Below are 228,833 nucleotides of genomic sequence, written 5' to 3'. Positions count from 1 at the left end.
TCGCGCGGAGAGCGGCTGCTGCTGGTGGCCGAGGTCGAAGGTGACATCGCCGCGTTCGGGCAGGCGCACCACCTGGACGCGGACGCGGTCGACCACGCCCCGGCAGGCTGGTTCCTGACGGGCGTCACGGTGCTGCCGCCTCACCGTCGGCAGGGGCTGGGCGCATCGTTGACGACGGCCCGGCTCGACTGGATCGCGCAGCGCTCCGACACGGCCTGGTACTTCGCCACCGCGGACAACGTCGCATCGATCCGCCTTCACTCCGGGCTCGGCTTCGACGAGGTGTCAAGAGCGTCGTCGATCCATGGGGTCACGTTCGCCGGCGGCGAGGGCATCCTGTTCCGCCGGTCGCCCGACTCCTGACCGTCCCGCCCCGGCGGTCGAAGCGCCACCGAAGGTCGACGAGCGGTGCACTTGCCACCGAATGAGGGCCGAAACGCTTCCGAACGGTGGAGAAGTCACCGCTCGTGCGACGGGACGGTGGAGGATCCACCGCGTCGGCGGGGTGGTGAGGGCGGCCGGTAGGCTCGTCCGGTGAGCCTCGCCGTCCGTGTCATCCCGTGCCTGGACGTCGACCAGGGGCGCGTCGTCAAGGGCGTCAACTTCGTCGATCTGCGCGATGCCGGCGACCCCGTCGAGATGGCCACGGTCTACGACGCCGAGGGTGCCGACGAGCTGACGTTCCTCGACATCACGGCCTCGTCCGACAGCCGCGGCACCACCTTCGACGTCGTCGGACGCACCGCCGACCAGGTGTTCATCCCGCTGACGGTCGGCGGCGGCGTGCGCACCGTCGACGACGTCGACCGGCTGCTGCGCGCGGGCGCCGACAAGGTCGGCATCAACACCGCCGCCATCGCCCGCCCCGAGGTCATCGCCGAGATCGCCCACCGCTTCGGCAACCAGGTGCTGGTGCTCAGCGTCGACGCCCGACGCGCTCCGTCGTCAGGCCCCGGGGCGCAGCCGAGCGGCTTCGAGGTCACCACCCACGGCGGCCGCACCTCGGCCGGCATCGACGCGGTCGAGTGGGCCCGGCGGGCCACCGAGCTGGGTGCCGGCGAGATCCTGCTCAACTCGATGGACGCCGACGGAACACGCGACGGCTTCGACCTGGAAATGATTCGGGCGGTCCGTGACGTTACACAGGTGCCGCTCATCGCGAGCGGTGGCGCCGGACGGCTCGAGCACTTCGCACAGGCCGTCGATGCCGGCGCCGACGCAGTGCTCGCCGCGAGCGTGTTCCACTTCGGCGACATGACCATCGGACAGGTGAAAGAGACCTTGCGAGCTTCTGGACATCGTGTCCGCTGACCTGGGCGACGCCCGTACCGACCGCATCACGAGGCGGGGCTTCAGCCTGCTCGGACGTGGCATCAAGGAGCAGAGGTTCCTGTTCTGGGTGTCGGTCGTGGGCAGCGTGCTGTTCGGCTTCATGACGGTGGCGGACGCGCGCGTGCTGGGATGGGCCACCGACCACGTCATCCGTCCGTCGTTCGAGCGCGGCGACGTCACCGAGGGCGCCCTGGTCGCCGCGATCGCGCTGTTCATGGCCGTCGCGATCCTGCGGGCGCTCGGCATCGTGGCGCGACGGCTCATCGGCGGCATCGTCTACTACCGCCTGGTGGCCGAGTACCGCCGCCGGGTCACCCGCCAGTACCTGACGCTGCCGATGTCGTGGCACCACCGCCACCCGACCGGCCAGCTGCTGTCCAACGCCAACGCCGACGTCGAGGGCGCCTGGGCGGTCTTCATGCCCCTGCCGATGGCGATCGGCGTCATCGCGATGCTGGTCGCGGCGATCGTCGAGATGGTGCGGGCCGACCTCGTGCTGACGCTGGTCGGTCTGGTGGTCTTCCCGGCGCTGTTCGTCGTCAACGTCTTCTACCAGCGGTGGCTGTCGCCCAAGGTCGCCCACGCGCAGTCGCTGCGCGGAACGGTCAGCGCCGTCGCCCACGAGTCGTTCGACGGGGCCCTGGTCGTCAAGTCGCTGGGCCGCGAGGCCGACGAGACCGACCGCTTCCGCGACGTCTCGCACGAGCTGCGTGACGCCAACATCGCGGTCGGACGCATCCGCAGCATCTTCGACCCGCTGCTCGAGGCGCTGCCCAACCTCGGCATCCTCGCCGTCATCGTGCTGGGCGTGGGCCGGGTGGCCAGCGGGGCGGCCGATCCCGGCGACGTCGTGTCGGTGGCCTACCTGTTCACGGTCGTGGCGTTCCCGGTGCGAGCGATCGGGTGGGTGCTCGGCGAGCTCCCGCGCAGCGTCGTCAGCTGGGAGCGCGTCGAGTCGGTGCTCGCCGAGCGCGGCTCGATGCCGTACGGCTCGCAGACGTTGCCCGGTGCGGGAGCCGTGGCGCTCGACGTGCGCGACGTGACGTTCCGGTTCGCCGACGCCGACCGCGACGTGCTGCGTCACATCGATCTGGCGGTGCGGCCCGGCCAGGTGGTCGCGGTCGTCGGGGCGACGGGCAGCGGCAAGAGCACCCTCACCTCGCTGCTCACCCGTCTGGTCGACCCGCAGGGTGGCACGATCGCGGTCGACGGCGCCGACGTCCGCGACCTCACGCACGACGAGCTCGCCGCCGCGATCGCGGTCGTGCCCCAAGGGACCTTCCTGTTCGACGACAGCGTGCGCGCCAACGTCACGCTCGGCGGAAACTTCTCCGACGGCGAGGTGTGGGACGCGCTGCGGACGGTGCAGGCCGACGGCTTCGTGGCGTCCCTGCCCCGCGGACTCGACTCCGAGCTGGGCGAGCGCGGCACGACGTTGTCGGGCGGTCAGCGTCAGCGACTGTCGCTGGCTCGTGCCCTCGTGCGCCGTCCGCGGCTGCTCGTGATGGACGACGCCACCAGTGCGGTCGACCCCGAGGTCGAGCAGCGCATCCTGAAGGCGCTGGCGGCCAGCACGGCCGACGGCGCCGGTCCGACCGTGCTGGTCGTGGCCTACCGCAAGGCCACGATCGCCCTCGCCGACGAGGTCGTCTTCCTCGACGAGGGGGCCGTCGCGGCCCGCGGCACCCACGACGAGCTGGTCGAGTCGTCCGACAAGTACCGCAACCTCGTCAACGCCTACGACCAGGCCCGCGAGGAGATGTCATGAGCGAGCGCCAGCGAGTGAATCATGTGACTGCTGTCATGACATCTGCTCCCTACCGTGGCTCTTCACGGGAGGAGATGTCATGACCACCGCCACCGACAGCGACCTCCCGGAGGTCGCGCAGAGTCGCCAGTCGGGCACGCAGATCATCCGTCGCGGCCTCGCACTGTCACCGGCCATCAAGGACGGGCTCGCGTTCACGATCGTGCTGGCTGTGCTCAGCACGGTGGGCGGGTCGGTCGTGCCGGTGCTGATCCAGCGCACGGTCGACGCCGGCCTCGGCGACGGCGGCGACACGCGCCTCAGCGACATCGGGACGTTCCTCGCGATCGCGTCGGCGCTGATCCTGCTCACCGCGGTGGTCGCCTACTGGATGCGCATCCGCCTGTTCAAGGCCAGCGAGACCGGCCTGGCGCAGATGCGCGTCGATGCCTTCCGCCACGTGCACGACCTGTCGATGCTGACGCAGAACTCCGAGCGTCGCGGCGTGCTGGTGTCGCGCGTGACGTCCGACATCGACCAGGTGTCGCAGTTCCTGCAGTTCACCGGCATCCAGATCGTCGTGAGCCTGGGGCAGATCGTGGTCGCGACGATCATCATGGCCTACTACTCCTGGCAGCTGACGATCGTCGTCATCGTGTGCTTCCTGCCGCTGGCGATCAGTCTCAAGTGGTTCGCCCAGCGCCTCAGCGACGCCTACGACATCGTCCGTCGCACGGTCGGCGAGATGATCGCGGTGATCGCCGAGCCCGTCGTCGGGGCGTCCGTCGTGCGGGCCTACGCGATCGAGGGTCGCACGCAGCAGCGCGTCGACGACGGCATCAAGGGCAACCTCGATGCCAACGTCTCGGCGCAGAAGCTCGTCGCGGTCACGTTCGCGTCGTCGGGCGTCGCGGGCGGCCTCGCCAACGGGGCGGTGCTGGCCTTCGGCGTGATCCTCGGCGTCGCCGGCGACCTGTCGATGGGCACCGTGATCGCGTTCGCGTTCCTCGTCGGGCTCTTCGTCGGCCCGGTGCAGACCGCGACCCAGGTGCTGACCGACGCCCAGAACGCCATCGCCTCGTGGCGCCGCGTCATCGACCTGCTCGACACGCCCGCCGACGTCGTCGACCCCGGTGCGGCGGGGGTCCTGCTGCCCGCCGGTTCGCTCGGCGCCCGCTTCGACGCCGTGACGTTCGCCTACCCGGGCGGCGCCCCGGTGCTGAAGGAAGTCGACGTCGTGCTGGCGCCGCGCCAGCGCATCGCCGTCGTGGGCGAGACCGGCTCGGGCAAGACGACGTTCGCCAAGCTGCTCACCCGGCTGATGGACCCGACGTCGGGCACGGTGCGACTCGGCACCGATCCGCACGAGGCGGTCGACATCTCGACGGTCGCGTTCGTCGACCTGCGTCGTCACGTGCTGATGGTGCCGCAGGAGGGCTTCCTGTTCGACGCGACGCTGCGTGACAACCTGCTCTACGGACGCCACGACGCGACCGACCAGCGACTGCTCGACGTCGTGGCCGATCTCGAGCTCGACGACTGGTTCGCGAGCCTGCCGCACGGGCTCGACACCCAGGTCGGCCAACGCGGCGAGTCGCTGTCGGCGGGGGAGCGGCAGCTCGTCGCGCTGCTGCGGTCGGCGCTCGCCGATCCCGACCTCATCGTGCTCGACGAGGCGACCAGCGCCGTCGACCCCCAGACCGAGCTGCGCGCGACCCGCGCCCTCGACAAGCTGTTGCAGGGACGCTCCAGCGTGACGATCGCCCACCGACTGTCGACCGCCGAGAACGCCGACCGGATCCTGGTGTTCGACGCCGGCCGGCTGGTCGAGGACGGCTCCCACGCCGAGCTCGTCGACGCGGGCGGCGTCTACGGACGCCTGCACGGCAGCTGGGTGGCCCAGGCGACACTGACCTCGCGGGCGGGGGAGCCGGCATGACCGCGCCTGAGACACTGGGTGACGTGACCTCCCTCGATCCTGCCGTGGCGGCGCGCCTCAAGCGCGATGCCGACGGCCTCGTGCCCGCCGTCGTCCAGGACGCCACCACCCGCGACGTCCTGATGGTCGGCTGGATGGACGACGAGGCGCTGCACCGCACCCTCACCACCGGGCGCGGCACCTACTGGAGCCGCAGCCGTCAGGAGTACTGGGTCAAGGGCGAGACGTCCGGCCACGTCCAGGTGGTGCGGGGGGTGCGCCTCGACTGCGACGGAGACACGCTGCTCGTGACGGTCGACCAGACCGGCGGCGCGTGCCACACCGGCGACACCACGTGCTTCGACGCAGACCAGCTCCTGTGACACCGCGCCGGCTGTACGCCCCCGTCGTGCTGGCGACGTTGGCCGCGGGTGGCCTCGCCTTCGTCGCGGTCGGTCGCACCTGGGCCCAGGCCGAGCTGCGTCCACAAGGGCTCGCGTCGGCCGACGTCGCGGTGAGCGGCTCCGACGCGCAGCCGCTGGTGTCGGCGCTCGCGGTCGTCGTCGTCGCGGCGGCCCTGGCGATCCTCGCCGCGGGTCCGCGCATGCGCCGGGTCGTCGGCGGCCTGACGACCGTCGTGTCGGTCGCCGCGATCGTGTTGGTGCCCCGGTCCGGCACCGCCGCTCTCGACGACGCCCTGCGCGCCGCGGCCGAGAAGTCGCCGGCCTACACGGGCCCGGCGTCGCTCGGCGAGATCTCCTACGCCCCGTGGTACCTGCTGGCGATCGCCGCCTTCGTCGTGGCCGCCGTGCTCGGTGCCGCCACGGTGCGGTTCGCGGGCGCGTGGCCCACGATGAGCAGCCGCTACGACGCCCCGTCGGCTCGCCGACCGGCCCCGGGCACGAGCGACACCGACATGTGGAAGGCCATGGACCGGGGCGACGACCCCACCGCCTGACGTCCGTAACACCGAGTTTCTCCGCTCGTTGTCGTAGGTGTGATGTTCGACACCGAGACGAAGGGGCCGGTCGGATGAGAGTCCTCGTTCACGACTTCAGCGGTCATCCCTTCCAGGTGCAGCTGAGCCGCGAGCTGGCTCGTCGGGGCCACGACGTCGTCCACTCCTCGTGCGCCGCCTACGTCTCGGGCAAGGGCCGACTGGCCGCCGAGCCCGGCGAGTCGCTGGAGTTCCAGACCGTCGGCGACGGCCTCGTCTTCGACAAGTCCAGCTTCGTGAAGCGCCTCTTCCAGGAGCTGTGGCTGGGGGTGCACCTGGTGCGGCACGTGCGGGCGGTCCGTCCCGAGGTCGCCCTGATGTCCAATGTGCAGGTGCCGACGCTCGTGGTGTTCGCGGCCGCCATGATGCTGACCCGCACGCCCTGGGTGCTGTGGCACCAGGACGTCTACGCGGTGGCGGTGCGGTCGTTCGCCGGCGCCAAGCTGTCCAGGTCGTTCGCCCTCGTCGCCGGTGCCTTCGAGATCGCCGAGCGTTGGTGCTCGCGTCGCTCGGCGGCCGTCGTGGTCATCGCGGAGTCGTTCGTGCCCGTGCACCAGTCGTGGGGCACGGCCGACAAGGTCACCGTCATCCCCAACTGGGCCCCGCTCGACGAGATCGTGCCCTGCGACCGCAAGAACGACTGGGCGGTCGAGAACGAGCTCGACGACACCATGACCCTGCTCTACTCCGGCACGCTGGGCCTCAAGCACGATCCGGCCCTGCTGGTGGCACTGACCGACGAGGTGCGCCGGGCCGGCCGCGACGTGCGCCTCGTGGTGGTCAACGAGGGCCCCGCGGTCGAGCTGCTGCGGCGCGAGGCGGTGCAGCGGTCGGTGCCCCTCACGCTCCTGCCGTTCCAGCCGTACGACCGCCTGCCCGAGGTGCTCGCCACCGGCGACGTCCTGGTCGTGCTGCTCGACCAGCAGGCGGGTGCGTTCTCGGTGCCGTCCAAGACCCTGTCGTACCTGTGCGCCGGCCGGCCGGTGGTGGGGCTCATGCCGGCCGAGAACGCGGCGGCCGACCTCGTGGCCCGCACCGGCGGTGCCGTGTTCGCGCCTGCGCAGCACGACCTGCCCGGTGCGGCCGCCTGGGTCGCGGCGCTGCTCGACGACGCGCCGCGACGCGACGAGATCGGCGCCGCGGCTCGCGACCTCGCCGAGCGCGAGTTCGCCATGTCCGTCTGCGCCGACCGCTTCGAGCGGGTGCTGGCCGGCAGCGTGGGTGCGTCGCGATGAGCACGCGCACCACGATCGTGACCGGTCCGCGCACGAGAGCCGGCCTCGCGGTGTCGCGGCGGGCCGTGGTGAACGGCGACGCGGTCTACCTCGTGGCTCGTGACGCGGACGACTGCGCCGCTCTCTCGGGTGGCGACGCGAGCGTCCTGCGGATCGACCAGGACATGGCCCTGCTCGGCGCGGGCGACGGGGAGGTCCGCCTGGTCGTGTGCGCACTGGGCCCGGTCCACCCCGGCCCCTCGCGCGGCGAGCTCGAGGCCCAGCACGTGGCGCGCGACCTCGGCGGCATCGAGCGCGTCCTCGCGGCCACCGCCGGTCGTCCGGTCGCGGTCGTCCTGATCTCGTCGGTCATCGCGCTGGCGCCGGGGCCCGACCGTCGCCACTACGGCGGCTGGAAGTGCCTGGTCGAGCAGCAGCTCGCCGACGTCGTGGCCCGCACGTCCGCCCACGCGACCTTCTCGGTCGTCTACCCCGGCCGGATCGTCGACGGCACGTCCCGTCGGGGGCTCCTGGGCCTGCACACCACCTACCGCGGCCTCGCGGCGACGATCGACCGGCTCGGCCGGTCCTCGCGCACGCGTGTCAGCGGCGTCGACGCCCGCCTGTGGCTGGTCGCCCACGCCGTCCGGCTGCTCCTCACCCCCGTTCTTCCCCCGCGAGCGTCCACTCCCGGTCCGTCGCTCGAGCTCCACCTGTCCGCCTCAGATAGGAACGGCCTGCCATGAACAAGAAGCGCGCACTCGACGTCGTCATCACGGGCCTCGCAGCCGTGATCTGGGTCCCGGTCCTGCTGCTGGCCGGCCTGGCCGTGCTGCTGTCGAGCGGACGTCCGGTGCTGTACCGGTCGATGCGCCGCGTGTCCACCGAGGACGTGCTGCGCATCGTGAAGTTCCGCACGATGGTCAAGAACGCCGAGGCGCTGGTCAACCGCTCGACGGTCCCGATCCAGAACGACGTGCGGTTCCTCAACATCGCGCCCGACTCGCCGCTGTACACCCGTGTGGGCCGTCTGCTCGAGCGGTGCGGCATCACCGAGATCCCGCAGCTGGTGCACGTGCTGCGGGGCCAGATGAGCATCGTGGGCAACCGTCCGCTGCCCGAGAACGTCGTCGCGGCGCTGCGCGACGAGTACCCCACGGCCGACGACCGGTTCCTCACCAAGTCGGGGCTCACGGGGCCCGCCCAGCTGGTCGGTCGCTCGGCGCTGACCGACCTGGAGCGTCTGACGCTCGAGGGCGCCTACTGCCGGGCGTGCGTGCGGCGCTACTCGATCTGGCTCGACGTGTCGATCCTGCTCGCGACCGTCCTGATCGTGATCGGCATCAAGAAGGCGTACACCTACCAGGGCGTGCTCGACCTGATCGACCGTCGCTCCAGCGCTGGTCGGCGCACGATAGTCGCCGTCAGGGCGGACGCCGACGAGGCGATCGCGCCCGAGGCGGTCTGACGCGCGTCGACGACGCGGCACGGTCGGGCGCGTGCCGCCGAGGCGCCGCCACCCAGTAGTCTGAGGCTCAGATCAGCCACCACGAGGAGAGTCTCACCCATGCACGGATCGTCGCCCGCCGCTTGGACCGGAGTAATCATGTGCCTCGTCGGCATCACGATCGGCGGCGTCGCGCTGATCCCCGATCCCAACTGGCCGCTGTTCTGGATCGGCGTCGTCATCGCGCTGCTCGCCGGCGTCGTCGGGCGCGTCATGGCCGCTGCCGGCATGGGCGTCGACCGCGCCGAGCACTGAGCCGGCTCCTCCATGAGCGACCAGCCGCGGTACCCGAGCTACCCCGGCGACGACCCGGGGCAGGGTGACAACGGTCCCGGCTCGGCCTCCGACCCGGGCCAGGCGCCCCCGCCGGGCTACGGCCAGGCTCCTGCGCCCGGTTACGGGCAAGCACCTCCTCCACCCGGCTACGGCCAGGTGCCGCCGCCGGGCTACGGGCAGGTGCCGCCGGCGGGCTACGGCCAGGTGCCGCCGTCGTTCGGACAAGGTCCGCCGGTCTACGGGCAGACGCCCGAGCACGGATTCGGTCCGCCCCCGAGCTACGGCTATCCCCAGCAGGGGTACGGCTACCAGCCGCGCGGTGTCACCTCCACCAAGGCGGTGCTGGGCCTGGTCTTCGGCATCGTGTCGATCCTGTTCTGCTACGTCGGCCTGATCATCGGTCCGATCGCGGTGCTCCTGTCAGTGCTGGCGCGCAACGAGATCGACGACGCCCCGCACGGCACGGTCGAGGGCCGTGGCATGGCCATCGCGGGCCTGGTCACGGGCATCATCGGCACCCTCATCTGGGGCGCGGTCATCGCCCTGATCGTGGTCGCGTCGGTCCAGTGACGACGCACGGCCAGCCTGCGCCGTCGCGGCTCCGTGCGCTTCGCACGCCGCTGCTGCTCGGTGCTGGCGGGCTGGGTGCAGCGGCGCTGCTGCGGCTGCGCGACCCGCACGTCAGCGGGTCGTACGGGTTCTGTCCCTTCCAGTCGCTGACCGGCCTGCCGTGTCCCGGGTGCGGGGGACTGCGCGCGGTCAACGACCTCGCCCGCGGCGACGTGGTGGCTGCGGCCGGCAGCAACGCGGGGGCGGTGGCGCTGGTCGTCGCGTGCGCGGTGCTGTGGGTCGTGTGGGTCGCACGGCGCGCCGCCGGCGACTCCGACGCGGTGCTCGTGCGCGTCACCACCGGTGGCGCGCTGTCCGTGCTGGCTGCGTTCGCCGCCTTCGGCCTGCTCCGCGTGACGCCGTGGGGTGCGTGGCTCGCGCCCTGACCGTGAGGTGCCGCTAGCCGAACAGGTCGAGCGCCCAGGACAGCACGACGGTCACGATCGCTCCGCCGCCGACCATCAGGCCGATCACGGCCACGGTGTCGCCCGTCAGCCGACCCTTCGACGCGGCGATCTCGGTGCGGGCGTGCACGCCGCTCGCGATGCACGGCAGCGCCACCAGGAGGCCGGCGAACGGGTCGAGGTAGATGGCGGCGAACGCCAGCGCTCCGCACGCCAGGCTGTAGACGGCCTTGCGGCTGACGGCCGGCGGCGCGGCTGGACCTGACATGCGGTGAGCATAGTGAGCAGCACCAGGTGGCAGCCCCGGCGCATGTCGCTCAGCGTCCGGGATACCCTGGTAACACACGACCACGAGCCGGTGCGAAGGAGGAGTCATGTCAGTACTCGACGACATCCTCGTCGGTGTGGCCGAAGATCTCGAGGCGCGCATGGCGAACACCTCGCTCGACGACCTCAAGGAGCGGGCCTCCCGCCAGCACCCGGCGCTCGACCCGATGCCGGCGTTCAGGTCCGACGGTGTCTCGGTTATCGCCGAGGTGAAGCGGTCCAGCCCCAGCGAGGGCGCGCTCGCCGCGATCAAGGACCCCGCCGCCCTGGCCGCCGACTATGCGGCCGGCGGTGCCGCCGCGATCAGCGTCCTGACGGAGGAGCGCCGCTTCGGCGGCACCCTCGCCGACCTCCGCGCGGTGCGCGGCACGGTCGACGTGCCGCTGCTGCGCAAGGACTTCATCACCACCTCCTACCAGCTGTGGGAGGCGCGCGCTGCGGGCGCCGACATGGCGCTGCTGATCGTGGCCGCCCTCGAGCAGATCGCGCTCGAGAGCCTCGTCGAGCGCGCCCGCTCGATCGGCCTCACGCCTCTGGTCGAGGTCAACGACGCCGAGGAGGTCCAGCGTGCCGTCGACGCCGGTGCCGACCTCATCGGCGTCAACGCCCGCAACCTCAAGACCCTCGAGGTCGACCGCTCGACGTTCGAGCGTCTGTCGCCCCTCATCCCGAGCACCGCGGTCAAGGTCGCGGCCTCGGGCGTGCGCGGACCGCGTGACGTCATCGACTACGCCAAGGCCGGCGCCAACGTCATCCTCGTCGGCGAGACGCTCGTGCGAGGCGATGACCCGCGCGCCACGGTCGCCGATCTCGTCGCCGCCGGCGCCCACCCCGCCCTGCAGCATCGGTGGTAGCGGCGTCACCGCTGCGGCGGTGGCGCGCCCTCGCCTGCACTCGCGCCCTCCGGCGTCGTCGACCTGACCAATGAGGAACCCATGAACCAGCCACAGCCCGCCTACTCGCAGCCCGACACCACGGGACACTTCGGACGCTTCGGCGGCCGCTTCATGCCGGAGGCGCTGGTCGCCCCGCTCGACGAGCTCGACCGCGCATGGATCGAGGCGAAGGCCGATCCCGCGTTCACCGCCGAGCTCGACCGGATGCTGCGCGAGTACGCCAACGTCCCCAGCCCCCTGTACGAGGCGCACCGGTTCTCCGAGGCGGCGGGAGCCCGCATCTTGCTCAAGCGCGAGGACCTCAACCACACCGGTGCCCACAAGATCCGCAACGTGATCGGCCAGGCCCTGCTCGCCAAGCGCATCGGCAAGCCGCGCGCGATCGCCGAGACCGGGGCGGGCCAGCACGGCGTCGCCTCCGCCACGGCCTGCGCGTACCTCGACCTGCAGTGCACGGTCTACATGGGCGAGGTCGACACCGAGCGCCAGGCCCTCAACGTGGCCCGCATGAAGATGCTCGGCGCCGAGGTCGTCTCGGTGACGAGCGGCAGCCGCACCCTCAAGGACGCGATCAACGAGGCGTTGCGCGACTGGGTCGCCAGCGTCGACACCACCTCGTACCTGTTCGGCACGGCAGCCGGTCCGCACCCGTTCCCGTCGATGGTCCGCGACCTCACCCGCGGCATCGGCGACGAGGCGCGGGCCCAGTGCCTGACCCTCGACGGGCGTCTTCCCGATGCCGCCGTCGCCTGCGTGGGTGGCGGCTCCAACGCGATCGGCCTGTTCACGGCCTTCATCGACGACCCCGACGTGCGCCTGGTCGGCATCGAGGCCGGGGGAGACGGGGTCGAGAGCGGCCGCCACGCCGCGACCATCACCGGCGGCGACGTCGGCGTGCTGCACGGCGCCCGGTCGTTCCTGCTGCAGGACGAGGACGGACAGACCCTCGAGTCGCACTCGATCTCGGCAGGCCTCGACTACCCGGGTGTCGGGCCCGAGCACTCGTTCCTCGCCGACACGGGGCGGGCGTCCTACGTGCCAGCCACCGACGCCGAGGCGATGTCGGCCTTCGACCTGCTGTGCAAGACCGAGGGCATCATCCCGGCCATCGAGTCGGCCCACGCCCTGGCCGGCGCGCTCCGGCTGGCCGAGGAGCTCGGTCCCGACTCGACGATCCTGGTCAACCTGTCGGGCCGCGGCGACAAGGACGTGCACACCGCCGCCGAGTACTTCGGCCTCATCGACGACCCGGTCGTCCTCGAGGAGGGCGAGCAGCTGTGACGGTCATCGACGAGCTGTTCGCCCGCACGCGCAGCGAGAACCGCGCGGCGCTCGTCGGCTACCTGCCGTCGGGCTTCCCGACCAAGGAGCAGTCGATCCGAGCCATCCGGGCGATGGTCGAGGGCGGTGTCGACCTCGTCGAGATCGGCCTTCCCTACAGCGACCCGGTGATGGACGGCCCCGTCATCCAGGCCGCGGCCGAGCAGGCGCTGGCCGCCGGCGCTCGCACGAACGACGTGTTCGACGTGGTCGAGGCGACCGCGGCGACCGGTGTCCCGACCGTGGTGATGACGTACTGGAACCCGGTCGAGCGGCACGGGGTCGAGCGGTTCGCCGCCGACCTGGCCGCCGCCGGCGGCTCGGGCCTCATCACGCCCGACCTCATCCCCGACGAGGCCGGCGAGTGGATCGACGCGTCGGCGGCCCACGACCTCGACCGCGTGTTCCTGGTGGCCCCGTCGTCGACCGACGAGCGTCTCGCGATGACGGTCGAGGCGGCCAGCGGCTTCGTCTACGCGACCGCGGTCATGGGCGTCACGGGAGCCCGCGAGCAGACCAGCTCGCTCGGCGAGCAGCTGGTCGCGCGTGTGCGTGCGGTCAGCGACAAGCCCGTCGGCGTCGGTCTCGGTGTGTCCAACGGCACCCAGGCCCACGAGATCGCCGCGTACGCGGACGCCGTCATCGTGGGGTCTGCCCTCGTACGCTGTCTGCTGGACGCACCCGACGAGGCCGCCGGGATCGATGCGATCCGCGCGCTGGCGAACGACCTGCGCGCCGGCGTCGAGAGGAGCTGACCATGCTCGCGTACATCCCGAGTCCGTCGCAGGGGGTCTGGCACCTCGGACCCCTGCCGCTGAGGGCGTACGCGCTCGGCATCATCATCGGAGCGCTCGTCGCGATCTGGATCGGCGAGAGGCGCTTCCAGGCCCGCGGCGGACGGCCCGGGCTGATCGGCGACATCGCCATCTGGGCCATCCCGTTCGGCATCGTCGGCGCCCGCATCTACCACGTGATGACCGACCCCGAGCTGTACTTCGGCCAGGGCCGCCACGCCGTCGACGTGTTCTTGATCTGGAAGGGCGGGCTCGGGATCTGGGGCGCGGTCCTCGGCGGTGCGCTGGGCGCCTACATCGGCTGCCGCCGCTACGGTGCGTCGTTCTCGAAGGTGGCCGACGCCCTCGCACCCGGCCTGCTGGTCGCCCAGGCGATCGGACGCATCGGCAACTACTTCAACCAGGAGCTGTTCGGGCGTCCCACCGATCTGCCCTGGGGTCTCGAGATCGCCCCCGACAAGCGGCCTCCCGGCTACGCGCAGTTCGAGACCTTCCACCCGACGTTCCTGTACGAGCTGCTCTGGAACCTGGCCGCGGCTGCCCTGATCATCGCGATCGACCGCAAGGTCCGCCTGACGGGTGGTCGCGCGTTCGCGCTGTACGCGATGTTCTACACGGCCGGACGGGTCTGGATCGAGTCGCTGCGCATCGACACCGTCAACCACATCGGACCGTTCCGCCTCAACGTGTGGACGTCCATCATCGTGTTCCTGCTGGCCCTGACGTACTTCGTCGCGACCCGCAACCGCGTGCCCGCGCCCGACGCGCTGCCCGAGGCGTCCGACGACGCCGGGATCGAGGCGGACGCCGACGAGCCGGCCGCGGACGCCGAGGCGGTCGACGGTGACGAGAGCGACCGGACGAACGACGCCGAGCGATCGGCGACGCGCGCCGACGGAGACTGACCGACCTCGCCGAGCGGTGAGCCTGTCGTCCGTCCCGGGCGGCGGCGGTGGACGAGCCGCGCATCAGGGGGCTGGATGGACGACTCCCGCACCGGCCCGGCGCTCGACGGGCGATCAGGTCACCGCGCCAGGTCGATCGGCGGCACCGCTCAGCGGGCGAGCTCCTCGCGGATGACGTCGGCGAAGGCGTCCACGTCGGCCTCGGTGGTGTCGAAGGCGGTCATCCAGCGCACCTCGCCGGCGGCGCGGTCCCAGTCGTAGAACCGCACCCGCTCGCGGATGCGGTCGGCGACGGCGTTGTCGAGCACCGCGAAGACCGCATTGGCCTGGGTGGGCTGGCTGAAGGAGAGGCCCGAGAGGTCGCCGGACGCGATCGCGTCGTCGAGGGACGACCGCAGCCGGGCCGCCATCGCGTTGGCGTGGCCGGCCGAGCGCAGGTACAGATCGTCCTCCAGCAGGGCGAGCAGCTGCGCGCTGACGAAGCGCATCTTCGAGGCCAGCTGCATCGTGAGCTTGCGCAGGTAGGGCAGGCCCTCGGTGGCGGACGGATCGAGCACGACGACCGCCTCGCCGTACAGCGCCCCGTTCTTGGTCGCCCCGAAGCTGAGGATGTCGACGCCCGCATCGGTCGTGAAGTCCCGCAGCGGCACGCCCAGCGCCGCCGCCGCGTTGGCGATGCGCGCGCCGTCCATGTGGACGGCCATGCCGCGCTCGTGCGCGTGGTCGGCGATCGCCCGGACCTCGTCGACCGTGTAGAGGGTGCCCAGCTCGGTCGTCTGCGTGATGCTGACGGTCAGGGGCTGGGCGCGGTGCTCGTCGCCCCACCCCCACGCGTGCCGGTCGACGAGCTCGGGGGTGAGCTTGCCGTCGGGGGTGTCGACGGTCAGCAGCTTGAGGCCGCTGACACGCTCGGGAGCTCCGCCCTCGTCGGTGTTGATGTGCGCCGTCGACGTGGTGACGACCGCGCCCCACCGGGGCATGAGGCTCGTGAGGGCCGTGACGTTCGCGCCGGTGCCGTTGAACACCGGGAACACCTCGACCTGGTCGCCCAGCAGGCCACGCATGGTCTCGAGCAGCCGCGCGGTCCACTCGTCGCCGCCGTAGGCGGGCTGATGACCTGCGTTGGCGGAGGCGATGGCCTGCAGCACCTCGGGGTGCGCCCCGGCGTAGTTGTCACTGGCGAAACCTCGGGACTGTTCGTGGACGCTCACGGCACCAGCCTGCCACCGGCCGCGCTGGCGCCGAGGTCAGCCTGGCCTTCGGTGACGGATCGCGCCCTCTCGTCGTAGTTTCACTCCATGACCGATGTCGACGAGCCCCTGCCCGACCCGGCGCAGATCCAGCACGAGCACCCCGACGTCACCGGCGGCTGGCTGCGGCCCGCGGTGTTCGGTGCGATGGACGGCCTGGTCTCGAACTTCGCGCTGATGATGGGGGTCGTCGGCGGAAGCCAGTCGTCCGACACCCAGCCCGTCGTGCTGGCCGGCTTGGCCGGGCTGGCCGCCGGCGCGTTCTCGATGGCAGCGGGGGAGTACACCTCGGTGGCGAGCCAGAGCGAGTTCGCCCTCCAGCAGGTCGACATCGAGCGACGCGAGATCCTCGCCAACGAGCCGGCCGAGGAGGCTGAGCTGGCCGCCATGTTCGTCGACAAGGGCATCGACGAGGACACCGCCCGCGAGATGGCGCGCGAGGTGCACCTCGACCCCGAGAACGCTGTCAGGGTGCACGCGCGCGAGGAGTTCGGCGTCGACACCGACGACCTGGCCTCGCCGATGCTGGCAGCGGTGTCGTCGTTCTTCTCGTTCGCGCTCGGCGCGATCATCCCGCTGCTGTCGTACCTCGTGGGCATCGAGTCGGCGTGGCCGGCGATCACGCTGTCGCTGGTCGGCCTGTTCGCGTGCGGAGCCGTCGTCACCCGCGTGACCGCCCGCACGTGGTGGTTCGGCGGCACGCGGCAGCTCGTGCTGGGCGGCGCCGCGGCCGGTCTGACCTACCTGGTGGGCGAGGCCGTGGGTTCATCGCTCGGCTGACCGCATGACGCCGGAGACGATGTCGCCGAACCTGTCGACGTCGGGGTAACTGAGAGTTACTCTGTGCTCGACGGAACGGAGAAAGCCATGCCCAAGATCATCCTCGTCGGAGTGGACGGTAGCGACAGCTCGCGCCGTGCCGCCGAGACCGCCGCCTCGCTGGCTGCCAGCACGGGTGCGACCCTGCACGTCATGATGGCCGCGGATGACCGCGACCGTCCTGCCGAGGGCCAGTACGTCGGCGACGTCCGACTGCAGTCGCCGGCCGAGGCGACCGCCACCGAGATCGCGGAGTCGCTCACCGGCATCGTGCCCAACGTCCAGGCGGGTCCCGCCCACGGCAAGCCCGCCGACGCGCTCGTACAGGTCGCCACCGACATCGGTGCCGACCTGATCGTGGTCGGCAACCGGCGCGTCCAGGGCATCGGACGCCTCCTGGGCAGCGTCGCCACCGACGTCGCGCAGCACGCCCCGTGCGACGTCTACATCGTCAAGACGGTCTGACCACCGCGTCGCCCTCGCTACGCTGAGGGTCGACCCTCAGGAGAACCACATGCCCAAGATCATCCTCGTCGGAGTCGACGGGAGCGAGAGCTCGCGCAAGGCCGCGACCGTCGCTGCCGAGCTCGCCGCCAGCACCGGCGCGACCCTGCACGTCCTCACCGCCGTCGACCCGCGCAGCCACGGCGGTCAGGCCGAGCCCGGGCGACCGCTCAGCGACGTCCCCGCCCTGACCCCCGGCGAGGCCGCCGAGGCGATCGCCGCCGAGGTCGCCGCATCGCTCGGCACCGTCGTGCCCCACGTCGAGAGCAGCCCCATCCAGGGCAAGCCGGCCGAGGCGCTGGTGCAGGAGGCCAAGCGGCTCGGTGCCGACCTGATCGTCGTCGGCAACCGGCGCGTCCAGGGCATCGGACGCCTGCTGGGCAGCGTCGCCACCGACGTCGCGCAGCACGCCCCGTGCGACGTCTACATCGTCAAGACGGTCTAGGGCACGCCTGGGCGCACACCCAGGCCCCGAACGTGTAATCTTGCGATGCTGTCCGAGGCCAATGTCGTCCCCGGTACGAATTTTCGTGACCATCGATGACGTAGAAAGGGCTCCAGCATGCGCGCTCAGCCCCAGTCCTTCACGGTTCAGGCCTCGCTGCCGCCGGCCCAGGGTCTGTACGACCCGGCCAACGAGCACGATGCCTGCGGTGTCGCCTTCGTCGCGACCCTGACCGGCGTTCCGAGCAACGACATCGTGCTCAAGGGCCTCACGGCCCTGCGCAACCTCGACCACCGCGGTGCCGTGGGCGGCGAGCCCGACACCGGCGACGGGGCGGGCATCCTCCTGCAGATGCCCGACCGGTTCCTGCGCGGGGTCGCCGAGTTCGAGCTGCCCGAGCCGGGCGCGTACGCGTGCGGCATGGCCTTCCTGCCCGTCGAGCCCGGCGCTGCCGCCGAGGCGCGCACCTCGGTCGAGGCCCTGGCCGCCGAGGAGGGCCTCACGGTGCTGGGCTGGCGCGAGGTGCCGGTCGACCCCGAGATCCTGGGGTCGATGTCGCGCGGCGCCATGCCGTCGTTCGCACTGCTGTTCGTCACCGCCGGTGGCGACACGCCCCGTACGGGCATCGACCTCGACCGCGTCGCCTTCGCGCTGCGCAAGCGCGCCGAGCACGAGCTCGAGGTGTACTTCCCGACGCTGTCGAGCCGCACCCTGGTCTACAAGGGCATGCTGACGACCGACCAGCTCGAGGGCTTCTTCCCCGACCTGGGCGACGAGCGCATGGAGTCGGCGCTCGCGATCGTGCACAGCCGCTTCTCGACCAACACGTTCCCCAGCTGGCCGCTCGCGCACCCGTTCCGCTTCGTGGCGCACAACGGCGAGATCAACACCGCTCGCGGCAACCGCAACTGGATGCGGGCCCGCGAGTCGATGCTCGAGAGCGACCTCATCCCGGGCGACCTGCAGCGCCTGTTCCCGATCTGCGACCCGCACGGCAGCGACACGGCCTCGTTCGACGAGGTGCTCGAGCTGCTGCACCTGGGCGGCCGCACCCTGCCGCACGCCGTCATGATGATGATGCCGGAGGCGTGGGAGAACAACGCCGACATGGACCCCGCACGCCGGGCGTTCTACGAGTTCCACTCGTCCGTGATGGAGCCGTGGGACGGACCCGCCGCGGTCTGCTTCACCGACGGCACCCAGATCGGCGCCGTGCTCGACCGCAACGGCCTGCGTCCGGGTCGCTACTGGGTCACCGACGACGGTCTCGTCGTGCTCGCGTCCGAGTCCGGCGTGCTCGACATCGACCCGGCCACGATCATCCGCAAGGGTCGCGTCGAGCCGGGCAAGATGTTCCTGCTCGACCTCGACGAGCACCGCATCGTCGAGGACCACGAGATCAAGAACGCACTGGCCTCCGAGCAGCCCTACGACGAGTGGCTCTACTCCGGCCTCGTGCGCTTCGAGGACCTGCCCGACCTCGAGCACATCGTCCACACCCACGCCTCGGTCACGCGCCGCCAGCAGGTCTTCGGCTACACCGAGGAAGAGCTGCGCGTCCTGATCGCGCCCATCGCGCGCTCGGGCGCCGAGGCGATCGGCTCGATGGGCACCGACACGCCCATCGCGGCGCTGTCCGACCGCCCGCGCCAGCTGTTCGACTACTTCTCGCAGCTGTTCGCCCAGGTGACCAACCCGCCGCTCGACGCGATCCGCGAGGAGGTCGTGACGTCGCTGGCCGGCACGATCGGCCCCGAGCGCAACCTGCTCGCGCCCAGCCCGGCGTCGTGCCGCATGCTGCAGCTGCCGTTCCCGGTGCTCGACAACGACGAGCTCGCCAAGATCCGGCACATGAACAAGGACGGCGACATGCCGGGCTTCTCGGTGCACGTCGTCCGCGGCCTCTACGAGGTCGACGGCGGGGGCGAAGCCATGCGCGCCAAGCTCGACGAGATCTGCGCCGAGGTGTCGCGCGCCATCGCCGACGGCGCCCGCATCATCGTGCTGTCCGACCGGCACTCCAACGCCGACCTGGCCCCCATCCCGTCGCTGCTGCTGACGGGTGCGGTGCACCACCACATGGTGCGCGAGAAGCTGCGCAGCCAGGCCGGGCTCATCATCGAGGCCGGCGACGTCCGCGAGGTCCACCACGTCGCTCTGCTGATCGGGTACGGCGCGACCGCCGTCAACCCGTACCTCGTGCTGGAGTCGGCCGAGGACCTCGCCCGCGAGAAGATCTTCGTCGAGGGCGTCAGGCCCGCCCAGGCGCTGCGCAACGTCCGCTACGGGCTGGGCAAGGGCGTCCTGAAGGTCATGAGCAAGATCGGCGTCTCGACCGTCGCGTCGTACACCGGTGCGCAGATCTTCGAGGCGATCGGCCTGTCGCACGAGGTCATCGACGCCTACTTCACCGGCACCTCGTCCAAGCTCGGCGGCGTCGGCCTCGACGTCATCGCCCAGGAGGTCCGCTCGCGCCACGAGCGCGCCTACCCGACCCGCGGCATCGCCGGTCCGCGCCGCCACCTCGAGGTCGGCGGCGAGTACCAGTGGCGTCGCGAGGGCCCCGAGCACCTCTTCGACCCCGAGACGGTCTTCCGCCTGCAGCACTCGACCCGCACGGGCTCGTACGAGATCTTCAAGCAGTACACGTCGCGCATCGACGACCAGTCCGAGCGCCTCATGACGCTGCGCGGACTGTTCGGCCTGAAGGAGGGGCTGCGCCCCGCCATCTCGATCGACGAGGTCGAGCCGGTCTCCGAGATCGTCAAGCGCTTCTCGACCGGTGCGATGTCGTACGGCTCGATCAGCCAGGAGGCGCACGAGACCCTCGCGATCGCGATGAACCGCCTCGGCGGCAAGTCCAACACCGGTGAGGGCGGCGAGGACCCCGAGCGCCTGTACGACCCCGAGCGCCGCTCGTCGATCAAGCAGGTCGCGTCGGGACGCTTCGGCGTGACGTCGGAGTACCTGACCAACGCCGACGACATCCAGATCAAGATGGCGCAGGGTGCCAAGCCGGGTGAGGGCGGCCAGCTGCCGGGCCCGAAGGTCTACCCGTGGGTGGCCAGGACCCGTCACTCGACGCCCGGCGTCGGCCTCATCTCGCCCCCGCCGCACCACGACATCTACTCGATCGAGGACCTCAAGCAGCTCATCCACGACCTCAAGAACGCCAACCCGTCCGCGCGCGTGCACGTCAAGCTCGTGTCCGAGGTCGGCGTCGGAACGGTCGCGGCGGGCGTCTCGAAGGCCAAGGCCGACGTGGTGCTGATCTCCGGTCACGACGGCGGCACGGGCGCGTCGCCCCTGACGTCGCTCAAGCACGCCGGCGGACCGTGGGAGCTCGGCCTGGCCGAGACCCAGCAGACGCTGCTCATCAACGGGCTGCGCGACCGCATCGTCGTCCAGGCCGACGGCCAGCTCAAGACCGGCCGCGACGTCATCATCGCCGCACTGCTGGGCGCCGAGGAGTTCGGCTTCGCGACGGCCCCGCTGGTCGTCAGCGGGTGCATCATGATGCGGGTCTGCCACCTCGACACGTGCCCGGTGGGCGTCGCCACGCAGAACCGGACGCTGCGCGAGAAGTACTCCGGCAAGGCCGAGTACGTCGTCAACTTCTTCACGTACATCGCCCAGGAGGTGCGCGAGTACCTCGCGAGCCTCGGCTTCCGGTCGATCGAGGAGGCCGTCGGTCACGCCGAGGTCATCGACATCGACAAGGCGGTCGACCACTGGAAGGCCGACGGTCTCGACCTGTCGCCGATCCTCTACGTGCCCGAGCTGCCCGAGGGTGCTGCGCTGCACAACACCACGACGCAGGATCACAGCCTCGACAGGGCGCTCGACAACGAGCTCATCGAGCTCAGCGCCGACGCCCTCGAGCGCGGTGAGCCGGTGCGGGCGCAGGTCGCGATCCGCAACGTCAACCGCACGGTCGGCACGATGCTCGGCCACGAGGTCACGAAGCGCTACCGCGGCGAGGGACTGCCCGAGAACACGATCGACCTGACGTTCCTCGGCTCGGCAGGCCAGTCGTTCGGCGCCTTCGTGCCCAGGGGCATCACGCTGCGGCTCGAGGGCGACGGCAACGACTACGTCGGCAAGGGCCTGTCGGGCGGGCGCATCATCGTCCGTCCGCCGCGCGACGCCCAGTTCACGGCCGAGGCGCACATCGTGGCCGGCAACGTCATCGGCTTCGGCGCGACCGGGGGAGAGATCTTCCTGCGCGGACGCGTGGGCGAGCGCTTCTGCGTCCGCAACTCCGGTGCCAGTGCCGTCGTCGAAGGCGTGGGCGACCACGCGCTCGAGTACATGACCGGCGGACGCGTCGTGATCCTCGGTGCCACCGGCCGCAACGTCGCGGCCGGCATGAGTGGCGGTTCCGCGTACGTCCTCGACCTCGACGAGTCGCTGGTCAACCCGGACATGGTCGAGCTTCGACCGGTGCCCGACGCCGCGGCGACCGAGCTCGAGCGGTTGGTGCGAAAGCACCTGGAGGAGACCGGGTCCGCCGTGGCCGAGCAGCTCCTCTCGCACTGGGAGCAGTCGCTGACCCGTTTCACCGAGATCATGCCGGTCAACTACCGGCTCGTGCTCGAGGCGCGTGATGCCGCAGAGGCCGAAGGCCTGTCCGAAGAAGACACCACAGCTCGCATGATGGAGGTGGCCGCTCGTGGCTGATCCCAGAGGTTTCATCAACACGCCCCGCCAGGTCGCCGATCGGCGTCCGGTCGAGGAGCGCGTCAACGACTGGAACGAGGTCTACCCCGGTGGGCCCGGCCGGGCGCTGCTGCCGATCATCACCGAGCAGGCCGGTCGGTGCATGGACTGCGGCATCCCGTTCTGCCACAACGGCTGCCCCCTGGGCAACCTGATCCCGGAGTGGAACGACCTGGTCTGGCGCGACGACTGGGACGAGGCGCTCGACCGTCTGCACGCGACCAACAACTTCCCGGAGTTCACGGGTCGCCTGTGCCCCGCGCCCTGCGAGACCGCCTGCGTCGTCGGCATCAACCGCGACGCGGTGACGATCAAGAACGTCGAGGTCTCGATCATCGACAAGGCCTGGGACGACCGCCGCGTGCGTCCCGAGCCGCCCGAGTGGCTCACGGGCAAGACCGTCGCGGTCGTCGGCTCGGGTCCTGCGGGTCTGGCCACGGCCCAGCAGCTCACGCGGGCCGGGCACACCGTCGCGGTGTACGAGCGCGACGACAAGCCCGGTGGGCTGCTGCGCTACGGCATCCCCGAGTTCAAGATGGAGAAGATCCAGGTCGAGCGCCGCATCGAGCAGATGGAGCGCGAGGGCACGGTGTTCCGCACCGGTGTGCAGGTCGGCGACACGCTGACCGGCTCGCAGCTGCGCGACCGCTACGACGCGGTCGTGCTCGCGATCGGCGCCACGGTCCGTCGTGACCTGCCGGCGCCCGGCCGCGAGCTCGCCGGCATCCACCAGGCCATGGAGTTCCTGCCCCAGGCCAACCGGGTGGCGCTCGGCGAAGAGGTCGAGGGCCAGATCCTGGCCACCGACAAGGACGTCGTCATCATCGGCGGCGGCGACACCGGCGCCGACTGCCTCGGCACGTCGGTGCGCCAGGGCGCCCGCTCCATCACGCAGCTGGAGATCATGCCCAACCCCGGCACCGAGCGTCCCGGCCACCAGCCGTGGCCGACGTACCCCATGACGTACCGCGTGTCGTCGGCCCACGAAGAGGCGGGGGAGCGCGTCTACTCGGTCTCGACGAAGGAGTTCGTCGGCGACGACGAGGGCAACGTGAGCGCCCTGCGTCTCGTCGAGGTCGAGTTCGTCGACGGCAAGCTCACCGAGGTGCCCGGCACCGAGAAGGACCTGCCGGCGCAGCTCGTGCTGTTCGCGATGGGCTTCACGGGCCCGCAGACCGAGGGCCTGGTCGACCAGCTCGGTGTCGAGCTCGACGAGCGCGGCAACGTCAAGCGCGACAAGTCGTACATGTCGAGCGTCGACGGCGTGTTCGTGGCCGGCGACGTGGGACGCGGTCAGTCCCTGATCGTCTGGGCGATCGCCGAGGGACGCTCGGCCGCGGCGGGCGTCGACGCCTACCTGTCGGGCTCGACCACGCTGCCCGCGCCCATCCCGCCGACGGCACGCCCCCTCACGGTCTGACGTCAGCACGCAACGGTTTACCACGCCGGCAGGGCATACGTCTTCCGGGCGGGGCAAGCCTGCTCCGGGCGCGGAAAGTCTCCCGCGCCCGGAGCAGGCCTCCCTTGCCGGCGTGGTAAACCGACTGTTCATGAATTTGTTGTGTGAAACGACAAAAATGACTCGCGGGTAACCGTCCCCGCCGCCTAGGGTGGGGACGTGAGAAGAGCAAAGATCGTCTGCACCCTGGGTCCCGCCGTCGGAAACGCCTACAAGATCCTCAAGCTGGCCGAGGCCGGCATGGACGTGGCGCGTCTCAACATGAGCCACGGCGACCAGTCCGACCACGAGCAGAACTACGCGTGGGTGCGTGAGGCTGCCGAGACCACCGGCAAGGCCATCGCGACCCTCGCCGACCTGCAGGGGCCGAAGATCCGCCTCGGACGCTTCGCCGACGGACCGGTCCAGCTCGAGGCCGGAGCGACGTTCACCATCACGATCGACGACATCCAGGGCGACCAGCACCGCTGCTCCACCACGTACAAGGGCCTGCCGGGCGACGTCAGCCCCGGCGACGAGATCCTCATCGACGACGGTCGCATGCGCTTCCGCGCCACCGAGGTCACCGACACCGACGTGACCTGCCTGGTCGAGACCAGCGGCACCATCAGCAACAACAAGGGCATCAACCTGCCCGGCGTCATGGTCAGCGTGCCCGCGATGAGCGAGAAGGACATCGACGACCTGCGGTTCGCGCTGCGCCTCGGCGTCGACTTCATCGCGCTGTCGTTCGTGCGCTCCGCCGACGACTACGACGACGTCCGCAAGATCATGGACGAGGAAGGCATCCTCCGTCCCGTCATCGCCAAGATCGAGAAGCCGCAGGCCGTCGACAACCTCGACGGCATCATGGACGCCTTCGACGGCGTCATGGTCGCTCGCGGTGACCTCGGCGTCGAGCTGCCGCTCGAGGACGTGCCGATCGTCCAGAAGCTCATCGTCGAGAAGGCGCGCCGCAATGCCAAGCCCGTCATCGTCGCGACCCAGATGCTGGAGTCGATGATCTCGGCGCCGCGTCCCACCCGCGCCGAGGCCTCCGACGTGGCCAACGCCGTCCTCGACGGCGCCGACGCCGTCATGCTCTCCGGCGAGACCAGCGTGGGGGAGTACCCCATCCACACGGTCCACACGATGGCCCGCATCGTCGAGTCCACCGAGGACCACGGACTGCCCCGCATGGCCGCCTTCACCTGGAAGGCGCGCACCAAGAGCGGCATCATCTGCCGCGCCGCCTCCGAGGTCGCCGAGTCGGTCGACGCGCGCTACGTCGTCGCCTTCACCACGAGCGGCGACTCCGCCCGTCGCATGACGCGCTACCGCTCGCGCGTGCCCGTCATCGCGTTCACCCCCGACCCGCTGGTGCGCAACCAGCTCGCGCTCAGCTGGGGCATCGAGACGTTCACCGTTCCGGAGGTCAAGCACACCGACGACATGGTGCTGCAGGTCGATCGTGCGCTGCTCGAGATCGAGCGCTGCACCGAGGGCCAGCAGGTCGTCATCGTGGCCGGGAGCCCCCCCGGCATCCCCGGCTCGACCAACGCGCTGCGCATCCACAACATGGGCGACGCGATCAACAAGGTCGTGCCGGGCTACGACGACGTCGAGGTCTGAGGGTCACGTCCGCAGGGTGAGCAGACGCTGGCCCTGCGGACGCCGTGGGTCGAGCGAGCCTGATCGCCACCCTTGCCGACGAGTCGGCACGACGACGCCGAGGACGGCGTCGGTGCTCCGAGACTCGAGCTTCTGGTGCCTGCCCGGTCCTTCGGTTGCGTACCCGTGCCGAGTGCGGGACTCGAACCCGCACGCCCTTTCGGACAACGGTTTTTGAGACCGTCGCGTCTACCATTCCGCCAACTCGGCTCGCCTCGTTCGAGGCCGTATAACCTTCTCATGTGAACGACCTGAACCAGCCATCGGCTCCATCGCCGGCTCCCCGCGTCGTCATCGCCGAGGACGAGGCGCTGATCCGGCTCGACCTGGCCGAGATGCTCGCCGAAGAGGGCTACGACGTCGTCGGGCAGGCCGGCGACGGTGAGCAGGCCGTCGCCCTGGCGACGCAGCTGCGTCCCGACCTGGTCGTCATGGACGTCAAGATGCCCAAGCTCGACGGCATCGCCGCCGCGGCTCAGATCGCCCACGAGCGCATCGCCCCCGTCGTCATGCTGACGGCGTTCAGCCAGCGCGACCTGGTCGAGCGGGCCCGTCAGTCCGGGGCCATGGCCTACCTGGTCAAGCCGTTCACCAAGTCCGACCTCGTGCCCGCCATCGAGATGGCTCGTAGCCGCTTCGCCGAGATCGCCGCGCTCGAGCACGAGGTCGGCGACCTCACCGAGCAGCTCGCCACCCGCAAGGCGATCGAGCGGGCCAAGGGGCTGCTGCAGGCATCGCTCGGCCTCAGCGAGCCCGACGCGTTCCGCTGGATCCAGCGCACCGCCATGGACCTGCGTCTGTCGATGCTGCAGGTGGCACAGGGTGTCATCGACCACGGCCCGGAGCTGGGCACGACAGCCGAGTAGCCAGCCACGACAGGCGTTCCGCGGGCTCGGTTACAAATTGGCTACTTAACGGCGGGCTCACACAACCTTGACGCAAATGACCCGGTGAACAACTAGGTTCATGCATACGTACAGGCTCCCTGGCGCGGCCACGGGCTTTCTACCTATCCGGAGGATTGATGAAACGCAGTACCACAACGATTCGCCTCGCTGCCGTGGCAGCGGCCAGCGCGCTCGTGCTCGCTGCCTGCGGTAGCAGCGACAGCGAAGGAAGCTCCGACGAGACCAAGGCTGCCCCCGCGGCCGCCAAGGGCGACGGCACCCTGACGATCGGCACCCTCCTCCCGCAGACCGGAAGCCTGGCCTTCCTCGGTCCCCCGGAGTTCGCGGGCGTCGACCTGGCCATCAAGGACATCAACGCCGCTGGCGGCGTCAACGGCAAGGACGTCGTCGGCGTCAAGGCCGACTCCGGCGACACCGACTCGGGCATCGCCCCGGCCGAGACCGACAAGCTGCTCAAGGCCGGAGCCGACGTCATCGTCGGTGCTGCCTCGTCGGGCGTCTCCAAGACCGTCGTCGACAAGATCATGTCGGCGGGCGTCGTCATGTACTCGCCGGCCAACACGTCGACCGACTTCGACAACGGTGACTTCTCCAAGCCCGACCTGTACTTCCGCACCGCGCCGTCCGACATCCTCCAGGGTGCCGTGCTGGCCAACCTGCTGATCGAGGACGGACGCCAGAACGTCGCGATCCTGGCTCGTCAGGACGCGTACGGTGAGACGCTGGCCAAGGAGATCTCCAAGAACCTCAAGAACGCCGGTTCGACCGTGGCCGCCAACGTCCTCTACAGCGAGAAGACGGGCCCGGGCGACAGCCAGATCACCGAGGTCGCCGACTCCAAGCCCGACGCCGTCGTGCTCGTGGCCTTCGAGGAGACCACCACGATCGTCCCGAAGCTGATCCAGGCCGGTGTCGGCCCGAAGAACGTCCCGACGTACTTCGTCGACGGCAACACCGCCAACTACGGCAAGGGCGACGCTGCGACGCTGCCCGACGGCACGCTCGAGGGCACCAAGGGCACCATCCCCGGTGCCGAGGCCGCGCAGGACTTCAAGGATCGGCTGGCCACGGTCAACCCCGACCTGAAGGACTACTCGTACTCCGCTGAGTCGTACGACGCGACCGTGACGTCGGCCCTGGCCGCCATCGTGGCCGGCGACGACTCGGGTGCGGCGATCGCCAAGGCGCTGCCGAGCGTCACCGAGGGCGGCGAGAAGTGCGACTCGTTCGAGGCGTGCGCTGCGCTGCTGAAGGACGACCCGAAGGCCGACATCGACTACGACGGCGTCTCGGGTCCGATCGAGCTGGGCAAGACGGGCAGCCCGACGGCCGCCTCGATCGGCATCTACCAGTACGACAGCAAGAACAAGATCAAGCCGGTCAAGTACATCGCCGGCAAGATCTGATCCACCGATGACGCTGACGCTGATCAGCTGACTCGCAAGGGCCCCGGTGCTTCGGCACCGGGGCCCTTCTGCATGCCTCCATCGTCGCTGTGGCGCGGCGGGCGGGGACGGATCTGTCTGCGCTCGCGCTGCCAGGGCTACGCGAACGCAGAAAGAACTGTCCGTCCAGGAGCTGTGCCTGGACGGACGAAGGCCCGGCACCCCATGGGGGCCGGGCCTTCGTGGTGGGTCGCGGGTCAGTCGTCGGTGTTCTGGCCGAGGGTGCCCAGGTAGAGCTCGATGACGCGGGGGTCGTTCGACAGCGACTTGCCCGTGCCGGAGTAGGCAGTGGTGCCGTGGTCGAGCACGTATCCGCGGTCGCAGATCTGCAGGCAGCGACGAGCGTTCTGCTCGACCATGATGACCGAGACGCCGGCCTTGTTGATGTTGCGTGTCTGCACGAACACCTCGTCCTGCAGCACGGGGGACAGGCCCGCGGACGGCTCGTCGAGCAGCAGCACCGACGGGTCCATCATGAGCGCGCGGCCCATCGCGACCATCTGACGCTCACCGCCCGACAGCTGTCCGGCCCGCTGCTTGCGACGCTCGCCGAGCCGCGGGAACAGGTCGGTGACGAACTCGAACCGCTCCTGGAACTTCTTGGGCTCCTGGTAGCAGCCCATCTCGAGGTTCTCCTCGATCGTCAGGCTCGGGAACACGTTCTCGGTCTGCGGCACGAAGCCGATGCCCTTGGTGACGAGCTGGTCGGCGCGCTGGTTGGTGATGTCGCCGCCCTTGAGGCTCACGGAGCCCTCGTGGATCTTGACCAGGCCGAACAGCGCCTTCAGCAGCGTCGACTTGCCCGCGCCGTTGGGTCCGATGATGCCGACGAGCTCGCCGGGCTGGCAGTACAGATCAGCGCCGTTGAGGATGTTGACGCCGGGCAGGTAGCCCGCGATCAGGTTGTCGGCCCTCAGCACCGCACCCTCGGCGTTGGCGACGTGCTTGTCGTGCTCGGACGTCGTGGTGGGTGACTCGGTCATGACTTGTTCTCCTCCGCCTCGGCCACGAGCTCGGCCTCGGCCTCTGCCTCGAGGTCGGCGACGTCGATCTCGGTGATGTCGGTGTCGTGGTGGGCGCCGAGGTAGGCGTCGATCACGCGCTGGTCGGCCATGACGGACTTCGGGGTGCCCTCGGCCACGATCTGGCCCTGCGCCATCACGATGACCCAGTCGGAGATGTCGCGCACCATGTCCATGTCGTGCTCGACGAACAGGACCGTGCGGCCCTCGTCGCGCAGCGACTTCACGTGCCCGAGCAGTGACTGCTTGAGCGCCGGGTTGACGCCGGCCATGGGCTCGTCGAGCATGATCAGCTCGGGGTCGACCATCAGCGCGCGAGCCATCTCGAGCAGCTTGCGCTGGCCACCGGACAGCGAGCCGGCGAAGTCCTCGCGCTTGGCGTCGAGCTTGAACCGGGCGAGCAGCTCGTCGGCCCGTGTGGTGTTGGCGTCCTCCTGCGAGCTCCACAGCGACTTGAAGGCCGCCGAGAAGAACCGCTCGCCGCGCTGACCGGTGGCACCGAGACGCATGTTCTCGATGACGGTCAGCTTGGACAGCACCTTGGTGAGCTGGAACGTGCGCACCATGCCGCGACGGGCGACCTTGTAGGCCGGCACCTTCGCGAGCGACTTGCCGTTGAAGGACCAGTCGCCCTCGTTGGGCTCGTCGAAGCCGGTGAGCAGGTTGAACAGGGTCGTCTTGCCGGCACCGTTGGGACCGATCAGGGCGGTGATGACACCGCGCTGGATCTCGATGTGCTCGACGTCGACGGCCTTGAGGCCACCGAACGTCCGGGTGATGTTGCTGCCCTTGACGATCGGATCGGGCTTGGGAGCACCGGGTTCGTTCGAGACACCGGCCAAGGCGGCGCGTGCCTCACTGAGTTCAGCGGCCATCGATTGCGATCTCCCTTCGGTCCCCGAAGATCCCCTGTGGGCGGAAGATCATGAGGAGCATGAGGCCAAGTCCTAGCAGGATGAAACGGATGAGGCTGGCCTGGGTGTTGGTCATGAGCCAGTCGGGCAGCAGCGGGTCGGCGCCGCTGGTGGCCTGGCTGAAGAACGATCCGATGCCGGCGATGAGGAACCAGAAGATCATCGATCCGACGACCGGGCCGAAGACCCGAGCGGCGCCTCCGACGAGCAGCGCGGCGTACGCGTAGAACGTGAATGTCGTGTTGAAGTCGGTGGGGACCGCCGAGCCCTGCTTGAGGATGTGGAAGATGCCGGCGAGACCGCCGAACACGCCACCGAGGACGAGCGCCTGCATCTTGTAGGCGAAGACGTTCTTGCCGAGCGAGCGGACGGCGTCCTCGTCCTCGCGGATCGACTTGAGGACGCGGCCCCAGGGGCTGCGCATGAGGGCGAAGACCAGCAGGCAGCTGAGGGCCACCAGGGTCCATCCGACGGTGATCGACCAGAGGTCGTTGCGGCTGAACGAGACGATGCCGAGGTCGACGCCGCCGCCGTAGGGGTTCATGTCCTGGTACGTGCGGGCGAAGCCGGTGAGGCCGTTGGAGCCGCCGAAGGTGTCCTTGAACTCGACCGCGCCGAAGATGAGGCGCAAGATCTCGGACGTGGCGATCGTGACGATCGCGAGGTAGTCGGCGCGCAGCCGCAGCGTCGGCACGCCGAGCACGAGGGCCAGCAGCACCGCGCCGAGCATGCCCACGATGATGCCGAGCCAGAAGGGCAGGTCCCACGTGACGACCGTGACCGCGAGCCCGAAGGCGGCGATCGACATGAAGCCCGACTGGCCGAAGTTCAGCAGGCCGGTGTAGCCGAAGTGCACGTTGAGCCCGATCGCCGCGAGGGCGAACACGATGGCCTGAGGCCCCAGGGCCGCCGACAGTGCGGCGTCGATGACAGTTCCGAAGTCCATGATGGGTGCCCTATCCGATTCGCTGGGCTTTGCCGAGGATGCCTTGCGGCCTGACGAGCAGGATCAGGATGAGCACCACGAGGGCGCCGACCTCCTTGATCGAGGCGGGGACGCCGAACACCGGGCCGAGCTCGACCATCAGGCCGATCACCAGCGAGCCGATGAGTGCGCCCCAGATGGTGCCGAGGCCGCCGAGCGTGACGCCCGCGAAGACCAGGAGGAGCAGGTTGAACCCCATCTGGAAGTTGACCTGCTGCTGGACGGCGAGCAGGACGCCCGCCAGCCCGGTGAGGGCCGTGCCGAGCACCCACACCGCCGAGATGACGCCGTCGACCCGCAGGCCGGACGACGCCGACAGGGCGGGGTTGTCGGAGACGGCCCGCATGGCCTTGCCGAGGCGGGTGCGCATCAGCGCGAGGCAGGTCACCACGATCGTGATGACCGAGACCAGCACGATCGCGATCTCCTTGTGCGACAGGTCGATGGGGCCGTAGCTCTGGCGGCCCTGCACGACGTACTGCGACAGCGTGCGCGTCGAGCCGCCGAAGCCGTACTGGAAGATGCTGCGCAGGAACAGGGCCAGGCCGATCGAGACGATCATCATCGCGATGAGGCCCGTGCCGCGGCGGCGCAGCGGCCGCCACAGCCCGCGGTCCTGCAGGTAGCCGAAGGCGGCCGAGGCGATCACGGCCAGCACGCCCGCCGCGACCACCGGCAGGCCGAACCCGCGGTTGAAGATGTAGGTGGCGATGGCGCCGAAGGTGATCAGCTCGCCGTGGGCGAAGTTCGTCAGGCCCGTCGTGCCGAAGATCAGCGAGAGGCCGAGCGCGGCCAGCGCGATGAGCAGGCCGGCGATGATGCCCGAGCGCGTGCCGTCGACGATCTTGCTGCCGAGCGAGGCGTCCTGCACCACGACCGCGCCGATCTGGAACTGCACGAAGTTCGACGAGGCCAGCTTGACCTCGACCGTCTTGACGGTCTCACCGTTGCCGCTGAGCTTGACGCCGTCGGGCAGCGTCTTCGGGTCGAGCTCGACGACGTAGGTGCCGTTGCCCTCGATGCCGATGCTGACGCGGCCCTTGGTGTCGGTGGTCTGGCTGCCGACCTCGGCGCCGTCCTTGCTGTCCTTCAGGACGGTGAGCCCGACACCGGGGACGGGCTTGGGATCTCCCTTGCCGCCGTTGAGGTCGAGCAGGGTGACGGTGATGTTGGCGCCCGGGACGATCGGGTTGACGGCAGCTGGCGCTCCGGCACTGGCCGGGGGCGTCGGGCTGGGCGTTGCCTGGGCCAGCGCAGCGCTGGGAGCGAGGAGAGTGAGTACTCCCGCCACCGCTGCGAGTAGGGCCGCGAGTCGCAATCGCACGCGTGTACTCCTGTCGGCTTTCAAGGGGTGGTGCTGAGTGGTCTTCGGACTATAGCCACATGACGGAGTCACGTGCGTGTCGAATGATCTGAATCAGGTAACAGTTGGGTTTCGTTCGTTCTGTTCACGAATCAGCGGGTCGCGACGACGATCTGACACAGGATCGGAGCGATGACGAGCGCTGGCAGCAGATCGGCCACCGCGACCGTCTTGAGGTCGAGCAGGCGCATCGCCACGCCGATGAGGATGAGCCCGCCGGTGGCGGTGAGCGCGGCCAGGTGGGCGTCGGGCAGGAACGAGCCGAGCAGCGCCCCCAGCAGCGTCAGCGACCCCTGGATCAGGCCGACCGACAGGGCGGACGCCATCACGCCGATGCCGAAGGACGCCGCGAAGGCCAGAGCAGCGAAGCCGTCCAAGGTCGACTTGAGCAGCAGCTGGTCGGCGCCGTTGCCGAGCCCCTCGTTGATCGAGCCGAGGATCGTCAGCGGGCCGACGCAGAAGACGAGCGAGCTGATGACGAAGCCCTCGACGAAGCGGTCGCGCGCCTCGTCCTGCCCGGTGCCGCGCGAGAGCCTGGCCTGGAGCCATCCGCCGAGCGACTCGATGCGGTCCTCGAGACGGAGGGCCGCACCGATGATGCCGCCCAGCACCAGGGAGCCCAGCACGATCAACGTCGGTGCGCTGTCGCCCACGGCCCGGGTGAGGTCGGCGTCCGACACGGCGACAGCCGCCTGGGCGGCGATCAGCAAGGTCACCAGGCCGAGCGCCGCCGTGACGGTCGTGCGCACGCGGGGGCTGAGGCGGTGGCCGATCAGCAGACCGAGACCGGAGCCGGCGACCACCGTGGCGACGTTCGTGACGGTGCCGAACCCGACGAACATGTATGGTCTCCCTGCACGATTGATCGTTCAACCGGGCCTGTTGGCCGGGTCAGCGCGTAGTGTGTCATTCCAGCTCGGCGCCCGCGTCGCGGGAGCGCCCAGGACGAGAGGCAGAACGGCATGTCGGCTCGACCGCACATCGTCCTGCGCGACGCCGACCGCGAGGACGCCGCCGCCCTGGTGGCCCTGTGGACCGAGTGCTTCGGCGCCAGCCAGGACGAGGGGTCCGAGGCCTTCACGCAGCAGGCCCTGTGGCGCCAGCCTGGTGTCGCCGAGGCGGCATCGGCGCTCGAGCTGACGCTGGGCCGACCCGACAAGCGCATCATCGTGGCGCTGGTCGACGGCGAGATCATCGGCGCGACGGTCTGCGACGTGACGACCCTGACGCCCATCAACCTCACCCGCGTGCTGATCGTCACCGAGATCCAGGTGTCGCCGCGGTTCCGCCGCAAGTCGGTCGCGTCGACGCTGCTGTCGGCCGCAGCCAGCCACGGCGAGGACCACAACTGCGAGATCGTGATCGCCGCGATCCCCGTGCACTCGCGCGAGCCGCACCGCTACCTCACCAAGATCGGCTTCAACCAGATCGCCGTGCTGCGCGCGATCCAGTCGAGCAAGCTGCGCTCGCGCCTGACCACCAAGGCGACCAACTCGCGCGACACCGGCCGGCTCATCGCGGTGCGCCGCACGCTGCGCCGCCGCCAGGGCCACTCCCGCAGCACCCAGCCGCGTCCCTGAACCGGCGTCGCCCCGGTGGCCGAGCATCTCGTCGGTGGCGACGACTAGAGTCGGTCGGGTGGACCGCCTCCTGCTGATCGACGGCCATTCGGTCGCCTACCGTGCCTTCTTCGCCCTGCCCGTCGACAACTTCTCGACGACGACCGGGCAGCACACCAACGCCGTCTTCGGCTTCACGTCGATGCTCATCAACGTGCTGCGCGACGAGGCCCCGACGCACGTCGCGGTGGCGTTCGACGTCTCGCGCCAGACCTTCCGGCTCGAGCAGTACCCCGACTACAAGGGCAACCGCTCCAAGTCGCCGCAGGAGTTCACCGGCCAGATCCCGCTGATCAAGCAGGTGCTCGACGCCCTGCACATCCAGACGTTCGAGAAGGACGGCTTCGAGGCCGACGACATCATCGGCACGCTCGCGACGCAGGCCGAGGCGCAGGGCATGGAGGTGCTGATCTGCACGGGCGACCGCGACGCGCTGCAGCTCGTCACCGACACCACGACCGTGCTCTACCCGCGCAAGGGCGTCTCCGACCTGGCACGCATGACGCCCGGGGCGGTGCAGGACAAGTACGGCGTCGCGCCGGTCAACTATCCCGACATCGCGGCGATGGTCGGCGAGACGAGCGACAACCTCCCGGGCGTTCCCGGCGTCGGGCCCAAGACGGCCGCCAAGTGGCTCGGTCAGTTCGGCTCGCTCGACGAGATCATCGCCAAGGTCGACCAGATCCCCGGCAAGGCGGGGGAGTCGATGCGCGCCCACCTCGACGACGTCATCCGCAACCGCAGCATCAACGCGCTGATCCGCGACCTCGACCTGCCGGCCGGCCCGGCCGACCTCGCGTTCACGACCGAGTGGGACCGCGACGCGATCCACACGGTGTTCGACGCCCTCGAGTTCGCCGCGCTGCGCACGCGCCTGTTCGAGTACCTCGGCGGGGGAGACGAGCACGTCGAGGGCGACGCCGCCATCGCGATCGACGTCTCCGTGCTCGGTGCCGGGCAGGTCGTGGCATGGCTCGACGAGCACGCGACCGACCAGACCGCCGCCGTGGGGGTCGACGTCACGGGTGTGCTGCGGCCCGTCGGTGCGAGGGCCGACGCGATCGCGCTGGCATCCGCCGGCGGTGCCGCGGCCTGGATCGACACCACGACGCTCGACGCGTCCGACGACGCCGCGCTGGGCAGGTGGCTGGCCGACCCGGCACGGCCCAAGGTGCTCCACGACGCCAAGGGTCAGCTGCACGCGCTCCAGGCGCAGGGTTGGACGCCGGCGGGCGTGCGGGCCGACACGGCGCTGGCCACCTACCTCGTCAAGCCCGACCAACGCTCGTACGACCTGGCCGACCTGTCGCTGCGCTACCTCAAGCGCGAGCTCGTCGTCGATGCCGGCTCCGGTCAGCTGGCCTTCGACGACAACACGGCCGGCGCCGACACCGCGGCACAGCGCGCCCGCGCAGCACTCGACCTCTGGGCGGTGCTCGAGTCCGAGCTCGAGCAGCAGGAGTCGCTGACGCTCCTGCGCGACCTCGAGCTGCCGCTCGTCGACGTGCTCGCCCGCATGGAGTCGCGAGGCATCGGCGTCGACACCGACCACCTCGACACGCTGCACGCCGAGTTCACCGAGCGGATGCTCGCAGCGGCGCAGGGCGCCTACGACGCGATCGGCCGCGAGGTCAACCTCGGCTCGCCGAAGCAGCTGCAGGAGGTGCTGTTCGAGCAGCTCGAGATGCCCAAGACCAAGAAGACCAAGACGGGCTACACGACCGATGCCGAGGCGCTGCAGCAGCTGTTCGTCAAGACCGAGCACCCGTTCCTGGCGTCCCTGCTGTCGCACCGCGACGTCACGCGGCTGCGCCAGACGGTCGAGGGCCTGCAGAAGACCGTCCAACCCGATGGCCGGATCCACACGACGTACGCCCAGACCATCGCCGCGACCGGCCGGCTCAGCTCGGCCGACCCCAACCTGCAGAACATCCCGATCCGCACCGAGTCGGGCCGACGCATCCGCGAGGCGTTCTGCGTCCGCGACGGCTACGACCTCCTGCTGACGGCCGACTACAGCCAGATCGAGATGCGCATCATGGCGCACCTGTCAGAGGACGCCGACCTGATCGAGGCGTTCCGCTCGGGCCACGACTTCCACACCGTCATGGCCGCCAAGGTCTTCGAGCGCGATCCGTCCGACATCGACGGCGGGCTGCGCGCCCGCATCAAGGCGATGAACTACGGACTGGCCTACGGATTGTCGTCGTACGGCCTCAGCCAGCAGCTGAGCATCACCACCGGCGAGGCTCAGCGGTTGATGGACGACTACTTCGAGACGTTCGGCGGCGTGCGCGACTACCTGCGCAGCCTCGTCGACGAGGCCCGTCAGACCGGCTACACCGAGACCATCATGGGACGTCGCCGCTACCTCCCCGACCTGCAGAGCGACAACCGTCAGCGTCGCGAGATGGCCGAGCGGATGGCGCTCAACGCGCCGATCCAGGGCTCGGCCGCCGACATCATCAAGGTCGCGATGCTCGGGGTCGAGCGGGCGCTCGGTGACGCCGGGCTGACATCGCGCATGCTGCTGCAGGTGCACGACGAGCTCGTGCTCGAGGTCACCGAGGCCGAGCGCGAGCAGGTCGAGGCGCTGGTGCGCGAGCAGATGGCCTCGGCGGCCGAGCTGTCGGTGCCCCTCGACGTCTCGGTCGGTGCCGGTCGCACCTGGCACGACGCCGGGCACTGATCGCCGAGGTCTCAGCCGAGCCGATCCGCGGTGTCGCGGCCCAGCACGGGGGCCGCGTACACCACGACGGCGAGAGCCGCCGACACCGTGGCCATCGTGACGACCAGACCGGTGAGGCCGACGCCGACGCCGTAGGTGATGGCGAGCACCGCGGCGACCGCCACCCAGATCATCACGACGATGCCGTGCGCGCGGCGCGCGAGAGCGTCGAACACCAGCAGGTGCACGATCGCGAGCGACGACCCCGACACGGCGAACAACCACAGCCGGTCGCTCACCTCGGCGTACTTGCTGCCGCCGGTCAGGATCTGCGCGACGTCGGGCAGGGCGACCGTCGCGGCGACCGCCAGGGCGCCCATCCCGGCGACGATCGACACCGCTCGCAGCCGTGCTCGGTCGTCGGTCGAGCGCGCCAGGTCGGGGAACAGCACGACGCTGACGAACTGCGGCAGGAAGAGTGCTGCCTTGGCCAGGATGAGCCCCGACGCGTACAACCCGCTGTCGTGCTCGCCGAGCCGGTTGCGGGCGATCAACGCGTCCATGTTGCTGAGCACGAAGTAGGCGAGCAGGGCGTGGGTCGACATCGTCACCTCGCGCAGCAGGTGGCGTCCCGTGCCCCGGGCGGCCATGGTCCAGTGCCCGATCATGAGCGGTGCGCCCGCCACGATGGGCAGCCACGAGCCGATCGCGATGCCCACCATCGCCGACGTGGGGCTCGGGTCGATGAGCATCGCGACGGTGCCGCCGACCAGCCGTCCCACTCCGTTGCCGAGGTAGATCGCCGTCAGCGTCCCCCACCGCGACTGGCCTTGAGCGATGCCCGACAGGGTGCCCATGATCGTCAGCGGGACGAGGGCGGCACCGGCCAGGACGACGGGCCAGTAGCTGCTCAGCTTGAGTGCCGGCGTGAGGCCGATCGACGACGCGGCCACAGCCAGACCGACGCCGGCGGCAACGGCCATCGTGAGGCGCAGCGACGCACCGATGATCTGGTCGACCTCCTGCGGGGAGGTGGCGATGCGACGGGCCGTCGTCGCCTGTAGGCCGAAGGCCGCCACCGTGCCGACGAGCAGGATGCCGAACAGGGCCGTCAGCGCGCCGAGGTCGCGGGTGTCGAGGATCCTGGCCGCGACGATGTTGAACCCGTAGACGGCGATGTTCATCCCCATCATGCCGGCGGCGACGAGCGTGCCGCCCGACAGCGACGCGCGCGTTGACCTCACCTGAAGACCCTACCGGCCCCGGCCGAGACAGGGTCTGCACACCCCGTCGTGACAGCGATTGTGTCGCGATTCAGGTTACTTACGGGTAAGTGATGTGCGCCACGAATGCTTGCCATGACCGATTTGACCCCGACATGTGATTCCATTAGCCCCTGGAGGGAGTCGACGAGGGTTCTTGATGCGCCTGACGGTGCAGCCACTCGTCGCAAACACACATGAAAACTCGTGTCATCAAGGGAGCCGTTCTCGCGCTCTTCGGCGCGCTGACGATTGCGTTCGGCAACGCGCTCGGGCTCGACCTCGACCAGGTCGCCCTTCTCGGCGTCACGCTCGGCGGCGTCATCGGGCTCGTGCCCGACCGCTCGCTCGCGCAGCGCATCATCGGCTTCGCCATCGGCTTCGTGCTGGCCTGGGTCGGCTACGGCCTGCGCGCCGGCATGCTGCCCGACACCGACACCGCGCGTGCGGTCGTCGTGTTCGTCGTCATCGCCGTCGCGATGCTGATCACCGCCTCGACCGGGGGACGCATCCCGCTGTGGTCGGCCCTCGTCGGCGCGGCCGCGATGGTCGGCGCCTACGAGGAGACGTACACGGCCACGCCGTCGATGTTCCTCGACGACTCGGTCACGGCTGCCACCACGGTGCTGCTGGCCGTCGCCATGGGCGTCCTCGGATCCGCACTGCTGGGCGAGGACATCGCCGAGCACCGCGAGGCCGAGCACGCCGAGCTTGATGAAGATTCCCGTCACCGTTCGGAGGCCACCGCATGAGCGCCCGCAACCGCCGTCGCAGCACCATCATCGGTGTCTCCGGCCTTTCCCTCGCCGTCGCCGGCGTCGTCGCTCCCGGTGCGTTCGCCGCCGAGACCGTCGACGGCGACGTCAAGGTCAGCAACACCGAGACCGTCCAGATCCAGACCGATGCGTCCGGCAAGGTCGACACCAAGCGTGTCTACGACCAGCTCGTCCTCATCGGCAAGGGCAAGGTCGATATCTCCAACCCCGTCTCGACCAGCGGCCTGCGCAACCTCGACGGCTTCGGCGGCTTCGACGTCCGTGACGGCAAGGTCCGCGTCAAGACCAGCGTCGACGGCACCAAGAAGTACCGCTCGGTCTCGACCTTCACCAAGCAGCTGCCGATCGATGTCAAGGCCACCTACACGCTCGACGGCAAGAAGATCGAGCCGGGCGACGTCGTCGGCAAGTCCGGCGAGCTCGAGGTGCGCTACGTCATCACCAACACCACCGGCACCACCGAGGACGTCACCTACAAGAACGGCACGGGCGCCGAGGTGTCGGCACCTGAGCGCGTCGTCGTCCCCATGGTCGCCTCGATGACCACGGTGCTCCCGTCGTCGTTCACCAAGGTCCAGACCGACGGCGCCAACGCGGCCGGTGACGGACGCGGCGGCACGCAGCTGTCGTTCACGATGACGCTGATCCCGCCGATCGGCAAGGCCACGGCCGAGATCGGCTACAAGGCCCAGGTCAAGGACGCCGTCATCCCGGCCGCGTCGATCTCGGCCCTGCCGGTCGACCCGCTGCAGAACACGTCGTTCGCGACGGCCGCCAGCGGCTACAGCGGCGGCGCCGAGACCGGTCAGGACCTCACGGCCGGTGCCACGCAGATCGACACCAACGTGCTCAAGCTGCGTGACGGTGCCAGCGACCTGGTCGACGGCATCATCCAGCTGCGCGACGGTGCCGACAAGCTCAGCAAGGGCCTGCAGGACGACGCGGCCCCCGGTGCCAAGAAGCTGGCGAAGGGCGCAGGCGACCTCGATGCCGGTGCCAAGAAGCTCAGCGGCGGCACGGGCGACCTGAGCGACGGCGCCACCAAGCTGAAGAAGGGTGCCGGCCAGCTCTCGGACGGCACCGACAAGCTCAGCGCCGGAGCCAACAAGCTCAACAAGGGTGCCTCCGACCTGTCGGACGGTCTCAAGACCGCCGCAGCCGGCGGACCGGCCCTCCTCGAAGGCGTCGCCCAGCTGAAGGCTGGTGCGCAGAGCGTCGACGCGGGCCTGGTCAAGCTCAGTGCGGCCACGACTGCGGGTGGGACGACGTTCAAGAACACCTTCGCCAACTCCGTTGACGGCGCGATCACTGCTTTCGTGGACGGGTTCGCCCCCAGCCTCAACGGCGCGCTCGACAACTTGAACGCGTTGGTCCAGGCCAGCTCCGCGACCCCGACCGAGAAGGCCACCTTCGCCGGCAACGTCGCCGGGACGAAGACTGGGCTCAAGAACGGTCTGAAGAGCGCGATGGACGGGAACCTGGCACCGCCGCTCAAGTCGGGCGTCAACAATGGGGTGGACCAGTTGACAGGCGGAGTTGCGGGCGGAGTCGGTACGCCCACGTCCACCATCCCCGACGGCAACGGTGGTCAGGGTCCGAGCCTGCGCAACGGCGTGGCGCAGCTCATCGGGGGCCTTACCAAGCTCGAAGGAAAGGGCGGCGAGCTGGCCGATGGTCTGAAGAAGCTCTCGACCGGAGCCGGACAGCTCAAGGACGGCACCGGGGATCTGTCGAAGGGCGCGGGCGACCTGGACGCCGGCGCAGGCGCGCTGTCGAAGGGCACGGGCGACCTCAAGGCCGGAACCGAGAAGCTCGACGCCGGTGCCGGTGCACTGAAGGACGGCACGGGCAAGCTGTCTGACGGCGCGAGCAAGCTGTCCGACGGTCTGGGCACCGCTGCCAGCGGCTCGGGCCAGCTGGCCGAGGGTCTCGACACCGCGGCCGAGAGCGCTCCGGCGCTCCCGGAGGGTGCGGAGCGTCTCTCCAAGGAGGGCACGAGCCAGCTCGTCCAGCGCGGCGACGCCACGGCCGTCGACTTCGGCAAGCGCTACGCGCTGCTCGAGGCCGGTGCCAAGCGGGCCGCCTCGGCGCAGCCGTACGGCAGCCCCGAGGGCGCCACGGCGCTGACGGCGTACAAGTACGAGATCGCGGGTGAGTCGGGTGAGGACTCGGCCAACCTCAAGCGCGGCATCGCTGCCATCGCGCTGCTCGCTATGGCCGGCGCGGTCGCGACGATCCGTCGTCGCCGCATCCTCGGCTGAGTCACACCACACGACACCGCGGCGTCGCCACCCCACCGGGTGGCGGCGCCGCGGTGTTCTAGTCTGTGGACCTGATGACCATCGCTCCCGCCGCCGACCTGTGCGCCTTCGTCGACCGATCGCCCACGCCGTTCCACGTCTGCGCCACCGTGGCCGCCGAGCTCGAGTCCGCCGGGTACCGCCGGCTGGCCGAGCACGAGGGCTGGCCCACGGAGCCCGGACGCTTCTACGTCGTCCGAGGCGGCTCCCTCGTCGCATGGTCGTCGGAGTCGAGCAGTGCTCCGCACGACGCCTTCCGCGTCGTCGGCGGCCACACCGACAGCCCCAACCTGCGGCTCAAGCAGCACCACGACCTCTCGCCCGAGGGCCTCGGCGTGGTCGCGCTCGAGCCGTACGGCGGTGCATGGCTGCACTCGTGGCTCGACCGTGACCTCGGCATCGCCGGACGCCTGTCGCTGCGCGACGGCCGCGACGTGCTGGTGCACGTGGGCGAGCCGGTGCTGCGGGTTCCGCAGCTCGCGATCCACCTCTCCGACCGCAAGCCGCTCGAGGTCGACCCCCAGCGGCACCTCAACGGCATCTGGTCGACCTCGCGCGGATCCTTCCTCGAGGTGGTGGCCGAGCGGGCGGGTGTCGACGCCGCCGACGTGCTGGGCTTCGAGCTGATGACCCACGACGCGCAGCCGAGTGCGCTCATCGGCGTCGACGCCGAGCTGGTCAGTGCGCCGCGCCTCGACAACCAGGTCACGTGCTTCGCCGGCACCCGGGCCCTGCTCGCCGCGACACCGACCGCTGGCATCCGTCCGGTGCTCGCGCTGTTCGACCACGAGGAGGTCGGCAGCACGTCCGAGCGTGGCGCCCAGTCCGACCTGCTCGCGACGGTGCTCGAGCGCATCGTCCTGGCGGCCGGGGGCACGCGCGACGACTACCACCGGGCTGTCGCGGCCTCGGTGTGCGCGTCGGGCGACATGGCGCACGCGACGCACCCCAACCACGCCGAGCGTCACGAGCCGCTGCACCACATCGCCATCGGCGGGGGACCGGTGCTCAAGCTGCACCCCAACCTGCGGTACGCCACCGACGCCCCGGGCACGGCCCACTTCGTCCGCGCCTGCGAGCAGGCAGGCGTGCCGCTGCAGCGCTACGAGCACCGTGCCGACCTGCCGTGCGGCTCGACGATCGGCCCCCTCAGTGCAGCCCGCACCGGCATGCTGACCGTCGACGTGGGAGCGCCCCAGCTGGCGATGCACTCGGCTCGCGAGACGATGGGCGCCGCCGACGTCGATCCGTACGCGCGGGCGCTGTCGGCCTTCCTGTCGCCCGCCTGACCTGTGCCGTCCCGCACCGTCTGACTGCCGGCAGAAGAGGGTCGCCACCCACCTGTCCTGCCGGCGGGGCTGTCGCGTACGCTTGATTCTGCGCAGAACGCCTGTATGCACCTCGGACAGAGCAGGCTCGTACTCGTGCCCGGCCGGGCGAATATCGCCGGCGTCCTCACGATAAAAGGGCTTTCATGCGTGCCCGACAATTCCACCCATCCATCGGAGCAACTCCTTTATGACAAGCAGCATCGCCCACGTGGCACCCCAGGTAGCGGTCAACGACATCGGCTCTGAGGCAGACTTCCTCGCCGCGATCGACCTCACCATCAAGTACTTCAACGACGGCGACATCGTCGAGGGCATCATCGTCAAGGTCGACCGCGACGAGGTCCTCCTCGACATCGGTTACAAGACCGAAGGCGTCATCCCCTCGCGCGAGCTGTCCATCAAGCACGACGTCGACCCCAACGAGGTCGTTTCCGTCGGCGACAGCGTCGAAGCCCTCGTCCTCCAGAAGGAGGACAAGGAAGGCCGCCTCATCCTGTCCAAGAAGCGCGCGCAGTACGAGCGCGCGTGGGGCGACATCGAGAAGATCAAGGCCGAGGACGGCGTCGTCGAGGGCACCGTCATCGAGGTCGTCAAGGGTGGCCTGATCATGGACATCGGTCTGCGCGGCTTCCTGCCCGCCTCGCTGGTCGAGATGCGCCGCGTGCGCGACCTCGACCCGTACATCGGTCAGAAGATCGAGGCCAAGATCATCGAGCTCGACAAGAACCGCAACAACGTGGTCCTGTCGCGCCGTGCCTGGCTCGAGCAGACGCAGTCGGCCGTCCGCCAGAACTTCCTCACCGAGCTCCAGAAGGGGCAGGTGCGCAAGGGCGTCATCTCGTCGATCGTCAACTTCGGTGCGTTCGTCGACCTCGGCGGCGTCGACGGTCTCGTCCACGTCTCCGAGCTGTCCTGGAAGCACATCGACCACCCCAACGAGGTCGTCCAGGTCGGCGACGAGGTCACCGTCGAGGTGCTCGACGTCGACATGGACCGCGAGCGTGTCTCGCTGTCGCTCAAGGCCACCCAGGAAGACCCCTGGCAGCACTTCGCCCGCACGCACCAGATCGGGCAGATCGTGCCCGGCAAGGCGACCAAGCTGGTCCCCTTCGGTGCGTTCGTCCGCGTCGAGGAGGGCATCGAGGGCCTGGTGCACATCTCCGAGCTCGCCGAGCGTCACGTCGAGATCCCCGAGCAGGTCGTCCAGATCGGCGACTCGGTCATGGTCAAGATCATCGACATCGACCTCGAGCGTCGCCGCATCTCGCTGTCGCTCAAGCAGGCCAACGAGACCGAGGCCGCCGTCAGCGACGACTTCGACCCGACGCTGTACGGCATGACCTCCTCGTACGACGAGCAGGGCAACTACATCTACCCCGAAGGTTTCGACCCCGAGACCGGCGAGTGGCAGGAAGGCTTCGACGAGGCCCGCGCCACTTGGGAGAAGCAGTACGCCGAGGCTCACGAGCGCTGGGAAGCCCACAAGAAGCAGATCGAGGAGGCCGAGAAGGCCGGCCTCGAGGCTGCCGAGGCGTCGAACTACTCGTCGGACTCGTCCGCCGGTGCCGACGCTCCCGTCCAGGAGGGCTCGCTGGCCTCCGACGAGGCGCTGCAAGCTCTTCGCGAGAAGCTCACGGGCGGCGAGGCGTAAGTCTCCCGCTCAACCCCAGCACCCCCGGTCCTCACGGACCGGGGGTGCTGTCGTTCGGGGGCGGTCCCGGGTCAGGCCGGGGGGTGGTCCGAGCCGGCCAGCTCGGTGCGCCTGACCTTTCCGGTCGCCGTGCGGGGCAGGACCGCGAGCCGCTCGTACGACTTGGGACGCTTCGGGGGAGCGAGGCGCTCGGCGGCTGCCGAGCGCAGCGCAGCCTCGTCGACCTCTCCCACGTACGCCGCACAGACCCGCTGGCCCCACCGCTCGTCGTCCCGGCCGAAGACGGCCACGTCGACGATGCCGTCGACGCTCTCGAGCGCCGCCTCGACCTCCGCCGGGTAGACGTTGACCCCACCGCTGATGATGAGATCGTCGCGTCGGGCGTCGAGGTAGACCAGACCGTCCTCGACCCGGCCCAGGTCGCCGACCGTGAAGGCGGGTCCGCCAGCCGTGTCGCGCCAGGCGCCGGCCGTCTTGTCAGGGTCGTTCCAGTAGGTGAAGCGTGCCCACGGCGGCACCGTGCACCAGATCTGGCCGTCGTCGTCGACGCTGATGGAGCGGCCGGGGCGCGCGTGGCCGAGCGTGCCGGGATGCTGGACCCACTCGTGCGCGGGGCAGGCGGTGAACTGGCCCTCCGTCGAGCCGTAGAACTCCCAGACGACGTCGACCCCGAACAGGTCATGGGCGCGGCGGCGGACGGGCTCGGGGCACGGCGCTCCGGCGTGCGCGACCAGCCGGAACGACGACATGTCGGGCGTCATCCCGTGCTCGTCGACGTGCGCGAACAGTCGTTGCAGGTGGGCCGGGACGCAGAACATCGTCGTCGGCCGCACGTCCTCGACCGCGGAGAGGAAAGTCTCGGGGGCGAACGCGGGCAGGACGGCGATCGACCCCCCGGCCAGGAGCGTGCCCATCGCGAACCGCAAGGGTGCGGAGTGGTAGATCGGCGAGACGACGAGGTCGACATCCTCCGGCGCGAAACCCCACAGGTCGCGCTCCTCGGCGACGAGGGCGGCAGCGTGCTCGGGCGACAGCAGCCCCGACCACACGCCCTTGGGTCGTCCGGTCGTGCCCGACGTGAAGTGCATCGGCCGGCACCGCGGCAGCGCGCCGAGCTCAGCCTCCGGACCGTCCACGAGGGAGTCGAGACCAGCGAGCTCGTCGACCACCAGGACGGGCGACACGTCCTCGATGATGACGTCCCGTTCGTGTGCCGTGAGCCGAGGATCGAGCGGCACCGGCACCACACCGAGGCGCAGGGCGCCCAGCACCACGCTGACATAGGCCGCGCTGCCGGGAACGGCCAGGACGATGCGATCGCCCTCGACGGCCCCCAGGGAGGCCAGCGAGCCGGCCGTCCGGCGTTGCTGCTGCTCGCTGTCGGACGCGGTGAGCACGGCAGGGAACATGACGAAGCCTCCGGACGATGAGAGATGGGTCACACGGCCCCGCGAGGATGTGGACGTTCGAGGTGAACCGTTGGTCTCAGTATGGTTGACTCGGACGCTGAGCCGATTGTCGTCGATGCACTAGGTGGTACTTCGTGGCAGACCAACGCCACAGCAAGCACGCAGCACCGCGCCGCACGCTCCAGCGCAGACGTCGCACCATCTCCAGATGGGCTGTTCTGCCCACCGTCGGCATGCTGACGGTCGCCGGAGCCGCAGGCGCGGCCGTGCTCCACGACGGGGCTCCCGCCAAGGCGCGCGATCTCTCCCGGGCTGCCGCAGCCGCTCCTGCCAAGGACGTGTTCGCCGCCTCGGCCAGCAGGGGCCAGGCGCCCGTCGACGTCAGCCGCAGCGCGGAGCGTCCGCCGGTCCCCAACGTCGCCGCCGTCGAGGCCAAGATCGAGGGACTGCGGTACGCGACCACCGACATCGAGGTGCACGCCGACGCCAAGTCGTCGTCGCCGGTGCTCGCCTCGGTCGGCTACGGCGACTCGGTCGACGTGACGGGCGAGACCGACGGCAAGTGGGCCCAGATCATGCACAACGACGTGCCGCGCTGGGTCGAGGCCTCGAAGATCTCCGCCGAGGAGCCCATCGGCACGGCGCCCTGTGCGTCCGGCTCCGGCGTCGAGAAGGGGCTTCAGCCCGACACCGTCAAGGTGCACCGCGCGATCTGCGCGAAGTTCCCGTCGATCGTCCGCTACGGCGGCATCGCCGGCCGCGGCGAGCACGCGACGGGGCACTCGCTCGACATCATGATCTCCAGCGACCTCGGCAACGAGGTGGCGTCCTACCTGCAGGCCAATCGCGCCGAGCTAGGCGTCGAGTACCTGATCTGGCGCCAGCGCATCTGGCGTCCGGCGACGTCGAACTCGTGGCGTGGCATGAGCGACCGTGGCGGTGCCACGGCCAACCACATGGACCACGTGCACGTCACCGTGTACGGCAACGCAGCCACGCGCTAGACGACCGATGGCGTTGAGAGTCGGTCTGACCGGCGGCATCGGCTCGGGCAAGAGCACCGTGAGCGCGTTGCTGGCCGGCCACGGTGCCGTCGTGATCGACTACGACCTGCTGGCTCGCGAGATCGTCGAGCCCGGAAGTCCTGCGCTCGCCGCGATCGCCGAGCGCTTCGGCGAGGGCGTGATCGCCGCCGACGGCGCGCTCGACCGTCCGGCGCTGGGCGCCATCGTCTTCGGCGACGCGGCGGCGCTGGCCGATCTCAACGGCATCACGCATCCCGCGATCCGCGACCTGGCGGCCCACCGCGAGCACGAGGCCGGTCCCGACGCAGTGGTCGTGCACGACAACCCCCTCCTGGTCGAGATGGGCGCCGACGCCCACTGCGACGTCGTCGTGGTCGTCGACGTGCCCGTCGAGGTGCAGGTCGAGCGACTCACGGCCCTGCGTGGGATGACGCCGGACGACGCACGTGCCCGCATCGCCGCACAAGCCTCCAGAGAGCGAAGGACCGGTGCTGCCGATCTGGTGATCGACAACACCGGTCCGGAGAGCGAGCTCGCCCTCATCGTCGGGGGGATATGGAGCGAGCTCGCGTCCAGGGCCGCCGCCCGGCGCGAGCCGGACGGCGACTGATCTAGGCGGCCAGGTCGGGGTCGGCGATCCGGCGCAGGGTGGCGAGCGCCTCACGCTCGAGCTGGCGGACCCGCTCGGCCGAGATGCCGTGACGCTTGCCGATGTCGGCCAGCTTCTGCTGTCGGCCGTCGAGCAGGCCGTAACGGGCTCGCACGATGTCGGCCTCCCGCTCGCCGAGGTTGTCGACGAGGCTGGCCACCAGGTGGCGCGACTCGTCGTCCAGCACCGCGAAGTCGGGTCCGGGCGCCGTCTCGCGGGCGATCAGGTCACCCAGCGACGTGTCGCCGTCGTCGTCGACGGGGGAGTCGAGGCTGACGTGATCGCGACCCCACGACATCAGGTCGATGACGCGGTCGACGTCCATGCCCAGCTCGAGAGCGATCTCGGCCGGCTCGGGGTCGTAGCCCAGCTGGCGCTCGAGGTTGCGGCGCGCGGCGGTGACCTGGTTGAGCTCTTCGACGACGTGGACGGGCAGTCGAACGACACGTGCCTGCTGCGCGATGCCGCGGGTGATCGCCTGACGGACCCACCACGTGGCATATGTCGAGAACTTGAAGCCCTTGGCGTAGTCGAACTTCTCGACCGCGCGGATGAGGCCCGTGTTGCCCTCCTGGACCAGGTCGAGCATCGGCATGGCCGAGCGCCCGTACTTGCGGGCGATCGAGACGACCAGGCGCAGGTTGGCCTGGATGAACTCCTGGATCGCGCGGTCGCCCTCTTCGGCGAGCCAGGTCAGCTCGTCCTCGGTGGCCGACTTGGGCGCTCCGCCCTTCTTGCGACCCACGCGGCCCTCTTCGAGCAGGTGGCGGGCGAACAGTCCGGCCTCGACCGTCTTGCTCAGCTCGACCTCTCGTGCAGCGTCGAGCAGGGGAGTGCGGGCGATCTCGGCGAGGTACATGCCCACGCTGTCCTTGCCCTCGGCGGTGGTGTTGCCGGTTCTGGTGCTCACGGTGCGCCTCCCATCAGTGTCTGTACTGATTGGAACGCGCGAGTGTGCCTCAGGATTCCGCTCTCAGTCAAGTCTTAGGGTGTGCGTGCTATGTGCGCGGTTCGACGCCGCGGGCGGTGGACCGTCCACCGTACGAGCGGCGAGATCGCGTCATCCGGTGGCAGAGCCACCGCCGGACCGGGGCGGTGCTGAATCGGCGGTGCCGACGGTGTCGATGATCCAGGCGAGCTCCCAGGCCCGCTCCTTCCAGGACGCGTAGCGCCCGCTGACGCCTCCGTGACCGGCGTGCATCTCGGTCTTGAGCAGGATCGGCGCGTCGCCGGTGGCCGTGGCGCGCAGGCGGGCGACCCACTTGGCGGGCTCGACGAACATGACGCGGGTGTCGTGCAGGCTGGTGACGGCCAAGATGGCGGGATAGGCGTGCGCGCCGACGTTCTCGTACGGCGTGTACGACTTCATGTAGGCGTAGACCTCGGGGTCGTCGAGGGGATTGCCCCACTCGTCCCACTCGATGACGGTGAGCGGCAGCGACGGGTCGAGGATCGTGGTGAGCGCGTCGACAAAGGGCACCGCCGCGACGATGCCGGCGAAGGCGTCGGGCGCGAGGTTGGCCACGGCTCCCATCAGCAGGCCGCCGGCACTGCCGCCCTCGGCCACGAGCCGCTCCGGCGACGTCCAGCCCTCGTCGACCAGGTGACGTGCTGCGGCGACGAAGTCGGTGAACGTGTTCTTCTTGTGCAGCTGCTTGCCGTCGTCGTACCAATGACGTCCGAGCTCGCCACCACCGCGCACGTGAGCGATCGCGAACACGAAGCCGCGGTCGAGCAGCGACAACCGCATGACCGAGAAGCCGGGGTCCATGCTGGCCTCGTAGGAGCCGTAGCCGTAGATGAGGGCGGGGGCGGTGCCGTCGCGGGGCGTGTCCTTGCGACAGACGATCGAGACCGGCACGCGGGTGCCGTCGTCGGCGACGGCCCAGCTGCGGTGCTGCTCGTACTCGTCGGGGTCGTACCCGCCGAGCACGGGCGCCTGCTTGCGCAGGACGAGCTGCCGCGCGGAGGGGTCGTAGTCGTAGACCGACGACGGCGTGACGAACGAGCCGACGCCGACGCGGATGAGCGGCGGGTCCCACTCGGCGTTGCCGCCGACACCACTGGTGAACAGCTCTTCGCCGAAGTCGACCTCGTCGAGGGCGCCGATGCCATCGCCGTCGAGCGGCAGCAGCCCGATGCGGGCGAGCGCGTCGCGGCGGTACGACACGACGATGTAGCGGGCGAAGACGTCGACGTCCTCGAGGCGCGTGGTGTCGCTGCCGGCGATGACGACGGTGCAGCCGTCGAGGTCGGCCAGCGGCTCGGCCTGGACGGGCACCGTCACGAGCTCGAAGTTGATCGCACCCTCGTTGTGCAGGATGACGAAGCGGTCCTCGCCGGCGATGACGGCGTGCTCGAGCGAGTACTCGACACCGTCGCGGCGGGGGAGCACGACACGGAACTCGCCCTCCGGCTGGTCGGCCTCGAGCACGCGGTACTCGCTCGTGATCTTGGACGACATGCCGATGACGAGGTACTTCTCGGAGTGGGTACGACCGACGCCCACGAAGTAGCGCTCGTCGGTCTCCTCGTGCACGAGCACGTCTCCGGACGGATGGGTGTCGACGGTCGACCCGACGGCATGGCGCCACACGCGGAACGGTCGCCACGCGTCGTCGACCGTCGTGTAGAACAGGTGCGTGCCGTCGGCCGACCACGTGGCGCCGCCGCTCGCGCCGGTGATCTCGTCGGCCAGCACCTCGCCGGTGCGCAGGTCCTTGATGCGGATCGTGTAGCGCTCGTCGCCCTGCGTGTCGACCGACCAGGCGAGGAAGTTCTCGTCGTCGCTGACGCTGAACGCTCCGAGCGAGAAGAACTCGTGTCCCTCGGCCTCGACGTTGGAGTCGAGCAGCACCTCTTCGCCGGGGATCGTGCTGCCCGCGTCGAGCGTCGGCGGGGTCCAGTCGTCGGGATCGGTCACGGCGCAGCGGCACCGGATGGCGTACTGCTGCCCCTCGACGGTGCGGGCGTAGTACCACCAGGCGCCGTGACGGGTGGGGACCGACAGGTCTGTCTCGAGGGTGCGCGACTTGATCTCGTCGAAGATCTGCTGGCGCAGCGGCTCGAGGTGCGCCGTGGCGGCGTCGGTGTGGGCGTTCTCGGCCTCGAGGTAGGCCAGCGTCGCTGGGTCGTCCTTGTCGCGCAGCCACTCGTAGTCGTCGACGAACGTGTCGCCGTGGTGGACGCGGTTGACGGGGCGGCGCTCCGCGACGGGGGCGGGCACGGACGTGTCGGGCGCGGTCATGACTGAAACGTACCGCTGTGCCCCGCGTCGAGCGCGGGGTCGTCGGCGCGGAACGTGTGCACCGGGCCCGGAGACGTCCAGCGGGTCTCGAAGCGGACCGTGACGCGTCCGAGGCCGGCGCCCCACACCCACCCGTCGCCGTGGGCCTCGTGGTGGACGTCCATGCCCGGGTACCAGCGGACGGGGCGCTGCTCGACGGTCGCGGACGCCTCGTCGTCGGTCTCGTCGGGGGCGTCGTCGCCCGACGAGAACAGGTCGTCCTGCACCCAGTCGGCCAGCCCGCTGACGCCGACCCCGAGCAGGCGCAGGCCGTTGCTGATGTCTTCGCCGGCCAGGAGCCCGCGGGCCTTGTCGGCCAGGACGCGCGCACTGTCGGTGGGGTGCGCCAGCGTGGACGAGCGCGTGTGCGTCTCGAAGTCGTGGTGCCGCATCTTGAGCGTCACGGTGCGTCCGGACAGACCGCTCTTGCGCAGGCGGCCCGACACCGTGCGGGCCATGCGGTCGATGATGGCCTCGAGCTGGAGGCGGTCGGAGATGTCCTGCTCGAAGGTGTCCTCGACGCTGACCGACTTGGCCTCGCGCGACGCCACGACGGGACGGTCGTCGTCGGCCCGGGCCAGCCGGTGCAGCGACCGCCCGGCGGCCTGGCCGAGCAGGCGCACCAGCTCGTCCTCGCTCTGCTGGCGCACCTCGTCGACGGTCATGATGCCCATGCGGCGCAGGCGCTCGGCGGTGGCGGGGCCCACGCCGGGGATCGCGGTGGCCTGCATCGGACCGAGCACGTCGACCTCGGTGCCGGGAGCGACGACGAACACCCCGTCGGGCTTGTTGATCTCGCTGGCGATCTTGGCCATGAGCTTGGACGAGGCGACGCCGACCGATGCGGTCAGCCCGCCGGTGACCGATGCGATGTCGGCCCGGATGCGCTCGGCCGACTCGGCGACACGGTCGGGGTCGAAGGCGGGGCCGGCCGCGAGGTCGACGAAGGCCTCGTCGAGCGACAGCGGCTCGATGAGCTCGGACTCCTCGCGCAGGCGCTCCATCACGAGCCGGCTGGCCTCGCGGTAGGCGTCGAACCGGCCGCCGAGGAAGGCGGCGTGAGGGCACCGGGCCCGCGCCTCGGCGGTGCGCATCGCCGATCGCACGCCGTGCACGCGCGCCTCGTACGAGGCGGTGGCGACGACGCCGCGGGGGCCGATGCCGCCGACGATGACGGGCTTGCCGCGCAGCGAGGGCTTGTCGCGCTGCTCGACGGAGGCGAAGAACGCGTCGAGGTCGAGGTGCATGATCGACGCCGTTGACCGCATGCGTCCATTGTCGCTCCCACCTCCGACACCGCCGTCGTCCACACCTCGGCCTCTGGATCTCGGTGATCCACAGGCGGTCCCCGGACGGTGTCGCCGGAGGTTTGCGACGACGAGCGTTGACGGCATGACCCAGACCCCCTCGCTGTTCGTCGCGCACGACGCCTCGGACCTCATCAACTCCCTGCCCACGCTGTTCGGCTTCAGGCCCGACGAGTCGATCGTCGCGGTGGCGACGACGGGCGAGCGGCGCCGATTCGGCTTCAGGCTGCGCGCCGACATCCCGTCGCCCGAGCTCGTCGACGCGGAGGCGGCCCGCATCGTGGGGCACCTGCGTGCCAACGGCGCCGAGGGCGCCATCCTCGTCGCGGTCACGCGCCGGCAGGAGGTCGCGCTCGACCTGCTCGACGCGATCCATGCCGAGCTCGACGAGTCGGGCGACATCGAGCTGGTCGTCCGCGTGCGAGCCGACGGCGAGCGCTACTGGACCGACTCCCTCGGGTCGCCGGCGGCCGGTGTCGCCTACGAGACGTCCGACCACCATCTCGCGATCGTGCAGGCCGTGGCCGCGGGGCAGCAGATCCTGCCCGACCGCGAGTCGCTGGTCGACCGGTTCGCCGCGGTCACGGGGGAGCGGCGACGCTGGCTCGAGCGCGCCACCGACGAGATCGTGGCCGAGGTCGTCCCGATGGTGGCTCGCACCTGGCCCGACCAGGTCGCTGCGGTCGGCCTGACGGTGGTCGATCCGATCCTCGACCGGGCGCTGGCCGGCTGCCGGATCTCGGACGCCGACCTCATCCGACTGGCGGCCTGCGTGTCCAGCATCGACGTCCGTGACGCCGTCTGGGCCCGGATCACCCGCGAGACGGCCGACGACATGCTGCGGGTGCTGACGGTCGTGAGCGGCAGCGTGGTGCCGCCGTTCGAGCCCGCCGTGCTCAGCCTGACGGCATTCGCGGCGTGGCTGACCGGCGACGGGGCGCAGGCGCTCGTCGCCGTCGAGCGTGCGCTGCGGGCCGACCCCGCCTACTCGATGGCGCGGCTCGTCCTCGAGATCCTCGAGCAGGGAGTCTCGCCCGCGCACTGGACCGCGTTCGTCGACGCTGGTGCCGACAGCCTGTCGGACGACGGATAGCCTGCTCCCGACCCGCTGCCCTCACCCCGAGGAACCTCATGCCCGCCAACCTCTCGCTCGCCGTGTTCCTGCTCGTCGTGGCGCTCGTCGTCGCGATCGTCTGGAGGAGCCGCCGCGGCGCGTCCGCCTCGCCGACGTCGGCTGCGGTCCGTCGCTGGACCGGGTACGGCGCGCTCGCCACCGCAGCCCTGGCTCTCGTGCTGCTCGCGACGTCGTGCGTCACCCAGGTCACGACCAAGAACGTCGGGGTGGTGACGTCGTTCGGACGTCCGGTCGGCGCTCTCGGCAACGGGCTGCACCTGAAGGCGCCCTGGCACAAGGTCACCGAGTTCGACGCCGCCGTGCAGACCGACACCCACAAGGCCGGTGACGGCGATGGCAGCTGCACCGACATCCGCATCGGCAACCAGTCGGTCGCCTGCGTCGACAACTCGGTGCGCTGGCGCATCGTGCAGGACTCGGCCGACGACCTCTACCGCGACTACCGCGAGTTCGAGAACGTCCGCGACAGCCTCGTGACGCGCGAGCTCGACGCCGCGCTCAACGAGGTGTTCGCCGACTACGACCCGCTGGCCGGGGTCGACACCAATGGTGCGTCCACGGCGCCGAGCCTCGACGAGCTGTCCGAGGCCGTCACGACGAGGTTGCGGCAGAAGGTCGGACAGCAGGTCGAGGTGCTCAGCGTGATCATCCCGCTGGTCTCGTTCGACAAGACCACGCAGGACAAGATCAACGACTACCAGGCCGAGCTGGCCAACACCCGCATCGCGCGCCAGAAGCAGCAGACGGCCGACGCGCAGGCCGAGGCCAACCGCAAGCTGTCGAGCTCGGTGTCCAACGACCCCAACGTGCTGGTCTCGCGCTGCTTCGACATCCTCTCGGAGATGGTGGCCTCGAAGGAGCCGGTGCCGGCGGGCTTCACGTGCTGGCCCGGCGGCGGCACGGGCATCGTGCTGCCATCCGCTGGCCAGTCCGGGTCGCGGGACGCCGAACGCTGATCCTCACCGCCCGTCGTCCGTCGTCACGGGCGCGCGGTACCGCGCAGCCCTAGGCTGTCGTCATGGGACAGGACGTCGACGCACGTGAGTTCAGTCGTGAGGACCGCACGCTCTACCGCGCCAAGGTCCGCAGGTGCCTCGACGTGTTCGCCCGGATGCTCGGCGAGCACGACTTCAGCGTCGAGCACACGCAGGTGGGCATCGAGATCGAGTTCAACCTGGTCGACGGCGACGGGGCCCCGGCCCTGAAGAACGCCGAGGCGCTCGAGGCGATCGCCGACCCGGACTTCCAGACCGAGCTCGGGCTGTTCAACATCGAGATCAACGTCCCGCCGTCGCGGATCGACGGCACCGGACTCGAGACGCTGGAGCAGTCGCTGCGCGACGACCTCAACGCGGCGCAGGACAAGGCCGCCGAGGTCGACACGCACCTGCTGATGATCGGTATCCTGCCCACGCTGCTCGAGGGGCACTTCAGCCGCGAGGCGATCTCGGCCAATCCCCGCTACCACTTGCTCTCCGAGCAGATCCTTGCTGCCCGCGGCGAGGACATCGAGATCGTCATCGACGGCGTCGACCGCCTCGACACCACGGCCGACACCATCATCCCCGAGGCGGCCTGCACCAGCACCCAGCTGCACCTGCAGGTCGAGCCCGAGGACTTCGCGCCGACATGGAACGCCGCGCAGGCCATCGCCGCGGTGCAGGTGGCCGTGGGCGCCAACTCCCCGTTCCTGCTGGGACGGCAGCTGTGGCACGAGACCCGCATCGCGCTGTTCGAGCAGGCCACCGACACGCGCGGCGAGGAGCTCAAGGCGCAGGGGGTGCGTCCGCGCGTGTTCTTCGGCGAGCGCTGGATCACCTCGGTGTTCGACCTGTTCGAGGAGAACAGCCGCTACTTCCCGGCCCTGCTGCCCATCGTCGACGACGAGGACCCCGTCGCCGAGCTCGAGGCGGGGCGCGTGCCCAACCTGGCCGAGCTGCGGCTGCACAACGGCACGGTCTACCGCTGGAACCGGCCCATCTACGACGTCGCCGACGGACGCCCCCACCTGCGCATCGAGAACCGTCTGCTGCCGGCCGGCCCGACGGTCGTCGACACGATGGCCAATGCCGCCCTGTTCTACGGGCTGGTCAAGGTGCTCGGGTCGAGCGAGCGCCCCGTCTGGTCGCAGCTGTCGTTCCGTGCGGCCGAGGACAACTTCCACCAGGCCTCGCGGGCCGGCATCGACGCGTCGATCTACTGGCCCGGCGTGGGGGAGGTGCCGGTGCGCGAGCTGGTGCTGCGCCAGCTGCTGCCGCTGGCGCACACGGGGCTCGAGCAGCTCGGCGTGGCGGGCGACGTGCGCGACCGGTTGCTCGGCGTCATCGAGCAGCGCTGCATCACGGGCCGCAACGGCGCCACCTGGCTGATCGAGGAGTTCGCACACCAGAGCGGCCTCACGGGCGACCGTGCCGAGGCGATGAGGGCGACCACCGTGGAGTACGAGCGGCACATGCACGCGGGGTCGCCCGTGCACGAGTGGCCGGGCCGGTCCTGAGAGGACCCTGAGATGCCGGTGCTTGGGCACCCGTGACACACTGGAGCCAGAGGTTGACCCCAGGCCTCTTTGTTGCGCCCATCAACCGTTTGTGAGGTCGACGTGCCGGTGAATCCCGCTTCTGAACCCCAGACGCAGGCTGTCACCCAGCGCCGCTCGAAAGCGTCCGCGGACGGATTCTCAGAAGAACCTGAGAGCTCCCGGGCCCCAGACGACACGCTGTCCGCAGCCGAGAAGACCCCAGCCACACACGTCCCAGCCCCTGCGAAAACAGAAACGACCGTGACGAAGACTTCAGCCAGCCCCGCCAAGAAGACTCCCGCCGCCAAGGCCACGACCAAGAAGGCGCCGGCCAAGAAGGCCGCCTCGAAGGTCGCGGTTCCTGAGGAGGGCAGCGTTCCTGCTGCCGTCGACCTCGCCGAGGCCCTCGAGGTCCCGGCCGTCGGCGACAAGGCCGCCGCGGTCGACGCCCAGGGCAAGAAGATCCTGCCCGACATCCCCGACGAGGAGTTCGAGAAGGACCTCGCGACCGACCCGACGCTGAAGGAGGACGAGAAGTCGTCCTACACGCTGTCGGCGGCCGACGAGTCCGACGAGCCGGTCCAGCAGGTCATGGTCGCGGGTGCGACCGCCGACCCCGTCAAGGACTACCTGAAGCAGATCGGCAAGGTCTCGCTGCTGACCGCCGGCCAGGAGGTCGAGCTGGCCAAGCGCATCGAGGCGGGCCTGTTCTCCGAGGAGAAGCTCGGCAAGGGCGGACGCATCTCCGAGAAGATGCGCGAGGAGCTCGAGTGGATCGTGGTCGACGGACGTCGCGCCAAGAACCACCTGCTCGAGGCCAACCTCCGTCTGGTCGTCTCGCTGGCCAAGCGCTACACCGGCCGCGGCATGCTCTTCCTCGACCTGATCCAGGAGGGCAACCTCGGTCTGATCCGCGCGGTCGAGAAGTTCGACTACACCAAGGGCTTCAAGTTCTCCACGTACGCCACCTGGTGGATCCGCCAGGCGATCACCCGCGCGATGGCCGACCAGGCCCGCACGATCCGCATCCCGGTGCACATGGTCGAGGTCATCAACAAGCTCGCCCGCGTCCAGCGCCAGATGCTGCAGGACCTCGGCCGCGAGCCCACCCCCGAAGAGCTCGCTATCGAGCTCGACATGACGCCCGAGAAGGTCGTCGAGGTGCAGAAGTACGGCCGCGAGCCGATCAGCCTCCACACGCCCCTGGGCGAGGACGGCGACTCCGAGTTCGGTGACCTCATCGAGGACTCCGAGGCCATCGTGCCGGCCGACGCGGTGTCGTTCACCCTGCTGCAGGAGCAGCTGCACGCGGTGCTCGACACGCTCAGCGAGCGCGAGTCCGGCGTCGTCTCCATGCGCTTCGGCCTGACCGACGGTCAGCCCAAGACGCTCGACGAGATCGGCAAGGTCTACGGCGTGACGCGCGAGCGCATCCGTCAGATCGAGTCCAAGACCATGAGCAAGCTGCGCCACCCGTCGCGTTCGCAGGTCCTGCGCGACTACCTCGACTGATCGGGCTCCGAGCCGGACGCGTGGTCACGCGTCCGGCTTGCGCCTGCGCAGCACCCGTCTGAGTTAGACTGTCGCGACCACCACCAGCGTCTTGGAGATCAAACCTGTGCACACAATCGGCGGATCACGGCGCGTAGCACGCGCTCTCGGAGTGGGTCTCCTGGCCGCAAGCGTGGTGTTGGGCATGGGCTCCATCGCCTCCAGCGCCGAGGACACCGACACTCCCAACCCCCAGGCACCTGCCACGTCGTCCGACCCCGTCACCTCGGGCACGCCCGCGGCGTCGGTCCAGGCCGCCGCATCTCCCTACGGCGTCGAGTACCCCGTGACGCTCGAGGCGAACTTCTCGCGTCCCTACCGGGCCGTGACCAGCTCGGCCAACGGCGACTTCACGCTGCTCGACGACCTCGAGCGCCTCATCCGCGGCTCCTACATCGACCCGCGCACCGGCAAGAAGCTGCCGAAGTCCGTCATCCAGGGCAACACGGTGCTGGTGGCGACGTCGCAGATGCCGCAGTCCAAGCGCGTCGGACGTGTGTTGGTGAAGGCGGCCAAGGCCGGCGTCCAGGTGCGCTTCATCCACGGTCGCGCCACGCAGTCGGCGTCGTCGCGGGCGCTGCAGAAGGCCCTCAACAAGAAGGGCCTGCGCGACTCGCACTTCAAGATCTGCGCCAAGGGCAAGAGCCTGGCCTGCCTGTCGGGTCTCAAGGGCGCGATCATGCACTCCAAGCTCGTCATGGTCAGCAACACCTTCACCCGTGACAACCAGCCTGCCAAGGGCGCGGTCTGGACCGGGTCGGCCAACCTCGGCGGACGCAGCGCCGAGCAGACGTACAACAACGGCCTGACGGTCTACAACGACAGCAAGCTGTGGGCCCAGACCTTCCAGATGTGGAAGGACATGTACGCCGAGCGCAACATCGGCAACAACTACCTCGGCTACGTGGCGAAGCACGCCAGCCGCTACGGCCTCGCGCCCGCCGACGCACAGGCCGCGGGGTACACCAACGGCTACGCCAAGTACGGGATGTTCTACTCCAACCTGGCCAACGTCACGATCTACGCGACGCCCATCCGCGCGACGCCGACCAACGGCAAGGACCCGATCCTCAACACCCTCAACCGGATCGTGCCCGACGACCAGTGCCGCATCCGCCTGCAGCACAACCGCTTCAAGTACCGCCGCATCGCCGTGGCCGAGAAGCTCGTGCAGCTGTCCAACGGTGGCTGCAAGATCAGCGCGGTCGCCTACGAGGACAACCTGAAGGTCAACCAGAAGCTGCACTGCCAGCAGCTCATCCGCATCTGCCGCCCGATCCTCGACGTGCTCAAGACGTCGAACCAGCGCATCGACGTCGCCTGGGCCAAGCCGCACGACAAGACGATGCTGGTCGACGCCAAGATGCGTCGCAACCCCCTCAACCCCGAGGAGGTCGCACCCGACGGCACGCTGAACTGGCCGGCCGACGGTGTGCGCATGAAGCTGGTCCAGGCCGGCTCGGCCTCGCTGACGGGCTCCAACCTCGTCGTCAGCGACGAGATCACGACCGAGACGACCGATCCGTCCATCTACGAGGACTACCTCGAGCACTGGAAGGCGATCCTGAAGTCGCACGAGTACAAGGCGTACCCGTACTGAGTCATCCACGACCCGGGGTCACGGCCACACCGTGACCCCGGCACGACGCGAAGAGCCGGCCAGAAGTTCTGGCCGGCTCTTCGCGTCGTGCGTGGTTCGTGGGCGGTCGATCAGACGTCGTCGTCGACCAGCTCGGTGGACGATCCCGAGAGTCGCTCGCTCTCGTCGTGGATGAGCGCGGACATCTCGCGCAGCTTCTCCTCGTGCTGGCGGGCGTGGTGAGCGCAGAACAGCAGCTCTCCACCTCCGCCGAGTGTCACGCGGACGTACGCCTGCGCGCCGCAGCGGTCGCAGCGGTCGAGCGAGCTCAGCTTGGGGGCTGTCAGTGTTGTCACGGTGACCTTCTCTCTGAGCCATCGGCGGGCTTTCCTGGATCAACATCCAATCACGGGGCGGTATTCCGCGTGATCGTTCGTGACCTATGACATAGATACTCCCCGACCGCGGCAAATCCGCGCAGGCGCGCGGCGTGGAGCGTGTCAGACCGCGTCACGCGGGCGCCGCTGACTAGGCTGGGACGAGGTCAATCGTCGCGAGAAGGAACCCATCATCGACAGCACGTACGACGCCCGCAACCTCCTGGTCCTCGAAGGCCTCGAGGCTGTCCGCAAGCGTCCCGGAATGTACGTCGGCTCCACCGACACGCGTGGTCTCATGCACTGCCTGTGGGAGATCATCGACAACGCGGTCGACGAGGCGCTCGGCGGCCACGGCTCGCACATCCTGGTCGCCCTCCACGGCGACGGCTCGGTCGAGGTCCACGACCAAGGACGCGGCGTGCCGGTCGACATCGAGAAGAAGACCGGGCTGACCGGTGTCGAGGTCGTCTACACCAAGCTGCACGCCGGCGGCAAGTTCGGCGGCGGCTCGTACGTCGCGACCGGCGGCCTGCACGGCGTCGGCGCCTCGGTGGTCAACGCCCTGTCGTCGCGGCTCGACGTCGAGGTCGACAAGGGCGGCTTCACGTGGGCCATGTCGTTCCGGCGCGGCGAACCCGGCGTGTTCGACGGCGACGGACCCGACGCCGGCTTCACGCCGGGCAACGAGCTGCGCAAGGTCGGCAAGGTCGCCAAGGCGCGCACGGGCACCCGGGTGCGCTACTGGGCCGATCCGCAGATCTTCATCAAGGGCGCCCACTTCGCCTACGACGAGCTCGTGGCGCGGGCCCGTCAGACGTCCTTCCTGGTGCCGGGCCTCGAGCTGGTCATCCGCGACGACCGCGGCGAGGTGCCCCACGAGGAGAAGTTCCGCCACGACGGCGGCATCGCCGAGTTCTGCGAGTTCCTGGCCCCCGACGAGGCCGTGTCCGACGTGCTGCGCCTGCAGGGCGAGGACGTCTTCACCGAGACCGTTCCCCTGCTCGACGCCAAGGGCCAGATGACCGCGCAGGACATCGAGCGCAACCTGGGCGTCGACATCGCGATGCGCTGGGGCACGGGCTACGACACCGAGCTCAAGTCGTTCGTCAACATCATCGCGACGCCCAAGGGCGGCACGCACGTCAACGGCTTCGAGCGGGCGGTCACCAAGACCTTCAACGAGACGCTCAAGACCACCCGGCTGCTCAAGTCGGGCGATCCCGACGTCATCAAGGACGACGTGCTCGAGGGCGTCACGGCCGTCGTGACGGTCCGCCTGGCCGAGCCGCAGTTCGAGGGCCAGACCAAGGAGGTGCTGGGCACGCCCGCGGTGACCAAGATCGTCAACCAGGTCGTGGCCCGAGAGCTCAAGAAGTTCCTCGGCGCCACCAAGGCCGCCGACAAGGCCAAGGCCCGCCTGGTGATGCAGAAGGTCGTCGACGCGTCCCGCACGCGCCTGGCGGCCCGCCAGCAGCGCGACACGCAGCGCCGCAAGAATGCGCTCGAGTCGAGTGCGCTGCCGGCCAAGCTGGCCGACTGCCGCAGCAACGACGTCGAGCGCTCCGAGCTGTTCATCGTCGAGGGCGACTCGGCGCTCGGCACGGCCAAGTCGGCCCGCGACTCGGAGTTCCAGGCCCTGCTGCCGATCCGCGGCAAGATCCTGAACGTCCAGAAGGCCAGCATCGGCGACATGCTCAAGAACGCCGAGTGCTCGTCGATCATCCAGGTCGTGGGCGCGGGGTCCGGCCGCACGTTCGACGTCGACGCGGCACGTTACGGACGCATCATCTTCATGGCCGACGCCGACTCCGACGGTGCACACATCCGCTGTCTGCTGGCGACGTTGTTCTTCCGCTACATGCGCGACCTCGTCGATGCCGGACGCGTCTACACCGCCGTCCCGCCGCTGCACCGCATCGAGCTGACCAACCCCAAGAAGGGGCAGGACAAGTACATGTACACCTACTCCGACCCCGAGCTGCAGCGCACGATGGCCGAGCTCAAGCGCAAGGGCGTCCGCTGGAAGGAGCCCGTGCAGCGCTACAAGGGCCTCGGCGAGATGGACGCCTCGCAGCTGGCCGAGACCACGATGGACCCCCGGCACCGCACGCTGCGTCGCCTGACCGTCGATGACGGCGAGGCCGCTGCCGAGGTCTTCGAGCTGCTGATGGGCAACGAGGTGCCTCCCCGCAAGGAGTTCATCGTGCAGGGCGCGTACGAGATCGACGCCGACAAGATCGACGCGTGACGATCGACCACTCGAGCGACTTCGACGCGCGTCGGGTCGGTCGGCGGCAGCGCCGTGCCGCGGCCAGGCTCATCCGTCGCGCGACGGCGCTGACGGCGGCCGACCGCGAGCTGCGGGTGCAGCAGGCTCGCGCGGCACGGACGCGGGGCGAGCTCAACGCGCTGACGCGCGGCCTCGAGGCCATGGCCGCCGCGCCGGTTCGGTCGTCCGTGGCTCGGCCGCCGATGTCGGGACTGCCGGTCGCCACACCCCCCGCTGCCCTCCAACGCGCCGCTCCCTCCGTGCCCGGTGCGCGGCCGCCGGCGTCGCCTGCCTGGCCGCCGTCCTCCCCGCCGCCCCAGCAGCCGCCCGCCCGCCGCCGCTCGTTCAACAGCAAGATCCTCGTCGGCCTCGTGGCCCTGGTGCTGGCGTGCGGCGGCAGCGTCGTGTCGTGCGTCAGCTCGTTGGTCGACACGGTCTCCGACAGCTCGTCGGGCGGGTCGTCGTCGGGTCCTCCCGACCTCGCAACCCACGCCGGGCTGACCGGCATGATCGACGCCTACGACGACGAGGTCGACGACGCCGCAGTGCTCCTGGTGGTCGAGCCGCGGTCGGCCGAGCTGTGGACCGACTCCGGTGCCACGACGTCCACGCGCTACCGGTACGACGGAGACGTCACCCGGGCCAGCGACGTGCAGGGGTACTCGTCGGAGCTGCCCTTCGACCTCGACGACATCGACCTCGACGTGGTGCTCGCCGCGGTGCGCCAGGCGCGACGCACCTCGGGCCTCGCGGACGACGACGCCCGGGTGCAGATCACCGGCAGCGCGGGCGGTCCCCGCACGCTCGTGACGTTCCCGAGCTCGACGCGGCCGACGTACCAGCTGTTCGTCGACCACGACGGCGACGTGGTCTACGAGACCGACTAGCCCGTCAGCGCCTGCGCTTGGCCAGCAGGCCGTCTCGCTCGAGCTGGGCCCCGACGTAGGGTGCCATGGTCGTCATGTACGTCTTGCTGATGTGGCTGATGTCGCGGTAGACGTTGACGCCGCCGATGACCGCCGGGCACGTCGTGGCGGAGCAGTAGTAGCGCGTGAAGTCGAGCAGGGTGCTGTTCTCGACCTGGCGGGTCGCCTCGATCAGCGGGTCGTAGTTGGGGAAGGCCTTGGAGCGCGGCAGGGCGCAGCTCGACGCGGTGATCGTGCGTTCCTGAGCCAGGCAGGTGTTGGTGTCGGCCGGCTGGAAGGGGTTGTCGCGGATCACCGCGACCGGGATGCCGCGATCGGTCATGGTGCGCCAGGTCTCGGCGAATCCCGCGACCTGATCGGCGGGTCCCGAGGCGGGGTCGGGATGGGCGAGTGCCGTGGTGACGACCAGGTCGATGTCGGCGGCGTTGTCGTCGAGCCAGGCGTTGACGCTGTCGCGCCACTCGTAGCAGTCGTCGGCGACCGCGCGGTCGGGATTGGGGTGCGGGTTGGTCGACCAGCTGCACCCGCCCTTGACCTGCGCCATCAGGAAGATCTTGCCCTCCTTGGCGAGCCTGACGAACAGCGGAAGCACCGAGCGGGCGTGCGAGTCGCCGAGCACGACGACGTGGGGGAGCGAGGGGTCGTCGCGGTCGCCGAACACGCAGCTGCCCCGTGCCCGGTTGGTCGACCGGCAACCGGGATAGCTGGCGTCGTCGCGGCGCACCGCAGTCGTGTCGGGCACCAGCATGCCGTCGAGCGCCGGGTTGACGCAGGGCGTGCCGGGAGCCATCGAGGCCGCACCGAAGCAGCGCGGCGGCTCGGCCGAGACCTTCGCCGTCAGCTTCTGCGCGCGGTCGGCCGCTGCATCGGCCGACCGGATGCCTCCGAGGCAGGCCACGGCGATGGCCGCCGCGCCCAGCGCCGTGAAGGCGAACGTGACGGTGCTGCGCTGGATGCCGAGCCGGCGCCCGGTGCGGACAGGGTCCTCGACGAACCGTTTGGTCGCGGCAGCGGCCGCGAAGGTCGCCACCAGGATCGCCACTCGCGCGCCGAAGCCGAGGTCGTGCCCCAGGACGACCGGCAGGACGACGATGGCCGGCCAGTGCCACAGGTACAGCGGGTACGAGATGTCGCCGGTCCACTGCACGGGTCGCAGCTCGATGAGCCGCCCGGGGGACAGCCGCGAGTCGGGCATGCCCGCGGCGATGACGGCGACGGTCGCCAGCACCGGCAGCAGCGCGGCGAAGCCCGGGAAGGGCGTGGACCCGGTGAGGAACAGACCGCAGCACAGCAGCACCAGCAGACCGACCCAGGAGAGCGCCGCACCGACCAGCGGCGGCAGGGCTGGCGCGCGCCTGCGCCCCTGCGACGCACGGAGCGTCAGCAGAGCCAGCAGGGCACCGGCGCCGAACTCCCAGGCACGGGTGAAGGTCGAGAAGTAGGCGAACGAGACGCTGTCGTACGTCAGCCACAGCGAGTACGCGAAGCTGGCCGCCGTGGCGACCGCGACGACCGCGGTGACGGTCGACAGCTGGCCCACGCGCAGGCGTGCCGCGACCAGCACCGCCACGAGCACCAGCAGGGGCCACGCGACGTAGAACTGCTCCTCGACCGACAGCGTCCAGTAGTGCTGCGCGACGCTGGGGGCGTTGTCGGCGGCGAGGTAGTCGACGGCATCGTTCGCGAGCCGCCAGTTCTGGACGTAGAGCGCCGACGAGAGGATCTCGCGGAAGTTCTGCGTCCAGTCGAGGCGCGGCATCCACGCGAAGACCGCGACTGCGGAGGTCGCCAGCACCAGGTACGCCGCCGGCAGCAGGCGCCGCGCCCGTCGGGCCCAGAAGCGTCCGAGCCTGATGCGGCCCGTCGACGTGACCTCGCGCGCCAGGTGGGACGTGATGAGGAAGCCGGAGATGACGAAGAAGACGTCGACGCCCATGAATCCGCCCGGGAGCCGCCCCGGCCACAGGTGGTACAGCACGACGAGCAGGGCCGCACCCGCGCGCAGCGCCTGGATCTCGGGGCGGACGGGACGCGGGACACGCGCGCCAGGGGTCCCGGGTGCCCCGGGGGACGGGTCGGGAGCCGCCGGGTCGGACGTCGCCGACATCAGACGATGGGCTCGAGCAGTCCGCTGTCGACGTCGTACAGGAATCCGCCGACCGAGACGGCGTCGCTGATCAGGGGATGGGTCTTGACCCGGATCACGTCGGCCTCGATCGTGCGACGCTGGTCGTCGATGGCGCCGAGCGTCATCCACTCGGCGTCACGTCCGGAGCTCTCGCCGAGACGGCGCTTGAGCTCGTCCTCGGACGACGTCGCCATGGCGCACCGGGTGTGCTCGACGACCAGGATGCGCTCGACGTTCAGCAGGTTGACCCCGAGCACGAGTGCGACGAGCGCCTGGTCGGTCACGCGGCCACCCGGGTTGCGCAGGATCTTCGCGTCGCCCGCCTTCAGCCCGATCATGTTGAGCGGGTCGATGCGCGAGTCCATGCACGTCACCATCGCGACGCCCGCGCGGGCGATGCCGTCGAACCCGGAGAGGGAGAACGAGTCGGCGAACGAACGGTTGGCGGTGAGCAGGTCGTCGAAGTCAGCCATGCCCCAAGAGTATCGAGCGGCCGGCAGCGGTCAGGCCGCAGCCTGCTCGGGGACGTCGTGGGCCGGCCGCAGCAGCACGAGGGCCAGCACGGCGGCGATCAGCGCGCACACGGCCGCCCCGACGAAGACGGTGTGCAGCTGGGTGATGCCGGCGTCGCGCACGGCGTCGCGATAGGACTGGCACAGCGTGGCACCGGCGCCGCAGAGCTCGGCGACCGGGGGGATCTTGTCGGAGGCGGCGTAGAAGGCGCGCAGCCCGATGGTGGTGAGTGCCGAGATGCCCAGCAGCATGCCGACCATGCGCGAGACGATCAGCAGCGCCGACGAGACTCCGTGCACCGCGTCGGCGGTGTGCACCAGCAGGACGGCGTTGACCGGGGCGATCGCGAGCCCGAAGCCGAGACCCGCCAGCACGAGCGACCACGTCTCGGTCTCGCGGCCCAGTGACGTCGCGTCCCACGTGGACATGTGCCAGAACGCGATCGCACTCAGGACCATCGCGACGGCCGTCAGCAGGTGCGCCGGCACCCGCCGCAGCAGCCATCCGCCCACGACGGCGCCCACGGGCAGTGCGACCAGGAACCGCACCAGCACGAGCGCCGCGTCGAGCTGGGAGTCGCGGTAGACCGTGAGGCGGGCGAAGAACGGGATGTCGACCAAGGCGGCGATCAGCGCGGCACCGATGAAGAACGACACCACGATCGAGCCCCAGGCCGGCCGGGCGCGGAGGGCGCCGCGCGGCACGAGCGGACGCTCGGCTCGTCGCTGGCGCAGCACGAAGCCGGCGAGGGCCACGAGCGCGACCGGGACCAGCCACGGCGCGTCGGGGGAGACGGCGCCGCTCTCGGGTTCGGCCGAGGCGAAGGTGACGATGACGGCTCCCAGCGCGACGGTCAGCAGCAGCGCGCCCCACAGATCGGTCTCGCGCGCCAGCGCGGGCCAGGCGCGCCAGTCGACGAGGGGGCGGCGTGCGGTCGCCAGCCGCGCGACCAGCAGCACCACGAGGGCGAAGGTCGCCAGCGCCAGGGGTGTCGTCCAGCGGGAGTCGCCCGTGACGGGCAGGTAGGCCCGCCCGATCTCGACGTCCTGCACCAGGCGGTCGGGAGCCGTCATGACGAGCGAGAGCCCGGCCAGTGCCAGCACCGCCAGCACGGATCCCGGCCAGTCGAAGCGGGGGTCGCTCGAGGGGCGGGGATCGCTCGTCGGGCGGGACGCCCGCAGGGGGAGGATCGCTGCCACGAGCACCAGGCCCACGGCGCAGTTGAGCCAGAAGATCGCCCGCCAGTCGCCGATCGCCAGCACCACCGCGCCGTAGAGAGGACCGAGGACGCTGCCGAGCTCCTGCACCGCGCCGACGACACCGAGCGGGAGCCCCCGGCGGTGCGGCGGCCACAGATCGGCCACGAGCGCCAGCGTCGGGGGGATCAGCCCGCCGCCGCCGATGCCTTGGACGAGGCGACCTGCCACCACCGTCTCGAGGTTGTAGGCCGCCGCGGTGACGAGCGAGCCGACCGCGAAGACGACGAGGGACCCCAGCAGCACCGGCACGCGTCCGCGCAGGTCGGAGATGCGTCCGATCAGCGGCAGGATCGCGACGTAGCCGAGCAGGAAGCCCGAGACGATGGGGGCCGCGCGCTGCAGCTCCTCGGTCTCGAGGCCGACCGAGGTCATCATCTCGGGCAGCGCCAGCACCACGACGTACGTGTCGGCGGCGGCGAACGAGATGGCGACGGCCGCGAGCGCCAGCAGCGTCCTGGAAGCGGGCGTGATGGTGCCCTCGCGCGCAGTCATCGGAGGGTCAGGGTGCCTTGATCGTCACCGGTGTGTCGGACGTCTCGAGGGCCACGACGTACGTGACGGACGCGTCGCCGGGGTAGAACGGGCCCGTGATGGTGGCATCGCGCAGGACGTCGTCGTCGTCGAGACGGTAGGTGACCGTGAAGTCCTTGCTGGGCGAGGCCGACGGGATGATCGTCGAGACGATGCTGCCCGGCAGCGCGCCCTTGATCGACGTCAGGACGTCCTTGCCGTCGCGGGACTGGCCGTCCTCGCTGAGCTTCTCGGTGCTGGTGAGGATCTCGGTGATGCCGCCGTCGGCCTCGAGCAGGGTGGCCGGATCGGGAGCCTTCAACGTCTCGGGGTCGATCGCGGTGAAGTCGGGCAGGAACCCGGTCTTGGCGTAGACCTTGCCGCCGGTGGCGATGACGTCGGCACCGAGGCTGGCGCCGCCCGTGACGACGGTGACCTTGCCCGTGAACGCCGGCGAGTGGTTGCCCTTGCCCTTGGCCGAGAGCAGACCCGTCACTCCGTCGGGGATGCTCTTGGTCGACAGCGAGATCGAGATGGTCTCGGCCTCGTCGAGGGTCTTCTTGGCATCGGCCAGTCGCGCGGCCAGATCGTCGCCACCGCCCGCGGAGCCCCCGTCGGAGGAGTCCGACGACCCGGTGCAGGCGGACAGCAGCAGTCCGGTGGCGAGCAGGGCGGGAATGAGGTGTCGAGTGCGCACGGCTCAGTCTTGCACGGGCTCGGCCGGTGCAGCGGTGACGCCGATCTGTGTCGCGAGGGGGCCGGCGACGGCGGCGATCGGCTGGCCGACGGGCACGCCCGACCCGTCGCGACGGTCGCTGGGCTCGGGCAGGTCGACGGCCGTGCCGCTCGTCGCGCACGCCATCGGGGCGCCGTCACCGGCCCAGGCCAGCAGCAGCTGGTCCTCGCCCTTGAGCAGCCGGTGGCACCGGACTCCGCCGGTGGCGCGACCCTTGGGCGGGTAGATCGCCATGGGACTGACCTTGACGGTGCCGACCTGCGTGCCGGGCAGGGCGCTGCTCGACCCGGCGACGGTCACGACGTGCGCGTCGCCGACCGCCGAGACGGCACCGAAGAAGACCGCGGACTGGCCGGCCGCGAGCTTGACTCCGGCGACACCGCCGCCCGATCGCCCCTGTGGACGGACGAGGGAGGCCGAGAAGTACAACAGCTGTGCGTCGGACGTGACGAAGACCAGCTCTTCGTCGCCGGTGGACAGTGCCTTCGCACCCACGACGGAGTCTCCGTCGGCGAGGGCGATCAGCTCCCACTCGTCACGGCCGAGGCGATCGGGCTTGACCCGCTTGACGGTGCCCTGGCGGGTGCCCAGCGCGATGCCGGGCCCGTGGTCGTCGAACGTCATGAGTGCGAGCGGTGCCGCGTCGAGGTCGGCGATCTCCGACAGCGGCACGCCGCCCTGCAGATTGGGCGACTGGGCCGTGGGGGGCAGCGCCGGCAGGTCGAGGACGCTGATGCGGCGCACCCGCCCGGACGTCGTGACGACGCCGATCTCGCCGCGCGCGGTGGTGCGGACCGCCGAGACGATCGTGTCGTGCTTGACCCGCCGGTCGACGTCGCCGACGGGGGAGGCGTCGGTGGTGCGGGCCAGCAGCCCGGTCGCCGACAGCAGGGCCCAGCAGGGGTCGTCGGCGACCTCGAGCGGAGCGGCTGACGTGGCGGTCTGGCCGGACGACTCGAGCAGCACGGTGCGCCGCGGGGTACCGAACGTCTGCGCCATCTCGGCGAGCTCGTCGCCCACGACGGTGCGCAGCAGCTGCTCGTCGCCGAGGATCGCGTCGAGCTCGTCGATCGTGCGACGCAGCTCGGCGATCTCCTTCTCGACCTCGATGCGGTCGTACTTGGTGAGCCGTCCGAGCGTCAGGTCGAGGATGTACGTGGCCTGGATCTCCGACAGGTCGAAGACGCTCATGAGGCGCTCGCGGGCGTCGGTGCGGTTGTCGCTGCCGCGGATGAGCTGGATGACCTCGTCGATGTCGACCAGGGCGAGCATCAGCCCGTCGAGGAGGTGCAGGCGGTCTGCGGCCTTGCCCCGGCGGAAGGTCGTGCGACGCCGCACGACGTCGATGCGGTGGTCGAGGTAGACCTCGAGCAGCTGCTTGAGCCCCAGGGTGCGGGGCTGGCCGTCGACCAGGGCCACGGCGTTGATGCCGAACGAGCTCTCCATCGGGGTGCTCTTGAACAGCTGCTCGAGGATCGACTCGGGGATGAAGCCGTTCTTGATCTCGATGACCAGGTGCAGACCCTTGTGCCGGTCGGTCAGGTTGGTGATGTCGGAGATGCCCTGCAGCTTCTTGGCCTGCACGAGCTTCTTGATCGCCTCGATGACCTTCTCGGGGCCGACGTTGTAGGGCAGCTCGGTGACGATGATGCCCTTCTTGCGCGGCGTGACGTTCTCGATGCGCGTCGAGGCGCGCATGCGGAACGAGCCGTTGCCGGTCGCGTAGGCGTCGCGGACGCCCTCGAGGCCCACGATCTTGCCGCCGGTGGGCAGGTCGGGGCCGGGGATGAAGCGCATGAGGTCGTCGAGGTCGGCCCGCGGGTTCGTGATCAGGTGGCGCAGCGCCTGCACGACCTCGATGAGGTTGTGCGGTGCGATGTTGGTGGCCATGCCGACCGCGATGCCGCTGGCGCCGTTGACCAGCAGGTTGGGCAGGGCCGCCGGCAGCACGGAGGGCTCCAGCTCGCGGCCGTCGTAGTTGGGCCGGAAGTCGACGGTGTCCTCGGTGATCGAGGCCGTCATGGCCTCGGCAGCGGCGTGCATGCGGATCTCGGTGTAGCGCATCGCAGCCGGGGGATCGTCCTGCGAGCCGAAGTTGCCGTGACCGTCGGCCAGCGGGAGCCGCAGCGACCACGGCTGGACCAGGCGCACGAGGGCGTCGTAGATCGAGCTGTCGCCGTGAGGGTGGAACCGGCCCATGCTCTCGCCGACGGGTCGCGCACTCTTGACGTGGCCGCGGTCGGACCGCAGCCCCATGTCGTCCATCGTGTAGAGGAGGCGCCGCTGGACGGGCTTGAGACCGTCGCGGGCGTCGGGCAGGGCGCGCGAGTAGATGACCGAGTACGCGTACTCGAGGAAGCTCGTGCGCATCTCGTCGCCGACGTCGGTGTCGAGGATGTGCTCCTCGAAGTCTTCGTCGGGTGCCGGCTTGCTGCTGCGGGCCATGCCGTCCTCTCGGGATGCGGAACGGGTGGGGTGCGGGTGTCGCAGACCATTTTGGCGTGTCGCCCCATCTCGGGCACCACCGCCACGCCGGGACCGGACCCGATAGGTTGGAGGGGTGACCAGCGAGGCGTATCCCTTCGAGCACTGGGAGGCCGACGTCCTGCTCAAGGACGGCCGCGTCGCACAGCTGCGTCCCATCCACGAGGACGACGCCGACCGCTTCATCGAGTTCTACGCGCGGGTGTCCGACGAGTCGAAGTACTACCGGTTCTTCGCGCCGTACCCGACGCTCTCCGACCGTGACGTCAAGCGCTTCACGACCGTCGACCACGACCGCCGCGTGGCATTCGTCGTGACGCTGCACAACACGATCATCGGCGTCGGCCGCTACGACGCCGTCAGCGACGACGAGGCCGAGGTCGCCTTCCTGGTCGAGGACGCGCAGCAGGGTCGCGGCGTGGGCCAGCTGCTGCTCGAGCACCTGGCGCAGGCCGGGCGCGAGCGGGGCATCCGCCGGTTCGTGGCCGACGTCCTGCCCACCAACGTGCGCATGCAGCAGGTCTTCCGCGAGATGGGCTACCAGATCGAGGGTGCGATCGAGGACGGCGTGCAGCGCCTGACGTTCCAGATCGAGTCGACCGACGTCGCGATCGGCGTCATGCAGGCGCGCGAGCAGCGGGCCGAGGCCGCCTCGATCGAGCGCATCTTCCGGGCCCGCAGCATCGCGGTCATCGGCGCCAGCCGTCGGCAGGACTCGATCGGGCAGGCCATGGTGCGCAACCTCGTGCTGGGCGACTTCGGCGGCAGCGTCTACGCCGTCAACTCCAACGCCGAGGCCGTCTCGGGACTGCCGGCCTACAAGCGCGTGCAGGACATCCCGGGTGAGGTCGACGTCGCGATCGTGGTGGTCCCGGCCGAGTCCGTCAACGACGTCGTGCTCGACTGCGCCGCCAAGGGCGTGCACGGACTGGTCGTCATCTCAGCCGGCTTCGCCGAGGAGGGCCCCGAAGGGCGTCAGCGCCAGCGGGCGCTGCTGGGCCTCAGCCGCTCGTACGGCCTGCGACTCATCGGGCCCAACTGCCTCGGCATCATCAACACGGCCCCCGAGCTGCAGCTCAACGCCTCGCTGTCGCCGTCGATGCCGCCCCAGGGGCGCGTCGGCTTCTTCTGCCAGTCCGGTGCCCTGGGCACCGCGATCCTCGAGTCGGTCTCGCGTCGTGGCCTCGGGCTGTCGACCTTCGTGTCGGCCGGCAACCGCGCCGACGTCTCGGGCAACGACCTGCTCCAGTACTGGCAGGAGGACGACTCGACCGAGGTCATCCTGCTGTACCTCGAGTCGATCGGTAACCCGCGCAAGTTCTCGCGCATCGCGCGGCGCGTGTCGGCCACCAAGCCGATCGTCGCGGTCAAGTCCGGACGATCGACGCAGGGCGTGCCCGTGGGGCACACGGTGGCCCGCACGTCGGCGCCGCAGTCGGCGGTCGACGCGATGTTCCGCCAGGCCGGCGTCATCCAGGTCGACACCCTCGACGAGATGTTCGACGTGGCCCAGCTGCTGGCCCACCAGCCGCTGCCGCGCGGCAACCGCATCGCGATCGTCGGCAACTCCGACGCCGTGGCCCTGATCGTGGCCGACGCCGCCTCGGCGGCGGGCCTCCAGGTCACCGAGCCCGTGTCGCTCGGTGCCAACGCCAACGCCGACGACTTCGAGGCCGCGATCGAGGCGGCGATCGCCAATCCCGACACCGACGCCCTCGTCGCGGTCTACATCCCGCCGCTCAACACGTCGGGCGAGGACGTCGCCAACGTGCTCGCCGCGATCGGCGAGCAGTCCGACAAGCCCATCGTCTCGACGTTCCTCGGCAGCGAGGGCGTGCCGGTGCTGCTGCGCGTGCCCGACCTGCTGGGCGGCTCGGCCGGACGCGGCTCGGTGCCGTCGTACGCGGCGCCCGAGTCGGCGGTGCGGGCCCTGGCCCGGGTCGTCAACTACTCCGAGTGGGCCGCGCGCGACCACGGCGAGTTCCACCTCGCGCTCGACCACCGCACGGGCGACGCGCGGGCCCTGGTGCGCGACGTGCTCAAGCAGGCGCCCCGCGGTGCCATCTTGTCGACCGAGCAGGTCCACGCGCTGCTGGCCTGCTACGGCATCGACATCTGGACCTGGATCAACGTGCACAACCGCGACGAGGCCATCGCGGCGGGCGAGACGCTGGGGTGGGACGTCGTGCTCAAGGCAGGCAGCGAGCACCTGCGCAGCCGGCCCGACATCGCGCACATCTGGCGAGGCATCCAGAACGGCAAGGAGATGGGCGACGCCTGGGACCAGCTGACGGGCTGGACCGGCATGCGCAAGGACACCAAGTTCTTCGTGCAGCGGGTGGCGCCCGAGGGGGTCGCGGTGTCGTTCAGCGTCAGCGAGGACCCGCTGTTCGGCCCGCTGGTGTCGTTCGGCCTCGCCGGCGCACCCAGCGAGCTGCTCGACGACCGCTCGTACGGCATCCCGCCCCTGACCGACCTCGATGCCGAGGCCATGATCAAGAATCTCCGGGCGGCCCCGCTGCTCTACGGCTACCGCGGCTCCGAGCGGGTCGACGTCGACGCGCTGCAGGACATCATCGTGCGCCTGGCGGCCATGAAGGACGACCTGCCGGAGATCGCCGAGCTCGACCTCGAGCCGGTGACCGTGCACGCCGACGGCTTCACGGTGCTCAGCGCGCGTGCCAAGGTTCTTCCGTCCGCCGACCGTCGCGGCGAGTGGTACGTCCGGCGCCTCAGCCAGCCGGCAGCGACGGGGGATACGCTCGCGTGATGACTGCCGACCACACCTCCTCGATGTTCGACGAGGTCTCCCGCAGCGGCTACTACCCCGAGATCGTCGCGGCGGGTCTGCGCGACGCGCTCGCCGGCGAGGTCGTCGAGGGCTACGTGCTGCACCACGAGCCGACCTTCGACCGCGACGAGATCCGCCGCCACATGACGGTGCTGGCGCTGACGCCCAGCCGGCTGATCCTCGTCCACACCGACGAGCACCCCGGCGACGACCTGCTGCCCAAGCCCTACACGTCCACGACGTCCGAGGCGGTCGCGCTCGACCAGGTGCGGTCGGTCGTGGTGACCCGCATGGTGACGTCGACGTCCAAGAAGCTCGAGGAGGCCCTGCTGACGATCGGCTGGGGCGCGGTCTCGCGCGTCGAGCTCGAGCCGGCGCAGTGCTCCGACCCCGAGTGCGAGGCCGACCACGGCTACTCCGGCAGCGTCACCGGCGACGACTTCTCGTTGCGCCTCGCGGCCGCCGGCGACGGTGGCGCCGCGGTCGAGAAGCTGCTGGCCTTCGCCCGCACCCTCTCGGCGGCCACCAGCGGGCGGGCCGGGTGACGATGCCGGTGCCCGGTCTGGCCGGGCGCCGCACGCTCGACCAGCTGATGCCGTCGGTCGGCGCGGCCCTCGGGGTCGACGGCTTCGTCAACACGATGGAGCTGCCCGACGCCCCGCGGTACGTCGTGTTCCTCGTCGACGGCATGGGCCTCGACCTGCTGCGCGAGCACGCCGACGCCGCGCCGTTCCTGTCGTCGCTGCACAACGTCGACGAGGTCGTGTGCGGGGTGCCGTCGACGACCGTCACGAGCCTGACCTCGTTGGGCACGGGGCTGCGCGGAGGCCAGCACGGCATGGTCGGCTACTCGTCGCGGGTGCCCGAGACCGGTCGACGGCTCAACTCGCTGCGGTGGGACCAGCCGGTCGACCCGGTCGTCTGGCAGCCCTTCCCGACGGTCCTGCAGCGCCTCCATGCCGCGGGTGTGTCGGCGTCGGCGGTCAACGACGCCGCGTTCGAGGGCACGGGCCTCACGGTGTGCAGCCAGCGCGGCGTGCCGTTCCATGGCATCAAGTCCGTCTACGAACGGCTCGACGTCGTCGTCGACGTCATCGAGTCGGCTCCGCGATCGGTGACGTACGCGTACGAGTCGAGGCTCGACCACACCGGCCACGGCAAGGGGTGCACGTCGCCGCAGTGGCGCGAGATGCTCACCACGATCGACACCGAGCTGGCCGAGCTGCGCGACGAGCTGCCGCGCGACACGGTGCTCGTGGTGACGGCCGACCACGGCATGATCGACCTGCCCTTCGACGGCCGGTTCGACGTCGACGCGGTCCCGCGCCTGCTCGACGACGTCGAGCTGCTCGCCGGCGAGGCACGCTTCCGCCACCTCTACACGCGTCCCGGGGCAGCCGACGAGGTCGCCGCGCGGTGGCGGGCCGAGCTCGGCGACCGCGCCGTCGTCCGCACCCAGGACGGCATCGAGGACTGGTTCGGGCCCATCACGCCCGACGTCCGCGGCCGCATCGGCGACGTGGTGGTCGCCGCGCTGGGCGACTTCGCGGTGTTCTCGTCGCGCGAGTTCGGCATCGAGCTGACGATGACCGGCTTCCACGGCTCGATCACCGAGGCCGAGCTGCGCGTCCCCGTCCTCGTCGCCCCTTGAGCACGCATGCCCGGACGTGGACCGGGTACAGCAACACCATGACGACCATCGCGATCATCGGAGCAGGCAAGGGTCTCGGCGCAGCCGTGGCCCGACGATTCGGCGCGGAGGGATTCGCCGTCGGACTGATCTCACGTCACCAGGGCAGGCTCGACGCGCTCGCAGCCGAGCTGTCGGCCGAGGGGGTGCAGGCCCAGGGCTTCGCTGCCGACGTCCGCGACCCCGACTCGATCGCCGCCGCCCTCGAGCAGGTGACCGAGACGCTCGGCCCCATCGAGGTGCTGCAGTACAGCCCGCTGCCCCAGAAGGACTTCATGCGTCCCGTGCTGGAGACGACTCCCGCCGACCTCGTCGGGCCCATCGAGTTCTCGGTCTACGGTCCCGTCGCGGCCGTCCACCAGGTGCTGCCCGGCATGCGCTTCCTCGGCGAGGGCAAGGGAACGATCCTGTTCGTCAACGGCGGGTCGGCGGTCAAGCCCGGTCGCAACGTGACGGGCACGTCGGTGGCCTTCGCCGGTCAGGCGGCGTACGTCGAGCTGCTGCACGAGGTGCTCGCCGAGGAGGGCATCCACGTCTCGCAGCTCATCATCGGCGGGCAGATCATCGAGGGTGACGACGAGAAGGGCCCGGACGTCCTGGCCGAGCACCTGTGGAACCTGCACGCCAACCGCGACACGTTCCGCCAGCAGATCAGCGAGGACTGACCCCGGTCCTCGACGGCACGCCGAGCCTCAGTCGAAGGGGAGCAGCTCGGTCTCGGCGAGGCGCCCGGCCGCTCGCGCGCGGGCCGCGGTGAGCGCGTGGCGGTGGTGCCGGCGGCACAGCACCTCGTACGCGACCTCGGGGGGCTCTTGTGCCGAGTCGGCCTCCTCGACGTCGCCGACCACGACGACCTCGCCCTCGGTGACCATCACGCCGTTCTCGGTGCGGGCGTTGTGCGTGGCCCGGCGCCCGCACCAGCACAGCGCCTGCACCTGCAGAACCTCCGTGCGGTCGGCCAGCTCGACCAGCCGCGCCGCGCCCGGGAAGAGCCGGGTGCGGAAGTCGGTCAGGATGCCGAAGCAGAACACGTCGATGCGCAGCTCGTCGACGATCTTGGCGAGGTCCTCGACCTGCGCGGGGGAGTAGAACTGGGCCTCGTCGCAGATCAGGTAGTCGACCTTCGACCCTCGCGTGAGCGCATCGACGACGTACGTCCAGAAGCTGAACTCGTCGTCGACCTCGACGGCGGAGTGCGACAGCCCCAGACGGCTAGTGAGCACCGCGGTGCCCGTGCGGTCGTTGCTGACGAAGATGATGCCGGCGCGGCCCCGGGCCGCGTGGTTGTGGTTGGTCTGCAGCGCGAGGGTCGACTTGCCGGCATCCATCGTGCCCGTCCAGAACGTCAGCGCTGCCACGGGCTCCATCTTGTCATTGGGCGAGTGGCCGGGCGTGGTCAGGGAGGCCGGTGACCGGGCTCGCCCGATCACTCACCCGGCCTCGCTGCGGAGCTGCTTCGCCGCGAGACGCTCACGCTCCGCTGGCCTGGAAGAGAGCCCCTCCGCAGAGCTCAGTCGTCTTTTCCGAACATGATCTCGTCCCAGCTGGGGACGCGGCGGCGCTCGTGGCGCTTCTTGCGCGGGCCCATCGTGTCGGGGACGGCGACGTTGCGCTCGAGGGCGTGCTCGAAGTCGTCCTCGGTGTCGTCGGCGGGCGCCGGCTCGTCGAGGACGGCGTCGCCGAGGGCCAGCTGCTCCATCGCGCGGCGGTCACGGGCGGCCTTGAGGGACGAGACACCCGTGACGATCTGCTCCTCGACGGCCTCGATGGGCTCGGGGATCTCGACGACGTGCTCGATCTCGGGCTCGGCCTCGACGGCGTCGGTCGCCTCGGCCGTGGTCTCGTCGGCAGGCCGCTCGGACGAGCGGACGGCGTCGGCGATGGCCATGTCGGTCGAGTCGGGCAGAGCGAGGTCGCCGACCAGCTCGTGAGCGAGCTCGTCGGCCGGGAGCACGTAGCGGCTCTTGACGTCGAACAGGAACGTGGCCGGGTGGGCGGCGTCGTGCGGGGTGACGAGGACGGTCCAGCGGCCGTCCTCGCGGCGCCACGAGTCCCACGCGGCGTCTTCGGGGACGCCCCCGGACGCGGCGATGTTCTCGGAGATGAGGACGCCCAGCTGCACGCCGGCGCCGCCGACGTGCTTGCGGCGGATGGCGGTCTTGCGGGCCTGCTCGCACATGAACTCGCGCTCGGCGAGCACCGGGCCGGCGAAGCCCTCGATCTGACCGACCGGGACGCCGGCGGAGTCGGCGACCGACTGCGGCGACTCGCCGCGCCGGATGCGGGACTGGATGTCGCGAGGACTGAGTGAGCTGGGCATGCGGATCTCCATCTGGCCGGAGGTGCTTCTGTCGCGGGACAGCGTGCGGGACAGCGTGCCGATCAGGGAAGAGAGGCGGTGATCAGCGGGGATGCGGTAGGTGTCGCCGGTGGTGACGTCGCGTGCGACGAGGAACCGTCTGTCCTCGCTCAATCCCTCGAGACTGAGATCGCGCATGCCATCGCCTCCGACGTGTCGCGGCTCGGGGTGGGCGTTCACCAAGGCCGTGGCTCCATCCTAGGCGGGGTGGCAGTCACGGCTGGGCGGCGCGCCGACACGGACCCCTCAGCGCGGCAGCACACGGTCGAAGGTGGCGTCGTGGTTGCCGAAGCGGTGGTGCGTGATCGAGACGGACTGCTCGCGCAGGAACGGCAGGGCCTCGACGCGTCCGGAGGGGGTGACGTCGCCGGCGTAGATCGCGACGTCGGGGTCGCCCTCGACGGCGACGGCCACCTCGCGCGCGTCCTGACCGACGAGGCGGACGCGGGACGGGCGGGACTGCGCCACGTGCGCGAGCCACTGCTCGTGGGTCTCGACCTGGGCGTCGTCGACCAGCCCGTCGGGCAGCGGCGTGGGCGTGCTGACCCTGACCGGAGCGCCGGCACGTGCCGCCGCGAGCAGCACGCGGACGAGCCCCGGCAGGTCGTCGCCGGCCCGGACGGTCACGGGCACGGGGAGGTAGCGCAGCACGTTGCGCTCGACCTCGAGCCCCGAGACGTCCTTGGCGACGCCGTACTCCCGCGTCCAGGCGACGTGGTCGGAGTGCGCGGCGGCGAGCAGGTCGCGGTGCTGAGCATCCGTCAGGTGGTGCGCGACGGCGTCGAGAACGGCGGTCACCGGACCGGCCAGGACCGCCGAGCCCGCGGACGCACGCAGCGGCCGCGGCTTCCAGGTGCCGAGGTGCGTGAGGTAGCTGGGTCCGCCGGCCTTGGCGGTGGTGCCGACCGACGACCGCTTCCAGCCCCCGAACGGCTGACGCTGCACGATCGCGCCGGTGATGCCGCGGTTGACGTACAGGTTGCCGGCCTCGACCGCGTCGATCCAGGCGGCGACCTCGTCGGCGTCGAGCGAGTGGATGCCGGCGGTGAGCCCGTAGTCGGTCGCGTTCTGCCAGGCGATGGCCTCGTCGAGGTCGGCGGCGTGCATGACACCGAGGACGGGGCCGAAGTACTCGGTGGTGTGGAACGTGTTGCCGGGCCGCACGCCGGCCCGGATGCCGGGGGTCCACACGCGGTCGTCCGATCCGATGCGACGCGGCTCGAGCAGCCAGGTCTCGCCCTCGTCGAGCTCGGTCAGCCCCTGCAGCAGCTTGCCCCGGGGCGGCTCGATGACCGGGCCCATCGACACCTCGGGGTCGGCAGGGTGCCCGACCGTCAGCGACGACACGGCGTCGACGAGCTGGCGGCGGAAGCGCTCGGACTCGGCGACCGACCCCACCACGATCGCCAGGCTGGCCGCCGAGCACTTCTGCCCGGCATGGCCGAACGCGCTCTTGACCAGGTCGGCGACGGCAAGATCGAGATCGGCGCTGGGAGTGATCACGATGGCGTTCTTGCCGCTGGTCTCGGCGAGCAGCGGGAGGTCGGGGCGCCACGAGCGGAACAGCCGTGCGGTCTCCCAGCCGCCCGTGAGGATGACGCGATCGACCGACGGGTGCGAGACCAGGGTCTGGCTCAGGCCTCCCTCGTCGATCGTGACGTACCGCAGGACGTCGCGCGGGACACCCGCCTGCCACAGCGCCTCGACCATCACGGCGGCGCAGCGACGTGTCTGGGGCGCGGCCTTGATGATGACGCCGCTGCCGACGGCCAGCGCGGCGAGCACCGAGCCGGCCGGGATCGCGACGGGAAAGTTCCACGGCGGCGTGACGACGGTGAGCCGGTCGGGGACGAACTCGGCACCGTCGACGGCGTCGAGACGTCGGGCCGCCTCGGCGTAGTAGTTGGCGAAGTCGACCGCCTCGCTGACCTCGACGTCGGACTCGGCGACGGTCTTGCCGGCCTCGGCCGCCATGACCGAGACGAGGTCGCCCCGGCGCGCACCGATCGCGCTGGCCGCCTGGTGCAGGATCCACGCACGGACCTCGGAGCCGCGCGCCTGCCACAGCGCCGCGGCGTCGCGGGTGTCGTGGATGATCGTCTCGAGCGACGCGGGTCCGGGCACCGCGCCGGTGCGGACGGTCTCGGCGCCGACCTGCGTGTAGGCCGAGCGCGACAGCGCGAGCCGCGCCCACGCGCGGTTGGCCTCGATGGACGGATCGGTGTCGGGCGTGTTGGTGAACGTCCCCGTCGACGGCGTCGGCACCTCGGTGGAGCGGTCCTGCACGCGGTGGGGTGCCGGGAGCGACGTGTCGAGCGCGTCGACCGACGCCAGGAAGCGCTGGGTCTCGCGCTCGAGCAGCGAGGGCTCGGAGGTCAGCTCGAAGGCTGCCGACATGAAGTTGTCGGCGCTGGCGTTCTCCTCGAGGCGACGCACGAGGTACGAGATCGCGACGTCGAACTCGTCGGGGTTCACGACGGGCGTGTAGAGCAGGAGGCGACCGACGTCGCCGCGGACCGCGTCGACCGGACCGGTGTCCATCCCCAGCAGCATCTCGAAGTCGACGGCGTCGCGGACCTCGCGGTCACCGGCCAGCAGCCAGGCATAGGCGACGTCGAAGAGGTTCTGCCCCGCCACACCGATGCGGACGGCGTCGACGCGCTCGGGCGTCAGGGCCCAGTGCAGGACGCGCTTGTAGTTGGTGTCGGTCTCGCGCTTGGTGGCCCACGTGGCCAGGGGCCACCCGTGCATCGCCGCGTCGACGTGCTCCATCGCGAGGTTGGCGCCCTTGACCAGGCGCACCTTGACGGGTGCCCCGCCCTCGGCACGGCGACGGGCGGCCCACGACTGCAGCTCCTGCATCGCGCCCAGCGCATCGGGCAGGTACGCCTGCAGCACGATGCCGGCCTCGAGGTCGGGGAACGACTCGAGGATCGTGGTGAACACCGCGACCGTGAGGTCGAGGTCCTTGTACTCCTCCATGTCGAGGTTGATGAAGGTCGGATCGCCGGTGGCAGCCCGCTCGTACAGCGGCGTGAGCTGCTTGACGACGCGCTGCACGGACTCCTCGAAGGCCCACATCGACAGCTGGCTGGCGACCGACGAGACCTTGACGGAGACGTAGTCGACGTCGTCGCGCTCGATCAGCGCGAGCGTGCCGTCGCGTCGGCGCGCGGCCTCCTCGTCGCCGAGCACGGCCTCGCCCAGCAGGTTCAGGTTGAGGCGGTCGCCGCGGGCACGCAGCTTGGCGACGGCCCGGCCCAGCTTGTCGGGGCGGGCGTCGACGACGAGGTGACCGACCATGCGCCGCAGCACGCGGCGCGCGATGGCGACGACCAGTCCGGGAGCGAGCACCGACATCACGGCACCGAGCCTGAGCAGGATCTTCTGGGTGACCGGCAGGAAGGCCGGGAGGTCGCGCGACAGCCGGCGCAGGTTGCGAGCGGCGACCCGGTGGTCCTCCGGCCGCACGACGCGGTCGACGAAACCGATCGTGAACTCCAGGCCGTTCGGGTCCTTGAGCAGCGTCGCCAGACGCGCGGCCGCACCCGACGTGCGCCGGCCACGGGCCTCGGTCCATGCTCTGACGAGCTCGACGCTGCGTCCGGCGAGTGTGATGTCGGTCATGGTGACCCAACCTTAGTGACTTTTCGGGGCCGCGTTCACGTCACGAGAAGGTCGGTCCGACGCGTGGGTGGTCCACGCGACGAGCGAGCCGGCCAGGCCGGCCGCGAGCGGCACCAGGAAGCCCGCCGAGGCGCCGTGGGAGTCGATCACCGAGCCCACGACGGCGGCACCGGGGGCGATGCCCACCGACATGCCGGTGGTCGTCCAGGTGAGGGCCTCGGTGAGCCGCGACGGCGGCACCTCGTGCTCGACCAGCTGCACCAGGGCGATGAGGGTCGGCGAGATCATGAACCCGCCCAGGAACATGCCGATCGCGAGCAGCGGGATGCCCGAGAGCAGCGCCATCGGGGCGAACAGCACGCTCAGCACCAGGATCGAGACCCTCAGTCGCCGCCGGGGACTGGGCGTCTGGGGGAGCGCGCCGATGCAGAAGCCCGCCAGCAGGCTGCCGGCCGCCCACACGGCGAGCACGGCTCCGGCGGCACCCTTGCGACCGTTCTCCTCGGTGAACGCCGCGATGATCACCTCGGCGGAGCCGAAGATGATGCCGAGGCTGACCGAGACCGCCACCAAGGGCCACAGCCCGGCCCAGTTGATGCGGGGGCCCGACCGCGTGCGGTGTCCTCCCGCTGGCGGCGCGGTGGACCGCTGGAGGGCCATCGCCCAGCTGCCCAGCAGTGCTGCCGCCGCGGCTGCCGCGAGGCCTGCGTAGTCGGCGACCTGGAACGTCAGGAACGCCACGAGCACGGGCCCCACGATGAACACGACCTCGTCGGCGATCGCCTCGATCGAGAACGCGGTGCCCAGCTGCGTGCGGTCGCTGATGGCGTGCGTCCAGCGGGCGCGGACCATGCTGCCGGTCTGCGGGGTGGCGAGCCCGGCGAGCACGGCGCACGCATGCGGCCACGGTGCGGCCCACGAGGCGTCGACGGCCACCAGGAACATCCCGATGCCCGCGGCGTAGGCCGCGCCGACGATCCACAGCACCACGGTCTGGCCGAAGCGGTCGGCCAGGCGTCCTTGCCCCGGGGCGAAGGCCGCCGCCGAGAGCACGTAGGCCGCCGACATGACGCCGGCCTGCCCGAAGGAGCCCGTCTGCTCCTTGATGAGCAGGACGATGCCGAGGCCGGCCATCGACAGCGGAAGCCTCGACCACAGGGCCGTGAACGAGAACAGGGCCGCGCCCGGCAGGGACAGCACGCCCTTGTACGTCGTCAGCATCGTTTCCCTCCGCGGCCGGAACAGCATCGATCGGCCCCAGCCGCCCCGAGCACCCTACCCAGGGCGGTGCGAGGATGGTCGCATGGATGTCCGACCTTTTGATGCGCTCCTTCTCGTCTCGTTCGGAGGGCCGGAGAAGCCCGAAGACGTCGTCCCGTTCCTCGAGAACGTCACCGCCGGCCGCGGCATCCCGCGCGAGCGGCTCGAGGAGGTCGGCGAGCACTACTTCCTGTTCGGCGGCAAGTCCCCGATCAACGACCTGAACCGCGAGCTGCTGGCCGCGATGCGCCGTGACTTCGCCGACAACGGGGTCGACCTGCCGATCTACTGGGGCAACCGCAACTGGGACCCGTACCTGCGCGAGGCCGCCGAGCAGATGGCCGCCGACGGCGTGCGCCGGGCCGCCTGCTTCGTGACGAGCGCCTACTCGTCGTACTCCGGGTGCCGTCAGTACCGCGAGGACCTGTTCGCCGCCACGTCCGGCGTCGAGATCGAGCTCAGCCGCCTGCGCCACTACTTCAACCACCCCGGGTTCGTGGGGCCCTTCACCGAGGCGACGCGCTCGGCGCTCGCCGACGCGCCGGCCGGCACGCACGTGGTGTTCGTGACGCACTCGATCCCGACTTCCATGAACGAGGCGAGCGGTGGGCCCGGCCGCGAGTTCTACGTGCGCCAGCACGAGAGCGTCGCCGCGATGGTCGCCGAGGGCGCAGGCGCCGAGACCTTTTCGCTGGCGTACTGCTCGCGCTCGGGCTCGCCGCGCATCCCGTGGCTCGAGCCCGACATCAACGACCACCTCGCCGAGCTCAAGGAGTCGGGCACCGAGTCGGTCGTCGTCGTGCCGATCGGCTTCGTCTCCGACCACATGGAGGTCATCTACGACCTCGACACCGAGGGCAAGCAGACCGCCGACGAGCTCGGGCTCCGCTACGTCCGGGCCGACACTCCCGGCGCGCACCCCGACTTCGTCGCGATGATCCGTGAGCTGCTGCTCGAGCGTGCGGCGGTCGAGCGTGGCGAGTCGGTCGACCGACCCGTGGTGGGCGAGCTGCCGCCGTCGCACGACCTGTGCCCGACCAACTGCTGCCTGAACCCCCGCTCGACGCTGCCGACGGTCGGCTCGGCCGCCACGCCCGTATGACCGATGCCGAGCTGCTCGAGCTGGCCCGCCGGGTCGGCCAGGAGGCCGCCGCCTACGTGCGGTCGGCCAGGCCTGACGGGCGGGTCGACGTCGCGTCGACCAAGTCGAGCGCGACCGACGTCGTCACCGAGATCGACGAGGCGTGCGAGCGCCTGATCCGCGAGCGCATCTTCGCCGCGCGTCCCGGCGACGGCTTCGTCGGCGAGGAGGGCGACGACGTGGCCGGCAGCACCGGCGTCGACTGGGTCGTCGACCCCATCGACGGCACCGTCAACTTCGTCTACGGCATCCCTGCCTACGCCGTGTCGATCGCCGCCCGCAGGGGCGGCGAGGTGGTGGCCGGCTACGTCGTCAACATCGCTGCCGGCACCGAGTGGGGTGCCGTCGCGGGGGAGGGCTCGTGGCGCTACGAGCCCGACGGCCGGCGGATGCTGACCGCGCCCGCGGTCGAGACGTTGGCGCACGCCCTCGTCGCCACGGGCTTCAACTACGTCCCCGAGGTGCGGGCCAAGCAGGCGGCGGCGATGGCCGCCTTCATCCCGCAGGTGCGTGACATCCGTCGCATCGGCTCGGCCGCGATCGACCTGTGCGCGCTCGCCGAGGGCCAGTTCGACGCCTACGTCGAGCAGGGCCTCAAGCCGTGGGACCTGGCGGCCGGGGGGCTCGTGGCCTCCGAGGCCGGCATCGTGCTGAGCGGCCTCGACGGACCGCCCGGCGAACGCCTCGTGATGGCCGCCCACCCGTCCGTCGCGACGGAATATTTCGAGCTGGTGCGTGCTTGTGGGTTCTGAGTGTGAACGCCACAGATCCGTGTGGCACAATCACGCCGGTTGTTCCGCACAAAGGGAGATTTGATGGCTACCGATTACGACGCACCGCGCAAGACCGAAGAAGAGCAGTCCGAGGACAGCATCGAAGAGCTCAAGGCGCGTCGGCACGAGAAGAACTCCGGCAAGGTCGACGAGGACGAGACCGAGGCCGCAGAGTCCTTCGAGCTGCCTGGAGCCGACCTCTCCCACGAAGAGCTCGCCGTCCAGGTGGTGCCCAAGCAGGTCGACGAGTTCACCTGCTCGTCGTGCTTCCTGGTCCACCATCGCAGCCAGCTGGCCACGGAGAAGAACGGCGAGCTCATCTGCCGCGATTGCGCCGACTGACCTTCTTGGTCGACGACCGCTTGGTCGATGTGTAGGGAGCCGGTTCGACACGAACCGGCTCCTTTGTCGTTCCGGCGGCCTTCAGCGTGGTCGATCCCGGCACCGGCCCCAGCGGCTTCATGCCGGGCGGCAGCTGCCCGGTCGACCTGACCCAGTAGGTGGCCGCGCTGCGACGCACGCCGACACGCACCAGCTCGACGACCGATCCTCCGATGACGGCCCAGGCCACGGCTTCCTTCGTCGTGACCTCGGGGTGACGCCCGGACGTCGGCGGCTTCTTGCCCGTGACGGCACGCCAGGCGACGGCGGAGGCGCGGGTGGCCAGCAGGCCGGCTGCGACCGACGAGCCCCGGTCCATGACCTTCCAGGTCGCCCGGCTCGGAGCCTTCGGCCTGGGGCCCGGGGCGCGGTTGGCCTCGGCGGCCTCGCGCGTGAGCACGGCTGCCTGCTCGTCGGACGTCCTGGTGCTGCGTCGCTTGGCGCTACGTCGCTTGGCCATGGGGTGCGTCTCCGTTCGGGTCGGGCGCCGGCGCGGTCGGCGCCGACGGTGCCAGCGCGGCTGCGAGGGCGTCGGGGTGACGGCTGGAGACCAGCCAGTACGGTGCGGGGTCGTTGGGGTCGTCGACCGTCACGAGCACGCCGTGGTCGAGGTAGGGGCGCGTCATCAGGTAGGCGCGGGCGTCGGCACCCGTGCCGAGCTGCGTGCGGTAGGCGGCCCGGTCGAGCGACCGCACGGGGCCGACGTGGCGGGGATCGAGGTGGGCCCGCCCCACGTGCAGGCCGTCGGGGCCCACCGCGACGACGACCGAGCCGTAGCGCCAGACCGTGTAGCCGCCGGCGGCGACGAGCAGCACCGTCACGACGATCGCGATCGACCAGGTGGTGGCGACGAGGAACACCCAGCCCCACACGGCGGCGAAGGCGAGGGCCGCCACCCACCAGGAGATCGGGGCTGTCAGGCGCTCACGATAGGTCGTCACGGTTCAACCTTGCCTCATCGGCGTCTCCGGTGCGACGCAGGTAGGGTCGTCGCCATGCTCGACGTGACCGTGACCCGGCTCGATCCCGACGTGGCGCTACCTGTCTACGCGCACCCGGGTGACGCCGGTGCCGATCTCGTGACGACCGTCGACGTCAGCCTGGCACCGGGGGAGCGCGCGCTCGTGCCGACCGGGATCGCGATGGCGCTGCCCGACGGATTCGCGGCCTTCGTCCACCCGCGGTCGGGCCTCGCACTGCGTGCGGGCCTGTCGATCGTCAACGCGCCCGGCACGATCGACGCGGGCTACCGCGGCGAGATCAAGGTGCTGCTGATCAACCACGACCGGTCCGAGACGGTGACGCTGAGCCGCGGCGACCGCATCGCCCAGCTGGTCGTCCAGCGGGTCGAGCACGTCCGGTTCGTCGAGTCCGAGGTGCTGCCCGAGACGGCCCGCGGATCGGGGGGCTACGGTTCAACAGGTGGTCATGCGACCGCCGACGTCCACGAAGAGAGCAGCTGATGGCACGACGACGAGGCAAGCAGCAGTCCGACGAGGCGACCGCACCCGCGGTCCCCGAGGTCGAGGGTGCGCGCCACCAGGGTCCGTGGGACTCCTCCGAGCGCTCGCCCGGTGATGACGAGACGTACATCGACCTCGGACCGCTCAAGGTGCGCGTACGGGTCGGCCTCGACGTCCAGCTGCCCACCGACGGCGACGGCGGAGACATCGGCTCGGTCGTGCTGGTGGCCGACGACGCCGCGCTCGAGCTGCGCGCCTTCGCGGCGACCCGGTCGGGAGGCCTGTGGGACGAGGTGCGCGACGACCTGATCATCGAGGTCGAGCGTCTCGGCGGCGAGTGCGAGCAGGTCGACGGCCTGTACGGGCCCGAGCTGCTGGTCAAGGTGCCGGTCGACCTGCCCGACGGCGAGAAGGGCTTCCAGCCCAGCCGCATCGTCGGCATCGAGGGCCCCCGCTGGCTGCTGCGGGCGACGTTCCTGGGCGAGGCCGGCCTCAACCCGTCCGACGAGGGGCTGCTCGTCGACACCCTGCGCGACGTCATCGTCGACCGCGGCCCCGAGCCGCGCATCCCCCGCGAGTCGCTGCTGCTGACGCTGCCGGCGAACGCCGTCGCCGTCGAGCCCGGCGAGTAGACTCGACGCGAGCAGAGGAAGAGGACATGGGACGCTTCAGCAGGACCCTCGAACGCCTGTCGACCGACAACCTGGAGGCCGGCGAGCTCAAGAGCGAGGCGGCCAAGGCGGGCTGCCAGCTCATCTCGTCGCAGGAAGACCGCTGCATGGCCACGATCCACGGCGTGCTCCGATCGGTCACGCTGCGGCCCGTCGACGGCGTGACGGCCCTCGAGGCCGAGCTGTACGACGGCTCCGACAGCGTCACGCTGGTGTGGCTGGGCCGTCGCAAGATCGAGGGCATCGCCGCCGGGCGTCAGCTGAAGGCCTTCGGCCGCATCGGCATGCGGGGCACGACCCGCATCATCTACAACCCGCGTTACGAGCTCGACGCGTGAGCCGCCGGTGACCTCGGCCCAGGTCACGGTCGAGCAGGTCGTCCGGGCGCAGCTGGCCAAGGCGCTCGGCGGTCCGCGCGGCATCGTCGAGAGCGCCGTTCCCACGGCGCTGTTCACGATCCTGTTCCTCGTCACCGACGAGATCCGGCTGTCGCTGATCGTCAGCATCGGCGTGACGGCCGCACTGCTGCTCGTGCGGCTCGTGCAGCGCTCGACGACGCAGTTCGTGCTCAACGCCCTGTTCGGCATCGGCATCGGCGCGTTCTTCGCGTACCGCGCGTCGCAGTCGGGCGGCTCCGACGAGGACGTCGCCCGCGCGGTCTTCACGCCCGGGCTCATCTACAACGGTGTCTACGCCGTCGTCATCGTCCTCACGATCGTGATCGGCTGGCCCATCGTCGGCTTCATGGTCGGCTCCGTCATGGGAGACCCGACGGCATGGCACTCCGACAAGGCGATGGTCCGGCTGTGCTCGCAGCTGACGTGGGTGCTGGCCGTGCCCTGCGTCATCCGCGTCGCGGTGCAGCTGCCGCTGTGGCTCGACCACCAGATCGGCCTGCTCGGTGCGTCCAAGATCGCGCTCGGGTGGCCCTTGCAGCTGGCCTCGTTCGTCGTCATGGGCTGGCTGCTCAGCCGCAACCGCACCCCCGTCGAGCAGGACGACCCAGCCTGATCGGCCGTTGCGTCATACCTTCCGGGGCCTGTGACCCTCGGACGCTATGACACAACGGCGTGACCGGGGCGCCTAGTGCTTGTGGGGCTTGGGGGAGAGCAGCTCGCCGAGGGTGTCCTCGGCGTCCTCGGGGGTGACGAACAGCAGCTCGTCGCCCGACTCGAGCGAGCGGTCGGCGTCGGGCGTCTCGATCGAGCTGCCGCGCAGGATCGCGACCAGCACGACGTCGTGCGGCCACGGCACCTCGCTGACCCGCTTGCCGATGAAGGGGGAGTCGGCCGGCATCGTCAGCTCGACGAGGTTGGCGTTGCTCTGCCGGAACGTGAACAGCCGCACCAGGTCGCCGACCGTGACGGCCTCCTCGACCAGGGCCGACATGAGCCGCGGGGTCGAGACCGACACGTCGACGCCCCACGACTCGCTGAAGAGCCACTCGTTGCTCGGGTGGTTGACGCGGCCGACGGTGCGCGGCACGGCGAACTCGGTCTTGGCCAGCAGCGAGATGACGAGATTGGCCTTGTCGTCGCCGGTCGCGGAGATCACGACGTCGCACGACTCGAGCTGCGCCTCCTCGAGGGACGACAGCTCGCAGGCGTCGGCGAGCAGCCACTGCGCGTCGGGAACCATCTCGGCGCGGATCGACGCGGGGGACTTGTCGATCAGCAGGATCGAGTGACCGTTGCCGATGAGCTCTTGGGCGACCGAGCGCCCGACGGCGCCGGCTCCGGCGATGACGACGCGCATCAGTGGTCCTCCGGTCCTGCGTCGAGGGCCGCGTGGGACGCCTCGGCGGTCGACTCGAGCATGAACAGGCTCAAGTAGTCGCCCTCTTGGATGACGGTGTCGGGGGTGGCGATCAGCCCCGTGCCCAGTCGCGTGAGGTAGGCGACGCGCACGCTGGCATCGGCCTCGAGCTCGGCGATGCGGTGGCCGATCCAGCTGAACGGCGCGTAGACCAGGTCGAGGCGGACCTCGCCGGTCTGGTCGCGCCACGCGGGCTCGGAGCCGGCGGGCACGAGCCGGCGCAGCACCTGGTCGGCGGCCCAGGGGACCGTCGCGACCGTGGGGACGCCCAGCCGCTCGTAGACCTCGGCGCGGCCCGGGTCGTAGATGCGGGCGACGACGTTCTCGATCTTGAACTGCTCGCGCGCCACGCGCGCCGAGATGATGTTGGAGTTGTCACCGCTGGAGACCGCCGCGAACGCGTCGGCGCGCTCGATGCCGGCCTTGACCAGCACGTCGCGGTCGAAGCCCATGCCGGTGACCGTGATGCCGGCGAATCCGGGCCCGAGACGGCGGAACGCGTCGGGGTTGGTGTCGATCACGGCGGTGGTGTGGCCGCGGGCCTCGAGGTTGCGAGCGAGGGTCGACCCCACGCGTCCGCAGCCCATGATGACGATGTGCACGGAGGCGACGCTACACCGCGGTGACCGCTCGTGCGGACGAGAGCCACCACCGGGTCCTCGGCCCCGCCGGCCCGCTCCTCGCTGGCTCGCGCGACCCCGCATCCCGGCCGGTGGCGTTCTCGTCGGTCTGCGCACAACCCCGGTGCGCATCCCTCCTCGGTCCTGCCGGACCGGGCGCGGATGCCACGCTCGCTCGCAGCGGGGAACGGACCGACATGGCCTAGCATCGTCTCTCGTGGGAGTCACCGAGGTCGCCAAGCGTGCACTGGTCGGGCGCAAGCTCCGCAGCGAACAGCTCGGAGAGACGCTTCTCCCCAAGCGCATCGCGCTGCCGGTCTTCGCGAGCGACGCGCTGTCCTCCGTGGCGTATGCGCCGGACGAGATCTTCCTGACGCTGTCGATCGGCGGCCTGTCGGCGTACGCGTTCAACTGGAAGATCGGCATCGCGGTGACGCTGGTGCTGATCACGGTCGTCGCCTCGTACCGCCAGAACGTCCACGCGTACCCGAGCGGCGGTGGCGACTACGAGGTCGCGACCGTCAACCTCGGCCCGACCGCGGGCCTGACGGTCGGCAGCGCCCTGCTGGTCGACTACGTGCTGACCGTGGCGGTGTCGATCTCGTCAGGGGTGCAGAACGCCGCCTCGGCGTTGCCCTGGCTCGAGGGGCACGAGGCCACGGCGGCGTCCGCGCTGGTGATCCTGCTGATGGCGATCAACCTGCGCGGCACCAAGGAGTCCGGCTCGGCCTTCGCCATCCCCACCTACCTGTTCATGATCGCCATCTTGCTGATGGGCCTGTGGGGCTATGCCCGCTACCTGTTCGGCGACCTGCCGACGGTGCCCAGCGCGCAGTACGAGATCGTGCCCGAGAGCCAGTTCGAGCAGGGCATCACGGGCGTGGCGATGGTCTTCCTGCTGGCGCGCGCGTTCTCGTCGGGCTGCGCGGCGCTGACGGGCGTCGAGGCGATCAGCAACGGCGTGCCCGCGTTCAAGAAGCCCAAGAGCAAGAACGCCGCCACGACGCTGCTGCTGCTCGGCACCCTCGCGATCACGATGCTGATGAGCATCATCGTGCTGGCCGACCTGATGAAGCTGCGCTACGTCGAGGACCCGGCCGAGCAGCTGATCAAGAACGGTGTGCTCGCGGGCGACTCGTACCAGCAGGACACCGTCATCGGCCAGCTCGCCAAGACGCTCTACAGCGACTTCACGCCGCTGTTCTACTTCACGATCGCGTGCACCGGCATCATCCTGGTGCTGGCGGCCAACACGGCCTTCAACGGCTTCCCGGTGCTGGGCTCGATCCTGGCCCGCGACGGCTTCCTGCCGCGACAGCTCGACACCCGCGGCGACCGGCTGACGTTCAGCAACGGCATCATCGTGCTGGCGCTGGCCGCGATCGTGCTGATCCAGGCCTTCGACGCCGAGGTCACCAAGCTCATCCAGCTGTACATCGTGGGCGTCTTCGTGTCGTTCAACCTCAGCCAGCTCGGCATGATCAAGCACTGGAACCGGCACCTGCGGTCCGAGACCGATCCGGCCGCACGGTCCAGGATGATGCGCTCGCGCGCCGTCAACGCGATCGGCCTCGGCATGACGGCCACGGTGCTGGTCATCGTGCTGCTCACCAAGTTCCTCGCCGGCGCCTGGATCGCCATCGTCGCGATGATCTGCGTGTTCCTGCTGATGCGGGGCATCGGGCGCCACTACGACCGGGTCGCCGAAGAGCTGGCGATCGACGACACCGACGTGACCCTGCCGTCGCGCGTGCACGCGATCGTGCTGGTCAGCAAGCTGCACAAGCCGACCATGCGGGCGCTGGCGTACGCGCGCGTGTCGCGACCCAACTCGCTCGAGGCGCTGACGGTCGAGTTCGACCCGGCCGAGACCGCTGCCCTCATGAAGCAGTGGGAGGAGCTCTCGATCCCCATCCCGCTCAAGGTCGTCAACTCGCCGTACCGCGAGCTGCTGCGTCCGGTCATCCGGTACGTCAAGGAGCTGCGCAAGCAGGGGCCGCGCGACATCATCACGGTCTACATCCCCGAGTACGTCGTGGGCCGCTGGTGGGAGCAGCTGCTGCACAACCAGACCGCGCTGCGGCTCAAGGGACGCCTGTTGTTCATGCCGGGCGTCATGGTCACGAGCGTCCCGTACCAGCTGAGCTCGGCCGGCCGAGCCAAGAAGAAGCTGGCCAAGCCGCGACCCGCTCCCGGCGACGTCCGCCGCGGGTTCCGGGGCCGCTGATGACGACTGAGACGGCCCTCCCGGACGGTCCGGTGGTCGACGTCGGTCCTGTCGCGCACGGAGGCCACTGCGTCGCCCGCCTCGACGGACAGGTCGTGTTCGTGCGGCACGCGCTGCCGGGCGAGCGCGTGCGGATCGCGATCACCGAGCGCACCACGAGCTTCCTGCGGGCCGACGCGGTCGAGGTGCTCGAGGCTGCTCCGGGGCGGGTCGTGCCGCCGTGTCCCTTCTCGGGGCCGGGCAGGTGCGGGGGCTGCGACTTCCAGCACGTCGACCCGGCCACGCAGCGACAGCTCCTCGGCGACGTCATCAGCGAGCAGCTGCGTCGCCTGGCCGGCATCGACCGTCACGTCGACGTCGAGGCCGTCGCACCGGACGCTCTCGGCTGGCGCACCCGCGTGCAGTTCGCGGTCGACCGCGACGGACGTCCGGGCCTGCGACGTCACCGCTCGCACGAGATCGTGCCGGTCGACCGCTGCCTCATCGCGCATCCCGATCTTCCCCAGGTGCTCGGACGCTCGTGGGACGCCGACTCGGTCGAGGCCATCGCCTCGTCGACGGGCGACCGGTTGCTGGTGACCGACGCCAGCATCAGCGACGAGGTCGAGGGCGAGGTCGACGGTGTCGTCGCGACCGACGGCACGGTGCGTGGAGGTCGGGGCGCGGTCACCGAGCGGGTCGAGGAGGCCGACTTCCGGGTGTCGGGCTCGGGCTTCTGGCAGGTGCACCCGGCAGCGGCGTCGACCTTGGCGAGCGCCGTCCTCGAGGGAGCGTCCGCCGGCGAGGGTGAGACCGTGCTCGACCTCTACGCCGGCGTGGGCCTGTTCACGAGGTTCCTCGCTGCCGAGGTGGGCGAGACCGGGACGGTGCTGAGCGTCGAGTCCGACCCGGGTGGATCACGCGACGCCCGGCGCAACCTCCACGACCTGCCGCAGGTGCGCCTCGTCGACCAGACCGTCGAGCGGGCGCTGCGGCAGGGACTGCTCGGCGAGTCGGCCGACGTCGTGGTGCTCGACCCGCCGCGCACGGGGGCCAAGAAGGCCGTCGAGGGCATCGCGGCCCTCGCGCCGCGGCGCATCGTCTACGTCGCGTGCGACCCGGCCGCCCTGGCACGCGACCTCGCCTCGTTCGCGGCGCGGGGGTACCAGCTGATCGGGCTGCGGGCCTTCGCGCTGTTCCCGATGACGCACCACGTCGAGTGCGTCGCGGTGCTCGAGCCCACCACGCCCCGCTGAGCCCGCACGGTCAGCCTAGGCGTGGCTCGCGGCGCGCGACCAGGTAGCTGACGACCGATCCGCTCAGCGCCAACGACACCAAGGCCCCGTTGTCGCTCGGCGCCACCAGCAGCGGCACGACGGCCAGCGCGAGCACGTCGAACCCGCGCAGCGCGCTGACGATGAGACCTGTCGGGATCGCTCCGGTGGGTGAGGCGACCAGCGGCATGGAGTAGTTGGGCGGAGGTGCCAGCATCCAGCGTGCGATGGCCGCCAGGGCCGAGCCGCCGGTGGCGACGGCCACCAGCAGGACGTCGGCGGGGGTCGCGTCGTCGAGCGCCTGGCTGAGCGCGGGGACGAGGGCGAGCGACCAGACCAGCAGCAGCGCGCCAGGCACGACCATGGTCGCCGAGCGCACCGCGGCCAGCGACATCGGGAAGCACCGGACGAGGCCCGGGTTGCGGCCGGTCGTGCGCAGCGCCGAGAACGACCACAGCCCGGACAGGAACGCCGTGAGCGCGCTGGCGAGCACGATCGCGTCGTCGAGGTCGAGACGCAGCACGACGTAGGGGACCAGCAGCGACCCGGCGAGTGCCGCCAGCGCGCCCGGCGACCTCCGCAGCCGGACGACGTCGCGCCACACCAGCGCCCAGGCGCCGCCCGGACCGCCCGTGGACGGCCGTACCGTCGCGGCGGTGCGCCACCGGCGGGCGACCAGCACGTCGTAGGCCAGCGAGAGGTCGAGGCCGGCCAACGCTCCCGACAGGCTGGCCAGGAGCGATCCGCCGGGCACGAGCTGAGCCCGGAGCAGCGAGGCGACGCGCGATGCGGCACGCACCAGGAGCGCGACCAGGGCGAGGGCGGCCGCTCCGGCGAGGGTCCAGCCGATCGGCCCCCCGAGCCAGCCGGACGAGGTGGACGGCTCGACGTCGAGCGCCACGAGCAGCAGCCAGGCGGCCGTGACCAGCGCGAGGGCCGTCGCGAGCCGGCGGGTCGGGCGACCATCACGCGCCTGCCACGTCGCGGCGAGGGCCGTCATGGCGCCTCCGGCGAGTGCGGTGCCCGCCGCGAGCGCGGCGATGGCTCGGTACTCGATGCCGGCCAGGAGCCCGATGACGGCGACCACCGCCCCGCAGGTCGCAGTCGCAGCCGTCGTCGCGGCCATCAACCGCGAACGCAGCAACGGCCCCCGGTCGACGGGGGTGGTCAGCAGCCAGGCACCCGTGGCCGGCGTCACCATGACGGGCCCCACGGCCTGCGCGGCGGCCAGGGCGATCGCGATCATCCCGGCCGCGGAGGCCCACACCAGCGAGGTCCGTGCGTCGTCGCAGGTCGTGGTGGTGCAGGCCGACGCGACGCTGACCCGCGTCTGCACCATCGCGCTGATCGCCATGGCGCCGAGCAGGACGAGGCTGAACACCCAGATGTACGCCTCGGAGAGCTGTTCGTAGAGGGTCGTGTCGGCGCGGTCGCGGCGCCACGCGCGCATCTGACGGCGCAGCGACCTGGCGCCGACCTCGGCGGTGGGGCTCACAGCTCGCCGAGGTCGAGGATCCAGTCGGCCACGGCATCGACGAGCTCGGCATCGTGGCTGACCAGCAGGATGCCGAGGCCGTCGGCCTTCTCGGCGTTGAGGCGCTCGGCCAGCCACGCCAGCCCCGCGGCGTCGAGCCTCTGCTCGGGCTCGTCGAGGATCAGCAGCCGCCGCGGCCGGACGAACGCACTGGCCAGCGCGAGCCTGCGACGCTGCCCGGACGACAACGTGCCGGGCAGCTGGGCGGCCTGGTCGGTCAGGCCGACGTCGGCGAGGACGGCGTGGACCACGGACTCGGGGTCGTCGACCCGGTGCGCGCGTGCCAGCAGGAAGAGGTGCTCGACGACGCTCAGGTCGGGGAAGAAGTCGAGATCGTCCATGACGACGGCGAGATCTCGGCGCGTGGCCGGCAGCCGCTCGTCGAGCGGCGCGCCGTCGAGCTCGACGGTCCCGCCGGTCGGCTCGTCGGCGCCGGCGATGCAGCGCAGCGCGGTGGACTTGCCGGCACCGTTGGGGCCGATCAGCGCGAGTGCCTCGCCGCTGGCCAGGTCGAGGTCGAGGCCGTCGAGGACGTGCAGGTCGCCGTAGCTGCGTCGCAGGTCGCGCACACGGAGGAGAGGGGCAGCCGCGGGTGTCTTCGACATGCGCACCACGGTAGTGCTCGGGTGCGGCGGCGGGTGCGCTCGACGCCGCGCGCGGCGTCACGGTGGTGCTTGTGCCCACCTGTCGCAACCGACAGAGTGTGGGCATGCGCTTCGCCGATCCTCAGGCCTGTCCGCAGTGTCGAGGCGCTATCGCCGGCCAGCCGGCCTGCCCGCACTGCGGTCTCGACCTGACCTCGCTCGAGGTCAGGCAGCTGTGGCAGGTGCTGCTCCAGGCCGACGACCTGCTCGCGCGGGCCGCGCGGCGCCCCCGGGCGCAGGTGCCCCACGCGCCGGCGCAGGCTGCGCCCGTACCGCCTCAGGCTCCGCCTGCTCCGCCGACCGCGGCGCCCCACGCTCCGCCGGCGCAGCAGGCTGCGCCCGTACCGCCGCGGCAGGCCCCGCCCCAGACTCCGCCGCCGAGCTTCGTCCCGCCGACTCCGGCGTCCGCCCCACCGCAGCCCGGACCCGTCGCACCGCCCCAGCCCGGCCCTGCCGCGCCCCCGCACCCCGGGTGGACCTTCCCGTCGATGCCCGCGCCCCCAGCACCGGTCCGGGCGCCCGCACGCGAGCGGTCGTGGTCGGTCGGCACGATCCTGCTCGTGCTGGGCGCCTTCGGCCTGGTCGTGGCGGGCCTGATCTTCGTCACCCGGTCGTGGGAGGACATCGGCCTGGCAGGACGCACGCTCATCCTGCTCGGGGTCACCGCGGTCATCGGAGGCCTGGGCGTCTGGGTCACCCGCCGGCCCCTTCGCGCGTCCGCCGAGGCGGTCTGGGCGGTCTTCCTGGCCCTGCTGACGCTCGACTTCTTCGCCGCCCGCCACGAGGGCCTGGTCGGCCTGGGCTCCCTCGACGTCGCCGCCGGGTGGGTCATGTGGGGCATGGTCGCCGTGGTGCTGAGCGTCGGGCTCTCGATGTGGGCCAGACCCCACCTCTCGGTCGACCTGGTCGTGCCCGCGGTCGCGGCCGGCCTCGCGATCGCCGCGGCCGGCGCCGGTGCGGGGGCGGTCGGCGACGACTGGGACGTCGCGTGGCGCGCCGTCGTGGCGCTGGTCGTGACGGGGCTGCTGGCCCTGTGGACGCGTCCGGCCGGCTCGCACGTCATGACGATCGTGGCGCGGGTGGTCGTCGCGGCGTTCTACGTGGTCGCCTACGTCGCCTCGCTCGTCGAGCTCGCCGCTCACCCCTCGCTCGACCAGGCCGCGGCCGGCGGCCACGGAGGGCCGCTGCTGCTCATGGGCCTGACGTCGCTGGCCGTGGCGTGGCTCGTGCCGGTCGTGCGCATCCCGGCCGTGGCGCTGGCCGTCGTCGCCGTCTCGGTGCTCGTCGTCACGCCGGTGCTCGACGCCGGGCCCGAGGAGGCTGCCTGGTCGGTCGTGACGCTGCTCGCCGTGGTGCTGGCCGCGACCGCCTCGCGTGGCACCGGCGACTGGGTCCGTGGCGCGCGTCTCGGTGCCACGCCGATGGTCGCCGCCGTCGGGGTCGTCCAGCTGTTCCTGCTGGGCGAGGCGCTCGGCACGGTGGGCCGGGTCGTCGACGATCCGTGGCGCGCTGCGTGGGACGCCAGACTCGCCAGCGTGGGCGGTGACCACGCCGCGTGGGCGGTCCCGGTCGTGCTGGCCGGGCTGCTCGTCACGACCTGGTTCGTCCTGGCGTGGCCGGAGCTCACGTCCGTCCGCCCGTGGCGCAGCTCCGTGCTCGGCGCGGCGCTAACCCTCGGCGTGGTGACGTCCGTCGTGGCGCTGCGGCTGCCCGTGTGGGGCGGCGTGGCGTCGCTGCTGGCGGTCGCGGCGGTGGTCGCCGTGCTGCGTCTGCGCGGCGTCTGGCCCGTGCCGACACCCGTGTCCTTGGCGCTCGTGCTGTTCGCGTCCGCGCTCGCCCTCGCCTCCCAGGGGGTCTCGGCGGTCACGTGGGTCGCGGGCGGCGCCCTCCTGCTCGGCATCGCCTTCGTCAGCGCCGGAGAGGTCCTGCGGCTCGTGCACGCCTCGGCCGGCACGCTCCTGCTCGTCTCCGGCAGCGCGGCGGTCACGGCACTGACGGACGCCGACGACTCCGCCGTCCCGCTCGTGGCCGTCGTCGTGGCGCTCGCCCTGATGGCCGCGGTCCGCCTCGTCGTGCCGGAGCATCCCGTGGCTCCGGCCGTCGAGATCGCCGCCGGTGCCGCCTTGGCGGTCGCCCTGGTGATGCCGGGCAGCTCGGGCGAGATCGCCGTGCGGTGGACCATCGCGGGGGTCGGCCTGATCGCGCTCAGCGTCACGGCCACGAGTCGGCGGTGGCTCGTGTGGCCGGGCATGTCGGCGCTGGTCGTGGCCTACGTCGCCCTGATCGTCGACAGCGGCTTCTCGTTCGTCGAGGCCTACACGCTCCCGCTCGGCGTCGCCGGCCTGGCTGCGGGGGTCTTCGCAGCCACCAAGAAGCCCGACACGAGCACCTGGGCGGTGCTCGGACCCGGCCTCGCGGTGTCGTTGCTGCCGAGCGTCCCGCAGTCGCTGGCCGCGCCCACCGAGCTGCGGGCGCTGCTGCTGGGAGCCGGAGCGCTGGCGGTGCTGGCCATCGGCATCCGTCTGAGGTGGCAGGCGCCGTTCGTCGCCGGAACGACGATCCTCACGCTGCTGGTGCTGTTCAACATCGGCCCGTACGCCAACGCCGCGCCGCGGGCCGTGGTGATCGCCGCGGTGAGTGCCGTCCTGCTGGGGGTCGGCATCACCTGGGAGGACCGCGTGCGGGACGGACGACGGCTCGTGACGTACGTCCGGTCGATGCGTTAGGAGAGGTGATGACCGAGACCCCCGAGACGTCCGACCGCACCGAGACGGCCGACCGCACCGTGCGGCAGCTGCGTCGCGAGGCCATGGGCCGCGACGCGCTGCTGTTCAGCGCCGCGTTCTCCCTCGGCGCCCTGATCTACTTCGTCGTCGAGAGCCTCCGGCTCGCGATCGACGACGGGCCCGGCGGCGACTTCTGGACCGTCAGCATGTCGGACGGCCTGATCCTCACCGGGCTGCTCGTGGGCGAGCTGTTCGTGGTGGTGAACAACGGGCTGCGGCAGGGCATCCGCGGCCACAGCGTCGGCAAGCACCTCGTCGGCCTCGCCGTGGTCGACGTCGAGACCGGCAGGCCCACCGGTGCCGCGCGGGGCCTGCTGCGCGGCGTGGTGGTGGCGGTGCTGCTCGACCTCGCGGCCGCCGCCGTCCCGATCGGCCTGCCGACCGTCCTGCGCCGTCTCACCCCCGACGCGTGGCACGTCGGGGGAGCGGCGTACCTCGCCCTGCTCGTGCTCATCGTGCCGATCCTGCTGTCGACCCACCGCGGTCTCGCCGACCGGGTCGCGCGCACCGAGGTCGTGCGGGGCGTGGGGGAGCAGGCCGTCACCGGTGAGCGTCGCAGTCGGTGGCTGATGATCATCGAGGTCATGGGCGTCGCCGGGCTGTTGACCGTCGCGGTCACCTACATCGCCTTCTTCGCGCAGGTCCTGCGCTTCCCGCGGTTGTTCTGAGCGCTCCTGCTGCGTGTGCATGTCGTCTCGACATCATGTATCTTGATATCAAGATACATCGTGCACCCGGGGTTAGGTGAGCCTGACCGTGCGCCGCGAGGCGCCGCTGGGCAGGATGGAACAGACCTCGCGAAGGAGAATGACGATGGCCGTCGACAGCTTCAATTCCAAGGACTCGCTCTCAGTCGGGGACGCCTCCTACGACTACTACCGCCTGGGTGCGGTCACCGGTGAGGGGCTCGACGTCTCGTCGCTGCCGTTCAGCCTCAAGGTGCTGCTCGAGTCGCTCCTGCGCACCGAGGACGGTGCCGACATCACCAAGGCCGACATCGAGGCGCTCGCCGCCTGGGACGCCGATGCCGAGCCGAGCAAGGAGATCCAGTTCACGCCCGCCCGCGTGATCATGCAGGACTTCACCGGCGTGCCCTGCGTCGTCGACCTCGCCACGATGCGCGAGGCGATGGCCGACCTCGGCGGTGACGCCACCAAGATCAACCCGCTCGCGCCGGCCGAGATGGTCATCGACCACTCCGTCATCGCCGACGTCTTCGGCACCCCCGAGGCCTTCGAGCGCAACGTCGAGATCGAGTACGAGCGCAACCGCGAGCGCTACCAGTTCCTGCGCTGGGGACAGGGCGCGTTCGACGACTTCAAGGTCGTCCCGCCCGGAACCGGCATCGTGCACCAGGTCAACATCGAGAAGCTCGCCCGCGTCGTGTTCGACAAGACGGCGTCCGACGGCAGCACCGTCGTCTACCCCGACTCCTGCGTCGGCACCGACTCGCACACCACGATGGTCAACGGCCTGGGCGTCGTCGGCTGGGGCGTCGGCGGCATCGAGGCCGAGGCCGCGATGCTGGGCCAGCCCATCAGCATGCTGATCCCGCGCGTCGTCGGCTTCAAGCTGTCGGGCGAGCTGCCCCAGGGCGCCACCGCCACCGACCTGGTGCTGGTCATCACCGAGATGCTGCGCAAGCACGGCGTCGTCGGCAAGTTCGTCGAGTTCTACGGCTCGGGCGTCGGTGCGGTGCCGCTGGCCAACCGCGCCACGATCGGCAACATGAGCCCCGAGTACGGCTCGACCATCGCGGTCTTCCCGATCGACGACGAGACCACCAAGTACATGCGCCTCACGGGTCGCGACGAGCAGCAGATCGCGCTCGTCGAGGCCTACGCGAAGGCCCAGGGCCTGTGGCACGACCCCGACCACGAGCCGCGCTTCTCGGAGTACCTCGAGCTCGACCTCGGCGACGTCGTGCCGTCGATCGCCGGTCCCAAGCGCCCGCAGGACCGCGTCTCGCTGACCGAGTCGGCCTCGTCGTTCCAGACCGCGCTGGCCGACTACGCCGGCTCGTCCGACGCGTCCAACGCGCAGTCGGTCACGCTCGAGGACGGCACGTCGTTCGAGCTCGACCACGGCGCCGTGACGATCGCCGCGATCACGTCGTGCACCAACACGTCCAACCCGTCGGTCATGATCGGCGCGGGCCTGCTGGCCAAGAAGGCCGTCGAGAAGGGCCTGCAGCGCAAGCCGTGGGTCAAGACGACGCTGGCACCGGGCTCGAAGGTCGTGACCGACTACTACGAGAAGTCCGGGCTCAACGTCTACCTCGACAAGCTCGGCTTCAACCTCGTCGGCTACGGCTGCACGACGTGCATCGGCAACTCCGGGCCGTTGATCCCCGAGGTCAGCAAGGCCGTCAACGACGGCGATCTGGCCGTGACCGCCGTGCTGTCGGGCAACCGCAACTTCGAGGGTCGCATCAACCCCGACATCAAGATGAACTACCTGGCGTCCCCGCCGCTGGTCATCGCCTACGCGCTGGCCGGCTCGATGGCCGTCGACCTGTTCAACGACCCGCTGGGCCAGGACGAGGACGGCAACGACATCTTCATGGCCGACATCTGGCCGTCGCCGCAGGAGGTGGAAGACGTCATCGCCGCCTCGATCGACTCCGACACGTTCAGCCGCGAGTACGCCGACGTGTTCGCCGGCGACGAGCGCTGGCAGAACCTGTCGACGCCCGACGGCGACGTCTTCGAGTGGGACCCCCAGTCGACCTACGTCCGCAAGGCGCCGTACTTCGACGGCATGGACCGTGAGCCGTCGCCGGTCACCGAGGTGTCGGGCGCGCGCGTGCTGCTCAAGCTGGGCGACTCGGTCACGACCGACCACATCAGCCCCGCCGGTGCCATCAAGAAGGACAGCCCGGCCGGCACGTACCTGTCCGAGCACGGCATCGAGGCGCGTGACTTCAACTCCTACGGCTCGCGCCGTGGCAACCACGAGGTCATGATCCGCGGCACCTTCGCCAACATCCGTCTGCGCAACCAGATGGCGCCCGGCACCGAGGGCGGCTTCACGCGCGACCTGATCGGCGACGGCGAGGTCACCACGATCTTCGAGGCGTCCGAGGCCTACGCGGCCGCCGGCGTCCCGCTGGTCATCCTGACGGGCAAGGAGTACGGCTCGGGCTCGTCGCGCGACTGGGCGGCGAAGGGCACGGCGCTGCTCGGCGTCAAGGTCGTCATCGCCGAGTCGTACGAGCGCATCCACCGCTCCAACCTGATCGGCATGGGCGTCCTCCCGCTGCAGTACCCCGCGGGCGAGTCGGCCGAGTCGCTGGGCCTCACGGGCGAGGAGACGTTCGACTTCACGGGCATCACCGAGCTCAACGAGCGCCGCACGCCCAAGACCGTCCACGTGACGGCCACGGCGGCCGACGGCGGCGTCACGGAGTTCGACGCGGTCGTCCGCATCGACACCCCGGGCGAGGCCAACTACTACCGCAACGGCGGCATCATGCCGTACGTCCTGCGCAGCCTGCTCGACTGACATCCGGCGCGACGCGAGCCCCGAGACCCCGCAAGGGGACTCGGGGCTCGTCGTCGTCGACACGCGGCCGGTCGGGCCTTTGGTCCTCAAAGAGAAGAATTGTCGTGCGACACGACGATTTGTTGCCGGAGTCGCTGGACGTGACCCCAGTCACCCATTACGTTGTTCCAAACAACAAACGCGTTACGTGGGCGAAACATCCTCGGCCAGGACGCACAACTGGAGGAATTGGAGGCGGTCTGTGTGAAGCGGACACGCAATCTCGTGCTGGCCACGGTCATGGGTGCGACGCTCGCGCTCAGCGCGTGCGGTGGCAGCGACAGCAGCGGTGGCAGCGATGGCGGCAACGGCGGCGGTGACAAGGTCGAGGGCAAGATCGGCGTCATCCTCCCCGACACGAAGTCCTCGGTCCGCTGGGAGAGCGCCGACAAGCCGGCGCTCGAGGCGGCCTTCAAGGCAGCCGGCGTGAAGTACGACGTCCAGAACGCCGAGGGCGACGCCGACAAGATGCAGACCATCGCCGACGGCATGATCACCGACGGCGTCACGGTCCTCGCGATCGTCAACCTCGACTCCGACTCCGGTGCGGCCATCGAGGAGAAGGCCAAGAGCCAGGGTGTCAAGACCATCGACTACGACCGCCTCACGCTGGGCGGCTCGGCCGACGTCTACATCTCGTACGACAACAGCAAGGTCGGCGCCCTGCAGGGCGAGGGCCTGGAGAAGTGCCTGGGCGACAAGGACGCGAACATCGTGTACCTGAACGGCTCGCCGACGGACAACAACGCCACGCTGTTCTCGCAGGGTGCGCACAGCATCCTCGACAAGAACGCCAAGTACAAGAAGGTCGGCGAGCAGGCAGTCCCCGACTGGGACAACGAGCAGGCCGTCACGATCTTCGAGCAGCTGTACACCAAGGCTGACGGCAAGATCGACGGCGTCTACGCCGCCAACGACGGTCTCGCCGGCGCGGTCATCTCCATCCTCGACAAGAACGGTCAGGCCGGCAAGGTCCCCGTCACCGGTCAGGACGCCACGGTCGAGGGCCTGCAGAACATCCTCAAGGGTGACCAGTGCATGACGATCCAGAAGTCGGCCACCGGCCAGGCCAAGGCACTCGCCGAGACCGCCATCGCGATGGTCAAGGGCGACAAGCCCGAGACCACCGGCACGGTCGAGGACGAGACCGGCAAGCGTGAGGTCCCGGCCATCCTGCTCGACCCCGTGTCAATCACGAAGGACAACGTCAAGGCTGTCATCGACAGCGGCGACATGAAGGCATCGGACCTGTGCACGGGCGACTTCGCCCAGCTGTGCACCGACGCCGGCATCAGCTGATCCATCGTGGCGCGGCTCCCCGGGACCTCCCGGGGGGCCGCGCCACGCCAGCGCTGACCGTCCAGCGCTCGTTCCACCCGGCCGCACCAGCACGACCAGAACGCCCCATCGGAGGCACAGCATGAGCACCACCCCCATCCTCGAGATGCGAGGAATCAACAAGAGCTTCGGCGTGGCCCACGTCCTGCACGACGTCGACCTCACCATCTACCCCGGCCAGGTCACGGCCCTCGTCGGCGACAACGGCGCCGGCAAGTCGACCCTCGTCAAGGCCGTCGCGGGCATCTACCCGATCGACACCGGCGAGTACAGGTTCGACGACAAGCCCGTCACCGTCCACGGGCCGAAGGACGCCTCGGCGCTCGGCATCGAGGTCGTGTACCAGGACCTCGCCCTGTGCGAGAACCTCGACATCGTCGAGAACATGTTCCTCGGCCGCGAGATCAAGAACGGCCCCGTGCTCAACGAGACCGAGATGGAGAGCAAGGCCCGCGAGGTCCTGAAGTCGCTGTCGGTCCGCACGGTCAAGTCGGTGCGCCAGAGCGTCTCGAGCCTGTCCGGAGGCCAGCGCCAGACCGTCGCGATCGCCAAGTCGGCGCTCTGGAACTCCAAGGTCGTCCTGCTCGACGAGCCGACGGCCGCGCTGGGCGTCGCGCAGACCCGCCAGGTGCTCGACCTCGTGCGCCGCCTCGCCGACTCCGGCGTGGGCGTGCTGCTGATCTCGCACAACCTCACGGACGTGTTCGAGGTCGCCGACCGCATCACTGCGCTCTACCTCGGTCGTGTGGCGGCCGACGTCGCGACGAAGGACGTCACGTCCCGTCAGGTCGTCGAGCTCATCACGACCGGCACATCCACCGACTTCGACGGCGCCGCGGCACCGTCCGCGACAGCCTGAGGGGCGAGAGCATGACTGACATCACCACCGACGCGGACGAGGCTGGCTTCGCCAACGACCGTACGCAGTCGAACACCTTCGGCGAGGCCGTCCGTTCCTACGTCAACCGTGTCCGCGGCGGCGACATGGGTGCGCTGCCCGCCGTGGCGGGCCTCTTGGTCCTGTTCATCGTCTTCGGGCTGGCCAACGACCGCTTCCTGTCGGCGCTCAACATGGCCAACCTCATCACGCAGGCCGGCGCGATCATCGTGCTGGCGATGGGCCTCGTGCTCGTGCTGCTGCTGGGCGACATCGACCTGTCGGCGGGCGTCACCGGCGGTGCGTCTGCGTCCGTGATGGGCCTGCTGATCGCCAAGCACGACATGCCGTGGGGCGTCGCCGTCCTCGGCGCGATCGTGACCGGTGCCGTCATCGGACTGGTCATCGGCGTGCTCGTGTCCAAGCTGGGCATCCCGTCGTTCGTCGTGACGCTGGCGTTCTTCCTCGGCCTGCAGGGCCTGATCCTGAAGCTGATCGGCGACGGCGGCTCCGTCCGCGTCGACCAGGAGGTCATCAAGGGCATCACCAAGAACAACGTGCCCGTCATGTGGGGCTGGATCTTCGCGGTCGTCATCATCGCGGTCTTCGCGCTGCTGTCGCTTCGTTCGCACCGCGTCAAGGTCTCCAAGGGCCTGCAGCACCAGCCGATCGCCGTCGTCTTCGCGCAGATCGGGGCCGTCGCGGTCATCCTGCTGGTCGTCACGTACGTGCTCAACCTCAACCGCGCGCCCAACCCGGGCTTCGTCATCGAGGGCATCCCGTACGTCCTGCCGCTGGTCATCGCGCTGCTGATCTTCTGGACCTTCATCCTCAGCCGCACGTCGTACGGCCGCCACGTGTACGCCGTCGGCGGAAACCCGGAGGCGGCCCGCCGCGCCGGTATCAACGTCGACCGCATCCGCGTGTCGGTGTTCGTCCTCGCGTCGAGCATGGCGGCGCTGAGCGGCGTCATCGCGGCGTCCAACCTGGGCAAGGTCTCGACCTCGTCCGGCGGCAGCAACACGCTGCTGTACGCCGTGGGTGCGGCCGTCATCGGCGGCACGAGCCTGTTCGGCGGCAAGGGCAAGGCGCGCGACGCCGTCATCGGTGGTCTGGTCATCGCGACGATCGCCAACGGCCTGGGTCTGCTCGACCAGGCGGCGTACATCAACTTCATCGTGACCGGCGGCGTGCTCCTGCTCGCGGCGAGCGTCGACGCGATCTCGCGCAGGCGGCGTTCCGCTTCAGGCCTGTAACCATGGCCTCCGCCGGGCGCGCGGGAGTCGGCACCAATCAGGAGGACGTGCGTCGTCACAACCTGGGGACGGTCCTGGGGCACATCCACCGGGCCGGCCGACTCTCGCGAGCCGAGCTGACGACGCGGATGGGGCTCAACCGCAGCACCATCGCGGGGCTCGTCGCCGAGCTGGAGTCGTTGGGACTGGCCGAGCAGGCCAAGCCCTCCGGCGCCCGGCTCGGCGCGGGCCGCCCGTCGGTCGACGTCAAGGCGCGCAACGGCGCCTACGTGCTGGCGGTCGACCTGCGGGTCGACGGCCTCACGGTCGCCCGCGTGGGCCTCGGCGGGGTCATCCAGTCGCGGGCCACCGGCCCGGTGCCGGCAGGTCGTGACCCGCACGTCATCACCAGCTCGGTCGTCGACCTCATGCGCCTGGTCGTCAAGGACGTCGAGCCGGAGTCGGCGCTCGTGGGCGTCGGCGTCGGGGTGCCGGGCATCATCCGGGCCGAGGACGGCCTGGTGCGCCTGGCGCCCAACCTCGACTGGCACGACGTGCCGTTCGCCGAGATCCTCGGCGAGCGGCTGGGTGCCCTCGGCACCCCGGTGCTGGGCAACGACGCCGACCTGGGCGCCCTGGCCGAGCACCTGCGCGGTGCCGGTGTCGGCGTCGAGGACCTGGTGTACCTGTCGGGCGAGGTCGGTGTGGGTGCCGGTGTCATCGTCAGCGGCCACAAGCTCGAGGGCGCCGGCGGTTACGCCGGCGAGATCGGGCACATGCCGTTCGTGCCCCGCGGCAAGCTGTGCCACTGCGGCGCGCGCGGCTGCTGGGAGACCGAGATCGGCGCCGACGCGATCGCCGCGGCCATCGGCTGCCCGCCCGAGCGGGTCGGGGCGCTGGGGGAGTTCCTCGAGGGCGTCCACGAGGCCTCGCCCGAGCTGCGGGACGTTGGTGCGCACCTCGGGCGAGGCATCGCCGGCATCGTCAACATGCTCAACCCGCGCGTCATCGTGCTGGGCGGGTACCTGCGATCGCTGTTCCCGCTCGTGCAGGACGACGTCGAGGAGCAGCTGACGCTGCAGTCCCTCACGGCACCCCGCGAGCTGGCACGGGTGACGCTGCCCGGCCTCGGCGGCGACTCGGTGCTGCACGGTGCGGCAGAGCTGGCCTTCGAGCCGCTGCTGGCCGACCCGGTCGAGCGTCTGGCCTCGGCCTGCCACGACGCGGACGCCGCCCTGGCGGGCTAGGCTCGTCCGATGGTCCAGCAGGAGCAGGTCACGACCTGGTTGTGCGCCACGTGCGGCGTCGAGCGCGGGCCGTCACCCGAGCAGCCCGAGCGCTGCGACATCTGCGAGGACGAGCGGCAGTACGTGCCCGCATCCGGTCAGCGATGGACCACGGTCGCGCGGCTGCAGGCGGCCGGCCGGGTCGTCACGGTCGAGCCGGCGGCCGAGCGCCTGTGGTTCGTCGGTGCCGACGACGTGGGCATCGGTCAGCAGGCCGCGCTGGTGCAGACCGGCGGCGGCAACCTGCTGTTCGACCCGCCGGGACTGATCGACGACGCGTCGGTCGAGCGCGTCCGTGCGCTCGGCGGCATCGCCGCGATCGTGGCCAGCCATCCCCACATGTACGGGGTCCAGTCGGCGTGGAGCGAGGCGTTCGACGACGCACCGGTCTGGATCGCCGAGGCGGATCAGCAGTGGGTCGGCCGGTGGACGCCCGCGATGCGGACGTGGACCGAGCCGTTCGAGGTGCTGCCGGGCATCGTGCTCGACCAGGTCGGCGGGCACTTCCCCGGCAGCACCGTGGCTCTGTGGTCCGATCCGCCGTCGTCGGGGCGGGGCGTGCTGCTGGCGGGCGACGCGATCTTCCCGGTCGCCGATGGGGGAGTCACCTTCCTGCGCAGCTATCCCAACCGCATCCCGCTGTCGGCCGCAGTCGTTCGGCGCATCGCCGAGCACGTGGGGCGGTGGCAGTACGACCACCTCTACAACAACTTCGGCGCCGCCATCGGTCCGCAGGCCGACGCGACCGTCCAGTGGTCCGCGCAGCGCTACGTCGACTGGGTCAGCGGGGCCAACGACCACCTGACCTGACGGCGGAGGCGCTACGCGGTGGGCGACAGCGTGACGGCGCCGGTGAAGACGTCGGTCAGGGCGTGCTCGGCGGCTCCGAGGGCTGCGGCGTGGATGCCGAGCGAGCTGAGCCGGATCTCGGGCAGGTGCAGCTCGGCGGTCGGCAGGCGTTCGGCCAGCACCGAGCGGGCGGCGGGCACCACGTACTCGCCGAGCGGGACGAAGTAGCCGCCGAGGACGATCGCCGACGGGTCGAGGATCGCGGCCAAGGTCGCGAGGCCGCGACCGAGGTCGAGGCCGAGCACCTCCAGGGCGGCGCGCGTGCGCTCGTCGGTGGCGGCGCGCTCGGCGACCGCCATCGCGGTGCGCAGGGGAGTGGCGTGCTCGTCGAGGCGGACCGCTGCGAGCATCGCACGCAGACCGACCGAGGCCTCCCAGCAGCCGAGGCGGCCACAGCCGCAGAGGGCAGCCGGGTCGCCGACCGGCATGTGGCCGACCTCGCCGGCGAAGCCCGAGCCGCCGCGCACGATCGCGCCGTCGCGGACGATGCCCGCGCCGATGCCGATCGTGCCGGTCAGGTAGAGGGAGTCGTCGACATCGGTCGCCACCCCGTGCGAGGCCTCGGCGAGCGCAGCGCAGTTGGCGTCGTTGTCGACGGTGGTGGGGCAGTCGCCGTCGAAGGCCTCCTCGAGCTCGGCGGCCACCTCGCGGCCGTCCCACCCGAGGTTGGGGGCCCACGAGACCGTGCGGCCGTCGTGGGCGACCAGGCCCGGTACGGCGACCGTCGCGCTGACGACGGTGCGGCCGTCGGCGATCAGCGACGACCTGACGTCGGTGGCCAGCTCGACGAGCTCGCGGGTGCTCGGGGGCTGGCCGGCCGTGGCCACCGACCGCGTCTCGACGACCGTGACCCGACCGGCGAGGTCGATCGCGACGGCGGCGACGTAGTCGACGTTGACCTCGAGCCCCAGGCCGATGATCGACTCACCGGCCAAGGTGACGGGACGCCCGGGACGTCCGCGACCGGACGACACCGAGGGGGACGTCGCATCCCCCTCGGTGACGGCACGACCCGTCTCGAGCTCGGCCACGATCGTCCCGATCGTCGCCTTGGCCAGCCCGGTGCGCCGGGCCAGCTCGGTACGGGTGGCCGGACCGTCGGCACGCAGCGACCGCAGGACGAGGCCGGTGTTCTGGCGTCGTACCTGCTCGGTGCCCGCTGGGGCACCGGTGGCGCCGGCGTGCCGGACGGTCTGGGCCACGGCTCAGCGCACCCCGTACAGGTACTCCAGCGCGAGCTGGTCGAGGTGCTCGAACGCCGCACCGCGGGCCGCGAGCTCGTCGGGATCGCGCAGCTCGGCCTTCTCGAGCTCGGCCCAGCCCTCGCCCTCCGACAGCGTCGGCACGGCCAGCTCGGGCAGCTTGGCGGCCTCGAGCGCTGCCTGCACCTCGGGATCGGCGCGGAACGCCTGCACCTTGTCGCGCAGGATCAGGTAGTTCGTCATGCAGCCGGCCGCCGACGCCCAGACACCCTTGTCGTCCTCGGTGCGCGGGGTCTTGAAATCGAAGTGCACGGGGCCGTCGTAGCCGCCCGACAGGATCGTGTCGACGACCCAGAACGCGCCGCGCACGTTGCCGGCGCCGAAGCGGAAGTCCTGGTCGTAGCGCGGGCCGCTCTGGCCGTTGAGGTCGATGTGGAAGAGCTTGCCCTGCCACAGGGCCTGCGCGTAGCCGTGGGCGGCGTTGAGGCCGGCCATCTCCTCGTGCCCGATCTCGGGGTTGACGCCCACGTTCTCGGAGCGGTCGAGGGTCTCGATGAACGCCAGCGCGTGGCCGATCGTCGGCAGCAGGATGTCGCCGCGGGGCTCGTTGGGCTTGGGCTCGATCGCGAACTTCATGTCGTAGCCCTTGTCGTGCACGAACTCGCCGAGCACGTTGAAGGCCTCGCGGTAGCGGTCGAGCGCCGACGCGACATCCTTGGCCGCACCCGACTCGGCGCCCTCGCGGCCGCCCCAGCAGACGTAGACCTTGGCGCCGAGCTCGGCGGCGAGGTCGATGTTGCGCATGACCTTGCGGATCGCGAAGCGGCGCACGTCGCGGTCGTTGGACGTGAAGCCGCCGTCCTTGAAGACGGGGTGCGTGAACAGGTTGGTGGTGGCGGTCGTGACGACCAGGCCGGTGTCGTCCAGGCCCTTCTTCCAGCGCTGGATGATGCCGTCGCGCGTGGCGTCGTCCGAGCCGAAGGGGATCAGGTCGTCGTCGTGGAAGTTGACGCCGTAGGCGCCGATGCGGGCGAGGTTCTCGAGCGCGTAGACGGGGTCAATGTCGGCGCGGGTGGCCTCGCCGAACGGGTCACGGCCCGGGTAGGCGACGGTCCACAGGCCGAAGGAGAACTTGTCGGACGGGGCGGGGGTGGGGATGGTCATGCTCAGCCAATCTCTTGTCGGTGGTGCTGGATGTCGGACGTGCGGGGTGTCGGTGGGGCGGGTCAGTGCCAGGTCTCGGTGCGGTCGCGCAGGCGGGCGTAGGCCTCGCGGACGGCCGGCGTCGCGTCGGCCGTGTAGGTCTCGGACGCCGGGGGAGCCCACGCCGGCGGATTCTCCGAGCCGGACAGCGCCCAGGCGGCCTGCCGCGCGGCGCCGAGCGCGACGTACTCGCCGGGTGCCGGCAGCGTCACGGGGGCGCCCAGGACGGCCGGTGCCAGTGCGTGCACGGCGGGGTTGGCGGCGGCACCGCCGACCATGAGGATGCGCCGAGCCGGCTGCCCCGTCATGGAGGTCACGAGGTCGACGGCGTCGGCCAGCGAGCACAGCAGCGCCTCGAAGGCGGCGCGCGCGATGTCCTCGCGGGACGTCGAGACCGTCAGGCCGGCCCACGTGCCGGTCGCGCCCGGACGGTTGGGGGTGCGCTCGCCGGCGTAGTAGGGCGAGATCGTCAGCCCATTGGCACCCGACGGCGCGGCGAGCGCGAGTCGCCCCAGCTCGTCGTGGTCGACGCCGAGCAGGGCGCACTGCAGGTCGAGGATGCGGGCGGCGTTCATCGTGGTGCCCATGGGCAGGAAGTTGCCGGTCGCGTCGGCGAAGCCCGTGACGGCGCCCGACCCGTCGGCCACGCGCGTCGTGCTGATCGTCGATGCGACGCCGGACGTGCCGATCGAGACCACGACGTCGCCGGGTTCGAGGTCGAGGGCCAGGGCCGCAGCCATGTTGTCGCCCGTGCCGGCACCGACCACGAGACCCGACGCGGTGGTGGCGGCGGTCTCGGACGGCCCGACGATGCGGGGCAGGGAGACCGCGTGGCCGATGGCGGCCTCGGCCAGGTCGGGACGCCATGCGTCGTCGGCCGTGGAGAAGTAGCCCGTGCCCGAGGCGTCGCCGCGATCGGTGAACGCGTCGCCGCCGGTGACGTGGCGCGAGACGTAGTCGTGGGGCAGGAGCACCTCGTGCGTGCGTGCGGCTGCCTCGGGCTGGTGGTCACGCAGCCAGCGCAGCTTGGTCGAGGTGAACGAGGCCACCAGCACGCTGCCGACGACGTCGGCGCAGGCCTGCGGGCCGCCGAGCTCGGCGACCAGCTCGACGGCCTGGTCGGCCGACCGGGTGTCGTTCCAGAGCAGCGCGTCGTGGACGGGCTCGCCCGAGGAGTCGAGCGCCACCATGCCGTGCTGCTGACCGCCCACGGAGATCGCCGAGGCCCGGTCGAGGAGTCCGTCCGTCGCGACGTCGAAGGCCTCGAGCCAGGCGCGCGGGTCGACCGCGGTGCCTGCCGGGTGCGGCGCAGCGCCCCGCGCGACGACCTCGCCGGTCGCGGCGTCGACGAGGACGGCCTTGGTCGACTGCGTCGACGAGTCGATACCGAGAACGAGGTCATCTGCCATGCCCCCTGTTTAATACGACTCTTGAACTAAGTCAACACCCGACACGGATCGACCACGCGTCGGGTCATGGTGGGGAGGCCGTATCCGTAGGCTGAGGCCGTGACGATCCACAGCGACCACCCCTTCGTCCCGCCCGAGGGCGAGCGCGACCCGTTGCGCCGGCTGCGTGGCCGGATGCCGTCGCCGGTGTCGGTCTGGGCGACGGGCGCGGCCCGCGACCGGGCAGGCCTCACGATCTCGTCGTTGCTGGTCGCGGGCGGCGAGCCCGCCCGGGTGCTGGGCCTGGTCGACGCCGACTCCGACTTCTGGGACGCCGATCCGGCGGCGTGGGTCGTCAACGTGCTGGGCACCGAGCACCGCTTCCTCGCCGATGCCTTCGCCGGTGCGGCCCCGGCTCCGGGAGGGCCCTTCACGACGGGCACCTGGAGCGACAGCGAGTGGGGACCGGTGCTCGAGGGGGCATCCGGATGGATGGGGGTGCGCCGGGCCGACACCGAGCCGCGCCCCGTCGGGTGGGGCCTGCTGGTCGAGGGAGTCGTCGAGCACGTCGAGCTCGGTGCCGCGTCCGCGATGATGCACGTCCGCGGGCGCTATCGAGACAGCGAGTCATCGTCGTAGAGTCCTGGGGCATGGTGAAGCCCTCCATCGACCCGGCCCGCTGGACGCCGCCTCACAGTGGCGCCGCCGGCACACCGGTCGCGCCGAGCGCGGTGCGCGTGTACGGCACGTCCGGCTACGGCACCGAGGATGTCCTGGTCGACCACGACGGTCGGGTCCTCACCGGCGTCGAGGACGGACGGCTGCTCGCGATCGACCCGGCGACGGGGACCGAGACCGAGATCGCCGCCACCGGCGGCCGTCCGCTCGGCATCGAGCGCCACCCGCACGGAGGGTACGTCGTGTGCGACTCGACGCGCGGCCTGCTGAGGGTCGATCCCGGCGGGGCCGTCACGGTGCTGGCCGGCGACCACGACGGCCGTGACCTCCTGTTCTGCAACAACGCGGCCGTCGCGGCCGACGGCACCGTGTGGTTCACCGACAGCTCGACCCGGTTCGGCTTCGAGCACTGGCGCGGCGACCTCATCGAGCACCGGCCCACGGGACGGCTGTTCCGGCGCGATCCCGACGGCACGCTGACCCTCGTGCTCGACGACCTGGCGTTCGCCAACGGCGTCGCGCTCGCCCAGGACGAGTCGTTCGTCGTGGTGGCCGAGACCGCCGGCTACGGCCTGCGGCGTGTCTGGCTGACGGGGGAGCGGGCCGGCGCCGTCGAGACCTTCGGTGCGGTGCTGCCCGGCTTCCCCGACAACATCTCGACCGGCGAGGACGGCAACATCTGGGTCGCGATCGCGTCGCCGCGCGACCCGGTGCTCGACTGGCTCCTCCCGCGCGCACCGATGCTGCGCAAGGTGGTCTGGGCGTTGCCGCAGCGGTTGCAGCCGCAGGCCAAGAACCTCATCCGCATCCAGGCCTTCGCACCGGACGGTCACCTGGTGCACGACCTCGCGCACGAGCACGATCGCTTCGGCAAGGCGACGGGGGTGCGTCAGGTCGGCCGTCAGGTCTGGCTGGGCAGCTTCGAGCAGACGACGATCGCCGTCCTCACCCTGCCGTGACCCCGCCCGTCGGGCAGCGCGCTCGGACCTGCTCGATAGACTGACCCCTATGGCTGAAGAGGGGAAGGGGTCCGACGTGAGCATCCTCGCCGACCTGTCGGGGCCCGCCGATCTCCGCGAGCTCGACGACGACCAGCTCGCGGCGCTCGCCGCCGAGATCCGTGAGCTGCTGATCGTCTCCGTGGCGTCCAACGGCGGCCACCTCGGACCCAACCTGGGCGTCGTCGAGCTGGGCATCGCCCTGCACCGCGTGTTCGACTCGCCGGCCGACCGCATCGTCTGGGACACCGGCCACCAGTCGTACGTCCACAAGATGTTGACGGGCCGCGCCGGCCAGTTCGGCGACCTGCGCCGCGAAGGTGGGCTGTCGGGATACCCCAGCCAGGCCGAGTCCGAGCACGACTGGGTCGAGAACTCCCACGCGTCCACGAGCCTGTCCTACGCCGACGGCATGGCCAAGGCCAATCTCCTGCTCGGCAAGGACGACTACGTCGTCGCGGTCATCGGCGACGGCGCGCTCACCGGCGGCATGGCCTGGGAGGCGCTCAACAACATCGCCGCCGACAGCGACCGCCGGCTCATCGCCGTCGTCAACGACAACGGACGCTCGTACACGCCCACCGTCGGCGGCCTCGCCAACCGCCTCACCGAGATCCGCACCAACCCCCGCTACGAGCCCACGCTCAGCGCCATCAAGGAACGGCTGCACCGCAGCCGGTTCGGCGGCGCGCAGGCCTACGAGGCCCTGCACGCGATCAAGAAGGGCGTCAAGGACGCCCTGGCGCCGCAGGGCATGTTCGAGGACCTCGGCCTGAAGTACATCGGCCCCGTCGACGGACACGACCGCGCGGCCGTCGAGCACGCCCTCGAGCGTGCCAAGACGTTCGGCGGTCCCGTGCTCGTGCACGTGCTGACCACCAAGGGCCACGGCTACGACATCGCGGTGGCCAACGAGAACGACCAGATGCACCAGGCCAATCCCTTCGACCGCGCCACCGGCGACGCGCTCAGCATCGCTCCGGCCGGGTGGACGTCGGTGTTCCGCGACGAGATCGTCCGCATCGCCGACGAGCGTCCCGACGTCGTGGGCATCACCGCGGCCATGCTCTATCCCGTCGGGCTCGATGCGTTCGCCGACAAGTTCCCCGACCGCGTCTTCGACGTCGGCATCGCCGAGCAGCACGCGGTGACGAGCGCCGCCGGTCTGGCGATGGGTGGCCTGCACCCGGTCGTCGCGGTCTACGCGACCTTCATCAACCGCGCCTTCGACCAGGTGCTGCTCGACGTCGCCCTCCACCGCTGCGGCGTCACGTTCGTGCTCGACCGGGCCGGGGTCACCGGCGACGACGGTGCCAGCCACAACGGCATGTGGGACATGTCGCTGCTGCAGATCGTCCCCGGCATCCGCATCGCCGCCCCCCGCGACGGCGTGCAGCTGCGCGAGCTGCTGCGCGAGGCCGTCGACGTCGACGACGCCCCCACGGTCGTGCGGTTCGCCAAGGGTGCGGTCTGCCCCGACCTGCCGGCCGTCGATCGCCTCGGCACGTGCGACGTGCTGACGCGCGACGACACCTCCGACGTGCTCGTCGTCGCCGTCGGGGCCTTCGGGCACCTCGGCGTCGAGGTGGCTCAGCTGCTGCGCGGCCAGGGTCTCGGCGTCACGGTCGTCGACCCTCGCTGGGTCAAGCCCGTCGACGCGGCCATCGTCGCGCTCGCCGCCGAGCACTCGATCGTGGTCACGGTCGAGGACAACGGCCGCCACGGAGGCGTCGGATCGGCGATCACCCAGGCGGTCCGCGATGCGGGCATCGACACGCCCGTGCAGGTGCACGGGGTCGAGCAGGAGTTCCTCGACCACGCCAAGCGCGACGTCATCCTCGGGCGCCTCGGCCTCACGGCGCAGGCCGTCGCCGACGACACGATGGCCGTCCTGGCCCGGAATAGCCTCAAGCAGTGAGTGGTTGACGATGGCGATGAAGAACTGGCGATCACGACGAGTGCGCGACACCCCGGCGTCCGGCGACGGCTCGGGGCCCGTGCTGATCCATGCCTTCGACGGCTTCCTGGGGGCCGGCTCGGCCGCCCGGCTGGCCGCACAGCAGCTCCTCAGCGGCCAAGGCGAGGTGGTGCACGAGTTCGACCTCGACGAGATGTTCGACTACCGCGCCCGGCGTCCCACGATGTCGTTCCGCGAGAACCACTACGCCGACTACGACGACCCGACGCTGCAGGTGGTCCTCGAGCACGACGGCAACGGCGAGCCGTACCTGCTCCTCGCCGGGCCCGAGCCCGACTTCCTGTGGGAGCGGTTCGTCAGCGAGGTGCACGACGTCATCGAGGAGCACGACGTGCCCCTGACGCTCGGACTCGGTGCCGTGCCCATGGGCGTCCCGCACACCCGACCGGCCATGATCACCGCTCACGGCACCCGTCCTGAGCTCGTCGACCGGCAGAACCTGTGGTCGGCGCACGTGACGGTCCCGTCGTCGGCGCAGTCGCTGCTCGAGTACCGGCTCGGCCAGTGGGGCCTCGACGCCGCCGGCTACGTCGTCCACGTGCCTCACTACCTGGCGCAGATCGAGTACCCGCCGGCTGCGCTGGCCCTGATCGACGCCCTCGTCGATCGCACGGGGCTGGCCGTCGACACCGAGCGCCTGCGAGCGCGCGAGGGCGACACGCTCAAGGAGATCGAGGAGCAGATCGAGGAGCAGGGCGGCGCGAGCGTGCTCAGCGGGCTCGAGGAGCAGTACGACGCGTTCACCCGTGGTGCTGCCCAGTCGCTGCTGGCCAGCGACGAGGAGCTCCCCAGCGGCGACGAGCTGGCCGACCAGTTCGAGCAGTTCCTGGCGCGTCAGCGCAAGAACGAGCAGTAGCGCGCTGGGCCCCCTCGGGCCGAGGACTTGCTCTGGCGCGATGCGCTGCCTCGCGATAACTTCTTCGCGACAGCTTCTCTGCGAAGGGCGTACACCGTGGGCATGTTCGACAAGATCAAGAGTGCCGTGGCCGGGCCGGACCCCGCCGAGACCTTGCGCGGGGTGCTGGGTGACGACGCGCTCCTGGCCTTCGTCCCGGTGATGGCGTCGGGGTCGGCTGTCGCCAGCCCCAACAAGCGACCTCGCGATCTCGGGGAGCTGGCCGGCAAGGCCGCGAACCGCTTGAAGGACACGTACATCGCGGACCAGCACGTCGGCGGCGACGACGGGACCATCGCTCGGTCACTTCCCAACACCACCGACATCCTGGTGCTGGCGTTGGCCGAGAAGAGCATCAGCCTCTGGTCGTTCGGCCCCACCGGACGAAGGACCGACCCCGACCTGGTCGCACGCATCCCCCGTGAGCAGGTGGCCTCCATCGCCGACACGGGCAAGCGGACGGTGCGTGGCCACGTCCGACTGAGCTTCACCGACGGGTCCTTCTTCGACGAACAGACCCTCAAGGCGCCCTCACAGGAGTTCTGGACGGCGGCCGAGGCCTACGGTCGGGGCTGAGGCCTCACCTGATCTGTGACGTCGATCCGGGTGTCGGCAGGGCATCGCTGCCTCCCGGTACGATCTGCACGTGCCTGCATCAGTTGACGAAGTCATCGGCCTGCTCGAGCTCGAACGTCTCGAGGTGGGGCTCTACCGCGGGGCCCAGCCGCAGGCATCCGTGCTCAAGCGGGTCTTCGGAGGACAGGTCGCGGCGCAAGCCCTGATGGCCGCGCAGCTGACGGTGCCCGACGACCGCTTCGTGCACTCGCTGCACCTGTACTTCATCCTCGGCGGCGACCCCAGCATCCCGATCGTCTACGACGTCGAGAACGTCCGGGACGGTCGCTCGTTCACGACGCGGCGCGTCGCAGCCCGCCAGCACGGCGAGATCATCTTCTACATGACCGCCTCGTTCCAGGTCGAGGAGGACGGCTGGGACCACCAGGACGTCATGCCGGACGTCCCGTCGCCCGACGAGGCGACGCCGATGCTCGACATCGTCCAGCTGCGCGGTCCTGACGCGGTCGACCACTGGAAGCGCGAGTGGGCGTCGTTCGACATGCGCTACATCGGCGACAACCGCGCCGAGGACGATCCGCAGCGCACGCTGGTGCCGGCCGTGCAGCGACTATGGTTCAGGGCCGATGGCGTGCTCCCCGACTCGCGCATCATCCACAACGCCGCGTTCACCTACATCAGCGACCTCAGCCTGCTCGGTGCCAGCCTCGTGCCGCACGGCCAGTTCATCGGGTCCGACCGGGTGCAGCCCGCGTCGCTCGACCACACCATCTGGTTCCACCGTCCGGTGCGCGCCGACGAGTGGCTGCTCTACGACCAGACGTCGCCGTCGGCGTCGGGTGCCCGTGGGCTCAGCACGGCACGTGTGTTCAACCAGGCCGGCACCCTCGTGGCGACGGTCGCCCAAGAGGGTCTGATCCGCAGGATCACGCCCAAGGGCTGACGCATGATCCCCGAGCCGAGCGCCGGAGCTCCCGCGATCCGCTACGACGATCATCCGTACGAGACCTGCGTCGACGGCGAGACGTGGCTCGTCCGGCAACGAGCCGACGAGCCCGGCACGTACGACTTCGACTGGCTCTCGGGCCCCAACGACGGATACGGGTTCGGGCTGTCGAGGTCGGACGGAGCGCAGTCCACCGAGGCCGAGCTCGATCAGAGCATCCGCGACTTCCTCGCGGACATCGACCCGGCCACCGGGTTCCTGCCGGACTGACCGCTACGCCAGCGGCCGGACCCGACCCACGAGATGGGGGACCGGCTTGCGGGCGCCCTGGACGCCGAAGGTGAGCACTCCGTCGTCGATGGTCGAGCCGAATACCACGGTCGTCGGCAGCAGGACGGGCTTGCGGAACTCGGCCTCGTTGACGAAGGCGTCGGGCAGCTTGTTCTGCACCGCGGCGAGCGAGCGGGCCAGTGTCCACATGCCGTGGGCGATGTTGCTCGAGAAGCCGAACGCCTTGGCGGTGAGGGGGTGGAGGTGGATCGGGTTGCGGTCGCCGGAGACGGCGGCGTAGCGCCGTCCGAGGTCGCCGGCGAGCTTCCAGTGCACGACACCCTCCGGCACGGCGACGCCCGTGAGCGGCGCCGACGCGGCCTCGGCAGACCCGCCCTTGTGACGTGAGAACAGCGTCATCGTCTCCTCCCACACCAGCTCGGTGCCGACCGTGACGGCCGTGAGGATGTCGATCAGCGATCCCTTGGGGTGCGGTCGGAGGTCGGCCGTACGCACGGTCACGTCGAACGACTCGTCGACGCGAATCGGCCGGTGCTGCGTGATGGAGTTGCGCAGGTGCACCAGACCCATGGGTGCGAACGGGAACGTCGTCTCGGTCATCAGCGTCATGTGCAGGCCGAAGGCCGCCATGTGCGGGTACGTGGCGGGCAGGGTGTCGCTGCGCGGGAAACCGCAGACGTCGTTGTACGCCTCGAGGTGCGCCGGGTCGGTGCTCACGCCGTGGCGCTCGAGCACCAGGTCGGGCACCGTGCCCCGTGCGTGCTTGACGCCCGGCAGGGCGCCGACGACGGGTATGGCCGGCAGCGCCGCCTTGAGCATCAGCGGCAGGGTGGCCGGGGCCTTGGTGAAGACGCGCGTGGTCACGTCAGGCGCCGATCAGGGCCTGGCCGCACACGCGGACCACGTTGCCGGAGATCGCCGACGAGCCCGGGTGGGCGTACCAGGCGATGGCCTCGGCGACGTCGATCGGCTGACCACCCTGCGACAGCGAGCTGAGTCGGCGTCCGGCCTCGCGGATGCCCAGGGGCATGGTCTTGACCATGTCGGTCTCGATGAAGCCGGGCGCGATCGCGTTGACCGTGATGCCGTCCTTGGCGACGCGCTTCGACAGGTCGCCGACGAACCCGATCACGCCGGCCTTGGCGGTGCCGTAGCTCGTCTGTCCGTTGTTGCCCGCGATGCCGGCGATCGAGGAGATGCCGATGACACGGCCGCCCTTGCGCAGCAGCTTCTGCTGCAGCAGCTCGGCGGTGATGCGCTGGGGTGCACCGACGCTGATGTCGATGACCAGGTTCCAGTTCTCGGTCTTCATGTTCTTGAGCCGCTTGTCGCGGGTGATGCCGGCGTTGTGGACGACGATGTCGACCCCGCCGTGAGCGTCCTTGAGGGCCTGCGCGATGACCTGCGGCGCCTCGGCGGCCGTGATGTCCTCGGCGATCGACGTGCCGCCGAGCTCGGCCATGACGGCGTCGAGCTCGTCCTTGAGGGCGGGGACGTCGAGGCCGACGATCGCCGCGCCGTCGCGGTGGAGGGTGCGGGCCATCGCAGCGCCGAGGCCGCGCGAGGCGCCCGTGACGAGGGCGACCTTGCCGGCCAGCGGCTTGGCGGGGTCGGCGACCGGGTCGGGGGAGACGAGCTCGGTGAGGCCCAGGCGGATGACCTGGCCGGAGACGAAGGCCGACTTGGGGGAGAGGAGGAAGCCCAGCGTCGAGCCCAGGGCGTCCTCGCTGCCCTCGCCGACGTAGACCAGGTTGGCGGTGCTGCCGTTGCCACCGATCTCCTTGCCGGCCGAGCGGACGAATCCCTCGAGGGCGCGCTGCGCGATGGCGGCGGTCTCGGTGGAGGCCTGCTCGGGCAACGCGCCGATCACGACGAGGCGGCCCGACGAGGCCAGGCTGCGCAGGGCGGGTGTGAAGAACTGCTGCATGTCGGCGAGGCCCGCGGTGTCGGAGATGCCGGTGGCGTCGAAGACCAGGGCCTTGTACTTCTTGCCGTCGGCCCGGACGCCCACGACCTCGATGCCACTGGACTTGAGCGTGGCGTTGAGGCGCGGCCCGACGGTGCTGTGCGGCGCAGCGCCGATGAGGACGGTGCCCTTGACGAGGGGCGAGCCCTCGGTCCACCGCTCGAGGACGGGCGGGTTGGGCAGACCCAGGTTCGTGACGATGAACTTGCCGATCGGGTTGTGCGCGAGCGACTGGTAGCGATCTGTCATGACTGGGGTGTGTCCTATCTCTCGGATACCATCGGTATCTGGAATGATGCTGAAACTGTAACGTCATGCCGTGACGCCGGTCCACCACCTGCGGCTGCGGCGCTCATCACGTTCCACCCCCCACTGTTCACGACGATCGAGGAGACCGCCATGGCGGACACGACCCCCGCGAAGAAGGCACCGGCCGCGAAGGCCCCCGCGCCCAAGACGTCCGCCGCGACGACACCGCCGCAGGAGGTGCGCCGCGTCGCCGTCATCGGCGGCAACCGCATCCCCTTCGCGCGCTCCAACACCGTCTACACCCAGGTCTCCAACCAGGAGATGCTGACGGCCGCCCTCGACGGTCTCGTCGACCGCTTCGGCCTCGAGGGCGAGCGGGTCGGTGAGTTCGCCGCCGGTGCCGTCCTCAAGCACAGCCGCGACTTCAACCTGGCCCGCGAGACGGTCCTGGGCTCCAAGCTGTCGCCCGACACCCCCGCCTTCGACGTCCAGCAGGCCTGCGACACCGGCATCCAGGCCGCGATCCTGGTGGCCAACAAGATCGCGCTCGGCAAGATCGACGTCGGCATCGCGGGCGGCTCCGACACCACGTCCGACGCGCCGCTCGCGATCGGCGACAAGCTGCGCAAGATCCTGCTCGAGGCCAACCGCGCCAAGGACAACAAGGGACGCGTCAAGGCGCTGGCCAAGATCCGTCCGGCCTTCCTCGCCCCCGACCAGCCGCGCAACGCCGAGCCGCGCACGGGCCTGTCGATGGGCGACAGCCAGGCCATCACGACCAAGCAGTGGGGCATCACCCGCGAGGCGCAGGACGAGCTCACCGTGGCCTCGCACCGCAACCTCGCGGCGTCGTACGACGAGGGCTGGCAGGACGACCTGGTCACCCCGTTCCAAGGCGTCGCCAAGGACAACAACCTGCGTCCCGACTCGAGCCTCGAGAAGCTCGCCAAGCTCAAGCCCGTGTTCGGCAGGTCGTTCGGCGACGAGGCCACCATGACGGCTGCCAACTCGACGCCGCTGTCCGACGGTGCGTCCGTCGTGCTGCTCGCGTCCGAGGACGAGGCGAAGAAGCACGGCTGGACGCCCGAGGCCTACTTCGTCGACTACGAGACGGCTGCGGTCGACTACGTGTCCGGCGCCGAGGGCCTGCTGATGGCACCGGTCTACGCCGTGCCGCGCATGCTCGCGCGGCAGGGCCTGACGCTGCAGGACTTCGACTTCTACGAGATCCACGAGGCGTTCGCCGGCCAGGTGCTGACGACGCTCGCGGCCTGGGAGGATCCGACGTTCTGCCAGGAGAAGCTCGGCCTCGACGTGCCGCTAGGCTCGATCGACCGCGCCAAGCTCAACGTCAAGGGCTCGTCGCTGGCGGCGGCACACCCGTTCGCCGCAACGGGCGGACGCATCGTCGCCAACCTCGCCAAGCTGCTGCACGAGAAGGGTTCGGGCCGCGGCCTGATCTCGATCTGTGCCGCCGGCGGCCAGGGCGTCGTCGCCATCCTCGAGGCCTGAGCGACCGCGATCTGTGACGCCCACGGCCGCACTGTGAACAGATGCGGCCGTGGGCGTCACAGATCGGGCTTGCGGTGGAGTGCGGTCCAGGGCCTAGCGTCAAGGCATGACTTCTTCGCAGCAGCCCATCGGCTCCGGGTTCGGGGCCTCCACCACCGCCGCCGAGGTGCTCGACGGCATCGACCTGACCGGCACGACCGCCCTCGTCACCGGTGGGTACTCCGGCATCGGCATCGAGACGACCCGCGCGCTGGCCGGTGCAGGAGCCCACGTCATCGTCCCGGCCCGCCGACCCGGCAGTGCCCGGGAGGCGCTGCAGGGGATCGACGGCACCGAGGTCGACGAGCTGGACCTCGGTGATCTCGACAGCGTCGCGGCCTTCGCCGAGCGACTGCTGGCCACCGGTCGGACGCTCGACGTCGTGATCGACAGCGCGGGCATCATGGCGACGCCCGAGACCCGCGTCGGTTCCGGCTGGGAGGCCCAGTTCGCCACCAACCACCTGGGCCACTTCGCGCTGATCAACCGGCTCTGGCCGGCCATCGAGCCCGGCGGTGCACGGGTCGTCTCGGTGTCCTCGACGGGCCACCTCCGCTCGGGCATCCGCTGGGACGACATCGACTTCGCCGGCGGCTACGACAAGTGGGACGCCTACGGTCAGGCCAAGACGGCCAATGCGCTGTTCGCCGTCCACCTCGACGCGCTGGGTCGCGAGTCGGGGGTCCGCGCCTTCTCGCTGCACCCCGGCGGCATCCTGACGCCGTTGCAGCGTCACCTCCCGCTCGAGGAGCAGGTCGCGATGGGCTGGGTCAACCCCGACGGCTCGCTGAAGGATCCGTCGCTGTTCAAGACACCCGAGCAGGGCGCCGCGACCCAGGTGTGGGCCGCGACCTCGCCGCAGCTCGACGGTATGGGCGGTGTCTACCTCGAGGACTGCGACATCGCCGAGCCGAACGTCCCGGACGGTCCACGACGCGGCGTGGCGCCGCATGCGACCGACCCCGAGCAGGCAGCGCGGCTCTGGACGCTGTCGGCCGAGCGCACCGGCGTCGACGCCTTCGCCCAGCGGTAGCGGCGTCGCTAGTACCTGGCGCTGAACCCGCCATCGGCGTTGAGCAGCTGGCCCGAGATCCAGCGGCCGGCCGGCGAGACCAGGAACGCGACGACGTCGGCGATGTCGCGCGGCTCGCCGAGCCGGCCCAGGGGGTGGTACGGCAGCAGGCCCTCACGGGTGTCGTCGTCCATCCAGCCCGTGTCGACGGGGCCGGGGTTGAGCACGTTGGCCGAGATGCCCTGCGGTCCGAGCTCACGGGCGGCCGAGATGACGATGCGATCGAGCGCACCCTTGGACGCACCGTAGGGCAGGTTGCCCGTGGCGTGATCGCTGGTGAGCGCGACGACGGCACCGCCCTCGGTGGCCTGCCGGGCGAAGGCGGCCACGAGCAGCAGCGCGGCGCGGGCGTTGACCGCCATGTGCCGGTCGAAGCTCTCGGCCGTGGTGTCGAGGACGCCCGACTCGACGCCGTGCGCATGGCTGAGCACGAGGGCGTCGATGCGCCCGTGGCGTCTCGCCACGGCAGCGACCAGCTCGGCGGGGGCCTCGGGCGTCGAGAGGTCGCAGTCGTGGGCGGTGCCGGTGAGGTCGGACGTCGCGACGTCCCAGCCGTCGGCCTCGAGACGGGGCACGATGCCGGCGGCGATGCTGTTGGCGCGCGCCGCGCCGGTGACCAGGACGGTGGGCACGGTCAGCCGCTGGTGCCGCGGGCCATCGCCACGGCAGCCGTCGCGATGAGCTGCTTGACCTCGTCGAACGGGACGGAGTCGACGGCCGGGAGCCCCGGGTTCTCCTCGCGCACCGAGAGCTGGAGGGTCGCGAGGTTGAGCACGCCCAAGGCCTGCGTGTAGAAGATGTTGGCCAGCAGGTTGGGGTCGCGGACGCTGAACTGCTGCGTGGCGACGCCGGCGTCGAGGATCTCGACGACGTGGTGCAGGCAGCTGGTCATCGCCAGGCCGAGGTCGATCATGACGCGCTGGCTGACCTCCTCCATGAGCTCCTCGCCGCGGCGGCGCAGCAGCGCCTGGGCGCAGTCGACGAACGCCGGCAGGCGCGCGCCGAAGTCGAGGAACGTCCCGGTGATGTCCTGCAGCCGGCGCTCGGGGTCGGCGGTCGGGTCGTCGGCGGCGGCCAACGTGCGGTCGAGCTCGTGGAGGTAGCCGACGAGCGTCTCGGCGAAGAGCTCCTCCTTGCCGGAGAAGTGCCGGTAGATGATGGCGCGGTTGATCCCGACGGCCCGGGCGATGTCCTCGATCTGGGCGTCCCTCACGCCACGCTCGTCGAACAGGGTCCGGGTCGCCTCGAGAATCCTCCTCTTGCGCTCTGCGCGGCGTTCTGAGACGGCCATGCGGGCCAGTTTAGGGTGCACTGTCGGTGGCTGGTCGTAGGCTCGGAGCATGAGGTCCGTTTCAGAGCTAAAGCGCCAGGTCGCCCCCATCGAGGTCGTGTCCGAGTACGTCCCGGCAGGCGACCAGCCGACGGCCATCGCCGAGCTCGAGAAGCGCATCAAGGCCGGTGCCGTCGACAACGTCCTGCTGGGTGCCACCGGCACCGGAAAGACCGCGACGACGGCCTGGCTGGCCGAGCGTCTGCAGCGTCCGATGCTCGTCATGATGCCCAACAAGCTGCTCGCGGCCCAGTTCGCCAACGAGCTGCGCGAGCTGCTGCCCAACAACGCCGTCGAGTACTTCGTGTCGTACTACGACTACTACCAGCCCGAGGCCTACATCGCGCAGAGCGACACCTACATCGAGAAGGACTCCTCGATCAACGAAGAGGTCGAGCGGCTGCGGCACTCGGCCACCTGGTCGCTGCTCACCCGGCGCGACGTCATCGTCGTGGCGACGGTCTCGTGCATCTACGGCCTCGGCTCGGCGCAGGAGTACCTCGAGCGCATGATCGGCTTCAAGGTCGGCGAGGAGATGCCGCGCGACCAGCTGCTGCGCACGCTCGTCGAGGCCCAGTACGTGCGCAACGACGTCGCCACTACCCGTGGCACCTTCCGGGTCAAGGGCGACACCGTCGAGATCTTCCCGGTGTACCAGGAGCACGCGGTGCGGGTCGAGTTCTTCGGCGACGAGATCGAGCGGCTCATGACGCTGCACCCGCTCACCGGCGAGGTGCTCAGCGACGACCAGGAGCTCTTCGTCGGCTCCGCCACGCACTACGCCGCCGGCCCGGCCACGATGCGCAAGGCCATCGAGACGATCAAGGTCGAGCTCGAGGAGCGCCTGGCCGAGCTCGAGGGCGAGAACAAGCTGCTCGAGGCGCAGCGCCTGCGCATGCGCACGACGTACGACATCGAGATGATGGAGCAGGTCGGCACGTGCGCCGGCATCGAGAACTACTCGCGCCACATGGACCAGCGTGGTCCGGGCACGCCGGGCCACTGCCTGCTCGACTACTTTCCCGACGACTTCGTGCTGGTCGTCGACGAGTCGCACGTCACGATCCCGCAGATCGGCGCGATGTACGAGGGCGACATGTCACGCAAGCGGTCGCTGGTCGAGCACGGCTTCCGCCTGCCGAGCGCGATGGACAACCGTCCGCTCAAGTGGCCCGAGTTCCTCGAGCGCATCGGCCAGACGGTCTACCTGTCGGCCACGCCGGGCAACTACGAGATGGACAAGGTGCAGGGCGACGTCGTCGAGCAGATCATCCGTCCGACCGGCCTGATCGACCCCGAGGTGGTCGTCAAGCCCACCAAGGGCCAGATCGACGACCTCATCACGCAGATCCGCACGCGCACCGACAAGAACGAGCGCGTGCTGGTCACCACGCTGACCAAGAAGATGTCCGAGGACCTCACCGACTACCTGCTCGAGGCCGGCATCCGCACGCGATACCTGCACTCCGAGGTCGACACGCTGCGCCGCGTCGAGCTGCTGCGCGAGCTGCGCATGGGCGAGTACGACGTGCTGGTCGGCATCAACCTGCTGCGTGAGGGGCTCGACCTGCCCGAGGTCAGCCTGGTCGCGATCCTCGACGCCGACAAGGAGGGCTTCCTGCGCTCCGAGCGCTCGCTGATCCAGACCATCGGTCGTGCGGCGCGCAACGTCTCGGGTCAGGTCATCATGTACGCCGACCGCATCACCGACTCGATGGCCTACGCGATCGACGAGACCAACCGCCGTCGCGCCAAGCAGGTCGCCTACAACACGGCCAACGGCATCGACCCGACGCCGCTGCGCCGCAAGATCGGCGACATCACCGACATGCTGGCCCGCGAGGACGCCGACACGGCCTCGTTGCTCGCCGCGACCGGCGACAAGCGGCGCAAGGGCGCCCCCGTGCCGCTCGGTCAGCACACCGCCGATCTGGCCAACCTGCCGTCGGGCGAGCTCGCCGACCTCATCGAGCAGCTGAGCGAGCAGATGCGCGCGGCGGCGGCCGAGCTGCAGTTCGAGGTCGCGGCCCGCCTCCGCGACGAGATCGGCGACCTCAAGAAAGAGCTCCGCAGCATGCTCGAGGCCGGCGCGTGACGTAGCAGGTCCTGCGGGCGGCGGCGGCCTTCTCGCCTCGCCGATTCCCAGGTTCGCCCCGACGCTTTCGAGGTGCATCTGGGATGCCGTCGGGTCGGCCGGACGGCGCGAGGCCGAGACAGCGCTCACAATCGGTGCCGCACGACCGCTTCGATGAGGCATATCTGCTGTCAGCCTGCAAGAATGTGCGACGGAGGGGAGTATTCCCCGATCGCAACGCCGTCATCACGGTGACTCCCTGCAGTCACCCGGTGTTGCGGGCCGCGCATCTGCGGCGGAAGAGACCTCCGGCCTGTCAGAGACCGGAGGAATCCCTTGAACGTATCCACCACCGAATGGGCGATCACGATCGGCGTGACGCTCGCGGTGCTGCTCTTCGACATCCTGATCGTCGCGCGACGTCCGCACGAGCCCTCGATGAAGGAGTGCGCGACCTACCTGAGCATCTACGTCGGCCTGGCGATCGCCTTCGGCATCTGGGTGACGCTGTACCACAACGACTCGACGATCAAGGACGGCGACTTCGGTCTGCAGTTCTTCGCCGGGTGGCTGACCGAGTACAGCCTGTCGATCGACAACCTGTTCATCTTCATCATCATCATGGCCAGCTTCAAGGTGCCGCGTAAGTACCAGCAGGAGGCCCTGCTGGTCGGCATCGTCATCGCGCTGATCTTCCGCGGCGTCTTCATCGCCCTGGGTGCGGTCGCGATCGAGCAGGTCTCGTGGATCTTCTACATCTTCGGCGCCTTCCTGCTCTACACGGGCTACAACCTGGTCAAGGACACCGATCACGACGACGACGGCGAGAACGCGGTCGTCCGCATGGCGCGCAAGCGCTTCACGGTCTCGGAGCAGTGGGACGGCCTCAAGCTCTTCGTCCACGAGAACGGCAAGCGCGCCATCACGCCGATGTTCCTGGTGATCATCGCGCTCGGCACGACCGACCTGCTGTTCGCGCTCGACTCGATCCCCGCGATCTACGGCCTCACCAAGGAGCCGTACCTGGTCTTCACGGCCAACGTCTTCGCCCTGATGGGTCTGCGCCAGCTGTACTTCCTGCTGGGTGGCCTGCTCAAGAAGCTCATCTACCTGTCGCAGGGCCTGGCCATCCTGCTCGCGTTCATCGGCGTCAAGCTGATCCTGCACGCGCTGCACGAGAACGAGCTGCCGTTCATCAACGGCGGTGAGCACGTGAAGGTGTACGAGATCCCGACGCTGCTGAGCCTCGGCGTCATCGTCGGCATCCTCAGCATCACGGCGATCGTCAGCCTCACGGTCTCGAGCCGGCGCGAGAAGGCCGGTCTCAACCCCGACGGCACCCCCAAGGTCGAGTCGGGCGTCTCCTCGGACGACAACGACTGATCCCTGCAGCACGAACGAACGGCCGGCCCCGAGGGGCCGGCCGTTCGTCGTCTCGGACGTGCGTGGTGAGGGCGACTACTCGACCTCGACCTCGTCCGTCAGCTCCTCGAGATCGCCGGTGTCGGTGCCGGTGATCTTGTTGACGAACAAGGTGATGGCCCACAGCGCGACGCCGATCAGCATCAGCACACCGGCGATCTCGTAGACCGCGGCGTCGCGGTCGACCCACGGACCGGCCAGGAACAGGCACAGCACGGCGGCCACGACCGGCAGGGGACCGGGCGACGTGAACGACTTCTTGGCGTCCGGGTCGCGACGGCGGCGCAGGACGGCGCAGGCGATGTTGACGATCGCGAAGACGCACAGCAGCAGCAGCGACGTGACGTTCGACAGGTTGGCGACGACGTTGCTGTCGGGATCGCGCGTCACGTAGAAGATCAGGCCCAGGGCCATGAGCGTCGAGAACAGGATCGCGGCCCATGGGGTGCGGCGGCCTGGCAGCACGGCTGCCAGCTGCTTGGGGAGCACCCGCTGCCGTGACATGCCGTAGAGCAGGCGGCTGGCCATCAGCATGTTGATCAGCGCGGTGTTGGCGACAGCGAAGACCGCCAGGAACGGGAAGACCTTGTCGATCGGGAAGTCCGGCGCGCCCTTGGAGACGACCTCGAGCAGTGCCCGTCCCTCGGAGTCGGCGATCGTCTTGAGCTCGGGCGCGGTCAGCACGCTGACGACCGACACGGCCACCAGCATGTACATGATGACCGCGATGCCGAGACCGGTCAGCATCGTGCGCGGGAAGATGCGCTCGGGCTCCTCGATCTCCTCGACCATGTTGACGGCGTCCTCGAAGCCGACCATGGCGAAGAAGGCGATCGAGGTGGCGGCCGTGACGGCCAGGAACATGCCACGGTCGCCGTAGTCGCTGAACCTGACGAGCTCGGACATGTCGGCGTCTCCGCGTCCGATGACGTAGAAGCCGACGCCGATGACGATCGTGAGGGCGGCGACCTCGACCAGGGTCAGCACGACGTTGAACTTGACGCTCTCGCCGACGCCCCGCAGGTTGATGAGCGCCAGCAGGATCATGAAGCCCATGGCGATGGCCGTGATGGCCCCCGGCGTCAGCGAGCTGTCGATCCAGCCGTTGATCTCGAGACCGCCGGAGAAGTTGTCGGCGAGGGTCTTGGCCGAGGTGGACGCGCTGGTGATGCCGGAGCACACCACGGCGAATGCCACCAAGAACGTGATGAAGTGCACGCCGAAGGCCTTGTGAGCGTAGAGCGCCGCCCCCGCGGCCTGGGGGTACTTGGTGACGAGCTCGAGGTACGACAGCGCGGTCATCGTCGCGACGATGAAGGCGAGCAGGAACGGCAGCCAGACGATGCCGCCGACCTGGCCGGCCATCTGCCCCGTGACGGCGTAGATGCCGGCGCCGAGGATGTCGCCGACGATGAACAGCAGGAGGAGCTTGGGCCCCATCACCCGCTTCAGCTCGGTCGGTTGGCCGGTAGTAGCAGTGTCCGTACTCATGGAACCCCCATCGAAAGTGCGTGCCGGTGGACATCGCTTTCGTGACACCCTCTACCGGCTGGCGCGAACCTGCAAGCGTGACGTGTAGTTTCTTCACGTGGTCGACGTCAGAGGAAGAGTGCGCCGCTGGGTCGGACGTATGCTGGTCAAGCGCATCCAGAAGAACGGCATCGACCTCAGCGCGCTGTCCTTCATCCCGGAGCAGACCAAGATCCCGTTGCAGCGCGACGTCATGGATCCGCCGCCGCAGATCGCCGAGTGGCGAGCGACGCAGCCGATGCGCAAGCTCGAGCTGCCGTTCACGTTCACGGCCTATCTCGTCACGGGCTACGACGAGGCGCGCACGATCCTGACCGATCGCGACAGCTACAGCAACGACATCCGGCACCTGTTCCACGGCGACGGGCCCGCGACGGCCGACGACATCGGCGGCCTGGGCTTCACCGACCCGCCGCTGCACACCCGCCTGCGCAAGATCGTCACGCCCGAGTTCACGATGCGCCGCCTCGCGCGCCTCGAGCCGATGATCAGCGATTTCGTCGATGCCCAGCTCGACGTCCTCGAGGCCGAGGGTCCCGGCGCCGACCTGTGCACCGCGGTCGCCTTCCCCGTCCCGTTCCAGACCATCTGCGCGCTGCTGGGTCTCGACTACGCCGACAGCCAGGCCTTCGCCAAGCTGGGCAGCGACCGCTTCGACGCGACCAACGGCGGCGCCGCGGCCTTCGGCGCCGTCTCCGACCAGCGCAAGTTCCTGTTCGAGGCCGTCGCGCGCCAGCGCAAGGAGCCGGGGCCGGGGCTGCTGGGCCAGATCATCCGCGACGAGGGTGACACGATCAGCGACTTCGACCTCGCGGGGCTGGCCGACGGCATCTTCACGGGTGGCTTCGAGACGACGGCCGGCATGATCGCGCTCGGCACGATCGTCCTGCTGCGCGACCCGGCCTACGCCGAGCTCGTCCGCAACGGATCTCCCGAGGACGTCGACCGCGTCGTCGAAGAGCTGCTGCGCTACCTCTCGGTCGTCCAGGTGGCCTTCCCGCGGTTCGCCAAGCACGACATGGAGCTGTTCGGCCAGAAGGTCAAGGCCGGCGACGTCATCCTCGCCTCGCTCAACGGCGCCAACCGCGATCCCAAGTCGGCGGGCGAACGTCCTGACGAGTTCGACCCCACGCGCGTGCCGTCGTCCGGTCACCTCGCCTTCGGTCACGGCATCCACCGGTGCATCGGCGCCGAGCTGGCCCGCATGGAGCTGCGGATCGCGCTGCCCAAGCTGTTCCAGCGGTTCCCCGACCTGGCACTGGCCACGCCGCAGGAAGAGCTGACCTTCCGCCAGCTGTCGTTCGTCTACGGCGTCGACGAGCTTCCCGTCACGTTCTGACCGTGACTGCCGCCGACGCCTCGACCGCCGAGCAGATCGAGGCGTGGTTCGACGACCACGGGCTGCCGTACTTCACGGGTGACCGCGCCGACACGGTCGAGGGCTGGCTGTCGAGCAAGCGCATCGTGGCCGTGATCGTCCTGATCATCGGCGTCTCGGTGGCAGCGGGCTTCGCCGTGGGAGCGGCGTGGTCCGACCGCGGCTCGCTCGGCACGGCCGTCGGGGTGCTGACGTTCTTCGTGCTGCTCGGTCTGTTCGCCGGCCGCCTGCTGCAGATGGGCACGATGCTGCGGTGGGCGGTGCGGCGCACGTTCAGCTCGCTGGGACTGATGTTCCCCCTGCTGACCCGTGCCCTGCCGCTGCTGCTGCTGGCCGTCACGTTCTTGTTCATCAACGCCGAGGTCTGGCAGGTCGCGGCGCTGATGCCGCGGCACGTCCTGTGGCTCGCGGTCGGCTTCTTCGCCGTGATCGCGGCGGTGTTCCTGCTCGTCCGGCTGCCCGAGGAGGTGCGGGAGGTCGAGCGCGAGGTCGTCGGGCCGCGGGTGGTCGAGTGCTGTGCAGGGACGCCGGCCGAGGACGCCGCGCGCCTGGTGTCGGCCGAGCCGGCCGATCTGCCGAGGTTCGCGCGCGTCAACCTCGTGCTGGTGCTGCTGTTCAACCAGGCCATCCAGGTGCTGCTGCTGTCGCTCGGCCTGTTCGCCTTCTTCCTCGTCTTCGGCTCGCTGACGATCCCCGACTCGACGATCATCGCCTGGACGCAGCAGGACGCCGTCACGGCGCTGCCGTCACGGCTCGGGCAGCACGTCCCCATCACCAACGAGCTGTGGCAGGTGTCGGTGTTCCTGTCGGCCTTCGCGGGGCTCTACTTCACGGTCTACGCCGTGACCGACGAGACCTACCGCTCGCAGTTCTTCGCGGGCGTCTCGACCGAGCTCGAGCAGGCCGTCGCCGTCAACGCGGTCTACGTCTCGCTGACGCGCGAGCCGTCCTAGACCGGCGTGCCAGGGGTCGCGTCGATCGGGTCGTCGGAGGCGCACTGCTCGAGGGTGATGACCTTGTTGCGGGCGAAGTTCTCCGAGCTGCGTGCGGCTTCCGGGTAGTCGGCGGGGGAGAGGTTGGCGTAGTACTCGACGGCGTCGAGCAGGGCGTCGGCCTCGGGCTCCTCGTTGACCTTGGCGTAGACCTTCGCGGGCACCTTGGCCCTCTCGAAGTGCTGGACCGTGCCCTGGTAGTCCTCGCGGTTGAACTCGTCGATGCCAGCACGGACCTCGCGGCACGTCGCCTGCATCGCCTCGGAGGCCGAGAGCGTGGATCTCGCCGGCGCCTCGGGGGCGTCCGAACCGCTGCTGCACGCCGCGAGCGTCAGCAGGAGGGCCGCGGCGGCGAGGAGCTTCATCCTCCAACGGTAGGGGCTGGCCCGCGATCCGCTACTCGAATCCGAAGGCCGTTGCGGGCATGATGTCACCATGAAGCGCCTGATCCTCGCCGCCGTTCTCGCCGTGTCGCTGGGTGCCGTGGTCGGTGCGAGCGTGCAGGTGCTGACCACGGGCGGCTCGGGCGGGCCGCGGGTCGTCGAGGCGATGCCGTACCCGCGCTCGACCTCGCCGCTGCCCGTGCCCGAGGTCGTCATCGCGCAGGAGCCGTGGCGCGATCCGCTCCCGTCGGCGGTGCCGGCCAAGCCCGTCGACGCGAAGGGATTCGTGACGCGGTGCTCGGCCTGCTCGGCGGTGCCGCTCGTGCCGTTTGCGAGCACGAAGCCGGACGTCGACCGGGGCGACTAGAACACCTGTTCGAACGGTCGTATCCTTCAGGGGTGAACCCGAACGGCTCGATCGACGGACGTCCGCTGGCGGCGGCCGATCCGTACGCCGTGCAGGTGCCGCAGCCCCCGCCGGTGTACCACGTGTGGGTCAACCTCTCGAACCTGACGACGCAGGTCGCCCAGGAGTACCCCGGCCTCGTCCTGGGCTGGCGTCGCACGTCCGACGGCTACGAGGCGCAGGTCGTCTACGTCGTCCCCAGCCGCACCCAACGGCACAGCGACGCCTCGCAGATCGCGTGGCTGCCCGCCAGCAAGCTCAAGCCCCGTCAGTGACCACCCAACATGTCGGCACTTGTCGACCTTCTCGGGCTGAAAAAACAGCAACAAGTGCCGACATCCTGGCGCGGGGCGTCTACCAGCCGCGCTCGCGCCACTCCGCCAGGTGGGGACGCTCGACCCCGAGTGTGGTGTCGTGCCCGTGGCCCGGGTAGACGCGGGTGTCGTCGGGGTAGGCGCCGAAGATCTTGGTCTCGACCTCGTCGATGAGCGTCGCGAAGTCGTCGGGCGACCAGGTCTTGCCGACGCCGCCCGGGAACAGGGAGTCGCCGGTGAACAGGTGGACGATGCCGTCGGGGTCGTCGTACGCGAGGGCGATCGAGCCGGGGGTGTGTCCCACCAGCTCGACGACCTCGAGCTCGCACGAGCCCACCCGCACGCGGGCGCCGGTCTGCACGCGGACGTCGACCGGGACGGGCAGCTCGTCGGCGTCGCGCTCCCCGGCCACGGTCTCGGCACCCGTCTTCTCGACGACGGCCTGCAGGGCCTGCCAGTGGTCGCCGTGGCGGTGCGTCGTGACGACCCGCGCCAGGCCGCCGTCGCCGACCAGCTCGAGCAGGCGGTCGGCCTCGTTGGCGGCGTCGACCAGCACCTGCTCGCCGGTCAGCTGGCACCGCAGCAGGTAGGCGTTGTTGTTCATCTCGCCGACGGCGAGCTTGGTGATCTGCAGGTCGCCAGCGTCCTGCACGTCGGCGCTGCCGCCGACCTCGACTTCTCCGGTGTACGTCATGGGGCCAGCCTGCCAGAGCCGCGGACGTCGTGGGAGGTGCGCCGGCGTCCGCCGGACGTCGGTGCGTGGACGCTCGCGCACCGCGCCAGGGGGAGGGGTGTGAGAAGCCCGACCCACTCGTCGGAAAGAAACTGTCGGACCTCGTCGTTACCATCGATGCGGGCAGATCTCTGCCCTCATCATCTACTTCTCAGGGGAGCCAGTGACCGATCGCCTCGTCATCCGCGGCGCACGAGAGCACAACCTCAAGGACGTCTCGCTCGACCTGCCCCGAGACTCCCTGATCGTCTTCACGGGGTTGTCGGGCTCGGGCAAGTCATCGCTCGCCTTCGACACGATCTTCGCCGAGGGCCAGCGTCGATACGTCGAGTCGCTGTCGGCCTACGCCCGTCAGTTCCTCGGCCAGATGGACAAGCCCGACGTCGACTTCATCGAGGGCCTGTCGCCCGCGGTCTCGATCGACCAGAAGTCCACCTCGCGCAACCCCCGCTCGACCGTCGGCACCATCACCGAGGTGTACGACTACCTGCGCCTGCTCTACGCCCGCGCCGGCCGTGCGCACTGTCCGAAGTGCGGCGAGCCCATCGCCCGCCAGACGCCCCAGCAGATCGTCGACCGCATCATGACCGGCGACGAGGGCACCCGCTTCCAGGTGCTCGCGCCGGTCATCCGCGGTCGCAAGGGCGAGTACCTCGAGCTGTTCCGCCAGCTGCAGACGCAGGGCTTCAGCCGCACCGTCGTCGACGGCGAGGTGCACATGCTGGCCGACGAGCCGCCCAAGCTCGCCAAGCAGAAGAAGCACACGATCGACGTGGTCGTCGACCGCCTGCAGGTCAAGGCCAGCTCGCAGCAGCGCCTCACCGAGTCGATCGAGACGGCGCTCAACCTGGCCGACGGCCTGGTCATCATCGACTACGTCGACCTCGACGAGGACGACGAGAACCGCACGCGACGCTTCTCCGAGAAGCTCGCCTGCCCCAACGACCACCCGCTCGAGGTCGACGAGCTCGAGCCGCGCTCGTTCTCGTTCAACGCCCCCTTCGGCGCGTGCCCCGAGTGCCACGGCCTCGGCACGCGCATGGAGGTCGACCCCGAGCTGGTCGTCCCCGACGACGCGAAGTCCCTCAACGACGGGGCCGTCGTCCCCTGGGCGTCCGCCCACGTGGCCGACTACTACTCCCGCCTGATCGGCGCTCTGGCCGACGAGCTCGGCTTCAGCGCCGACACCCCCTGGGGCGATCTGTCCAAGGAGGTGCAGGACGCGATCCTGCACGGGCACTCGACCAAGGTGCACGTCCGCTACAAGAACCGCTACGGCCGCGTTCGCTCGTACTACACCGAGTTCGAGGGCGCGATCACCTACATCGAGCGGCGTCACGCCGAGACCGAGTCCGAGACCAGCAAGGAGCGCCTCGAGGGCTTCATGCGCGAGGTCCCGTGCCGGGTGTGCAACGGCACGCGCCTGCGTCCCGTCATCCTCGCGGTCACCCTCAACTCGGTCGAGCACGGTCCCAAGAACATCGCCGAGGTGTCGGCCATGTCGATCCGCGAGGCCAGCGACTACCTCGCGACGCTCGAGATGAGCGACCGCGAGCGCCAGATCGGCGAGCGGGTGCTCAAGGAGATCAACGAGCGCCTGCGCTTCCTGCTCGACGTCGGCCTGCACTACCTCGCGCTCGACCGTGCGGCCGGCTCGCTGTCCGGTGGAGAGGCTCAGCGCATCCGCCTGGCCACGCAGATCGGCGCGGGTCTGGTCGGCGTGCTGTACGTGCTCGACGAGCCGTCGATCGGTCTGCACCAGCGCGACAACCAGCGCCTCATCGAGACCCTCGTGCGCCTGCGCGACCTCGGCAACACCCTGATCGTCGTCGAGCACGACGAAGACACCATCCGCGCTGCCGACTGGGCCGTCGACATCGGCCCCGGCGCCGGCGAGCACGGCGGTCAGGTCATCGTCTCTGGCCCCGTCGAGGAGCTGTACGAGAGCGAGCACTCGCTCACGGGCCAGTACCTGTCGGGCCGCAAGTCGATCCCCGTGCCCGACAAGCGCCGCAAGAAGGTCAAGGGTCGCGAGCTGAAGGTGCTCGGCGCCAAGGAGAACAACCTCCGCGACATCGACGTCAGCTTCCCGCTCGGCATGTTCGTCGCGGTCACGGGCGTGTCCGGCTCGGGCAAGTCGAGCCTGGTCAACGACATCCTCTACACGCAGCTCGCCCGCTCGATCTACGGCGCGCGCACGATCCCCGGTCGGCACCGCACCATCACGGGCCTCGACGAGGTCGACAAGGTCATCCACGTCGACCAGTCGCCGATCGGTCGCACCCCGCGCTCCAACCCGGCCACCTACACCGGCGTCTTCGACCACGTCCGCAAGCTGTTCGCGCAGACGCCCGAGGCCAAGATGCGCGGCTACCTGCAAGGCCGCTTCTCCTTCAACGTCAAGGGAGGACGCTGCGAGGCGTGCTCGGGCGACGGCACGATCAAGATCGAGATGAACTTCCTGCCCGACGTCTACGTGCCGTGCGAGGTCTGCCACGGGGCGCGCTACAACCGCGAGACGCTCGAGGTGCACTACAAGGGCAAGTCCATCGCCGACGTCCTCGACATGCCGATCGAGGAGGCCGTCGACTTCTTCGAGGCCATCCCGGTCATCGCGCGCCACCTGCGCACGCTGGTCGAGGTCGGCCTGGGCTACGTCCGCCTGGGTCAGCCGGCCACGACGCTGTCGGGTGGCGAGTCGCAGCGCGTCAAGCTCTCGGCCGAGCTGCAGAAGCGCTCGACGGGTCGCACGGTCTACGTGCTCGACGAGCCCACGACGGGCCTGCACTTCGAAGACATCCGCAAGCTGCTGCTGGTGCTGCAGCGCATCGTCGACACCGGCAACTCGGTCATCGTCATCGAGCACAACCTCGATGTCATCAAGACGGCCGACTGGGTCATCGACATGGGCCCCGAGGGCGGTAGCGGCGGTGGCACGCTCGTCGCCGAGGGCACGCCCGAGCAGGTCGCCGAGATCGAGGCCAGCTACACCGGCTCGTTCCTCAAGCCGCTGCTGGCCTGACCGTCCGACCGACCTCTCGGCGTTCGCGCAGCGCAGGCGCGCGGACGCCGAGCGGCCGCAAGATCCGCCCCGGCGATGTGTCGGGGCACGACCGTAGGGTGGAGCCGTGGCAGATCCAGCGACCTATCGGCCCGCGCCCGGCGAGATCCCGACCGACCCGGGCGTCTACCGCTTCCGCGACGCCGAGCGGCGGGTCATCTACGTCGGCAAGGCCAAGTCGCTGCGTCCACGCCTCAGCTCGTACTTCCAAGACATCTCCAACCTCCACCCGCGCACCCAGCAGATGGTCACGACGGCCAGCTCGGTCGAGTGGACGGTCGTGGGCACCGAGGTCGAGGCGCTGGCGCTCGAGTACTCCTGGATCAAGGAGTTCGACCCGCGGTTCAACGTCAAGTACCGCGACGACAAGTCGTACCCGTGGCTCGCTGTCACCGTCGGCGAGGAGTTCCCGCGCGTCACGGTCATGCGGGGCGCGCAGCGCAAGGGCGTGCGCTACTTCGGCCCCTACGGCCACGCCTGGGCCATCCGCGACACCGTCGACACGCTGCTGCGCGTCTTCCCGATGCGCTCGTGCTCGGCGGGCGTCTTCCGCCGCTCGGCCGCCATCGGCCGACCGTGCCTGCTCGGCGACATCGGCAAGTGCGCGGCGCCGTGCGTGGGCCGGGTCAGCCCCGACCAGCACCGTGCCATCGTCAACGACTTCCTCGCGTTCATGGGCGGGCAGACGGCCGGCTTCACCAAGCGCATCGAGGCCAAGATGCTCGAGGCCTCCGGGCGCGAGGAGTACGAGCTGGCGGCCAAGCTGCGCGACGACCTCGGCGCCCTGCAGCGGGTGCTCGAGAAGCAGACGGTCGTGCTGGGCGACGGCACCGACGCCGACGTGCTGGGCTTCGTCGACGACCCGCTCGAGATCGCGGTGCAGATCTTCTCCGTCCGCGGTGGACGCATCCGCGGCCAACGCGGCTGGGTCGCCGAGAAGGCCGACGAGGCCGAGTTCCCCGAGCTGGTCCAGCGCGCGCTCATGACGCTCTACCAGGACGCCAACGCCGCGGCCGTCCCGCGCGAGGTGCTGGTGCCGGCGATGCCCGCCGACGCCCAGACCGTCACCGACCTGCTCAGCGAGCGACGTGAGGGGCCCGTCACGATCCGCGTGCCCCAACGAGGCGACAAGCGTGCCCTGATGCAGACCGTCGAGCAGAACGCCAAGCAGTCGCTGATGCGCCACAAGATGAAGCGCACATCCGACCTCACGGCCCGCAGCCTCGCGCTCGAGGAGATCCAGGCGGCGCTCGATCTCGACACCGCGCCCCTGCGCATCGAGTGCTACGACATCTCCAACCTCGGGGCCACCGAGACCGTCGCCTCGATGGTCGTCTTCGAGGACGGCCTGCCCCGCAAGTCCGAGTACCGCCGGTTCACGATCCGCAACGAGGGCCAGAGCGACGTCGCCGCGATGCACGAGGTCATCACGCGACGCTTCACGGCGCTGCTCAAGGCCCAAGAGGACAACGACGACGACGGGCCCGGCATCGACCCCGAGACCGGCAAGCCCAAGCGCTTCGCCTACAAGCCGGCGCTGGTCGTGGTCGACGGCGGCCCGCCGCAGGTCGCCGCGGCCCACGCCGCGATGCAGGCCCTCGGCGTCACCGACATCGCGCTGGTCGGTCTGGCCAAGCGCCTCGAAGAGGTCTGGCTGCCCGACGACGACGACCCCGTCATCCTGCCGCGCACCAGCGAGGGGCTCTACCTGCTGCAGCGCCTGCGCGACGAGGCCCACCGCTTCGCGATCGGTCACCACCGCGGCCGCCGCAGCAAGACGATGATCGAGAGCGTCCTCGACCCGGTGGCCGGTCTGGGGCCGACCCGGCGCAAGGCGCTGCTCAAGTCGTTCGGATCGGTCAAGAAGCTGCGGGCCGCGACCGCCGAGGAGATCGCCATGGTTCCCGGCATCGGGGCGGCTACGGCACAATCCATCGTGGACGCTCTCGCCACCGGCGAGTCCGCTCCAGCCGTCAACACCGCGACCGGCGAGATCATCGACTCCTGACAGGACACCACCGTGAGCCAGCTGAGCCAGTTCGTCATCGTGACGGGGATGACCGGGGCGGGTCGCGGCACCGCCGCCAAGGTCCTCGAGAAGCTCGGCTACTACGTCATCGACAACATCCCGCCGGCGCTGCTGGCGGGGGCCGTCGAGACGATCACGGCCTCCGACGACATCGACAAGCTCGCGGTCGTCGTCGACGCCCGCTCGCGTGAGTTCTTCGGCAGCCTCGTCGACGCCCTCGAGTCGCTGCGCGACACCGGCGTGATGTCGCGGATCCTCTACCTCGAGGCGTCCGACGAGGTGCTGGTGCGCCGTCAGGAGGCCGCCCGCCGGCCCCACCCGCTCAGCCACGAGGGACGCCTGATGGACGGCTTCGACCGCGAGCGCGAGCTGCTGCGGCGCATCCGTGGGCGCGCCGACATCGTCGTCGACACCACCAACCTCAACGTCCACCAGCTCGGCCAGCGCGTGCACGCGGCCTTCGAGGACGCCGACTCCGGCCTGCGGGCGTCCGTCATGTCGTTCGGCTTCAAGTACGGCATCCCGATCGACGCCGACATGGTGGCCGACCTGCGCTTCCTGCCCAACCCGTTCTGGGTCGACGAGCTGCGCCCGCTCAGCGGCCTCGACCTGCCGGTCAGCGAGTACGTGCTGGCGCAGCCGCGCGCCGAGGAGTTCCTCGAGCAGTACGAGAAGCTCGTCGCGCTGCTCACCGGCGGCTACCTCAACGAGGACAAGCACTTCCTGACCATCGCGATCGGCTGCACCGGCGGGCGCCACCGCAGCGTGGCGATGTCCGAGGCCTTCGCCGAGCGTCTGCGCGCCCGCGGCGTCCGCACCCTGGTCGTCCACCGCGACCTGGGACGGGAATGATCGCGCGTCCCACCAGGCCCGAGCGGCCGGAGCGCTTCGACGGAGACCTCAAGGTCGTGTCGCTCGGTGGAGGTCACGGTCTCGCGGCGAGCCTCTCGGCCCTGCGCCGGCTCACGACCGAGCTCACCGGGGTCGTGACGGTCGCCGACAACGGAGGCTCGTCAGGTCGGCTGCGCGACGAGCTGGGCGGCCTGCCGCCCGGCGACCTGCGCATGGCCCTGGCCGCGCTGTGCGGCGACGACGAGTGGGGCCGCACGTGGGCAGCCGTCCTGCAGCACCGGTTCTCCGGCGGGGGACCGCTCGACGGTCACGCGGTCGGCAACCTGCTGATCGCCGCGATCTGGGACCAGCTCGGCGACCACGTCGCGGGCCTCGACCTCGTGGGCGACCTGCTGGGCGCCCAGGGCCGGGTGCTGCCGATGGCCGCCGTGCCGCTCGACATCGAGGCCGACGTCCACCTGCACTCCGCCCCCGAGCGGCTGACCGTCGTGCGAGGGCAGGTCGAGGTCGCCTCGACCGACGGGCAGGTGGTCAGCGTGCGGCTCCAGCCCAGCGATCCGCCCGCGTGCCCCGAGGCCGTCCGGGCCGTCGAGTCCGCCGACTGGGTCGTGGTGGGGCCGGGGTCGTGGTTCACGAGCGTCATGCCCACGCTGCTGGTGCCGGGGTTGCGCGACGTGCTCATCTCGACCCCCGCCAAGCGCGCCCTCGTGCTCAACCTCACCGAGCAGGACGGCGAGACCGAGGGCCTCAGCCCCACCGATCATCTCGAGGTGCTCGCGGCCCACGCGCCCGAGCTGCGGCTCGACGCCGTCATCGCCGACCGCAGCCTGGTCGACGCCCGCGGCACCCTCGAGTCGACGGCTCGGGCCCTCGGCGCGCGGCTGCACGTCTCCGACCTCGCGACGGCTCCCGGGTCCGATCAGCACGACCCCGGACGTCTCGCGGCCGCATTCGGTCAGGTCATGCGAAAGGCGTAGTGTGTCCACGTCCTGTTCGTGCAGAAGCTGCCCGACGAGACGCATCTCGACGACGACACCATAGGGGACTTTCTGCATGGCGATGACGGCCCAGGTGAAGGCAGAGCTCGCCAACACCACCATCACCAAGTCGTGCTGCCGCAAGGCCGAGGTGTCGTCCATCCTGCGGTTCTCCGGCGGGCTCCACATCGTCTCGGGCCGCATCGTGGTCGAGGCCGAGCTCGACACCGGCGCCGCGGCCCGGCGCCTCCGCAAGGACATCGCGGAGATCTACGGGCACGACAGCGAGCTGCTGGTGATGCAGAACGCCGGCATCCGCAAGGACACCCACTACGTCGTCCGGGTGTCCAAGGACGGTGAGGCCCTCGCGCGCCAGACCGGTCTGATCGACGGCAGCGGGCGTCCTATCCGCGGGCTCCCGCCGCAGGTCGTCTCGGGCTCGTCGTGCGACGCCGTCGCGGCGTGGCGCGGATCGTTCCTGGCCCACGGCTCGCTCACCGAGCCCGGACGCTCGTCGGCGCTCGAGGTCAGCTGCCCGAGCCCCGAGGCCGCGCTCGCGCTGGTCGGTGCAGCCCGGCGGGTCGGCATCAGCGCCAAGGCCCGCGAGGTGCGGGGCGTCGACCGGGTCGTCATCCGCGACGGCGAGGCCATCGGTGCCCTCCTCACGCGCCTCGGTGCGCACGAGTCGCTGCTGGCGTGGGAGGAGCGCCGCATGCGCCGCGAGGTGCGCGCGACCGCCAACCGCCTGGCCAACTTCGACGACGCCAACCTGCGCCGCTCGGCGCGTGCGGCCGTCGCCGCCGGAGCCCGCGCCCAGCGTGCCCTCGAGATCCTGGCCGACGAGGTGCCCGACCATCTCAAGATGGCCGGCACCCTGCGCGTCGAGCACCGTCAGGCCAGCCTCGAAGAGCTCGGCCAGCTGCACGAGCCGGCCCTCACCAAGGACGCCATCGCCGGCCGCATCCGGCGACTGCTCGCGATGGCCGACAAGCGGGCCGAAGAGCTCGGCATCCCCGACACCGAGTCGACGCTCGGCGACGACGCCCTCGGCGACGACTGAGCCGTCGCGACCGAACGCCGCCGGCGAGGCCCCGTCACGGAGGTGACTCGCCGGTACGGTCCGCACCTCGGTAGAGTGGGGTCGTTACCCATCCGATCCCGCAGGAGTGTTGTTAGCCGTGACCGTACGCGTAGGCATCAATGGATTTGGCCGCATCGGCCGCAACTTCTTCCGTGCGGCTCGTGCCGCCGGCGCCGACATCGAGATCGTCGCCGTCAACGACCTCACCGACAACAAGACCCTGGCGCACCTGCTCAAGTACGACTCGATCCTCGGCCGTCTCGACGCCGACGTCACGTACGACGAGAGCAACATCTACGTCGGCGACCAGAAGATCGCCGCGTTCGCCGAGCGCGACCCCGCCAAGCTCGACTGGGCCAGCGTGGGCGTCGACATCGTGATCGAGTCGACCGGCTTCTTCACCGACGCGACCAAGGCCAAGGCCCACGTCGACGGCGGTGCCAAGAAGGTCATCATCTCCGCGCCCGCCAAGAACGAGGACATCACGGTCGTGATGGGTGTCAACCACGAGCTCTACGACCCGTCCGCGCACACGGTCATCTCCAACGCGTCGTGCACGACCAACTGCCTCGCGCCGATGGCCAAGGCACTCAACGACGGTCTGGGCATCGAGAAGGGCCTGATGACCACGATCCACGCGTACACGCAGGACCAGAACCTGCAGGACGCGCCGCACAGCGACCTGCGTCGTGCCCGCGCCGCCAACCTCAGCATCATCCCGACGTCGACCGGCGCCGCCAAGGCCGTCAGCCTCGTGCTGCCCGAGCTCAAGGGCAAGCTCGACGGCTACGCGCTGCGCGTGCCCGTGCCCACCGGCTCGGCCACCGACCTGACGTTCACGGCCTCGCGCGAGACCACGGTCGACGAGGTCAACGCGATCGTCAAGGCTGCGGCCGAGGGCGCCATGAAGGGCTTCCTGGTCTACACCGAGGACGAGATCGTCTCGGCCGACATCGTGACCGACCCGTCGTCGTGCATCTTCGACTCGGGTCTCACCAAGGTCATCGGCGACCAGGTCAAGGTCGTCGGCTGGTACGACAACGAGTGGGGCTACTCCAACCGCCTCGCCGACCTCGTCGTCCACGTCGGCTCCACCCTCTGACGTGCAGACCGTCTCAGATCTCGGAGACCTGCGCGGCAAGCGCGTCCTCGTCCGCAGCGATCTCAACGTGCCGCTCGACGGCAAGAAGATCACCGACGACGGCCGGGTGCGCGCCAGCGTGCCGACGATCAAGCGGCTGGCCGACGCGGGTGCCCGCGTCCTGGTGACGGCGCACCTCGGCCGTCCCGACGGCGTGCCCAACCCCGACTACTCGCTCGAGCCGGTCGCCGAACGGCTCGGCGAGCTGCTCGGCACCCCCGTGCTGTTCGCCGGTGACACGGTCGGTGCCGAGGCGCACCGCATCAGTGCTGCGCTGCAGGACGGACAGGTCGCGGTGCTGCAGAACGTCCGCTACAACGAGGGCGAGACCAGCAAGGACGATGCCGTGCGCGGCGCCTTCGCCGACGAGCTCGCAGCCCTGGCCGACGTCTTCGTGTCGGACGGCTTCGGGGTCGTCCACCGCAAGCAGGCCAGCGTGTACGACATCGCCACACGCCTGCCCGCCGCGGTGGGCGAGCTCGTCGAGGCCGAGGTGACGGTGCTCAAGCGCCTCACCGAGAGTCCCGAGCGCCCGTACACGGTGGTGCTCGGCGGCTCGAAGGTCTCCGACAAGCTCGGTGTCATCGACAACCTGCTGGGCAAGGCCGACAACCTGCTCGTCGGCGGCGGCATGGTCTTCACCTTCCTCAAGGCCCAGGGGCACGAGGTCGGCAAGTCGTTGCTCGAGGACGATCAGCTCGACATCGCGCGCGGCTACATCGAGCAGGCCGAGGCACAGGGCGTCCGCCTGGTGCTGCCGACCGACGTCGTCGTGGCACCCGAGTTCGCCGACGCCGGCGCGACGACCGTGGCGGCCGACGCCATCCCGTCCGACCAGCTGGGTCTCGACATCGGTCCCGACTCGGCAGCGGCGTTCGCCGAGATCATCCGGGGCTCGAAGACGGTGTTCTGGAACGGCCCCATGGGCGTGTTCGAGATGGCGAGCTTCGCCGAGGGCACGCGCTCGGTGGCGCAGGCACTCACCGAGGTCGACGGGCTCTCGGTCGTCGGCGGGGGAGACTCCGCCGCCGCCGTCCGCCAGCTGGGCTTCGACGACGACCAGTTCGGCCACATCTCCACCGGTGGCGGCGCCAGCCTCGAGTACCTCGAGGGCAAGACGCTCCCGGGTCTCGACATCCTCGAAGACTCGACCGACCAGAACGGAAACGCATGACCTCCGCACGCAAGCCCTTGATGGCCGGCAACTGGAAGTCCAACCTCAACCACCAAGAGGCCGTGGTCCTCGTCCAGAAGCTCGCGTGGACGCTGCAGGACAAGAAGCACGACTTCGACAAGGCCGAGGTCGTCGTCATCCCGCCGTTCACCGACATCCGCAGCGTGCAGACGCTGGTCGACGGTGACCACCTGGCCATCGGCTACGGCGCACAAGACGTCTCCGAGCACGACGGCGGCGCCTACACGGGCGAGATCTCGGCGGCCATGCTGTCCAAGCTCGGGTGCTCGTACGTCGTGGTCGGCCACTCCGAGCGTCGTGAGCACCACGCCGAGACCGACGCCGTCGTCAACGTCAAGGCCACCAAGGCGCTCGCGGCGGGCATCAGCCCGATCGTGTGCGTCGGTGAGGGTCTCGAGGTGCGACAGGCCGGCGATCACGTCGCCTACACGCTCGAGCAGGTCGACGGCTCGCTCGCCGGGCTGACCGCCGAGCAGCTGGCCGACGTCGTCATCGCGTACGAGCCCGTCTGGGCCATCGGCACCGGCGAGGTGGCCACGCCCGAGGACGCCCAAGAGGTCTGCGCGGCCATCCGCGGACGGGTCGAGGAGACCTGGTCGTCAGAGGTCGCGTCGGCATTGCGTATCCTTTACGGCGGGTCGGTGAAAGCGGCGAACATCGCCGCCATCATGGCAAAGTCGGACGTCGACGGAGCCTTGGTCGGCGGTGCAAGCCTCCAGCCGGAGGAGTTCGCCGGGATCGCCCGCTTCTACGCCATGCCGGACCTGTCCGGCGCCTGACGAACGAAGGCTCGTTGTGATTCTGATTTTCTCGGTCATCCTCGCGATCAGCAGTGTGCTGATGATCGTGCTGGTCCTCATGCACAAGGGGCGCGGGGGCGGCCTGTCCGACATGTTCGGTGGCGGCGTGTCCAGCTCCCTCGGCGGCTCCTCGGTCGCCGAGCGCAACCTCGACCGCATCACGGTCGGCATTGCAGTCGTCTGGGTCGTGTGCATCGTGGCACTCGGCCTGCTCCTGAAGGTGAGTAACTAGTGGCAGCAGGTGCTATCCGGGGCAGCCGCATCGGCTCCGGTCCCATGGGCGAGGCCGAGCGTGGCGAAGCGGCTCCCCGCCAGTTCGTGACGTTCTTCTGCATCAACAACCACACGACCGAGCTGCAGTTCGCCATCGAGGCAGAGGTTCCCGAGTCGTGGGACTGCCCGCGCTGCGGCATGCCGGCGAGCGTCGACTCCGACAACCGTCCGACGGCCAAGAAGATCGAGCCGTACAAGACGCATCTCGCCTACGTCAAGGAGCGCCGCTCCGAGACCGAGGCCGACGAGATCCTCAAGGAAGCCGTCGAGTCGCTGCGCAGCAAGCGCAAGTCCGGCGAGATCATCTTCTAGCCCTTCGTCGCCGGTTCACCACGCCGGCACGGCAGGCGCCCTCCGGGCGGGGCAAGCTTGCCCCGCCCGGAGGGCGTCTGCCCCGTCAGGGGCAGTTTGCCCTGCGGGCGTGGTAAACCGTCGGGAATGTCAGGGGAGGTGGCTGGCCGCGGCCTGGTCGAGCAGCCACACGGTCTCGTCGGTGCCGTGGGCGCCGCGTGCCGGGGTGTCGTCGAGCGTGCCGTCGCCCAGGGCGCGGGCCACGGCCTCGGCCTTGCCGTCGCCCGACACGACGAGCCACACGCTGCGGGCGTGGTTGACCGCCGGCAGCGTCAGCGAGATGCGCTCGGGCGGCGGCTTGGGGGACCCTTCGACACCGACGACGCGACGTTCGGTCTCGTGCAGCTGTGCGAAGCCGGGGAACAGCGATGCGATGTGTCCGTCGGGCCCGACCCCGAGCAGCACGAGGTCGAAGGGCCCGTCAGGCAGGACGGACGCGTGGGCGTCGGCCGCCGCGCCGATGCTGGGGAAGCCCTCGTCGGATGCCGGCATCGTGTGCAGTCGCGAGCCGGGCACGCCCAGCCGACTCAAGAACGCGTCGCGGGCCTGCTGGTCGTTGCGGTCGGCGTGGCCGGCGGGGACGAAGCGCTCGTCGCCCCAGTAGACGTCGACATCGGTCCAGTCGACCTCGCCGGGCTGGATGCGCTCGTACGCCGCGATCGCGATGGTGCCACCCGTGAGCACGATCGACGGCGTGCGCCCCGACCGCTGCACCTCGGCCAGGCGGGCCACGATGCGCTGGGCGATGGCGTCGGCCAGCGCATCGGCATCGGACCAGATCTCGGTGGAGCTCACGCGTCGTCCTTCAGCATGTGGGCGATGGTCTCGCTGTAGACCTCGTCGGCGTCGAGGCGGCGGAGGTCCTCGGCGAGCAGCTCGGCGAGCGACCTCGCACCCAGGGGCACCTCGCGCGGCGACGAGCCGGGCACGCTGAAGTGGCACGAGCCCGAGTCGATGCGCTCGATGACGACGTCGCCGACGGACGTGTTGAGCACGACAGACGCGATCTGGGCCGAGTCGCTGCGGCGCGTCGTGATGTCGACGCCGAGGCGGCTCTCGAGCCAGGCCACCAGCAGCGTCGCCGCCGGATTGCCCGAGCCGGCCACCACGGTGCCGCCCGTCACGGTGCCGGGCGACTGGTCGAGGGCGGCAGCGAGCAGCGCCCGCCACGGGGTGAGCCGGGTCCACGACAGGTCGGTGTCGCCGGGGGAGTAGGCGCGAGCGACCGACTTCAGGGAGCGGACGGGCGACGACGTGGCCTCGGCATCGGTCAGGCGTCGCCGAGCCAGCTGGCCGATCGCGTCGGACGACGGCTCGGCCGGCGGCTTGCCCGGCCACCACACGACGACGGGGGAGTCGGGCAGCAGCAGCGGCAGCACGACCGACTCGGCGTGCCGGGTGAGCTCGCCCGAGATGCGCAGCAGGATCGACTCGCCCGACGAGCTCTCACCGACGCGCACTTTGGCGTTGAGCTGAGCGGCACCGCGGCCGTCGCCGAGGATGACGCCGATGACACGCGAGGGGTGCTCGCGCGACAGGGTCGTGGCGGTGCGCAGGGCCTCGCCGACGTTCTCGTCGTCGGTGACGACGAGCAGGGTCAGCACCATGTCCATCGCCGGGCTGCCGGCCGCCGAGCGGGCCTTCACCAGGGCCCGCGCGATGCGGGCCGAGTTGGTCTTCTCGAGTGCGATCTCCATGGCTACGGACGCCTCCAGGTTCGGCCGTCGCGGGCCATCATCTCGTCGGCGGAGGCAGGACCCCAGGTGCCCGACGGGTAGCTGTCGATCGTGTCGCACGTCTTCCAGTGAGCGATGACCGGGTCGAGGATCTTCCAGGCCAGCTCGACCTCCTCGTGCTGCGGGAACAGCGGGGGATCGCCCAGCAGGACGTCGAGGATCAGGCGCTCGTACGCCTCGGGGCTGCTCTCGACGAACGCACCGCCGTAGGCGAAGTCCATGTTGACGTCGCGGATCTCCATCGTGGTGCCCGGCACCTTGGCGCCGAAGCGCAGCGTCACGCCCTCGTCGGGCTGGATGCGCATGACCAGGGCGTTCTGGCCGAGCTCCTCGATGTCGTTCTTGCTGAACGGCTGGTGAGGGGCGCGCTTGAAGATCACGGCCACCTCGGTGACCCGCCGGCCGAGACGCTTGCCCGTGCGCAGGTAGAACGGCACACCGGCCCAGCGGCGGGTCGACACGTCGACGCGGATCGCGGCGTAGGTCTCGGCCCGCGAGCCGTCGGGCACGCCGTCTTCCTCGAGGTAGCCGCGCACCTTCTCGCCGCCGGCCCAACCGGCGACGTACTGCGCCTGCGCGGTGTGCAGATCCATACGGGCCGGTGGCCGGGCGTTGGCCAGGATCTTCTGCTTCTCGAGCCGCAGCGACGAGGCGTTGAACGAGACGGGCTCCTCCATCGCGATCAGCGCCATGAGCTGCAGCAGGTGGTTCTGGATGACGTCGCGGGCCGCGCCGATGCCGTCGTAGTAGCCGGCCCGCGAGCCGATGCCGATGTCCTCGGCCATCGTGATCTGCACGTGGTCGACGTAGTGGTTGTTCCAGATCGGCTCGAACATCCCGTTGGCGAAGCGGAACGCCAGGATGTTCTGGACGGTCTCCTTGCCGAGGTAGTGATCGATGCGGAAGACCGACTCGCTCGCGAAGACGTCGGCGACGATGCGGTTGAGCTCTTCGGCCGAGGCGAGGTCGTGGCCGAAGGGCTTCTCGATGACGACGCGTCGCCAGCCCTTCGACGACTCGGCGAGGCCGTGCTTCTTGATCTGCGAGACCACGACGGGGAACAGGCCGGGCGGGATCGACAGGTAGAAGGCGTGGTTGCCCCCCGTGCCCTGCTGCTCGTCGAGCTCGGCCATCGTGTCGGCCAGGCGCTCCCACGCCTGGTCGTCGTCGAACTCGCCGGGCACGAAGCGGATGCCGGCGGCGAGCTGCTTCCAGACGGTCTCGCTCCACGGGGTGCGGGCGCCGTCCTTGGCGGCCTGCTTGATGACTTTGGCGAACGACTCGGTGCCGAAGTCCTGCCGCGCGAATCCGACCAGCGCGAAGCCTGGCGGCAGCAGGCCCCGGTTGGCGAGGTCGTACACCGCGGGGATGAGCTTCTTCTTGGCCAGGTCGCCCGTGACGCCGAACATGATCAGGCTGCAGGGCCCGGCGATGCGCGGGAGGCGTCGGTCGCGAGCGTCCCGCAGCGGGTTGCCGAGGAGGGTCTCGGTCATGACAGCAGCTCGCGGACGCGCGTCAGTCCTGCCTCGACGTCGGTGAGGTGCAGACGCAGGACGGGACGGCCGTGGTCGCGCAGCACGGCCGCATCGCCGGCGGCCTGCGAGTCGATGAACGAGCCGAACGTGAAGTCGCGGCCGTCGATCGCCAGGTCGTTCTCGGGCGTGCCCGTGATCTGCAGGAACACGCCGTTGGGCGTGCCGCCCTTGTGGTACTGCCCGGTCGAGTGCAGGAACCGGGGACCCCAGCCGAACGTGACCGGACGCGCGAGCCGTGCGGCCAGCACCTCGCGGACCTCGGCGAACTCGGCGTAGGCGATGCGGTCGAGGTAGACCTGCACCGCGAGGTAGCCGTGCTCGACGTCGATCTGGTCGAGCAGCTGGTCGAGCGCCTCGGCCAGCGACGAGCCCGCGCCGTAGACGTCGATGCCGTCCTCGGTGAAGTCGGGCGACGGGACGGACCCGGCGCCGTCGAGCAGCTCGCGGGCCGCCTTCTTGGCGCTCTCGACGTCGGGCTGGTCGAACGGGTCGATGCCGATCGCGCGGCCGGCGACGGCCACGGCGATCTCCCACAGCAGCATCTGCGCGCCGAGGGGGGCGTCGACGACGGTCGAGTAGCCCGACAGGGCCGTGGGGACGGCACTGTCGTCGACCGGCGGGTTGTCGCCGAGCGTGGCGGCCAGCGTGGCGTGGGCGACGTTGCCGGCCAGCCTGGCGGCCCGCTCGAGGCGGCCGACCTGCTGCTGGCCGATGACGGCGAGCAGCGAGTCGGTGGTGGACGGCACGAAGTTGGGGGCGTCCTCGTCGGGGACGACGACGGGCAGGATGCCCCGTCCCTGCTTGCCGGTGGACTCGGCGACGAGCTGCTCGATCCAGTCGCCGATGCCGTTGCCCGAGCGGTCGGCGATCACGAGCTTGTCGACACCGTGGGTGTTGGCGACGCCCAGCAGCACGCCGAGGCGCAGGGCGGGGTTGTCGACGTCGTCGGCGAACAGTGCCGGTGAGGCCTCGCGGGCGCTCTCGAGCAGCTCGCCGATGTCGGCGCCGGCCAGGCCGCTGGGCACCAGGCCGAAGGCCGTGAGCGCCGAGTAGCGTCCGCCGACGTCGGGGTCGGCACGGAACACCCGGTAGCCGGCCTCGGTGGCCTGCTGGTCGAGCGGCGAGCCCGGATCGGTCACGACGACGATGCGCTCGCGCGGATCGATGCCGGCCTCGGTGAAGGCGTGCTCGTAGGCGCGGCGCTGGCTGTCGGTCTCGACGGTGCCGCCCGACTTGCTGGAGACCACGACGACGGTGCGCTCGAGCCGGTCGGCGATCGCCGCGCGCACCATGTCGGGCTGCGACGAGTCGAGCACCGTCAGCTCGACGTCGGCAGTGTGGCAGATGACCTCGGGTGCCAGGGACGAGCCGCCCATGCCGCAGAGCACGACGTGGTCGATGCCCTTGCCGTCGAGCTCGGACCGCAGTGCCTCGACCTCGGCGACCAGGGGTTGCGAGGTCTGCGCCAGGCTCGTCCAGCTGAGCCGGATCGCCGCCTCGGACTCGGCGTCAGGACCCCACAAGATGGGGTCCTGCGCGCCGATGCGCGAAGCGACGCGATCGTCGACGGCGCGGCGCAGCGCCGCGTCGAGCTCGTCGGTGGACGGGACGGTGAGCGCGACGTCGACGCTGTGCTGTCCGGCCACGGATCAGGCCTTGTCGAGCTCGGCGGAGACCGTCGCGAGCAGCTCGGTCCAGGAGGCGTCGAACTTCTCGAGTCCCTCGTCCTCGAGCTGCTTGACGACCTCGTCGTACGAGATGCCCTCACGCTCGAGCGCCGCGATGGCGTCGCGCGACTCCTCGTACGTGTTGCTGACGCGGTCGCCCAGGATGTCGCCGTGGTCGGCGACGGCCTCGAGCGTCTTCTCGGGCATGGTGTTGACGGTGTTGGGCGCGACCAGCTCGGTGACGTAGAGCGTGTCGGGCAGCGCCGGGTCCTTGACGCCGGTGGACGCCCACAGCGGGCGCTGGGCGTTGGCGCCCTTGGCCTCGAGGGCCTTGAAGCGGTCGGAGCCGAAGACCTCCTCGTAGGCCTCGTAGGCCAGACGAGCGTTGGCCAGGGCGGCGGTGCCGCGCAGCGGGTGGTCGTCGCCGAGGCGCTTGTCGACCTCGGTGTCGACGCGGCTGACGAAGAACGAGGCGACGGAGTGGATCTCGGACAGGTCGCGACCCGCGGCGGCGGCCTGCTCGAGACCCTCGATGTAGGCGTCCATGACGCCGCGGTAGCGCTCGAGCGAGAAGATCAGCGTGACGTTGACGCTGATGCCCTCGGCGATCACGGCGGTGATCGCGGGCAGGCCCTCGAGCGTCGCGGGGATCTTGATGAGCAGGTTGGGACGGCTCACGCGCTCCCAGAGGCGGTGGGCGAGCTCGATGGTGCCCTCGGTGTCGCGAGCCTTGCCCGGGTCGACCTCGATCGAGACGCGCCCGTCGACGCCGCCCGTGGCCTCGAAGACCGGCGCGAGGATGTCGCAGCCGTTCTGCACGTCGGTCGTGGTGAGCTCGAAGACCGTGTGGTCGACGTCGGCGCCGGCGGCCTTGAGCTCCTTGACCTGCGGCTCGTACTTCTCACCCTTGGCGAGGGCCGAGGCGAAGATGGACGGGTTGGTCGTCACGCCGACGACGCCCTTGTCGGCGACGAGCTCGGCGAGGTTGCCGGACTCGATGCGCTCGCGCGAGAGGTCGTCGAGCCAGATGGACACCCCGGCGTCAGCCAGGGCCTTGAGACGTTCGTTCATGAGTGCTCCTTGGTATGAGAGGTCATGCGTGGACGGACGGGGCGTCAGTGCGACGCGGCGTCCGCGTTGTCACCCGGGCCGACAGGTCCTGCCGGGCGGGCGTGGAACGGTGCGGTGGGCTCGCCCGCGGCAGCCGCGATGGAGTCCTTGGCGGCTGCGACGACGGCCTCGGGCGTGATGCCGAACTTGTCGTACAACGTCTGGTAGTCGGCCGACGCGCCGTAGTGCTCGAGGCTGATGATGCGGCCGGCGTCGCCGACCACGTCGCGCCAGCCCAGCGCGACGCCTGCCTCGACCGCCACGCGGGCGCGCAGCGTCGGCGGGACGACCTCGTCGCGGTACGACGCATCCTGCTGCTCGAACCACTCGCGGCTCGGCATCGACACGACGCGGGCCTTGATGCCCTCGGCGGCCAGCAGCTCGCGGGCCTTGACCGCGATCTGCACCTCCGAGCCCGTGCCGAACACGATGACGTCGGGCGTGCCGCCGTCGGCCTCGATCAGCGTGTAGGCACCCTTCGAGACCAGGTCGGCCGATGCGTAGCCGTCGACGCCCCGCGGGAAGGTCGGCAGGTTCTGACGGCTCAGGATCAGCGCGGCGGGGCGATCGGTGGTCTGCATGATCGTCTTCCAGGCGACGATCGTCTCGTTGGCGTCGGCCGGTCGGACGACGTCGAGACCCGGGATGGCGCGCAGCGACGCGAGGTGCTCGACCGGCTGGTGCGTCGGCCCGTCCTCGCCGAGGCCGATGGAGTCGTGGGTCCAGACGTAGGTGACCGGCAGCTCCTGCAGCGCCGACAGCCGTACGGCCCCGCGCATGTAGTCGCTGAACGTGAGGAACGTTCCGCCGTACGGACGCGTGAGGCCGTGCTGGACGATGCCGTTCATGATCGCGCCCATGGCGTGCTCGCGGATGCCGAAGTGCAGCACCCGTCCGTACCAGTCGCCCTGGAACTTGGCGCTCGAGCGCTCGGGCGGCAGGAACGACGGCTCGCCCTTCGGCGTGGTGTTGTTGGAGCCCGCGAGGTCGGCCGAGCCACCCCACAGCTCGGGCAGGCCCGCCACGGCGGCCGACAGGAACTCGCCGGACGCGACGCGGGTGGCGACGCCCTTGGCGTCGGCCTCGTAGACCGGCAGGTCGGCGTCCCAGCCGGCGGGCAGCTCGCGGTTCTTGAGCCGCTCGAGCAGGGCCGCGTTGTCGGGGTTGGCCGAGGTCCACGCGTCGAACGTCGTCTGCCAGGTCTCGCGCTCGGCCGCCGCGCGCTCGCGGACGGCGTGGGTGTGCTCGATGACGTCGTCGTCGACGATGAACGTCTGGTCGGGGTCGAAGCCGAGCAGCTTCTTGGTGGCGCGGATCTCGTCGTCGCCGAGAGCGGAGCCGTGCGATCCACCCGTGCCCTGGGCGTTGGGCGTGGGCCAGGCGATGATCGTGCGCAGCTGGATGAAGCTGGGACGGTCGGTGACGGCCTCGGCTGCCTGGTAGGCGTCCCAGAGGGCCTGGACGTCCTCGACGTACTCGGTGCCGCCGTTGGTCCAGTCGACGGTCTGGACGTGCCAGCCGTAGGCCTCGTAGCGGGCGGCGACGTCCTCGGTGAAGGCGATGTTGGTGTCGTCCTCGATCGAGATGCGGTTGTCGTCCCACAGCAGCGTCAGGTTGCCGAGCTGCTGCGTGCCGGCGAGTGACGACGCCTCGGCCGAGACACCCTCCTGCAGGTCGCCGTCGGAGGCGATGACGTAGACGTGGTGGTCGAACGGGCTCTCGCCGGCGGCGGCCGACGGATCGAGCAGGCCGCGCTCGCGGCGGGCGGCCATCGCGAAGCCGACGGCGTTGGCGACACCCTGGCCGAGCGGGCCGGTGGTGACCTCGACGCCGGGGGTGTGGCGGTACTCGGGGTGGCCGGGCGTCTGGCTGCCCCACGTGCGCAGGCTCTTGAGGTCGTCGAGCGTCATGGGGTAGCCCGCGAGGTACAGCTGGATGTACTGCGTGAGGCTCGAGTGACCGCACGACAGCACGAAGCGGTCACGGCCGGCCCAGTGCGGATCGGTGGGGTCGTGGCGCATGAGCTTCTGGTAGTGCAGGTACGCCACGGGCGCCAGGCTGATGGCGGTGCCGGGGTGGCCGTTGCCGACCTTCTGGACGGCGTCGGCGGCCAGCAGGCGGACGGTGTCCACGGCCTTCTTGTCGAGGTCTGTCCACTCCAGGGAGGGGGTTCCGGACGTCACAGCGGTGGCTCCTGATCGTCGAGCGAGCTTGGGGGATGACTGGCTTCCGAGGCCGTCACCACGAGCCTACTCGCGTCGCTTAGACTGCTGCACGTGACCGCCATGGATGTGAACACCACCAGCCATAGCGACGTACCCACTTCCCCGTCGTTCACCGATGTCGTCAAGTCGTATGTCGCGCTGACCAAGCCGCGCATCATCGAGCTGCTGCTCCTGACGACCGTGCCGGTCATGTTCCTGGCGCAGGAGGGCGTCCCGCCGTTCTGGCTGGTCATCGCCACCTTCGTCGGTGGTGCGCTGTCGGCCGGCAGCGCCAACGCGCTGAACTGCGTCGTCGACGCCGACATCGACCAGATGATGCGGCGTACCTCGCGCCGTCCGTTGGCGCGCCACCAGATCCCCACCCGCAACGCGCTGGTCTTCGGGCTCGTCCTGGGCGTCGTGTCGACCGCGGTGCTCGGGTTCTGGGTCAACTGGCTCTCGGCCGGCCTGGCGCTGGCCGCCAACGTCTTCTACGTCATCGGCTACACGATGATCCTCAAGCGCCGCACCACCCAGAACATCGTGTGGGGCGGCGCCGCGGGCTGCTTCCCGGCCATGATCGGTTGGACGGCCGTCACCAACGAGCTCGCGTGGGCGCCGGTGGTGCTGTTCCTGGTCGTGTTCTTCTGGACGCCGCCGCACTTCTGGTCGCTCGCGATGCGCTACCGCGAGGACTACGCCGCCGCGAGCGTCCCGATGCTGCCGTCGGTCGTCGGCTCGGCCGAGGTCGCCCGCCAGATCGTGGCCTACACATGGGTCATGGTCGGCACGTCGCTGCTGCTGTGGCCGCTCACACCGACCGGCTGGTTCTACCCCGCGGTCGCGATCGTGCTGGGCATCGTGTTCCTGATCGAGGCGTACGACCTCAAGTCGCGCGCCCAGGACACCGAGGAGCTCTCGGTGCTCAAGCCGATGCGGCTGTTCCACTACAGCAACGCCTATCTGGCCCTGCTGTTCGTGGCCGCCGCGGTCGATCCCTTCCTGCGCTGAGGGCAGACCCCCCGGCCGTCTACGATTGATCGGCCGCGCACCCGTCACGGCCGGAACGGACGGTCATGACCACTGCCGAGCCCGGCACGCCGTCAGGCGCACGCCGCAGCGACATCCAGGGTCTCCGAGCGGTGGCGGCCACGCTCATCGTGGCGTTCCACGCCGGCGCGCTCGTTCCGGGCGGCTTCTTCGCCGTCGACATCTTCTTCGTCATCTCGGGCTTCGTGATCACCGCGATGCTCCTGCGCGAGCACGCCACGACCGGGTCGATCTCGCTGCGGCGGTTCTACCTGCGACGGGTGCGACGGCTGTTCCCCTCGCTGGCGCTGGTCGTGGCGGTCACGATGATGCTCAGCATCCTGCTGCTGAGCCCGTTCTCGTGGGGGCCACTGGCCCCGAGCGGGCTCGCGTCGCTGTTCGCGGTGTCGAACGTCTACTTCGCGGTCGCGACGGACGGCTACTTCCAGACCGCCTCGGACGCCGTCCCGCTGCTGCACACGTGGTCGTTGTCGGTCGAGGAGCAGTTCTACCTCGTGTTCCCGACCGTCGTGCTGCTGATCCTGGCCAGGGGACGGCGCCGCAGCCTGCTGGTGTGGGCCGTGGCGATCGTGACCGTTTTGTCGTTCGTGCTGTGCGTGGTGCTGACCCTCGCGCCGCTGCCTGGCGCACTGTCGTCGCAGGCGCCGCGGCTGGCGTTCTACTCGCCCATGACCCGGGCGTGGGAGTTCGGGGCGGGGGCGCTCGCGGCGCTGGCCCTCACCTCACGCGCCGTGCGTCCGTCGCGCTGGGCCGAAGCCGTCGGCTGGGCCGGCGTGCTGACGCTCGCGGTGGCGTTCGTCGTGGTCGACGAGGCCTCCTTCCCGGGGTGGAGTGCCGCGCTGCCGGTGGCTGCCACGGTGCTGCTGCTCGTCTCGGGCAGCCTGGCGTCGCCGGCCGGCACGCTGATCGGCCGGGCGTTGTCGGTCCGACCCATGACGTGGCTCGGTGACCGCTCCTACACCTGGTACCTGTGGCACTGGCCGATGATCGTCGCGGCGCACCAGTGGTGGCCGCAGTCGCGGGCGGCCGAGGTGCTGGCCGGTGTCGGCGCGCTGGGCGTGGCAGCAGTCGTCTACCGGTGGTTCGAGCGCCCGATCCACGACGGCACGTTCGTGCGGCCGGCGCGCACGCGTCCGCTGATGCTGGCGATCGTCGGGGGAGCGGTGGCCTGCTGCGTCGTGGCGGGCGCTGCCTCTGCCACGTCGTTGGGCGACGACCACCTCCGCGAGCAGCGCCAGGTCGTCTCGCAGCAGCACCTCGACCAGGTGAGGGGCTGCGACGGAGGACTCGTCGCCGGTCAGGGCGTGCCCGATCGGTGCCGATGGGACGTCGAGGGCTCCCGCGGACGACTGCTGCTCGTCGGCGACTCCCACGCCGGCCACTACTCCGAGGCGTTCGTCGACGCCGCCGCCGACCTGGGCTACTCGGCGGACGTCGTCACGTTCCCGTCGTGCCCGTTCGCGCTCGGCGAGTCCGCAGATGCCGCGTGCACCTCGTTCGTCCGCGACAACGTGCGCGCGCTGGCGGCGCCCGACGACCCCTACGACCTCGTCGTGGTGTCGACCGCCGCCATCAACTCGGTGCGCGACCCCGACCTGACGAGCTCCGCCCCCGCGACCGCGGGCCGCTGGCGCCGCGAGCTCGAGACGACGCTGAGGCCGGTCGCCGCCCGCACGCGCGTCGTGACCGTCGTCGACAACGTCCAGTTCCCCCGGCTCATGACCTGCCTGCGACGCTCGGTGCTGAGCACGGACCCGGCGCCAGGATGCCTGCGGCCCGGCGAGATCGACGTGTCGCTCCACGACGCGTCGGCGACGGCGCAGCAGACCGCGATGGACGCGATCGGTGGCCACGCCCTCGACCCGACGGTGGCGCTGTGCGGCGCCCGTGCCGCGTGCCGGCCCGTGGACGACGACGGCGTCCCGATCTTCCGCGACGTCTCGCACATCACGGTCGACGAGTCCCACCGACTCAGCGGCGTCTGGTCGAAGCGGCTCGCCGAGGTGCTGGCGACGCCGCGCGTGGCGGGCTAGCGCCGAGGGCTACGACGCCGTCAGGCGCTCGACCAGCTCGCCGAGCGCCTGCGGGTTGCCGGCCAGGTGCCAGCGGTGGCCGCGGTGCTCGACGACGGCGGTGCGCCCGCCGGCCGCCTCGACCAAGGCCTGGCCGGGAAGCCAGTCCCAGGCCGGCGTCGAGTGCTGCGCCCAGACCCCGATGCGTCCGGTGGCGACGCTCGACAGGTCGATCGAGCCCGAGCCGAGAACGCGGGGGGTCGCCACGCCGGCGACGAGCGCGAGCCACGACTGCAGGACGTCGGGGTCGTCCAGGGTGCTGGGGTGGATGTAGGTCGCGAGGCTGCACTCCGCCAGCGGACGGTCGGCGAGCCGGGCGACGGGTGCGGCGTCGAGCGTCGTCGGCAGGTCACGCCCACCCACCCACGTCTCGCCGCTGCTGGGTTGGTGCACGGCACCCAGGGCGGCACCGTCGGCGTCCTGCAGCGCCAGCGCGCTGCACCAGTAAGCGAGCCCCGACACGAAGTTGTAGGTGCCGTCGACGGGGTCGATGACCCAGGTGCGTCCGCTGGAGCCGTCGTGGGCCGCGCCCTCCTCGCCGAGGATGCCGTCGTCGGGGCGGGCGCGTCGCAGCGCCTGCATGACGTGCTCCTCGGCGGCGCGGTCGGCGGCGGTCACGACGTCCGAGATCGACGTCTTGCGATCGGTCGTGAGCCCCTCGTCGCGCATGCGGGCGGCGAGCGCACCCGCCGTTCTCACGAGGTGGACGGCCAGCTCGGCGTCGGACAGGGTCGGGTCGATGTCCCAGGCGTCAGGCATGCGCGCCAGTCTAGGGATCCACGTCCGCCCTCCGACCCGCGAGTGGCGCACTCTTGCGATTCTGAGACGGCGTTTCCCGCGGATCTGCGCCACTCGCGACAGGATTGCGCCACTCGCGCGGGGGAGGGCACCACTTGATCAGGCGGTGATGCGCCAGCCTGCGACGTCGATCAGGAAGTGCGAGAGCACGAGCGCTCCCAGGTAGAAGGTCGAGACGGCCAGCGCCGCGCCGACACGTGTCGGCGCGGTCGATGCACGGGTCGCCCTGAACGCCACGGCCGTGGCCCACCCCAGCGCCGCCTCGGCGGGCACGACGTAGATCGCGACGCCGCCCCACCGGGTCGTGTCGCCGGCGGGCTCCCACAGCCCCAGCGTCGGCGCGGCGATCTCGGCACCGAGGAAGACGACCGCCGACAGCACCGCGGCTCGTGCGGGACGGCCGCCGGCGAGCGCCAGGGCCACGAACAAGGGCGCCACCCACATGCCGGCCATCGCGAGCGGGATGACGTCGTCGACCCTCAGCCCCCCGGTGTCGGGGAAGCGCAGCGTGCCGACGAGCCCCGAGAGCACCCAGTCGGGCAGCACCTGGAACACCGAGACCGGCACGAGGAAGGCGGCGAGTGCCGCGAGATCGCTCCGGCCCGACCGGCGTGTCGCGAGCTGCAGGGCCACCACGTAGGCCACGACGATCGCCAGCACGCCCCATCCCTGGGCGGGACGGTCGAGCGAGAGGGCGACGCCACCGGCCACCAGCAGGCCGGCGTGCACCAGCAGGAGGGGGACCAGGTCGGTGCTGCCTGCGGACGTGGGCGACTCGGTGACCGAGCTGGACGACATCCGGTCACCGTAGGGTGACGTGGGTCTCAGGTCAATGAGAGGACGTCGAGGCCGACGCGCGGGTGTCGGTGACCTCGGACGACCGGCTGGCCACCACCTCGACCAGCAACCGCGTCGCGACCGCGACGAGCACGGCTGCACCGACCAGGTGCGCCGCCACGAGGGCGATGGGCAGGTCGGTGAAGTACTGGACGAAGCCGAGCGTCCCTTGAGCCAGCTCGGCGACGAGCAGGCCGCCAGCCAGCCGCGCGGCCGGCGTGCCCCGCAGCAGCAGGCAGCAGCCGAGCGTGAGGGCGACGAGGACGTAGACGGCGACGGCGTGGACGTGGCTCATGACCTGCGGGTCGAGCATGTTGCGCGGGGCCTCGTCGTCGCCGGCGTGCGGACCGCTGCCGGTGACGACCGTGCCGAGGTACACCACGACCCACAGCATCCCGTAGGTCGCCAGCACCAGCCGTCGCGCGCGGGTGGCGAAGGCGAAGGGCGTGGCGCCGCGCACCCGCACCACGAGCAGCACGGATGCCGAGACCAGCAGCAGCGACAGCAGCAGGTGCAGCGAGACGATCCACGGGTTGAGGTCGGTCAGCACCGTGATGCCGCCGATGACGCCCTGGAACGGGACGCCCAGCGCGATGAGCGCGGCGAGCCGGCGCAGGGGGCGTGAGGTTCTCGACCAGCGCCAGATGGCCACGAACGTCGCCACGACGACGGCGATCAGCACGTACGTCAGCATCCGGTTGCCGAACTCGATGACGCCGTGGAAACCGAGCTCGCGGTGCGGCACGAACGAGTTGTCGGTGCACTTGGGCCACGTGGGGCAGCCCAGGCCCGATCCGGTGAGGCGCACGAGACCACCGGTCAGGATGATGACGGTGTTGGCGACGACGGCCGCCCACGCCCAGCGCTCGACCGACGTCTCGGTGGGCTGACGCAGCCCCAGCCACGAGCGCTTGGCCTTGGTGGTCACTCCCATTTGAACGTCCTCGACACGAGAAGGCTGGCGCACACCGTCCAGACGAGCAGGACGACGGTGGCGAAGGCGGTGGGTCCGTCGCCGGCGAACGTGTCGCGCAGTCCCTGGCCCAGGGCACCGGAGGGCAGCAGGTCGAGCACGTGGCGCGCGGCGGTGGGGTAGCGGCTGAGCGGGACGAGCAGGCCGCCCCCGACCAGCAGCAGCACGTAGACGAGGTTGGCGACCGCGAGCGTCGCCTCGGCCCGCAGCGTGCCGGCGATCAGCAGGCCGAGCGAGCCGAAGGCCGCGGTGCCGAGCACGAGCAGCGCGACCATCTGGCTGGCGGCGACCACGCCGCCGTGAGGCTGCCAGCCCAGCGCCAGGCCGACGCCCGACAGCACGGCGAGCTGCGCGACCTCGATGATGACGACGGCACCGATCTTGCCGAAGAGCAGTCCCCAGCGGGGCAGCGGCGAGGCGCCGAGACGCTTGATGATGCCGTAGCGGCGCTCGAAGCCCGTCGCGATGGCCAACGACGTGAAGGACGTCGACAGCACGGCCAGGGCGAGGATGCCCGGCGTGATGATGTCGATCGTGCGGCCGGGCCCGAGGTCGACGATCTGGTCGGCCTGCGAGCCCAGCACCAGCAGCACCAGCGGGATGACCATCGTGAGCAGCACCTGCTCGGCGTTGCGCAGCTGCAGCCGCAGCTCCATCGTCGTCTGGGCCCTCAGCATGGCCGGGCGCGTGGCCGAGCCGGGTCGGGGCGACAGGTCGAGCCTGGTGGGTGCGGACGTCATCGCAGGGCCTTGCCGGTGAGCTCGAGGAAGCGGTCCTCGAGGGTCTGACGCTCGACGAGCAGCGACTCGGTGAACACGCCCTGAGCGGCGCACCACGTCGCGATGGTCGCGAGCAGCTGGGGATCGACGGCACCGGCCACGACGTACGCGCCGGGCGTCACCTCGTCGACCTTGGTGTCGTGGGGGAGCGCGCTCATCAGGTCGACGACGTCGAGCCCGGGGCTCGAGGTGAACCGCACGGTGTTCTCGGAGCCGGACGACGCGAGTGCCTGGGGCGTCCCGGACGCGATGACGCGGCCGCCGTCGACGATGTGGACGTCGTCGGAGAGGGCCTCGGCCTCGTCCATGAAGTGGGTCGTGAGCACGACCGTGACGCCGCTGCTGCGCAGCTCGGCGATGAGCTCCCACGTGGAGCGGCGCGCCGCGGGGTCGAGGCCCGCGGTCGGCTCGTCGAGGAACAACAGCTCGGGACGTCCGACGATCGCCATCGCGAGGCTGAGGCGCTGCTGCTGCCCGCCCGAGAGGCGGCGGTAGGGCGTCGAGCCGTACGAGCCCATGTCGAGGCGCTCGATCAGCAGGTCGACGTCGAGCGGATGGGCGTGCAGCGACGCGATGTGGTGCAGCATCTCGTGCGAGCGGGCGCCCGACCACGCGCCACCCGACTGCAGCATGACGCCGACGCGGGGCCGCAGCAGGTGCCCCTCGGCGACGGGGTCGAGGCCCAGCACGCGGACGGTGCCGCTCTGCGGGGTTCGGAAGCCCTCGCACGTCTCGATGGTGGTGGTCTTGCCGGCGCCGTTGGGTCCGAGGATCGCGGTGACGGTGCCACGGGCGACGCGGAGGCTCAGCCCGTCGACGGCCGTGACGTCGCCGTAGCGCATCGCGAGATCGACCACCTCGACTGCTGGCGCGTCCCCGGAGGTAGGCACTGCGACCGGCTCAGACACCCCCACAGTGTAGGTGTCGCCCGGCTAGGTCTCGTCTTAGGCTGGGCTGCATGGATCTGCCCGTCATGCCACCGGTCAAGCCGATGCTCGCCAAGTCCGTCAAGGGCGTCCCTGCGGCCGACTCGGTCGACGGCGGCCTGTCGTACGAGCCCAAGTGGGACGGGTTCCGCTGCATCGTGTTCCGCGACGGCGACGAGGTCGTGCTGGCCAGCCGGTCGACCAAGGAGCTCACCCGCTACTTCCCCGACGTCGTCGAGGCCGTGCTCGCCAACACGCCGGCGCGGTGCGTGCTCGACGGCGAGATCTTCCTGGCGATCGACGGACGCCTGGAGTTCGACGCGCTCTCGCAGCGCATCCACCCTGCGGCCTCGCGGGTCGCGAAGCTGGCCGAGCAGACGCCTGCGTCGTTCGTCGCCTTCGACCTGCTCGCGCTCGGCGACGAGTCGCTGATGGACGAGCCCTTCTCGGTGCGACGGTCACGTCTCGAGGACGCGCTCGCATCGGCGTCCGCGCCCGTGCACCTCACCCGCACCACGACCGATGCGGCGGTCGCCGAGGAGTGGTTCGGCATCTTCGAGGGCGCGGGGCTCGACGGCGTCGTCGCCAAGGCCCTGGGCAAGCCGTACGCCGAGAACGGGCGGCAGATGCTGAAGATCAAGCACGCCCGCACGGCCGACGTCGTCGTCGCGGGCTACCGCCTCCACAAGACGTCCACCGACGACCGGCCGCTGCTGGGCTCGTTGCTGCTGGGTCTCTACGCCGACGACGGCACGCTGCAGCACGTCGGCGTCGCCGCCTCGTTCACCGAGTCGCGGCGTGCCGAGCTGGTCGAGCTGCTGCAGCCGCTCGTGGTCGACACCACCCAACACCCCTGGGGCCAGTGGCAGGACGCCGATGCGCAGGCCTCGTCACGCCTCCCCGGCGGGCAGAGCCGCTGGACCGGCACCAAGGACCTGTCGTTCGTCACGCTCGAGCCGTCGCTGGTCGCCGAGGTGGGGTACGAGCACATGGAGGGCACCCGCTTCCGACACACCGCGCAGTTCAAGCGGTGGAGGCCCGATCGCGAGCCCGAGTCGTGCACGTACGGGCAGCTCGAGGAGGTCGCGAGGTACGACCTCGACGACGTCCTGACCTGACGGCCGCTCCACCAGCCCGGGCAGTGCGTACGCCACATTCCGTGGTTGAGCGGTGCTCACGCCACCTTCTGAGCTCGATTCGGCGTCGAGACGGTGGAGGATCCACCGCTCGAAGGGGACGGTGAGCCGTCAGGTGCCCATGCGCTTGAGGCGCTCGACGAAGGCGTCGTCGGGGAGGGCGACGGTGCCCCGCACCAGCTCGTCCTTGAGGCCGGACGACAGCGCGCCGGCCGACTTGACCTCGGTGTGCAGGCGCTCCATCGTCGCGTCGAGCTCGGTCGCGGTGTCGGCGGCGTCCTTGAGGCCGTCGAGCAGGGCCTGCGGCACGTCCTCGCGGTACTTGTAGTGGATCTTGTGCTCGAGGCTGGCCCAGAAGTCCATCGCGATGGTGCGCAGCTGCACCTCGACGAGCACCGGCACCTCGCCGTCGCTCAGGTAGACCGGTACCTCGACGAGGGCGTGCAGGCTGCGGTAGCCGTTGGGCTTGGGCGTCGTGATGTAGTCGCGCACCTCGACGATGACGACGTCCGACTGGCTCGTGAGCATGTCGAACACGTGGTAGACGTCGGACACGAAGCTGCAGGTGACGCGGACGCCGGCGATGTCGGTGATCTTCTCGGCGATCGACTCGAACGTCGACTCGCACTCCTTGCGGCCCATCTTCTCGAGGATGCTGTCGGGGTTCTTGAGCCGTGACGAGACGTTCTCGATGGGGTTGGTCTCGTGGAGGTGCTCGAACTCGTCGCGCAGGATCGACAGCTTGGTGACGATCTCCTCCATGCCGAACTTGTAGCGCATCATGAAGCGGGTGAAGTCCTGCCTCAGGTGCTGCACCTCGTCGTGCGAGAAGTCGTCGTCGGGGCGATCGATGAGTCGACCGAGATCGATCCGCGCGGGCTTGGGGTCCACCCGGCCACTCTAGACAGGCGCCCCGACGAATGCCCGAACGCTGCCGCTCGGTGTCGCCTCGACGACGTGCCGCCCGGCCCCGGCCGTCGTACCGTCGGTGCATGCACACCACCGTCACGACCGATGACGCCGCGCTCGCCGACACGCTGCAGGCGATCGACGAGTCCCTGCGCAAGAGCTTCGCCGCGATGCCCGTCGACGACGTCGCCGTCCAGGTGAGGCGCTCGATGGACGAGGCGTCGGTCGAGCTGCCCGAGGCGACGCTGCGCGAGTACGCTCAGCACATCAGCGACCGGGCTGACTACGTGCTCGTGCTGCCCTGAATTCCCTGGTCCTCCAGCGTGCGGGCCGCCGAGGACGCTCCTAGGCTCACGTCATGAATGACAAGAGGATGTGGACCATCGGGGGCCTCCTGTTCGTCGTCGCCGCCATCGCCAGCCTGGTCGGCGGCAACACGACCCTCGCCATCGGGTTCGTCGCCGTGGGGCTCGGCTTCCTGGCCATGCCGGCCTACCTCGACCGAGGTGGCAAGAAGTAGCGTCGACCCTGCGTGGGCGCCCGCCCCGGACGTCATCACGTCAGTACCTGGGTCACCGCATCGGTGATGACGTCCTGGACGCGGCTACGCCTTCTTCGCCTTGCTCGGCTGCACCCGCTTCGGCTCGCCAGGCATCTTCGGGTACTCGGGTGGGTAGGGCATCTCGGTCGGGTCGTCGGCCCACAGCGCGAGCAGGGGCGCGAGGTCGTGGGCGACGTCGTCGATCTCCGACCACGCGTCGCCGTCCGCCGCGAGCTTGTCAGGGACGGTGTGCAGCGTGAAGTCGCGCGGATCGGTCAGGTCGGCCAGCTCGTCCCAGGTGACGGGCATCGAGACCGTCGCGCCGGGGGAGGGCCGCAGGCTGTAGGCGGACGCGATCGTGCGGTCGCGGCAGTTCTGGTTGAAGTCGACGAACACGTTGTCGGCCCGCTCCTCCTTCCACCACTTGGTGGTGACGCCGTCGGCGCGGCGCTCCAGCTCGCGGGCGAAGCCGATGGCCGCGTGCCGGACGTCGGTGAACGTCCACCGCGGCTCGATGCGCGCGTAGACGTGGATGCCACGCTTGCCGCTGGTCTTGGCGAAGGCACGCACGCCCAGCTCGGCGAACAGGTCGCGTGCGACCGAGGCGATGCGCACCGCGTCGCCGAACGTCGCGGCACCGAACGGGTCGAGGTCGATGCGCAGCTCGTCGGGACGGTCGTTGTCGGCGCGGCGCGTGGGCCACGGGTGGAAGGTGACGGCTCCCATGTGCGCGGCCCACGCCGCGACGGCGATCTCGGTCATGCACATCTCGTCGGCGGCACGTCCGGACGGGAACAGCACGCGCGTGCTCTCGACGTACGACGGTGCACCGCGCATCATGCGCTTCTGGTAGAACGCGTCGCCGTGCGAGTCGGCCCGCGTCGACATCTCCATGCCCTCGCGGATGCCCTTCGGCCACCGCTCGAGCGCGACCGGACGCTCGCGCAGCGCGCGCATCAGCCCGTCCTCGACGGCCACGTAGTACTCGGCGACCATCAGCTTGGTGACCTCGGCCGAGAAGTCGGTGGCCTCGTAGATGACCCGGGTCGGGCTGGACACGCGCACCGTCCGGCCGCCCGCCTCGATCTCGACCGCATCGCTTGCCATGGCACGACTCTAGGCCGTGCGTGGGAGTGTGGGAGTGATCCGACACCAGCCGACAGGCGTGGATGTCGGCCCGTCCTCACCAAGGAGTTTCAGTGAAGGTTCTCATCGTCCTCACCTCGCACGACGAGCTCGGAGACACCGGGGAGAAGACCGGATTCTGGCTCGAAGAGCTCGCCGCCCCCTACTACGAGTTCGTCCGCGCCGGCGCCGACATCACGTTGGCGTCCCCGAAGGGCGGCCGGCCGCCGCTCGACCCCAAGAGCAACGAGCCCGATGCGCAGACCGACGACACGCGACGGTTCGAGTCCGACGCCGAGGCCTCGGCCGCGCTGTCGTCGACCGTGCGGCTCGACAGCGTCGATCCGACCGCGTTCGACGCCGTCTTCTACGCCGGTGGACACGGACCGCTCTGGGACCTCGCCGAGGACCCCGTCTCCAAGGCCCTCATCGAGGGAGCGCTCGCCGCCGACAAGCCCGTCGCGCTGGTCTGCCACGCGCCCGGCGTCCTGCGGCACGTGACGACGCCGTCCGGCGCGCCGCTGGTCGAGGGCAGGGACGTCACGGGGTTCACGAACTCCGAGGAGTCGGGGGTCGGCCTGACCGACGTCGTCCCGTTCCTGGTCGAGGACATGCTCAAGGAGAAGGGCGGTCGTTACACGCAGGGCGACGACTGGGGCCCTCACGTGGTGCGCGACGGTCTGCTCATCACGGGCCAGAACCCCGCGTCGTCGGCCCCGGCAGCCGCGGCGCTGATCGAGCTGCTCGCGGACACGTCCAGCTGATGCGCCGCCGGTGACGTCGAGTCACCGGAGAAGCGCGCCGGGCCCGGCTGTGGACGGGCGGGGCCCGGCGCGCTGGGGCGTTGGGAGGATGGTCGACATGGGCAGTCAGAGCAGGCAGCAGCGCGAGGCACGACGCCGTTCCATGGGTCGATCGCCCGGTCCCGACGACGTCCGTACCCTGATCGACGTCGCAGCGAAGTTCGCCTCCGCCGCCCCGGGTGGCCTCGGACCCCGCATCGCCCGGCTCAACGAGCTGGGTTCCGCGGCCACCGCTGACTCCGGCGATCCCGCCGCCCTCGTCGTCGACGAGGTGTTCGCGAGGATCGCCGCGGCGTGGGAGAGCGGGTGGCAGCCGCGCGACCTGGTCCACACGGCCGGACGGAGGGGGTCCAAGCCTGCCGCGCGCTGGACCGCGCGGGCCGTCCTCCTCGAGCCGAGTGGCGGCAGCTCCGCCGACACCGCCCCACGAGAATGGACCGACCAGCTCGACGCCCTGCGTGAGCAGCACGGAGAGTCGGTCGGGGTCGACGACCTGCTGGCACGCGGCGGCCGGGCCGGCGTGCAGCAGTGGGTCAGCGCACTCGTGACGCTCGACCTGCTGCGCATCCTCCCGGCCTCCCAGCTCTTGTCGGCCCCGCCGTCCCGATGGGGTCGTCAGCGTCCGGCACCAGCGCAGGCGTCCTCGCCACAGCACGGCGAGCAGCGCGCCAAGATGCTCTCGAAGGTGCGCTCGCTGCTGGCCAAGGCCGAGTCGACCGAGTTCGCCGCCGAGGCGGAGGCCTTCACCGCCAAGGCGCAGGACCTCATGACGCGTCACTCGATCGACGAGGCGCTGTTGACGGCCGATGCGGGCGAGGTCTTCGACGTCCGGGGGATCAGGGTGCTGATCGACCAGCCCTACGCCCTCGAGAAGGCCACCTTGCTGCACGCCGTCGCGGAGGCCAACCGGGTCACGGCGATCTGGAGCGAGTTCTCGTCCAGCGTGACGCTGATCGGCCTGCCGATCGACGTCGAGCAGGTCGATCTGCTGTTCACCTCGACCCTCGTCCAGGCGACCAGGGCCATGACGCGAGCCGAGGCATCGGGGACCGGCTTCCGGCGGGCCTTCCTGCAGGCGTTCGCCACCCGCATCGCCGAACGCCTCAGCTCGTCGGCGCACGAGGCGGCCGACAGCTATGGGGCCGTGCTCGTGCCAGTGCTGCGACGCCAGGCCGAAGCCGTCGCCGACGAGGTCGAGCGTCTCTTCCCGCACGTCACGACGGGATCACGTCGTCGGAGGTTCGACGCACGGGGCTGGGAGGCGGGCACCCGCGCTGCCGATGCCGCCGTGCTTCCGGCTGGTGCCGTCGAGTCCGGGCCGCGGTAAGGCAGTCCTTCCTTGAACGGTCGGAATCATTAACGGCACACTGGTGTTGTGAAATACGTGCAGCCAGTGGAGAAGGTGTCGGTCGACGACGCTCCCACGCGCACACGCGTCTCGCAGACCATCCTCGAGAACGGCCCCACCACGGCCGCCGACCTCGCCGAGCAGCTCGGTCTCACCCCGGCCGCCGTGCGTCGCCACCTCGACCAGCTCATCGTCGAGGGCGTCGTCGAGGCACGCGACCAGCGCATCACCGGCCAGCGCGGACGCGGCCGTCCGGCCAAGGTCTTCGCCATCACCGATGCCGGCCGCGACGGCTTCGAGCAGGCCTACGACAAGCTGGCCGCGGGTGCCCTGCGCTACCTGGCCGACACCGGCGGAGACGCCGCGGTCATGGACTTCGCACGTCACCGCCTCGTCGACCTCGAGAGTCGCTACCGTCCGCTGCTCGAGCTGGCCGATCCCGCCCAGCGTCCGGCCGTCCTGGCCCAGGCACTGACCGACGACGGCTTCGCGGCCTCGGTCAGCACCACGCCGGCCGGAGCCCAGATCTGCCAGCACCACTGCCCGGTCGCCCACGTGGCCGAGGAGTTCCCCCAGATGTGCGAGGCCGAGGCAGAGATGTTCTCCCGCCTGCTCGGCTCGCACGTGCAGCGACTCGCCACGATCGCCCACGGCGACGGAGTCTGCACGACCCACCTGCCCGCCACCCCCACGAACCCCACCACCGCAGAGAGGTTGCCCTCATGACGACCACGTCAGAGACGAACGCACCCACCGCAGTCCCGAACGCGATCGAGGAGGCCAACCCCGGCCTCAAGGACGTCGGTCGCTACGAGTTCGGCTGGTCCGACGGCAACGACGCCGGCGCCAACGTCCAGCGCGGCCTCAGCGAAGAGGTCGTCCGCAACATCTCGGCGCTCAAGAGCGAGCCCGAGTGGATGCTCGACCTGCGCCTCAAGGGCCTGAAGCTGTTCGATCGCAAGCCCATGCCGACCTGGGGCTCCGACCTCGGCGGCATCGACTTCGACAACATCAAGTACTTCGTGCGGTCCACCGAGAAGCAGGCCGCCACGTGGGACGACCTGCCCGAGGACATCAAGAACACGTACGACCGGCTCGGCATCCCCGAGGCCGAGAAGCAGCGCCTCGTCTCGGGCGTCGCGGCGCAGTACGAGTCCGAGGTCGTCTACCACTCGATCCGCGAGGACCTCGAGGCCCAGGGCGTGCTGTTCCTCGACACCGACACGGCGCTCAAGGAGCACCCCGAGCTGTTCAAGGAGTACTTCGCGACGATCATCCCGGTCGGCGACAACAAGTTCTCCGCGCTCAACTCGGCGGTGTGGTCGGGCGGCTCGTTCATCTACGTGCCCAAGGGCGTCCACGTCGACATCCCGCTGCAGGCCTACTTCCGCATCAACACCGAGAACATGGGCCAGTTCGAGCGGACGCTGATCATCGCCGACGAGGACTCCTACGTCCACTACGTCGAGGGCTGCACCGCGCCGATCTACTCCAGCGACTCGCTGCACTCGGCGGTCGTCGAGATCGTGGTCAAGAAGGGCGCCCGCGTCCGATACACGACGATCCAGAACTGGTCGAACAACGTCTACAACCTCGTCACCAAGCGCGCCGTCTGCGAAGAGGGCGCCACGATGGAGTGGGTCGACGGCAACATCGGCTCCAAGGTCACGATGAAGTACCCCGCGGTCTACCTCATGGGCGAGCACGCCCGTGGCGAGACGCTGTCGATCGCCTTCGCCGGCGAGGGGCAGCACCAGGACGCCGGCGCCAAGATGGTGCACGCCGCGCCCAACACGTCCAGCTCGATCCTCAGCAAGTCGGTCGCCCGAGGCGGCGGACGCACGTCGTACCGCGGCCTGCTGCAGGTGCTCGAGGGCGCCGAGGGCTCGGCCAGCACGGTCAAGTGCGATGCGCTGCTCGTCGACCAGATCAGCCGCTCCGACACCTACCCCTACGTCGACGTCCGCGAGGACGACGTGACGCTCGGCCACGAGGCCACGGTCTCCAAGCTCAGCGACGACCAGCTGTTCTACTTCATGTCGCGCGGCATGGAGGAGGACGAGGCCATGGCGATGATCGTCCGCGGCTTCGTCGAGCCGATCGCGCGCGAGCTGCCGATGGAGTACGCCCTCGAGCTCAACCGCCTGATCGAGCTCCAGATGGAGGGTGCTGTCGGATGACGACGTCTAGCTTCGTGGATGGCTCCGAGGCAATCCAAGACTCGATGGCCAAGGCGCTCGAATTGAGCCCTGTGGAGTCACACCTGCACCCGGAGGGGTCGTTCGACCTCGCCGACCACCCCGTCCCCACGGGTCTCGAGGAGATCTGGCGGTTCACCCCGCTCAAGCGCCTGCGCGACCTGCACAAGGACGCGCCGCTCGACGGCGACCACCACACGGTCGAGGTCGACGCCGCCCCCGGCGTCACGGCCGTCTCGGTGCCGGTCGCCGACTCGGCGCGCGGCGTCTCGGGCTACGTGCCCGTCGACCGCGTCTCGGCGCGTGCCTGGGCCGCCGCCACCTCGGTGTTCGAGGTGACGATCCCGGCCGACGCCGAGATCGAGCAGCCCACCACGATCCGCCTGCACGGTGCCGGCATCGAGAAGGCCGGCGCCGGCCACCTGCTGGTGCGCGCCGGACGCTTCTCGCGCGCTGTCGTGGTCGTCGACTATGACGGATCGGCCACCTGGGCCGAGAACATCGAGGTCGTCGTCGAGGACGGCGCCCACCTGACGTTCGTCACGATCCAGGACTGGAACGACGACAGCGTCCACGTCGTCACCCAGCACGCCACGGTCGGACGCGACGCCGAGCTCCGTCACGTGGCCGTCTCGCTCGGCGGCGACGTCGTGCGAGCCAGCACGTCGGCCGACTACCGGGGCACCGGCGGCAGCGTCGAGATGCTCGGCGTGTACTTCGCCGACGCCGGCCAGCACATCGAGCACCGCCTGTTCGCCGACCACACGGCGCCTCGCACCAAGAGCAACGTCGAGTACAAGGGCGCGCTGCAGGGCCAGGACGCCCACACCGTGTGGATCGGCAACGTGCTGATCCGCAAGGAGGCCGAGGGCATCCTGACCTACGAGAGCAACGACAACCTGGTGCTCACCGACGGGGCGAAGGCCGACTCGGTGCCCAACCTCGAGATCGAGACCGGCGACATCGAGGGCGCCGGGCACGCCTCGACGACCGGTCGCTTCGACGACCAGCACCTGTTCTACCTGCAGAGCCGCGGCATCCCCGAGGAGGAGGCGCGCCGACTCGTCGTGCACGGCTTCTTCAACGACATCATCCGTCGCATCGGCGTGCCGGCGCTGCAGGAGCGTCTCGTCGCCTCGATCGAGGCCGAGCTCGCCGAGCACGTGGGACGCATCGACTGATGCCGTTCGTAGCAGCGGCGCCGCTCGCCGACGTCCCGGACGGGGGAGCGCTGGCCGTCGAGATCGGCGGCCAGGAGATCGCCCTCGTCCGCGACGGAGACGACGTCTACGCCGTCCGCGACGAGTGCTCGCACGCGTCGATCCCGCTGTCCGAGGGAGAGGTCGACGGTTGCGAGATCGAGTGCTGGCTGCACGGCTCGCGCTTCGACGTCCGCACCGGCACACCGCTCAACCTCCCGGCCACCGAGGCCGTACCGACCTATTCCACCCAGATCGAGGGAGACACCGTGATGGTCGATCTCTCCACCCCCAGGAGCTGAACATGGCAACACTCGAGATCAAGGACCTGCACGTCACGGTCACCACCGAGGAGGGCGAGAAGGAGATCCTCAAGGGGGTCGACCTGACCGTCAAGACCGGTGAGGTCCACGCCATCATGGGGCCCAACGGCTCCGGCAAGTCGACGCTGGCCTACTCCATCGCCGGCCACCCGAAGTACAACATCACCAGCGGCACCGTGACGCTCGACGGCGTCGACATCCTGTCGATGTCGGTCGACGAGCGCGCTCGTGCGGGCCTGTTCCTGGCGATGCAGTACCCCGTCGAGGTGCCGGGCGTCTCGGTCGCGAACTTCCTGCGCACCGCCAAGACCGCCATCGACGGCGAGGCTCCCAAGCTGCGCACGTGGGTCAAGGACGTCAACGCCGCTCTCGAGCGCGTGACCCTCGACAAGGACTTCGCCCAGCGCAGCGTCAACGAGGGCTTCTCCGGCGGCGAGAAGAAGCGCCACGAGATCGCGCAGCTCGAGCTGCTCAACCCCAAGTTCGCGGTGCTCGACGAGACCGACTCCGGCCTCGACATCGACGCCCTGCGGGTCGTCTCCGAGGGCGTCAACCGCTACAGCGACCAGGGCGACCGCGGCGTCCTGCTCATCACGCACTACACGCGCATCCTGCGGTACATCAAGCCCGACTACGTGCACGTGTTCGTCGCCGGCCGCGTCGCCGACCAGGGCGGACCCGAGCTCGCCGACGAGCTCGAGGCCAACGGCTACGACAAGTACGTGAAGGCTGCCGCGCTGTGACCGTCGTCGAGGGGACCGCGTACGACGTGGCCAGGATCCGGGGTGACTTCCCGATCCTGGGACGCCGGCTGCCCGGTGACCTGCCGCTGGTCTACCTCGACAGCGCCAACACCTCGCAGAAGCCGCTGCAGGTCATCGAGGCGATCGATGACCACTACCGGCTGCACAACGCCAACGTGGCCCGCGCGATGCACCACCTCGGTGCCGAGGCCAGTGCCGCGTTCGAGCTGGGGCGCGACAAGGTCGCGGCGTTCATCAACGCGCCCGGCCGCGACGAGGTCGTCTACACCAAGAACGCCTCCGAGGCGCTCAACCTCGTCGCCCGCGTGCTGGGCGACGCAGGACGGGTCGGCGACGGCGACGAGATCGTCATCACCGAGATGGAGCACCACTCCAACATCGTCCCGTGGCAGCAGCTGGCCCAGCGCTCCGGCGCGAGCCTGCGCTGGTTCGGCGTCACCGACGAGGGCCGGCTCGATCTCGACGACATCGATCAGCTGATCACCGAGCGCACCAAGGTGGTCTCGTTGACCTGGGTGTCCAACATGCTGGGCACGATCAACCCGGTCGAGACCGTCATCGCCAAGGCCCACTCGGTCGGCGCGCTGGTCGTCATCGACGCCTCGCAGGCCGTGCCGCAGTTCCCGGTCGACGTCGCGGCGCTCGGTGCCGACTTCGTCGCGTTCACCGGCCACAAGGTCGTCGGACCGACCGGCATCGGCGTCCTGTGGGGTCGCTACGACCTGCTGGCCGAGCTGCCCCCGTTCCTGGGCGGCGGCGAGATGATCGAGACCGTCACGATGCAGGGCTCGACGTACGCGCCCCCGCCGGCGCGGTTCGAGGCCGGCACCCCGCCGATCGCGCAGTCGGTCGGCCTGGGCGCGGCCGTCGACTACCTCAGTGCCATCGGCATGGAGAACGTCGCGGCGCACGAGCAGGCCATCACGGCCTATGCGCTCGGTGCCATGCAGGAGATCGACGGTCTGACGATCGTCGGGCCGAAGGAGGCCGTCATGCGCGGGGGAGCGGTCAGCTTCACGCTCGACGGCGTCCACCCGCACGACGTCTCGCAGCTGCTCGACTCGCGGGGCATCGCGGTGCGCGCCGGCCATCACTGCGCCAAGCCGGCGCACCTGCGCTTCGGCGTGCAGGCGACGACCCGTGCGTCGTTCTACCTCTACACGACCGAGCAGGAAATCGATGCGCTGGTCGAGGCGTTGCACTTCACCAAGAAGTACTTCGCATGAGGCGACCCGAGACCAGGGAGGCGCGATGAACACCGCGGCCATGGATGCGCTCTACCAGGAGATCATCCTCGACCACTACAAGCACCCGCACGGCGCCGGACTGCGCGAGCCGTTCGAGGCCGAGGTGCACCACGTCAACCCGACGTGCGGCGACGAGGTGACGCTGCGCGTGCACCTCGACGGCGAGACCGTCAGTGACGTGTCGTACGACGCGCAGGGCTGCTCGATCAGCCAGGCATCCACCTCGGTGCTGAACGACCTCATCATCGGCAAGAGCGTCACCGAGGGCATGACCGTCCTCGACAGCTTCACCGAGCTGATGCAGGGCAAGGGCAAGGTCGAGCCCGACGAGGATGTGCTCGAGGACGGCATCGCCTTCGCCGGCGTCGCCCAGTTCCCGGCGCGCATCAAGTGCGCGTTGCTGGGCTGGATGGCCTGGAAGGACGCCGTCTCGCAGGCGCTCGTCACCACCAACACCTCAACCACCGACTCAGCAACCACGGGAGATCCCGCATGACCACTGATCACAGCGACCTGCCCGAGGTCAGCACGGCCCCGGCCGGCGCCACCACGACCGAGGACGTCCTCGAGGCGATGAAGGACGTCGTCGACCCCGAGCTCGGCATCAACGTCGTCGACCTCGGCCTGGTCTACGGCGCCGACGTCGACGAGCACAGCAACACCGTGCTGTCGATGACGCTGACGTCGGCTGCGTGCCCGCTGACCGACGTCATCGAGGACCAGACCCGCGCGGCGCTCGACGGCATCGTCAACGACTTCCGCATCGAGTGGGTCTGGATGCCGCCGTGGGGCCCCGACAAGATCACCGACGACGGCCGCGAGATGCTGCGGGCCCTCGGCTTCAACATCGGCTGACGCTGACGCGTGGGTTGTGCCCCGCTGATGCGCGGGTTGCGGATGTGGGCAATGACACCAACCCACGCGTCACAGGGGCGCAACCCACGCGTCAGCGGGGACGTAGACTGGTCGGGTGAGCTTCTACCAGCGGGAATGACGTCGAGCGCGATCTGCGCTCCGTCGACCCCCTCACACCAACCTGAAGGTTCTTCATGCTCACCGTCTCCAATGTGGAGCTGCGCTTCGGCGCGCGCGTCCTGATGTCCGATGTCTCGTTCCGCGTCGACAAGGGCGACAAGGTCGGCCTCGTCGGCCGCAACGGCGCCGGCAAGACGACGCTCACCCGCATGCTGTCCGGCGACGGCCAGCCCGCGCAGGGCTCGATCACGTCGACCGGCAAGATCGGCTACCTCCCTCAGGACCCCAAGTCGGGCGACCTCGCCACCACCGCGCGCGACCGCATCCTCGGGGCCCGCGGCCTCGACGAGGCGCTCACCGCGATGCGCAAGGCCGAGCTCGACATGGGCTCGCCCGATCCCGAGATCGCCGAGAAGGCGATGAAGGCGTACACCCGTGCCGACACCGCCTTCAACGCCGGCGGCGGGTACGCCGCCGAGTCGGAGGCCGCCACCATCTCGCACGCGCTGGGACTGCCCGACCGCGTGCTCGAGCAGCCGCTGTCGACGCTGTCGGGTGGTCAGAGGCGCCGCATCGAGCTGGCGCGCATCCTCTTCTCCGACGCCGACACCTTGCTGCTCGACGAGCCCACCAACCACCTCGACGCCGACTCGGTGACGTGGCTGCGCGGCTTCCTGAAGTCGTTCAGCGGCGGCATCGTGATCATCAGCCACGACGTCGACCTGATCGAGGAGACGGTCAACAAGGTCCTCTACCTCGACGCCAACCGCGCCACGATCGACATCTACAACATGGGCTGGGCGTCGTACGTCAAGCAGCGCGAGGCCGACGAGGCCCGCCGCAAGCGCGAGCGGGCCCTGGCCGTCAAGAAGGCCGACGCGCTGACGTCGCAGGCCAACAAGTTCCGTGCCAAGGCGTCGAAGGCCTCCACGGCCCAGCAGATGCTGCGTCGCGCCGAGCAGCTGGTCTCGGGCCTCGAGGGCGAGCGGGTGCAGGACAAGGTCGCCAACATCAAGTTCCCGAAGCCGGCCCCGTGCGGCAAGACGCCGCTCATGGCCGAGGGGCTGTCGAAGTCGTACGGCTCGCTCGAGATCTTCCTCGACGTCGACCTGGCGATCGACAAGGGCAGTCGCGTCGTCATCCTGGGGCTCAACGGCGCCGGCAAGACGACGCTGCTGCGCATGCTCGCCGGCACGCTGCAGCAGGACTCCGGAGAGGTCATCCCGGGCCACGGGCTGAAGATCGGCTACTTCGCCCAGGAGCACGAGACGCTCGACACCTCGCGCACCGTGCTCGAGAACATGCAGGCGCAGGCGCCGCAGCTGACCGACACCGAGGCGCGCAGCGTCCTGGGTTCGTTCCTGTTCAGCGGCGACGACACGTCCAAGCCGGCAGGTGTGCTGTCGGGCGGTGAGAAGACCCGGCTCGCGCTGGCCAGCCTGATCGTCTCGAGCGCCAACGTGCTGCTGCTCGACGAGCCGACCAACAACCTCGATCCGGCTTCGCGCGAGGAGGTGCTGCGGGCCATCCGCAACTACGAGGGCGCGATCGTGCTGGTCTCGCACGACGAGGGTGCCGTGCGCGCCCTCGAGCCCGACCGCGTGCTCCTGCTGCCGGACGGCGACGAGGACCTCTGGTCCGAGGACTACCTCGACCTCGTCACGCTGGCCTGAGGGCGCGCGTCTTCGCCGCTACAGCCGCTCGTTCCTCACGGCTGCCAGGCTCCGCCTGGGCGCCTGCCTTCGCTCGCTGCGCTCCCTCGGCTCATGGTCGGGTCGAGGACCCAACGGGCTTCTTCGGGTCGGGGCCCGCGAAGCCGTCGACGCGGGTGGGGTTGCGACGCTCCTTGGCCTCGGCGCGGGCGAACCAGATGTAGCCGACCACGGCGAGCAGCGCGAAGAACCACCACTGCAGGGCGTAGAAGAAGTGCGGGCCCTGTCCGAGCTCGGGCTTGGGCTCGGCGGCCAGGGACGCGGCCGGTGCGGGCGACTGGCGCTGCAGGTTGACGTAGCCGTCGACCAGGTCGTACGGCATGACCTTGCCCAGGGCGTCGCTGGAGATCGCCCGGATCTGCCCCTCGGACGGTCGCACGGCATCGCCGCCCGCTCCGTTGTTCTGGCGCAGCCATCCCTCGACCGTGACGGTGCCCTGGGGGGGAGCGGGGACCTTGGGACGCTTGACGGTGTTCTGGGTCTCGATCCAGCCGCGGTCGACGAGCACCGCGTCGCCCGACGCGAGCACGAGCGGCGTGACGACGTCGACGCCCGGTGCTCCGTCGCGGGTCGTGAACTTGACGGTCAGCTGCTGCGAGAGGTCGTAGGTGCCGACAGCCGTGACGCGTGTCCACTCGTTGGTCTTGTCGACCTCGGTGCCGCTGGGCAGGGCCGAGCCGATGTCGACGGGATCGGTCGAGAAGTGCTTGGTGATGACGTCGTTGCGATCGAGCCGCAGCTCGAGCTTGTGCATCTGCCAGAGGCCCAGGCGGGTGCAGACGGCGGCGAGCGCGATGACGAAGATCGCGAAGCCGATCCACCGTGCGCTCAGCATGAAGCGATACACACCACGACGTTAGTTGTCGGCGCCAAGTCGGCCTCAGCCGGGTTGGCCGTGACCTCAGCCGGGTTGGGTCGCGACGCCTACGATGGGGGGATGGACCTCATCGATCGGCACGGCCGCGTGGCCACGGATCTGCGGGTCTCCCTGACCGACCGCTGCAACCTGCGGTGCCAGTACTGCATGCCGGCCGAGGGTCTCGACTGGTTGCCCACCGAGGCGACGCTCACCGACGACGAGCTCAACCGGCTCATCGCGATCGGCGTCGAGACGCTCGGCATCCGTGACGTCCGGTTCACCGGCGGCGAGCCGCTGCTGAGGCGCAGCCTGCCGTCGATCGTGGCCACCACCAAGGCGCTGCCATCGGGCCCTCGCACGGCCATGACGTCCAACGGGCTGGGTCTCAAGCACACGGCGCGGGCGCTGGCCGAGGCCGGGCTCGACCGGGTCAACATCAGCCTCGACACGACCGACCCGGCGACCTTCGAGAAGATCACGCGACGCGACCGTCTCCACGACGTGCTGGACGGCCTCGCAGCCGCCCACGAAGCCGGTCTGCGGCCCGTCAAGGTCAACGCGGTGCTGCTGCGCGGCATCAACGAGCACGAGGCGCCCGACCTGCTGCGCTGGTGCATCGCGCACGGCTACGAGCTGCGCTTCATCGAGCAGATGCCCCTCGATGCCCAGCACGGCTGGAGCCGTGAGGCGATGGTCACCGCCGACGAGACGCTCGCGCTGCTCGGCGAGCAGTTCCGGCTGACCGGCCTGGACGGTCGGGGGTCGGCCCCGGCTGAGAAGTTCCTCGTCGACGACGGCCCACACACCGTCGGCATCATCGCCTCGGTGACCAAGCCGTTCTGCGGCGACTGCAACCGCGTGCGGCTGACGGCCGACGGCCAGATCATGAACTGCCTGTTCGCGCGCGAGGAGTCCGACCTGCGCACGCCCATGCGGGCAGGTGCGTCCGACGCCGAGATCGCCGACCGGTGGATCGCCGCGATGGCGACCAAGCTGCCGGGTCACGGCATCGACGACCCGACGTTCCTGCAGTCGGACCGACCCATGTCGGCCATCGGCGGCTAGCCGACCGTCCCCGCCGCCGGGTCAGGCTCGCTTGCGGCGCGCGATCTCGTCGGAGACCCGTTGCACGTCGGCCGGGTCGGCGTCCAGGGCCAGCGCGACGTAGTGGTCCATGACGTCCGGCCGGTAGCGCACGGGCATCGTCTGCCCGGGAGCCAGCCGGGTGAGCTCGGTGATCGTGAAGCTCTCGTCGGCGATGCCGCGGAACGCGACACCCTCGGCCGTCTCCACGTCGAGCATCAGCACCAGGCGCGGGTTGCTGTTGACCTCTCGCCAGTCGACCAGGACGCCGAGAGCGAGCGTCCCCTCACGCAGCTGTGCAGTGCGCTCGCGGGCCTCACGGCTCATGAGCGGGTTCGGAGCCACTCCGGGGAAGTCCGGTCCGACTCCGAGAGACTCCCGCGTGAGGTCGGGCCGGAGCCGTTCGACCACGTCCTCGAGCTTGGCCCTCGTCTTCTTCCGACCGAACATCTCGTCCCCCGCCCCGGTGCTGTCGCCCCGGCACATCACCCGGACGTGCCGCGATGCTACTCGGCGGGGGAGCGGAGCAGCGTCAGGCCTCGAGCGGGACGGTCTCGCGGTAGAAGTCGCGCGCGTCGAGGAAGCTGCGCAACGACGACTCGTGCTCGTCGCACGCCAGCCAGATCTTGCGACGGTCGGGCGTGTGCAGCTTGGGGTTGTTCCACACGACCTGGTGGACGGCCTCGGCCGTGCACCCCTTGGCCGAGCAGATCAGGGGCTCAGCCACGGTCGAGCGGGGTGGTGCGGGTGGTGGCGATCTGCTTGCCCGGCTCGGGCCCGAAGGGCGACGGACCGTCGCCCTTCTTGCGGACACCGGCGTTGGCGAAGATGACCGCCGCATACGGCAGGAACACGGCGCCGACGAACATCAGCCACCCGAGGACGGCGAACGGCATGGGCTGCATGACGAGCACGACGCCGCCCAGGAAGCACAGCGTTCGGATGATCATCGAGACGGCGTAACGCTTCTCGCGTCGCATGCGGTCGTCGGTCTGGGACTCGGCGGCCGTGGTGATCGAGAAGACCTGCTGCTTGCGTGGTTCTCGGGGTTCGGGCACCCTTCCAGCCTACGCCGGTCCACCGAGCCTGCATGATAGGCACATGACTGACCGCACATACCGCATCACCGAGATCGTCGGCACCTCCCCGGAGGGCGTCACGCAGGCCGTCGACAACGGCATCAAGCGTGCCTCGCAGACCCTGCGGCACCTCGACTGGTTCGAGGTCACCGGCATCCGGGGACAGATCACCGACTCCGAGGTCGGCCACTACCAGGTGACGATGAAGATCGGCTTCCGCCTCGAGGACGACGAGTGATCTCCGGCCTCAGTCCGTCGAGGTGAACTTTCGCAGGATCGCTGCAGTGAGCGACAGGACGACCACGACGGCTCCGTAGACGTACGTCGTCTCGGCCAGCCCGATGTGGCTCGACGCGATGCCGGCCACCACGGCCGGGATGCCGAAGGCCAGGTAGGCCACCACGAACACGGCAGCGAACAGCTCGCCCCGCTCGTGGGGTGCCGCGAGCGGGGTGATCGACCGCATGATGCCCATGAACGACCCGCCGAAGCCCACGCCCGCGACGACGGCCGCGGCGATGAAGCCCCAGTACGAACCGGCTGCGAGTGCGACGAGCGTCAGGGTGGTGCCGGTCGCCAGGGCGGTCGTGCCGACGATCGTGAGCTCGCGCGGGGTGCGCCGGCGCGCCAGGTAGCAGGTCAGGGCTCCGACGCCCGTCAGCACCGCGACGACGAGGCCCTGCTCGACGTGCCGCTCGGCGCCCAGCTCGCGGCCGGCCAGCGGCGCGCCCAACGACAGGTACAGGCCTCCGGTGGCCCAGCCCGCGAACAGGGCCGGCGCGCTGCGCAGGAACGGCCCCCTGGCCGCGCGAGGCAACCCGGCGCGCGGCACCAGCGACGGCAGCAGGCCCTCGTGGCGCGGCGAGGTCTCGGGGACGAACCAGACCACGACGGCGACGAGCACCGACAGCGCGGTCAGGCCGCCGAACACGATCGCGGACGCCGACGAGGTGCCATCGAGCAGGGCACCGGCCGCCAGTGCGCCGATGGCCAGGCCTCCCATCGGGCTGACGCTGTTGAGCGTCGCGGCCGCGCCGGGACGTGCGGCCGGCTCGCTGTCGACCACCGCCGCCGACAGCGCCGACATCAGCAGCCCTGCCGCGACGCCCTGCACGAAGCGGGCCCCGATCAGCACCGCGACGCTGTCGGCGTGCCAGAACGTGAGCATGCTGGCCGCCAGCACCACGAACCCGAGCGAGATGACGGGCCGGCGCCCGACGTGGTCGGAGATCGATCCGGCGACGAGCAGCGTCAGCAGGAGCGTCACGGCGTACACCGCGAAGATCGCGGTCATGGTGGTCGCCGAGAACCCGAGCTGCTGCTGCAGCACGGGGTAGAACGGCGAGGGCGCGCTGGCGCAGACCATCATCACGACGATCGCGGTGACGGCGAGCGCGAATCCCGAGACGCGGGAGGTCGTCCGTGACGTCGTCGGTGGCGCGGTGACGGTCATGTGGTCTCCAGGAGCAGGGGGCGGGATCGATCGGTTCGAACCAAGTGGAACTGTCTCACCGTACGCCGATCCTTGGAAAGTTCAAGTATTGTCGAACCATGACCACGCTCACACAGCTGCCGCACCCCGACGTCGCCGACGTCGAGGTCACCGACGTGCTGTTCGCCCTCAGCGACCCCGCGCGCCTGCAGATCGTCCGCGAGCTCGCCGCAGGGCCCCTGACGATGGCCGAGTGCGGAGTCACCAACCCCGATCTGCCGAAGTCGACCAAGTCGCACCTCATGAAGGTGCTGCGCGAGGCCGGCATCGTGCGCAACGAGCCCGACGGACGGCGCCGCGTCGTCAGCCTGCGCAAGGACGAGCTCGACGCGCGGTTCCCGGGGCTGATCGACTCGGTGCTGGGCGGACGCTAGACCGAATCGGCGGCGTCGGCCGCCTCGACCTCTTCGCGGGTGATGCCGAGCAGGTAGACGATCGCGTCGAGGTACGGCACGTTGACCGATGTCTTCGCCTGGTCGCGCACGAGGGGCTTGGCGTTGAACGCGATGCCGAGCCCCGATGCCGCGAGCATGTCGAGGTCGTTGGCGCCGTCACCGATCGCCACGGTGTTCTTGACCGGGATGCGCGCCTCGTCGGCGAACCGGCGCAGCGCCTCGGCCTTGCCGGCACGGTCGACGACCGGCCCGACGACGCGACCGGTGAGACGTCCGTCGACCACCTCGAGCTCGTTGGCCGCGAAGTAGTCGACCTCGAGCTCGGCGGCGATCCTCTGGATGATCTGCGTGAACCCGCCGCTGACCAGCGCGAACCGGTAGCCCAGGCGCTTGAGCGTGCGGATCATGGTGCGTGCGCCCTTGGCGTACTCGAGCGAGTCGTACACCGCGTCGAGGGCGGACTCCTCGACCCCCTCGAGCAGGGCGACCCGGGCGGTCAGCGACTCGCCGAAGTCGAGCTCGCCGCGCATCGCCGACTCCGTGATGCGCGCGACCTCCTGCTCGCAGCCCGCGTGCGCCGCGATCATCTCGATGACCTCGCCCTGGATGAGGGTCGAGTCGACGTCCATGACGACGAGGCGCTGGGCGTGACGCAGGATGCCGTTCTCCTGCACCGCGACGTCGACCCCCTGCTCGTGCGCGATCGCGGCCAGGTGCGCCTGCAGCTCGTCGGGGTCGGCTCCCGACACCTCCATGCGGATCGCCGTGACGGGGTAGCGGGCCATGCGCACGATGCGGTCGATGTTGCCGCCGTCGTCCTTGATGCCCTGCGCCAGCGCCGACATGGCGGCCGGGCGCAGCGGAGCACCCAGCACCACGACCTGCGCGCGTCCGACCCGGCGCGCCCGGTTGTCGCCCGTGCCGTGCTCGACCGTCACCTCGAGCCCGAAGTGGTCGCCGACCCCGCGCACGGTCCGCTCGAGGCTCGGCACGTCGTCGGGCACGGTGAGCAGGGCGCTGAGGATGAGGCGTCCGCGCACGACGAGCTGCTCGACGTCGATGACCTCGACGCCGGTAGGTGCCAGCTCGCCGAACAGGCGCGTGGTGACGCCGCTCTGATCGGGACCCATGAGGGTCACCAGGACGGTCGGATCGGTGAAGTGCACGGTGGGCACGGGCTCGGTCATCGCAAGAGAGGCTATCGCTGACGCCGAACACCGGCGCGATAGGTTGGCCGCACCGCACCACCGTCGAACCAGGTCCACGACCAGGAGGCCGCATGCCCGCCGCTTTCGAGCTCTCGGAGGTCAGCGTGATGCGCCCCGGCAAGCTGCTGCTCGCGGACGTCAGCTGGACCGTGGACGAGAACGAGCGCTGGGTGGTGCTCGGCCCCAACGGCGCCGGCAAGACGACGCTGCTGCAGATCATCGGCGCCTCCATGCACCCGACGGTCGGCACCGTCGACATCCTCGGCGAGCGTCTCGGCCAGGTCGACCTCTCCGAGCTGCGCACCCGCATCGGCCACACCAGCACCAAGGTCGCCGAGCGCATCCCGCCGGCCGAGTCGGTCCGCGACGTCGTGCTGTCGGCCGCCTACGCCGTGACGGGCCGGTGGAACGAGGAGTACGACGAGCACGACCACGCCCGTGCCGAGCAGATCATGGGGGAGTGGGGCATCGCGCCGCTGGCCGGACGCACGTTCGGCACGCTGTCGGAGGGCGAGCGCAAGCGCGTCCTGATCGCCCGTGCCCTGATGACCGACCCCGAGCTGCTGCTGCTCGACGAGCCAGGAGCCGGCCTCGACCTCGGTGCGCGCGAAGACCTCCTGGCCAGCCTCGAGACGCTCGCGCACGACGACGACTCGCCGGCGCTCGTGATGGTGTCGCACCACGTCGAGGAGATCCCGATCGGCTTCACCCACGTGCTGCTCCTGCGCGACGGCAAGGTCGTCGCGCAAGGTCCCATCGACGAGGCGCTCACCGCCGACAACCTCTCGAGGACGTTCGGCCAGCGCATCCAGCTCGACGACGACGGTGGACGCTACGCGGCCCGCCGTGCAGGATACGGACGCCGGGCCGTGCGGCCCGCCGACACGGGGGAGAACGCATGACCGACTGGATCCGCGACCACGCCTGGGCCGCCTGGCTGGGGCTCGCCGTCGTCCTGGCCGTCGTCGAGATGCTGAGCCTCGACCTGGTGCTGCTGATGTTCGCCGTCGGTGCGATCGCCGCCGGCGCCGCCGCCGGTCTCGGCGCCCCGGTGTGGATCACCGTGCCGATCTTCGCGATCGTCTCGCTGCTCCTGCTGTTCCTCGTCCGGCCCTCCGTCGTGGCCAAGCTGCACGCCGGCCCGACGCTGCAGACCGGTCACGCCAACCTCGTCGGGACCACCGCTGTCGTCGTCGAGCCGGTCGACGCGCGTCAGGGTCGCGTGCAGCTGCGCGGCGAGCTCTGGTCGGCCCGCACCGAGCTCGACACCGTCCTCGACACCGGCGCGGAGGTGCTCGTCGTCCGCATCGACGGGGCCACCGCCGTCGTCACCTCAGCCACCGCATCACCCCTCTCCAAGGAGTCCTGATGTCCGCAGCACTGATCGTGCTCGTCCTGCTCGCCGTCCTGGCGATCGTCGTCGTATCGATGACGGTCAAGATCGTCCCCCAGGCCCGGTCGGGCATCGTCGAGCGCTTCGGCAAGTACCGCACGACCCTGTCGGCCGGCCTCAACATCGTCATGCCGTTCATCGACAAGGTGCGTTACGTCATCGACCTGCGCGAGCAGGTCGTGTCGTTCCCGCCGCAGCCCGTCATCACCGAGGACAACCTCGTGGTGTCGATCGACACCGTCATCTACTTCCAGGTGACCGACCCGGTCGCCGCGACGTACGAGATCGCCAACTACATCCAGGCCATCGAGCAGCTGACGATGACGACGCTGCGCAACATCACCGGTGGCATGACCCTCGAGCACGCGCTGACCAGCCGTGACCAGATCAACTCCGGCCTGCGCGGCGAGCTCGACTCGGCCACCGGCAAGTGGGGCATCCGCGTCAACCGTGTCGAGCTCAAGGGCATCGACCCGCCGCCGTCGATCATCGACGCGATGGAGCAGCAGATGCGCGCCGAGCGCAACAAGCGCGCCGCGATCCTGACCGCCGAGGGCGAGCGCCAGTCGGCCATCCTCACCGCCGAGGGCGACAAGCAGTCGGCCATCCTGACGGCCGAGGGCCAGCGCCAGGCGCAGATCCTGACAGCGCAGGCCGACCGCCAGGCCCAGATCCTGCGAGCCCAGGGCGAGGCGCAGGCCATCCAGACCGTCTTCCAGGCGATCCACGACGGCAACCCCGACCAGAAGCTGCTGTCGTACCAGTACCTGCAGATGCTGCCGAAGATCGCCGAGGGCGACAACGCGACGACCTGGATCATCCCGGCCGAGCTCACCAAGGCGCTCGGCACGCTCGGCGGCACGATCGGCTCGATCCCCGTCGACGGCGGCGGCAGCAAGACGCGCGTCGACTACGACTCGGAGATCGAGGACGACTCGGTGCAGACCGAGGCCACCAACGAGGCCGTCCAGGAGGCGCTCGACGCCGCCAAGGCGGCCGAGAACCCGGCGACGACGGCGGCCGACGTGCCGCCCGCGCCGCCGACGGAGCCGCCCCCGGCTCCGCCCGCGCAGCAGTAGCGACACGCCTCGCCCCTTGAGCTTGTCGAAAGGCCCCTTTCGACCAGCTCGAGGGGCGTTGCTGCGTCTCAGGAGGCACTTTCGGGTCGGGGAGCAGAAGGTACGTCGTGCGTTCATCGCTCGTTCACCGCAGACGGTCCGCAGCAGGGTCTGCGTGGCCTAGGTTCCTCGCGACACCTTCGAATCCTGTCGCGAAATGAGCCCCATCTGTGAGCACGACCCTGCGCTCCGCCCTGCCCGAGGCGGAGGAGGACGAGCCGCGCGATCTGTGGATCGACGAGTCCGGCTCCGACCGGGCCTTCGTCCTCGGATCGCGCGCCATCGCCGCGACCGTCCTGGCGATCACCGCCGGTATCGGCCTGTTCCTGGCCTTCTCGGCCGTCCCGACCTTCGGCCGCTACGGCTTCGGGTTCCTGACCGAGACCCAGTGGCAGCCCGAGGCGGACATCCTCGGCATCGGGGCGGTGCTCATCGGCACCTTCACGATCGCCGCCGTGGCGCTGCTGTTCGCGTTCCCCCTGTCGGTGATGACCGCGCTCTACATCGCCGAGTACGCCCCCGCGCGCATCAAGGCGACGTTGGTGTCGCTGGTCGACCTGATGGCCGCCGTGCCGAGCATCATCTACGGCCTCTGGGGCTTCACGCTCGTGCAGCCCCACGCCAGCGCCTTCGCCCTCTGGTTGCACCAGCACCTGGGCTGGATCCCGTTCTTCCGCGTCGACGCCGATCCGAATGCCGCGGTCTGGGAGCAGTCCCGCTACACCGCGTCGGCGTTCGTCGCCGGCATCGCGGTGGCGATGATGGTCGTGCCGATGGCGTGCGCCGTGATGCAGCAGGTGTTCTCGCAGGCTCCTCCCGGTGAGCGCGAGGCGGCCTTCGCCCTCGGGGCGACCCACTGGGGCGTCGTGCGGACGGTCGTCCTGCCGTTCGGCAAGGGCGGCATCATCGGCGGCACGATGCTGGGCCTGGGCCGGGCGCTCGGCGAGACCATCGCGGTGGTGCTCATCATCTCACCGTCGTTCGACCTCAAGATCAAGCCGCTCGAGATCGGCACCAACTCGATCTCCGCACTGATCGCCGGCCGATTCGGCGAGGCGACGTCGCTGCAGCTGCAGGCACTGCTGACGGCCGGCTTCGTGCTGTTCCTCATCACGCTGGGCATCAACACGCTCGCCGCGATGGTCGTGGCACGCAGCCGCTCAGGACAGGGAGCTGACGCCTGATGAGCATCGACCTCGACCCTCGCCCCGTCCCGGTGACCGCACCGGTGTTGCGGACGTCGCTGCGCACGGAGCCGTCGTCGACCGACTCGGTCCCGGCGCACGCCCGGCGGTCCCTCAGCCGGTCGACCGCCGAGCAGCGGTTCGAGCTGATCGGCTGCTGGGTCGCGGCGCTCGCGCTGTCGTGGCTGGTGTGCGACCGGATCATGCCGTGGGACGGCGTGCTGGTGTTCGTCGCCGTGACGGTCGTGGTGGGCGTCGTGCTGCTGGCCGTGATCACCGCGATCGACGCCGGCTGGCCCGAGGTCGTCGACCGGATCGTCACGACGGTCATCACGCTCGCGGCCGCGCTCGTGGGCCTCGCGCTGGTCTCGACGGTGCTGTTCATCTTCGTCAAGGGCTACAAGCCGCTGCTGCACCTCAACACCTTCTTCGACGACATGCGCGGGGTCGGCCCCCGCGACGCGCTGAGCAAGGGAGGCATCGCCCACGCGATCGTCGGCTCGCTCATCGAGGTCGGCCTCGCGATCCTCGTGGCGATCCCGCTGGGCATCGGCACCGCGATCTACATGACCGAGATCGGCGGGCGCTTCGCCCGCGTCGTCCGCACGATCGTCGAGGCCATGACGGCGCTGCCGTCGATCGTGGCGGGCCTGTTCATCTACACGACGTTGATCGTGGGACTCGGGGTACCGCGCTCGGGCCTGGCCGCCGCGATGGCGCTCGGCGTCATGATGCTGCCGATCATCGCGCGCGCCTCCGACGTGGTCCTGCGCGTCGTGCCCGGCAGCCTGCGAGAGGCCAGCCTCGCGCTCGGAGCATCCCGGTGGAGGACCGTCTGGCACATCGTGCTGCCCACGGCGCGGCCGGGCCTGGCGACCGCCGTCATCCTCGGTGTCGCGCGAGGCATCGGCGAGACGTCCCCGGTGCTGCTGACCTCGGGTGCCGCGTCCTTCATGGTCACCAATCCCACCGACGGGGTCATGAACTCGCTGCCGCTGTTCATCTTCTCCACCGTCCGCAGCGGCGAGCCGATCTACATCGAGCGCGCCTACGGCGCCGCAGCGATCCTGCTCGCCGTCGTCCTCGTCCTGTTCGTCACCGCTCGCCTGCTCGCCCGCCCCCGAAAGGGATCCCGTTGAACACCCACCTGAACATCCCGGACCGCAGCTCCTCCCGGCGCGCGAGAGCGGCCTTGGCCGGGCTCGTGGCCCTGCTGGCGTCCTCGCTCATGATCGTGACGGCCAACCCGGCCCAGGCCGCCTACACCCAGATCGAGGGCTCGGGCTCCACGTGGTCGCAGGGCATCGTGTCGCAGTGGATCGCCGACGTCGACGCCAACGGCATGAAGATCACCTACAACGGCGCCGGCTCGTCGCAGGGTCGCAAGGACTTCGCGTCGAACGTCACCGACTTCGGCATCACCGAGATCCCGTACCAGGGCAAGGACGAGTACGGCGCGGTCGACACCGCCGGAGGCCGCGAGTTCGCCTACATGCCGATCGTCGCGGGAGGCACGGCGTTCACCTACCAGGTGCTGGTCGGCGGCAAGCCCGTCAAGGACCTGCGGCTCTCGGGCGACACGATCGCCAAGATCTTCACCAACCAGATCACCAACTGGAACGACCCCGCGATCACGAAGGACAACAACGGTCGCAAGCTGCCGAGCCTGACGATCGTGCCGGTCGTACGATCGGACGGATCGGGCACGACGGCCCAGTTCACGGCCTGGCTCGACAAGCAGTTCCCGAGCATCTGGCAGCCGTACTTCGGCAAGTCCGGCCTGACGTCCTACTACCCCAAGAAGCCGGGCACGAAGACGATCAGCGCGGCTGGCTCCGACCAGGTCATGAACACGATCTCGAGCAAGCAGGGCAACGGCTCGATCGGCTACGTCGAGTACTCCTACCCCGTCAACAAGAAGTACCCGGTCGTCAAGGTGCTGAACAAGGCCGGCTACTTCGTCGAGCCGACGCAGTACAACGTGGCGGTGGCCCTCACGAAGGCCCAGATCAACACCGATGCGAGCTCGCAGGCCTACCTGACCTCGATCCTGGACGGCGTCTACACGTCGACTGACCCGCGGGCCTACCCGTTGTCGTCGTACTCGTACATGCTGCTGCCGACCGGCGCGAAGGACCAGCGCATGACGACGTCGAAGCGCCAGACGCTCACCGACTTCATGTTCTACTCGCTGTGCCAGGGGCAGAGCAAGGCCGGACCGTACGGCTACTCGCCGCTGCCGCTCAACCTGGTGCAGGCCGGCTTCGACCAGCTCAAGAAGCTGTCCGTCGCCGATCCTGCGGTCGACTTCAAGGACCGCGACGTCACCAAGTGCAACAACCCCACGTTCGTGGCGGGCGACCTGTCGAAGAACAAGCTCGCCGAGATCGCACCCCAACCGCCGGCCTGCGACAAGGTCGGGGCGGGACCGTGCGGGCTCGAGACGGGCAAGGCGCCCACGACGCCCGAGGCGGCCAAGAACGGCAAGCCGACCGACGGCACGGCCGCGCCCGTCGCGTCGGCGCCGTCCGGCGCGGCTCCGGCTGCCGTCGACCCGGAGACCGGGGTGGCGGCCCCGACCACTGCCGACACCACCGACACGAGCCAGGCCGCGGTCGCGGTGCCGACCGAGCTGGTCGCAGGACGTGCCGGCGACACCAAGGTGTTCGGTGCGCTGGCGGCCCTCGAGCTGCTGGCGATCATCCTCGCGCCCGGTGTGGGCGCGGTCTACTTCAAGCGTCGTGCGCGACGCAGGCAGGGAGCCTGGTCATGAGCGCCATCATCCGTCCACGCGAGCTCGTCTCGCTGCTGCTCGGCCTGACCCTGATCGCGGTCATGGTCGCCACCGGCGACAGTCGTGCCTCGGCCGCGCCGACCGACGAGGTCGGCGCCTTCAGCAAGACCAAGACGGTGACGCGCGAGTTCGTCGACGGGGACCAGACCGAGCTCGTCGACTCGCGCGACGTGACGGTCAACGTGGACCACACGCTCAACCTGCGCGGTCGCGAGCGGGTCAAGATCGACTGGTCGGGCGCTCGACCCAGCGCGGGCCGCGCAGCCAACCCGGCCGGCGAGAAGGGCATGTCGCAGGAGTACCCCGTCGTGATCCTGCAGTGCCGCGGTCAGGACGACCAGAGCCTGCCGGAGGCGCAGCGGCTGAGTCCGAAGACGTGCTGGACCTCGACGGTGCAGCAGCGCTCGCAGTCCGCCGTGCAGCGCAACGCGGTCTGGCGGCACGACGCCTACGCGTCGGAGACCGACCGCGAGCAGGTGTCCGGTGTCGACCCGACCGCCGGGTGCGACGTCGACCCCGAGTTCTGGACGCACGCCACGCCGTTCGTGGCCGCCAGCGGCAAGACGTTCGCTGCGTGCAGCGGCTCCACGATGCCCCCCGAGGCGGCCGTCGGTGCTTCCTTCCCCCCGGCCGAGGTCGCCAGCTTCACGAACGCGGACGGCAAGGGCGAGGCCAACTTCGAGGTGCGGTCGGCGACCGAGAACGAGTCGCTCGGTTGCAGCAGCTCGACCCCGTGCTCGATCGTCGTCATCCCGATCATGGGTCTGAGCTGTGCCGACACCCCGGCCGCGGACCCGTGCGAGGCGACCGGCAGCTTCCGCACCGGGTCGAACAACTTCGCCAACGAGGGCGTCGACGCCGCGGTGTCGCCGCTGTACTGGTGGAGCGAGTCGAACTGGCGCAACCGCATCACGGTGCCGCTCACGTTCGGCCTGCCACCCGACGCGTGCGACGTCCTCGACTCCCGGGCACCCACGGCCTTCTACGGTTCGGAGCTCATGAGCCAGGCCGCCCTGCAGTGGTCGCCGGCCTACTGCCTGCGCAAGGACCGGTTCAAGTTCCAGCTCAACAGGCTGGGTGACGACCCGGCGTTCGCCCTGGTCGAGAACGGCCAGGCGACAGCGGCCTTCGTGTCCGGGACGCGGGAGAAGGAGACGACCGAGAAGTTCGGCTACGCACCGACCGCGGTGACCGGCTTCGCGATCTCGTACATCGTCGACGAGCCAGACAACGCCGGAGAGCGCCAAGAGCTGCGTCTGACGCCACGGCTCGTCGCCAAGCTGCTGACCCAGTCGTACCTCGGCTCCGACCTGGGCCGTGGTCATCCCGGGATGGCCGCCAACCCGCTGTCGATCAACAACGATCCCGACTTCCGGGCGCTGAACCCCGGGCTCGACACCGGGTCCCGCGAGGCTGGAGCAGCGCTGCTCTCGCTCTCGGAGTCGTCCGACGTGATCTCGAGCCTCACCGACTACATCGCCCATGACAAGGAGGCGATGGCATTCGTCAACGGTGCTGCCGACCCGTGGGGCATGGTGGTCAACCCCAGCTACCGCAAGATCAAGCTGCCCACGGCCGAGTTCCCGCTGCTCGACAGCTATGTGCCGACGACCAACGACGAGTGCCGTCAGCAGAACCCCGGCCCGTACTTCAGCCAGCTCGCCGCCCCCGTCACGACGTTCCGGAAGGTCGCCGAGGCTGTGCTCGACGGATGGCCCAACGTCCAGACGAGGTGCGAGCGCTCGTCGCCGTCCGATCCCTACAAGACCGGGCGCGTCGACCGTCAGGGCGTGGGCTCTCGGTTCATGCTCGGCGTCGTGAGCCTGGGTGACGCTGCGCGGTTCGGCCTGCGCACCGCCGCGCTGCAGACCGCCTCGAGCGTCAGCCCGAACGCTGCGTTCGACTCGCCCGAGGGGCGGACGTTCGTCGCCCCGACCGATGCGAGCCTGAGTGCCGCAGCAAGCATGGCCAAGCAGCAGGGCACCAGCAAGGCCTTCGACCTGAGCCAGGCCCGCCTGGCCAAGAAGGCGTCCGCGTACCCCGGCACGATGGTCGTCTACACGGCGGCCAAGACGAGGGGCCTCGACAGGGCCGAGGCCAAGAAGGTCGCCTCGTTCATCCGGATCTCCACCTCCGAGGGCCAGGTCCAGGGCTCGGGCAACGGCAAGCTGCCCGCTGGCTACGTGCCGATCCGGAAGTCAGGACCGACCGCGGCCCTGTACGCCCAGGCGCAGAAGGTCGCCAAGCTGGTCGAGGCACAGAAGGAGCCTGCGGCGAAGCCCACCAAGGCGGCGCCCACCAAGGCGGCCCCGGCCGCAGCGGCACCTGCAGGAAGTGCTGACGTCCCGCCCGCGGCCGCAGCCCCGGCACCGGCCGCGGCCACGCCGACGGCCGCCGTGACGACCGACGTCGTCGCGACAGCCTCGAACACCTCCGGGCCGGCCCAGTCGTTGCTCCCGGTGCTGGTCGCCCTGCTGCTGCTCGCCGGCCTCGGCGGCCCCGGCACCCGTCTGGTCGCGGAGTGGAGGAGGCGCCGATGACCGCCGTGCTCGGCGGACGCCGCCGCTTCTCGCGTCCCGCCCGGATGTGGCCGCTGGTCACGTCAGCGCCGCCGACGGCAGCGCCGGTGTCCGAGACGGTCTCGATCGTCAGCACCTCGCTGACGGTCCTGGCCGTCGTCGTCGCCTGGTTCCTCGCGCAGCTGATGCTGCTCGGCGGCATCGAGCAGGGTCGCGCCCAGGACCGCCTGTACGACCAGTTCAGGGAGCAGCTGGCAGCCGCGACGGCGCCCGTGGGCGGCATCATCGCTCCGGGAGCACCGGTCGCGGTCATGAGCATTCCCTCGCTGGGCTGGGAGCAGGTCGTCACGGAGGGCACGTCCGCCGGCACGTTGCTGAACGGTCCCGGTCACCGTCGGGACACCGTGCTCCCCGGTCAGGCCGGGGTCTCGCTGGTGTACGGACGGTCGAGCACCTTCGGCCGCCCGTTCGCGCCGATCCTGTCATCGGGCGCGGGCGCGAAGATGACGGTCGTCACGGGACAGGGCACCGCGACGTACACCCTGGGCTCGGTCCGCCGGGCGGGCGATCCGATGCCGCCGGCTCCGAGCGGCACGGCGTCGCGGATCACGCTCGTGACGTCGGACGGCTCGTCCGCCCTCAGCCCCGGCGACGTCGTCTACATCGATGCGACCTCGACCGGCGACACCTTCGTGGCACCGCCCGGCCGGCTCAACGCGATCGCCCCCTCGGAGACGGCGATGGCGGCCGACCGGAGTGTGATGCCGGCCCTCGCACTGAGCCTCGGGGCACTGGCCCTCGTGACGGTCGGGGTGCTGGTGGCGCGCCGTCGCTTCGGGATGGCGCGCACGTGGCTGGTCGGTGCTCCCATCGTCGTCGCACTCGCCTGGATGAGCGCAGACCTGACGACGTACCTGCTCCCGAATCTCCTGTGATCCCAGGAAATCCGAGTGGCCTGCCAATGGACATCCGGCGTTCATCTCAAACGCCACGGGGCCCGTCCAGACACGCCTAACGTGCTCGTGGGACAGCACTTCGGCTGCCCGATACGCATGAGAAAAGGACACACCGGAATGATTCGTCAGCGAGTCTCCCTGGCTGTTGCCGGCACCTTGGTCGCCGGCTCCGCCCTCGCCGTGGGACTGGCAGCACCTGCCAGCGCCGCCACGTCGCCGTTCGACCCCACGGGGTACACCCCCAACACCTCCGACCTGGTGGGATCGGGCTCGGACACCTCCGAGGTCGTCCTGGACTACCTGTCGAAGGGTCACGACGGCATCCCGGGATTCAACGCCGGCAGGACGAGCGGACGTATCGCCTCGTACGCCGCGACGCCGCAGCCCGACACCCTGACCCTGCGCGACGGATCGTCGCTCGCGCGTCCGGCCAACTCCGGAGGTGGCCGCTCGCAGCTGTTCGGCACGTCGAACAACGTCAACTTCGACTTCGCTCGTGCGTCGTCCTCGATCGGTGCCGGTACGGCTGAGGTCACCGCGGGCCTGCGCCAGATCCCGTTCGCCCAGGACGGTCTGAAGATGGTCACCGCGACCACGAGCAACGCGCCGACGACCATCGCACCCGCCGACCTCGTCAAGATCTACAACGGCACGTACAAGACGTGGAACGAGGTGCCGGGCGGCACCAGCACCGCCGCCATCGAGGCGTACATCCCGCCGACCGGCTCGGGCACCCGCTCGTTCTTCACCGCCCAGCTGGCCAAGGCCAACACCGGCGGTGCGACCGTGGACCTCGCGGGCAACTTGAAGGTCGCGCAGGAGCACGACGCCGCCCCGCTGCAGGGCAACCCGAACGCGATCGCGCCCTTCTCGACGGGGCGCGCCAAGTCGGCCACCGGCATCAAGACGATCGATGGCCTGAACGCCAAGCGCGCGCTGTACAACGTGTTCCGTGGCGCGGACCTGAACGGCTCGAAGAAGAGCACCATCGACGCGGCCTTCCGCGAGAACGGGTTCTTCTGCAGCCCGTCGGCTCGTCCACTGATCGAGGCCGCCGGCTTCGACCAGCTCGCCTCGGCCGACAACGGCGGAGCGTGCGGCATCCCCGTGCAGGCCGACATCAACAACTTCAAGCTGGCCTCGCAGGAGGGTGCTCTCGTCACGACGACGACCCTCTCCGCGTCGGCGGCCAACGGTGGAGTCGTGACCCTGAACGCGGAGCTCTCGGCCGCGGGGTCGTCGCTGAAGCCTGTCGGCAAGGTCTCGTTCCGTGAGAACGGTGTGCAGGTCGCGCAGGCCAACGCTGCCGGTGGTCTCGCCACCGCGTCGATCTCTGGCGTCGCCTCCGGTGCGCACACCTACACGGCGGTCTTCGTGCCCACCAAGGACGCGGACTTCGCTCCCTCGCAGTCGGAGCTGAAGACGACGACGGTCCTCGCCTCGTCCGCGGTGTCCGTCTCCGCCTCGGGTGGTGCCTTCGGCACCGCTCGCACCATCACGGTCAACGGATCGGGTGCCGCCGCGAACGCGCCGGTCTCGGTCTCGGTCTCGGGCGTCGTGTCGACGACCGTCAACCTGTCCAACGGCTCGGGATCGGTCGCCCTCCCGGCCACCACGCCGGTCGGCTCGCGGGCCGTCACGGTCTCGTTCGCCGGCAACGGCTCGGCGTACGCCAGCTCGGCCTCGGCCACGCTGTCGATCTCGAAGGCCGGCTCGGCCACGACGCTGAAGCTCGCCAAGAGCAAGGCCAAGGCCGGCAAGTCGCTCAAGACGACCGTCACGGTCAAGGTCTCCGGCTCGTCCCTGCCGGCCAACGGCAAGGTCACCCTCAAGGTCGGCTCCAAGACGATCGGCAAGGGCACGGTCAAGAACGGCAAGGCCACGATCACCCTGAAGAAGCTCAAGAAGGGCTCCTACAAGATCAAGGCCACCTTCGCCGGTGACGCCAACGTCAACGGCGGTTCGTCCAAGACCGTCAAGCTCAAGGTCGTCAAGTAGCACGTGAACCATCCCGCACGCAGCAGTCGGCTCTGGGTCCTCGCGGACCCGGGGCCGACTGTGTGCGCGAGCAGCACCCTCCCGCACCCCCAGACAAGGACATCCCATGACCGCGATCACTGACGACGTCGTCGCCGACGGCTCGACGCAGATCATCCCCTCCGCGACGCCCGCGGCCGGCCTCGCCGAGATCCGCGCGAACGAGGTCTCGGCCTGGTTCGGCGACCACAAGGTGCTCGACCGCGTCTCGCTGACCATGCCGGCGGGCAAGGTCACCTCGCTCATCGGCCCCTCGGGCTGCGGCAAGTCGACGTTCCTGCGCATCCTCAACCGCATGCACGAGATGATCCCCTCGGCCTCGCTCGCGGGTTCGGTCGAGCTGGACGGCGAGGACATCTACGACAAGTCGCGCAAGCTGACCGATGCCCGTCGCGCGATCGGCATGGTGTTCCAGAAGCCGAACCCGTTCCCGGCGATGTCGATCGAGGAGAACGTGCTGGCCGGGCTCAAGCTCACCGGCACGCGCATCGACAAGGATGCCCGCGATGAGCTGGTCGAGTCGTGCCTGGTCAAGGGCGGGCTCTGGAACGAGGTCAAGGACCGCCTGGACGCCCCCGGCGGCGGTCTCTCGGGCGGACAGCAGCAGCGCCTCTGCATCGCGCGCTCGCTGGCGATCAAGCCACGCGTGCTGCTGATGGACGAGCCGTGCTCGGCGCTCGACCCGACGTCGACGCGCGTCATCGAGGAGACCATGCTCGAGCTCGCCCGCGAGGTCACGATCGTCATCGTCACGCACAACATGCAGCAGGCGGCCCGCGTGTCGTCGCAGTGCGCGTTCTTCCTCGCTGCTCAGGGCACCCCGGGCGTCATCGTCGAGCACGGGGATACTGATGCCATGTTCGACAGCCCGCAGGACCCTCGCACGTCCGACTACGTGAACGGCCGCTTTGGATAGCGCACCGCACCGCGGGTTCGGCTGGCGCGAGGCGGTGATGATCGTCATCGCGCTGTGCGTCGTGGTGGCCGCGGGCATGGCCGCCGCGTCGGCGTTCTCCGCGGGCCGAGGCGCTCCGGACGCATCAGGTGTACCGACGGTCTCGCCGGTCCAGACGACCGCGTCACCGGCCCCCGTGCCGTTGCCCGTCGTTCCCGATGCCGCAGCCAGCGCCCCGCAGGCCAGCGGATCGCGGGTGGCGCCCCAGTGGGTGCAGCAGGTCTCTGCGCGGACCGGCATCGGACAGGTCGCCCTGTCGGCCTACGCGTCGGCGGCGCTGCGGCTGGCTGACGAGCGACCTGCGTGCCGGCTCGGCTGGACGACGTTGGCCGGCATCGGGGGAGTCGAGTCCATCCACGGCACCGACGGCGGGGCGACGCTGCTCGCTGACGGGCGCACGTCGCAGCCGATCATCGGGCCAGCGCTCGACGGCACCGATGGCACGGCTGCCATCCGTGCCACGGCCGAGACGGCGCAGTGGCACGGCGACAACCAATGGGACCACGCGGTCGGCCCGATGCAGTTCATCCCCTCGACGTGGGAGCGCTGGCAGTCGGACGGCAACGACGACGGCGTCGCGGACCCGTCGAACATCGCGGACGCCGCCTACGCGGCGGGACGCTACCTCTGCGCGGCCGGCTCTGACCTGACGACGGCGCAGGGCTGGACGCAAGCGGTGTTCTCGTACAACCACTCCGACACCTACGTGCGCACCGTGCTGGCCTACGCCAATGCCTACGCCGCTCGTTGAGCTCACCCACGCCGCTCGTTGAGCTTGTCGAGACGTCCTTTCGACAAGCTCAAGGAGCGGGCAGGTAGCTCAAGGAGCGGAGCAGCGGTCAGTGGGCGTAGGTGCCGTGGACGATCGCGCGGCCCAGCGTCTTGAACGCGAGGTTGAAGCTGACGACGGCGGGGGAGGCCGACGCGTCGACCCCGAGGGTCTCCTCGCCGACGGCGTGCACGACGAAGTAGTAGCGGTGCACCTGGTCGCCCGGCGGGGGAGCGGCACCGGTGAAGTCGAGGCTCCCGCCGTCGTTGCGCACGTGGAAGGCTCCTCCGGGGAGTGAGTCGTCGGATGCTCCCGCGCCGGTGGCCAGCTCGGTGACGTCGGCCGGGATGTCGACGGCGACCCAGTGCCAGAAGCCGGACGGTGTGGGGGCGTCGGGGTCGAAGCACGTCACGACGAACGACTTCGTGCCGTCAGGGGCTCCGCTCCACGACAGCTGGGGTGAGGTGTTGCCGTGGTCGGCGACCTGGTCGCCCTTCAGCGGCTGACCGTCGGTGACGTCGTCGCTGGTGACGGTGAAGCTCGCCACCGAGGGCAGCAGCTCGTAGGGATCGGGTGTGACGGGTCGGTCGAGGCTCATGCCATCTACGCTAGCCCGGTGGCTCAGATCGTACGACTCGACGACCTCGACGACCCGCGGTTGCGCGACTACACCGATCTGCGCGACGTCCAGCTGCGCCTGCGCCTCGAGTCCGAGCGCGGCCTGTTCCTCGCCGAGGGCGAGAAGGTCGTGCGTCGCGCGGTCGAGTCGGGGCACCGGCCTCGCTCGTTCCTGATGTCGCCGCGCTGGCTGGAGGGCCTGGCCGACGTCCTCGACAGCACCGATGCGCCGTGCTTCGTGCTCGACGACGCGTCGATCGAGCGCCTGACCGGCTTCCACGTGCACCGCGGCTCGCTGGCCGCGCTCGAGCGACCCGACCTGCCGTCGCCGCGTCAGGTGCTCGACGCCGCGCGCCGCGTCGTCGTGGTCGAGGACCTCGCCGACCACACCAACGTCGGCTCGTTGTCAACAAGGGGTGTTAGTTCGATAATTCGCGTCGCCGTGTTTGAGGACTTCGTTGACCACGCGAACGTCGGGGCCGCTTTCAGAGCCGCCGCAGCCCTAGGAATCGATGCGGTCTTGCTTTCACCACGTTGCGCGGATCCCCTATACCGGCGCGCCATAAAGACATCGATGGGCGCTGTCTTCCAGATTCCGTATGCAAGATTTGCTGACTGGCCCGAGGGCATCGAGGTGATTCGAGACAGCGGCTTTTTCGTAGCCGGTATGGCTCTAAGCGACGACTCAATATCGTTATCCACTCTTGTGGATGCCAACCACGAAAAGCTGGCGCTTGTCTTCGGCACAGAAGGAAGCGGGCTTTGGCGACGTACCCTCGACGCGGTGGACGCGACGGTGAAGATCCCCATGCACGGAGGGATTGACTCACTCAATGTCGCGTCTTCGGCGGCAATCGCGTTTTACGCCACACAAGGTTAGATGGGGACAAGTGGCGCCGGGAACTGGCGGGAGCGGACCACACGAGCAGGGCATGACCTTCTCGTCAGCCGGAGGTCCATCCTGACTCCACAGCGTATGCCTTCAACTTTCTGAGCGCGTACTGAGCGATCTCGGATCTGTTCGTCGTCGTGAGGAAGTCACCTGACCGCCAGTGAATCTCGACTCCCGTGACGAGGTCGGGGGTGTCGATTGCCAGATCCGGGATCAGAGGCAGGTACGGCAATTTCTTTTCGGTCAGGACTTCACCAAGTTCCGCCTTGCCCTGCGTGAGATAGTCACCGAGCGCCTGGTTCAACTTTTTATCGTTTCCTGAACCGAACCCATACGTCTGACCGAGTGCCGCGAAAGCAGCACGGGCACTATGCGCCGGGTTGCCACGAATCTCGGCAGTGGCTGAATCAGTGCCCAGCAAGAGTCGGCCAAAGTCGGCGCGCTCGAAGTAGTTGTTAATATCGCTGGGTGGGCGCGAAGCGACGCTTTGCTGCTCAAGCAAATCGGCTGCGGCTGCCGGACCGAATCGACGCACCACAGGGACGCTTAACGACGGAGCGATGTGCACAATTCGCGCGTCGAGTCGCACGATCGTCTGAACCAGCAGTCCACGCCGGCTAGCCCACCATCTGCCGATTACGCTTCCGGGCGTAGCGCCTACCAATTTGTCGGCGTCCAGGAAGCCGTAACGAGAGCTACTAGTCAACTCACTCAAGACGCCGGCCTTGCCACTTTCGCTTGCCATCGCAACGATGAGCCGCATGGGTTTTCTGCTCTGGGCAAGGAGTTCGCCAAGCAGGGCGACGAAGTCCATGCCGATCCGATCAAGGAAATCGCCGAGAGTCTTCTCCGAGGCCGGGTCGTATGAGTTCGGATCGACGCCGAGTTCTTCCAGACTGTCGAGCCCGTTGACCAGTTTCAGCGTAGCTACGGCTGTGGCTTGCCAAGTGTCTGATGGAGGACCTGTGACCTGGGCCGGAATCGGCACAGGAGATCGACCAGCACGGTCCTCGAATTCTGCGGACATCTTGCGCGCGTTTTCAAGAGACGTTTCAGGCCACACCACGAGAGCGCGCGAGCCCACCCCAGCTTCGCGCAGGAACGATTTGATTTGGCTCAACTCTTTATCCGAGGGCGGATCGCTCTCCCGGTCGTCGACGTTGATGATGATCACGCGCTTCTCGTTCGCCGGCAGGTCATGCTCTTCGGCGACGGATTCACAGACCTGGCGCAGTCGATCGGCGGAGACGTCGCCCCCAGCCAACCGAGCCGTGGGGCCGAACTCGTGAGGCAGCCAAGCGCCAACGCTGGTCACAAGCGTTGTTTTTCCGGTTCCGGAGCGTGCGTGGAGCGGCAGGAAAAGACCGCGGCCTCTGGCTTTGATGTGCAGTGCGCAGTTCCGGAACACGTCGAGCACTTCATCGTCCGGTGCCACGAGGATCTGCGCGATCTCCGGACCAATAGTGGCGATTAGTGACTCAAACCGCGATGGCAGTCGCAGCTGACTCAATAGGTGCTGATGTTCAGACATAGGCCCGCCCTTGTGCGATAGATGCGAGGGATCGCTCCGACCCGTTGGTACGAGTATCTGCTCGGCGTGCGCGGTCGGCCTGCATTGCAGACGGCGTGTCGCCATCACAGTTCAAGATCGAACAACGTCGGGGCCATCTTCCGCAGCGTCGCGGCGCTCGGCTTCGACGCCGTGCTGTTGTCGCCGCGCTGCGCCGACCCCCTGTACCGCCGTGCGATCAAGGTGTCGATGGGCTCGGTGTTCTGGCTGCCGTACGCCCGGGTCGACGACTGGTACTCGGCGCCCGACCTGTTGCGCGACGCCGGCTACACCACGTACGCCATGACCCTGGCCGACGACTCGGTGCCGATCGACGAGGTGCCGCACGAGGTCGAGCGGCTCGCGCTGATCGTGGGCTCGGAGGGACACGGGCTGTCGTCGCACTGGGAGCAGGAGGCCGACCATCGCGTCACGATCCCGATGGCGGCCGACATCGACTCGCTCAACGTGGCCTCGTCGGTCGCGGTGGCCTGCTGGGAGCTCAGGGAGCGGTGACCGGCTCGCTGGCCTGGTGGGCCAGCGGGTGCTGGGTCAGCAGCGCCGACTGGGCGAGGACGCTGCTCAGGTAGGCGGCGGCCTCGTCACGGTCGGGCGCGGGGGTCGCAGGGCGGGCACAGTCGTCGCGCCGGCAGAGCAGCTGCTCGAGCACGGCGCGATCGGCGGCGCCGATCTGCCCGCCCACCACCAGCAGCTCGATGAGCTCGGCGCCGTCGACCTTGCGCATCAGCTCGACGGGGTCGAGCTGCGCCCTGCGCCCGGACGTGCGCAGGACCGCGAAGTCGTCGTCGGCGAGGTGGGCGAAGGCCAGCGCGGCGAAGCTGTTCCAGGCCCAGACGACGGCAGGTCGGGTGAGGTCGTGCTGCAGGCACACGCGAGCGGTGTCGAACTCGGCGATCGACGCCTGCATCAGCCGGCTGATGTGGCCCACGACGGCACGCCGCTGCGGCGTGACGGCTTCGATGGACGCCGCGGCCGGGGTCTGCAGGTCGGCCAGCTCGCGCAGCGCCGCGAAGGTCGACAGCACCTGGTGGGCGGCGTCGGCGGACACGTCGCCGTGCTCGGCCACGAGGCGCGCGAGGGCCTCGTCGGAGGGCTCGTCGTCGAGCAGCAACCCGTAGGCACGGCGCACCGCATCGGCGAGCACCTCGGCGCGGTCGTCCGACTCGCGGTAGCCGACGTAGGCCGGGGTGGGCACGCCGTCGGCGCCGACGAAGCCGAGAGACTCGAGCAGGCCACGCACGTGGGCGGCGTCGTGCTCGGGGATGCCGTTGGCGATTAGGTGCTTGGTCGTGACCGCCGAGGGCATCGTCCCGCGCTCGACCAGGCGCAGGACGCGCCGGACGTCGCGCACGTCCGTCACGTACGGTATCGCCGTCATGGCCCTCCTCCAGGTCGATGGTGTGCCGCTCAGGCTAGTGGTCGGATGGCTCGTCGCTTGTATTGTCGACATATGGATTGGACAGGTGTCGCGATCGTCGTTCTTGCCGTCTGCCTCGTGGCCTCGCTCGCAGCGAGCTGGAAAGGGCGGTCTCGAACCCCGTCGGTGCCCGTGCCGCTGGTCCCGCTCGACGAGGCGACGGCCCGCGAGGTCAGCGACCTGATCGCCCGCGACCGCAAGATCCAGGCGATCAAGCTCGTGCGCGACGCGACGGGTGCCGGGCTGCGCGAGGCGAAGGAACGGGTCGAGGCGTGGGATGCCGCCCCGTCCGCGCAGCCCGTCGAGACCTCAGCCGTGCTGGACGACCTGGCGGCCGAGGCGCGCAGCGTGCGCGACGCGTCGGGGCCGATCCACGCGATCAAGCTCGTGCGAGAGCGCACCGGGTGGGGTCTGGCCGACGCCAAGGGCTACGTCGACCGCCTGGGATGACGATGCGCGGCCGACCCGACGGCTACTCGTCGTCGACGAGGATCGTGACGGGCCAGTCGTCGGGATAGTTCTCGGCCAGCTCGTCGTGCTGCTTGTAGAGCTTCTTGCGCGCCCGCTCGGGCACCCGGTCGCCGAAGACCGTCCCGAACAGGTGGTCGGTCTCGTGCTGGAGGCAGCGCGCCAGCAGGCCCGTGCCCTCGAACGTCACCGGCTCGCCGTTCTCGTCGAGCCCGGTGACGCGGGCGACGTCGGGGCGGGCGCAGCCGGTGAACGCGCCGGGGAGGGACAGGCAGCCCTCGTCGGCGTCCTCGAGGTTGCGGTCCCTGCCCTCGGGGAGCGTCAGCACCGGGTTGCAGACGACGCCGCTGATCATCACGTCGTCGTCATCGGGGCAGTCGAAGACGAAGACCTTGAGGTCGACGCCGACCTGGTTGGCTGCCAGGCCCACGCCGCGAGCGGCGTACATCGTGGCGACCATGTCGGCCACCAGCGTGCGCAGCTCGTCGTCGAAGACCGTGACGTCGGCGAGCTCGTGATGCATGACGGGCGTTCCCCACCGGGTGATGGGTCGCACCGAGCCTCCGCCGGGCAGGGGACGGGACTGCGTCTGCGCAGGGGTGGATGATGCTGAGTCGGCACTGCTGGGCACGTTCCGCGCTCCTTGGGATCGGGTCGCACCCAGGCTAACGAGCACATTCGTCCAGCGCGCCTCTGGTCCCCTGAAGTGACGTCGGATACCATGAGTATCCCGGAAGGTAACTCTCAGTTACATTTGTCTCGGGAGGGCGTTCCGCCCGATCCGTCACCGCAGCAGCGCAGTCATCTAGGAGTCCTTGTGGCCACACGTCGCGATCCCATGGGGATCGGCCTGGCGGTTCTCAACCGCATCGCCAGCTCGCCGACCATCGACAAGCTCAAGCTTCGCAAGACCACCGAGCGCGCCGTGTACGAGGGGGCCAAGGGCGGCTTCCGCGTCGCCGGCGCCACCACGCGCGCGTTCAAGCGCGTCAAGGGCGGCGGCAAGCCCGCTCGGCTCGCGCGCACGTCCGACAGCGGCGTGTTCGACCTCCAGCCCACCGACGACCAGCAGATGATCGTCGGCGTCATCAAGGAGTTCGCCGCCGAGGTGCTGCGCCCGGCGGCTGCCGAGGCCGAGACGGCCAACGACACGTCCAAGGAGGTGCTGGCGCAGACCGGAGACTTCGGGCTGACGCTGCTCAACATCCCCGAGAGCCTGGGCGGCCTGTCCGAGGACAGGTCGGCCGTCACCGGCGTGCTCGTCAACGAGGCGCTCGCCGAGGGCGACATGGGTCAGGCCGTCGCGTGCCTGGCGCCCGCAGCCGTTGCCACGGCGATCTCGCTGTGGGGCTCCGACGCCCAGCAGCAGACGTACCTCCCGTCGTTCGCCGGTGACGACGTGCCGGCGTCTGCGCTGGCCGTGGCCGAGCCGCGGGCCCTGTTCGACCCGTTCGAGCTGGCGACCACGGCGGTCGAGAACGACGGCGGCTACGTGCTCAACGGCGTCAAGTCCGCCGTCGTCCGCGGCAGCGAGGCCGAGCTCTTCATCGTCGCCGCCGACGTCCGGGGCCGGGGTCCGACCCTGCTGATCGTCGAGTCGAGCACGCCGGGCGTCACGATCGAGGCGGATCCGAGCATGGGTCTGCGAGCCGCCGGTCTCAGCCGTCTGCTGCTCGACGACGTGCAGGTGCCCGCCGACGCCGTGCTGGGCGAGGGCGCGGCCGACGACTACCGCGAGTGCATCCGCCTGTCGCGCCTGGCCTGGGCCGGTCTGGCCCTCGGCACCGGCCGAGCCGTGCTCGACTACGTCTCCGACTACGTCACGACGCGCACCGCGTTCGGCGAGCCGATCGCCCACCGCCAGGCCGTCGCCTTCATGGTCGCCAACATCGCGATCGAGCTCGAGGGCATGCGCCTGGTGACGCTCAAGGCGGCGTCACGGGCCGAGCAGGGCCTCGACTTCTCGCGCGAGGTCGCGCTGGCCCGACGCCTGACGTCCGAGTACGGCATGAAGATCGGCACCGACGGCGTCCAGCTGCTCGGTGGTCACGGCTTCGTCAAGGAGCACCCGGTGGAGCGGTGGTATCGCGACCTGCGAGCCGTCGGCCTGATGGAAGGAGCAGTCCTCGTCTGAGGGCGGACCACACCATGATCAATCTCGAGACACCTCGCAAGTTCCGTCCGTTCATCAAGCAGGCGCACCAGGTCGCCGAGGAGTTCCTGCGCGCCAACTCGCGCAAGTACGACCTCGCCGAGCACGCCTACCCCAAGGAGCTCGACCTGTTGGCCTCGCTCGTCGACGGCATGGGCGACTCCGGTGCGGGCCAGGGAGCCGGCGCTGCAGCGGTCGGCAACCAGGACGACGACAAGGCCAGCAAGGGCAAGGTCAAGAACGGCACCAACATGTCGTCGGTGCTGTCGATCATCGAGATGTGCTGGGCCGACGTGGGCCTGCTGCTCTCGATGCCCCGCCAGGGGCTCGGCAACTCGGCGATCGCCTCGGTGGCCAATGACGAGCAGCTCGAGCGCTTCAAGGGCACGTGGGCCGCGATGGCCATCACCGAGCCCGGCACCGGCTCCGACTCGGCCAACATCGTCACGACGGCGGTCAAGGACGGTGACGCCTATGTCCTCAACGGCGAGAAGATCTACGTCACCTCGGGTGAACGGGCCGACTCCGTGGTGGTGTGGGCGACGCTCGACAAGAGCCTCGGTCGCGCCGCGATCAAGTCGTTCCTGGTGCCCAAGAGCCTGCCCGGCATCCGGGTCGAGCGCCTCGAGCACAAGCTGGGCATCCGGGCGTCCGACACCGCGGTCATCGTGCTCGACAACTGCCGCGTGCCGGCCGAGAACCTGCTGGGCAATCCCGAGATCGACACCAAGCAGGGCTTCGCCGGCGCGATGGCGACCTTCGACAACACGCGTCCGCTGGTGGCCGGCATGGCTGTCGGATGCGCCAGGGCCGCCCTCGAGGACACGCGTGAGCTGCTCGAGAAGGCCGGCGTCGTCATCGACTACGACCGTCCCGCGCAGACGCAGACGTACGCCGCGGCCACCTTCATCGCGATGGAGGCCGACTGGGAGGCAGCCCTGCTGCTGACCCTCGAGGCGGCGTGGCTGGCCGACAACCGCAAGCCCAACTCGATGGAGGCCTCGATGGCCAAGGCCAAGGCCGGGCGGGTCGGCAACGACATCACCCTGCGCTGCGTCGAGCTGGCCGGCACCCTGGGCTACAGCGAGAACGAGCTGATCGAGAAGTGGTCGCGCGACTCCAAGATCCTCGACATCTTCGAGGGCACGCAGCAGATCCAGCAGCTCATCGTCGCCCGCCGCCTGCTCGACCTCAGCTCGTCGCAGCTGCGCTGAGCCGTCGACCGATCGTTCACCCCCTCGGCGCTCGAGGGGGTGAACGGTCGTTCTATAGGGTTCGTGCATGACGAATGAACTTCCCGCCGGTCTCGACGTCGACGTCGAGCTGACCCGATTCGTTCGCCGGGTCCGCAAGCGAACGCTGCGCCACCTCGCCGAGATCCACCCCAAGCTCGACTACGGCAACTTCACCTTCCTGCTCGCCATCGTCGACGCGCCCGACGGCATCCGAGGCTCCGAGCTCGCCGAGGACCTCGGGGTGCACAAGTCGACGGCCAGCCGCTCGATCGCGACCCTCGAGCGCCTCGGGCTCGTCTCGCGCGTGCCCGACCCCGACGACGGACGCGCCCAGCTGCTGGTGGCCGAGCCCGTCGCGGTCGAGCGGATCGAGGCCTACCGCCGCACGACCCACGAGCGGCTCGCCACGATGCTCGACGACTGGACGCCCGACGAGATCACCTCGTTCGCCCGCAGCCTCACCCGGCTCAACGACCGCGCCGAGAACGAGTTCTGAGCGCGCAGTCGTGATCATCTACCACCTGGCGCTGCCCGAGACCTGGCGGCTGTCGTACGCGGCCGGACGCTACACCGCGTCGACCCGCGACCTCGACCTCGCCGACGTCGGGTTCATCCACTGCGCCCAGGCCGAGCAGGTCGACGGCGTGTACGACCGCTTCTACAGCGATCTCGACGGGCCGTTGGTGATCCTGGCCATCGACACCGACCTCCTGACGTCACCGTGGCAGCTCGACGAGGTGCCGGGGCAGCCGCTGCCGTTCCCGCACGTCTACGGCCCGCTCGACCTCGATGCGGTCGTCACGGCCAAGCCGTACGTCAGGGCGTGACGACCGTCCGCACCATGCCGACCGACCGCGGTGCCGACTCGCGGAAGCCGAACCGCTCGTAGAGACGGCGACCCGGAGGGTCTGCCAGCAGGATCACGTACGGGTGTGCCGGCGACCGTTGGTCGGTGACGCCGAGCAGGTGCCGCATGACGCACGAGCCGAGTCCGAGCCCTTGATGATCCGGGTCGGTGGCGATGTCCGCGAGGTGGAAGTACCAGCCGCCGTCGCCGATGACACGACCCATCGCCACGACGGAGGACGTCCTGGCGTGCACCACGTGGCAGCCCGCCCAGCTGCCGGTCACGGCTCCGCGGGCCTGCGCATCGTCCTTCGGGCTGAGGCCCGATCGTTCGCGCAGGCGTCGGTACTCGGCGACGTCGGGCAGATCGGGCACGAGCTCGTAGCCGGCGGGTGCCCCGACGGCCGCGCGGGTCACAGGGTCAGCATCGTCTTGATCGCGGTGCGCTCGTCCATCGCGCGGTAGCCGTCCGCCACCTGGTCGAGCGGCACGGCCAGGTCGAACACGTCGCCGGGGGAGATGGTGCCGTCGAGCACGTCGGGCAGCAGGTCCTCGATGTAGCTGCGCACGGGGGCGACTCCGCCGGCCAGCCCGATGTTGCGGCCGAACATCTGCGGGACGCTGAGCTCGACGTCGTGGGGGACGCCGACGTAGCCGATGCGTCCGCCCGGGCGCGCCGACAGCATGGCCTGCTTCATGCTGTCGCCGGTGCCCACGCACTCCAGCACGAAGTCGGCACCGATGCCGTCGAGGATCTCGCGGACGGCGGACGCGCCCTCCTTGCCGCGCTCGGCCACGATCTCGTCGGCGCCGAACTGGCGGGCCAGGCGCTGGCGGTCCTCGTGGCGCGACATCGCCACGATGCGACCCGCACCGAGACGCTTGGCCGCCAGCACGGCGCTGAGGCCCACGGCGCCGTCGCCGACGACCGCGACGGTGCTGCCGGCGGTGACCCCGGCCGAGACGGCGGCGTGGTGCCCGGTCGGGAAGACGTCCGACAGGGTCAGCAGCTGCGCGACCATCTGCTGGCTCGGCTGCGAGGGCGTCGAGACGAGGGTTCCGTCGGCCCACGGGACGCGCACGAGCTCGCCCTGACCGCCGTCGACGTCGTGCCCCTGCTTGTCGGTGCGGCCCCAGATGCCGCCGTTGGTGCACGAGCTGTGCACGCCGCGCTGGCAGAGCGCGCAGGTGTTGTCGGAGAACAGGAAGGGCGCGATCACGAAGTCGCCCGCAGCGACGCTCGAGACGGACGCCCCCACCTGCTCGACGACGCCGACGAACTCGTGGCCGATGCGCACCGCGCCGTCGGGGGAGCTGATGCCCCGGTAGGGCCACAGGTCGGAGCCGCAGATGCACGAGGCGACGACCCGCACGACGGCGTCGGTGTCGAGCTGCAGCTGCGGGTCGGCGACCTCGTCGAGGCGGATGTCACGGGGGGCGTGGAGAACGGTGGCGCGCATGGGACTCAGTCTGTCAGGCTCGCGCTGCGACGGCTTGGCGGTGTGGAAGGATCGTGGACATGACTGACAAGCCTGAGATCGACTTCATCGAGGGGCCCGCGCCCACCGAGCTGACCATCACCGACCTGATCGTCGGCGACGGCCCCGAGGCCGTGCCCGGCGGACTCGTCGACGTCCACTACGTCGGTGTCGAGTTCGACACCGGCGAGCAGTTCGACGCGTCGTGGGACCGCGGACAGTCGGCCAAGTTCCCGCTGCCGCAGCTCATCGCCGCTTGGCAGCAGGGCATCCCCGGCATGAAGGTCGGCGGACGTCGCCAGCTGGTCTGCCCGCCCGAGCTCGCCTACGGCCCGGCCGGCGGCGGACACCGCCTCTCGGGCAAGACGCTCGTCTTCGTGATCGACCTGCTCGGCGTCTGACCCCTCGCTGAATCCCACGGCCTCGCGGGAATCCGGCACCCACCCAGGTTTGCAACCCTGGGTGGGTGCTGCTTTCCCACGGTCTCGTGGGAAGGCCGGAAGCCTCGACTTTCGGCCGACGGAGGTCTAGCCGGTCGGAGGATGTGCCGGGAGCGCCACCCTGGTGGACTGGGTGCATGACGATCGCGCTGCTCGGAACTCTCGTCGTCCTCGCCCTCGTCGACAGCACGAGCTTCGGGACGCTGCTGATCCCGATCTGGCTGATGCTGGCCCCCGGACGACTGCGGCCGGGCCGCATCCTGGTCTTCCTCGGCACGGTCGCCGCGTTCTACCTGGTGCTCGGCCTGCTGCTGGTCGCCGGCGTGGCGAGCTTCGCCGACGAGCTCTCCGACGCGTTCGACACGCGTCCCGTGCAGATCGCGCAGGTCGTCGTGGGCGCGGCCCTGCTGGCCGCCGGCCTGTGGGTGGGCCGTCGCGCGGGCAGCGGCGGATCCGGACGTCTGATGCGCTGGCGCGAGCGGGCCGTGGGCGACGAGGGATCCGTGCGCGGCCTCATGACGCTCGCGCTCACCGCCGCGCTCATCGAGGCAGCCTCGATGGTGCCGTACCTGGCCGCCATCGGGTTGATTGGCACGTCCGACCTCCGCGGCCCCGCCATCGTCGCGACGCTCGTGGGCTACTGCCTGGTGATGGTGCTGCCGGCCGTGGTGCTGCTGGTCGGGCGTGTGTTCGCCGCCCGGCACGTGCAGCCGCTGCTGCAGCGCATCAACGACTGGATGGCGCGCACGGGGCAGGAGAACACCGCCTGGATCCTCGGCATCATCGGCGTGCTCGTGGCGTCGTCCGCGCTGCAGGAGCTCGGCGTGATGGGCTGACCGGATCGGGCTGACGCAGCTCAGAGCTCGTCGACGAGCGCCGTGACACGCTTGACCGACACCGGGAACGCCGTGCGCAGCTGCTGGGCCAGCAGGCCGATGCGCAGCTCTTCGAGCGCCCAGCGGACGTGCTGCACGCGCGGGGTCAGCCGGGCCCACACCGACATCTCGGCCGTGCGGGCGTGGAAGCGGGCCTCGAGGTCCTGTGCGGCCAGCAGGTCGTGGCTCAGCGGCGCGTCGAGTCGCCGGGCCGCGGCCTGCAGGTAGAGGGGCAGCCGGCGCAGCTGGTCGACCCCGGCGTCACGGATGAAGCCCGGGTAGACCAGCCACGAGAGCTGCACGCGGACGTCCTCGCCGGCCTCCGTCGACGGCAGGGGAGTGACCTCGCCCAGCGCCCGCAGCGTGGCCAGGACGCTCTGCAGGGCGCGCTCGGTGACCTCGTAGGCCTCGGCCCGCACGGCCTCGTGCAGCAGCGACCACGAGCCCTCGTCCCACACCGGCCCGCCGTGGCGCACGACGAGGTGGTCGAGCGCGGCCAGCCAGCACTCCTCGATGACGGCTGCGGCGTCGCGGTGGGGCCCGGTCGACAGCAGCAGCTTGGCGTGCAGGTCGAGCGTGCGTCCGAGGTGCGTCACCGGCGGTGGCAGGCTGAACGACAGGAGTCGAGCCTGCCCCTTGACCATCGCGACCTGCTGCTCGGCGGCGGTGTCGAGGATGCGCAGGCCCACCGACGTGCCCTCGTCGACCAGGGCCGGGAAGCCCGTGACCTGACCGGCGGTGATGGACGCCTCGATGGTGCCGAGGTCGCCCCACGCCCGAAGGCCGGATCGCTCCTCCTGGCGCGCGACGGCGGTGAGGTCGGCGCGCAGGTGGCTCGACAGCTCGTCCCTCAGTGCGGCCAGGTCCTTGCCGCGGCCGACCTCCTGACCCGCCTCGAGCACGCGGAACGTCACCCGCAGGTGCGACGGCAGCGCCTCGAAGTCGAAGTCGTCGGGGGAGACGACGGTGCCGTTGAGGAGTCGCATCTGCCGGGCGAGCTCTTCGCTGAGGTCGGACGCGTCGGCGTCCATCGCGTCGACGAGGCGAGGGGCGAACTGGCCGGCCGGCACGAACTCGCGCCGCAGGCGCTTGGGCAGCGAGCGGATCAGCTCGGTGACCAGCTCGACGCGGTGGCCCGGCACGTGCCAGTCGAAGGCGCGGTCGTCGACGGTCATGAGCCGCTCGATCGGCAGGTCGACCGTGACGCCGTCGTCGCTCATGCCGGGCTCGAAGGCATAGGTCAGCGGGTACGCCTCGCCGTCGGAGTGCCACTCGCGCGGAAACTCGTCCTCGGCGTCGTCGGACCCGTGCGACAGCATCGCGGGGTCGAAGGTCAGCAGGTCGGGCTGGGTCTGGCGGGTCTTCTTCCACCACGTGTCGAAGTGGCGGGTCGAGACCACGTCGGCCGGCACGCGGGCGTCGTAGAAGGCGTAGAGCGTGTCGTCGTCGACGCGCAGGTCACGGCGCCGCAGTCGCTCTTCGAGCTCCTCGACGCCCTCGATCATGCGCTGGTTGGCCGCGAAGAAGGCGTGGTTGGTGCGCCACTCGCCCTGCACGAGGGCGTGCCGGATGAACAGGTCGCGCGAGATCACGGGGTCGATGCGTCCGAGCTGGACGAGCCGGTCGGCGACGAGCGGGATGCCGAACAGCAGCAGCTTCTCGCGCGCCATCGCCGAGCCGCGTCGCGTCGACCAGTGCGGCTCGCTGTACGAGCGGTTGATCAGGTGCTCACCGGCCGCCTCGACCCACTCCGGCTGGATCTTGGCCGCCGTGCGGCCCCACAGGCGTCCGGTCTCGACGAGCTCGCCGACCATCACCATGCGGGGTGTCTTCTTGGCCAGGCCCGAGCCCGGGAAGATCATGAACTTGGCCTGCCGCGCGCCGAGGTACTCGCGTCCGTCCGCGTCCTTGAGCCCGATGTGCGACAGGAGCCCCGACAGCAGGGCCTGGTGGATGCGGTCGGGATCGGCGCCGGTCGAGCCCGGCTTGAGGCCCAGCTCCTTGGCGGTGCGGCGCAGCTGCGAGTGGACGTCCTGCCACTCGCGGATGCGCAGCCAGTGCAGGTACTCGTCGCGGCACAGGCGCCGGAACGCCGAGCTGGACAGCTCGTCGCGCATCTCGCGGATGTAGGTCCACAGCGTCAGGTACGACAGGAAGTCGGAGTCGGGCTCGCGGAAGCGACGGTGCTTCTCGTCGGCGGCCTGCTGGTGCTCGAGGGGGCGCTCGCGCGGGTCCTGGATCGACATCGCGGCCACGATCACCAGCACGTCGGCGAGGCAGCCGAGGCGGTCGGCGGCCAGCAGCATGCGGGCGAGCCGAGGATCGGTCGGCAGGGTCGACATGCGCCGACCGATCTTGGTCAGCCGCGTGCTGCCCTTCGTCGCGGTGTCGAGGGCGCCCAGCTCGTACAGCAGGTTGAGGCCGTCGCTGACGGCGCGCGAGTCGGGCGGGTCGAGGAACGGGAAGTCCTTGATGTCGCCGAGGTCGAGCGAGGCCATCTGCAGCAGCACCGATGCGAGATTGGTGCGCTGGATCTCGGGGTCGGTGAACTCGGGCCGGCTGTCGTGGTCCTCCTCGGAGTACAGCCTGATGCAGATGCCGTCGGCCACGCGCCCGCAACGACCCGCACGCTGCGAGGCGCTGGCCTGCGAGATCGGCTCGATGGGCAGCCGCTGCACCTTGAGGCGCTGGCTGAACCGCGAGATGCGGGCGAACCCGGGGTCGATGACGTAGCGGATGCCGGGCACGGTCAGCGACGTCTCGGCGACGTTGGTGGCGAGCACGATGCGGCGGCCGGGATGACTGCTGAAGATCTTCTGCTGGTCGGCGGCGGCGAGGCGTCCGTACAGCGGAAGGATCTCGGTCCGCGGGTACTTGCGGCCGGCGAGGAACTCGGCGGCGTCGCGGATCTCGCGCTCGCCCGACATGAACACGAGGATGTCGCCCTCGTTGGGCAGCTCGGAGACGGCCTGCGCCAGCGCCTCGAGCTCGTTGTCGGCACCGGTCTCGGCCAGCGGCCGGTAGCGGACCTCGACGGGGAACGTCCGCCCGCTGACCTCGATGATCGGGGCGTCGAACATCTCCGCGAACCGCTCGACGTCGATCGTCGCGGAGGTGATGACGACCTTGAGGTCGGGACGTCGGGGGAGCAGCTGCTTGAGGTAGCCGAGCAGGAAGTCGATCGACAGCGACCGCTCGTGGGCCTCGTCGATGATGATCGTGTCGTACCGCGTCAGGCGCCGGTCGCGCTGCAGCTCGGCCAGCAGCAGGCCGTCGGTGACCAGACGGATGGCCGTGGACTCGCTGGTCTGGTCGTCGAAGCGCACCGCGTAGCCGACCTCGCCGCCGAGCTCGACCTCGCACTCGTCGGCGATGCGCTTGGCCACCGAGCGGGCGGCGATGCGACGCGGCTGCGTGTGCGCGATCGAGCGACGTCCGAGCTCGTAGGCGATCTTGGGCAGCTGCGTGGTCTTGCCCGATCCGGTCTCGCCCGCGACGACCACGACCTGGTGGTCGTTCATGGCGGCGGCGATGTCGTCGTGCCGCTCGGAGATGGGCAGCGACGGGGGGAACTCGATCTTCATGGGCTGGTCTTCACTTCAGGCCCAGCGTATCGGCGAGCAGCAAGTAGCCGACGAAGGCCACCACGTCGAGGATCGTGTGGGCGATGACCAGGGGCATGACGCGCTTCGTGCGGTGGAACCAGTAGCCGAAGACCAGACCCATCACGAAGTTGCCGATGCCAGGTCCGACGCCCTGGTAGAGGTGGTAGCTGCCGCGCAGGGCGGCCGCCGCGACGATCGTCGCCGCCGTTCCCCAGCCGCGCTGCGTCAGGCGGGTCATCAGGTAGCCGATGACGATGACCTCTTCGAGGATCGCGTTCTGCAGCGCGGCGAGGATCAGCACCGGGACGGTCCACCAGTAGGCGATGTCGGGTGCCGGGATGATCTCGGCGGTGATGCCCAGCAGACGTCCGATGCCGTACAGGCCGAGACCCGGCAGGCCGATGACGGCCGCGAGCGCCATGCCCCACAGCGCGTCGAAGCGCACGTGGTGCCGGTCGAGCCCGAGGCGTGAGCTGACGCGCTCCTTCACCGGGTCGAGCGACAGCAGGTACAGCGCGAGCGCGACGGGCACGAGCGCGAACCCGATGCCCAGCACCTGGTAGACGAAGTCGAAGACCTCACGGTCGTCACGGGAGCCGTTGAGCGTCGCGGTCTGCCCCTGGATGCCGCCGGGCAGGGTCGCCTTGCGGATCAGGCTGACCAGCGCATAGACGCCCGAGGCACCCAGCGAGAGGCCGAGGACGATCCAGACCTCGACCCCGAGGCGACGGTCGCGCGCGGGGGTGGCGGACGAGGTCACAGGTCGTTGGTGCTGAACGTGTCGCAGGCGTTGACCGTGCCGCTCTCGTAGCCGGTCTTGAACCACTTCTGCCGCGAGGCGCTGGAGCCGTGGGTCCAGGTGTCCTGGTTGACGCTGCCGCCGCCCAGCTCTTCTTGGATGTGGTCGTCGCCCACGGCCGCGGCGGCCGACAGGGCCGAGTCGATGTCGTCCTCGGTCAGCGGCTCCAGCAGCGTGTTGCCGTCGGCGTCCTCGGTGGTCGACGCGTGGTTGGCCCAGACTCCCGCCATGCAGTCGGCCATCAGCTCGATGCGGACGCCGCCGCTCTGCGGACCCGTCTTGCCGTCCTGGCCCTTCGCCAGCAGGCCCAGGATGTTCTCGACGTGGTGACCGTACTCGTGCGCGACGACGTACTCCTGCGCGAGCGCGCCGCCGTCGGCGCCGTACGTCGACTCCAGCTCGTCGAAGAAGCTCGCGTCGATGTAGATTCGCTCGTCGCTCGGGCAGTAGAACGGCCCGGTCTGGTTGGACGCGGTGCCGCACGGCGACTGCGTCGAGCCCGAGTAGATGACGGTCTTGGCGGCGCGGTACTGGCGGCTGACGTCGGCCGGCAGCGCGTCGTTCCAGTAGTCCTGGACGCTGTTGACCGTGCCGATGATGCGGCACGTCGTGTCGCGGTTGGCGTCGGCGCCGGTCTTGCACTGGTCGAACGACGTCGTCGACTCGGTGCCGCCGGTCTGCACCTGGCTGGTGTCGAACGGATTGCTCGAGCCCGACCCGAGCACCGACGGATCGACGCCGAGGAACACGGCGACGAGCGTGATGACGAGGCCGCCGATGCCGCCGCCGATCGCGAGTCCGCCCCGCGAGCCGCCGCCCGTGACCTGGCTGGTGTCCAGGTTGGCACCGTCGTTGAAGCTCATGCCGCCACCTTGGTCGAAGTTGCCCGCTCGCGCATGGCGGAGAGTCTACGCAGCGTGCACCGGTGCAACCGGGGATAGTTGCCGTGTGACCACGACCGAAACCGCGCCCGGCCTGTCGATGCCCGAAGAGATGTCGGCCGGCGACGCCGCCCGCCTGAGGGGCCTTCGCCGCATGCGCGCGCTCGCCCTCTCCCTGCTCGTGCTGGCCGCCGTCGTGTACGTGCTGACGCGCGAGCACGACACCGGATGGCTCGGCTACGTCAACGCCGGCTCGGAGGCCGCCATGGTCGGCGCGATCGCCGACTGGTTCGCCGTGACGGCGCTGTTCCGCCATCCGCTGGGTCTGCCGATCCCGCACACCGCGATCATCCCGAACCGCAAGGAGTCGCTCGGCGAGAGCCTGCAGGAGTTCGTCGCCGACAACTTCCTGAAGGAGGACGTGATCCGCGAGCGCATCGGCTCGGCCGGCGTCAGCAGGCGCGCGGGCGAGTGGGTCATCGACGGCCGGCACGCCGACCGCATCGTCCGCGAGGGGTCGCGCATCCTGTCCGACGCGCTGTCGCACGTCCGCGAGACCGATGTCGCCGCGGTGATCCAGGAGGCGCTGATCCCGCGCCTGAAGGAGGAGGAGCTCAGCCCCGTCGTGGGGCAGCTGCTCGACGAGGTGCTGCGCGACGACGCCCACCGCGGCCTGGTCGACCTGGCCGTCGACGAGCTGAGCCGCTGGCTCGACCACAACCACGACGAGGTCGCCGCGCTCATCGAGAACCGTGCCCCGTCGTGGACGCCCCAGTGGCTCGACCGCCGCGTCTCGACCTGGGTGCACGAGCAGGTCGTCGAGTGGGTTGCCGAGATCGGTCGCACCCCCGACCACAGCGCGCGCCTCGCCCTCGACAGCTGGCTGCGTGACCTGGCCCAGGACCTGCAGAACGACCCGCACACGAGGGAGCGCTTCGAGCGGCTGAAGGTGCGGATGCTGACGCAGGACCGCGTCAGCACGACGTCCATCCAGCTGTGGGACGCGCTGCGGCGCGCGGTGATCGGCTCGCTCGGCGACGAGACCGGCCTGCTGCGCACCCGAGCCACGCAGGAGATCGAGCGGCTGGGGCGCCGGCTCATCGACGACGAGCAGCTCAGCACCCGTGTCGACTCCACGATCGCCGACATCGCCGCCTATGCCGTCAACAACTACGGCCACGAGGTCGCCACGATCATCTCGGCGACCGTCAACCGGTGGGACGGCAAGGAGACCGCCGATCGCATCGAGCTGCACGTCGGCCGCGACCTGCAGTTCATCCGGATCAACGGCACCGTCGTGGGCGGTCTGGCGGGGCTCGTGATCCATGCGATCTCGACGATCATCTGACGACCTTCGAGAGATACTTCACACGTGGTCCACACATGTGGACAACCTGTGGGTAACTTACGGTGAACTGTGGGTGACCCGCGTCACACTGTGGACATCTGGTGCAGATGCCCTACATCGTCGGGCTGACCCCGGCATGGCAGGCTGAAACCATGACGACTCCTGCTCCGGCCTTTTCCCGCGTCCGACTGAGGGAGGGCTACCGGTTCGAGGACGTCGACGACTTCCTGCTCGAGATCCGTCCGCTGGTCGACGGGCGTCTGCCCAATGCCGAGCTGGCCGACCGCATCGTGAACGCACGGTTCGCGCCGGTCCGCCTGCGCCCTGGGTACGACATGCAGGAGGTCGACGACTACCTCGACCAGCTCCGCGCCCTGGCATCGCAGGGGCACCCGCGCATCTGACGTCCGGGCACGAGCGTCAGGAGGCACCGGGATTCGGTGACCCGGCACCCCTTTGCTAGAGTTCAGTGCTGCACCGCGCTTGCTTCTTGAGCGCATGTCCGGGTGGCGGAATGGTAGACGCGCTAGCTTGAGGTGCTAGTGCCCGGTTACGGGCGTGGGGGTTCAAGTCCCCCCTCGGACACAACGAAGGCCCCGCACAGACGTCAGTCTGGGCGGGGTTTCGCCGTTCCACGACGGACGTTGGTCTGACGGGACCGTCCCGCAGCATCGAGGGCGTGTCTCGAGGAAGCCGTAGGTTGAGTGGGCGAAGCCTCGAGATCCGGTCCGCACCTCCATCGTCATCGACCACGACGTGGTGGTGCACGGGCTCGCGCGGATGTCCGAGCCCTGCACGGAGCGGATCCTGGTAGTGGAGGTCTCCACGAATGCGCCTCATCTCGAGCGGATCGGAATCGCGTTGATCACGCCGCAGCACAACCCGTCCGCGTCGGCGCGCGAGGGCAACGAGGGCCAGGCGACGACCCTGCCAGCGGCGGTTCGTGGACTCCGGGCAGCGGCCTCACCTTTTTGTCGGTGGGGCAGGCCATGATGGACGAAACCCACCTCGCGTACTTCGAGGTGGGTTTCGCGCGTGCGCTGGTTGCTCAACGACACACCCTGTCTCTACCCGCATTCGTGCGATTCAATCGGACCAGCTGACGTGCCGTTGCCCCGACCGTGCGGTCATCCGCCCCGGGTAGGGCGCGACGCGTCTAGTGTGGTGGCCATGAGCAAGGCGAAGGAGGCCGTCCATCGCGTGCCATCGCGGGTGAAGGCCGACGAGGTCGTGCACGGAGGAGCCCTCGGCGATGGACGTCGAGTCGCTGCGTAGCGTGGTGACGCTGGCCGACGAGCTGCACTTCGGTCGAGCGGCACGACGCCACTTCGTCAGCGAGGCGCCCTTCGGACGGCGGATCCGACGGGTCGAGGCAGCGGTCGGCGGAAAGATCTTCGAGCGCACGAGTCGTCGGGTCGGCCTCACTCCGTACGGAGAGGTGGTCGTGGCTCGCATCAGGGCCGTGCTGGCCGGCCTCGACACCCTGCGCCCCAGCCCGCACGACGGCGCGGCAGTGAGGGTCGGAGTGCTCGGGTTCGGCGTCGGTCGCAGCTGGCATCGACTTCGCCGACTGGCGCTGGGCGAGGTCGCTGACGTCGCGCTGGTGCACCGTCCGCTCTCGCTGGCCGACCAGTACTCGGCGCTGAGGCACGACGAGGTCGACGTCGCCTTGGTGCATCATCTCGGCGATGTCGACGGACTGGACCTGATCCCGGTCATGCGGACGCCGCGAGTGGCCGTGGTGCCCCGCGACTCGACCTACAGCAGCGCCGATCACCTCGGCGTCGACGACGTGCGCCCGGGCAGCTGGCTGGCCTTCGAGGGCGTCGACGACAGATTCGCCGACTGGGTCGGCTCGACCGGTGGGGGCCGCGTCACCACGACGCTGGACACGCTCGTGACGGCCGTGGCGACGACGGGACTGCTCGGCGTGCACGGAGCCGTCGCCTCGGAGTTCTACGCACGCCCCGACGTCGTGTTCGTCCCGCTCGAGGGCGCGCCGGTCACCACCGCGCTGGCCGTGCGGTGCGATGACCACCGCCCCGCCATCGATGCCTTCCGTCGCGCGGCTCACCAGGTCTCAGAGGTGCCGGCAGCCTCTTGAGCGGGGCCGATCATGTCCTTTTGGGCCGATGATCTCGTGTCGCCTTCCTGCCACCCTCGATGTGGCGCCGGTCACCATTCGCCGGCCCGGACATTGAGGAGGAAGTGCCATGGCACAGCAGCGCACGCTGGTTCGCGGCGGTCACGTCATCACGATGGACCCGGCGATCGGTGACCTGCCGACGGGTGACGTCCTGGTCGAGGACGGCCGGATCGTCCAGGTCGCGCCGAGCATCGACGTCACCGACTGCGAGGTCATCGATGCCCGCGGACACCTTGTCCTCCCGGGACTGGTCGACACCCATCGACACACCTGGCAGTCGGTCGTCCGAGGCATCTGCGGCGACTGGACGCTCGGCGACTACTACTTCGGCATCCGGCTGGCCATCTCGCCGGCGATGACGGCGGACGACCTCTACCTCGGGCAGGTGCTCGGCGGGGCCGACGCGATCAACTCCGGAGTCACCTCGATCCTCGACTTCTCCCACACGAACAACACACCCGCTCACAGCGACGCCGCGATCGCCGGCATCAAGGCGAGTGGCGTGCGGGCGGTGCACTGTCACGGCTTCTTCGAGAGCAGCCCGACGAGTTCTCGTTTCGGCACCCACGGCGACCGTGTGAACGACTACCACCGACTCGTTCGTGAGCAGCTCAGCGACCCCGACGGTCGCGTGACCGCCGGCGTCTCCCTCAGCGAGCCCCTCGGCCTTCCGTGGCAGGACACGCTCGCGGAGATCGCCGTAGCGCGGGAGCACGGCGCCCTCATGGTCAACCACACCGGCTGTGTCTGGGGCAGCCCGCTGACGTTCGGCATCCCCGAGCTCGACGCGCTGGGCCTGCTGGGGCCCGACATCGTGCACGTCCACTGCAACTCCCTGGACGACCAGGAGTGGGAGATCCTCAAGCGGACCGGCGGCAAGGTCTCGATCTCCGTCGAGACCGAGCTGAACATGGGGATGGGTCGGCCCGTGTTCGCGGCGTGTCGCGAGCACGGCGTCGCGCCGACGCTGTCGGCCGACGTCATGAGCCTCAACAGCGGCGACCTGTGGCACCAGGCACGTTTCGGACTGGGCTTCGCCCGGTGGGACGCGACGCATGATCTCAACCTGTCCGGCAAGATGCCCGAGACCGTCGTCAGCTCGGCCAAGGAGGCCCTCGGCTGGGTCACCGTCAACGGAGCCGAGGCGCTCGGCATGGGGGACCGGATCGGATCGCTGACCCCTGGCCGCAAGGCGGACCTGATCCTGGTCGGCGGTGACAGCGTCGAGCAGCACCCGAGGATCGATCCCTACGGCACGCTCATCTTCCAGACCACGGCCAACGACGTGCGGACGGTCCTGATCGACGGAGAGGTCGTCAAGCGCGACGGGACGTTGGTCGCTCACGACCTGGCTGCGCTGGGACGTCAGGCCGACGTCGCTGCACAGGAGATCCTGGAGCGCGTGGCCGATGCCGGCGTCGTCCTTCCCGGCACGCCACCGGGTGCGTGGGAGGCGCTCGAGCCCATGACGCGCGGCTTCCTGGCCGAGGCCCGGGCATCGGTCGAAGCAGCCCGATGAGCCCGGAGTCGTGGGATCGCGCCGACCCGGCCGGAGCCATCGCCAGCGCGGCCGACCGGTGCAGCAACGTCGGACGATGGGGTGCTGACGACGTGCTCGGCACGCTCAACTACATCGACGACGAAGCCAGGCGCCGTGCCGCGCAGCTGGTCCGGACCGGGCAGGTGGTGTCGCTGTCCCAGCCGTTCGACAGCGCCGGCCCGCAGAACGGCTGGCGGGGCCGCACCAACCCGGTCCGCACCATGCTGACGTCCGGGCTCGACCACGAGCACGCCGAGCAGGGCTTCTTCCACGGTCTCGGCGGCGCCGACGACGTGGTGTTCATGCCGCTGCAGGCCGCGACACAGTGGGACGGGCTGGGTCACATCTTCGACCATGGGATGGCCTGGAACGGCCGTCGTGCCGGTGAGGTCGTCACCAGCGAGGGTGACCTCGTCACAGGGATCGAGACCGCCGCCGACCGGCTCGTGGGGCGGGGCGTCCTGCTGGACGTCGGGCGCGCGCTCGCTGGAGACGGCGAGCTCGAAGACGGCTATGCCATCTCGCCGGACGATCTCGACCAGACACTCGCACGGCAGGATGTCTCGGTCGGCACTGGAGACTTCGTGCTGGTCCGCACAGGCCAGCTGGCGCGCGCGCAGCGCGGCGTCGCCGACGGCAGCGGCTGGGGCACGTACGCCGGCGGTCCCGCGCCGGGGCTGTCCTTCGCGACGATCGACTGGCTGCACGACCACCAGGTGGCCGCGGTCGCCACCGACACGTGGGGAGTGGAGGTCCGCCCGAACGAGTTCGACGAGGCGTTCCAGCCCTTCCACCAGGTCGTGATCCCTCACCTCGGGCTGTTCCTCGGCGAGCTGTGGGACCTCGACACCCTGGCCCGGGAGTGCGCTGCCGACGATCGCTACGAGTTCATGCTATGCGCAACGCCCATCCCGTTCACCGGCGCCGTGGGCTCACCGGTCCACCCCGTCGCCATCCGCTGACCTCGATCCTAGGAAGACACATGCGATTTGCGACCTGGCAGCTCCCCGACGGATCGACCAGGGCGGGGGTGGTCTCGGGCCCGAGTGCCTACGGGTTCCGCGACGGGGAGAGCGTTCTCGACGTCGTGGCGCTCGGCCTCGACGACGCGCTGGCGCTCGGTGAGCGCACCCTCGGCACCAGCCGGGCGACCGCGCTGACGAGCGTCCGTCTGCTCCCGCCGCTCACGCCACCGAGCATGCGTGACTTCGCCGCCTTCGAGGAGCACGTGCTCGGAGCCCTGCGGTCGGTCACGAGCCGCGTCGAGGTCCCTCCCGAGTGGTACGAGGCGCCGGCCTTCTACTTCACCAACCCGCACGCGCTGGTCGGTGCCCACGACGACGTGCCGATCCCCCCTGGGTGCGAGGTCTTCGACTTCGAGCTCGAGGTCGCCGCGATCATCGGCGGCCGTGGTGCCTCGGTGAGCCCGGAGGCGGCGGTCGACCTCGTCTTCGGCTACACGATCCTCAACGACTGGTCGGCTCGCGACGTCCAGGCCCGCGAGATGGTGGTCGGGCTGGGACCCACGAAGGCCAAGGACTCGGCCACGACCTTGGGCCCGTGGCTCGTGACCCGTGACGAGGTCGACGACCGTCTCGACGAGGACGGCTTCCTGACCCTCGAGTGCACGGTGTCGGTCAATGGCGAGATGGTCGGCTCCGACCTGCTCTCGAACATGGCGTGGACCTTCCCCGAGCTCGTCTCGCACGCGTCCCGCGGCACGGTCGTGGTCGCCGGTGACGTGCTCGGGTCGGGCACGTGCGGCAACGGAGGCTGCCTCAGCGAGCTGTGGGGTCTGCGCGGCGAGCGCAGCCCGCGACCGCTGGCTCCGGACGACGTCGTCGAGATGACCGTCGAGAAGCTCGGGACGATCCGCAACCGCGTCGTCGCCGGAGCACCGGTGCCACCGGTGGGACCGGCGCGTCGCCGATCGAACCCCCTCCCCAGGACCCGATCCGATCTCGAGAGGAGGCGCTGATGAGCGCGTGGACACAGGTGCCAGCGGTGGTCGAGCGCGTCGAGCAGCTGCGTCAGGAGTACACCGCGCCTGAGGCGTCGCTGGCGGACCTGTTGTGCGATCGGCATCCTGATCACGCGGTCGCGGTGATGCTCGCGAGCGGCTCCGGTGCCGTGGAGGCACTGACCTACGGGGCACTCGAGGACGCCTCCCGGCGGATGGCGACGGTGCTGGCCGACGCGGGTGTGGGTTCAGGCGACCGCGTCACCACGCTGCTGGGCAAGAGTCGGGAGCTCGTCGTGACCATGCTGGCCGCGTGGCGGCTCGGTGCCGTCTACGTGCCGCTGTTCACCGCCTTCTCCGAGCCGGCCGTCCGCGAACGCCTGACGCTGGCGCGGCCGGTCGTGGCCGTGGTCGATCCCGACCAGCGTCACAAGATGACGATCCCTGACGTGCTGGTCCTTGAACCGGGCGACGCGCTGTCGGCGCGGATCGAGGCCGCCGAGCCGCGGCTCGCCGATCACGTGAGCGCACCGGACGATCCCTTCATCCAGATCTACACGTCCGGCACGACGGGCAGGCCGAAGGCGGTCGCCGTGCCGCGACGCGCCCTGGGGGCGTTCGTCGCCTACCTCGAGTTCGCCCTGGACGTCCAGCGCGACGATCTCTACTGGAACGCCGCCGATCCGGGATGGGCCTACGGGTTGTACTTCGCCGTGGTCGCGCCCCTCGCGGCAGGGCGCAGGTTCGTGCTGTCGACCACCGCGTTCACCCCGGAATCCACGGCGTCGATCATGCGGGACCGCGGCGTGACGAACTTCGCAGGGGCGCCCACGATGTACCGCGCCATCAAGCAACAGGCTCTGGAGCTCCCGCGGCTGCGCCGCGCCTCGTCGGCCGGCGAACCGCTGACGCCGGACGTCAACGAGTGGGCGCCAGCCGCCGTCGGCTGCGAGGTCCGCGACCACTGGGGCCAGACCGAGCAGGGCATGGCGATCGGGAACTGCTGGCACGACGAGCTCCGCGAGCCACTGCATCCGCGGTCGATGGGACAGGCCCTGCCCGGGTTCGCGGCCGACGTCGTGGACGGCGAGCTCGTCCTCGACACGCACCACAGCCCCCTGATGTGGTTCACCGGCTACGTCGGCGATCCCGAGCGGACCAAGGAACGCTTCGGCTCCGACGGCCGGTGGTACCGCACGGGGGACACGGCCGTGCGCCACGGAGACAGCTTCTCCTTCCATGCCCGGGCCGACGACGTCATCATCATGGCGGGGTATCGCATCGGGCCGGTGGACATCGAGTCCATCCTCGTCAGGCACCCGCTCGTCTCGGAGGCCGCGGTCGTCGGAGTGCCCGACGAGATCCGCGGCGAGGTTCTCGAAGCCTTCGTCGTGCTGGCCCATCCTCCTGCCGATGACGGAGCCGAGGCGGACGTCGCCCGTCTCTCGGACGAGCTTCGTCAGCTCGTGCGCGACGGCTACGGCGCCCATGCCTATCCACGTCGCGTGCACGTCGTGGCATCGCTTCCGAAGACCCCCAGCGGCAAGATGCAACGCTATCTCCTGCGAGTCGACGCGAACGAGCGGTGACGGCGAGTGACAGGAGACGTCCGACCACAACTCGCACCTGCAGGTGTCGCCGTGGGGCCGACTACGGTGGAGACATGGGGATGGCGGAGAAGATCGTCCAGCGCGCGCAGTCGCGGGTGGAGCCCGGCGAGGTCGTGCAGGGAGCGTTCGCGGGGCAGCCGACGCTCCGCAACCGCATCGGCGAGGGTGGCTACCGCGTGGTGGTGGCGACCGATCGGCGCTTCCTCGTGTTCCAGTCCGGCACGTTCTCGCAGACCGCGATCAAGGACCTGCTCGAGGAGTCGCCGCGCGACCAGCGCCTGGGCGAGCCGGGCGGGGTCTTCTACGACGTCACGGTCGGCACCCAGACGATGAAGGTCAACTTCCGCTACTTCGGCCAGCTCAGGGCGATCGACCTCGCGCTGGGCGGCCCCGCCTCGTAGCGACTCAGCCGAGCGCGGCGACGGCGATGCGCGTCGCACCGGCAACCGCCGCGTCGTCGTACGCGTCGTCGGCCTGGCCGCGGCGTGTCATGACGGCGATCAGCACGGGCCCCCGGCCGGGAGGGTAGGCGATCGCGACGTCGTTGCGGACGCCGTAGGCGGCACCGCCGGACTTGTCGGCCACGACCCAGCCGTCCGGGACGCCGGCGCGGATCAGCCCGTCACCGGTGGTGCTGGTGACCATCAGGGTGCGCAGGAGCTCGCGGTCGTCCTTGGGCAGGGCGTCGCCCAAGAGGTACGCTCCGACCGTCGTGGCGAGCGCGCGGGGCGTGGTGGTGTCGCGCACCTCGCCGGGCACGGCGGTGTTCAGGTCGGGCTCGATGCGCCGCGGGTCGGTGAGCCGGTCACCCAGGCGCTCGAGCGCGCGATCGAGACCCGCAGGCCCGCCTATCTCGTCGAACAGCAGGTTGGCGGCCGTGTTGTCGCTGAAGCGGAGCGCCGCGTCGAGCACGTCACGCAGGGGCATGCCGTCGTCGACGTGCTGCTCGGTGACGGGGGAGTGAGGCACGAGATCGGCTCGGTCGAACCGGACGACCCGCGACAGGTCCGCGTGCGAGACGCGCTCCAGCACGGCGCCGGCCAGCGGCGCCTTGATCGTGGACGCGAACGGGAACCGCTCGCCGCTGCGCCAGGCCACGGTGCGTCCCGTCACGGTGTCCCGCACGTAGACGCCCACCCGCGCGTTTGAGGACGCCTCGAGGGCGGCGAGCTCCGCGTCGGCAGTGATCGGAGTCGCGGCAGGGGCGCTCGCAGCAGCCGGTGCGTGCTTGGCCGACGGGCTGCGCGGCGAGGTGTCCGCACCGCCGCGCGTGCACGCGGTCACGGCGAGGACGGCTGAGACCGCGAGCCCGACGGACGCGCTTCGGTGGTTCGTGAGCTGCACGGAGGCCTCCTGTCCGAGCCCATCATGCCCGGCGCGCATCAGCGGCCCGAGCCACGCCGTGAGACGTAGGTCATGCGGACGCCGTAGGCGACAGGCTGCTACGTTGCGTGTGCCAGTCAACTCAGTGATGAGCCAGGGAACCCGGTGAGAGTCCGGGACTGACGCGCAGCGGTGAGGGTGACGGGCGGAGCACGAGGCCACTGGACCGGAAGGTCTGGGAAGGCGCGCCGCCTGGTTGATCCCGAGTCCGAAGACCTGCTGGCCGCAGACCGACCGTCTGTGTCACCCACCCACCAGGCTTCGCGCTAGAGCCTCCGGACTCGGAAGAGACCCCCTGATGACGTCATCCCGTCGCACCGCCATGCCCCCCGCCGTCCTCGCCGTCGCCACGCTGCTGCTGTCGGCGTGCGCCGGCGCCCCCGACGCAGAGAAGAAGTCGGCCGCCGCGTCGGCCGACTACCCCGTGAAGGCCGTGAGCTGCGGCTTCACCTCGACCGTCGAGTCCAAGCCCCGCCGCGCCGTCACGATGAACCAGGGCGCGACCGAGGTGGCGCTCGCGCTCGGCGTGCAGGACCAGCTCGCCGGCACGGCCTACCTCGACGACGCCGTGCCCGAGAAGTGGAGGAAGGCGTACGACTCGGTCGACGTCCTCTCGAAGGAGTACCCCGATCACGAGACCCTGCTGGCGGCGAAGCCCGACTTCGTCTACGGCTCGTACGCCAGTGCGTTCGACAAGGACGCCGCCGGGCCGCAGTCCGAGCTCGCCGAGCTCGGCATCGGCTCGATGACGTCGCTGTTCGGCTGCGGTGAGAACAAGCCCAGCCAGGACGTGTCGTTCGAGTCGGTCTGGGACGAGATCGCCATGGTCGGCGACGTCTTCGGCGTCCCCGACCGGGCCGAGAAGATCGAGGCGGACCAGGAGGCCACGCTGAAGACCCTGAAGACCCTGAAGGCCGACGGTGCCGGGGCCGGCGTCGACGTGTTCTGGTTCGACTCCGGTGACAAGACGGCCTTCGCCGGCGCCGGCGAGGGCGGCCCGCAGCTGATCCTCGACGCGGTCGGCGCGACCAACGTCTTCGCCGACCTCAAGGGTGGATGGGCGGACGTCAGCTGGGAGAAGGTCGTGAAGGCCGAGCCCGACGTCATCGTGGTGGCCGACGCCGGCTGGTCGACCGCCGACGACAAGATCGCCTTCCTCAAGAAGGACCCGGTGCTGAGCACGCTGGACGCCGTCGAGCAGGACCGGTTCGTCGTCATCCCGTTCTCGGAGTCCACGCCCGGCGTCCGGCTCGTCGACGGTGCGCAGCACGTCGCGGAGCAGCTCACGTCGCTCGACCTCGGCTGATGCTGTCGCCTGCGCCTGCGAAGGTCGGCCGGCGAGCCGCGATCCTCAGCAGGGGGCCCACCCCTCTGCTCCTGCTCGCGCTCCTGCTGGTCACGTCCATGCTGGTCGCGCTGGGCATCGGCTCGGTGACCGTCCCGGTGCGCGACGTGCTCGACGTCGTGGTGCGCCGTGCCGGGTGGCACACCGACGCCTCGCTGCTCGACGACCAGATCGTCTGGCAGCTCAGGATGCCCAGGGTGCTGGGGGCCGCTGCCGCCGGCGCGGGGCTCGCCGTCGCCGGCACGGTGCTGCAGTCGCTGACCCGCAACGACCTCGCCGACCCCTACCTGCTCGGCATCAGCGGGGGAGCGTCGGTGGGCGCCGTGAGCGTCATCGTGCTGGGTGTCGGGTTCGCCGGGCTCGTGTCGGCGTCGATGATCACGCTCGGCGCGTTCGCCGGCGCGGTAGCGGCGCTGGTGCTGGTGCTGGCCCTCGCGACCGGACGGTCCGGCGCGCTCGCCCCGTCGCGCACGGTGCTGGCAGGGGTCGCGGTCGGACAGATCTGCGCGGCGTTCACGTCGTTCGTCGTCATCATGAGCGGCGACCACGACGCGGCACGCCGGGTGCTCAGCTGGACGCTCGGGTCGCTGGCGGGGCTGCGATGGCACTCCACCCTGTTCCTGGTCGTCGTCGCGCTACTGGCGCTGCTGCTCATCCTGTCGTTCTCGTCGACCTTGGACGCCTTTGCCTTCGGCGAGGCGGCGGCAGGATCGCTGGGGGTCTCGGTCGGTGCCACCCGGTGGACGCTGCTGATCGGCACCGCGCTGCTGACGGCGTGCCTGGTGGCGTTCACGGGGGCGATCGGCTTCGTCGGCCTGGTCGTGCCGCACGTCGTGCGGCTGACCTGCGGACCGCTGCACGGACGCCTGCTCCCGCTCAGCGCGTTGGGCGGTGCGACGCTCCTGGTGTGGTCCGACACCGTCGCGCGCTCGCTGGTCGACGGCCAGGAGATCCCGATCGGCGTCGTCACCGCGGTCGTGGGCGCGCCCGTGTTCGCCTGGCTCCTGCGACGTGAGTCGAGGACAGCGTGAGGGTCGACGTGCGCGGCGTCGGGTGGGACGTCGACGGGCGCACCATCGTCGACGAGGTCACCGCCACCGTGCGGCCGGGAACGTTCACGGGGCTCATCGGACCGAACGGATCCGGCAAGACGACCCTGCTCCACGTCGTCGCGGGGTTGCTCGCGCCCGACCGCGGGTCGGTGCGCGTCGACGGCGACGACGTCCACGCGATGGGCGCGCGCGACAGGGCCACCCGCGTCGCGCTGCTCGAGCAGCACGCCTCGACCACCCTCGACCTGACGGTGCGACAGGTCGTCGAGCTCGGACGCATCCCGCACCGGGGCCGCTGGCCCGGGCGCAGCGACGAGGGCGCCGAGCAGGTCGACCGGGCGCTTCGCCTGAGCCGGGTCGACGGACTGGTCGACCGCCGGTGGCAGACGCTCTCGGGCGGCGAGCGTCAACGCGTCCAGCTGGCGCGTGCGCTGGCCCAGGAGCCGCAGGTGCTGCTGCTGGACGAGCCGACCAACCACCTCGACCTGTCGCACCAGATCGACTTCCTCGCCACGGTCCGCGATCTCGAGGTCACGGTGGTCGCGGCCCTGCACGACCTCGACCTCGCTGCGGCCTTCTGCGACGACCTCGTCGTCCTGAGGCAGGGCCGGGTGGTCGCGTCGGGCGCGGTCGCGGACGTCATGACGAGCGGCATGATCCGCGAGGTCTACGACGTGTCGACGTCCGTCCGGCACGACCACGACGCTGGCCGGCTGACCGTGACGTGGCACCGATGACCGCCGTCGTCCTGGTGGGGATGTCCATCGCCGAGGTCAACGAGCAGCAGGCACTGCGTCGTCAGGCCGCCGAGAGCGGCGCGACGCTGGCCTTCCTGCAGTACGGCGAGCCGTCTTTGACCGCTGAGCTGACACGGCTCGCCGCCGCGGGGGAGACCACCATCCGCCTCGAGATGGTGGCACTGACGGGCCGCTCGCCCGCGCGGTCGTGGATGCGGCGCGTCGCCGGTCACTGGCTCCGCGAGGCATCGCAGCGTCCCACGATCCTCATCGGCGACACCGAGGTCGCCGGCACGGAGGCGGGCATGACGTCGGATGCGTGGCAGGACGTCCCGGGCCACTCCCGGCACGTCCTGGTGTGCCGCGGCCCCCGGTGCTCGGCCCGGGGAGCTGAGGAGACCGCTGGCGCGATCGGAGCGACCCTCGGCGAGCTGGGTCTCGGCGACGACGACGTGCTCGTGACGCAGACCGGGTGCCTGTTCCCGTGCAACAACGCCCCGGTCGTGGTGGTGCACCCCGACGACGCCTGGTTCGGCGCCGTCGACGCCCACGCCGCTCGCCGCATCCTGATCGACTACATCGGCTGGGGCCTGCCGGTGCACCCTCATCGCCTGACGCGCAAAAAACACCACATGTAGGTAGTTACAAGACTGTCATTTCCAGATAGTGTGTCAGGCGCAGCTGGTTCGCCTCCTCAGCCAGGGGAGTCGTGGCAACAGGGAACCCGGTGTGAATCCGGGACTGCCCCGCAGCGGTAAGTGGGAACGACCTTCGTCATCAGCACTGGGCGCAAGCCTGGGAAGCGACGAACAGTAGGCGGTGGCGCGCGAGCGTCGCCCGGCCCATGAGTCCGAAGACCTGCCAGTGCCGCACCGTCCAGACGACGGTGTGGGTCCGCGACCTCGTGGGAAGGTCAGGGGATCAGGTCGCGCTGCCACGTCTCCATCTGGAGCCGACCGTCCTCGTCACCCCTCACACCGCGGACTGCGTCCACGCACCAGTTCACGAGGGGTGAACCGCATGACCATCCACGTCATCAAGCGCGACGGAACGCGCGCACCGTACGACGGCTACGAGATCGCCAGGTCCATCGAGGAGGCGAGCGTCGGCCTCGACGACCAGGTCGCTCGCGTCACGCAGCTGCAGTCCGAGCTCGAGATCACGCTGTTCGACGGCATCACGAGCGAGCAGCTCGACGAGGCCGTCGTCCAGGTGGCCCTGCAGAACGTCAAGGACGATCCGGCCTTCGACACCATCGCATCGCGCCTGCTGGTCAAGACGCTCTACAAGAAGATCTTCGGCGACGGCGTGACCCGCGACGAGGTCTACAGCTTCCACGGGCCGGCCTTCGTGGCCTCGGTGCTGCGCGGCGTCGAGCTCGATCTGCTCGACACGCGCCTGGCCGAGCTGTTCGACCTCGAGGTCCTCGGTGCCGCCCTCGACCCCGACCGCGACGACCTCATCCGCTACATCGGCGCCCAGACGATGCGCACGCGCTACATGATCTGCGAGCCCGATGGCACGCCCTTGGAGGTTCCGCAGTTCTTCTGGATGCGGGTGGCCATGGGCCTGTCGCTCAACGAGGCCGATCCCACAGCGTCCGCGATCGCCTTCTACGACAAGATGTCGCGGCTGGAGTACCTCGCCGCCGGGTCGACGCTGGTCAACGCCGGGACGTCGTACAGCCAGCTGTCCAACTGCTTCGTGATGCAGATGGAGGACGACATCGAGCACATCGCCAAGAGCGTCCGTGACGTGATGTGGCTGACGAAGGGCACCGGCGGCATCGGCATGTCGGTGACGAAGCTGCGCGCCGAGGGATCGCCGATCCGCTCCAACAACACGTCGTCGACCGGCCCGATCCCGTTCATGCACACGATCGACTCGACCCTGCGTGCCATCAGCCGCGGCGGCAAGAAGTTCGGGGCACTGTGCTTCTACATGGAGAACTGGCACCTCGACTTCGCCCAGTTCCTCGACCTGCGCGCCAACTCCGGCGACCCGTACCGACGCACCCGCACCGCCAACACGGCTGTGTGGATCAGCGACGACTTCATGAAGCGGGTGCAGGACGACCGGGACTGGTACCTGTTCGACCCGCTGGACGTCCCCGATCTGACCGAGCTGTACGGCGCGGCCTTCTCGGCCCGCTACGCGGAGTACGTCGAGGCGGCGGAGGCCGGGCAGCTGCGGCACAAGAAGCTGCGGGCGCGCGAGCAGTTCCGCGCGATCCTGGTGTCGCTGCAGGCCAGTTCGCACCCGTGGCTGACGTGGAAGGACACCATCAACACCCGTGCGTTGAACCACAACACCGGCACGATCCACCTGTCGAACCTGTGCACCGAGATCACGTTGCCGCAGGACCGCGACAACGTGGCGGTCTGCAACCTCGCCTCGATCAACCTGTCGCGTCACGTCACGGGTCGGCGCCAGCAGGCCCGCGTCGACTGGGCGCGCCTGGCGGAGTCGACCCGCCTCGCGGTGCGCCAGCTCGACAACCTGATCGACATCACGATCTCGTCGGTGCCCGAGTCGGAGCACTCCAACGAGCTCAACCGCGCGCTCGGCCTGGGGGTCATGGGGTTCACGGACGTCGTCGAGCGCTTCGGGTTCTCGTACGAGTCCGAGGAGTCGTACGACCTGATCGACCGGGTCATGGAGTTCATCAGCTGGCACGCGATCGACGCCTCGGCCGACCTGGCTCGCGAGCGCGGCGCGTACCCGAACTTCGAGGGCTCCCGCTGGTCGCAGGGCATGGTGCCGGTCGACTCGCTCGAGCTGCTCGAGCAGGACCGCGGCGTGCCCGTCGACGTCGACCGCACGACCCGGCTCGACTGGGACGCCCTGCGGGGCAAGGTGCAGGGGGGCATCCGCAACTCGACGCTCATGGCGATCGCGCCCACAGCGTCCATCGGCCTCGTGGCCGGGACGACACCCGGCCTCGATCCACAGTTCAGCCAGATCTTCAGCCGGGCCACGAGCTCGGGCAAGTTCCTGGAGGTCAACCGCAACCTCGTCGACGACCTGCGGGCGCTGGGTCTGTGGGAGACCGTGCGCGAGGACCTGCTGCGTCACCAGGGCGACCTGTCGAAGGTCGACGGGGTGCCCGCCGAGCTGCAGGAGATCTACCGGACGAGCTTCCAGCTGTCGCCCTACGCCTTCGTCAACGTCGCGGCGCGAGCGCAGAAGTGGATCGACCAGGCCATCAGCCGCAACATCTACCTGCGGAGCCGGGACGTCGGCGAGATGGTCGAGCTGTACGACGCCGCGTGGCGCATGGGAGTCAAGACGACGTACTACCTGCACATGATGCCGCGGCACACCGCCGAGCAGAGCACCGTCAAGGTCAACAAGGCCGAGGCCTCGGCGCCAGCTGGCGCCGCGCCGCGTCGTGGATTCGGAGCGGCCAGGCCCACCCGGCCCCTCGAGCCTGTCGAAGGGGCGGCGACCGTCTCGACGGGCGACCGGGTCGAGCTCGACGTCGTCGACGGTGCCGCGTGCCCGATCGACCCGCAGGAGCGCCTCCAGTGCGACTCCTGCCAGTGACACCTCCCGCGATGCACAGACCCGAAAGGCACCACCATGACTGAGACCGTCACCCGTCGAGGCATCCTCGGCACCGGCATCGAGCAAGGGCTGCTGCTCAAGCCCGTCACCTACCAGTGGGCCATGGACCTGTACGACCAGGCCGTTGCCAACACCTGGTTCCCCAACGAGATCCAGTTGGGGGAGGACCTCGCAGACTTCGAGCGCATGAGCGACGACGAGCGGCACGCCCTGACCTTCCTGATGAGCTACTTCAACCCCAACGAGCTGCTCGTCAACAAGGCACTGGCGTTCGGCGTGTACCCGTACGTCAACGCCGCGGAGTGCCACCTCTATCTCGCCAAGCAGATGTGGGAGGAGGCCAATCACTGCATGAGCTTCGAGTACGTCCTCGAGACGTTCCCGATCGATCGCGAGGCAGCCTACGAGTCGCACGTGACCGTGCCGTCGATGGCTGCGAAGGAGGAGTTCGAGGTCCGCTTCATCAGGCGGATGACCGAGCAGACCCTCGACATCACGACGACCGAGGGCAAGCAGGACTTCGTCCGCAACCTGGTGGCCTACAACGTCATCCTGGAGGGCATCTGGTTCTACTCGGGCTTCATGGTCGCGCTGAGCTTCCGGCAGCGGAACCTGCTGCGCAACTTCGGCTCGTTGATCGACTGGATCGTGCGCGACGAGAGTCTGCACCTCAAGTTCGGCATCAACCTGATCCTGACGGTGCTGGAGGAGAACCCCGACGTCGCGACCGAGGAGTTCGCCGCCGAGATCCAGCAGATGATCCTCGACGCCGTCGACATGGAGGAGGCCTACAACCGCGACCTCCTGCCCGGCGGCATTCTGGGGCTCAACGCCGACTACATCAACCAGTACGTCCGCTACCTGGCCGACCGGCGGCTGGAGGAGCTCGGGTTCGGGCCGCACTACAACGTCGCCAACCCCGCGAAGTGGATGGCCACCGCCAACGACACGTTGCAGCTGGTCAACTTCTTCGAGTCGACCAACACCTCGTACGAGGTGAACGCCAAGCAGGTCTGAGACGTGTGGCGGTGTGGTGGGGGGGGGCGCCCCCCCCCCCGCCCCCCCCCCCCCCACGCCCGGGCCGTGCTTGCACGGCTCCTCTCGACGTGCCTGACGCGCAAGGCCATGGCTAGCCAGGCGGCTCAGGGCGCGTCGTGCCGACCCAGGTGCCGAGAAGTCGGGCGGTCAGCACGGCCGCGACGGTCTCGGCCGCCAGCAGGCCGACCAGCACCAGCAGCTGCACCTCGGCTGCCTCCGCGGGCGAGGCGCCGCCCAGCAGCAGGCCGACGAACGCGCCGGGCAGCGTGACGAGACCAGCGCTGCGCGTCTGGTCGATGGCCGGGATCAGGGCGCGTCCGGCCGCGACGCGTCCCAAGGACGCGGTGGCTTGCCGGGCCGTGGCGCCGAGCGCGAGCCAGCCCTCGACCTCGCCCCAGTCGCGGGCGGCGTCGTCCCGCAGGCGTGCGCCGCTGAGGGAGGCGGCGGTCATCGATCCGCCGATGATCTGCGCGGCGAACGGCACGATCGTCTCCGAGCGCCATGCGAGCGCACCACTGGCCAGGACAGGTACGACGGCGCAGGTCGCGCCGGCGACGATCGCTCCTCCGACGAGCACGGCCGTTCGGGCGTCGCAGCCGATGCGCCGTGCAGACGTCGCCGTGGCGGCCACGATCATCACACCCAGGTAGAGCACGACCCATCCGGGGTGGCGGAAGACGAAGGCGATGACCAGCGCCACGACGACGAGCTGGACGGCCGCCCGTGCCACCGCCACGACGGCGTCGGCCCGCACCCGCACGCCCGCGACGGTGACGGTCAGCACCGTGATGGTTAGCAGCACCGCCACGGCGACGGCGGAGCGTGCCGGGTCGAGTGTGCTCATACGAGCAGTGTGCCGCCCGCGGCGGTCAGGAGATGCTCACGAGCGGCGCCAGGACGGCGACGCGTCGGTCGAGCTCGTCGTAGGCGGCGTCGAACGCCTCGTCGTCGCCGGCCCTGACCGGGTCGGGGATCGACCAGTGCAGGTCGATCGCCGACCCGAGCTCTTCATAGGCGTTGTCGCAGACCGCGACGACCAGGTCGCCGTCGGCGGAGAGCCCCGCGAACGGCCGCGGATCGCCACCGAGGAGCCGAAGGTCGTGACGCTCCGCGGCTGCGACGGCGCCGGGGGCGACGCGGTCGGCGGGCTGGGTGCCGGCCGACGCGGCGGGGACGTCGCTGACGCCCGCCCACATGGCTGCGGCGAGCTGGGAGCGCGCCGAGTTGGCGGTGCAGACGAACACGACGCGGGCGGCGTCGATCGAGGGGGAGACGCGGTCGACCGCGATGCGGTCGGTCAGGGTCAGGTAGGTGCGGCGACGATCGCCCTCCGAACGGCGTCGCGTGACGGTGCCGGCCGACTCGAGCACCTTCAGGTGGTGCGCCATCAGGTTGGACGGCAGGTCGAGGGCTGCCTGGAGCTCGCCGGGGGAGCGGTCGCCGAGTGCGAGGGCGTCGACCACCGCCAGGCGTGCCACGTCGGCCAGTGCCGCGTGGCGGCGCGCCCGGGTCACCAGATCAACTTGCTCAATACTCATTGAGTCA

General features: G+C 70.1%; 207 protein-coding genes, 2 tRNA genes and 2 riboswitches (1 of these 211 running past the window's edge). Of the genes, 139 read left to right on the top strand and 70 right to left on the bottom strand.

The genetic code is table 11. The features are described from left to right. The 12 genes from DX116_RS14635 to DX116_RS14580 all read left to right on the top strand — a co-directional run. A protein-coding gene (locus tag DX116_RS14635) for a GNAT family N-acetyltransferase (protein WP_147393676.1) crosses the window boundary here: on the top strand, nt 1-363 show its 3' portion. It extends 135 nt beyond the left edge of the window; the window shows 363 of its 498 coding nt (coding positions 136-498); its start codon lies off the left edge, out of view; it ends in the stop codon at nt 361-363. A 171-nt stretch (nt 364-534) separates the two neighbouring features. Next, nucleotides 535-1,311, top strand: coding sequence for an imidazole glycerol phosphate synthase subunit HisF (gene hisF / locus DX116_RS14630; protein WP_119704968.1), 777 nt, complete (start codon nt 535-537; stop codon nt 1,309-1,311). After that, a complete protein-coding gene (locus DX116_RS14625) occupies nt 1,301-3,100 on the top strand; it encodes an ABC transporter ATP-binding protein (RefSeq protein WP_233556801.1) in 1,800 nt (599 codons plus the stop codon). Before hisF ends, DX116_RS14625 begins: the two co-directional genes overlap by 11 nt. Nucleotides 3,101-3,179: 79 nt before the next feature. After that, nucleotides 3,180-5,018, top strand: coding sequence for an ABC transporter ATP-binding protein (locus tag DX116_RS14620; protein ID WP_119704967.1), 1,839 nt, complete (start codon nt 3,180-3,182; stop codon nt 5,016-5,018). Nucleotides 5,019-5,041: 23 nt separating this feature from the next. Beyond that, entirely contained in the window at nt 5,042-5,380 is a 339-nt protein-coding gene (hisI, locus tag DX116_RS14615) for a phosphoribosyl-AMP cyclohydrolase (RefSeq protein ID WP_378018842.1), read from the top strand. Further along, nucleotides 5,377-5,955 carry a Trp biosynthesis-associated membrane protein gene (locus DX116_RS14610; RefSeq protein ID WP_119704965.1) on the top strand — a complete coding sequence of 193 codons (579 nt, stop codon included), beginning with the start codon at nt 5,377-5,379 and terminating at the stop codon, nt 5,953-5,955. Before hisI ends, DX116_RS14610 begins: the two co-directional genes overlap by 4 nt. Before the next feature lie 74 nt (nt 5,956-6,029). Beyond that, nucleotides 6,030-7,229: a glycosyltransferase family 4 protein gene (locus DX116_RS14605; protein ID WP_119704964.1), complete on the top strand. Its 1,200-nt coding sequence runs from the start codon at nt 6,030-6,032 to the stop codon at nt 7,227-7,229. Then, nucleotides 7,226-7,954, top strand: coding sequence for an SDR family oxidoreductase (locus DX116_RS14600; RefSeq protein WP_119704963.1), 729 nt, complete (start codon nt 7,226-7,228; stop codon nt 7,952-7,954). Before DX116_RS14605 ends, DX116_RS14600 begins: the two co-directional genes overlap by 4 nt. After that, nucleotides 7,951-8,676, top strand: a complete 726-nt coding sequence (locus tag DX116_RS14595; protein WP_119704962.1) for a sugar transferase — start codon at nt 7,951-7,953, stop codon at nt 8,674-8,676. Before DX116_RS14600 ends, DX116_RS14595 begins: the two co-directional genes overlap by 4 nt. A gap of 99 nt (nt 8,677-8,775) precedes the next feature. Next, nucleotides 8,776-8,970, top strand: a complete 195-nt coding sequence (locus tag DX116_RS14590; RefSeq protein WP_119704961.1) for an HGxxPAAW family protein — start codon at nt 8,776-8,778, stop codon at nt 8,968-8,970. 12 nt (nt 8,971-8,982) lie between these two features. Further along, nucleotides 8,983-9,561 (top strand): DUF4190 domain-containing protein, encoded by a 579-nt coding sequence (locus tag DX116_RS14585; RefSeq protein ID WP_119704960.1) that lies wholly within the window; start codon nt 8,983-8,985, stop codon nt 9,559-9,561. After that, nucleotides 9,558-9,986 carry a DUF2752 domain-containing protein gene (locus DX116_RS14580; RefSeq protein ID WP_119704959.1) on the top strand — a complete coding sequence of 143 codons (429 nt, stop codon included), beginning with the start codon at nt 9,558-9,560 and terminating at the stop codon, nt 9,984-9,986. The genes DX116_RS14585 and DX116_RS14580 overlap by 4 nt, the downstream gene beginning before the upstream one ends. A gap of 13 nt (nt 9,987-9,999) precedes the next feature. Here DX116_RS14580 and DX116_RS14575 read toward each other — a convergent pair whose 3' ends face one another. Further along, a complete protein-coding gene (locus tag DX116_RS14575; RefSeq protein ID WP_119704958.1) occupies nt 10,000-10,272 on the bottom strand; it encodes a hypothetical protein in 273 nt (90 codons plus the stop codon). Between the two features lie 106 nt (nt 10,273-10,378). Here DX116_RS14575 and trpC point away from each other — a divergent pair, with 106 nt between their 5' ends. The 4 genes from trpC to lgt all read left to right on the top strand — a co-directional run bounded on the left by trpC (nt 10,379) and on the right by lgt (nt 14,246). Next, complete coding sequence (trpC, locus tag DX116_RS14570) at nt 10,379-11,185, top strand: indole-3-glycerol phosphate synthase TrpC (RefSeq protein WP_119704957.1); 807 nt, start codon at nt 10,379-10,381, stop codon at nt 11,183-11,185. 81 nt (nt 11,186-11,266) lie between these two features. Further along, on the top strand, nt 11,267-12,508 hold the full coding sequence (trpB, locus tag DX116_RS14565) for a tryptophan synthase subunit beta (RefSeq protein ID WP_119704956.1): 1,242 nt from the start codon (nt 11,267-11,269) through the stop codon (nt 12,506-12,508). Then, nucleotides 12,505-13,302, top strand: coding sequence for a tryptophan synthase subunit alpha (gene trpA / locus DX116_RS14560; protein WP_119704955.1), 798 nt, complete (start codon nt 12,505-12,507; stop codon nt 13,300-13,302). The genes trpB and trpA overlap by 4 nt, the downstream gene beginning before the upstream one ends. Before the next feature lie 2 nt (nt 13,303-13,304). Beyond that, nucleotides 13,305-14,246, top strand: coding sequence for a prolipoprotein diacylglyceryl transferase (gene lgt, locus DX116_RS14555; protein ID WP_119704954.1), 942 nt, complete (start codon nt 13,305-13,307; stop codon nt 14,244-14,246). 149 nt (nt 14,247-14,395) lie between these two features. Here the strand turns inward: lgt and DX116_RS14550 are convergent, their stop codons facing one another. After that, nucleotides 14,396-15,457 (bottom strand): threonine aldolase family protein, encoded by a 1,062-nt coding sequence (locus DX116_RS14550; protein ID WP_119704953.1) that lies wholly within the window; start codon nt 15,455-15,457, stop codon nt 14,396-14,398. An 87-nt stretch (nt 15,458-15,544) separates the two neighbouring features. Between DX116_RS14550 and DX116_RS14545 the strand changes: the two genes are divergently transcribed. The 6 genes from DX116_RS14545 (at nt 15,545) to pyk (ending at nt 25,053) form a co-directional block, all read left to right on the top strand. Next, nucleotides 15,545-16,276 (top strand): VIT1/CCC1 transporter family protein, encoded by a 732-nt coding sequence (locus DX116_RS14545; RefSeq protein WP_119704952.1) that lies wholly within the window; start codon nt 15,545-15,547, stop codon nt 16,274-16,276. 87 nt (nt 16,277-16,363) lie between these two features. Next, nucleotides 16,364-16,780, top strand: coding sequence for a universal stress protein (locus DX116_RS14540; RefSeq protein ID WP_119704951.1), 417 nt, complete (start codon nt 16,364-16,366; stop codon nt 16,778-16,780). Nucleotides 16,781-16,829: 49 nt separating this feature from the next. Then, complete coding sequence (locus DX116_RS14535) at nt 16,830-17,264, top strand: universal stress protein (protein WP_119704950.1); 435 nt, start codon at nt 16,830-16,832, stop codon at nt 17,262-17,264. Nucleotides 17,265-17,381: 117 nt separating this feature from the next. Continuing rightward, nucleotides 17,382-21,944: a glutamate synthase large subunit gene (gene gltB / locus DX116_RS14530; protein ID WP_119704949.1), complete on the top strand. Its 4,563-nt coding sequence runs from the start codon at nt 17,382-17,384 to the stop codon at nt 21,942-21,944. Then, nucleotides 21,937-23,403, top strand: a complete 1,467-nt coding sequence (locus tag DX116_RS14525; protein WP_119704948.1) for a glutamate synthase subunit beta — start codon at nt 21,937-21,939, stop codon at nt 23,401-23,403. Before gltB ends, DX116_RS14525 begins: the two co-directional genes overlap by 8 nt. 198 nt (nt 23,404-23,601) lie before the next feature. Beyond that, on the top strand, nt 23,602-25,053 hold the full coding sequence (gene pyk, locus DX116_RS14520; RefSeq protein WP_119704947.1) for a pyruvate kinase: 1,452 nt from the start codon (nt 23,602-23,604) through the stop codon (nt 25,051-25,053). Between the two features lie 166 nt (nt 25,054-25,219). On the opposite strand, the gene DX116_RS14515 is transcribed toward pyk, so the two are convergent. Continuing rightward, nucleotides 25,220-25,302: transfer RNA gene (locus DX116_RS14515), tRNA-Leu, on the bottom strand. A gap of 32 nt (nt 25,303-25,334) precedes the next feature. Here DX116_RS14515 and DX116_RS14510 point away from each other — a divergent pair. Beyond that, nucleotides 25,335-25,958 (top strand): ANTAR domain-containing response regulator, encoded by a 624-nt coding sequence (locus DX116_RS14510; protein ID WP_233556799.1) that lies wholly within the window; start codon nt 25,335-25,337, stop codon nt 25,956-25,958. A 194-nt stretch (nt 25,959-26,152) separates the two neighbouring features. After that, nucleotides 26,153-27,406 carry an ABC transporter substrate-binding protein gene (locus tag DX116_RS14505; RefSeq protein WP_233556797.1) on the top strand — a complete coding sequence of 418 codons (1,254 nt, stop codon included), beginning with the start codon at nt 26,153-26,155 and terminating at the stop codon, nt 27,404-27,406. Between the two features lie 236 nt (nt 27,407-27,642). Here the strand turns inward: DX116_RS14505 and DX116_RS14500 are convergent, their stop codons facing one another. From DX116_RS14500 to DX116_RS14480, 5 genes are all read right to left on the bottom strand, one after another. Continuing rightward, nucleotides 27,643-28,428, bottom strand: a complete 786-nt coding sequence (locus DX116_RS14500) for an ABC transporter ATP-binding protein (protein ID WP_119704945.1) — start codon at nt 28,426-28,428, stop codon at nt 27,643-27,645. Beyond that, nucleotides 28,425-29,342, bottom strand: a complete 918-nt coding sequence (locus DX116_RS14495) for an ABC transporter ATP-binding protein (protein ID WP_119704944.1) — start codon at nt 29,340-29,342, stop codon at nt 28,425-28,427. Before DX116_RS14495 ends, DX116_RS14500 begins: the two co-directional genes overlap by 4 nt. Continuing rightward, complete coding sequence (locus tag DX116_RS14490; protein WP_119704943.1) at nt 29,332-30,327, bottom strand: branched-chain amino acid ABC transporter permease; 996 nt, start codon at nt 30,325-30,327, stop codon at nt 29,332-29,334. Before DX116_RS14490 ends, DX116_RS14495 begins: the two co-directional genes overlap by 11 nt. Before the next feature lie 10 nt (nt 30,328-30,337). After that, on the bottom strand, nt 30,338-31,690 hold the full coding sequence (locus tag DX116_RS14485; RefSeq protein WP_199716087.1) for a branched-chain amino acid ABC transporter permease: 1,353 nt from the start codon (nt 31,688-31,690) through the stop codon (nt 30,338-30,340). A gap of 131 nt (nt 31,691-31,821) precedes the next feature. Next, a complete protein-coding gene (locus DX116_RS14480; RefSeq protein WP_119704942.1) occupies nt 31,822-32,571 on the bottom strand; it encodes a DUF554 domain-containing protein in 750 nt (249 codons plus the stop codon). Between the two features lie 120 nt (nt 32,572-32,691). On the opposite strand from DX116_RS14480, the gene DX116_RS14475 reads away from it, so the two are divergent. Further along, on the top strand, nt 32,692-33,309 hold the full coding sequence (locus tag DX116_RS14475; RefSeq protein ID WP_119704941.1) for a GNAT family N-acetyltransferase: 618 nt from the start codon (nt 32,692-32,694) through the stop codon (nt 33,307-33,309). A 58-nt stretch (nt 33,310-33,367) separates the two neighbouring features. Then, nucleotides 33,368-36,037: a DNA polymerase I gene (gene polA, locus DX116_RS14470; RefSeq protein ID WP_119704940.1), complete on the top strand. Its 2,670-nt coding sequence runs from the start codon at nt 33,368-33,370 to the stop codon at nt 36,035-36,037. 11 nt (nt 36,038-36,048) lie between these two features. On the opposite strand, the gene DX116_RS14465 is transcribed toward polA, so the two are convergent. Beyond that, nucleotides 36,049-37,260 (bottom strand): lipopolysaccharide biosynthesis protein, encoded by a 1,212-nt coding sequence (locus DX116_RS14465; RefSeq protein WP_147393675.1) that lies wholly within the window; start codon nt 37,258-37,260, stop codon nt 36,049-36,051. A 215-nt stretch (nt 37,261-37,475) separates the two neighbouring features. On the opposite strand from DX116_RS14465, the gene DX116_RS14460 reads away from it, so the two are divergent. The 4 genes from DX116_RS14460 to rpsA all read left to right on the top strand — a co-directional run bounded on the left by DX116_RS14460 (nt 37,476) and on the right by rpsA (nt 43,336). Beyond that, nucleotides 37,476-38,030: a hypothetical protein gene (locus tag DX116_RS14460; protein ID WP_119704938.1), complete on the top strand. Its 555-nt coding sequence runs from the start codon at nt 37,476-37,478 to the stop codon at nt 38,028-38,030. Further along, nucleotides 38,027-40,315 (top strand): hypothetical protein, encoded by a 2,289-nt coding sequence (locus DX116_RS14455; RefSeq protein ID WP_119704937.1) that lies wholly within the window; start codon nt 38,027-38,029, stop codon nt 40,313-40,315. Before DX116_RS14460 ends, DX116_RS14455 begins: the two co-directional genes overlap by 4 nt. Nucleotides 40,316-40,389: 74 nt before the next feature. Beyond that, entirely contained in the window at nt 40,390-41,643 is a 1,254-nt protein-coding gene (locus DX116_RS14450) for a M18 family aminopeptidase (RefSeq protein ID WP_119704936.1), read from the top strand. A gap of 229 nt (nt 41,644-41,872) precedes the next feature. Then, nucleotides 41,873-43,336: a 30S ribosomal protein S1 gene (rpsA, locus tag DX116_RS14445; protein WP_119704935.1), complete on the top strand. Its 1,464-nt coding sequence runs from the start codon at nt 41,873-41,875 to the stop codon at nt 43,334-43,336. Between the two features lie 71 nt (nt 43,337-43,407). On the opposite strand, the gene DX116_RS14440 is transcribed toward rpsA, so the two are convergent. Then, nucleotides 43,408-44,745: a class I adenylate-forming enzyme family protein gene (locus DX116_RS14440; RefSeq protein WP_119704934.1), complete on the bottom strand. Its 1,338-nt coding sequence runs from the start codon at nt 44,743-44,745 to the stop codon at nt 43,408-43,410. Between the two features lie 233 nt (nt 44,746-44,978). Between DX116_RS14440 and DX116_RS14435 the strand changes: the two genes are divergently transcribed. Both DX116_RS14435 and coaE read left to right on the top strand, forming a co-directional pair. Further along, a complete protein-coding gene (locus DX116_RS14435) occupies nt 44,979-45,749 on the top strand; it encodes an SH3 domain-containing protein (RefSeq protein WP_119704933.1) in 771 nt (256 codons plus the stop codon). Nucleotides 45,750-45,756: 7 nt separating this feature from the next. Then, nucleotides 45,757-46,380, top strand: coding sequence for a dephospho-CoA kinase (coaE, locus tag DX116_RS14430; RefSeq protein ID WP_119704932.1), 624 nt, complete (start codon nt 45,757-45,759; stop codon nt 46,378-46,380). Nucleotide 46,381: 1 nt separating this feature from the next. Here coaE and DX116_RS14425 read toward each other — a convergent pair whose 3' ends face one another. From DX116_RS14425 to DX116_RS14415, 3 genes are all read right to left on the bottom strand, one after another. Then, nucleotides 46,382-47,278: a sigma-70 family RNA polymerase sigma factor gene (locus tag DX116_RS14425; RefSeq protein WP_119705657.1), complete on the bottom strand. Its 897-nt coding sequence runs from the start codon at nt 47,276-47,278 to the stop codon at nt 46,382-46,384. 201 nt (nt 47,279-47,479) lie between these two features. Then, nucleotides 47,480-49,666 (bottom strand): S9 family peptidase, encoded by a 2,187-nt coding sequence (locus tag DX116_RS14420; protein WP_199716086.1) that lies wholly within the window; start codon nt 49,664-49,666, stop codon nt 47,480-47,482. Beyond that, nucleotides 49,663-50,973, bottom strand: coding sequence for a DNA polymerase IV (locus DX116_RS14415; protein ID WP_119705655.1), 1,311 nt, complete (start codon nt 50,971-50,973; stop codon nt 49,663-49,665). Before DX116_RS14415 ends, DX116_RS14420 begins: the two co-directional genes overlap by 4 nt. Before the next feature lie 124 nt (nt 50,974-51,097). On the opposite strand from DX116_RS14415, the gene DX116_RS14410 reads away from it, so the two are divergent. From DX116_RS14410 to DX116_RS14390, 5 genes are all read left to right on the top strand, one after another. Continuing rightward, nucleotides 51,098-52,105: a DUF4192 domain-containing protein gene (locus tag DX116_RS14410; protein WP_158592001.1), complete on the top strand. Its 1,008-nt coding sequence runs from the start codon at nt 51,098-51,100 to the stop codon at nt 52,103-52,105. Between the two features lie 38 nt (nt 52,106-52,143). Then, a complete protein-coding gene (locus DX116_RS14405) occupies nt 52,144-53,103 on the top strand; it encodes an SPFH domain-containing protein (protein ID WP_119704930.1) in 960 nt (319 codons plus the stop codon). A gap of 62 nt (nt 53,104-53,165) precedes the next feature. After that, the gene (locus tag DX116_RS14400) at nt 53,166-54,644 is read left to right on the top strand and encodes a glutamate--cysteine ligase family protein (protein ID WP_119704929.1); all 1,479 of its coding nucleotides are present in this window, start codon (nt 53,166-53,168) and stop codon (nt 54,642-54,644) included. A gap of 102 nt (nt 54,645-54,746) precedes the next feature. Continuing rightward, entirely contained in the window at nt 54,747-56,177 is a 1,431-nt protein-coding gene (locus DX116_RS14395) for an RNA polymerase sigma factor (protein ID WP_233556795.1), read from the top strand. Between the two features lie 184 nt (nt 56,178-56,361). After that, nucleotides 56,362-57,816, top strand: a complete 1,455-nt coding sequence (locus DX116_RS14390; protein WP_119704927.1) for a phospholipase D-like domain-containing protein — start codon at nt 56,362-56,364, stop codon at nt 57,814-57,816. 110 nt (nt 57,817-57,926) lie between these two features. On the opposite strand, the gene DX116_RS14385 is transcribed toward DX116_RS14390, so the two are convergent. Continuing rightward, entirely contained in the window at nt 57,927-58,151 is a 225-nt protein-coding gene (locus DX116_RS14385) for a DUF7455 domain-containing protein (RefSeq protein WP_119704926.1), read from the bottom strand. Between the two features lie 211 nt (nt 58,152-58,362). On the opposite strand from DX116_RS14385, the gene DX116_RS14380 reads away from it, so the two are divergent. Continuing rightward, the gene (locus DX116_RS14380; protein WP_119704925.1) at nt 58,363-60,423 is read left to right on the top strand and encodes a DNA gyrase/topoisomerase IV subunit B; all 2,061 of its coding nucleotides are present in this window, start codon (nt 58,363-58,365) and stop codon (nt 60,421-60,423) included. Continuing rightward, nucleotides 60,420-61,331 carry a DUF1707 domain-containing protein gene (locus DX116_RS14375; protein WP_119704924.1) on the top strand — a complete coding sequence of 304 codons (912 nt, stop codon included), beginning with the start codon at nt 60,420-60,422 and terminating at the stop codon, nt 61,329-61,331. The genes DX116_RS14380 and DX116_RS14375 overlap by 4 nt, the downstream gene beginning before the upstream one ends. Before the next feature lie 4 nt (nt 61,332-61,335). Here the strand turns inward: DX116_RS14375 and DX116_RS14370 are convergent, their stop codons facing one another. From DX116_RS14370 to DX116_RS14350, 5 genes are read right to left on the bottom strand one after another with little or no spacing between them, the layout of a single operon-like run. Continuing rightward, nucleotides 61,336-63,477 (bottom strand): acyltransferase family protein, encoded by a 2,142-nt coding sequence (locus tag DX116_RS14370; RefSeq protein WP_119704923.1) that lies wholly within the window; start codon nt 63,475-63,477, stop codon nt 61,336-61,338. After that, nucleotides 63,477-63,971, bottom strand: a complete 495-nt coding sequence (locus DX116_RS14365; protein WP_119704922.1) for a beta-class carbonic anhydrase — start codon at nt 63,969-63,971, stop codon at nt 63,477-63,479. The genes DX116_RS14370 and DX116_RS14365 overlap by 1 nt, the downstream gene beginning before the upstream one ends. Before the next feature lie 30 nt (nt 63,972-64,001). Further along, nucleotides 64,002-65,762 carry an MFS transporter gene (locus DX116_RS14360; protein WP_199716085.1) on the bottom strand — a complete coding sequence of 587 codons (1,761 nt, stop codon included), beginning with the start codon at nt 65,760-65,762 and terminating at the stop codon, nt 64,002-64,004. A 7-nt stretch (nt 65,763-65,769) separates the two neighbouring features. After that, entirely contained in the window at nt 65,770-66,477 is a 708-nt protein-coding gene (locus DX116_RS14355; RefSeq protein ID WP_119704921.1) for an LppX_LprAFG lipoprotein, read from the bottom strand. Between the two features lie 3 nt (nt 66,478-66,480). Next, a complete protein-coding gene (locus DX116_RS14350; RefSeq protein ID WP_119704920.1) occupies nt 66,481-68,961 on the bottom strand; it encodes a DNA gyrase/topoisomerase IV subunit A in 2,481 nt (826 codons plus the stop codon). A gap of 115 nt (nt 68,962-69,076) precedes the next feature. On the opposite strand from DX116_RS14350, the gene DX116_RS14345 reads away from it, so the two are divergent. The 4 genes from DX116_RS14345 to DX116_RS14330 are packed head-to-tail and all read left to right on the top strand — an operon-like array spanning nt 69,077 to nt 74,146. Next, complete coding sequence (locus DX116_RS14345) at nt 69,077-71,770, top strand: bifunctional acetate--CoA ligase family protein/GNAT family N-acetyltransferase (protein ID WP_119704919.1); 2,694 nt, start codon at nt 69,077-69,079, stop codon at nt 71,768-71,770. Then, nucleotides 71,770-72,336 (top strand): DUF5998 family protein, encoded by a 567-nt coding sequence (locus DX116_RS14340; RefSeq protein WP_119704918.1) that lies wholly within the window; start codon nt 71,770-71,772, stop codon nt 72,334-72,336. The genes DX116_RS14345 and DX116_RS14340 overlap by 1 nt, the downstream gene beginning before the upstream one ends. A 2-nt stretch (nt 72,337-72,338) precedes the next feature. Continuing rightward, on the top strand, nt 72,339-73,442 hold the full coding sequence (locus DX116_RS14335) for an alkaline phosphatase family protein (protein WP_119704917.1): 1,104 nt from the start codon (nt 72,339-72,341) through the stop codon (nt 73,440-73,442). A 38-nt stretch (nt 73,443-73,480) separates the two neighbouring features. After that, the gene (locus DX116_RS14330; protein ID WP_119704916.1) at nt 73,481-74,146 is read left to right on the top strand and encodes an SDR family NAD(P)-dependent oxidoreductase; all 666 of its coding nucleotides are present in this window, start codon (nt 73,481-73,483) and stop codon (nt 74,144-74,146) included. A gap of 27 nt (nt 74,147-74,173) precedes the next feature. Here DX116_RS14330 and DX116_RS14325 read toward each other — a convergent pair whose 3' ends face one another. The 4 genes from DX116_RS14325 to DX116_RS14310 all read right to left on the bottom strand — a co-directional run bounded on the left by DX116_RS14325 (nt 74,174) and on the right by DX116_RS14310 (nt 80,688). Further along, nucleotides 74,174-74,839 carry a thymidine kinase gene (locus DX116_RS14325; protein WP_119705653.1) on the bottom strand — a complete coding sequence of 222 codons (666 nt, stop codon included), beginning with the start codon at nt 74,837-74,839 and terminating at the stop codon, nt 74,174-74,176. 152 nt (nt 74,840-74,991) lie between these two features. Next, complete coding sequence (gene sepH / locus DX116_RS14320; protein ID WP_119704915.1) at nt 74,992-75,978, bottom strand: septation protein SepH; 987 nt, start codon at nt 75,976-75,978, stop codon at nt 74,992-74,994. Nucleotides 75,979-76,086: 108 nt separating this feature from the next. Next, on the bottom strand, nt 76,087-79,467 hold the full coding sequence (locus DX116_RS14315; protein ID WP_119704914.1) for a proline dehydrogenase family protein: 3,381 nt from the start codon (nt 79,465-79,467) through the stop codon (nt 76,087-76,089). A 12-nt stretch (nt 79,468-79,479) separates the two neighbouring features. Then, on the bottom strand, nt 79,480-80,688 hold the full coding sequence (locus tag DX116_RS14310; RefSeq protein WP_119704913.1) for an MFS transporter: 1,209 nt from the start codon (nt 80,686-80,688) through the stop codon (nt 79,480-79,482). A gap of 82 nt (nt 80,689-80,770) precedes the next feature. Between DX116_RS14310 and DX116_RS14305 the strand changes: the two genes are divergently transcribed. The 3 genes from DX116_RS14305 (at nt 80,771) to DX116_RS14295 (ending at nt 82,983) form a co-directional block, all read left to right on the top strand. After that, nucleotides 80,771-81,829: a ferrochelatase gene (locus tag DX116_RS14305; protein ID WP_119704912.1), complete on the top strand. Its 1,059-nt coding sequence runs from the start codon at nt 80,771-80,773 to the stop codon at nt 81,827-81,829. After that, the gene (locus DX116_RS14300) at nt 81,826-82,620 is read left to right on the top strand and encodes an inositol monophosphatase family protein (RefSeq protein WP_119704911.1); all 795 of its coding nucleotides are present in this window, start codon (nt 81,826-81,828) and stop codon (nt 82,618-82,620) included. Before DX116_RS14305 ends, DX116_RS14300 begins: the two co-directional genes overlap by 4 nt. A 63-nt stretch (nt 82,621-82,683) precedes the next feature. Continuing rightward, nucleotides 82,684-82,983, top strand: a complete 300-nt coding sequence (locus DX116_RS14295; protein WP_119704910.1) for a DUF4193 domain-containing protein — start codon at nt 82,684-82,686, stop codon at nt 82,981-82,983. On the opposite strand, the gene DX116_RS14290 is transcribed toward DX116_RS14295, so the two are convergent. Continuing rightward, nucleotides 82,958-83,482 carry a DUF4235 domain-containing protein gene (locus DX116_RS14290; protein ID WP_119704909.1) on the bottom strand — a complete coding sequence of 175 codons (525 nt, stop codon included), beginning with the start codon at nt 83,480-83,482 and terminating at the stop codon, nt 82,958-82,960. The genes DX116_RS14295 and DX116_RS14290 overlap by 26 nt on opposite strands. Continuing rightward, nucleotides 83,466-83,963, bottom strand: a complete 498-nt coding sequence (locus DX116_RS14285) for a DUF3093 domain-containing protein (RefSeq protein ID WP_119704908.1) — start codon at nt 83,961-83,963, stop codon at nt 83,466-83,468. The genes DX116_RS14290 and DX116_RS14285 overlap by 17 nt, the downstream gene beginning before the upstream one ends. 54 nt (nt 83,964-84,017) lie before the next feature. On the opposite strand from DX116_RS14285, the gene dut reads away from it, so the two are divergent. Genes dut through DX116_RS14265 form a run of 4 tightly spaced genes read left to right on the top strand, consistent with a single transcriptional unit; the run spans nt 84,018 to nt 86,167 of the window. Next, on the top strand, nt 84,018-84,485 hold the full coding sequence (gene dut / locus DX116_RS14280; RefSeq protein ID WP_119704907.1) for a dUTP diphosphatase: 468 nt from the start codon (nt 84,018-84,020) through the stop codon (nt 84,483-84,485). After that, entirely contained in the window at nt 84,485-85,117 is a 633-nt protein-coding gene (locus DX116_RS14275) for a DUF3710 domain-containing protein (RefSeq protein ID WP_119704906.1), read from the top strand. Before dut ends, DX116_RS14275 begins: the two co-directional genes overlap by 1 nt. A 26-nt stretch (nt 85,118-85,143) precedes the next feature. Beyond that, entirely contained in the window at nt 85,144-85,494 is a 351-nt protein-coding gene (locus tag DX116_RS14270) for an OB-fold nucleic acid binding domain-containing protein (RefSeq protein WP_119704905.1), read from the top strand. A gap of 7 nt (nt 85,495-85,501) precedes the next feature. Further along, the gene (locus DX116_RS14265; protein ID WP_119704904.1) at nt 85,502-86,167 is read left to right on the top strand and encodes a DUF3159 domain-containing protein; all 666 of its coding nucleotides are present in this window, start codon (nt 85,502-85,504) and stop codon (nt 86,165-86,167) included. A 72-nt stretch (nt 86,168-86,239) separates the two neighbouring features. Here DX116_RS14265 and DX116_RS14260 read toward each other — a convergent pair whose 3' ends face one another. Then, nucleotides 86,240-86,911 (bottom strand): potassium channel family protein, encoded by a 672-nt coding sequence (locus DX116_RS14260; protein WP_119704903.1) that lies wholly within the window; start codon nt 86,909-86,911, stop codon nt 86,240-86,242. Next, the gene (locus tag DX116_RS14255; RefSeq protein WP_119705652.1) at nt 86,911-87,573 is read right to left on the bottom strand and encodes a potassium channel family protein; all 663 of its coding nucleotides are present in this window, start codon (nt 87,571-87,573) and stop codon (nt 86,911-86,913) included. The genes DX116_RS14260 and DX116_RS14255 overlap by 1 nt, the downstream gene beginning before the upstream one ends. 235 nt (nt 87,574-87,808) lie before the next feature. Here DX116_RS14255 and DX116_RS14250 point away from each other — a divergent pair, with 235 nt between their 5' ends. Both DX116_RS14250 and DX116_RS14245 read left to right on the top strand, forming a co-directional pair. Continuing rightward, nucleotides 87,809-89,818 carry an APC family permease gene (locus DX116_RS14250; RefSeq protein WP_233556793.1) on the top strand — a complete coding sequence of 670 codons (2,010 nt, stop codon included), beginning with the start codon at nt 87,809-87,811 and terminating at the stop codon, nt 89,816-89,818. Further along, complete coding sequence (locus DX116_RS14245; protein WP_119704902.1) at nt 89,818-91,053, top strand: class I SAM-dependent RNA methyltransferase; 1,236 nt, start codon at nt 89,818-89,820, stop codon at nt 91,051-91,053. The genes DX116_RS14250 and DX116_RS14245 overlap by 1 nt, the downstream gene beginning before the upstream one ends. 10 nt (nt 91,054-91,063) lie before the next feature. On the opposite strand, the gene DX116_RS14240 is transcribed toward DX116_RS14245, so the two are convergent. Further along, the gene (locus DX116_RS14240) at nt 91,064-92,566 is read right to left on the bottom strand and encodes a DUF6297 family protein (RefSeq protein ID WP_119704901.1); all 1,503 of its coding nucleotides are present in this window, start codon (nt 92,564-92,566) and stop codon (nt 91,064-91,066) included. Further along, a complete protein-coding gene (locus DX116_RS14235; RefSeq protein WP_119705650.1) occupies nt 92,563-93,210 on the bottom strand; it encodes an ABC transporter ATP-binding protein in 648 nt (215 codons plus the stop codon). Before DX116_RS14235 ends, DX116_RS14240 begins: the two co-directional genes overlap by 4 nt. A gap of 104 nt (nt 93,211-93,314) precedes the next feature. Here DX116_RS14235 and DX116_RS14230 point away from each other — a divergent pair, with 104 nt between their 5' ends. The 8 genes from DX116_RS14230 (at nt 93,315) to DX116_RS14195 (ending at nt 105,124) form a co-directional block, all read left to right on the top strand. Further along, complete coding sequence (locus DX116_RS14230) at nt 93,315-95,975, top strand: zinc ribbon domain-containing protein (RefSeq protein WP_147393674.1); 2,661 nt, start codon at nt 93,315-93,317, stop codon at nt 95,973-95,975. 8 nt (nt 95,976-95,983) lie between these two features. Further along, complete coding sequence (locus DX116_RS14225) at nt 95,984-96,703, top strand: RDD family protein (protein ID WP_119704899.1); 720 nt, start codon at nt 95,984-95,986, stop codon at nt 96,701-96,703. A gap of 145 nt (nt 96,704-96,848) precedes the next feature. After that, nucleotides 96,849-99,539 carry an aconitate hydratase AcnA gene (acnA, locus tag DX116_RS14220; protein WP_119705649.1) on the top strand — a complete coding sequence of 897 codons (2,691 nt, stop codon included), beginning with the start codon at nt 96,849-96,851 and terminating at the stop codon, nt 99,537-99,539. A gap of 243 nt (nt 99,540-99,782) precedes the next feature. Next, nucleotides 99,783-100,877 carry a sugar ABC transporter substrate-binding protein gene (locus tag DX116_RS14215; RefSeq protein WP_119704898.1) on the top strand — a complete coding sequence of 365 codons (1,095 nt, stop codon included), beginning with the start codon at nt 99,783-99,785 and terminating at the stop codon, nt 100,875-100,877. A gap of 121 nt (nt 100,878-100,998) precedes the next feature. Then, nucleotides 100,999-101,775 carry an ATP-binding cassette domain-containing protein gene (locus tag DX116_RS14210; protein WP_119704897.1) on the top strand — a complete coding sequence of 259 codons (777 nt, stop codon included), beginning with the start codon at nt 100,999-101,001 and terminating at the stop codon, nt 101,773-101,775. Between the two features lie 11 nt (nt 101,776-101,786). After that, on the top strand, nt 101,787-103,049 hold the full coding sequence (locus DX116_RS14205; RefSeq protein WP_119704896.1) for a sugar ABC transporter permease: 1,263 nt from the start codon (nt 101,787-101,789) through the stop codon (nt 103,047-103,049). Nucleotides 103,050-103,051: 2 nt separating this feature from the next. Beyond that, nucleotides 103,052-104,275: an ROK family transcriptional regulator gene (locus tag DX116_RS14200; protein ID WP_119704895.1), complete on the top strand. Its 1,224-nt coding sequence runs from the start codon at nt 103,052-103,054 to the stop codon at nt 104,273-104,275. Between the two features lie 9 nt (nt 104,276-104,284). After that, a complete protein-coding gene (locus DX116_RS14195; protein ID WP_119704894.1) occupies nt 104,285-105,124 on the top strand; it encodes an MBL fold metallo-hydrolase in 840 nt (279 codons plus the stop codon). Nucleotides 105,125-105,135: 11 nt separating this feature from the next. On the opposite strand, the gene DX116_RS14190 is transcribed toward DX116_RS14195, so the two are convergent. The 3 genes from DX116_RS14190 to xylB all read right to left on the bottom strand — a co-directional run bounded on the left by DX116_RS14190 (nt 105,136) and on the right by xylB (nt 108,977). After that, nucleotides 105,136-106,365 carry an ROK family transcriptional regulator gene (locus DX116_RS14190; RefSeq protein ID WP_119704893.1) on the bottom strand — a complete coding sequence of 410 codons (1,230 nt, stop codon included), beginning with the start codon at nt 106,363-106,365 and terminating at the stop codon, nt 105,136-105,138. Between the two features lie 3 nt (nt 106,366-106,368). Next, entirely contained in the window at nt 106,369-107,529 is a 1,161-nt protein-coding gene (gene xylA / locus DX116_RS14185; protein WP_119704892.1) for a xylose isomerase, read from the bottom strand. Between the two features lie 62 nt (nt 107,530-107,591). Beyond that, nucleotides 107,592-108,977, bottom strand: coding sequence for a xylulokinase (gene xylB / locus DX116_RS14180; protein ID WP_119704891.1), 1,386 nt, complete (start codon nt 108,975-108,977; stop codon nt 107,592-107,594). A gap of 99 nt (nt 108,978-109,076) precedes the next feature. On the opposite strand from xylB, the gene DX116_RS14175 reads away from it, so the two are divergent. From DX116_RS14175 to DX116_RS14145, 7 genes are all read left to right on the top strand, one after another. Then, complete coding sequence (locus DX116_RS14175; RefSeq protein WP_233556789.1) at nt 109,077-109,595, top strand: flavin reductase; 519 nt, start codon at nt 109,077-109,079, stop codon at nt 109,593-109,595. Between the two features lie 11 nt (nt 109,596-109,606). Then, nucleotides 109,607-110,593 carry an SMP-30/gluconolactonase/LRE family protein gene (locus tag DX116_RS14170; protein ID WP_119704890.1) on the top strand — a complete coding sequence of 329 codons (987 nt, stop codon included), beginning with the start codon at nt 109,607-109,609 and terminating at the stop codon, nt 110,591-110,593. Nucleotides 110,594-110,642: 49 nt separating this feature from the next. Beyond that, on the top strand, nt 110,643-112,550 hold the full coding sequence (dxs, locus tag DX116_RS14165; protein ID WP_119704889.1) for a 1-deoxy-D-xylulose-5-phosphate synthase: 1,908 nt from the start codon (nt 110,643-110,645) through the stop codon (nt 112,548-112,550). Between the two features lie 16 nt (nt 112,551-112,566). Beyond that, nucleotides 112,567-113,466 carry a PAC2 family protein gene (locus DX116_RS14160; RefSeq protein ID WP_119704888.1) on the top strand — a complete coding sequence of 300 codons (900 nt, stop codon included), beginning with the start codon at nt 112,567-112,569 and terminating at the stop codon, nt 113,464-113,466. A gap of 102 nt (nt 113,467-113,568) precedes the next feature. After that, entirely contained in the window at nt 113,569-114,081 is a 513-nt protein-coding gene (locus tag DX116_RS14155; protein WP_119704887.1) for a hypothetical protein, read from the top strand. Between the two features lie 70 nt (nt 114,082-114,151). Continuing rightward, nucleotides 114,152-115,024, top strand: coding sequence for an acyl-CoA thioesterase (locus DX116_RS14150; protein ID WP_119704886.1), 873 nt, complete (start codon nt 114,152-114,154; stop codon nt 115,022-115,024). Nucleotides 115,025-115,027: 3 nt separating this feature from the next. After that, nucleotides 115,028-115,297 carry a hypothetical protein gene (locus DX116_RS14145; RefSeq protein ID WP_119704885.1) on the top strand — a complete coding sequence of 90 codons (270 nt, stop codon included), beginning with the start codon at nt 115,028-115,030 and terminating at the stop codon, nt 115,295-115,297. 3 nt (nt 115,298-115,300) lie between these two features. On the opposite strand, the gene DX116_RS14140 is transcribed toward DX116_RS14145, so the two are convergent. Together DX116_RS14140 and DX116_RS14135 are read right to left on the bottom strand one after the other, a co-directional pair. Continuing rightward, a complete protein-coding gene (locus tag DX116_RS14140; protein WP_199716084.1) occupies nt 115,301-116,182 on the bottom strand; it encodes a MaoC family dehydratase in 882 nt (293 codons plus the stop codon). 1 nt (nt 116,183) lies between these two features. Then, the gene (locus tag DX116_RS14135) at nt 116,184-117,533 is read right to left on the bottom strand and encodes a 3-oxoacyl-ACP reductase (protein WP_119704884.1); all 1,350 of its coding nucleotides are present in this window, start codon (nt 117,531-117,533) and stop codon (nt 116,184-116,186) included. Between the two features lie 150 nt (nt 117,534-117,683). Between DX116_RS14135 and DX116_RS14130 the strand changes: the two genes are divergently transcribed. Then, nucleotides 117,684-119,045 carry an acetyl-CoA C-acetyltransferase gene (locus DX116_RS14130; protein WP_119704883.1) on the top strand — a complete coding sequence of 454 codons (1,362 nt, stop codon included), beginning with the start codon at nt 117,684-117,686 and terminating at the stop codon, nt 119,043-119,045. Between the two features lie 106 nt (nt 119,046-119,151). Next, nucleotides 119,152-120,117, top strand: coding sequence for an SDR family NAD(P)-dependent oxidoreductase (locus tag DX116_RS14125; protein ID WP_119704882.1), 966 nt, complete (start codon nt 119,152-119,154; stop codon nt 120,115-120,117). An 8-nt stretch (nt 120,118-120,125) separates the two neighbouring features. On the opposite strand, the gene DX116_RS14120 is transcribed toward DX116_RS14125, so the two are convergent. Continuing rightward, the gene (locus DX116_RS14120; RefSeq protein ID WP_119704881.1) at nt 120,126-120,788 is read right to left on the bottom strand and encodes an SDR family NAD(P)-dependent oxidoreductase; all 663 of its coding nucleotides are present in this window, start codon (nt 120,786-120,788) and stop codon (nt 120,126-120,128) included. 2 nt (nt 120,789-120,790) lie between these two features. Further along, nucleotides 120,791-121,447 (bottom strand): TetR/AcrR family transcriptional regulator, encoded by a 657-nt coding sequence (locus DX116_RS14115; protein ID WP_119704880.1) that lies wholly within the window; start codon nt 121,445-121,447, stop codon nt 120,791-120,793. A 49-nt stretch (nt 121,448-121,496) separates the two neighbouring features. Here DX116_RS14115 and uvrB point away from each other — a divergent pair, with 49 nt between their 5' ends. After that, a complete protein-coding gene (uvrB, locus tag DX116_RS14110) occupies nt 121,497-123,581 on the top strand; it encodes an excinuclease ABC subunit UvrB (protein ID WP_119704879.1) in 2,085 nt (694 codons plus the stop codon). A gap of 315 nt (nt 123,582-123,896) precedes the next feature. After that, nucleotides 123,897-124,943: a TerC family protein gene (locus tag DX116_RS14105; protein WP_119704878.1), complete on the top strand. Its 1,047-nt coding sequence runs from the start codon at nt 123,897-123,899 to the stop codon at nt 124,941-124,943. 75 nt (nt 124,944-125,018) lie between these two features. On the opposite strand, the gene DX116_RS14100 is transcribed toward DX116_RS14105, so the two are convergent. Next, nucleotides 125,019-126,473: an APC family permease gene (locus tag DX116_RS14100; protein WP_119704877.1), complete on the bottom strand. Its 1,455-nt coding sequence runs from the start codon at nt 126,471-126,473 to the stop codon at nt 125,019-125,021. A 97-nt stretch (nt 126,474-126,570) separates the two neighbouring features. Here DX116_RS14100 and DX116_RS14095 point away from each other — a divergent pair, with 97 nt between their 5' ends. Both DX116_RS14095 and DX116_RS14090 read left to right on the top strand, forming a co-directional pair. Continuing rightward, nucleotides 126,571-127,851 (top strand): cytochrome P450, encoded by a 1,281-nt coding sequence (locus DX116_RS14095; protein WP_119704876.1) that lies wholly within the window; start codon nt 126,571-126,573, stop codon nt 127,849-127,851. A 2-nt stretch (nt 127,852-127,853) separates the two neighbouring features. Further along, entirely contained in the window at nt 127,854-128,843 is a 990-nt protein-coding gene (locus DX116_RS14090) for a hypothetical protein (protein ID WP_119704875.1), read from the top strand. Here the strand turns inward: DX116_RS14090 and DX116_RS14085 are convergent. Then, nucleotides 128,840-129,247, bottom strand: coding sequence for a hypothetical protein (locus tag DX116_RS14085; RefSeq protein ID WP_119704874.1), 408 nt, complete (start codon nt 129,245-129,247; stop codon nt 128,840-128,842). The genes DX116_RS14090 and DX116_RS14085 overlap by 4 nt on opposite strands. 70 nt (nt 129,248-129,317) lie before the next feature. On the opposite strand from DX116_RS14085, the gene DX116_RS14080 reads away from it, so the two are divergent. Together DX116_RS14080 and DX116_RS14075 are read left to right on the top strand one after the other, a co-directional pair. Beyond that, nucleotides 129,318-129,632: a hypothetical protein gene (locus DX116_RS14080; RefSeq protein WP_119704873.1), complete on the top strand. Its 315-nt coding sequence runs from the start codon at nt 129,318-129,320 to the stop codon at nt 129,630-129,632. A 32-nt stretch (nt 129,633-129,664) separates the two neighbouring features. After that, nucleotides 129,665-129,946, top strand: coding sequence for a hypothetical protein (locus DX116_RS14075; RefSeq protein WP_119704872.1), 282 nt, complete (start codon nt 129,665-129,667; stop codon nt 129,944-129,946). A gap of 79 nt (nt 129,947-130,025) precedes the next feature. Here DX116_RS14075 and DX116_RS14070 read toward each other — a convergent pair whose 3' ends face one another. Continuing rightward, a complete protein-coding gene (locus DX116_RS14070) occupies nt 130,026-130,679 on the bottom strand; it encodes an MBL fold metallo-hydrolase (protein ID WP_119704871.1) in 654 nt (217 codons plus the stop codon). Nucleotides 130,680-130,881: 202 nt separating this feature from the next. Between DX116_RS14070 and uvrA the strand changes: the two genes are divergently transcribed. From uvrA to DX116_RS14020, 10 genes are all read left to right on the top strand, one after another. Continuing rightward, nucleotides 130,882-133,740, top strand: coding sequence for an excinuclease ABC subunit UvrA (uvrA, locus tag DX116_RS14065; protein WP_119704870.1), 2,859 nt, complete (start codon nt 130,882-130,884; stop codon nt 133,738-133,740). Between the two features lie 106 nt (nt 133,741-133,846). Then, the gene (gene uvrC, locus DX116_RS14060; protein ID WP_119704869.1) at nt 133,847-135,787 is read left to right on the top strand and encodes an excinuclease ABC subunit UvrC; all 1,941 of its coding nucleotides are present in this window, start codon (nt 133,847-133,849) and stop codon (nt 135,785-135,787) included. Between the two features lie 48 nt (nt 135,788-135,835). Continuing rightward, complete coding sequence (rapZ, locus tag DX116_RS14055; RefSeq protein ID WP_233556916.1) at nt 135,836-136,660, top strand: RNase adapter RapZ; 825 nt, start codon at nt 135,836-135,838, stop codon at nt 136,658-136,660. Further along, on the top strand, nt 136,657-137,637 hold the full coding sequence (locus tag DX116_RS14050; RefSeq protein ID WP_119704867.1) for a gluconeogenesis factor YvcK family protein: 981 nt from the start codon (nt 136,657-136,659) through the stop codon (nt 137,635-137,637). Before rapZ ends, DX116_RS14050 begins: the two co-directional genes overlap by 4 nt. Nucleotides 137,638-137,713: 76 nt before the next feature. Beyond that, nucleotides 137,714-138,697 (top strand): DNA-binding protein WhiA, encoded by a 984-nt coding sequence (gene whiA / locus DX116_RS14045; protein ID WP_119704866.1) that lies wholly within the window; start codon nt 137,714-137,716, stop codon nt 138,695-138,697. 118 nt (nt 138,698-138,815) lie between these two features. After that, nucleotides 138,816-139,820 (top strand): type I glyceraldehyde-3-phosphate dehydrogenase, encoded by a 1,005-nt coding sequence (gene gap / locus DX116_RS14040; RefSeq protein WP_119704865.1) that lies wholly within the window; start codon nt 138,816-138,818, stop codon nt 139,818-139,820. Between the two features lies 1 nt (nt 139,821). Next, on the top strand, nt 139,822-141,033 hold the full coding sequence (locus DX116_RS14035) for a phosphoglycerate kinase (RefSeq protein ID WP_119704864.1): 1,212 nt from the start codon (nt 139,822-139,824) through the stop codon (nt 141,031-141,033). Next, nucleotides 141,030-141,833 (top strand): triose-phosphate isomerase, encoded by an 804-nt coding sequence (tpiA, locus tag DX116_RS14030; RefSeq protein ID WP_119704863.1) that lies wholly within the window; start codon nt 141,030-141,032, stop codon nt 141,831-141,833. The genes DX116_RS14035 and tpiA overlap by 4 nt, the downstream gene beginning before the upstream one ends. A gap of 16 nt (nt 141,834-141,849) precedes the next feature. Continuing rightward, the gene (gene secG, locus DX116_RS14025) at nt 141,850-142,086 is read left to right on the top strand and encodes a preprotein translocase subunit SecG (RefSeq protein ID WP_056609001.1); all 237 of its coding nucleotides are present in this window, start codon (nt 141,850-141,852) and stop codon (nt 142,084-142,086) included. Continuing rightward, the gene (locus DX116_RS14020) at nt 142,086-142,439 is read left to right on the top strand and encodes an RNA polymerase-binding protein RbpA (RefSeq protein ID WP_119704862.1); all 354 of its coding nucleotides are present in this window, start codon (nt 142,086-142,088) and stop codon (nt 142,437-142,439) included. The genes secG and DX116_RS14020 overlap by 1 nt, the downstream gene beginning before the upstream one ends. Nucleotides 142,440-142,568: 129 nt before the next feature. Here DX116_RS14020 and pgl read toward each other — a convergent pair whose 3' ends face one another. From pgl to tkt, 6 genes are read right to left on the bottom strand one after another with little or no spacing between them, the layout of a single operon-like run. Further along, a complete protein-coding gene (gene pgl / locus DX116_RS14015) occupies nt 142,569-143,273 on the bottom strand; it encodes a 6-phosphogluconolactonase (protein WP_119704861.1) in 705 nt (234 codons plus the stop codon). Further along, nucleotides 143,270-144,175 carry a glucose-6-phosphate dehydrogenase assembly protein OpcA gene (locus DX116_RS14010; protein ID WP_119704860.1) on the bottom strand — a complete coding sequence of 302 codons (906 nt, stop codon included), beginning with the start codon at nt 144,173-144,175 and terminating at the stop codon, nt 143,270-143,272. The genes pgl and DX116_RS14010 overlap by 4 nt, the downstream gene beginning before the upstream one ends. Nucleotides 144,176-144,177: 2 nt before the next feature. Beyond that, the gene (gene zwf / locus DX116_RS14005) at nt 144,178-145,707 is read right to left on the bottom strand and encodes a glucose-6-phosphate dehydrogenase (protein ID WP_119704859.1); all 1,530 of its coding nucleotides are present in this window, start codon (nt 145,705-145,707) and stop codon (nt 144,178-144,180) included. Beyond that, nucleotides 145,704-147,395: a glucose-6-phosphate isomerase gene (locus tag DX116_RS14000; RefSeq protein ID WP_199716083.1), complete on the bottom strand. Its 1,692-nt coding sequence runs from the start codon at nt 147,393-147,395 to the stop codon at nt 145,704-145,706. The genes zwf and DX116_RS14000 overlap by 4 nt, the downstream gene beginning before the upstream one ends. A gap of 3 nt (nt 147,396-147,398) precedes the next feature. Next, nucleotides 147,399-148,487, bottom strand: coding sequence for a transaldolase (gene tal / locus DX116_RS13995; RefSeq protein ID WP_119704858.1), 1,089 nt, complete (start codon nt 148,485-148,487; stop codon nt 147,399-147,401). Nucleotides 148,488-148,531: 44 nt separating this feature from the next. After that, entirely contained in the window at nt 148,532-150,709 is a 2,178-nt protein-coding gene (tkt, locus tag DX116_RS13990; RefSeq protein WP_119704857.1) for a transketolase, read from the bottom strand. 102 nt (nt 150,710-150,811) lie between these two features. On the opposite strand from tkt, the gene DX116_RS13985 reads away from it, so the two are divergent. Both DX116_RS13985 and DX116_RS13980 read left to right on the top strand, forming a co-directional pair. Beyond that, the gene (locus tag DX116_RS13985) at nt 150,812-151,741 is read left to right on the top strand and encodes a heme o synthase (RefSeq protein ID WP_119704856.1); all 930 of its coding nucleotides are present in this window, start codon (nt 150,812-150,814) and stop codon (nt 151,739-151,741) included. A gap of 65 nt (nt 151,742-151,806) precedes the next feature. Next, nucleotides 151,807-153,813: an acyltransferase family protein gene (locus tag DX116_RS13980; protein ID WP_119704855.1), complete on the top strand. Its 2,007-nt coding sequence runs from the start codon at nt 151,807-151,809 to the stop codon at nt 153,811-153,813. A gap of 9 nt (nt 153,814-153,822) precedes the next feature. Here the strand turns inward: DX116_RS13980 and DX116_RS13975 are convergent, their stop codons facing one another. The 5 genes from DX116_RS13975 to DX116_RS13955 all read right to left on the bottom strand — a co-directional run bounded on the left by DX116_RS13975 (nt 153,823) and on the right by DX116_RS13955 (nt 158,147). Beyond that, the gene (locus DX116_RS13975) at nt 153,823-154,611 is read right to left on the bottom strand and encodes an inositol monophosphatase family protein (protein ID WP_119704854.1); all 789 of its coding nucleotides are present in this window, start codon (nt 154,609-154,611) and stop codon (nt 153,823-153,825) included. A gap of 138 nt (nt 154,612-154,749) precedes the next feature. Further along, nucleotides 154,750-155,448, bottom strand: coding sequence for a DUF6989 domain-containing protein (locus DX116_RS13970; protein ID WP_119704853.1), 699 nt, complete (start codon nt 155,446-155,448; stop codon nt 154,750-154,752). A gap of 31 nt (nt 155,449-155,479) precedes the next feature. Further along, on the bottom strand, nt 155,480-156,421 hold the full coding sequence (locus DX116_RS13965) for a COX15/CtaA family protein (RefSeq protein WP_119704852.1): 942 nt from the start codon (nt 156,419-156,421) through the stop codon (nt 155,480-155,482). Next, on the bottom strand, nt 156,412-157,200 hold the full coding sequence (locus DX116_RS13960) for an ABC transporter permease (protein ID WP_119704851.1): 789 nt from the start codon (nt 157,198-157,200) through the stop codon (nt 156,412-156,414). The genes DX116_RS13965 and DX116_RS13960 overlap by 10 nt, the downstream gene beginning before the upstream one ends. Beyond that, nucleotides 157,197-158,147: an ABC transporter ATP-binding protein gene (locus tag DX116_RS13955; protein WP_233556786.1), complete on the bottom strand. Its 951-nt coding sequence runs from the start codon at nt 158,145-158,147 to the stop codon at nt 157,197-157,199. Before DX116_RS13955 ends, DX116_RS13960 begins: the two co-directional genes overlap by 4 nt. A gap of 50 nt (nt 158,148-158,197) precedes the next feature. Between DX116_RS13955 and DX116_RS13950 the strand changes: the two genes are divergently transcribed. Beyond that, entirely contained in the window at nt 158,198-159,283 is a 1,086-nt protein-coding gene (locus DX116_RS13950) for an ATP-dependent DNA ligase (RefSeq protein WP_119704850.1), read from the top strand. A gap of 129 nt (nt 159,284-159,412) precedes the next feature. Here the strand turns inward: DX116_RS13950 and DX116_RS13945 are convergent, their stop codons facing one another. Continuing rightward, entirely contained in the window at nt 159,413-160,192 is a 780-nt protein-coding gene (locus DX116_RS13945; RefSeq protein WP_233556785.1) for a GTP pyrophosphokinase, read from the bottom strand. Nucleotides 160,193-160,293: 101 nt separating this feature from the next. On the opposite strand from DX116_RS13945, the gene DX116_RS13940 reads away from it, so the two are divergent. Both DX116_RS13940 and DX116_RS19970 read left to right on the top strand, forming a co-directional pair. Beyond that, nucleotides 160,294-160,515: a hypothetical protein gene (locus DX116_RS13940; RefSeq protein WP_119704849.1), complete on the top strand. Its 222-nt coding sequence runs from the start codon at nt 160,294-160,296 to the stop codon at nt 160,513-160,515. Between the two features lie 53 nt (nt 160,516-160,568). Then, the gene (locus DX116_RS19970) at nt 160,569-160,730 is read left to right on the top strand and encodes a hypothetical protein (RefSeq protein ID WP_158592000.1); all 162 of its coding nucleotides are present in this window, start codon (nt 160,569-160,571) and stop codon (nt 160,728-160,730) included. A gap of 84 nt (nt 160,731-160,814) precedes the next feature. Here the strand turns inward: DX116_RS19970 and DX116_RS13935 are convergent, their stop codons facing one another. Continuing rightward, nucleotides 160,815-161,858 (bottom strand): DNA polymerase domain-containing protein, encoded by a 1,044-nt coding sequence (locus DX116_RS13935; RefSeq protein ID WP_119704848.1) that lies wholly within the window; start codon nt 161,856-161,858, stop codon nt 160,815-160,817. 92 nt (nt 161,859-161,950) lie between these two features. On the opposite strand from DX116_RS13935, the gene DX116_RS13930 reads away from it, so the two are divergent. The 11 genes from DX116_RS13930 (at nt 161,951) to DX116_RS13880 (ending at nt 172,406) form a co-directional block, all read left to right on the top strand. Further along, complete coding sequence (locus tag DX116_RS13930) at nt 161,951-162,640, top strand: type 1 glutamine amidotransferase domain-containing protein (RefSeq protein WP_119704847.1); 690 nt, start codon at nt 161,951-161,953, stop codon at nt 162,638-162,640. Nucleotides 162,641-162,737: 97 nt separating this feature from the next. Beyond that, the gene (locus DX116_RS13925; protein WP_158591999.1) at nt 162,738-164,006 is read left to right on the top strand and encodes a DUF2786 domain-containing protein; all 1,269 of its coding nucleotides are present in this window, start codon (nt 162,738-162,740) and stop codon (nt 164,004-164,006) included. A gap of 66 nt (nt 164,007-164,072) precedes the next feature. Further along, nucleotides 164,073-164,753 carry a helix-turn-helix transcriptional regulator gene (locus DX116_RS13920; protein ID WP_325048619.1) on the top strand — a complete coding sequence of 227 codons (681 nt, stop codon included), beginning with the start codon at nt 164,073-164,075 and terminating at the stop codon, nt 164,751-164,753. After that, a complete protein-coding gene (gene sufB, locus DX116_RS13915; RefSeq protein ID WP_119704844.1) occupies nt 164,750-166,207 on the top strand; it encodes a Fe-S cluster assembly protein SufB in 1,458 nt (485 codons plus the stop codon). The genes DX116_RS13920 and sufB overlap by 4 nt, the downstream gene beginning before the upstream one ends. A gap of 71 nt (nt 166,208-166,278) precedes the next feature. Continuing rightward, complete coding sequence (gene sufD, locus DX116_RS13910; RefSeq protein ID WP_325048618.1) at nt 166,279-167,406, top strand: Fe-S cluster assembly protein SufD; 1,128 nt, start codon at nt 166,279-166,281, stop codon at nt 167,404-167,406. Continuing rightward, on the top strand, nt 167,406-167,726 hold the full coding sequence (locus DX116_RS13905; protein WP_119704842.1) for a non-heme iron oxygenase ferredoxin subunit: 321 nt from the start codon (nt 167,406-167,408) through the stop codon (nt 167,724-167,726). Before sufD ends, DX116_RS13905 begins: the two co-directional genes overlap by 1 nt. A 2-nt stretch (nt 167,727-167,728) precedes the next feature. Continuing rightward, on the top strand, nt 167,729-168,490 hold the full coding sequence (sufC, locus tag DX116_RS13900; RefSeq protein ID WP_119704841.1) for a Fe-S cluster assembly ATPase SufC: 762 nt from the start codon (nt 167,729-167,731) through the stop codon (nt 168,488-168,490). Next, nucleotides 168,487-169,737, top strand: coding sequence for a cysteine desulfurase (locus DX116_RS13895; protein ID WP_119704840.1), 1,251 nt, complete (start codon nt 168,487-168,489; stop codon nt 169,735-169,737). Before sufC ends, DX116_RS13895 begins: the two co-directional genes overlap by 4 nt. A 25-nt stretch (nt 169,738-169,762) precedes the next feature. Beyond that, the gene (gene sufU, locus DX116_RS13890) at nt 169,763-170,254 is read left to right on the top strand and encodes a Fe-S cluster assembly sulfur transfer protein SufU (RefSeq protein ID WP_119704839.1); all 492 of its coding nucleotides are present in this window, start codon (nt 169,763-169,765) and stop codon (nt 170,252-170,254) included. Then, entirely contained in the window at nt 170,251-170,613 is a 363-nt protein-coding gene (locus DX116_RS13885; RefSeq protein WP_119704838.1) for a metal-sulfur cluster assembly factor, read from the top strand. Before sufU ends, DX116_RS13885 begins: the two co-directional genes overlap by 4 nt. Before the next feature lie 194 nt (nt 170,614-170,807). Further along, nucleotides 170,808-172,406 (top strand): ABC-F family ATP-binding cassette domain-containing protein, encoded by a 1,599-nt coding sequence (locus DX116_RS13880; RefSeq protein ID WP_119704837.1) that lies wholly within the window; start codon nt 170,808-170,810, stop codon nt 172,404-172,406. A gap of 91 nt (nt 172,407-172,497) precedes the next feature. Here the strand turns inward: DX116_RS13880 and DX116_RS13875 are convergent, their stop codons facing one another. Then, nucleotides 172,498-173,292 carry an SURF1 family cytochrome oxidase biogenesis protein gene (locus tag DX116_RS13875; protein WP_119704836.1) on the bottom strand — a complete coding sequence of 265 codons (795 nt, stop codon included), beginning with the start codon at nt 173,290-173,292 and terminating at the stop codon, nt 172,498-172,500. Nucleotides 173,293-173,382: 90 nt separating this feature from the next. Between DX116_RS13875 and moaA the strand changes: the two genes are divergently transcribed. After that, nucleotides 173,383-174,369: a GTP 3',8-cyclase MoaA gene (gene moaA / locus DX116_RS13870; RefSeq protein ID WP_119704835.1), complete on the top strand. Its 987-nt coding sequence runs from the start codon at nt 173,383-173,385 to the stop codon at nt 174,367-174,369. 21 nt (nt 174,370-174,390) lie between these two features. On the opposite strand, the gene DX116_RS13865 is transcribed toward moaA, so the two are convergent. The 3 genes from DX116_RS13865 to DX116_RS13855 form a co-directional block, all read right to left on the bottom strand. Beyond that, a complete protein-coding gene (locus DX116_RS13865; protein ID WP_233556784.1) occupies nt 174,391-174,714 on the bottom strand; it encodes a hypothetical protein in 324 nt (107 codons plus the stop codon). Between the two features lie 205 nt (nt 174,715-174,919). After that, the gene (locus DX116_RS13860; protein ID WP_119704834.1) at nt 174,920-175,114 is read right to left on the bottom strand and encodes an acetone carboxylase; all 195 of its coding nucleotides are present in this window, start codon (nt 175,112-175,114) and stop codon (nt 174,920-174,922) included. Further along, a complete protein-coding gene (locus DX116_RS13855) occupies nt 175,107-175,445 on the bottom strand; it encodes a DUF3099 domain-containing protein (protein ID WP_233556783.1) in 339 nt (112 codons plus the stop codon). Before DX116_RS13855 ends, DX116_RS13860 begins: the two co-directional genes overlap by 8 nt. A 43-nt stretch (nt 175,446-175,488) precedes the next feature. Here DX116_RS13855 and DX116_RS13850 point away from each other — a divergent pair, with 43 nt between their 5' ends. Beyond that, nucleotides 175,489-175,704 carry a dodecin gene (locus DX116_RS13850; protein WP_056608938.1) on the top strand — a complete coding sequence of 72 codons (216 nt, stop codon included), beginning with the start codon at nt 175,489-175,491 and terminating at the stop codon, nt 175,702-175,704. Nucleotides 175,705-175,713: 9 nt separating this feature from the next. On the opposite strand, the gene DX116_RS13845 is transcribed toward DX116_RS13850, so the two are convergent. Then, nucleotides 175,714-176,919, bottom strand: a complete 1,206-nt coding sequence (locus DX116_RS13845; RefSeq protein ID WP_119704833.1) for an MFS transporter — start codon at nt 176,917-176,919, stop codon at nt 175,714-175,716. Between the two features lie 98 nt (nt 176,920-177,017). Here DX116_RS13845 and DX116_RS13840 point away from each other — a divergent pair, with 98 nt between their 5' ends. After that, nucleotides 177,018-177,332, top strand: a complete 315-nt coding sequence (locus DX116_RS13840; RefSeq protein WP_119704832.1) for an ArsR/SmtB family transcription factor — start codon at nt 177,018-177,020, stop codon at nt 177,330-177,332. Here the strand turns inward: DX116_RS13840 and serB are convergent. After that, nucleotides 177,329-178,540, bottom strand: a complete 1,212-nt coding sequence (serB, locus tag DX116_RS13835) for a phosphoserine phosphatase SerB (protein ID WP_119704831.1) — start codon at nt 178,538-178,540, stop codon at nt 177,329-177,331. The genes DX116_RS13840 and serB overlap by 4 nt on opposite strands. 92 nt (nt 178,541-178,632) lie before the next feature. Between serB and DX116_RS13830 the strand changes: the two genes are divergently transcribed. The 11 genes from DX116_RS13830 (at nt 178,633) to DX116_RS13780 (ending at nt 192,268) form a co-directional block, all read left to right on the top strand. Then, entirely contained in the window at nt 178,633-179,463 is an 831-nt protein-coding gene (locus DX116_RS13830) for an ABC transporter ATP-binding protein (protein ID WP_119704830.1), read from the top strand. Beyond that, entirely contained in the window at nt 179,460-179,930 is a 471-nt protein-coding gene (locus DX116_RS13825; protein ID WP_119704829.1) for an NfeD family protein, read from the top strand. The genes DX116_RS13830 and DX116_RS13825 overlap by 4 nt, the downstream gene beginning before the upstream one ends. After that, nucleotides 179,930-181,033, top strand: coding sequence for an SPFH domain-containing protein (locus tag DX116_RS13820; protein ID WP_119704828.1), 1,104 nt, complete (start codon nt 179,930-179,932; stop codon nt 181,031-181,033). The genes DX116_RS13825 and DX116_RS13820 overlap by 1 nt, the downstream gene beginning before the upstream one ends. A 209-nt stretch (nt 181,034-181,242) precedes the next feature. Further along, entirely contained in the window at nt 181,243-182,256 is a 1,014-nt protein-coding gene (pstC, locus tag DX116_RS13815) for a phosphate ABC transporter permease subunit PstC (protein WP_233556782.1), read from the top strand. Next, the gene (gene pstA, locus DX116_RS13810) at nt 182,256-183,395 is read left to right on the top strand and encodes a phosphate ABC transporter permease PstA (RefSeq protein WP_119704827.1); all 1,140 of its coding nucleotides are present in this window, start codon (nt 182,256-182,258) and stop codon (nt 183,393-183,395) included. Before pstC ends, pstA begins: the two co-directional genes overlap by 1 nt. Further along, nucleotides 183,392-185,029, top strand: coding sequence for a phosphate ABC transporter substrate-binding protein PstS (locus tag DX116_RS13805; protein ID WP_233556781.1), 1,638 nt, complete (start codon nt 183,392-183,394; stop codon nt 185,027-185,029). Before pstA ends, DX116_RS13805 begins: the two co-directional genes overlap by 4 nt. Then, nucleotides 185,026-187,590 carry a hypothetical protein gene (locus DX116_RS13800; protein ID WP_119704826.1) on the top strand — a complete coding sequence of 855 codons (2,565 nt, stop codon included), beginning with the start codon at nt 185,026-185,028 and terminating at the stop codon, nt 187,588-187,590. Before DX116_RS13805 ends, DX116_RS13800 begins: the two co-directional genes overlap by 4 nt. Beyond that, the gene (locus tag DX116_RS13795; RefSeq protein ID WP_147393673.1) at nt 187,587-188,504 is read left to right on the top strand and encodes a sortase domain-containing protein; all 918 of its coding nucleotides are present in this window, start codon (nt 187,587-187,589) and stop codon (nt 188,502-188,504) included. The genes DX116_RS13800 and DX116_RS13795 overlap by 4 nt, the downstream gene beginning before the upstream one ends. Nucleotides 188,505-188,642: 138 nt before the next feature. Further along, entirely contained in the window at nt 188,643-190,523 is a 1,881-nt protein-coding gene (locus tag DX116_RS13790; protein ID WP_147393672.1) for an Ig-like domain repeat protein, read from the top strand. Between the two features lie 106 nt (nt 190,524-190,629). Next, complete coding sequence (locus tag DX116_RS13785) at nt 190,630-191,478, top strand: phosphate ABC transporter ATP-binding protein (RefSeq protein WP_119704823.1); 849 nt, start codon at nt 190,630-190,632, stop codon at nt 191,476-191,478. Further along, on the top strand, nt 191,471-192,268 hold the full coding sequence (locus DX116_RS13780; RefSeq protein WP_233556780.1) for a lytic transglycosylase domain-containing protein: 798 nt from the start codon (nt 191,471-191,473) through the stop codon (nt 192,266-192,268). The genes DX116_RS13785 and DX116_RS13780 overlap by 8 nt, the downstream gene beginning before the upstream one ends. 88 nt (nt 192,269-192,356) lie before the next feature. Here the strand turns inward: DX116_RS13780 and DX116_RS13775 are convergent, their stop codons facing one another. After that, entirely contained in the window at nt 192,357-192,884 is a 528-nt protein-coding gene (locus tag DX116_RS13775; protein WP_119704821.1) for a YbhB/YbcL family Raf kinase inhibitor-like protein, read from the bottom strand. 18 nt (nt 192,885-192,902) lie between these two features. On the opposite strand from DX116_RS13775, the gene DX116_RS13770 reads away from it, so the two are divergent. Then, nucleotides 192,903-193,784: a TrmH family RNA methyltransferase gene (locus DX116_RS13770; protein ID WP_119704820.1), complete on the top strand. Its 882-nt coding sequence runs from the start codon at nt 192,903-192,905 to the stop codon at nt 193,782-193,784. Nucleotides 193,785-193,848: 64 nt separating this feature from the next. Here the strand turns inward: DX116_RS13770 and DX116_RS19775 are convergent, their stop codons facing one another. Next, a complete protein-coding gene (locus tag DX116_RS19775; RefSeq protein ID WP_147393671.1) occupies nt 193,849-195,327 on the bottom strand; it encodes a hypothetical protein in 1,479 nt (492 codons plus the stop codon). A 21-nt stretch (nt 195,328-195,348) separates the two neighbouring features. On the opposite strand from DX116_RS19775, the gene DX116_RS13765 reads away from it, so the two are divergent. Next, nucleotides 195,349-195,861 (top strand): TrmH family RNA methyltransferase, encoded by a 513-nt coding sequence (locus DX116_RS13765; protein ID WP_119704819.1) that lies wholly within the window; start codon nt 195,349-195,351, stop codon nt 195,859-195,861. On the opposite strand, the gene DX116_RS13760 is transcribed toward DX116_RS13765, so the two are convergent. After that, nucleotides 195,848-196,744 (bottom strand): DUF5343 domain-containing protein, encoded by an 897-nt coding sequence (locus DX116_RS13760; protein ID WP_119704818.1) that lies wholly within the window; start codon nt 196,742-196,744, stop codon nt 195,848-195,850. The genes DX116_RS13765 and DX116_RS13760 overlap by 14 nt on opposite strands. 72 nt (nt 196,745-196,816) lie before the next feature. Here DX116_RS13760 and DX116_RS13755 point away from each other — a divergent pair, with 72 nt between their 5' ends. Further along, nucleotides 196,817-197,233, top strand: coding sequence for a ribosomal protein L7/L12 (locus tag DX116_RS13755; protein ID WP_233556779.1), 417 nt, complete (start codon nt 196,817-196,819; stop codon nt 197,231-197,233). A 22-nt stretch (nt 197,234-197,255) separates the two neighbouring features. Here DX116_RS13755 and def read toward each other — a convergent pair whose 3' ends face one another. Then, nucleotides 197,256-197,825 (bottom strand): peptide deformylase, encoded by a 570-nt coding sequence (gene def, locus DX116_RS13750; RefSeq protein ID WP_267897702.1) that lies wholly within the window; start codon nt 197,823-197,825, stop codon nt 197,256-197,258. A gap of 243 nt (nt 197,826-198,068) precedes the next feature. Here def and DX116_RS13745 point away from each other — a divergent pair, with 243 nt between their 5' ends. The 4 genes from DX116_RS13745 to DX116_RS13730 all read left to right on the top strand — a co-directional run bounded on the left by DX116_RS13745 (nt 198,069) and on the right by DX116_RS13730 (nt 201,465). Beyond that, nucleotides 198,069-199,385, top strand: a complete 1,317-nt coding sequence (locus tag DX116_RS13745; RefSeq protein WP_233556774.1) for an acyl-CoA dehydrogenase family protein — start codon at nt 198,069-198,071, stop codon at nt 199,383-199,385. A gap of 14 nt (nt 199,386-199,399) precedes the next feature. Continuing rightward, nucleotides 199,400-200,617: an acyl-CoA dehydrogenase family protein gene (locus DX116_RS13740; RefSeq protein WP_119704814.1), complete on the top strand. Its 1,218-nt coding sequence runs from the start codon at nt 199,400-199,402 to the stop codon at nt 200,615-200,617. Nucleotides 200,618-200,684: 67 nt separating this feature from the next. After that, the gene (locus DX116_RS13735; protein ID WP_119704813.1) at nt 200,685-201,134 is read left to right on the top strand and encodes a MarR family winged helix-turn-helix transcriptional regulator; all 450 of its coding nucleotides are present in this window, start codon (nt 200,685-200,687) and stop codon (nt 201,132-201,134) included. A gap of 10 nt (nt 201,135-201,144) precedes the next feature. Continuing rightward, nucleotides 201,145-201,465 carry a DUF952 domain-containing protein gene (locus DX116_RS13730; protein WP_119704812.1) on the top strand — a complete coding sequence of 107 codons (321 nt, stop codon included), beginning with the start codon at nt 201,145-201,147 and terminating at the stop codon, nt 201,463-201,465. Here the strand turns inward: DX116_RS13730 and DX116_RS13725 are convergent. Both DX116_RS13725 and DX116_RS13720 read right to left on the bottom strand, forming a co-directional pair. Continuing rightward, complete coding sequence (locus DX116_RS13725; protein ID WP_119704811.1) at nt 201,455-201,901, bottom strand: GNAT family N-acetyltransferase; 447 nt, start codon at nt 201,899-201,901, stop codon at nt 201,455-201,457. The genes DX116_RS13730 and DX116_RS13725 overlap by 11 nt on opposite strands. Further along, nucleotides 201,898-202,944 (bottom strand): zinc-dependent alcohol dehydrogenase family protein, encoded by a 1,047-nt coding sequence (locus DX116_RS13720; RefSeq protein ID WP_119704810.1) that lies wholly within the window; start codon nt 202,942-202,944, stop codon nt 201,898-201,900. The genes DX116_RS13725 and DX116_RS13720 overlap by 4 nt, the downstream gene beginning before the upstream one ends. A gap of 59 nt (nt 202,945-203,003) precedes the next feature. Between DX116_RS13720 and DX116_RS13715 the strand changes: the two genes are divergently transcribed. Together DX116_RS13715 and DX116_RS13710 are read left to right on the top strand one after the other, a co-directional pair. Then, nucleotides 203,004-203,363 (top strand): FKBP-type peptidyl-prolyl cis-trans isomerase, encoded by a 360-nt coding sequence (locus DX116_RS13715; protein WP_056608901.1) that lies wholly within the window; start codon nt 203,004-203,006, stop codon nt 203,361-203,363. A gap of 176 nt (nt 203,364-203,539) precedes the next feature. After that, nucleotides 203,540-204,238, top strand: coding sequence for a GAP family protein (locus DX116_RS13710; RefSeq protein WP_119704808.1), 699 nt, complete (start codon nt 203,540-203,542; stop codon nt 204,236-204,238). 20 nt (nt 204,239-204,258) lie between these two features. Here the strand turns inward: DX116_RS13710 and hrpA are convergent, their stop codons facing one another. The 3 genes from hrpA to ypfJ are packed head-to-tail and all read right to left on the bottom strand — an operon-like array spanning nt 204,259 to nt 209,544. After that, the gene (gene hrpA / locus DX116_RS13705) at nt 204,259-207,861 is read right to left on the bottom strand and encodes an ATP-dependent RNA helicase HrpA (protein WP_119704807.1); all 3,603 of its coding nucleotides are present in this window, start codon (nt 207,859-207,861) and stop codon (nt 204,259-204,261) included. A 10-nt stretch (nt 207,862-207,871) separates the two neighbouring features. Beyond that, the gene (locus tag DX116_RS13700; protein WP_119704806.1) at nt 207,872-208,642 is read right to left on the bottom strand and encodes a CPBP family intramembrane glutamic endopeptidase; all 771 of its coding nucleotides are present in this window, start codon (nt 208,640-208,642) and stop codon (nt 207,872-207,874) included. Then, nucleotides 208,639-209,544 (bottom strand): KPN_02809 family neutral zinc metallopeptidase, encoded by a 906-nt coding sequence (ypfJ, locus tag DX116_RS13695; RefSeq protein WP_119704805.1) that lies wholly within the window; start codon nt 209,542-209,544, stop codon nt 208,639-208,641. Before ypfJ ends, DX116_RS13700 begins: the two co-directional genes overlap by 4 nt. 85 nt (nt 209,545-209,629) lie before the next feature. Between ypfJ and DX116_RS13690 the strand changes: the two genes are divergently transcribed. From DX116_RS13690 to DX116_RS13650, 9 genes are all read left to right on the top strand, one after another. After that, on the top strand, nt 209,630-210,910 hold the full coding sequence (locus tag DX116_RS13690; RefSeq protein WP_233556772.1) for a DUF445 domain-containing protein: 1,281 nt from the start codon (nt 209,630-209,632) through the stop codon (nt 210,908-210,910). A gap of 152 nt (nt 210,911-211,062) precedes the next feature. Continuing rightward, nucleotides 211,063-211,314, top strand: coding sequence for a DivIVA domain-containing protein (locus DX116_RS13685; protein ID WP_158591998.1), 252 nt, complete (start codon nt 211,063-211,065; stop codon nt 211,312-211,314). A 96-nt stretch (nt 211,315-211,410) separates the two neighbouring features. Beyond that, a tRNA-Leu gene (locus DX116_RS13680) sits at nt 211,411-211,495 on the top strand. Between the two features lie 667 nt (nt 211,496-212,162). Further along, nucleotides 212,163-213,014 carry a LysR family transcriptional regulator gene (locus DX116_RS13675; protein WP_119704803.1) on the top strand — a complete coding sequence of 284 codons (852 nt, stop codon included), beginning with the start codon at nt 212,163-212,165 and terminating at the stop codon, nt 213,012-213,014. 109 nt (nt 213,015-213,123) lie between these two features. Then, entirely contained in the window at nt 213,124-214,575 is a 1,452-nt protein-coding gene (locus tag DX116_RS13670; RefSeq protein ID WP_119704802.1) for an amidohydrolase family protein, read from the top strand. Continuing rightward, on the top strand, nt 214,572-215,558 hold the full coding sequence (locus DX116_RS13665) for a cyclase family protein (protein ID WP_119704801.1): 987 nt from the start codon (nt 214,572-214,574) through the stop codon (nt 215,556-215,558). Before DX116_RS13670 ends, DX116_RS13665 begins: the two co-directional genes overlap by 4 nt. A gap of 20 nt (nt 215,559-215,578) precedes the next feature. Beyond that, the gene (locus DX116_RS13660) at nt 215,579-216,574 is read left to right on the top strand and encodes a fumarylacetoacetate hydrolase family protein (protein ID WP_119704800.1); all 996 of its coding nucleotides are present in this window, start codon (nt 215,579-215,581) and stop codon (nt 216,572-216,574) included. Further along, nucleotides 216,574-218,145 (top strand): AMP-binding protein, encoded by a 1,572-nt coding sequence (locus DX116_RS13655; RefSeq protein ID WP_119704799.1) that lies wholly within the window; start codon nt 216,574-216,576, stop codon nt 218,143-218,145. The genes DX116_RS13660 and DX116_RS13655 overlap by 1 nt, the downstream gene beginning before the upstream one ends. A 74-nt stretch (nt 218,146-218,219) precedes the next feature. Continuing rightward, nucleotides 218,220-218,567: a hypothetical protein gene (locus tag DX116_RS13650; RefSeq protein WP_147393670.1), complete on the top strand. Its 348-nt coding sequence runs from the start codon at nt 218,220-218,222 to the stop codon at nt 218,565-218,567. A 4-nt stretch (nt 218,568-218,571) separates the two neighbouring features. Here the strand turns inward: DX116_RS13650 and bla are convergent, their stop codons facing one another. After that, nucleotides 218,572-219,510: a class A beta-lactamase gene (bla, locus tag DX116_RS13645; RefSeq protein WP_199716080.1), complete on the bottom strand. Its 939-nt coding sequence runs from the start codon at nt 219,508-219,510 to the stop codon at nt 218,572-218,574. A gap of 96 nt (nt 219,511-219,606) precedes the next feature. Next, nucleotides 219,607-219,787: riboswitch (cobalamin riboswitch) on the top strand. Between the two features lie 60 nt (nt 219,788-219,847). On the opposite strand from bla, the gene DX116_RS13640 reads away from it, so the two are divergent. From DX116_RS13640 to DX116_RS13615, 6 genes are all read left to right on the top strand, one after another. Then, the gene (locus tag DX116_RS13640) at nt 219,848-220,855 is read left to right on the top strand and encodes an ABC transporter substrate-binding protein (protein WP_119704796.1); all 1,008 of its coding nucleotides are present in this window, start codon (nt 219,848-219,850) and stop codon (nt 220,853-220,855) included. Beyond that, nucleotides 220,855-221,925 (top strand): FecCD family ABC transporter permease, encoded by a 1,071-nt coding sequence (locus tag DX116_RS13635; protein WP_119704795.1) that lies wholly within the window; start codon nt 220,855-220,857, stop codon nt 221,923-221,925. Before DX116_RS13640 ends, DX116_RS13635 begins: the two co-directional genes overlap by 1 nt. Further along, nucleotides 221,922-222,683, top strand: coding sequence for an ABC transporter ATP-binding protein (locus tag DX116_RS13630; protein WP_119704794.1), 762 nt, complete (start codon nt 221,922-221,924; stop codon nt 222,681-222,683). Before DX116_RS13635 ends, DX116_RS13630 begins: the two co-directional genes overlap by 4 nt. Further along, nucleotides 222,680-223,321: a (2Fe-2S) ferredoxin domain-containing protein gene (locus tag DX116_RS13625; protein WP_119704793.1), complete on the top strand. Its 642-nt coding sequence runs from the start codon at nt 222,680-222,682 to the stop codon at nt 223,319-223,321. Before DX116_RS13630 ends, DX116_RS13625 begins: the two co-directional genes overlap by 4 nt. Before the next feature lie 27 nt (nt 223,322-223,348). Then, nucleotides 223,349-223,563: riboswitch (cobalamin riboswitch) on the top strand. Between the two features lie 140 nt (nt 223,564-223,703). Then, nucleotides 223,704-226,229: a ribonucleoside-diphosphate reductase subunit alpha gene (locus DX116_RS13620; protein ID WP_119705638.1), complete on the top strand. Its 2,526-nt coding sequence runs from the start codon at nt 223,704-223,706 to the stop codon at nt 226,227-226,229. A gap of 36 nt (nt 226,230-226,265) precedes the next feature. Then, nucleotides 226,266-227,267, top strand: a complete 1,002-nt coding sequence (locus DX116_RS13615; protein WP_119704792.1) for a ribonucleotide-diphosphate reductase subunit beta — start codon at nt 226,266-226,268, stop codon at nt 227,265-227,267. 112 nt (nt 227,268-227,379) lie between these two features. Here the strand turns inward: DX116_RS13615 and DX116_RS13610 are convergent, their stop codons facing one another. Both DX116_RS13610 and DX116_RS13605 read right to left on the bottom strand, forming a co-directional pair. Next, entirely contained in the window at nt 227,380-228,132 is a 753-nt protein-coding gene (locus tag DX116_RS13610) for an ABC transporter permease (protein WP_119704791.1), read from the bottom strand. Nucleotides 228,133-228,157: 25 nt separating this feature from the next. Next, entirely contained in the window at nt 228,158-228,802 is a 645-nt protein-coding gene (locus DX116_RS13605; protein ID WP_233556771.1) for an arsenate reductase/protein-tyrosine-phosphatase family protein, read from the bottom strand. Nucleotides 228,803-228,833: the final 31 nt, after the last annotated feature.

The organism is Aeromicrobium endophyticum (assembly GCF_003586285.1).
Classification (GTDB): Bacteria; Actinomycetota; Actinomycetes; order Propionibacteriales; family Nocardioidaceae; genus Aeromicrobium; species Aeromicrobium endophyticum.
The sequence above is the reverse complement of the archived record's forward strand: the minus strand, read 5'-3'. Positions and strand labels throughout refer to the sequence as shown.

What these genes read in the sequence shown, in the direction of transcription:
- sufU (WP_119704839.1), top strand. Translation starts at nt 169,763, where the DNA reads ATGAACACCGCGGCCATGGATGCGCTCTACCAGGAGATCATCCTCGAC.
- DX116_RS13800 (WP_119704826.1), top strand. Translation starts at nt 185,026, where the DNA reads ATGAGCGCCATCATCCGTCCACGCGAGCTCGTCTCGCTGCTGCTCGGC.
- DX116_RS14350 (WP_119704920.1), bottom strand. Translation starts at nt 68,961, where the DNA reads ATGGCCCGCAGCAGCAAGCCGGCACCCGACGAAGACTTCGAGGAGCAC.
- DX116_RS14330 (WP_119704916.1), top strand. Translation starts at nt 73,481, where the DNA reads ATGACGACCATCGCGATCATCGGAGCAGGCAAGGGTCTCGGCGCAGCC.
- DX116_RS14290 (WP_119704909.1), bottom strand. Translation starts at nt 83,482, where the DNA reads ATGGCCAAGCGACGTAGCGCCAAGCGACGCAGCACCAGGACGTCCGAC.
- DX116_RS14260 (WP_119704903.1), bottom strand. Translation starts at nt 86,911, where the DNA reads ATGCGCGTCGTCATCGCCGGAGCCGGCGCCGTCGGGCGCTCGGTCGCC.
- whiA (WP_119704866.1), top strand. Translation starts at nt 137,714, where the DNA reads ATGGCGATGACGGCCCAGGTGAAGGCAGAGCTCGCCAACACCACCATC.
- DX116_RS14270 (WP_119704905.1), top strand. Translation starts at nt 85,144, where the DNA reads ATGGGACGCTTCAGCAGGACCCTCGAACGCCTGTCGACCGACAACCTG.
- trpC (WP_119704957.1), top strand. Translation starts at nt 10,379, where the DNA reads ATGTCAGTACTCGACGACATCCTCGTCGGTGTGGCCGAAGATCTCGAG.
- DX116_RS14310 (WP_119704913.1), bottom strand. Translation starts at nt 80,688, where the DNA reads ATGCTGACGACGTACAAGGGCGTGCTGTCCCTGCCGGGCGCGGCCCTG.
- DX116_RS14300 (WP_119704911.1), top strand. Translation starts at nt 81,826, where the DNA reads ATGACCGATGCCGAGCTGCTCGAGCTGGCCCGCCGGGTCGGCCAGGAG.
- DX116_RS14315 (WP_119704914.1), bottom strand. Translation starts at nt 79,467, where the DNA reads ATGACCGACATCACACTCGCCGGACGCAGCGTCGAGCTCGTCAGAGCA.
- DX116_RS14145 (WP_119704885.1), top strand. Translation starts at nt 115,028, where the DNA reads ATGATCCCCGAGCCGAGCGCCGGAGCTCCCGCGATCCGCTACGACGAT.
- DX116_RS14495 (WP_119704944.1), bottom strand. Translation starts at nt 29,342, where the DNA reads ATGGCCGCTGAACTCAGTGAGGCACGCGCCGCCTTGGCCGGTGTCTCG.
- DX116_RS13735 (WP_119704813.1), top strand. Translation starts at nt 200,685, where the DNA reads ATGACGAATGAACTTCCCGCCGGTCTCGACGTCGACGTCGAGCTGACC.
- DX116_RS14545 (WP_119704952.1), top strand. Translation starts at nt 15,545, where the DNA reads ATGACCGATGTCGACGAGCCCCTGCCCGACCCGGCGCAGATCCAGCAC.
- DX116_RS14210 (WP_119704897.1), top strand. Translation starts at nt 100,999, where the DNA reads ATGAGCACCACCCCCATCCTCGAGATGCGAGGAATCAACAAGAGCTTC.
- DX116_RS14400 (WP_119704929.1), top strand. Translation starts at nt 53,166, where the DNA reads ATGGGACAGGACGTCGACGCACGTGAGTTCAGTCGTGAGGACCGCACG.
- DX116_RS13675 (WP_119704803.1), top strand. Translation starts at nt 212,163, where the DNA reads ATGGACGTCGAGTCGCTGCGTAGCGTGGTGACGCTGGCCGACGAGCTG.
- DX116_RS14305 (WP_119704912.1), top strand. Translation starts at nt 80,771, where the DNA reads ATGGATGTCCGACCTTTTGATGCGCTCCTTCTCGTCTCGTTCGGAGGG.
- DX116_RS13880 (WP_119704837.1), top strand. Translation starts at nt 170,808, where the DNA reads ATGCTCACCGTCTCCAATGTGGAGCTGCGCTTCGGCGCGCGCGTCCTG.
- DX116_RS13885 (WP_119704838.1), top strand. Translation starts at nt 170,251, where the DNA reads ATGACCACTGATCACAGCGACCTGCCCGAGGTCAGCACGGCCCCGGCC.
- rapZ (WP_233556916.1), top strand. Translation starts at nt 135,836, where the DNA reads ATGACCGGGGCGGGTCGCGGCACCGCCGCCAAGGTCCTCGAGAAGCTC.
- DX116_RS14245 (WP_119704902.1), top strand. Translation starts at nt 89,818, where the DNA reads ATGACGACTGAGACGGCCCTCCCGGACGGTCCGGTGGTCGACGTCGGT.
- DX116_RS14420 (WP_199716086.1), bottom strand. Translation starts at nt 49,666, where the DNA reads ATGACCGCGCCCGACACGTCCGTGCCCGCCCCCGTCGCGGAGCGCCGC.
- DX116_RS13785 (WP_119704823.1), top strand. Translation starts at nt 190,630, where the DNA reads ATGACCGCGATCACTGACGACGTCGTCGCCGACGGCTCGACGCAGATC.
- DX116_RS14460 (WP_119704938.1), top strand. Translation starts at nt 37,476, where the DNA reads ATGAAAACTCGTGTCATCAAGGGAGCCGTTCTCGCGCTCTTCGGCGCG.
- hrpA (WP_119704807.1), bottom strand. Translation starts at nt 207,861, where the DNA reads ATGAAGATCGAGTTCCCCCCGTCGCTGCCCATCTCCGAGCGGCACGAC.
- DX116_RS14500 (WP_119704945.1), bottom strand. Translation starts at nt 28,428, where the DNA reads ATGACCGAGTCACCCACCACGACGTCCGAGCACGACAAGCACGTCGCC.
- DX116_RS13985 (WP_119704856.1), top strand. Translation starts at nt 150,812, where the DNA reads ATGGATGTGAACACCACCAGCCATAGCGACGTACCCACTTCCCCGTCG.
- coaE (WP_119704932.1), top strand. Translation starts at nt 45,757, where the DNA reads ATGGCGTTGAGAGTCGGTCTGACCGGCGGCATCGGCTCGGGCAAGAGC.
- DX116_RS13660 (WP_119704800.1), top strand. Translation starts at nt 215,579, where the DNA reads ATGCGATTTGCGACCTGGCAGCTCCCCGACGGATCGACCAGGGCGGGG.
- DX116_RS14600 (WP_119704963.1), top strand. Translation starts at nt 7,226, where the DNA reads ATGAGCACGCGCACCACGATCGTGACCGGTCCGCGCACGAGAGCCGGC.
- DX116_RS13980 (WP_119704855.1), top strand. Translation starts at nt 151,807, where the DNA reads ATGACCACTGCCGAGCCCGGCACGCCGTCAGGCGCACGCCGCAGCGAC.
- DX116_RS13755 (WP_233556779.1), top strand. Translation starts at nt 196,817, where the DNA reads ATGGATTGGACAGGTGTCGCGATCGTCGTTCTTGCCGTCTGCCTCGTG.
- DX116_RS19775 (WP_147393671.1), bottom strand. Translation starts at nt 195,327, where the DNA reads ATGTCTGAACATCAGCACCTATTGAGTCAGCTGCGACTGCCATCGCGG.
- DX116_RS13850 (WP_056608938.1), top strand. Translation starts at nt 175,489, where the DNA reads ATGACTGACCGCACATACCGCATCACCGAGATCGTCGGCACCTCCCCG.
- DX116_RS14455 (WP_119704937.1), top strand. Translation starts at nt 38,027, where the DNA reads ATGAGCGCCCGCAACCGCCGTCGCAGCACCATCATCGGTGTCTCCGGC.
- DX116_RS14450 (WP_119704936.1), top strand. Translation starts at nt 40,390, where the DNA reads ATGACCATCGCTCCCGCCGCCGACCTGTGCGCCTTCGTCGACCGATCG.
- DX116_RS13625 (WP_119704793.1), top strand. Translation starts at nt 222,680, where the DNA reads ATGACCGCCGTCGTCCTGGTGGGGATGTCCATCGCCGAGGTCAACGAG.
- DX116_RS14410 (WP_158592001.1), top strand. Translation starts at nt 51,098, where the DNA reads ATGACCCAGACCCCCTCGCTGTTCGTCGCGCACGACGCCTCGGACCTC.
- DX116_RS14135 (WP_119704884.1), bottom strand. Translation starts at nt 117,533, where the DNA reads ATGACAGATCGCTACCAGTCGCTCGCGCACAACCCGATCGGCAAGTTC.
- DX116_RS13620 (WP_119705638.1), top strand. Translation starts at nt 223,704, where the DNA reads ATGACCATCCACGTCATCAAGCGCGACGGAACGCGCGCACCGTACGAC.
- DX116_RS14535 (WP_119704950.1), top strand. Translation starts at nt 16,830, where the DNA reads ATGCCCAAGATCATCCTCGTCGGAGTCGACGGGAGCGAGAGCTCGCGC.
- DX116_RS13795 (WP_147393673.1), top strand. Translation starts at nt 187,587, where the DNA reads ATGACCGCCGTGCTCGGCGGACGCCGCCGCTTCTCGCGTCCCGCCCGG.
- DX116_RS13610 (WP_119704791.1), bottom strand. Translation starts at nt 228,132, where the DNA reads ATGAGCACACTCGACCCGGCACGCTCCGCCGTCGCCGTGGCGGTGCTG.
- DX116_RS14010 (WP_119704860.1), bottom strand. Translation starts at nt 144,175, where the DNA reads ATGGAGATCGCACTCGAGAAGACCAACTCGGCCCGCATCGCGCGGGCC.
- xylB (WP_119704891.1), bottom strand. Translation starts at nt 108,977, where the DNA reads ATGGCAGATGACCTCGTTCTCGGTATCGACTCGTCGACGCAGTCGACC.
- DX116_RS19970 (WP_158592000.1), top strand. Translation starts at nt 160,569, where the DNA reads ATGAATGACAAGAGGATGTGGACCATCGGGGGCCTCCTGTTCGTCGTC.
- DX116_RS14115 (WP_119704880.1), bottom strand. Translation starts at nt 121,447, where the DNA reads ATGGCCGTCTCAGAACGCCGCGCAGAGCGCAAGAGGAGGATTCTCGAG.
- DX116_RS14070 (WP_119704871.1), bottom strand. Translation starts at nt 130,679, where the DNA reads ATGACGTACACCGGAGAAGTCGAGGTCGGCGGCAGCGCCGACGTGCAG.
- lgt (WP_119704954.1), top strand. Translation starts at nt 13,305, where the DNA reads ATGCTCGCGTACATCCCGAGTCCGTCGCAGGGGGTCTGGCACCTCGGA.
- DX116_RS13685 (WP_158591998.1), top strand. Translation starts at nt 211,063, where the DNA reads ATGACGACTCCTGCTCCGGCCTTTTCCCGCGTCCGACTGAGGGAGGGC.
- DX116_RS13925 (WP_158591999.1), top strand. Translation starts at nt 162,738, where the DNA reads ATGGGCAGTCAGAGCAGGCAGCAGCGCGAGGCACGACGCCGTTCCATG.
- zwf (WP_119704859.1), bottom strand. Translation starts at nt 145,707, where the DNA reads ATGACCGAGACCCTCCTCGGCAACCCGCTGCGGGACGCTCGCGACCGA.
- DX116_RS13975 (WP_119704854.1), bottom strand. Translation starts at nt 154,611, where the DNA reads ATGCCTGACGCCTGGGACATCGACCCGACCCTGTCCGACGCCGAGCTG.
- sepH (WP_119704915.1), bottom strand. Translation starts at nt 75,978, where the DNA reads ATGCGCGATCTCAGTCTCGAGGGATTGAGCGAGGACAGACGGTTCCTC.
- DX116_RS14235 (WP_119705650.1), bottom strand. Translation starts at nt 93,210, where the DNA reads ATGTCGAAGACACCCGCGGCTGCCCCTCTCCTCCGTGTGCGCGACCTG.
- tpiA (WP_119704863.1), top strand. Translation starts at nt 141,030, where the DNA reads ATGACCTCCGCACGCAAGCCCTTGATGGCCGGCAACTGGAAGTCCAAC.
- ypfJ (WP_119704805.1), bottom strand. Translation starts at nt 209,544, where the DNA reads ATGAGCTTCAACGACGGTGCCAACCTGGACACCAGCCAGGTCACGGGC.
- DX116_RS13965 (WP_119704852.1), bottom strand. Translation starts at nt 156,421, where the DNA reads ATGGGAGTGACCACCAAGGCCAAGCGCTCGTGGCTGGGGCTGCGTCAG.
- DX116_RS14390 (WP_119704927.1), top strand. Translation starts at nt 56,362, where the DNA reads ATGGGCTCCATCGCCTCCAGCGCCGAGGACACCGACACTCCCAACCCC.
- moaA (WP_119704835.1), top strand. Translation starts at nt 173,383, where the DNA reads ATGGACCTCATCGATCGGCACGGCCGCGTGGCCACGGATCTGCGGGTC.
- DX116_RS13655 (WP_119704799.1), top strand. Translation starts at nt 216,574, where the DNA reads ATGAGCGCGTGGACACAGGTGCCAGCGGTGGTCGAGCGCGTCGAGCAG.
- DX116_RS13940 (WP_119704849.1), top strand. Translation starts at nt 160,294, where the DNA reads ATGCACACCACCGTCACGACCGATGACGCCGCGCTCGCCGACACGCTG.
- DX116_RS14490 (WP_119704943.1), bottom strand. Translation starts at nt 30,327, where the DNA reads ATGGACTTCGGAACTGTCATCGACGCCGCACTGTCGGCGGCCCTGGGG.
- DX116_RS13670 (WP_119704802.1), top strand. Translation starts at nt 213,124, where the DNA reads ATGGCACAGCAGCGCACGCTGGTTCGCGGCGGTCACGTCATCACGATG.
- DX116_RS13765 (WP_119704819.1), top strand. Translation starts at nt 195,349, where the DNA reads ATGCGAGGGATCGCTCCGACCCGTTGGTACGAGTATCTGCTCGGCGTG.
- DX116_RS14125 (WP_119704882.1), top strand. Translation starts at nt 119,152, where the DNA reads ATGACTTCTTCGCAGCAGCCCATCGGCTCCGGGTTCGGGGCCTCCACC.
- DX116_RS13715 (WP_056608901.1), top strand. Translation starts at nt 203,004, where the DNA reads ATGACTGACAAGCCTGAGATCGACTTCATCGAGGGGCCCGCGCCCACC.
- DX116_RS14225 (WP_119704899.1), top strand. Translation starts at nt 95,984, where the DNA reads ATGACCGAGACCCCCGAGACGTCCGACCGCACCGAGACGGCCGACCGC.
- DX116_RS13615 (WP_119704792.1), top strand. Translation starts at nt 226,266, where the DNA reads ATGACTGAGACCGTCACCCGTCGAGGCATCCTCGGCACCGGCATCGAG.
- DX116_RS13710 (WP_119704808.1), top strand. Translation starts at nt 203,540, where the DNA reads ATGACGATCGCGCTGCTCGGAACTCTCGTCGTCCTCGCCCTCGTCGAC.
- DX116_RS14480 (WP_119704942.1), bottom strand. Translation starts at nt 32,571, where the DNA reads ATGTTCGTCGGGTTCGGCACCGTCACGAACGTCGCCACGGTGGTCGCC.
- DX116_RS13640 (WP_119704796.1), top strand. Translation starts at nt 219,848, where the DNA reads ATGACGTCATCCCGTCGCACCGCCATGCCCCCCGCCGTCCTCGCCGTC.
- DX116_RS13865 (WP_233556784.1), bottom strand. Translation starts at nt 174,714, where the DNA reads ATGAGCCGTGAGGCCCGCGAGCGCACTGCACAGCTGCGTGAGGGGACG.
- DX116_RS14435 (WP_119704933.1), top strand. Translation starts at nt 44,979, where the DNA reads ATGCTGACGGTCGCCGGAGCCGCAGGCGCGGCCGTGCTCCACGACGGG.
- DX116_RS13935 (WP_119704848.1), bottom strand. Translation starts at nt 161,858, where the DNA reads ATGGCAAGCGATGCGGTCGAGATCGAGGCGGGCGGCCGGACGGTGCGC.
- DX116_RS14100 (WP_119704877.1), bottom strand. Translation starts at nt 126,473, where the DNA reads ATGAGTACGGACACTGCTACTACCGGCCAACCGACCGAGCTGAAGCGG.
- DX116_RS14415 (WP_119705655.1), bottom strand. Translation starts at nt 50,973, where the DNA reads ATGCGGTCAACGGCGTCGATCATGCACCTCGACCTCGACGCGTTCTTC.
- sufC (WP_119704841.1), top strand. Translation starts at nt 167,729, where the DNA reads ATGGCAACACTCGAGATCAAGGACCTGCACGTCACGGTCACCACCGAG.
- DX116_RS13825 (WP_119704829.1), top strand. Translation starts at nt 179,460, where the DNA reads ATGACCGACTGGATCCGCGACCACGCCTGGGCCGCCTGGCTGGGGCTC.
- DX116_RS14540 (WP_119704951.1), top strand. Translation starts at nt 16,364, where the DNA reads ATGCCCAAGATCATCCTCGTCGGAGTGGACGGTAGCGACAGCTCGCGC.
- DX116_RS13970 (WP_119704853.1), bottom strand. Translation starts at nt 155,448, where the DNA reads ATGTCGTCCAGCTCGGTCACCGAGTCGCCCACGTCCGCAGGCAGCACC.
- DX116_RS14155 (WP_119704887.1), top strand. Translation starts at nt 113,569, where the DNA reads ATGTTCGACAAGATCAAGAGTGCCGTGGCCGGGCCGGACCCCGCCGAG.
- DX116_RS13840 (WP_119704832.1), top strand. Translation starts at nt 177,018, where the DNA reads ATGACCACGCTCACACAGCTGCCGCACCCCGACGTCGCCGACGTCGAG.
- DX116_RS14590 (WP_119704961.1), top strand. Translation starts at nt 8,776, where the DNA reads ATGCACGGATCGTCGCCCGCCGCTTGGACCGGAGTAATCATGTGCCTC.
- DX116_RS14440 (WP_119704934.1), bottom strand. Translation starts at nt 44,745, where the DNA reads ATGTTCCCTGCCGTGCTCACCGCGTCCGACAGCGAGCAGCAGCAACGC.
- DX116_RS13720 (WP_119704810.1), bottom strand. Translation starts at nt 202,944, where the DNA reads ATGCGCGCCACCGTTCTCCACGCCCCCCGTGACATCCGCCTCGACGAG.
- rpsA (WP_119704935.1), top strand. Translation starts at nt 41,873, where the DNA reads ATGACAAGCAGCATCGCCCACGTGGCACCCCAGGTAGCGGTCAACGAC.
- DX116_RS13635 (WP_119704795.1), top strand. Translation starts at nt 220,855, where the DNA reads ATGCTGTCGCCTGCGCCTGCGAAGGTCGGCCGGCGAGCCGCGATCCTC.
- dut (WP_119704907.1), top strand. Translation starts at nt 84,018, where the DNA reads ATGCTCGACGTGACCGTGACCCGGCTCGATCCCGACGTGGCGCTACCT.
- sufB (WP_119704844.1), top strand. Translation starts at nt 164,750, where the DNA reads ATGACGACCACGTCAGAGACGAACGCACCCACCGCAGTCCCGAACGCG.
- trpB (WP_119704956.1), top strand. Translation starts at nt 11,267, where the DNA reads ATGAACCAGCCACAGCCCGCCTACTCGCAGCCCGACACCACGGGACAC.
- DX116_RS14275 (WP_119704906.1), top strand. Translation starts at nt 84,485, where the DNA reads ATGGCACGACGACGAGGCAAGCAGCAGTCCGACGAGGCGACCGCACCC.
- DX116_RS14575 (WP_119704958.1), bottom strand. Translation starts at nt 10,272, where the DNA reads ATGTCAGGTCCAGCCGCGCCGCCGGCCGTCAGCCGCAAGGCCGTCTAC.
- serB (WP_119704831.1), bottom strand. Translation starts at nt 178,540, where the DNA reads ATGACCGAGCCCGTGCCCACCGTGCACTTCACCGATCCGACCGTCCTG.
- DX116_RS13960 (WP_119704851.1), bottom strand. Translation starts at nt 157,200, where the DNA reads ATGACGTCCGCACCCACCAGGCTCGACCTGTCGCCCCGACCCGGCTCG.
- DX116_RS14425 (WP_119705657.1), bottom strand. Translation starts at nt 47,278, where the DNA reads ATGTACCTCGCCGAGATCGCCCGCACTCCCCTGCTCGACGCTGCACGA.
- DX116_RS14050 (WP_119704867.1), top strand. Translation starts at nt 136,657, where the DNA reads ATGATCGCGCGTCCCACCAGGCCCGAGCGGCCGGAGCGCTTCGACGGA.
- DX116_RS14405 (WP_119704930.1), top strand. Translation starts at nt 52,144, where the DNA reads ATGCCCGCCAACCTCTCGCTCGCCGTGTTCCTGCTCGTCGTGGCGCTC.
- DX116_RS14370 (WP_119704923.1), bottom strand. Translation starts at nt 63,477, where the DNA reads ATGTCGGCGACGTCCGACCCGGCGGCTCCCGACCCGTCCCCCGGGGCA.
- DX116_RS14365 (WP_119704922.1), bottom strand. Translation starts at nt 63,971, where the DNA reads ATGGCTGACTTCGACGACCTGCTCACCGCCAACCGTTCGTTCGCCGAC.
- DX116_RS13790 (WP_147393672.1), top strand. Translation starts at nt 188,643, where the DNA reads ATGATTCGTCAGCGAGTCTCCCTGGCTGTTGCCGGCACCTTGGTCGCC.
- DX116_RS13820 (WP_119704828.1), top strand. Translation starts at nt 179,930, where the DNA reads ATGTCCGCAGCACTGATCGTGCTCGTCCTGCTCGCCGTCCTGGCGATC.
- pstA (WP_119704827.1), top strand. Translation starts at nt 182,256, where the DNA reads ATGAGCATCGACCTCGACCCTCGCCCCGTCCCGGTGACCGCACCGGTG.
- DX116_RS14605 (WP_119704964.1), top strand. Translation starts at nt 6,030, where the DNA reads ATGAGAGTCCTCGTTCACGACTTCAGCGGTCATCCCTTCCAGGTGCAG.
- DX116_RS14170 (WP_119704890.1), top strand. Translation starts at nt 109,607, where the DNA reads ATGGTGAAGCCCTCCATCGACCCGGCCCGCTGGACGCCGCCTCACAGT.
- DX116_RS14295 (WP_119704910.1), top strand. Translation starts at nt 82,684, where the DNA reads ATGGCTACCGATTACGACGCACCGCGCAAGACCGAAGAAGAGCAGTCC.
- dxs (WP_119704889.1), top strand. Translation starts at nt 110,643, where the DNA reads ATGGCTGAAGAGGGGAAGGGGTCCGACGTGAGCATCCTCGCCGACCTG.
- DX116_RS13650 (WP_147393670.1), top strand. Translation starts at nt 218,220, where the DNA reads ATGGGGATGGCGGAGAAGATCGTCCAGCGCGCGCAGTCGCGGGTGGAG.
- xylA (WP_119704892.1), bottom strand. Translation starts at nt 107,529, where the DNA reads ATGACCATCCCCACCCCCGCCCCGTCCGACAAGTTCTCCTTCGGCCTG.
- DX116_RS14195 (WP_119704894.1), top strand. Translation starts at nt 104,285, where the DNA reads ATGGTCCAGCAGGAGCAGGTCACGACCTGGTTGTGCGCCACGTGCGGC.
- DX116_RS13950 (WP_119704850.1), top strand. Translation starts at nt 158,198, where the DNA reads ATGGATCTGCCCGTCATGCCACCGGTCAAGCCGATGCTCGCCAAGTCC.
- DX116_RS13845 (WP_119704833.1), bottom strand. Translation starts at nt 176,919, where the DNA reads ATGACCGTCACCGCGCCACCGACGACGTCACGGACGACCTCCCGCGTC.
- uvrB (WP_119704879.1), top strand. Translation starts at nt 121,497, where the DNA reads ATGAGGTCCGTTTCAGAGCTAAAGCGCCAGGTCGCCCCCATCGAGGTC.
- DX116_RS14595 (WP_119704962.1), top strand. Translation starts at nt 7,951, where the DNA reads ATGAACAAGAAGCGCGCACTCGACGTCGTCATCACGGGCCTCGCAGCC.
- DX116_RS14360 (WP_199716085.1), bottom strand. Translation starts at nt 65,762, where the DNA reads ATGACTGCGCGCGAGGGCACCATCACGCCCGCTTCCAGGACGCTGCTG.
- DX116_RS13905 (WP_119704842.1), top strand. Translation starts at nt 167,406, where the DNA reads ATGCCGTTCGTAGCAGCGGCGCCGCTCGCCGACGTCCCGGACGGGGGA.
- DX116_RS14085 (WP_119704874.1), bottom strand. Translation starts at nt 129,247, where the DNA reads ATGAAGCTCCTCGCCGCCGCGGCCCTCCTGCTGACGCTCGCGGCGTGC.
- DX116_RS14080 (WP_119704873.1), top strand. Translation starts at nt 129,318, where the DNA reads ATGAAGCGCCTGATCCTCGCCGCCGTTCTCGCCGTGTCGCTGGGTGCC.
- DX116_RS14160 (WP_119704888.1), top strand. Translation starts at nt 112,567, where the DNA reads ATGAAGAACTGGCGATCACGACGAGTGCGCGACACCCCGGCGTCCGGC.
- tal (WP_119704858.1), bottom strand. Translation starts at nt 148,487, where the DNA reads ATGAACGAACGTCTCAAGGCCCTGGCTGACGCCGGGGTGTCCATCTGG.
- DX116_RS13740 (WP_119704814.1), top strand. Translation starts at nt 199,400, where the DNA reads ATGATCAATCTCGAGACACCTCGCAAGTTCCGTCCGTTCATCAAGCAG.
- DX116_RS14340 (WP_119704918.1), top strand. Translation starts at nt 71,770, where the DNA reads ATGACTGCCGACCACACCTCCTCGATGTTCGACGAGGTCTCCCGCAGC.
- DX116_RS14475 (WP_119704941.1), top strand. Translation starts at nt 32,692, where the DNA reads ATGTCGGCTCGACCGCACATCGTCCTGCGCGACGCCGACCGCGAGGAC.
- DX116_RS14335 (WP_119704917.1), top strand. Translation starts at nt 72,339, where the DNA reads ATGCCGGTGCCCGGTCTGGCCGGGCGCCGCACGCTCGACCAGCTGATG.
- DX116_RS14585 (WP_119704960.1), top strand. Translation starts at nt 8,983, where the DNA reads ATGAGCGACCAGCCGCGGTACCCGAGCTACCCCGGCGACGACCCGGGG.
- DX116_RS14620 (WP_119704967.1), top strand. Translation starts at nt 3,180, where the DNA reads ATGACCACCGCCACCGACAGCGACCTCCCGGAGGTCGCGCAGAGTCGC.
- DX116_RS13665 (WP_119704801.1), top strand. Translation starts at nt 214,572, where the DNA reads ATGAGCCCGGAGTCGTGGGATCGCGCCGACCCGGCCGGAGCCATCGCC.
- DX116_RS13760 (WP_119704818.1), bottom strand. Translation starts at nt 196,744, where the DNA reads ATGACGGCGATACCGTACGTGACGGACGTGCGCGACGTCCGGCGCGTC.
- DX116_RS14200 (WP_119704895.1), top strand. Translation starts at nt 103,052, where the DNA reads ATGGCCTCCGCCGGGCGCGCGGGAGTCGGCACCAATCAGGAGGACGTG.
- DX116_RS13830 (WP_119704830.1), top strand. Translation starts at nt 178,633, where the DNA reads ATGCCCGCCGCTTTCGAGCTCTCGGAGGTCAGCGTGATGCGCCCCGGC.
- acnA (WP_119705649.1), top strand. Translation starts at nt 96,849, where the DNA reads ATGGCCGTCGACAGCTTCAATTCCAAGGACTCGCTCTCAGTCGGGGAC.
- DX116_RS13775 (WP_119704821.1), bottom strand. Translation starts at nt 192,884, where the DNA reads ATGAGCCTCGACCGACCCGTCACACCCGATCCCTACGAGCTGCTGCCC.
- DX116_RS14130 (WP_119704883.1), top strand. Translation starts at nt 117,684, where the DNA reads ATGGCGGACACGACCCCCGCGAAGAAGGCACCGGCCGCGAAGGCCCCC.
- gltB (WP_119704949.1), top strand. Translation starts at nt 17,382, where the DNA reads ATGCGCGCTCAGCCCCAGTCCTTCACGGTTCAGGCCTCGCTGCCGCCG.
- DX116_RS14230 (WP_147393674.1), top strand. Translation starts at nt 93,315, where the DNA reads ATGCGCTTCGCCGATCCTCAGGCCTGTCCGCAGTGTCGAGGCGCTATC.
- DX116_RS14205 (WP_119704896.1), top strand. Translation starts at nt 101,787, where the DNA reads ATGACTGACATCACCACCGACGCGGACGAGGCTGGCTTCGCCAACGAC.